Here is a 179,962-nt window from a genome sequence, read left to right on the forward strand (position 1 = left end):
GCGGTGTGATAGTGAGATCGGTCGGGGTCATGGGGATGCCTCCGGTTGTTACTTACATTGATGTAAATAAGAGTAACTGACACTCATGTCAATAAAACGCGCACGCCTCAGCCAGGATGAGAGCCGCCTCGTCGCCGTGGAGGCCGCGCGCGACCTGCTGATCGAGGCGGGACCGCAGGCCGTGACGCTCAAAGCCGTGGCCGGGCGCGTCGGGCGGACGCATGCCAATCTGCTGCATCATTTCGGGTCGGCGGCGGGATTGCAAAAGGCACTGGCCGCGCATCTGGGCGAGACGATCACGGCGAAAATCGGCGATGCGGTCAATGCGGCCCGGCGCGGCGAAGTCAGCCCCCGCATCATCGTGGACATGACGTTCGACGCTTTCGACCGGGAGGGTGCAGGCGCGCTGGCCAGTTGGATGCTGGCATCGGGCAATGAGGATGCGCTGGACCCGGTAGTGGAGGCGATCCACCGGCTGGTCGATAAGCTGGCGGCGAGTGCGCTTAGCCCCAACCTTGCCGAATTGATCCGGGAGAATACGCTGATGCTGGTTCTGCTGGCGCTGGGCGATTCGCAACTGGGCGGTGCTATGGCCGGGGCGCTGGCTTTGCCGCGTGAAAAAGCACGCGAAATCGCCACAAGGAGCCTCACTTTTGCGCTAATGCAGGAGGCGGCCGCCTTAGCTGCGAAGGCCAAGGTTTAACTTTTCACGATTAGGCGCTATGGGCGCGGGCAGGATGGACGATCGCTGTATCGTCCCATTGTTTCTTGTTTACCGCATTTCGCGAGCCGACGGCTGTTCCAGCCGCCTCCGGAATGCTATTTTTGATTTTACGCATTCTGCGAGCCGCCGACTGTTCCAGCCGGCTCCAGAATGCTCTATGGGCGCGCCATGCATTTTCTCGATCAAGCCAAAATCTACATCAAATCCGGCTGGGGTGGCCCCGGCGCTGTCAGTTTCCGCCGTGAGAAATACGAGGAATATGGCGGCCCCGATGGCGGCAATGGCGGCAAGGGCGGCGACATCATCTTCGAAGCGGTGCAGGGCCTCAATACCCTGATCGATTTCCGCTACACGCAGCATTTCAAGGCGCAGCGCGGCACGCCCGGCATGGGCAAGAACCGCTATGGCGCAGGTGGCAAGGATCTGATCATCAAGGTGCCGGTCGGCACCCAGATATTGTCCGACCCCAAGCCGATCGAAGGCAGCGAAGACGAGGACGGCTATCCCGAATATGAGGATCAGGACGTTCTGGCCGACTTCACCGAGGTCGGGCAGCGCGTCACCTTCCTGCGTGGCGGCGACGGCGGGCGCGGCAACATGTCGTACAAGACCAGCACCAACCGCGCGCCGCGTCAGCATGGCACGGGCTGGCCGGGCCAGGAATTGTGGGTGTGGCTGCGCCTCAAGCTGCTGGCCGATGTCGGGTTGGTGGGGATGCCCAATGCGGGCAAATCCACGCTGATCAATCAGGTGACCAATACCAAGGCGAAGGTCGGTGCCTATGCCTTTACCACCACCAAGCCGCAGCTGGGCGTGGTGCTGCATCGCGACCGCGAATTCGTGCTGGCGGATATTCCGGGCCTGATTGCGGGCGCGGCCGAGGGTGTGGGGATTGGCGACCGGTTCCTGGGGCATATCGAGCGGTGCCGCGTGCTGCTGCACATGATCGACGCGACGACCGACGATCCGGTCGAGGCCTTCCATATCGTGACCGACGAACTGGCCGCGTACGGGGAAGGTCTGGATGAAAAGCCGCAGCTGGTGGTGCTGAACAAGGGCGACCTGCTGGGGCAGGAACTGATGGAAGATATTGCCGACCAGCTGCGCGAGGAAGCGGGCGTGGAGGATGTCTTCATCATTTCCGGCGCGACCGGCGAAGGCGTGGGGCCTTTGCTGGACGCAGTGCTGCTGATGATGGATCAGGATAGCGAGGACCGTGAAGAAGACGGCGGCGCGGACAGCGAGGCCGGCTGGTCGCCGATCTAGAGCCAGATCATCAACCTCCGTTCGGTTCGAGCTTGTCGAGAACTTTGCGCGGGGGTTCTCGACAGGCTCGAACTGAACGGACCTTTTACTGTGACCTCTCCCCTCTCCGGTTTCCCCCCTGCCCTCGTCCGCCGACTGGTCATCAAGATCGGGTCGGCCCTGCTGGTCGATCCGGCGGGACAGGTGCGCGTCGATTGGCTGCGCACGCTGGTGGCCGATGTGGCGGAGCGCAAGGCGGCGGGGCAGCAGGTCATCATCGTGTCGTCGGGCGCGATCGCGCTGGGCGCGCGGCGGCTGAAATTGCCCAAGGGTGGACGCGGCAGTCTTGAGGATGCGCAGGCAGCGGCGGCGACCGGGCAGATCGCCTTGTCGCAATGCTGGGCCAGCCTGCTGGACGAAAAAGGCATTACCGCCGCGCAGATGCTGGTGACGCTGGACGATCTGGAAAACCGGCGGCGTTATCTGAACGCTTCGGCCACGCTGGAGCGGCTGATGGCGCTGGATGTGGTGCCGGTCATCAACGAGAATGACAGCGTGGCGACGAGCGAAATCCGCTTTGGCGACAATGATCGGCTGGCGGCGCGTATCGGACAGGCGGCACGGGCTGACGCGGTTGCGCTGCTTTCCGATGTAGACGGGCTTTACACCGCCAACCCGCACGTCGATGCCAGCGCCATGCTGATAGAGACGATAGAGACGATCGACGCCCGGATCGCGGCGATGGCGGATGACGGGTCCGCTTCGGGCATGGGGTCGGGCGGCATGGTGTCGAAGATTCAGGCGGCGCGGATCGCGACCGGCGCGAGCGCGCATCTGGCGATCATTTCGGGCAAGGTGGATTCGCCGCTGGCGCATTGGGCCAATGGTGGCAAGGGTTCGATCTTTCTCGCTGCGCAAGGTAAGGGCGCGCGCAAGGGCTGGCTGGCCGGGCGGTTGACGACGCGCGGGCGGATCATCGTGGACGCGGGCGCGGAAAAGGCGCTGGGCAAGGGCAACAGCCTGCTGCCCGCCGGGGTCGCGAGCGTCGAGGGTGTGTTCGATCGCGGCGACGTAGTCGATATCGTGGCGCAGGACGGGCGGGTCATCGCGCGGGGCCTGATCGAATATGATAGCGAAGCGGCGGTGAAGATCGCGGGTAAGCGTAGCGAGGATATCGCGGCGCTGCTGGGCGAAATGCCGCGATCCGTACTGGTCCATCGCGACCATATGGCGATGGTCTGAGGGTCATGCAGCAGATGCGGATTGCCATTACCGGCGCGACGGGCTTCGTCGGTGCCGAAGTGCTGGAACAGGCGCTGAGCGACGGGCTGCGCGTCAATGCGCTCACCCGCCGGGCGCAGCCGCCCCGCGCGAAGCTGAAATGGGTGCATGGGTCGCTGGAAGATGCGGCGGCGCTCGATACGCTGGTGCGCGATGCCGACGCGGTGATCCATATTGCGGGCGTGGTGAACGCGCCCGACCGCGACGGGTTCGAGGCCGGCAATGCGCGCGGCACCATGGCGGTGGTCGACGCGATGCGGAAGCGCGGGATCAAGCGGCTGGTGCATGTGTCGTCGCTGGCGGCACGGGAGCCGGGCCTGTCCGACTATGGATGGTCCAAGGAACTGGCCGAAAAGCATGTGAAGGCCAGCGGCCTGGACTGGACCATCGTTCGGCCGCCGGCGATTTACGGGCCGGGTGACAAGGAAATGCTGGAACTGTTCCGCATGGCCAAGCGCGGCATCATGATGCTGCCGCCGGGCGGCCGCTTGTCGGTGATCCATGTGGGCGATCTGGCCGCGCTGCTGCTGGCGTTGTCGGGCGAGCGCGAGAACAGCCTGACCCGCATTTATGAGGTCGATGACGGTACGCCGGGCGGATGGGATCACAAGGATTTCGGGCAGGCGATCGGCCGCGCGATCGGGCGGTCGGTGAAGACGCTGGCGACGCCGGAATGGCTGTTGACCATCGCTGCGCGGGCCGACCGGCTGGTGCGCGGGAAAAAGGCCAAGCTGACACCGGACCGGGTCGATTATTTCTGCCATCCCGACTGGGTGGTGGGCAAACGCCGGCAACCGCCCAAGCGGCTATGGTTGCCTCAGGTGAAGACCGAGGATGGGTTGAGCGCGACCGTGGCGGCCTATCGATTGAAGGGGTGGCTTTAACATCCCCTCTTCCGTTCGGTTCGAGCTTGTCGAGAACCCTGGCACAAGGGTTCTCGACAAGCTCGAACCGAACGGAATTTATTGGTTTTCCGCAGCCGGCTTTTTCGCGCGTTGTTCTGCCAGAAATTCGCTGATCGCCTGACCGCTGGCGTTGAGCAGCGGATAGGTGCGCGCGTCGCTGAGCCAGTCGGGGCGGCGGGCGCCGCTGCCGTAGAATGTGTCATAGACCAGGCTGAAGGCGAGGAAGAGGATCGTCGCGCCGATCAGGCCCTTTACCGCGCCGAAGCCCGCGCCCAGCACCCGGTCGACCGGACCCAGGATCGACTGGCGCGTGCGCCGGCCGATGGCGTGGGCGATCAGTTTCCCTACGCCGAAGGTCACGCCGAAGACGAGGACCAGCGCCAGCATCGCCGCGCCGCTGCTGTTGCCGACGAAAGCGCTGAGCAATTCGGCGGCCGGGGCATGGAACAGGCGGATGGCGAAGATCGCCAGCACCCAGGCGATGAGCGAGAGGGTTTCCAGCACGAAACCGCGCATGAGGCCCAGCACGGCGCAACCGCCGATGGCGAGCAGGACGAGAATGTCGATGGCGTTCATTGGCGAGCCTGTATTTCCTGACGCTGTTCCCCGGCGCAGGCCGGTGAACAAGCTGGAGATTTCCCGCCGTCGCTATCCGCGTCCCAGCATCTGGTCAACAAGCTGCGCGAGGGTGCGGAAACCGCTGACCGCGATTCCCTTGACCCCGTCCGCCGCCGACGCCGGGATATAGGCACGGGCGAAACCGAGTTTCGCCGCTTCGCGCAGGCGCAGGGGCGAATGGGATACGGGGCGGATTTCGCTCGACAGGGCGACTTCGCCGAACAGGACGATATCGACCGGCACCGGCCGTTCCGACATGGCGGAGATAAGCGCGGCGGCGACGGCGAGGTCGGCGGCCGGATCGGTCAGGCGATAGCCGCCCGCGACGTTGAGATAGACTTCGCAGGTCGAGAAGCTGAGGCCGCAGCGCGCCTCCAGCACGGCAAGGATCATCGCGAGCCGGCCGCTGTCCCAGCCGACCACGGCGCGGCGGGGGGTCGCGCCGCTGGAGAGGCGCACGACCAGCGCCTGAATTTCGACCAGTACCGGCCGCGTCCCTTCCAGCGCGGGGAAGACGGTCGCGCCCGTGACCGTCTCGTCGCGATTGGTGAGGAACAGGGCGGATGGGTTGGCGACTTCCTCCAGCCCTTCGGCGACCATGGCGAAGACGCCGATCTCATCCGTGCCGCCGAAGCGGTTCTTGACCGCGCGCAGGATGCGATATTGGTGGCTGCGTTCGCCTTCGAACGCCAGCACGGTGTCGACCATATGTTCCAGCACGCGCGGGCCGGCGATGCTGCCATCCTTGGTCACATGGCCGACCAGGATCAGCGCGGTGCCGCGCTGCTTGGCGAATTTAATGAGTTCCTGGGACGAGGCCCGAACCTGGCTGACGGTGCCGGGCGCGCCTTCGATCAGGTCGCTGTGCATCGTCTGGATGGAGTCGATGATGAGCAAGGCTGGCGGTGGCCCATCTCCCAAGGTCGTCAGGATATCGCGGACGGAGGTGGCGCTGGCCAATTGTACCGGCGCGTTGCCGAGGCCCAGGCGCTGGGCGCGCAGGCGGACCTGATCGGCGGCTTCCTCGCCACTGATATAGGCGACCGACAGCCCGCGCGCGGCGATGCGCGCGGCGGCTTGCAGCAGCAGCGTGGATTTGCCGATGCCCGGATCGCCACCGATCAGGGTCGCGGAGCCATGGACGATGCCGCCGCCCAGCGCCCGGTCGAATTCGGCGATGCCGGTGCTGGTGCGCGGAGGCAGTTCGACCGTGCTGTCGAGGCCGACCAGCGTAATGGCGCGTCCGCCATTTTGCAGGTCATGCCGGGACGAGAAGACCGTTTCCGCAGCTTCTTCGACGATGCTGTTCCATTCGCCGCAATCCTCGCACTGGCCCTGCCACCGGCTGGCGACGGTGCCGCATTGCTGACAGACGAATTTGCGTTTTGCCTTGGCCATGTCTTCTCATCTCCGTTTGGTTCGAGCCTGTCGAGAACCGATGCGCGCGGGTTCTCGACAAGCTCGAACCGAACGGGAGTTTGTATGGAAGGAATTTAGGAACAATTCAAGAACATCGCAACATGATCTGGAAACATCCGCCAAGCTGGCGCATTGAAACGGCATGAAAACAATCCGGGTTGCCAGCTATAATATCCGCAAGGCCATCGGCACCGATCGGCGGCGGGTGCCGGAACGGGTGCTGGAGGTGCTGGCGGAGGTGGATGCCGATATCGTCGCCTTGCAGGAGGCGGACCGGCGCTTTGGCGTGCGGTCAGCGGCGATCCCACCGCTGTTGATGGACAATCAGAGTGGATATCGGCCGGTGCCGCTCAACGTGCAGACCGATTCGATGGGCTGGCACGGCAATGCGATATTGGTGCGCAAGGAAGCGGAGGTCGGGAGCCACGACGTGCTGCACCTGCCCTATCTGGAGCCGCGTGGCGCGACCATGGCGGAGGTGACGCTGAACGGCGCGTCGGTGCGGGTGTTCGGCATGCATCTGGATCTGTCGGGGCTGTGGCGACGGCGGCAGGCGGCGGCGGTGATCCATGCGGCGGCGCAGGGCGAGGCGATGCCCACCGTGCTGATGGGCGACCTCAACGAATGGAGCGCCGGGCGGGGATGCCTGGCCGATTTTGCGCGGCATTACAGCTTTGCGCCTTGTGGGCGTAGTTTCCATGCGCGGCGGCCGGTGGCGCGGCTGGACAGGATCATGCACTGCGGGAAACTCAAGCTGACGAATTGCGGCGTGCATGAGAGCGCGGCGGCGCGGAAGGCTTCGGACCATCTGCCGATCTGGGCGGAGTTTGCGGTTGGGTGAACGAATGGGCTTTGGGTTGCCAATCCCACTTCCCTCTGCGACGTTCGCCCCATGAAGGAGCGGGAATTGCGGCTGGCGCTGGTCTGCTATGGCGGGATCAGCCTGGCGATCTACATGCACGGCATCACCAAGGAGGTGTGGCATCTGGCGCGCGCCAGCCGGGCCTTTCATGATGGCGTGCCGGCCAGCGGCGGCAGCGAGGCCGTCTATGCGCAGGTGCTCGCCGCGATGGAGGCGGCCAGCGGGGTGCGATTGCGCGTCATGCCCGACATTATCGCGGGCGCCAGCGCGGGCGGGATCAACGGCATTTTTCTGGCGCAGGCGATCGAGACGGGGCAGTCGCTGGAGCCGTTGACGACCATGTGGCTGGACAATGCCGATGTCGATCGGTTGCTGGACCCCGACGCCCGCCCTGCCCGCGCCATGACGAAATTCTGGGCCACGCCTTTGGTGTGGATGGCGGCGCGGCGGCCGGGCGACGCGGTGGAGCGGACCGTGGCACCGGACACGCGCGAAGAAGTGCGGATGAAACTTTCCCGCTTCATTCGGTCGCGCTGGTTCGAGCCGCCCTTTGGCGGGGAGATATTTTCGGCCATGCTGGTCGATGCGTTCGACGCGATGGCGGCGGCGGAAAAGGGGCAACCGCTGTTGCCGGAGGGGCATCCGCTCGACCTGTTCGTGACCGTCACCGATTTCGAGGGGCATCCCCAGAGCCTCAATCTCAACAGCCCGGCGCAGGTGATCGAAACCGAGCATCGGCTGTCGATCGGTTTCAAGGCGCGCGGGCGCAGCCAAGACGGGCGCGAACGGGGCTTTGCCGATGCGGCCGAACTGGTGTTCGCGGCGCGGGCGACGGCGAGTTTCCCCGGTGCCTTTCCGCCCTTCACCGTGCGGGAACTGGACCGGGTGTTGAAGCGCCGGCGCCGCGGATGGCCGACGCGCGACGCCTTTCTGGCGCGTGCCCTGCCCCGCCATGCGGCGCGCGGGACGGCGGAGGACGCGGTGCTGATCGACGGGTCGGTGCTGGCGAACGCGCCCTTCGCGCAGGCGATCGGCGCGCTGAAGAACCGGCCGTCGCGGCGGGAGGTGGATCGGCGCTTCGTCTATATCGATCCGAAGCCAGGGCACCGTTCCATCCGCCTGAACAAGGAGGGCGAGCAGCAGGACGCACCGACCGGCGAGGATGCGCCACTGCCCGGATTTTTCCGCACCATATTCGGCGCGCTGTCCGACATTCCGCGCGAGCAGCCGATCCGCGACAATCTGGAGGCGATCGACCGGCATAGTGCGGGCATCAGGCGGATGCGGCGGATATTGGATGCGCTGCGTCCCGGCATAGAAGCCGATGTGGAAAGCGCGATCGGGCGCATGCTGTTTCTGGACCGGCCGACGCCCGCGCGCCTTTCCGCATGGCGCGGCAAGGCGCAGCAGCGGGCGGCGAGCGCGGCGGACTTTGCCTATCCGGCCTATGGTCATCTTAAATTATCGGGGATCGTCGAGTCGCTTTGTTCGCTGCTGTTTCGCCTGAGCGGCGAGGAAAGCGCGATGATGCGGGAAAGCTATCGTCAGGCGATCTGGGCGGCGATCCGGGCCGAGGGGGCGGACCAGTTGAGCGACGATGGCGGATCGGCGTCGGCGCCGGTCGCTTTCTTTCGCGCGCATGACTTGGCCTTTCGCATCCGGCGGCTGCGCTATCTGGCGCGGCGGCTGGCCGATACGCTGGAACTGGAGGCGGAGGCGGACGATCCGGCGGTGCTGGCGATGCACGATGCCATCTACGGCGCGCTCAGCCTTTATGCAGAATGCGAGGATAGCGAGTTTCACGGAGCCGAGGTGATCGCCGCGGCCAAGTCCGTGCCGACCGATGCGGCCGCGGCGATGGAAGCGGTGGCGCAGGCGCGGGGATTGAAGGCGCGGGACGAGGCGGCCGACCTGATGCTGGCGGAGGCGTTCGCCGGCCTGCCCAAGGGCGGTCGTCGCACGATGCTGCTTGCCTATCTGGGCTTCCCCTTCACCGATATCGCCACATTACCGTTGCTCCAGGGTGACACTTTGGATGAATATGATCCGGTCAAGGTCGACCGGATTTCGCCGGAGGATTGTTCCGCGATCCGGGGCGGCGGCGCGAGCGCCACGCTCAAGGGCATTGAATTCAACAACTTCGGGGCTTTCTTTAGCAGGGTCTATCGGGAGAATGACTATCTGTGGGGCCGGCTGCACGGGGTGGAGCGGCTTCTGGACATCGTGATTTCGGCCATGCCCGCAGCAAGCCGTCTTTCGCCCGAAGCATTGGCCGACTATAGGCGGGCCGCGTTTCTGGCGATCCTCGATGAGGAAGAGTCGCGGCTGCCCCATGTAGCCGATCTTATCGCCAGCTTGCGGGAGGAGATCGGGTGAGCGGGCGTTTTGGTCTGGTTCCTGTGGTGCTGATGCTGGCGCTCGTCGCCGGCTGTCGCGACTCGTCCGATGACAGCGCGCAGGCCGATAACGGCATCGCGCCGCCGAACGTCGTCGCTACCCTTTTGCCGGATCAGGCCGCGCCCCTGCCGATCGACAATGCGAGCGTTCCGGCCAAGGCATCGCCGGTCGTCACCGTCCGCGCCCAGCCGGCGCCGCGCAATGTGATGGACCTGCCGCCGTCGGACGATGATGTGTCCGCCCTGCCCTTCCCGCAGGAAGTCACCGCCTTCATGGTCGATCGCGACGGATGCGACCATTTCCGGGGCGAGGACGCTTATGACGCGGAACGACGCGCCTATATTGCCGAGAATGTCGCGGAATTGTGCCAGGGAACCGACGCCCGGTTGGCCTTGTTGCGCCGTCGCTATGCCGGTGACAGGTCGGTGACCGCCGCGCTCAAGGGCTATGACGCGCATATCGAGGGCGTGACGAGTTATTGATGTTGCGGTGTGTGGTGGATTGGCGGACATGCCCCCGACATTCGTCGCCCCGGGCTTGACCCGGGGCCCCGCTGCCTACGTAAACCCAGGATCAAAGAAAGCGGGATCCCGGGTCAGGCCCGGGATGACGATATTGCTTTATTCGCTTGTTGCCTGATTACTCCGCCAACCCGTCGATCAATTTGGCCAGATCGATGTCCCGCTGCGACAATCCTCCGGCGTCGTGGGTGGTAAGAACGATGTCCACCCGGTTATAGACGTTCGACCATTCGGGATGATGGTCCGCCTTTTCGGACAGGATTGCGACGCGGGTCATGAAGCCGAAGGCGCCGACGAAATCGGTGAAGGTGAAGCGGCGGGAAATGCCGTCCGGGTCCGATACCGGCGTCCATTGCGGCAGGTCCGCCAGCGCAAGCGCCCGTTCCTCATCGGTCAGTTTACCAATCATGTCCCTATCCTCATGAAATGCCTTGGGGTATGTGGCAGGCATGTCGTCCAACGGTCAACCGCCCCGCTTCGCTCCCACCAGGGAAGAGATTGAGACGCTGGCGCTTGTTGCGCTGAGCCGACTGCCCTCCCCCTTTACCGAACATCTGTCCGATGTCGTGCTGTTCGTGGAGGATTTTGCGGACGCGGCGATCCTGAAAGAGATGGAGCTGAGCGATCCGTTCGAACTCACCGGCCTGTATAGCGGGCGGTCGATCGGGCAGGAGGCGCAGACCGGGGACGGGCCGCCGACCGTGCATCTGTTCCGCCGGCCGTTGCTGGACGAATGGGTGGAGACGGGCGTGCCGCTGGACGCGCTGATCACCCATGTGGTGGTGCATGAAATCGGCCATCATTTCGGCCTGTCGGATATCGACATGCATGTCCTGGAGGACATGGTCACCCTATGACCGGCGCGGCGTTGCGCCTGACCGATGTCGCCTGCCTGCGGGGCGGGCGGATGTTGTTTGCTGGCGTGAACCTGACTCTGGAGCCGGGCGGCGGGGCGTTGCTGACCGGGCCGAACGGGGTGGGCAAGTCCAGCCTGCTGCGGGTTTGCGCCGGGCTGCTGCCCGCCTTTGCCGGGACGGTGGCGTGCAGCGGCGGCGTGGCGATGACCGACGAGCGGCTGGCGCTGGATGGCGAGTTGCCGCTGCGCGATGCCCTGTCCTTCTGGGCGAAGCTGGACCGCGCCGGGCAGGAGGCGGTCGATGCCGCGCTGGCCGCGATGGCGCTGAAGGGGCTGGCGCAGGTGCCGGTGCGGATGTTGTCGACCGGGCAGCGCAAGCGGGCGATGCTGGCGCGGGTCATCGCAAGCGGGGCCGGCGTCTGGCTGCTGGACGAGCCGGGCAATGGGCTGGATATGGCATCGCTGGACCTGTTGGGCCGGGCCGTGGCCGGGCATCTGGCGGCGGGCGGGATCGTGGTCGCGGCGTCGCACCAGCCGCTGCCGATCGACGCGCCGGTGACGGTCGCGCTCTCCGATTATCAGGCCGAGGCGGCATGAGGGTCTTGTGGTTGCTGGCGGTGCGCGATTTGCGCCAGGCCTGGGCTTCGGCGGGCCTATGGCTGCCGATCGCCTTCCTGCTGCTGGTCGCCAGCCTCTATCCCTTCGCGGTCGGGCCGGATGCGGCGTTGCTGGGGCGGACCGGCGGGGGGATGCTGTGGATCGCGGCATTGCTGGCCAGCCTGCTGCCGGTCGATCGGCTGGTCGCGCCGGACATGCAGGCCGGCGTGCTGGACCAGATTGCGCTGCGTGGCGTGGGCGAGGAACTGGTGGTGACGGCGCGGCTGCTGGCGCACTGGCTGGGGTTCGGGCCGCCGTTGATGATCGCCACCCTGCCTGCGGCCGCGCTGCTGAAGCTGGATGGCGCGACGATCATGACGCTGGAACTGGGGCTGCTGATCGGGACGCCGGCGCTGGCGGCATTGGGGTTGCTGGTGGCGACGCTGACGGCGGGGCTGCGGTCGAGCGGGGCGCTGGCGGGGCTGTTGGCGCTGCCGCTGGCGGTGCCTTTGCTGATCTTCGGCGCAGGGACGCTGGGCGATGGGAGCGGCGCGGCGTTCAAATTTCTGGGCGCGGCGTCCTTGCTGCTGGTGGCGATCACGCCCTTTGCAGGCGGGGCGGCGATCCGGGCCGGGCGGGAATAGGATTTCGGGCGCAAGAGTCTTTTGTCACCGCATTTTGCGAGCCGTCATCTGTTCCAGATGACTTCAAAATGCTCTAACTTCGCACATTTCCCACATGTTTCGATATTTTGTTGCGCGCGCCTGATCCTATTGGAAACTGTTGCGGCAATCGACTGCACGGCGCGATCATGGCATTATTGCGTGCAATAGGACAGCTTTGCGCCCCTGCTTCATTGACGGGTGCCTGCGAATCAGGCAGCTTCCCTTACGGAAGTCGATAAAAATCGACGCCATCGAGAGGATGCCACCATGAACCGAATTCGCGCGAATTCCGGAAATGCCTTTCATCGGCTGCTCGTTCGATGCCTGGCGGAACAACATCAACCCACAGACGAGGAGATCGATCTGGTCGCGGGCAAGATCTGGCACGAAAGCTACGGATCGCAGACCGGCCAGCCATGGGTGGAGGTCGTGCCCGACAGCGTGACCCATCGGCAGATGATCGGCGCGGCGAAAATGGCGCTGCGGCCGCAGTTGCGGTGCGAGCTGGGGGCTGGATAAAGCCGTGCCGGATTGCGCCATGTCCGTTGGCAAGGTCGGACTATGGAGGCGCATCGCGGCATTACGGCAGAGCATCCGGAGATAAGCGCGAAGTCATGCCATGGTCCGTACAGGTCCACCTCATAGCGAAATGCGTCGGGGCCAAACCTTGGGACGTGTTCCCCGGCGCAGGCCGGGGTCCAGGTTCCACGCGCTGAACTGGACCCCGGCCTGCGCCGGGGAACGCACGGCGAAAGGCATTTGCCCATTGGTGCCGGCTCTAACGGGATGGGTTTTTACGGCAGGATGCGAGCCTCCGTGTCGGTTACGCCCTCTTACCGCGTGACGGGATCGACGAGGGCCACGCCTGACTGGCGCATCCCGCCTCCTCCCTTCCTCCAGCTCGACATCGCCCGGCCCTTGCGCCAAAGGCGGCGGCATGTTCGGTCTTGTCGCGCCCATCCTTTTCGTCCTCATCTGGTCCACCGGTTTCATCGTCGCGCGGGCGATGGTGCCACATGGCGCACCGGAGCTGATCCTGGCGCTGAGGCTGACGGCGACGGCGATCCTGCTGAGCGGCGCGGCGCTTTATGCGCGGCAGGCCTGGCCCAGGGGGCAGCGGCTGGGGCTGCATCTGGCGGCGGGCGCGATGCTGCATGGCTTCTATCTGACGCTCAGCTGGTGGGCGGTGAATAACGGCATGCCGGCCGGCGTCATGTCGCTGCTGGGGTCGCTGCAACCGCTGATGGTGGCGGTGGTGAGCGTAGCGCTGTTGGGCGAGCGGCTGCCGGGGCGTGCCTGGGGCGGGCTGGCCATCGCGATCATCGGCGTGGGCTGCGTCCTGACGCCCGCGATCGCGCGATCGGGCGCAGGTGCGATCAGCATCGTGCCGGCGGTCGTGGGGATGATCGCGGTGCTGGCGATGGCGGGCGGTACGCTGATCCAGCGCGGCGCGATCGCGGGCGACGGCATCGCTGTGTCGGGCGCGGTGCAGAATATGGGCGGCGCGCTGGTGGCGATCGCCGCGACCTTGCTGGTCGGCGAATATCGTTGGGACGGGGCGCCGATCCTGTGGATCGGCCTTGGCTGGTCGGTGCTGGGCCTGTCGGCCGGTGGCCTGTCGCTGCTGGTGTGGCTGGTGCGGCATCAGGGAGCGACGCGCATGTCGATGCTGTTGCTGCTGGTGCCGCCATTGGCCGCGATCGAGGCGTGGATTTTGTTCGGCGAGCGGCTGGGGCCGGTGCAACTGCTTGGCTTCGCACTGGCGCTGGGCGGGGTGCTGATCGGGCGGTCGCAGGGTAAGAAAGTGGGGGTCGTGGAGCCGGCCTGACCGGTCTGCGCGTCCTTCGACAGGGGCAGAACAGGCTTCGCTCGAAACGAACGGCCGGCGAAATTACCCCTCGCGCAGCTGCTCGTGGTGGCGGATGACTTCGTCGATGATGAAGCGCAGGAATTTTTCGGTGAAGTCGGGATCGAGCTTCGCGTCAAGCGCCAGCTGGCGCAGGCGGGTGATCTGGCGATCCTCCCGGCCGGGGTCGGCGGGGGGCAGATCGTGAGTCGCCTTATGTTCGCCGACGGCCTGGGTGATCTTGAAACGCTCGGCCAGCATGAACACCAGCGCCGCGTCGATATTGTCGATGCTTTCGCGATAGCGGTTCAAAGTCTCGTCCACTTGGGCCTCCGGTTCCAGATGGCGCGCTTTTTGCCGCATCCGGCGCCTTGTGCAAGCTATTCCCGCTTGCCTTTCACATTTTGCACCGCCACATGGGCGCGGTCATGACAGCACCCGCCCCCGGTAACGTCCACCCGATCGGCCGCGCGAACGCCGCGCCTTCGCTCGCCCCCATCATGTCGCTGGTTGCCGACGGCATGAACCAGGTCAATGCCGTGATTCTGGACCGGATGCAGTCGCGCATCCCCCTGATCCCGGAACTGGCCGGTCATCTGATTGCAGGTGGCGGCAAACGCTTGCGGCCGATGCTGACATTGGCCTGCGCCGACCTGGTCGGCTATGCCGGTGCGCGCCATTACAAGCTGGCCGCCGCCGTCGAGTTCATCCACACCGCCACGCTGCTGCACGACGATGTCGTCGACGGATCGGGGCTGCGTCGGGGTCGCAAGACCGCCAACATCATCTGGGGCAACAGCGCCAGCGTGCTGGTAGGCGATTTCCTCTTCTCCCGCTCGTTCGAACTGATGGTCGAGGCGGAGTCGCTGAAGGTTCTGAAAATCCTGGCGAACGCGTCGGCGGTGATCGCCGAGGGCGAGGTGAACCAGCTGACCGCCCAGCGCAAGATCGATACCAGCGAAGAACAATATCTGGACATTATCGGCGCCAAGACCGCCGCCCTGTTCGCCGCCGCCTGCCGCATTTCTGCCGTGGTCGCCGACCGCAGCGAGGCCGAGGAGCAGGCGCTGGACGTCTATGGCCGGAACCTTGGCATCGCATTCCAGCTGATCGACGACGCGATCGATTATGAATCGGACGGCGCGACCATGGGCAAGGATGCGGGCGACGATTTCCGCGACGGCAAGGTGACTTTGCCGGTGATCCTGGCTTATGCGCGTGGGTCGAGCGAAGACAAGGTCTTCTGGAAGGCGGCGATCGCCGGCCACAAGATCAGCGACGAAGATCTGGCCCATGCCACCGGCCTGCTGCGCCAGACCGGCGCGATCGCCGACACGATGGCGCGCGCGCGCCATTATGGCCAGCGCGCGATCGACGCCTTGGGGCGCTTCGATGCCGGTCAGGCCAAGGCGGCCCTTACCGAAGCGGTCGAATTCGCTATTGCGCGGGCCTATTGAGGTTTTCCGGCGTCTGATCGTTCGATCAAACGCCATCCCCTGACAAAGAAAGTGCAGGGCTTCGACAGGCTCAGCCCGAACGGGTCAGAGGGCGGAGCCGGATTCCGCCCATGATCCTTTCCCCCGAAACCATCGCTTTTCTGGTCGCCGCAGCGACAATGGCCGGGTGCGTCGATGCGATGGCGGGCGGCGGCGGGCTTATCACCCTGCCCGCTTTGATGGCGGTGGGCATTCCGCCGGTACAGGCGGTGGCCACCAACAAGCTGCAAAGCTGTTTCGGCACGTTCGGCGCCTGCGTTGCCTATGCCCGGCGCGGGCATATGGATTTGAAGACATATAAATGGCCGATCATCGCGGCCTTTGTGGGGTCCGTGGGCGGCGCATGGCTGCTCCAGCGGGTCGATCCGTCGATCCTGGCGGGGCTGATGCCCGCATTGCTGATCGCGATGGCGGCCTATTTCACTTTCTCCCCCAAGCTGGGCGATGCGGATCGCCATGCGCGGGTGGGCATAGCGGGGCTGACCGGGCTGGTCGGGGTCGTGGGTTTTTACGATGGCTTTTTCGGGCCGGGTGCGGGCGCATTCTATACCACGATCCTGCTGGCGCTGGGCGGACTGTCGATCCTGCGCGCCACAGCGCAGACGAAGGCGGCGAATTTCGCGAGCAATGTCGCCGGGCTGCTGACCATGTTGGCGGGCGGGCATGTGATCTGGATCGCGGGCCTGGCCATGGCCGTGGGCAGCATCACCGGCGGGCAGATCGGGTCGCATCTGGCGATGCGCTTCGGGTCGCGCCTGATCAAGCCGTTGTTGATCATCATGTCGCTGGCGCTGACCGCCAAGATGCTGCTGGACCCGAAAAACCCGATCCATATCTATCTGTTCGGGTAAAGACGGAACACAAGCAACGATCCGCCGGTAGTGGCAGGCCGCCTTGCGCTTCGCCCCGATTGGCGCGAGAGGAAGGGCAATGAGCGACCTGCCGATCCCCCTGCCCATTCATGCCGTGCTGCCCGACCTGCTTTCCGCGTTGCGGACGGGGAGCAATGCCGTGCTGGTGGCGCCGCCGGGCGCGGGCAAGACGACAGCGGTGGCCCCTGCCCTGCTGAACGAGCCATGGTGCGAGGGACAGGTGCTGCTGCTGTCGCCACGCAGGCTGGCGGCGCGGGCGGCGGCGGAGCGGATCGCCGAAATGATGGGCGAACAGCCGGGCGGCACGGTCGGCTATGCGACGCGGATGGACAGCAAGCTGTCGGCGCGCACGCGGCTGCTGGTGCTGACCGAGGGTATTTTCGTGCGGCGGATACAGGATGATCCGGAACTGACGGGCGTGTCCGCCGTGCTGTTCGACGAAGTGCATGAGCGCAGCCTGGACAGCGATTTCGGGCTGGCGCTGGCGCTGGATGCGCAGGAGGCGTTGCGGCCCGACCTGCGGATCGTGCCGATGTCGGCGACGTTGGATGGGGCGCGGTTCGCTTCTCTATTGAACGGCGCGCCGGTGATCGAGAGTGAGGGGCGCATCCAGCCTCTGGAGCTGCGCCATATCGGGCGCGCGGCGGAGAAGAAGATCGAGGATGAGATGGCGACGGCGATCCGCCGGGCGCTGAGCGAGGAAGCCGACGGCGACCTGCTCGCCTTCCTGCCGGGCGTGCGGGAGATCGAGCGGACGGCGGAGCGGATAGAGGGCGGCGCGATCGAGGTGCATATGCTGCACGGCTCGCTCGATCCGGGAGCGCAGCGGGCGGCGATCCGGCCGTTGCGGTCCGGCGCGCGCAAGGTGATATTGGCCACCTCCATCGCGGAAACCAGCCTGACCATCGATGGCGTGCGGATCGTGGTGGATAGCGGGCTGGCGCGGCGGCCGCGCTATGACCGGGCCGCCGGCGTGACGCGGCTGGTGACGGAGCGGGCCAGCCAGGCGTCGGCCACGCAGCGCGCCGGGCGAGCGGCGCGGCAGCGGCCGGGCGTCGCCTATCGGCTATGGGAAGCGGCGGCGAGCGCGGGGATGCCGCCGTTCGATCCGCCCGAGATATTGGAGAGCGACCTTTCGAACCTGCTGCTGGATTGCGCGCTGTGGGGGGTGAGCGATCCCGGCGCGCTGCGCTGGCTGGATGTGCCGCCGGCCGCTGCGGTCGAGGAGGCGCGCAAGAGGCTGACGGTGCTGGAGGCGCTGGACGGCGATGGGCGGATCACGGCGCATGGGAAGGCGCTGGCCAAGCTGCCTCTGTCACCCAGGATCGCGCATATGCTGGTGCGGGCGGGCGAGATGGGAATGGCCGAGGTTGCGGCGGATGTCGCGGTGCTGCTGGGCGAGCGGGGGATTGGCGGGCAGGATACCGACCTGACGCTGCGGCGGCAGCGCTGGCAGCGGGAAAGCGGCAAGCGGGCGGATGCGGCACGAGGGTTGGCGAAAAGATGGGCGAAACTCCTTTCCCCCCTCCCTATTAGGGAGGGGCTGGGGGTGGGTGGCTCCGCAGGAGGCTCGCTACGCTCGCCACCCACCCCAACCCCTCCCTTGAAAGGGAGGGGCTATTCTGATCATGCCGTCGGCATCGCGCTCGCCCTTGCCTTTCCGGATCGCATTGCGAAGCGGCGCTCTGCCGATGGTGCGGATTGGACGAGTGTGGGCGGGCGCGGTTTTCGGCTTGATCCGCTGTCGCCGCTGGCGCGGGAAGAGTGGCTTGCCGTGGGTGAGGTGCAGGGTAGCGCTGCGGGCGCGCGGATCTTGTCCGCCGCGCCGATCGATGAGGCGGATGTGATCGCCTTGTTCGGCGCGCGGATTGCGACCACACGCACGGTGAAATTCCGTCCCGCCAATGGCGGGATCGAGGCGCTGCGCGAACGGCGGCTGGGCGCGGTGCGGCTGTCGAGCGGGTCGGATGATCGGCCCGATCCCGATGCGGTGGTCGCGGCTTTGGTCGACGGCGTGCGGCAGGGCGGGCTGGACCTGCTGCCCTGGTCGGAGGCGGCGCAATCGCTGCGGATGCGGGGCGCATTTGCCGGGCTGGAGGCGCTGTCCGATGCAGCGCTGATCGAGACGCTGGACGAATGGCTGCCATCGCTGCTGACGGTCAAGCGGCGGCTGTCGGATATCGACCGGTCGCAGCTTTCGGGCATACTGGAGGGGCTGATCGGATGGGATGGGAAGAGCCAGCTGGATCGGCTGGCCCCGCCCGATTTCCGGTCGCCTGCGGGCAGCAACCATGCGATCGACTATGCGGCCGAGGGTGGACCGCGCGTGGAATTGCGGGTGCAGGCGCTGTTCGGACTGGCCACGCATCCGACGGTGGGAAGCGAGCGCATTCCACTGGTCCTGTCGCTGACGTCGCCGGCCGGGCGGCCGATCCAGACGACGCGCGATCTGCCCGGTTTCTGGGCGGGCAACTGGCGCGATGTGGCGAAGGAAATGCGGGGGCGCTATCCGCGCCATCCCTGGCCCGACGATCCGGCCGGCGCGAGCGCCACATTGCGGACCAAAAATGCCGATGCCAGAGGACATGGTGCCCGCAAGTCTTGACTTCGCGGCGGCCACTGGTGCAACGCACAATGACGAATTTACGGAGTCTTTCGCGATGAGCGCGCGCATTTACCAGATCCAGAAGAACGCCCTCCAGTCCGGCAAGGCGCTGACCCACAAATGGGTGCTGGAATATGCGCCGGCCGAAGCCAAGAAGGCCGATCCGCTGACCGGCTGGGCCGGGTCGGGCGACACGCAGCAGCAGTTGAAGCTGAGCTTCCCGTCGCAGGACGCGGCGGTCGCTTATGCGCAGAAGCAGGGCGTGGCCTACACCGTCATCGCGACCCCGCCCAAGACGCTGAAATTGCAGGCCTACGCCGACAATTTCCGGTAAGCGGACGCAAAAGCCATTTCATATTCGGGCGCGATGCTGCCCGATTGACGCCTTATTCGCTTGCCAAAGAGCGGGATGAGGCGGCAAATGCCGCGCTTTGACGGAAAGAATTTACCGATAATGACCGATCGCACCGCCATTTTCGACAGCGTCGCCACGCAGATCGAGCCTTTCAACAAGAAGGGCGTCGCACTGACCGAAGCCACCAGCTTCGCCGGCGACCTGGAGTGGGACAGCCTGACGGTGATGGATTTCGTCGCGGCCATCGAAGATGAGTTCGACATCATCATCACCATGAACATGCAGGCCGAAATCGAAACCGTCGGCCAGTTGGTGGACGCGGTCGCGAAGCTGAAGGGCTGATACGCCCTTCCTCCTTCCGTTCGGTTCGAGCTTGTCGAGAACCCAAGTGCTGATGGTTCTCGACAAGCTCGAACCGAACGGCGGTTTTGACTTGAACGGAATTTTTCTATGACCGACGCCACCGCGACCGAAACGCGCGACCTGTTTTCCAAATTCGATCCGCTGATCAACGAGCGCGAGGCGCTGCTCGCGACCGGCGTGCGCGATCCCTATGCGATCGTGATGGATCAGGTGCTCTCGCCCACCCGCGCGATCATCAAGGGCAAGGAAACGATCCTGCTCGGCACCTATAATTATATGGGCATGACCTTCGATCCCGACGTGGTCGAAGCGGGAAAGAAGGCGCTGGACGAGTTCGGCGCGGGCACGACCGGCAGCCGCGTCCTCAATGGCACCTATCAGGGCCACAAGGAAGTCGAGGACGCGCTCAAGGAATTTTACGGCACGTCGGGCGCCATGGTTTTTTCGACCGGTTATCAGGCGAATCTGGGCATCATCTCCACCCTGGCGGGCAAGGGCGACTATGTCGTGCTGGACGCCGACAGCCATGCGTCCATCTATGACGGCTGCGGCCTGGGCAATGCGGAGATCGTGCGGTTCCGCCACAACAGTGTCGAGGATCTGGACAAGCGCCTCGGCCGCCTGCCCGCCGACGCGTTGAAGCTGGTGGTGCTGGAAGGTGTCTATTCGATGCTGGGCGACGTCGCCCCGCTGCCCGAAATGGTCGCCGCGATCCGCAAGCATCCCAATTGCATGATCCTTTGCGACGAGGCCCATGGCATGGGCTTTTTCGGTCCCAACGGCCGTGGCGCCTATGAAGAACAGGGCGTGGAGGGCGAGATCGACTTCGTGGTCGGCACCTTCTCCAAGTCGGTCGGCACCGTCGGTGGCTTCTGCGTTTCGAACCATCCCAAGTTCGAAATTTTGCGCCTCGTCTGCCGTCCCTATGTCTTTACCGCGTCGCTGCCGCCCAGCGTCGTCGCCACCGCCGCGACCAGCATCCGCAAGCTGATGCATGCGGGCGAAAAGCGCGCGCATCTGTGGAAGAACAGCCAGCGGCTGCACAAGGGGCTGAGCGATCTGGGGTTCAAGCTGGGTAGCGAGACACCCCAGTCGGCGATCATCGCGGTGATCCTGAGCGACCAGATGCAAGCCGTCGCCATGTGGCAGACGCTGCTGGAGCTGGGCCTCTACGTCAACATGGCGCGCCCGCCGGCGACCCCGGCCGGCACCTTCCTGCTGCGCTGCTCGCTGTGCGCGGAGCATAGCGACGAGCAGGTGACGCAGATCATCGGCATGTTCGAGACAGCGGGCAAGGCGACCGGCGCGATCAGCTGACAAGATCCAGGCGCCATATAGCGACCGATGGAGCCATGGGTGCGACGGAATATCGCGCACCCATGGAACTTTTCATCGTCGATGTATCGCCTTGAGCCTTGTTCGGCTAGTGTAACGGTCCGATGGCCGATACCGACTTTCCTGGCGACCAATATGATTGGGGCCGCGCGCTTGTCCGGCGCGCGCTGCCGCTGTTGCTTGGCCTGTTGTTGGTCGGATCGCTGGGGGCGCTGATCTACAGCGCCAGCAATGCGTCGCGCGACCATGCCCAGGCACTGGCCGAACAGCAGAGCAGCTTCGAGGTGATCGCACTGGCGCGCGGGTTCGAAGCGCGGATGGCGCGCGCCGAAGTGACATTGGCCCGCTATGTGATCAGCCTGGACCCCGATACCGGACGCCTGTTCCAGGACCAGTGGCGCGGCGCCGCCAGCCAGTTGAAGACGCTGGGCTATGCGACGCGGGAGTCCGCCTGGCAAAGTGGCAATGTCGCGGCGCTGCGCTATGCCTTCATCGCGCGCGGCAAGACGCTGAACGAGATTGGTCTGCGCACCACCTACGATCAGAAGATGGGGGCGCTGGCGCGATTCCATCAGGCCGGCAAGAGCCAGGATCTGCGGCGCATCACCGCCCTGCTCGACCTAGTCATCAAGGCGGAGAATGACCGGCTGCGCGAACGCAGCCTGGCGGTGACGCTGGCGGGCGATCGCAACGAATGGGTGGGAAAGACGTCGCGGCTGGTCGGGCTGGCGATGCTGGTGTGCATATTGTTCGGCATCTGGTTCGCCAACACGGCCTTTCGCGAGCGACGCACGGCGCGGCGATTGGCGGAGGTGGAGAGCGAACGCGCCGATCGGCTGGAGGCCGCGGTTGCGGCGCGCACGGCCGAACTGTCGGACGCCTATGAGCAGTTGAAGCAGGAATCGGCGGAGCGCGCGGCGGCGCAGGATCATCTGCGCCAGATGCAGAAGATGGACGCGGTGGGCCAGCTGACCGGCGGTATCGCCCATGATTTCAACAATATGCTGGCGGTCGTCGTCGGCGGGCTGGAACTGGCAAAGCGCAAGATGGCGTTGAAGCCCGACGAAGCGGACCGGCATCTGGACAATGCGATGGAGGGCGCCAATCGCGCAGCGGCGCTGACCCGGCGGTTGCTGGCCTTTGCCCGGTCGGAGCCATTATTGCCCAGCGCCGTCGATCCCGATGCGTTGCTGAGCGGGATGGCAGACCTGATCGATCGGACGATCGGCGACCAGATCAGCGTGCAGTTCGCCGAGGGCGCGAGCGGATGGCGCATCTTCGTCGATCAGCATCAGATGGAAAATGCGATCCTGAACCTGTGCGTCAATGCGCGCGACGCGATGGAGGGGCGCGGGCGGCTGACGCTGGCGACGGGGCAGACATTGCTGTCCGACGGCGAAGTCGGGGAATGCATGGCGGGCGATTATGTGACCGTCAGCGTGACCGACGACGGGTGCGGCATGGCGCCGGACGTGCTGGCGCGCGTGTTCGAACCCTTCTTCACCACAAAGCCCGTGGGCAAGGGTACGGGCTTGGGCCTCAGCCAGATTTTCGGTTTCGTGCGCCAGTGCGGTGGTGAAATTCGCATCGAGTCGACGCCCGGCCATGGCACCGGCGTTCATCTCTATCTGCCGCGATCGACCGGGGTGCAGGTGGCGGTGGAAGCCGAGACCAGCTTCGCCCGCGCGCCGGTGGAACAGCCCCCCACGCGCATCCTGGTGGTGGAGGATGACGCGCGCGTGCTGAACCAGACGATGGCGGCGCTGAGCGAACTGGGCCATCTGCCGATCGCGTGCGACCATCCGGGCAAGGCGGCCAAGCTGCTGGCGAGCCATGGCGACATCGGCCTGATCATCAGCGACGTGTTGATGCCCGACATGACCGGGCCGGAAATGGTGAAGGCCCTGCCCGCGCGGTTCCAGCATCTGCCGGTGCTGTTCGTGACCGGGTATACCGGCGACGGCAATGACAGCGCCGATTTCGCAGGACATCAGGTGCTGCGCAAACCCTATACGCTGATGGCGCTGGGGCAGGCGCTGGGCCAGACGCTCAGCGACCAGAATCTTAACGGATTGCGCCGCCCCGGAACAGCCGCGGCAGCAGAGTGACCGCGCCCAGCAGCGGCCAGCGCCGCTGCCAGGGCTTGATCTCTATCTTCGTGCCGGCATGGCGATTGATCTTCCACGCCAGATAATCGATGCCGCCGGCATAGGTGAAGCTGGCCTTGGCCAGGCGCGTGACCGACAGCCGCTTGCCGCGCCGCTGAAGCTGGCGCCAAAGCGCGGGGGCATCGGCAGGCGACGGTGGCAGGCCATCGGCCAATGCGGCATCACCAAAGCGGCGATAACGGTCGGGATCGGCATCGACGATGGAGAGGGAGCGGCCCTTCTTCTCGGCGCGCAGTTCGGCATTATAGGTCAGGGTGAAGCCGGTCTTCCACAGATCGAGGGCATTCGCCGGCGTTGGCCCCTGCCCTTCGTGCATCGGCTTTGCCAGCGACAGGAGCGTCGGCGCGGCCTGCGCCACGGCGGCGATGGCGCGCTGGCGGGCAAGATCGTCCGAGGCCCAGAGCAGGCGCGAAGGTTGGGCGAAGCGCGCCCAGACCGAGACATTGTCCGCCGCCGGGCTGTTGAGGCGGGCGAAATCGGCTTCGGACAGGACCGCATATTTGGCGATCAGGCCATTATGTTCGAACGGGAAGACATTGGGCGGGATCAGCCGGTTGGCGGTCGCGAGCCAGCTTTTGCCGTAAGCGGTCGGATAGTCCGACACGATCAGGTAGAAATCGAGCATCAGCCCGTCGAGATTGGCCTCCCGCAGGCAGGAGCCGTAGAAGAGGACGGCGCGAGCGGCGGCGCAATATTGGGCGGCCAGCGCCCCGGCCATGGCGGCCGCGCGTGGATCGGCCGGGGACGAGAGTTCGGCGGTGACCAGGGAGAGGAGTTGGTTGGGCATTGTCTATATCATTCGTATCAAATCAATGCCGGCTTTCGCAGGCGCATGTCGTTCTTTCAATCCCGCCGTCGGAATAAGAGCGACAGATTGTTCGCGGGCATTTCGATCAGGCGGTCGAACCGCAGGCGCTGCATATCCGCTGCCGCGATCACATCCTCCACGCCGCGCAGGCCCCAGCGAGGATCGCGCGCCTTGAGCGAGGCGTCGAAGGCGAGGTTGCTGGGCGCGGTATCCACGCCTGCGCGGGTATAGGGGCCATAGAGATAGAGGAGGCCGCCCGGTGGCAGCGCCGCCCCTGCCCCGCGCAACAAGCCGAGTGTCGCGTCCCATGGCGAGATATGGATCATGTTGATGCAGAGAATGGCGTCGGCCTGAGCAAACGGCCAGTCGCCGGCGGCGTCCAATTGCATCGGCGCGCGGAGGTTCGAAAGGTTCGCGTCGGCGCGCCATGCGGCGATCGAGGCGAGCGCGGAGGGATCGGGGTCGGTGGGTTGCCAGTCCAGCGCCGGGAAAGCGGCGGCGAAGTGGACGGCATGTTCGCCGCTGCCGCTCGCGACTTCCAGCACAAGGCCGGAGGATGGGAGGGCGTCGCGCAGGATATCCGTGATGGCGTCACGGTTGCGCTGCGTCGCGAGGGCGTGGCGTTTTCCCGCGACGGCAGGGCCGGAACCCGGTTGCCAGGGTTCCGGCCTGTCGGTCATTCCGCGGCGATCGCCAGCGCGGAGTCGGTCCAGGTCAGGATCGGCTTGCGCGCGGCGAGCGTTTCATCGAGGCGTCGGCGCGGGGCGTGATAGGGTGCGCCCTTGAGCGCTTCGTCGCCCGCCTTGGCCCGCTCGGCCAGGCTGCGCAGGGCCATAATGAACTGGTCCAGTGCGGCCTTGCTTTCGGTTTCGGTCGGTTCGACCAGCATCGCGCCATGGACGACCAGCGGGAAATACATGGTCATCGGGTGGAAGCCTTCGTCGATCAGCCCCTTGGCGATGTCGAGCGTGGTGAAGCCTTCGGCCAGGCCCTTATCGCTGAACAGCGCTTCGTGCATGCACGGGCCGCTGCCGCCGAAGGGCGCGTCCAGCACATCGTCCAGGCTGCGCAGGATATAGTTGGCGTTCAGCACTGCGTCGTTCGCGACCTGGCGCAGGCCGTCCGCACCATGGCTGAGGATGTAGGTCAGCGCGCGGGTGAACATGCCCATCTGGCCATGGAAAGCGACCATGCGGCCGAAGGTATGGGCGTGGTGGTCCTCCGCCGTTTCCTCTTCGACCAGCGCAAAGCTGTCGCCCTGCTTTTCCACGAAGGGGAGCGGCGCGAAGGGCGTGAGCGCTTCCGAGAGCACGACCGGGCCGGAGCCGGGACCACCGCCGCCATGGGGGGTGGAAAAGGTCTTGTGCAGGTTGATGTGCATCGCGTCGACGCCCAGGTCGCCGGGGCGGACCCGGCCGACGATGGCGTTGAAGTTCGCGCCGTCGCAATAGACGAAGGCCCCGGCGGCATGGACCGCGTCGGAGATGGTCTTCATGTCGCGTTCGAATAGGCCGCAGGTGTTGGGGTTGGTGATCATCACCGCCGCAACATCGGGGCCAAGGCGGGCCTTCAAGGCTTCGAGGTCCACGCGGCCTTCGGCCGTCGCGGGAATATCCTCCACCTGATAGCCGCAGAAGGCAGCGGTGGCGGGGTTGGTGCCATGGGCGCTTTCGGGGACGAGGACGACGCTGCGTGCGTCGCCGCGGGCTTCCAGAGCGGCGCGGATGGCGAGCAGACCGCACAGTTCGCCATGAGCGCCGGCCTTGGGCGACATCGCGACCGAGTGCATGCCGGTCAGCGTCACCAGCCACGCGGCCAGCTCATGGATGACGGCCAGCGCGCCCTGCACGGTGGACTGCGGCTGCAACGGATGGATGTCGGCGAAACCGGGCATCCGCGCGACCTTTTCATTCAGGCGCGGGTTGTGCTTCATGGTGCAGGAGCCGAGCGGGAACAGGCCAAGGTCGATGGCGTAGTTCTGGCGCGACAGGCGGGTGTAATGGCGCACCGTTTCCTGTTCCGACAGGCCGGGCAGACCGATGCTGTCGGTGCGGGCGAGGCTGCCGAGGCGGCTGGCGACCTTCGGCGCGGCGGCGAAATCGACGCCGGTGGTGTCGGTCGAGCCGATCTCGAAGATCAGCGCTTCTTCCAGCATCAGCGCGCGATTACCGGTGGCGGTTTGCGGGGCCATATGGGCTTCCTTGACGGGAACGGGGGTGGTCGGGCGACCTTCCTTCAGCATGCTCATGCCAGTTCCTCCTCAAGCGCGGCGGCAAGACTTTCGATATCCTCCGCCGTGACGGTTTCGGTCACGGCGACGACCAGGCCGTTGCCGATCTGCGGTGCGTCGGGGAAGAGGCGGCCGAGCGAGACGCCAGCGAGAATGCCCTTGTCGGCCAGGGTGCGCACGACGTCGCGCGCATCCTTGGTCAGAACCAGCGTGAATTCGTTGAAGAAGCCGTCGTTGAGCAGCGTGACGCCCGGCACCTTGGCGAGGCGATAGGCCGCCTGCACGGCGAGGCCGTGGTTCAGCGTTGCGAGTTCGCGCAGGCCGCGTTCGCCCAGCAGGGTCATATGGATGCTGAAGGCCAGCGCGCACAGGCCCGAATTGGTGCAGATGTTCGACGTGGCCTTTTCACGACGGATATGCTGCTCACGGGTAGAAAGCGTCAGCACGAAACCGCGCTTGCCCGCCGCATCGACGGTTTCGCCGCAGAGGCGACCCGGCATCTGGCGCACATATTTCTGCTTGCAGCCGAACAGGCCGAGATAGGGGCCGCCAAACTGGAGGCCGACGCCGATCGACTGGCCTTCGCCCACGACGATGTCCGCGCCCATATGGCCCGGCGCCTTGATCGCCCCGAGGGCGACAGGCTCAGTGACGACCGCGACCAGCAGCGCGCCGGCCGCATGGGCGGCGTCGGCGAGCGGGGTCAAGTCGGCGATGCGGCCGAGAATGTCAGGATATTGGACGACGACGCAGCTGGTATCCTTGTCGATGCCGGCGATCAGCGCGTCGATGTCGGTCGCGGCGTCCAGGGTCGGCGCTCCATGCACCAGCGCGTCGCCGGTGAATTTCGCCATGGTGTTGGCGACCGAGACATAATGGGGATGCAGGCCGGACGAGAGCAAGGCCTTGCCGCGCTTGGTGATGCGGCGGGCCATGCCGATCGCTTCCCAGCAGGCGGTCGAGCCGTCATACATGGAGGCGTTGGCGACGTCGACGCCCAGCAGGCGTGCCACCTGCGTCTGGAATTCGAACAGCACCTGCAACGTGCCCTGCGCGATTTCCGGCTGATAGGGCGTGTAGGCGGTCAGAAATTCGCCGCGCTGGATCAGATGATCGACGCTGGCGGGCACATGATGCTTGTAGGCGCCGGCACCCAGGAAAAAGGGCGCCTCCCCTGCCGACAGATTTTTCCGCGCGAGCGCGCCCATGTGGCGCTCGACCGCCAGTTCGCTGGCATGATCGGGCAGGCCGGCGATGGTGCCGGTCAGGCGAGCCTCTGCGGGCACGTCCACGAACAGGTCGTCGATGGACGACGCGCCGATGACGGACAGCATATCCTGCCGGTCGGTGTCGGTAAGGGGTAGGTAGCGCATGTTCGAAAACTCCCCCCTCCCTACTTAGGGAGGGGCCGGGGGTGGGTCCGCCGCGCCAGCGGCGGCTCTTCGGGACAGGTTTCAGGCTCCCTGCGGTCGCCACCCACCCCAACCCCTCCCTTGAAAGGGAGGGGCTTTTCTTGTTGTTTAGAGGCTCGCCACGAACTTCTTGTAGGCGGCTTCGTTCATCAGGCCTTCCAGCTCGCTGGTGTCGGCGATGCGCAGTTTGAAGAACCAGCCATCTTCCTCGGCGTCGCTGTTGACCAGCGCGGGTTCGTCTTCCAGCGCGCCGTTGCTTTCGACGACTTCGCCCGAGATCGGGGCATAGACGTCGGACGCGGCCTTGACCGATTCCACGACGGCGGCGTCGTCGCCCTTGTCGAAGGTCGTGCCTTCGGCGGGCAGTTCGACGAACACGATGTCGCCCAGCTGTTCCTGTGCATAATCGGTGATGCCGACGGTGGCGATTTCGCCCTCTACGTCGATCCACTCATGTTCTTCGGTGAAATAACGGCTCATTCTACTACCCTCCGAAAATATGCAGACTCAGGCCTTGCGGCGATAACGATGCGGAACGAACGGCATCGGCGCAACCTCAGCGGCGATGCGCTTGCCGCGCACTTCTATTTCGAGCGCGGTCCCTTCCGCGCTGTGCGGCAGGCTGACCCAGCCCATCGCGATCGGTGCGCCCACGCTCGGCGCAAAGCCGCCGGACGTGACTTCGCCGACCTGGGTGGCGCCGATATGGATGGTCGCGCCTTCGCGGGCCGGCAGGCGACCTTCGATCTTGAGGCCGACACGCTTGGAACCCGGACCATCGGCCAGTTCCTTCATGACGCGGGCGTGACCGATGAAGCCGCCTTCCTCGCGGCGGCGCTTCTGGATCGCGAAGCCCAGGTCCGCACCGATGGTGCTGACGGCCGGCGACAGGTCATGGCCGTAGAGCGGCAGGCCGGCCTCCAGACGCAACGAATCGCGCGCGCCAAGCCCGATCGGCTTGACCTGCGGCAGTGCGCACAGCGCATCGGCGAGCAGGGTCGCGTCGTCGGCGGGAATGCTGATTTCGAAGCCATCTTCGCCGGTATAGCCCGAGCGGCTGATCCACAGCGGCACGCCGCGCCAGGTGAACAGGCCCGACTGCATGAAGAGGAGGTCGGCGGTTTGCGGGATGAGCGCAGCGAGCGCCTCGCCCGCTTGCGGCCCTTGCAGCGCCAGCAGCGCCTGATCGGCCATATGATTCATGACGACGGCGTCGGGCAGATGTTCGATGATCCAGCCGATATCGTCATATTTGGTCGCGCCGTTGACGACCATGTAGATGGCGGCGCCTTCGAACGCACCGTCGCCCGGCCGCGATACCATCAGGTCGTCGAGAATGCCGCCTTCATGGTCGAGCAGCATGGAATAGCGCTGGCGGAAGGGCTTCAGCCCCTTGATGTCGCTGGGCAGCAGGGTTTCGAGCGCCTCGTCCACGCCCTCCCCACTGAAGGTCAGCTGACCCATATGGCTGACATCGAACAGGCCGGCATGTTCGCGGGTCCAGCTATGTTCGGCCATGATGCCTTCATATTGGATAGGCATATGATAGCCGGCGAAGCCGACCATGCGCGCGCCACGGGCGCGGTGCCAGGCGTCGAGCGGGAGCGCTTCGAGCGGCAGGTCTTCGAAATGCGTGGCGTCTTGCGTGCCGGACATGAGCGGCCTTTCCGTGCAGGAGGTGGTAGCGACAGCATAGACAGGCCCGGAGTCGGACCTGTGACAACTGCCACCCCCTCTGTCACGGAACCTGAGAGCTTTGACCAGCGGCCTTGCGGCCACATGGCTTACCCCTTCGGTGGGACAGCATCAGCCGTCCGCTTTCCAGAGTGCCTTGCGCGCGATGCGGTCCTTTAACCTGAGAGATTCCGGGGCGGTTGCTCCTTCGGTGACGGGGTGGCCTCAAAGGCTTCCCATGCTCTCCCGCATCGTGCCCGGCGAACGAATCCGCCAGAGACGGATGTCGCATTGCGTCAAACGCACGGGCGCGTCAATCGGCTTGTTCTTCCTGCGCCAGACGCTGTGCCATGGCGCGGGCGGCGGTGCGGCAGCTGTTCAGTTCAGCCTGCGCGGCGGGATCGGCCAGGGTCAGGTCGACAAAGCCCCCCTCCCCTTCATACAGGGCCAGATACCGTTCGACTCCGTTGAAATTGGAGTCCGCGACCATGCGGTGGAGAAGGTCGACCTTGTCCGCCCAGACGCGCGCATCATGGCGACGCAGCAGGCGGGAAAGATCGTCGAGCTGGGCGGCTAAGGCCGCGACCTGGGGATGAAGTGCCATGGCGCATAGCTACAAGGATGCAGCAGCGGGCGGCAAGACGCGGGGTGGGAACGGATCGTTTCGGATGGCGGCCAACAGCCACAGCCGTTCGTTTCGAGCATGTCGAGAAACGCGAAAAACGCTCAGCCGTTTCTCGACTTCGCTCGAAACGAGCGGCGTTGTGCGACTATGCTTGGACGACCGCCTTCCCGAATATCTCCGCATGGCGCTTTTCGGCGTAGCGGTCGGTCATGCCGGCGATGAAATCGGCGATGTGGCGGCTGCGGCTGGGTTCTTCGAGCGTGCAATCGTCGCGCCATTCGGGCGGCATCAGCGCCGGATCGGCCTGATAGGCGGCGAACAGGTCGGTGACGATGACGCGCGCCCGGTCGGCCGCCGCCAATTGTTCGGGATGATGGTAGAGGGTCGCGTACATGAAGCGCTTGAGATCGCGCTCCTGCTCGGCAAGTTCGGGCGAGAAGGCGACCAAGGTGCGGCCCAGCGCGCGGACGTCCTCCACCGTTTCGACGCGCGATTGCGCGATATTGGCGCGCGTGGCGGCGAGCAGGTCGTTGGCCATGACGCCGATCTGTTCGCGCACCAGTTCCCGCAGCAGGCGATCGGGCGCGACATCGGGATAGCGGGTGCGCACCCGGTCCCAGCAATTGGCGACGAAGGGCACGGTGAGAAGCTGGTCGAGCGTCAGCAGGCCGGCGCGCAGGCCATCGTCGATGTCATGATTGTCATAGGCGATATCGTCGGAAATCGCCGCCAGCTGCGCCTCCAGCGAGGCGTGGCTGCTGAGGTTCAGTGGGAAAAGCGCGTCCAGTTCGCGCATCGCCCATCCGGGATGCGCGATCGGGCCATTATGTTTGGCCAGCCCCTCCAGCATTTCCCAGCTGAGATTGAGGCCCCGGAACCGCGGATAGGGGCTTTCCAGCAGCATCAACGTGCGCAGCGTATGGGCGTTATGATCGAAGCCGCCATGGTCTTCGAGCGCGGCTTCCAGCGCATCCTCGCCCGCATGGCCGAAGGGCGGATGGCCGATATCATGGGCGAGGCAGAGGGCTTCGGTCAGATCTTCGTTGAGGCCCAGCGTGCGCGCGGTGGTGCGGCCGATCTGCGCGACCTCCAGACTGTGGGTCAGGCGGACGCGGAAATGATCGCCATCGGGCGAGACGAACACCTGCGTCTTGTGGCGCAGGCGGCGGAAGGCGATGGAGTGGATGATCCGGTCGCGATCCCGCTGAAACACGTCGCGCGGCCCCCGCACCTCTCCGCCCGGTTCGGCATGAAGGCGGCCATGGCTGGCGTCGGGATGGCAGGCATAGGAAGCAAGCGTCGTCATGCCGTGCCTGTTAGCCCAAAGCGGCCCGGGTTTGAACGGCTAGTGAGAGGTGGTTGCATATTTGGTGATGCGGCGGCGGGTTTGGGTGGGTGCGGATAGTCACAATATTCGTCACCCCGGGCTAGCCCCGGGGTTCCACTGCCTTCTTCACGGCAGAAAAAGAAAAGCGGGATCCCGGGTCGAGCCCGGGATGACGATTTCATTTGAAGGCAGCGCAAGCCCGACGGCTACTTGCCAAAGCAACCTCACTCCCCGGCCAGCTTCTCCACCTCTTCGCCGGCTTCGCTGCGCCAGGCGAAGACGTCTGCGCCATCCTTCTTCAGGCTGGTTTCCAGTTCCTTGGCGCGGGTGAAGCTGGCGAAGGGACCGACCAGCAAGCGGTTGGTGCGGCCCCAGCTGGCGCTCCACGCGCCTTGCGGGGCCAGGATCGTGTATTTCTTGCGCAGGCCCTTCATAGTGAAGCCAAGCGCGCCCTTGCTCTGGCCGACGCCGACCTGAAGCCAGTTGCGCGAAGGATTGGCCGCGAGTCGCTTCTTTTCTTCCGCTGCGGCCTTGGCCTTCGCATCGGCTTCGGCCTTCACCTTGGCGGCGGCATCCTTCTTGGCCTTGTCGGCTGCCGCCTTGGCCGCAGCCTGCCGTTCGGCGCGGCGGGTGGCCTGGATCGTGGCGACCTCGTTCAGGTCGACGGCGGCGACGCTCGCCTGGCGCTCGGCCTCCGGCACGTCGATGGCGCGGATGATGTCGGCCAGCGTGCGGACCATTTCGGGGTCGGGCTGCTGCGCGGCGGCGGGCGACTGGGTAACGGGCGCCGGCGACGCCTCAGCGCTGGGCGTCGTTGCAGCCGGTGCCGGCTGAGGCGATGCCGTGGCGGGCGTTGGCGACGTGGGCGCCTGCGCGAGGGCAATCGCGTTCGGCTGCGATCCACTGCCGGCCGGCGGGTTTTGCGGCGGCGTGGCGCGCGGCGCGTTGTTCTGGATCGATTCAAAGCCCGGCGCAGGCGGTCCCTGCATGGCGGCGGACGGGAAGCTTTCGCCCGGCCGCAGCGGGACAGTTTCCGTGCGGGTCTGCGCGCCGTTTCCGCGTTCATCGGACGGAAGCGGTTGCACCTGCGGCGCTGGCGCCGAACGGCTGGGTTGCGGCGTGGGCTGTTGCAGGATCGGTTGGCGCGTGGGTTGCGGCACTGGCGGCCTGGTCGCGGCCTGCGCCACCTGCGTCTGAGCCGGGCGGGTTTGCGCCGGCGGTGTTTGTGCCGGACGGCGAGCAGCGGCCAGCCGTTCTTCGCGAGCCTTGCGGGTGGCCTCACGCTGCTGGCGGCGCTGTTCGCTGCGGCTGAGCGGTTTGGTCTTTTCCGGCGTGGCGGCTGCGACGGTGACCGGCTTGGCCACGGCGATGCCGGGCGCCGGCGGGGTCGGCGTGATTGCCGCGATGCTCGTGCCGATCTGCTGCGGGAAATGGCCGAAATGCACCGCTGCGGCCTTTTGCGCGGCGGTCAGATAGGGCATTTTCTGCATATAGGGGGTGATGGCGCCGGCCAGTTGCGCGGGCATGGTCTGCTCCGCCACCTTCTTCGCGTCGGCCTGCTTGTTATTCATTGCCAGGATAAAGGCCTTGTAGCGCCAGGCGGCCCGATCGCTCTTGTAGAGCAAGGGTTCGAGGATCTTGTCGGACGCAGCGACCTGACCGGAGATGCCGAGCGAAGCGGCATAGCGGCGCACCAGTTCGTCATCATTGGGCGTGCGTTGCAACGCCGCCTGATAATCGCGCTGTGCGCCGGCCTGATCGCCGGTCATGTCCTTTGCCAGACCGCGATCGGACAGGATGGTCGCGTCGGGATAGCCCAGCCGTTGCGCCTGATCGAACAGGCGCAGCGCCTCGACCGGGTTCTGCATCTTGAGCATCACCCGACCAAGCCCAGCCTTGATCCGGCCATTGCCGCTCTCGATCGCGTCGGCGCGCGCGTAAAAGCCGGCAGCCGCGCGCGGATCGTCCAGCGCCAGGGCGGCTTCACCCGCCCCGATCAGTGCCGCGACGTCGCGCGGATTGGCCGCGAGCCGCGCCAGATTGGCATTGAGATCGGCCGCACCGAGCGGGTGGACCAGTTGGGACTGGTCGAGTTGCGCCTGCGCCATGCCTGTCGGCAGCACGACCGCACCGGACAGGCAAAGTCCGAGAATCCAAGGAGAAGTCTGTTTCACATCCGGGCCTTAATCGATCGCATGCTGAATAGGAAATTGGCGCAACGAAAAAGCGCGCCGGGTTGCCCCAGGCAACCGACAGCGCGCTTCATCATGTCCTCACGGCCGGAGCCGGCCTGAAAATTACTGGTTGCTCTGACGATTCAGGAAGCGGGGGATGTCCACGCCCGGCGCAGCGTCGTCAGCGCCCGGCGCCTTGTCCGCACCGCGGGTCAGACCGGCCATGCGTTCGAACAAGGTGCCGCCGGTGGCGACACGCGGTGCCGGCGCGGCAGGGGCAGACTGTTCGGCCGCTTCGGCGCCAAGCACCAGTTCGTCCTGGTTGCTGTCCTCGTCATCGAACACCGCCGCAGGCTTGGGCTGCGAGAAGGAAGACGGGACCGGAGCCGGCGCAACGGGCGCAGGCGCGGCGGGCACGTCGAGTTCCAGCGTCTCGGGCTGCGGCGCGGGGGCCGGCGTCGGCGCAGGCGCGGCGACGGGGGCCGGCTGGGCCACGACCGGCGCAGGCTTGGGCGCGGCGGCATGAGGCTGCGACTGGGGCACCGAAACCGACGGACGGTTGGCGAAGCTGAACGGCTGGGTCAGCGGTGCGGCATTGCCGCCCGCTTCGGCTTCGATACCGGTGGCGACCACCGACACGCGGATCTTGCCGTTGAGGCCGTCGTTGAAGGCGCTGCCCCAGATGATGTTCGCGTCCGGATCGACCAGTTCGCGGATATGGTTGGCGGCTTCGTCCACTTCCATCAGGCGCATGTCGTCGCCACCGACGATGGACACGATCACGCCCTTCGCGCCACGCATCGACACGCCGTCGAGCAGCGGGTTGGCAATCGCCTTTTCGGCGGCCTGAAGCGCACGGCCGTCGCCTTCGGCTTCGCCGGTGCCCATCATCGCCTTGCCCATTTCGCCCATCACCGAACGCACGTCGGCAAAGTCGAGGTTGATGAGGCCAGGCATGATCATGAGGTCGGTGATGGAGCGAACGCCCTGTTGCAGCACTTCGTCCGCCATCTGGAACGCTTCCTTGAAGGTCGTGTTCGGATTGGCGATCAGGAAGAGATTCTGGTTCGGAATGACGATCAGCGTATCGACATGCTTCTGCAATTCTTCGATGCCGGCGTCGGCCGACTTCATGCGGCGATTGCCTTCGAAGGTGAAGGGCTTGGTCACGACGCCGACGGTCAGGATGCCGCGATCGCGCGCAGCCTTGGCAATGACGGGGGCCGCGCCGGTGCCGGTGCCGCCGCCCATGCCGGCGGTGATGAAGCACATATGGGCGCCGTTGAGCGCTTCTTCGACCGAGGCGATGGTTTCTTCAGCAGCCGCCTTGCCGATTTCGGGGCGCGAACCGGCGCCTAGACCTTCGGTGATTTGCGGGCCAAGCTGAATACGCCGTTCTGCCGGCGAGCTGTTCAGCGCCTGCGCGTCGGTATTCGCCACGATGAAGTCCACGCCTTCGACCGAAGCGGCAATCATGTTCGCGATGGCATTGCCGCCCGCGCCGCCGACGCCGATCACCGCGATGCGCGGCTTCAGTTCGTCCACATGCGGTGGGCTGATTTCAATGCTCATAAATTCTGCTCCCTCAGCTTCCTCGTCAGGAAGCAACGCCGTCATACAATGTTAACACCAGAAAATAGCGTATTTCACCAGCTATTTTCGTCTTTATAGCATTTCGTCTAATAGTTCGTCTTCATCGCGCGCATCATACGCTGCCACCAGAGCGGGGCCCCCAGACGATGCACCGTTTGCGGCGCGGGCGCCATCGTACGGAGATCAACCGGGTTGGAAGCGCCGTAAAGCGCGAGGCCCGCCAATGTCGCGAAGGCCGGCCCACTATGCGCTTCGGGCATGGCGGACAAGCCCCTTGGTCGCCCGACGCGCACAGCACGGCCAAGAGCGCCCTGCGCATAATCGGCAATGCCCTTCATTTCCGCGCCGCCGCCGGTCAGAACGACCTGGCGCCCGGTGGAGTTGAAGCCCATGCCGGCCAGTGCCGCATTGACCTCCGTCATGATCTGATTGAGCCGTTCGCAGATGACGCCGACCAGCGATGCGCGGGTGATCTTGCCCCCTTCCGCATTGGGACCGGCGGCCTGCCCCGGAATCGCAGCTTCGCCATGGGGCGGCGCAATCTCTATCATCTCACGGAAATCGCGCGGGTTCTGCATGGCCGAACCATAGAAGCATTTGATCCGCTCCGCCTGGCTGCGGCGGATGCCGAAGGAGGAGGCGATATCGTCGGTAATGTCGGCCGCCCCCATCGGGATGGAATGAAGGCCGACCAGCATGCCGCCGGCATAGAGCGACACGTTGGTAACGCCCGCGCCCATTTCCACCAGGGCGACGCCCAGATCGCGCTCTTCCTCCGACAGGCAGGCAAGGCCGGTCGCGATCGGCGCGGCGACGATCGAATTGACGTTCAGATAGGCGCCACGCACGCACAGGTCGAGATTGGCGAGCGGCGCGCCGTCCGCCAGCACGACATGGATGTCGACGCCCAGCAGGTCGGCGTGCATGCCGAGCGGCTTCTTCACCGGCACCTTTCCATTGATGGTGAAGCAAGTCGGCTGGGCATGGAGGACGATGCGACCATCCGGGTCGATGCCCTGCTGCCCGGTGGTCAACAGGTCGTCGATATCGGGCTGCTCGATGCGATAGCCGCCCATGTCGCGCTCGACCGTGACGACGTCGCTGACGAGGGAGCCGCCCGAAAAGCTGACCCACACATCCTCGATATTGGTGCCCGCGACACGTTCGGCCTGCTCCACGGTTTCGCGGACGGCCAGTTCTGTCCGCTCCATGTCCGCGATGAAACCCCGGCGCACGCCACGGCTTTCCCGCTGACCCGTGCCCAGGATCGCGAGTTCGCCGGTGTCGGTGCGACCTGCGATCAGCGCCGACACTTTCCAGGAGCCAATGTCGATCGCGGTAATGAGCTTTTCGACCTTGGGCTGCGCCATCTTGTCTTAGCCTTCCTCGCCTGCGTCCGGTGCCTTGGCGGTGGCCGCTGCGGCGTCGGTCGGCTTTTCCTCGACCTTGCCCTGCGGCAGGCGCAGGACGAAGCGGTCGGGATCGCGCATGTCGAATTTGACGATGCCCCGGCCGAGCAGCCGGTTGACGCCATCCATCCGCGCGAAATTCACCAGGGCACCGGCCGAATCCTTGTCACCTTCCGGCAGGGAGAGCGTCTCACCCGATTGAAAGCGCAGATCCCAGCGGCGGTTCCCGACCCAGGTGGCGCCGGCCAGCATGGGCTTCAAGGCCGGGGCATTTTCCATCAGCCGATTGAGGCCGGCGGTCTGGCGATTGGCATTGGGGCCGACGACCAGCGGGAGGTCCGGCATGGCGCTGGCGGAGACGGACTGGAGCACCACGCCCTGCACGTCGATCAGGTGCAATTGCCCCTCATGCTGCCACACGGCAACGGGGTCGCGCTCGACGATGTCGACCACAAGCGTATCGGGGAGGCGGCGGGAAATGCGCGCATCCTTTACCCAGCCGAGTTTGAGCATATCCGCCCGCACCTTGGGCAGGTCGAGCGAGAGCATGGAGCGATCCACCTGCCCCAGCGCGATATTATAGACGGCCAGTTCGTCCATCCGCTCGACGCCGCGCACCTCGACCTTGTCGACTTCGAAGCCGGCGCGGGCAGCGATGTCCGCCGCCTGCTGCCGGGCCATGCCGGGCAGGCCCGCGAAGATGGCGATGGAGACAAGGATCGCGCCGAAAATGCCGACGATCGCCCAGCTGGCCATGCGTTGCAGCGTGGCTTCGCTGACGGGTAGATATTCGATGAGCTGATCGACCCAGCTGCGGCGCTTGAGCGCACGGCCGCGACCGCCTTTCGTCGCCCTACCCTTCGCGCTGCTCAGCCGTGCGGTGCCGCCGCGCCGGATACGTGCCTCAGCCATCGCCATGTCCCCCGGCGCGGTCTAGCGCCTCTGCCACAATAGTCTCTACTAGCGTGGCATAGTCAATGCCCAGCTTCGCCGCCTGTTCGGGGACGAGGCTCAAGGGCGTCATGCCCGGCTGGGTATTGACCTCCAGCAGGAACAGCCCCTCGATCCCCTGCGTGTCGTCCCAGCGGAAATCGGCGCGCGAAGCGCCCTTGCAGCCCAAAAGCTGATGGGCGCGCAGGGCGATCGCCTTGCACGCTTCCGTAATTTCGGGCGGCAGGTCGGCGGGGCAGATATGGTCCGTCATCCCGTCGGTATATTTGGCGTCGAAATCGTAGAAGCCGCTCTTGGGGCGCAGTTCGGTGACGAGCAAGGCTTCGTCGCCCAGCACGGCGGTCGTCAGTTCGCGGCCGCGAATATAGGGTTCGGCCAGCAGTTCGGAGAAGTCCTGCCAGGGGCCGACACTGTCGCGGCCGATGGGATTGCCATAATTGCCCTCCGCCGTGACGATGGCGACGCCGACGGAGCTGCCTTCGTTGACGGGTTTCAGCACATAGGGGCGTGGCAGCGGATCGGCGGTGAAGAGGCTTTCGCTCTGCACGATATGCCCGCCGGGCATGGGGATGCCATGGGGCACCAGCGCCTGCTTGGTCAGCTGCTTGTCGATCGCGATGACCGATGTGGCCAGGCCGCTATGGGTGTAGGTGAGGCCCATCAGGTCCATCATGCCCTGCACGGTGCCGTCTTCACCGGGGACGCCGTGGAGCGCATTGAAGATCACGTCGGCCTTGGTTTCGGCAAGGCGCGCGGCGACGTTGCGGTCCATATCGATGCGCGTGACCTTATGGCCGCGCGATTCCAGCGCCTTGGCGACGCCCTCGCCCGACGACAGCGACACCGGCCGCTCCGCCGACCAGCCGCCCATGAGGACGGCGACATGCCAGGGACCACGGCTCATGAACTCAACCTCTCTTCATATAATGCGGGCTGCAAAGCGATCACGCCGACATCGCAACCGTCCTCCCAAGGAAACAGTCCATCGACAGCCCCTGGCCAAACAATCTGGACAACATCGGTCAGGCGCTCGCCAGTGCGCGCTTTGTGGTACCACAGCGCAGAATTTACATATTCTTCAGCAATCTGACTGGGATGAACAATCCGCGCAATGCACCTATGGCCTTCAAGAAGGCCTCCGATGACGGCACCATCGGTTAGGACAAGACCTTCCCTACATTCGCGAAGCGTCTGATTGATCATAAATTTCATCATTTCGTTGGATAAGCCAAAGGTAATCACCTCCGGTTGACCCACCGTCTCTTTGAAGCCGATCGAATAGGCGAAGTTCGGCTGTTCGCCGTCCGGATCGAACACCATGTTCACCTGACAGCCATGTTCGCGCACATTCACGATGATGCCGCGCTCAAAATCATCACGGGCGATGATCTCGGTCACTTCACCAACTCCACGGCTGCCTTGTTTGCGTCGTCGGCAGACAGGCCAACCCGCTGAATTTCCCATTCCAGCTCGACGCCGCTCTTGTCCTTCACGCGGCGGCGGACTTCTTCGCCCAGCGCTTCGATGTCGGCGCTGGTGGCGTCGCCGGTGTTGAGCAGGAAATTGGTGTGCTTTTCACTCACCTGCGCGCCGCCCAGTTGGAGGCCGCGACAGCCCGCTTCGTCCACCAGCGCCCAGGCCTTGTGGCCGTCCGGGTTCTTGAAGGTGGAGCCGCCGGTCTTGCTGCGCAGCGGCTGGCTTTCTTCGCGTGCGGTGGCGATGCGGTCCATTTCGGCCTGGATCGCGGCGGGTTCGCCCGGTTCGCCACGAAAAGTCGCGCTAACCACGACCGCGCCGTCGGTCAGGTTGGAATGGCGATAGGTATAATGGAGGTCGCGGGCCAGCAGCGTGATCTGTTCACCCGATCGCAGCACGACGTCGCACGACAGCAATATGTCCGCCGTCTCACGGCCATAGGCGCCGCCATTCATGCGTACGAAGCCACCGACCGTGCCGGGGATGGAGCGCAGGAACTCAAGGCCCGCTATCCCCACATCACGCGCGGTCGAGGAGACGAGGATACCCGACGCGCCCGCGCCGCAGCTCAGCGTGATTTCATCGAGCCGATCGACCTTGGCGAAGGGCTTGCCCAGACGCACGACCACGCCCGGCACGCCGCCATCGCGCACGATGAGGTTGGAGCCGAGCCCCAGCGCCATCACCGGCACGTCAGGGTCGAGCATGGCCAGGAAATCGGACAGGTCGTCCGCATCCTTGGGCTCGAACAGCCATTGCGCCACGCCGCCCGCCTTGAACCAGACGAGCGGCGCCAGCGGGGCGTCAGCCTTGAGCGTGCCGCGAACGGGCGGGAGGGCGGTCATGGTCGTCAACCGCGCATGCCCCACAGGTTCATCCAGCCCTTCATCGCCTTCATGCCCGCCTGCCCTGCGTCATGGGCGGCGAGGCTGGTCTGGACCTGCTTCTGCGCGGCCTCCACCATGTCGCGCGCGACCTCCACACCCTGCATCTGGGCATCAATCATGCGCTTCTGCATTTCCAGGCCTACGGCGAACAGCTCGAACATCAGACGGCTTCCTTCACGCTGTTCACGGCAGCGGCGAGGCCCGCCGCCCATTTGGTGATGTCGCCCGCGCCCAGGCAAATGACCATGTCATCGGGCTGGATATCGGCGGCGATGACGGCGGCCAGATCGGCGGCATCGGCCACGGTCCCGGCATGACGATGGCCGCGCCGTTTGAGGCCGGCGACCAGTGCGGCGCTGTCCACGCCTTCGATCGGCTGTTCGCCAGCGGTGTAGACCGGGGCGGCATAGACGATGTCGGCGTCGTTGAAGGCCTGCTGAAATTCATCCATCAGGTCGCGCAGGCGGGTGAAGCGGTGCGGTTGGACCACGGCGATGACGCGGCCTTTGGCGCCTTCGCGCGCGGCGGCAAGGACTGCCTTGATCTCGACCGGGTGGTGGCCATAATCGTCGATGACGGTGGCAGTGCCCCCCGCCACTTCGATCTCGCCGACCTTGGTGAAGCGGCGCTTCACGCCGCCGAATTTGGCGAAGCCGGTCTGGATGGTCGCATCGTCGATGCCCATTTGCAGCGCCACGCCGATCGCCGCCATGGCGTTCAGCACATTGTGGCGACCGGGCATCGGCATTTCGATCCCCTCGATCCGGCGGGTCGATCCGTCGCGCTCGCGGATCTGGATGTCGAAGCGGTTGCCGCCGGGGATCGGCTGAACATTGTCGCCGCGAATATCGGCCTGGGCCGAGAAGCCATAGGTGACGATCCGCCGGTCCTGTACGCGCGGCAGGATCGCCTGCACTTCGGGATGGTCGAGGCAGAGCATCGCCGCGCCATAGAAGGGCACGTTGCCGACGAATTCGACGAAGGCGTCCTTCACCCGGTCGAAGCTGCCATAATGGTCAAGATGTTCGGGATCGATATTGGTGACGACGGCGATCGTGCCGTCGAGGCGCAGGAAGCTGCCGTCGCTCTCGTCGGCTTCCACGACCATCCAGTCGCTGTTGCCGAGGCGCGCGTTGGAGCCATAGCTGTTGATGATGCCGCCGTTGATGACCGTGGGGTCGACACCGCCCGCGTCCAGCAGCGCGGCGACCATGGAGGTGGTCGTCGTCTTGCCATGCGTGCCGGCGATGGCCACGGTGGATTTCAGGCGCATCAGTTCGGCGAGCATTTCGGCGCGGCGGATGACCGGGATACGGGTTTCCAGCGCCAGTTCGACTTCGGGATTGCCGCGCTTGATTGCGGTGGAGGTGACGACCACGGCGGCGTCGCCCAGATTTTCGGCCTTGTGACCGATCATCACCTTGATGCCCTTGGCGCGCAGCCCTTCCACGACATAGCCTTCGGCCACGTCGCTACCCTGTACGCTGTAACCCAGATTGTGCATCACTTCGGCGATACCGGACATGCCGATGCCGCCGATGCCGATGAAATGGATCGTGCCGATGTCTGTGCCGACACCCTTCATGCGGGAACTCCCTGGAGATTAAGCGTGGTCGGGGTCGGGCCGACCGTGACCGGATCATTGACGATGGGGGCATGGCCGATGCTTTCCAGCAGGTCGGCCATGTCGCGCGCGGCGTTGGGGCGGCCGCAATTGCGGGCGCGCTTGGCGGCATTTTGCAGCGCGCCGGGTTCCAGCGCCATTTTCTGCATCTGCTTGGCCAGTTCGACGGCGGTGAAGCGCGCCTGGCTGATCGTGCGCGCGCCGCCGGCTTCGGTCATTTCCTTGGCATTGGCGGTCTGATGATCGTCCATCGCGCTGGGCAGCGGGATGAGGATCGCGGGGCGGCCGGCGCAGGTGAGTTCGGCCAGCGTCGAAGCGCCAGCGCGGGCGATCACCAGATGCGACCAGCCCAGCTTTTCGGGCACATCGTTGAAATAGGTGGCGAGGTCGGCGGGGATTTCCATCTCCGCATAGGTTTTGCGGACGCGCTCGATATCCTCGGCGCGGCATTGCTGCGTGACTTGGAGGCGGCGGCGCAGCGCGACCGGCAGCATCGACAGACCTTCAGGCACGACGCTGGACAGGATGGAGGCGCCCTGGCTGCCGCCGATCACCAGCACGCGGAAGACGCTTTCGTCGGTCAGCGCGGGAAACTCCTCCTCGCGCAGTTGCTTCACTTCTTCGCGGACCGGATTGCCGATCAGGTGGACCTTGGCCGCATAGGCGCTCTTGAGGCGCTGGACGTCGGGATAGGCGGTGGCAATCGCGTCCACCCGGCCAGACAGGATGCGGTTCACCCGGCCCAGCACGGCATTTTGTTCGTGGATCGCGGTCGGGATGCCGTCCGCCAGCGCGCCGAGCAGCGCGGGCATGGCGGGATAGCCGCCAAAGCCGACCACGGCGGTCGGGCGGAAGGTTTCGTTCAGGCGGCGGGACATGGCACGACCGGCCAGGATCGCCTTGAGCGCGCCGGGCCAGCTCAGTGGGTTCTTCGTCATGCGACCGGCGGGCATGATATGCACCTGCGCCTTGTCGAACAGGCCGGGGATCTTCGCGCCGCGCTCATCGGTGACGAGGGCGACATGATGGCCGCGCGCCATCAGTTCCTCCGCCACGGCGTGCGCTGGAATCATATGACCCCCCGTCCCGCCGGCGGCGAGGACGAAGTGACGGGAAATGCTCATCGACCACTCCATTTGACGACCGTGTGCCGACCCATGAAGGGGTTGCGCCGCGTGAATGCGAGCAGCAGGCCGACGCCGATACAAAGCGCCAGCATAGAGGAGCCACCGTAGCTGATAAAGGGCAGCGTCATGCCTTTTGACGGAAATATCTGCGCATTGACGCCCATGTTGATGATCGCCTGAAGCCCGAACTGGGTGGTGAGGCCGGCGGCGGCGAGGATGGTGAAAACATCTTCTTCATCCAACAGGCGCAGCAGCACGCGTACCACGATGGCGAGATAGACGCAGGCGATGGCGATACAGGCGAGCAGGCCGAACTCTTCGCCGATGACCGAGAAGATATAGTCGGTATGCGCTTCGGGCAGGCGGAACTTGTTCTGTCCCCCGCCCGGCCCGACGCCGGTAAAGCCGCCATGGGAAATGGTGCGGAAGGCAAGGTCGGTCTGGTCCGGGCCGGCATCCAGCTGGACACCGATGCCCAGAAAGTCGTTCACGCGCTGCCGGCCATTTTCATAGAACATATAGACGGCGACCAGCCCCGCCAGCGCCACCCCGCCCATCGCACCGATGAAGCGCATCGACACGCCCGACAGCAGCAGCAATACACCAAGGCAGGCGCAGAAAATCACGGTCTGGCCGAAGTCGGGCTGACGCATCAGGATGATGGCGATGAGGCCGGTGACGCAGAAGCTCAAGGGTACGACCGGCAGGCTCATATCCTTGGTCCGCAGCGACAGCAGCCAAGCGAGCGCCACGACGAAGACGGGCTTGAGGAACTCCGAAGGCTGAAAGCGGAAGCCCGGCAGGTCGATCCAGCGCTTCGCCCCGTTCACGGTGGACCCCAGTATCGGTACGCACAGCAGCATGACGAAGAAGAAGGCGCAGCCGAAGATGGCGAGCCGCCGCGCCTGCGGCCGGGGCAGCATGGAGATGATGAGCATGACCGGCAGGCCGATGAACACCCACATCAGCTGGCGATAGAAATAGATGAGCGGATTGACCGCGACAGAGGCGGTCGACCGGTCGATCGCGGCGACGGGGGATGCGGCGGCGACCGCCACAAGCCCGATCGCCATCAGCGTGACGATGAGCGACAGGAGGACACGGTCGATTTCCCAGAACCAGATGGCGAGCGCCGTCCGTTCGCGCGGCACGGTGCGGGTGCGGAAACCCTTCACCAGTTCGCCAGCCTTGAACATGCGCGTCGTCCCTTCCCTGCCCATCGTGTCGCCCCCGACTTGGTGGTTTATTCGCCAATAGAGTCCAGCGCCGCGACGGCGGCGGCGAAGGCATCGCCGCGCGCTTCGAAATCGCGAAACTGGTCGAAACTGGCGCAAGCGGGCGACAACAGCACCACATCCCCCGGCTGCGCGATGCGCGCGGCGCGGCGGACGGCGGCGCTTAGCATTTCACTGTCGTCCACCGCCATAGAGGCACGAAGCAGATCGGCGAACATATGCCCCGCTTCACCGATGGTATAGGCGTGGGCGATGTTGGCGAAATGCGGGACGCACTCGTCCAGATTGTCCGATTTGGCGACGCCGCCCAAAATCCAGTGGATGCGCGGTTTGCCGTCCTTCGCCGGCCATGCAGCGAGCGCGGGCGCGGTCGAAGCGGCGTTGGTCGCCTTGCTGTCATTGACGTAGAGGACGCCATTATGGGTGCCGACGGCCTGCATGCGGTGGGGGAGCGAAGCGTAGCTGGCGAGGGCCGCGGCTATGGTCGCTTCGTCGATCCCCAGCGCCTGTGCGACAGCGACAGAGACAGCGGCGTTCTGCGCATTGTGCGGACCTTGAAGGGCGGGCCAGGTGAGTTGAGCGACGGGATCGATATCCCCTGACCCAACCTCAACCACGTCATCCCCGCGAAGGCGGGCATCCATCTCCCCGGACTCGCGTACGGAGGCAAGGTCCGGAGATGGGTTCCCGCCTTCGCGGGAATGACGGAGTTGTGTGGCGATCCCTCGGCTCGGCTCATCCTCGGTCGCGATGACCGCCACATGCCCGGCCGACTGCATCGTGAACAGCCGCGCCTTGGACGCGACATAGCCCGCAAAGCCGTCATAGCGATCCAGATGATCGGGCGTGATGTTGAGCAGCACCGCGACGTCGCAGTCCAGGCTGTGGGTCAGGTCGATCTGATAGCTGGACAATTCCAGCACATAGACGCCCACGCCATGCAGGTTCGGCTCCAGCGGCGGCTGGCTCAGGATCGGCAGGCCGATATTGCCGCCCATCACCGTGGGGAAACCCGCCTGCTCGATGATGTGGTGGATCAGCGCCGTGGTGGTCGACTTGCCGTTGGTGCCGGTGATGCCGACGACCTTGTGCGGCGGCAACGTGCGCCGGGCGAGCGCGAACAGTTCGATGTCGCCGATGATCGGCACGCCCGCGATCTTCGCACGCATGGCGATGGGGTGGCGATTGAGCGGCACGCCCGGCGACACGACGATGCCGTCGAACCCGGCAAGGTCGATCTCCATCGGATCGCCAAGGTCCGCCTTGCCCGCGACCAGCGCGCGGGCTTCTTCCCGGCTGTCCCAGGCGACGACACGCGCGCCGCTGGCGACCAGCGTGTCGACCGTGGCAAGGCCCGAGCGGGCAAGGCCCAGCACGGCGTAGGTTTTCCCCTTGAAAGCCTCCGAAACGATCATCCGCTTACCTCAGCTTCAAGGTGGCGAGGCCGGCGAGCGCCAGGATGAAGGCGATGATCCAGAAACGGATCACGACGGTCGGCTCGGCCCAGCCCAATTGTTCGAAATGATGATGGATCGGCGCCATCTTGAACACGCGCTTGCCGGTGCGCTTGTAGAAGAAGACCTGGATGATGACGCTCAGCGCTTCCACCACGAACAGCCCGCCGATGATGCCCAGCACGATTTCATGATGGGCGGTGACGGCGATCACGCCGATCGTGCCGCCCAGCGCAAGGCTGCCGGTGTCGCCCATGAAGACGGCGGCCGGCGGCGCGTTGAACCAGAGGAAGGCCAGGCCCGCGCCGATGATCGCCCCGCACAATATGGTGAGGTTACCCGCGCCCGGCACATGGGGGATGCCCAGATAGGCGGCAAAATCCGCGCGGCCGACCAGATAGACGATCAGCATGAAGGCCAGGCTGGCGATGATGACCGGCATGGTGGCAAGGCCGTCGAGGCCGTCGGTCAGGTTCACCGCATTGCCGAACGCCACGATGACGAAGGCGGCAAAGCAGAAGTAAAATGGACCCAGTTCAATCGCCGGGCCATTGTAGAAGGGCACGTAGAGCGCGGTATTGCCATGCTGATGAACGATCATCCATGCCGCGACACCGGCGATGAGAAATTCGAAGATCAGGCGCATCCGCCCCGACAGCCCCTTATGACTGGCCTTCGTCACCTTGTCATAATCATCGAGGAAGCCGATCGCGCCGAAACCCAGGGTCACGAACAGGCAGGCCCAGACATAGGTGGATTGCAGGTCCATCCACAGCAGCACGGAAACGACCATGGAGGTCAGGATCATGAGGCCGCCCATGGTCGGCGTCCCGCGCTTGGCCAGATGGCTTTGCGGGCCGTCGTCGCGGATCGGCTGTCCCTTGCCCTGACGGACGCGCAGCCAGCCGATGAATTTCGGGCCGATGACCAGGCCGATGATGAGCGAAGTGAAGATCGCCGCGCCCGCCCGGAAGGACAGGTAACGGATCAGGTTGAAAATACCTGCGAAATCCAGGGTTTCGGCCAGCCAATAGAGCATTAGTTCATATCTCCGTCACGGGCGGCCTCGGCCAGAGCAGCGACCAGGCGGGACAGGCCCACGCCATTGGAGCCCTTGACCAGGATCGCGTCGCCCGCGCGCATTTCGGTTTGGATGAGGGGGATGGCCGCTGCCGTATCGGCGACATGCACATGAGGAATGGCGCTGCCCAGCGCATCGGCCAGCGGCGCCATTTCCGCGCCAACCAATATGGCATAATCGACCTGCCCCGCGCCCAGCGGTTCGGCAAGGCCGGCGTGGAGTTCGACGCTGCGGTCGCCCAGTTCGCGCATGCCGCCCAATATGGCGATGCGACGATCGGCTTTTTCCCGGCCAAGCTGGGTGAGCGTGGCCTTCATGGACAGCGGATTGGCGTTGTAGCTTTCGTCGATCAGCAGCGCTTCGCCACCCGCGACCGGCAGGATGCGCCGTTCGCCCCGGCCCGGCAGGCCCGGCATTTCGGCCAGCGCCAGGCCGGCCGCCGCCAGATCGCCGCCGACCGCCTCGACTGCAGCCAGCACGGCGAGCGCGTTGGACACCCAATGGTCGCCCGGGGCCGCGACGGTGAAGCAGAGTTCGGCGCCCGGCAAGGTCGCCGTGACCAGGGTGCCGCCGTTCGGCGCGGGTACGGCTTCGCGCGCGCAGATATCGGCCTGCGGGCTGGTGCCGAAGGTCAGGATATGGGCGGCGTGACGCTCCGCCTTGTTGTAGAGCAGCGCGACATGCGGGCTGTCATAGGGGATGATCGCGGTGCCGCCCGGTTGCAGCCCCTCGAAAATCTCCGCCTTGGCTTCGGCGATCTTCGCTTCGGTGCCGAAAAATTCGATATGGGCGGGCGCGATGGCGGTAACGATGGCGACATGGGGACGGACTTGTCGTGTCAGGGCAGACAATTCCCCGGCATGGTTCATGCCCATTTCGAACACGCCGAAGGCGGTGTCCCGCGCCATGCGCGACAGGCTCAAGGGCACGCCGACATGATTATTGTAGCTTTTGACCGAGCGATGCACCTCGCCCGGCGCGGCACGATCCAGCGCCTGGAACAGCGCTTCCTTCGTGCCGGTCTTGCCAACCGATCCGGTGACGCCGATCACCTTGCCAGTCATGCGCTTGCGCGATGCTTTTCCCAGCGCTTCGAGCGCAAGGGCGCTGTCGGGTACCAGGATATGGGGGTGATCGACCGGTTCGCTGACGATTGCGCCCGCCGCGCCTTGCCCGAACGCCTTGTCGACGAATTTATGGCCGTCGGTCGCTTCGCCCTTCATCGCGACGAACAGATCGCCCTGCCCCACTTCGCGGCTGTCGAAGGCGACGCCCGAAACGGCAAACGGCGCCGACGCGGCGCCGCCTGTGGCCTCGGCGATTTCGGCGGAGGTCCAGAGGTCGGTCATAGACACAGACCTCCGTTCGGTTCGAGCTTGTCGAGAACCATATGCGCCAAACGGTTCTCGACAAGCTCGAACCGAACGGAAAGGTGGGAACCCAGAATCAACCCGCGCACTCCCGTGCCACGGTGACGTCGTCGAAGGGCAGCACGCGGTCGCCGATGATCTGGCCCTGTTCATGGCCCTTGCCGGCCAGCAGGACGATATCGTCCGCGCCCGCCTGACCGATGGCGGCGGCGATGGCGGCGCGGCGACCGCCGATTTCCTCGGCCTGCGGCGCGCCCGCCAGCACGGCGGCGCGGATGGCGGAGGGTTCTTCCGAACGGGGATTGTCGTCGGTGACGATGACATGGTCGGACAGTTCGGCCGCGACCTTGCCCATCAGCGGGCGCTTGCCCGCATCGCGATCGCCGCCGGCGCCGAACAGGGTGATGAGCTTGCCGCGCGTATGCGGGCGCAGCGCCTCTATCGCGGCCTTCAGGCCGTCGGGCGTATGGGCATAATCGACATAGACGGGGGCGCCCGCCTTGCTGATGACCGCGCGTTCCAGCCGGCCGCGCACCGGCTGGACCCGGCCGAGCAGTTCCATCACCTTGGCCGTGTCACTGCCGGTCGCGATGACGAGGCCGGCGGCGGTCAGCGCATTGGCGGCCTGATAGGCGCCGATCAACGGCAGATTGACCTTGTAGATCTTGCCATCGGCTTCGACCTCCAGCGTCTGGCCCAACTGGGTCGGGGTGCGGTTGACGAGGCGCAATGCCTGCCCCTGCACCCCAACGCTCAGCACACGAAGCCCCCGCTTCGTAGCGCGCTGGATGACCTTGTCCGACCATTCATCGTCCGCCCAGACGACCGCCGTGCCGTCAGCCGACACGACTTCGTCGAACAAGCGCATCTTGGCGTCGAAATAGCTGTCCATGTCGCCATGATAATCGAGATGATCGCGCGACAGGTTGGTGAAGGCGCCGGCGACGACCGGCAGCCCTTCGGTACGATATTGGTCCAGGCCATGACTGGACGCCTCGAACGCGGCATGGGTGATGCCTTCGCGCTTCAGGCCCGACATATTGGCGAGGAAGGTGACGATGTCCGGCGTGGTGAGGCCGGTCGATACCTGATCGACCGCCGTGGTGACGCCCAGCGTGCCGATCGACGCGGACTTGTGGCCCAGCATCCGCCACAGCTGGCGCGCGAGTTCAACCGTGCTGGTCTTGCCATTGGTACCGGTGACGGCGACGGTCATGTCCGGGAAGGGCGCGAAATAGCGTGCGGCCATCAGCGCCAGCAGACGGCGGGGATTGGCGTGGGCGATATGGATCGCCCCTTCCACCTTCGCTTCGGGGCGGGCGACGATGGCGAACGCGCCGGCCTTCACCGCGTCGGGAATATAATCCTCACCATTGACGCGCAACCCCTGAAACGCGCCGAAGACGGTGCCGGGCGCGACCTTGCGATTGTCGATGGCGAAGCCGGTCACAGACGCGTCAAGGCCGGCGGTGCCGCCGACCTTGTCCGAACCATCCACATCCAGCCCCTCGATAAGCGACCCGAGGCGCATCATTCTTTCTCCTTGTCGCCGTGCAGCAGCGGCATCAGATCCGAGATATCCACGTCACGGCTTTCGTCCGGCATCACGCCCAGCATCGGGCCGGTGCGCTCCACCACCCGCTTCACCACCGGGGCGGCGGTCCAGGCAGCGGTGCGCAGGCCATATTGGCCGGTCGCCTCGTCCATGATCGCGACCACGACATAGCGGGGATTGTCCATCGGGAAGGCAGAAGCGAAAGTCGTCACGAGCGAAGTCTTGTTATAGCGCCCCTCCTGGGGCTTTTCGGCGGAACCCGTCTTGCCGCCCACCCGGAATCCCTTGGCGTCGGCGCTTCGTCCTGTACCCGCCGATACGATCATCCGCAACAGTTGGCGCATCCGCGCGCTGGTGGCGGCGGTGAAGACGCGGCGTCCTTCGGGCACTTCGTCCGGGCGCAGCTTGCGCATGGTGGCGGGGCGCCAGATGCCGCCATTGACCAGCGCCGCATAGGCCGCCGCCAGATGCAGCGGCGTGACCGCAATGCCATGGCCATAGGCCGTGGTCATGCTGGTGATGCGGCCCCAGCTGGACGGCCAGATGCCCTTGGCCCGCTCGTTGAACTCGATCGGCGCGCGCTGATCGAAATCCAGGCTGCGGAACATCTTTTGCAGCGGTTCCGCGCCCATTTCGTCGGCGATGCGCGCCGTGCCGATGTTCGAGCTGTGGACCAGAATTTCCGGTACGTTGATCCAGCGACCCATGGAATGATCGTCGCGAATGCGGAAGCCGGCGACGGCGAGCGGTGCGGTGGCGTCATAGCGCTTGCTCATCGACGTCACGACGCCGGCATCCATGGCCGCCGCGATCGACAGCGGCTTGAAGGACGAACCCAGCTCGTAGCGGGCCTGCACCATATGGTTGCAGAGCGGCGATTCGCTGCACGTCTTGCCCGCATAATTTTGCAGCTTGTTGGGATCGAAGACGGGGATGGAGGCCATGGCGATGATCTCGCCGGTATTGGCGTCCATGATGATGCCGCCCGCGCCCTTCGCCTTGGTCTGTACCAGCTGCGCGTAAAGTTCGCTTTCCAGCGCGCCCTGCACCCGGCTGTCGATCGAGATGGCGAATGGCTTGCCGCGTTGCGCCGCCTGCGTCAGCCGATCGTTGAAGGCCGCCTCCACGCCCATGCCGCCCTGCCCTTCGGCATTGGGCGCAAAGCCCAGCACATGGGCCCCCAGCGTGCGCTGCGGATAGAGGCGTTCCTTCTCACGCGGAAATTCGATGCCGATTTCGCCCAGCGCGTTCACCGCTGCCACTTCTTCGGGCAGGGCGCGGCGGCGCAGATAGGCCCAGCCACGGCCGGTCAGCTTCTTGTAGAAGGCCGCCTCGGGTTCGTCGGGGAAGATTTCGTGCAGCTTGCGGGCCAGTTCGCCCGGATCGCCGATCAGCTTGGACGGGCGCACCGCCACCGAATAGGCGTCCATGGTGCGCGCCAGCGGCACGCCGTTGCGATCGACGATATCCGCGCGCGCCGGCAGGAAGGGCGACAGGCTGCCGTCCCCCGCATTGCCATGCGCGAAAATGCCGACCCAGGCGAGTCGGCCGATCAATATGGCGGTGATGGCAAGGAACAGGATCAGCAGCAGCATCAGCCGGTTGTGGGCGATGGCGGTCAGGTTGACCCGCGCTCGCCCGGCCCGCTCGCCGCCCGGCTGGACAATGATCGTGGCCATCAGCGCGCCTCCTTGCGCTTCTCGCGCGCCGCCTTGGCGCTCAGGTCGCCCAGCGTGCTGTCATCCAGCAGCTTGGCATCGAGCATCGCCATCCGTTCCGCCTTGCGCGCAATCGGATTGGGCTTCGACACGTCGGCGTCGGCCTTCGCCTGCTGCGCGGGGGTACGCGGTGCGGACTTGGGCAGCTTGTCGACGGCGTCGGCAGCATGGGCTTCGCGGATCACCGCGATATCGCTGCGGATCTGGGTCGCCGCGGGGCTTTCGGGCGCCTTTTGCGGGGCGGAGGGCAGGTCGGCCGGGGTTTCGACCATCGCCACCATCACCGGCGGCGCGACATAATCGGGACCGTTGGGCTGGACCCCGTCCAGATGGGCCAGCGCCCGCTCACCACCCAGATATTGCTGGGCGCTGGGCGTCGAATACATGAAGTCGTCCTGATTCCAGCGTTCCAGCTGACGCATGGAGGCGCGTGCACTGAATTCCGTTTCCAGATAGCGGATGTCGGCCTTCGTCCGTGCGATCTGCGCCCGGACCTTCATCAGTTCGTTGCGTTCGGTCGCGACTTTAAGCGACACCATATAGGCGCCCAGCGCACCCAGTGCGACCAGGATCACCCAGATCAGGCTCTGCAACCTTTTGACGGCGATCATGAACGGGCACTCCGAAGAGACTGGTGAGCAGGGGCAGACGTACGGATGGCAGCGCGCAGGGTGGCGGATCGGGCGCGGGGGTTGCGCGCCAGTTCGGCCTCGCCCGCCTTCACCGCCTTGGCCGGTTTGGCGAAGGTGGGCTGCGGCCCGGCGGCGCGTTCGGGCATATGCCTGGACCCGCCGCTGTCGCCGCCGCTGCGGTTGCGCAGAAACTGTTTGACGATGCGGTCTTCCAGAGAGTGGAAGGTCACGATCGCGAGGCGACCGCCCTCTTCCAGCAGCGCTTCGGCCGCTTCGAGCGCCAGCTCCAGCTCCTCCAGTTCGCGGTTCACATGGATGCGGATCGCCTGGAAGGTGCGGGTCGCCGGGTCTTTCTTGTCATGCGGCTTGTGACCCAGCGCCTTGCGGACGACGGCGGCGAGTTGGCCGGTACGCTCCAGCGGGCGCGCCTCCACGATCGCGCGGGCGACACGTCGCGACTTGGGCTCGTCGCCATAGCGGTAAATGACGTTGGCGATCTCTTCCTCAGACGCCGTATTGAGGAAATCGGCGGCGCTCATGCCGTCCTGGCTCATCGTCATGGTGAGCGGACCGTCGGACTGGAAGGAGAAGCCGCGCTCCGCCCGATCCAGCTGCATCGAGGATACGCCGATATCGAGCGTGATGCCCGACAGCTTCTCGATGCCGCGCTCCGCCAGCAATTCCGCCATGCGCGAAAATTCGCCGGGGATCAGCGTGATCTGATGCGCGTCGGCCACCGCCTGCCCTTCCCGGATCGCATCGGGGTCGCGATCGAAGGCGAAGACGCGGGCGCCGGCACGGGCCATGGCGCTGCTATAGCCACCCGCACCGAAGGTACCGTCGACATGGATCTCGCCGGGGGTGATGGCGAGGGCGTCGAGGACTTCGTCGATCAGGACGGGGATGTGCGGGGCGGCGGAGTCGCTCACTTGGCAGCCCCTTCCGCGCGCGCATCGATCCAGCGGCGGACCTTGTTGAGGATCAGCGCCGGGCGATCCGGGCTTTCGACCAGGGCTTCGGGCTTCCAGATCTGGAAATAGCGGCCCACGCCATAGAAGAAGATCGCGTCCGTAATGCCGGCTTCTTCCTTGATATCGGGGTGGAGGAAGAAACGGCCGGCATCATCGAAATTCACGTCCTCGATCGTGCCGAGGCGGTTTTCGCGTTCCAGATCGGCGTTGAAATCGCGCCCGCCCTCATAGGCCTGGCGCTCCAGCTTCTCGACCTCTTCGAACAGGAACTGTTTGTGGGACAGGCCAAAGCCGGTGGCGCAGCCATTGTCGAAATGGACCGACAGGCACAGGCGATTCTCGCCGCCGCTGGCCTGTTTGACCAGCTTGCGCATCTCCAGGGGCAGCACGAAACGGCCTTTGCCGTCCGTGACGCTGAATGCGTTGCCCGAATAGAGAATGACGTCCGACACGATGGCGACCTGGCCCCTTGTTTTCGGGGCACAGGCCGTCCGTCGCCGGAATCATGAGAACACCATCCAGCGCACAGGACAACGCAAAGCCTGACGAACCCCAATGCCTGTTTTCCTACCAAGCATGGGGGTGGACTGCAATGGGAAAGCATGGGTGGCGATGGGAAAAGACGGTGAAATACGGGACTAACCGGATTTGTTATCTTTTACCCCGCCATGTTCTTTTTCTGTTCCGGGGATGAAACCCCGCCTTTCCCGACGAAAGGCCATCGCACCCATCATCGCCCATATCGTCCCAGCCAAAAGCGCCCAGCGAATGGCGCGGGTGACGTCCCGCGAGTCCCGCATCCAGCGCCGGTCGCCGGATATGGCGGCGCCGCCCAGCCAGTGGACGAGCAGTGCAGGCGTATCGGCCACCCAATAGCGGGGATCGAGCGGATGAGCGGGATTGGCGAGCCAGAGCCGGTCGTCGATCGGATCGGCGTCGCCCATCACCAGCGCCGCCCCCTGCCCCATCTGCTTGCGCTGGACGATCCCGTCTTGCTCTGCGGTGGGATAGGCGCGCATGCCCGACAGGGTGATGAGCATGCCATCGGGGGCGAAATGACGGATTTCCTCACTTTTGATGGCGGACGAGCGGAAACCCCAATGGCCGAGCAAGGGCTGCAACAGGCTCGCAGCGGGGGCACGGCGGCGATCCCCCAGCGGCAGGTCGGACGGCCAGCGCAGCAGCGGGTCGGCCAGCACCAGAGCCGTCCCGCCATCCCGCACCCATTGGTCGATCGCGACCAGTTGCGCCGGCGTCAGCGCGCGCGGCTGGGCCAATAGCAGGCGGCGGGCGCCGGAGGCCTTGAGTTGTAGCGGGTCGTCCAATGGCGTGACGGCGAAGCGGGTACGCAAGATCGTGACGATCGGCGCATCGCGCGGCCCACCCCTTCCCACTTCATCCCAGAAGAGCGGCAGGCCGGTGATGACGGCGAGGCTGGGACGATCCGGGACAGGCTGGACCGGCTGAGTTGGACCTCGCCAGAGGAGGAGCGCGGCGAGGGTGAGGAGGGCAATCCCGGCAGATATAGATACGAACCCACCCCTGCCCGTTCCCCGGCCTGCGCGAAGGAACGCTTCATATGCGCCATCCTCATGGCGCCCTGGCATGAGCAAAGCGCCGCCGAATATGGCGAGCAGCGCCACCGCCAATAGCCCCACTGCCGCCAACTGATCCGGCGCGCGCGCCGCCGCCAGCGTGCAGAAGATCAGCGCCATCCCGGTGGCACCCAGCGCCACCCAGGTCCGCATTGGCCAGCCACGCCGCGAGAGCAGCAGCCCCATCCCGGCGAGTAGCAAGGCGGCAGGCCATCCCCAATCCCATGGATCGGCCTGTCCGGTCAGGAAAACGCGCTTCAGGCCGGCAAGTAAAATCCCGAGCGGCGGGAGCCAAAGCCAGAGGAAACGCTTCAGGCCAGCGATCATTTGCGGAGACTTTTCATTCGCCATGGCGGGCGCAGCAAAGAAATCCACGGCGCGCCCTTGGATTGGTTGGGCCTTGCCCGCCTTTGGCCCGATACGCTCGCAATGACGATGAAAATGGAGGCCACGCCGCCCCTAGCGCTGTTGTTGCGCGGGATCGCGGTCCATGGGCTTGCGGATATTGGGATCGGGCTGGAGGTCGGGCACGATCGGCGCCTGCTCCGGCGCAGGTTGTACGCCCAGTTCCGCCAAAGGCTCCTTGGGCGAGACGGCATTTTGCGTTTGGCTGAGCGTCGGCACCACCGGCGGCGGCAGCGCCGCGTCGTCCATCCGCGCCTTTTCGATCACGATATTGGCAAGGCCCACGAGCAGCACGACGCCCGCCAGACCGGTGAGGCCGATCTGGACGCGCTGTAACCCTTCCTGACGGCGGGGTGCTTCAGCCATGCTTGCGCTCTTATTCTCTTCGCCGCGACCCGTGTCGACGATCATGCAGTGTGCGCGAGCCAGGGGAAGACCGTCAAGCCCTTAGATTCCAGCCATTGCCGGTTGTACAGGGTCGACAGGTACCGGAAGCCGGTGTCGCACAGGATCGTCGCGATCCGCTTGCCCGGCCCCAATTGCTTCGCCAGCGCCACCGCGCCCGCGACATTGATGCCCGACGACAGGCCAAGGCACAGCCCTTCTTCGGCCAGCAGGCGGCGCACCCAGAGCAGGCCGTCTTCGTCGGAGATGCGAAATTGCGTGTCGATCGGCGCACCGTCCAGATTGGCGGTGATGCGCCCCTGCCCGATGCCTTCGGCGACCGACGATCCTTCCGCCTTCAATTCGCCATGGGCATAATAGTTGAACAGCGCCGCGCCATGCGGGTCGCTTAAGGCAATGGTGATCGCCTCATCCTTGGCTTTCAGGCCCAGGCCCACGCCCGCGATCGTCCCGCCGGTGCCCGCCGCGCAGGTGAAACCATCGATACGGCCGTCCATCTGCGTCCAGATTTCCTCGGCCGTGCCCACGATATGCGCCTTGCGATTGGCGATATTGTCGAACTGGTTGGCCCAGATCGCCCCTTCCGTCTCCTCCGCCAATCGCCGCGAGGTGTGGACAAAATGGCCGGGGTTGGAATAGGGCGCCGCCGGCACGGTGACCAGCTCGGCGCCCAGAGCGCGCAGCGTGTCCATCTTTTCCCGGCTCTGCGTCTCGGGCATGACGATGATCGACTTATAACCCTTCGCATTGGCGACCAGCGCCAGGCCGATGCCGGTATTGCCGGCGGTCCCCTCCACGATCGTGCCGCCGGGCTTGAGCAGCCCCTTTTCCTCGGCATCGTTGACGATGAACAGGGCAGCGCGATCCTTCACGGAGGCGCCGGGATTGGCAAATTCGCATTTGGCGAAAATGTCGCAGCCCGTCTCCTGCGAGGGGCCGGCGAGGCGCACCATCGGCGTGTTGCCGATCAGCGCGAGACTATTGGGTTGAAGCAGCATGGCACCCGCATAGCGGAGCCGGCGCGGCTTTGCCAAGCAAGGGAATGATGATCGGGGCAAAGCGCGCATTTTAACCTTTGCGCCCATCACCGTCCCATCGCGGAACAAAAGGAAATGCGATGAGGAAAGAATAAGGAATTTCCGCTAAAGGCTCCGGCAGCAGGGCGACGGCGGGTCGCGGGGTTATGGAGTTTGCATGCGGTTTCTGGCGCAGATGCGGGGATGGAGGGGGCATGGGGCGATCCTGGCGATCGCGCTGCTGCTGCTCGTCGCGCCGCGCCTGATCACCGCCGCGCCGCTCGACATGCTGGGCGGCGATCAGGATATCGGCCATGCCGATCCGTCCGAGGAATCGGCGCAGAATTTCCCCGGCTCCGCCTTTTTCTATGCGCAGGGCGCGTTCGATCCGGTGCCGGGCGTCGCCACGGTGCAGAGCGAGCATGTGCTGGGACTGGATGAGGCGCAAGCGGCGCCGGCGATGGTGTTTCGCGGAATGACCGGCATCGACAGCTATCGCGCGCTCAATTGCCTGACATCGGCCATCTATTATGAAGCCGCCAATGAGCCGGACGATGGCCAGCGCGCGGTGGCGCAGGTGGTGCTGAACCGGGTGCGCAGCCCACTCTGGCCCAACACGGTGTGCGGCGTCGTCTATCAGGGGTCGGAACGCACCGATTTTCGGTGCCAGTTCACCTTCAGCTGCGACGGCGCCATGGCGCGGATGCCGGCCGCCGCCGCATGGGTCCGGGCGCGGCGCGTGGCGGAACAGGCGCTGGCCGGCCATGTCTACACCCCCGTGGGCCTCGCCACCCATTATCATACGCTGGCGGTCCGGCCGGAATGGTCGTCCAGCCTTCAGGCGGTGGCGGTAATCGGCGCGCATATCTTTTACCGCAATCCGGGGTTCAACGGTACGCCGGCCGCCTTCCGCATCCCCTATCTGGGGCGGGAGACGATTTCCGGCCCGGCCCGCACCAGCTGGCCCGCCAAGCCGGCGATGGCGGTGGATACGCTGGCGCCCGCTTATGTGCCGCTGCCCTCTGCGCCGTTGCCGGCCGGTCCGGCACAGGCTGCGCCGACCGTCGGATGGTCGCCCGTTCCCAAGCCGCAGCCGGCCGATGACGGCCTGCCGGAATCCACCATCCGGCCGGAATTTCGCAATACGGGTCGGCCGTTGATCTGATCTTTTTCCCTGACCGCCGCGATTTTCTTATGGTTAAAAATGCGGTCACCATCGAAGCAGCTGTAAAAAAGCATTTAAAAAAGTGCATTTTTTTGGCCTTCGCGGGAACCGATCCGGGTCGCAGAGGGTTTTATATTCCGGATAGCAAATCTTTTGCCCCCCGCTCTTGCTATCCACAAAATATGAGCCCGGAATGCATCCCCCCCCGACGCGTTCCGGGCTCAGAATTTTTCCGGGGCAGTTTTCTTCTTGAAATCATTATTCTTTCCGGCTGCGGAACGTATCTTCTCAGCGCGGGTTCTTCCCTTCGTCACCAGGACGGCGCCGCCGTCCGGTCACAGAATTTGACGAGGAGACTTTCGATGACGAAGAAGATCCTGGCTGCCGTGCTGCTCACGGGTTCGCTGATGGTCGCCGCGTGCAACACGGTCGAGGGCGCTGGCCGCGACGTGCAGAGCGCCGGCAAGGCCGTGGAAAAGAGCGCAAACTAAGCGCCGCGGATTTAGCGTTTCACTACCCCCTCCCTAGCATGGCCCGCCCGTCAAACGGCGGGCCTTTTTTTTTTGAAAATGATGTTGTGGCGGGCCGGTGGTTTCGCTCAGAGGCGCGTTTGAGCCATCCAGATGCCGTCACCCCAGCGAAGGCTGGGGCCTCAGGCGGCAGTAGAAGAAGGCTAGTCGTCTTGCGCTATCTGTTTACGCAGCGTTCGCGTCCCTGAGATCCCAGCCTTCGCTGGGATGACGGCATTTTGAGCGCTCAATCTGAACTCAATCCACCCATTCAGGCGCGCCATAGCCATAGCGCCCGTTAATCCGGAAGACTTAGACCGACGCCCCTTCCGCATCTTCGGCCGCTTCGATTTTCGCGGCCCTGCGGTCGGTGAACCAGATGGCGATGATGGTGATTTCATAGAGCAGCAGCAGCGGGATCGCGAGCATCAGCTGCGACACCACATCGGGCGGGGTCAGCACGGCGGCCAGAATGAAGGCGGCGACGATCATGTAGCGGCGCATGCCGATCAGCTGCGCGCGCGTGACGAAACCGGCGCGGTTGAGCAGCATCAGCAGCACCGGCATTAGGAAGCTGATGCCGAAAGCCAGGATGAACTGCATGACCAGGCCCAGATAGGCATCCGCGCTAGGCAGCGCCTCCACCGACAGGCCGCTGCTATTGCCCTGAAATTCGAGGAAGAAATGAAATGCCGTCGGCATGACCACGAAATAGGCCAGGCTGGCGCCCATGGCGAACAGGAAGGGCGTGGCGAGGATGAAGGGCAGCAGCGCCTTCTTTTCCTTGGCATAGAGGCCCGGCGCGACGAAGGCCCATAGCTGGTTGGCGATGATCGGGAAGGACAGGCAGAAGGCCCCGAAAAAGGCGATCTTCACCTGAACGAAAAAGGCTTCGTACAGCTTGGTATAGACCAGCTTGCCGCCGCCGTCGCCGAACGCTTCCTTGAGCGGATGGACCAGGATCGCGAACAGCTGTTCGGAAAAATAGAAGCAGATCGCACCGGTCAGGACCAGCGCGTACACGCATTTGAGCAAACGGCCACGCAACTCGATCAGATGGTCGAGCAGGGGCGCCTTGCTGTCATCGATATCGCCGATCATGCTGCCGCATCACCCTTGTGAGGCTGAACGGCGGGGGCTTCGGCCACATAAGGCGGCCCGTCGTTCGCCGAGGTCGGAGCGGGCGATGGCGGTACGATCGGCGCCGATTCGGCCACGAAGGGCGGATGTTCGACCGGGGCCGACTCCGCGACATAAGGCGGCGCATCCTGTGCCCCATCCTGCACGGACGATTCGACGGGAGCGGGCAGCGCATCGCCCGACACTTCGGGCGGATGCTCTTCCATGATCCGCTTGTTCTGCGCGGCCCATTTCTTTTCCAGCTCTTCCAGTTCCACTTCGCGCACCATGGCGTCGATGCCGGTGCGGAAATGACGGGCCATGCCCTGCGCCTTGCCCACGATCTGCCCCACCTTGTAGAGCGCGCGCGGCAAGTCCTTGGGCCCGATCACGATCACGGCAATGATCACGATCACCAGAAATTCAGACGAATCGATACCAAACATGCGGGACTATCGGCCTTGCTGGAGGATCAGGCCTTGGTCTTTTCTTCGGTCGCGCTCGGCGTCGGCGCGTCCTGTTCCGGCACGCGATGACCGTCGATGCGCACGGCGGGCTTTGCCGGCGTCACATCATCATCGCTATCGTCGGCCATGCCCTTCTTGAAGCTCTTGATGCCCTTGGCAACGTCGCCCATCAGGCCGGAAATGCGGCCGCCACCGAACAGCAGCATGACGACCAGGAGCACGATCACCCAGTGCATCAGCGAAAAGGAACCCATTTTTCAATACTCCTAGTAGAAGGCCTATCTAGGCCTCTTCCTCGTCATTTTCCAGAACGGATTGCCCGCCCATACCCTCCAGCGCCAAATCGACGGGGTCGAGCAGGCCAGCGGCGCGCAAATCGTCCATTCCGGGAAGGTCGCGACGGCTGCTAAGCCCGAAATGTGACAGAAAATCTACGCTGGTCGCATAGATGAGCGGACGGCCGGGCACTTCGCGGCGGCCGGCGGGGCGGACCCAGCCCGCTTCCATCAGCACGTCCAGTGTCCCCTTCGCCACCTGCACGCCCCGGATCGCTTCGATTTCCGCGCGGCTGACCGGCTCATGATAGGCGATGATGGCCAGCGTCTCCATGGCGGCACGCGACAATTTGCGCGGCTCGTCCTTCTCGCGCCGCAGAATATGGGCGAGATCGCTCGCGGTCTGGAAATGCCAGCGCCCGCCCCGCTCGACCAGATTGATGCCGCGCCCGGCATAATGGTCGGACAGGGCCTGCAACGTCGCGGCGAGATTACCGCCCTCCCCCACATGCAGCTTGAGTTCTGCGGGGGTCAACGGCGCTTCGGCCACGAACAGGGCCGCCTCCACCGCGCGGAGAAAATCGTCAGGCTCGCTGCTCATGCCGGGCTTTCCTGATTCGGCGCGGGCGCGCGGAGGTAGATGGGCGCGAAGATCCCGTCCTGCTGCATCTCCAGCCGCCCCTGCCGCGCCAGCTCCAGCGCAGCGACGAAGCTGCTGGCCAGCGCCGATTTCGCCTTTGGTGCGTCCAGGTCGGGCGGCAGGAAAGATTCGAGTCGGGTCCAATCGATCGCCGTGCCGACCAGCGATTCGACCCTCTGGATCGCCGCGTCCAGCGTCATCACTGGGCGCACAGCGATGGTATGGACCACAGGCTGGGTCCGGGCGCGAATCTGGCCATAGGCCTGAATCAGGTCATAGAGGCTGGCGCGCCATTGCGCCTTCTTGATCAGCCGCAGCCCTTCGGGCTTGCGTCGGGTGAAGACGTCGCGCCCCACCCGGTCGCGTGCCATAAGCCGGGCCGCGGCATCGCGCATCGCGTGGAGCCGCTGGAGCCGCAATTGCAGCCGCAACGCCATGTCTTCGGGGCTGGGATCGTCCTGCTCCTGCCGGGGCAGCAGCAACGCGGATTTGAGATAGGCGAGCCAGGCCGCCATCACCAGATAATCGGCCGCCAGTTCCAGCCGCAATTGCCGCGCGCCGTCGATAAAGCCCAGATATTGCTGCGTTAGCGCCAATATGGAGATTTCGCGCAGATCGACCTTCTGCGTGCGCGCTAGGCTGAGCAGCAGATCGAGCGGCCCCTCCCACGCATCGAAGCTGACGGTAAGCGTCTCGGGACTGGGAACAGCCGGCTGGCTGAACAGATCCTGCGTCAAGCGAGCGCCAGGTCCAGCAGCGAATCGCGGGTCGCCAGCAATTCTTCCAGTTCCGGCTGATCCGCGCCGCGCGTGACCGACGCCATCGCCCTGTCCAGCCGCGCGCGCGCCTGATCGGTGATATCGGGCAGAAGGCCGGCGATGCCGACCATATCGTCCATCCGCCCCCAGCAATTGAGCGCCAAGTCGCAACCCGCCGCGACCACGCCGGCCGCCAGTTCCGGGATGCTGCCCCGCAGCGCCTTCATATCGAGATCGTCGGACATCAGCAGCCCGTCGAAACCGATACGCTGGCGGATGATTTCGCCGATGATCTTGGGCGACAGGCTGGCCGGCTGCTCCGCATCCCATTCGGTGTAGACGACATGAGCGGTCATCCCCATCGGCGCGCGATTGAGCGTGCGGAACGGCGCCAGATCGGTTTCCAGCGCATTGAGGTTGGCATTGACGATCGGCAGCGCCAGATGGCTGTCCACCATCGCCCGGCCATGGCCCGGCATATGTTTGACGATGCCGACCACGCCGCCTTCCGCCAGTCCTTCCAGCGTGGCGCGCCCCAGCGCCGCGACGCGCATCGGGTCCGCGCCCAGGGTACGGTCGCCCATGATATCGCTCGCGCCATCCTGCCGCACGTCCAGCAGTGGCAGCGCATCGACGGTGATGCCGACCTCCGCCAGCGTGAGCGCTATGGCGCGGGCGTTGGCGCGCGCGGCGGCGATCGCACTGGATGGGGCGATGTCATAGAGCCGGTCGAACGCGGCACCGGGCGGGAAGCTGGGCCAGACCGGCGCCTGCATCCGCGCGACCCGGCCGCCCTCCTGATCAATCATGATCAGCAGATCGTCGCGGCCATGCAGTCTGCGCAAATCGTCGGTCAGCGCCCGCACCTGCGCCCGGTCGGCGATGTTACGCTTGAACAGGATATAGCCGGCCGGCTCGACCTCCGCAAAGAAGGCGCGCTCGTCGGCGGTCAGGGTTTCGCCGGAAAGACCGAAGATGACGGGTTTCATGGGGGCGATGGTAGCGGGTGAAACCGGGATTGTCGAAGGGGAAGAAGCCGATTTCTACTCCCTCTCCCCTTCAGGGGAGAGGGTTGGGGAGAGGGGCAAGAAACGCACTATTGCCGATAGGACGCCTTCAATATTAGAAATCACATCGTTGTTCGAAAATCGCAAAACACGCCATCCCTGCGCTTCTAAAAACGCCGTTCGAGCAGCATCCGCCTCGACAGTATTCCCATGCGCATCGCCATCCAACTCGATCACCAACATTGCTGCCCGACAAGTAAAGTCCGCGATGAACGGCCCAATCACTGTCTGGCGGCGAAACTTGGCTTCCGCAAAACGTTTGGCGCGCAGATGATACCAAAGGCGGCCTTCGGCTTCTGTGGGTTGAGAACGAAGCTTTTTCGCGAAAGATAGGGATTTTTGATTGCGCAGATGTCGCTCCCCTCTCCCTAGCCCTCTCCCCTCAAGGGGAGAGGGAATTATGTGTCGTTTTAATTCACGACCATGCAGCTTTCGCCAGCGACTTTCAGCTTGCCGCAGATGGTCCCCGCCTGCCCGCCGGCGCTGGCGCGCAGGCGGTAGACGGTGCCGCCGCCGACCTGGGCCGGTTCGACCGTCATGGCGAGCGGGGCGAGATAGGCGAAGCGTTTGGACAACTTGGTCCAAGCATCCTTGGCGCCCGACGCGCTGCCATAGGCGCCCAGCTGGATCATCGCGCCGCCGGCCGCCGGCTTGGCCGTTGCCGCCGGGCGTGCGCTCGTTTCGTCGGTGACGCGCGCGGTAACGCTGGCGGCGGGCTTGTTCGGCGCGACGGGTGCAGCGCCGGCCGGCGCGGGTGCGGTCTTGGCGATCGGCGCTTCGGGCACGCGGCTGGGGTCGATGCGACCGTCGCGCGCTACGCCTTCGCTGGCGGCGAAGCTGGCATCGCCCTCACCATCGAATTTCTTGGCGTCGGCCTCATTGGCGGCGATCTTGTAATCGTCGGTCGGCGCCGCGATCAGCTGCCCCTCGCCCGCACCGCCAGCGCCATTACGATTCTGCATCCACCAGACGCCAGCGACCACCGCACCGATCAGCGCGAGGCCGAGCAGGATCAGGCCGAGCAACCGCAAAGGCGATATGCGATCATCCGCCTCATCGTCGATGGCAGGCTCCAGCCAGGGCAGACGATCCTCATCGTCCAGATCCAGTCGTCCGCGCGCATAATCGCTCATGGTGTTCAGCGCCTCACTGCATTTCCGTCAGGGCCGCAACGCCCATCAGCGCCAGACCGTTGCGGATAATCTGCCCTATTCCTTGCGCGAGGAAAAGGCGCGTCGCAGTGAGCGCCGGATCGTCGGCCAGGATGACGCGCGCACGCGGATCGTCATTGCCCATATTCCACCAGCTATGGAAGGCGGAGGCCAAGTCGTTGAGATAGAAGGCAACACGGTGCGGTTCGCGGGCTTGTGCGGCCCCTTCCACGACACGCGGGAACTGCGCCGCAAGCTTGACCATCGCCAGCTCCGCCGTCCCAAGAAGGGACAGATCGGGCGCGGGCAGGGCAATGCCGGCCTCCTGCGCGCGGCGGCCGAGCGAGGAAATGCGCGCATGGGCATATTGGACGTAGAAGACCGGATTGTCCTTCGACGCCTCCACCACCTTGGCGAAATCGAAGTCCATCTGGGCGTCGGCCTTGCGCGTCAACATGGTGAAGCGGACGACATCCTTGCCCACTTCCTGCACCACATCGGCCAGCGTCACGAAATTGCCCGCACGCTTGGACATCTTCACCGGCTCGCCGTCGCGCAGCAGGCGGACCATCTGAATGAGCTTGACGTCGAACCGCGCCTTGCCTTCGGTCAGCGCGGCGACGGCGGCCTGAATCCGCTTCACGGTGCCGGCATGGTCGGCGCCCCAGATGTCGATCAACTGGTCGGCGCTCTGCGCCTTCTGGTAATGATAGGCCATGTCGGCGCCGAAATAGGTCCAGCTGCCGTTCGACTTCTTGATCGGACGATCCTGATCGTCGCCAAATTGGGTCGAGCGGAACAGCGGCAGCTCCACCGGCTCCCAATCGTCGGGCAGTTCGCCCTTGGGCGCTTCCAGCACGCCGTCATAGACCAGGTCGTGGGCGCGCAGCCAGGCTTCGGCCGCCTCGGGCTTGCCGGCCGCCTGCAATTCCGCTTCCGACGAGAAGAGATCGTGATGGATGCCGAGCAGGGCCAGATCGTCGCGGATCATGTCCATCATCTTTGCGACGGCAAAGGTGCGGAAGGTGACGAGCCAGTCGGCTTCGGGCGCACCGACGAAGCGGTCGCCATATTCGGCCGCCAGCGCCTGCCCCACCGGCACCAGATAGTCGCCGGGATAGAGGCCTTCGGGGATCGCGCCCACATCCTCGCCCAGCGCTTCGCGATAGCGGACATGCGCGGAGCGGGCGAGGACGTCGACCTGACCGCCCGCATCGTTGATATAATATTCGCGTATGACCTTATGTCCGGCATATTCCAGCAGCGTGGCGAGCGCATCGCCCACCACCGCGCCACGGCAATGGCCCATATGCATGGGGCCGGTCGGGTTGGCCGAGACATATTCGACATTGACGGTCACGCCCTGCACGAAATCGGACCGGCCATAATCATCGGCATCCGCATGGATCGCGGCCAGTTCCGCGCGCCAGGTCGGGTCGTTCAGGGTCAGGTTGATGAAGCCGGGACCGGCGATGGTCGCGCCGTCGACCTCATCCAGCGCCTGCAACTTGGCGACGATCGCATCGGCCAGCGCGCGCGGGTTCGTGCCGGCGGGCTTGGCCAGCACCATGGCGGCGTTGGTGGCAAGGTCGCCATGCGACGCATCGCGCGGCGGCTCGACCGTCACCGGCTTGCGGTTGAGGCCGGCAGGCAACGTGCCTTCGGCCTCCAGCGCGTCGAGCACGGTATCGAGATGGGCGGTGAAACGGGTGTAAAGGGACACGGGACAGTTCCTCGAAAAGCACGGGGTTCTGTTTGCCTACATGAACCCCTTGTTCCCCGGCGCAGGCCGGGGTCCAGTTCTACAGGGCGGGACTGGCCCCCGGCCTGCGCCGGGGAACAGTTTACGCCGTTCGACATCTGACATCAGCGCCGCCTTCCGGAATATTCCCGAAAGCGGACCGAAAGATCAGCTCTTATCGCGTAGCATTATATCGGAGCTGATCCTGGGTCAGGTTGAAACCCACGAGCAGCTCGAAGCTGGTTTTCTGGAGCGCCGCCTTGACGTCCGGCTGGGCGAAGGGGTCGATCGCCGCGTCAGCGTCGCCGGCCTTGCGCTTCGCCGTGATCTTCTGCTGGATCTCGGCGGGCAGCGTGGCGGCGGCCTTGTCGACATAGCTGCCGGCCTTCGCCTGCGCGCTGGCGCGATAGTCGCCGGCGGCGAAGTTCAGCGTCACCTGCCCCACGCGCTTGGCGATCACGGCATTACCGCCACGCACCACGGCCGAAAAATAGGGCAAGGTCACCTGCCGCGCGGCGCTGGCGTCGCTGCGCCGCGCGTTCACGGTGAAGGTCGCCTCGGTATAGAATTGCGCGCCGTCCGCGCAGGTGGAACGCAGGTTGGTGATGTCGGCCACCACGTCGATCGCCGCCGCATCGGTCCGGCCGGGCGCGGTGAAGAGCGTGATGTCGCCGGTCTGCGCGGGGATCGCCGCCGTCGGGCAGGCCGAACGTACCGCGACGATACCGCCGGTCGCATCAATCTCACCACGCCGCGAGCAGCCCGCCAGAGCCAGGGCCAACATTCCGGTCAGGGCGATATGAGACAATTTCACAGGCAGATATTCCTTCGATTGGCCCACAAGACCAGACGCTTTGCGCTTCCTTATCCATCCGCCGCCTGCCACGCAACTGCCCATCCCCTCCAACCAAAAGGAAGCGGCTTTCATCCGGCGCCACATTCGCCTAAGCGACAGGGCATGACGCACGCGCCCACTGCCCGCCCGCCGATGAAGCTCCTGATCGCCGCTCCGCGCGGCTTTTGCGCCGGAGTCGACCGCGCGATCATCATCGTGGAAAAGGCGATCGAGGCCTATGGCGCCCCGGTCTATGTCCGCCACGAAATCGTCCACAACAAATTCGTGGTGGATGGGTTGAAGGCCAAGGGCGCGATCTTCGTGGAAAGCCTGGATCAGGTGCCCGATGGCGTGCCGGTCGTCTTTTCCGCGCATGGCGTGCCCAAGGCGGTGCCGGCCAAGGCGGAACAGCGCGGCCTGTCCTATCTGGACGCCACCTGCCCGCTGGTCAGCAAGGTCCATCGCCAGGCCGAACGGCAGGTCGCGGTCGGCCGCCACATCCTGTTTATCGGGCATAAGGGCCATCCCGAAGTGATCGGCACCTTCGGCCAGGTGCCCGAAGGCACGATGACGCTGATCGAAACGGTCGAGGATGCCGAGGCTTTTGCGCCGGCCGATGCCGACAATCTCGCATTCCTGACACAGACCACTTTGTCGGTGGACGATACCGCCGCGATCGTAGCCACGCTGGAGCGTCGCTTCCCCACGATATCCGCGCCCAAGGGCGAGGATATCTGCTACGCGACGTCGAACCGCCAGACGGCGGTGAAGGCAATCGCGGCGAAGTGCGACGCCCTTTATGTGATCGGCGCGCCCAACAGCTCCAATTCGCTACGGCTGGTGGAAGTCGCCGAACGGGAGGGCACCCCTGCCCGCCTGATCCAGCGCGCGGCCGAAATCGACTTCGACTGGCTGGAGGGCGTCACGACGCTGGGCCTGACGGCCGGCGCCTCCGCCCCTGAAATATTGGTGCGCGAAGTGGTGGACCGGCTGGCCGAACGCTTTGCGGTCGAGGAGGAGCAGGTGGAAACCGCGCGCGAGACGATCGCCTTCAAGCTGCCGCGCGGCCTCGAAACGGCCTGACCCGATTTTCATCCGTCATTGCAAGCATAGCGAAGCAATCCAATGGCGCGACGATGGATTGCTTCGCTACGCTCGCAATAACGAGCTTCAGGATAAATAATGGCCGTCTATACCCACGTCCCTGCCGAAGAGATCGACGCCTTCCTCACCCGTTATGACGCCGGCCATCTGGTATCGGCCAAGGGCATTGCCGAAGGGGTGGAGAACAGCAATTATCTGCTGGAAACCACCGGCGCCGACGGGCGCGGCCATCGCTATATCCTGACGCTCTATGAAAAGCGGGTGGATGAGGCGGACCTGCCCTTCTTCATGGACCTGCTCGACCATCTGGGCGCGCGCGGATGCCTCGTCCCGCGCTTCATCGCCGATCGGGAGGGCAAGCGGCTCCAGCAATTGTCGGGTCGCCCCGCTTGCCTGATCGAGTTCCTGACCGGCATCAGCGTCACCGAGCCGACCGCCGGGCAGGCACGCGCGGCCGGCGTGGCGCTGGGGGAATTGCACAAGGCAGCGCAGGGCTTTGCCGGCGAACGGCGCAATGCGCTCGACAAGGCCGGCTGGCACGCGCTGGCGGCCAAATGCGGCGAGGATTTCGACCAGATCGAACCCGGCCTTGGCGCCCGTGTCGCGGCGGAACTGGCCTTTCTCGACGCCCATTGGCCGGCCGACCTGCCCCGCAGCGTCATCCACGCCGATCTTTTCCCCGACAATGTGCTGATGCTGGGCGACGAGGTGACGGGCCTCATCGACTTCTATTTCAGCTGCACCGACATTCGGGCCTATGATCTGGCCGTCACGCACAGCGCCTGGTGCTTCAGCAATGATGGCGCGATCTGGCATGGGGAACGGGCAGCGGCGATGGGCGAAGGCTATATGCAGGCCCATGGCCTGAGGGACGCCGAACGCGCCGCCTTCCCCATCCTGTGCCGGGGCGCGGCTTTGCGATTCCTTCTGACCCGCGCCTATGACTGGATCAATACGCCCGCCGACGCGCTGGTGACGCGGAAAGACCCGCTGGCCTATCTGCGCCGGCTGGATTTCTATGCCAAGGCCGACCCCGCGGAGTTGCTGGGCGCATGACCGACCTTCCCAAAGTGGAGATTTTCACCGACGGTGCGTGCAAGGGCAATCCCGGCCCCGGCGGCTGGGGCGCCGTGCTGCGCTTTGGCGACAAGGAGAAGGACATCTCCGGCGGCGAAGCGCAGACGACCAACAACCGCATGGAAATGATGGCGGCGGTCGAGGCGCTCAATATGCTGAAAAAACCGTGCCAGGTGACGCTTTACACCGACAGCAAATATGTGATGGACGGCATCACCAAATGGGTGTTCGGCTGGCAGAAGAAGGGCTGGCGGACCGCCGACAACAAGCCGGTCAAGAATGTCGAAATCTGGCAATTGCTGCTGAAGGCCGCCGCCCCGCACAAGGTGACGTGGCAATGGGTGAAGGGCCATGCCGGCCACCCGGAAAATGAACGCGCCGACGCGCTGGCCTGCGCGGCAGCGGAGAGTTTCCGGAAATAAGGCGACCGGTCAGCGCTGCAGGATCGCCTCGATCAGCATCACATCTTCGGGCTTGTCGGCGTCGATACAGGCTTCCGGGCTGTCCATCGCGACCAGCCGCGCGACAAGGCCGAACTTGCGGCCGATCCGCGCCATCCCGCTCCGCAGCGTCAGGATGCGTAGCAATGCGCCGAGCAGCGCAAACGGGCCGAAGGCGGCCAGGATTTTCCAGCCCTTCTTGCGGTCCTGCTCCACCTCCTGCCACAGGCTGACGATCGCGCCGGCCTTGTCGCTGCCGAACCAGAAGATGTTCGCGCCCGACCACCAGCCGTCACGGAATTTGAGCCAGGTGCGGCGCGACTGCGGATAGCGCGCCAGCAGAGTCGCCCGCTCCACCATGGCGACCGCGACGTCCGCGCCGCTCGCTTCCGCCACGAACTGGTCCAGCATGGCGCGATCGAGCAGCACATGGTCGGCCGTGGTCATCAAAATCGGGAACGGAACATCGCCCCCCTCCAGCAGCGCCAGCAGCGAAGAGGCGATGCCCTGCCCGCCCTTTTCGAAGCGCACGCGCGGATGGTCGGCCAGCCAGGCGGTGGCGGGATCGGCGGCGAACAGGTCGGCGCGCTGGGTCAGGATCACCACCTGCCCGATCGCGGGATGATCCAGCAGCGCGCGCGCCGGGCGATTGATCATCGGCTCGCCACCCACCGGGACGAGCGGCTTGACCGCCACGCCGGCGGCCTGCGCCAAAGGATCGGGAATGGGACGCGCGCCCGCGAGCAGGATGGCGGTGACTGCGGCGGGGAGAGGAGAGGTCATCGCCGCGCGTTAGCGGAGCCACCCCGTGGCGGAAAGGGACTTATTTGCCCGAAGCCACGGGAGCGGCCGGAGTCTTTTGTGCAAAACTGTCGTGCAGGCCGACACGCAGCCCCTGATATTGCGCCAGTCGCGCGCGGAAGGCGGACAGTTCCGCGCCGGCCAGCTGCGCCGTCGTGGTGAACTTCACCGACAGCGGATTGACCGTCGCGCCATTGCGATACAGCTCATAATGGAGATGCGGCCCGGTCGACAGGCCGGTCGATCCGACATAGCCGATCACCTGACCGCGCCGCACCCGCTGACCCGGTGCCGCTGCGATGCGGCTCATATGGGCATAGCCGGTGGCCAGGCCGCCGCCATGCTGGATGCGGACATAATTGCCATGGCCGCCATGCCGCCCGGCAAAGGCGACCACGCCGTCGGTCACGGCATAGATGGGGGAACCGTAGCGCGCCGCGAAATCGATGCCGGCGTGCATGCGGGTATAGCCCAATATCGGGTGACGCCGCTGGCCATAGCCCGACGACATGCGCCCGGCGACCGGGGCCGACAAGACGCCGCGCCGTTCGCCCACGCCCGACGCCTCGAACCATTCGGTGCGGCCTTCCTTCGTCCATTTCAGCATGTCGACGGACTTGCCGCGCGATCGCCGGAGGCCGGCATAGAGGAGGTCGCCCACCTCCACATCGCCGGTTTCGGCGCGGCGATATTCGGTGACGATGTCGTAGCGGTCGCCCGCGCCGATGCCGCCCAGATCGACCTGCCCCGCGATGACGCGCAGGAAGGCCTGGACCGCCTTGGGCGGCGCACCGGCCGCGCGGGCCGAGCGATAGATGCTGTCTCCGACCACGCCCTGAATGCGCAGCGGCGTATTGTCGACGCGGATGGGGATGCGCCTGACCGACAACACACCGCCTGCGCGCGTCAGTTCCAGATTGAGGTCGAGCCGGGCGCGGAAGGCCAGCTTGTCGAGCGGACGCGGCCGGTCGCGACTGGTGCGACGGCCCAATAGGATGTCGAGCCGCGTGCCGGGCTTCACGCCCTCGCTCATGTCGCCGCCGACCATCGCGGTCACGGTGGCGACGTCACCGCCGCTGACCCCGGCGCGCGACAAGGCGCGGGCCAGCGTATCGCTGCTGCCGATCTGGGCACTGAGTTCGATCTGCGGCCGCTCCGGCGTCTCGCGCAACGGCTGCACCGCGTCGGTCGCGCCCATGTGCCGCCCGCTGTCCGCGCCGAGCGCGAGCGGGGTCATCATCTGGCTGCGCACCTCGTCATAATGCGCGTCGCTCAGACGAGCGCCGGGCAGACCCGGAATCGGCTGAAAGGAAGGCGAGAGATAAAGCGCCGTGGCGCAGAGGCCGAAACAGGTGGCGAGGCCCCGGAACCAGGTGAGGCTGCCGACCCGTTCGGCAAGGTCGGGAACCAGATCGACCTCATCCGCCCAGTCGCGCAGGCGCGTGCGCCAGTCGCGGGATTGCGGCGCGACACCGGCGCGCGCGAGGGAATCGGCCATCCACAGCGACATCGACGCGCCGCCCTGTTGCGATCCCAACTGGCTTTCCTGAAACAAACCCGCGACCCCAAAGGCATTTTTATCATTGCTGCGCCGGCAACGTCCCCCGCGCCATGCGTGGGCGGGACTGTTGTGAACGCATAGGGTTAAAGTCAAATAAAGACGTTCGCATGACCGATGACGGTGCGACGAACCGTGCAGACGGCCGGACAGGATCGGCGATTGCGGATGGAACCGCAAAACCCCTTGCTACCCGCCCGGTCCTGCCCGACATAGCGATCATCATGGCCCAGTTCGCCCGTTCCCCCATCACCGCTGTCCTCGGTCCGACCAACACCGGCAAGACCCACCTCGCCGTGGAGCGCATGTGCGGCCATTCGAGCGGCATGATGGGCTTTCCGCTGCGCCTGCTGGCGCGCGAAGTCTATGACCGGGTGGTCGCGATCAAGGGGCCGCAATTGGTCGCTCTCATCACCGGCGAGGAAAAGATCGTGCCGCCGGCCGCGCGCTATTTCCTCTGCACCGCCGAATCCATGCCGCTCAGCGGTGGCAGGGAAACCGGGATCAAGGAGGATTTCGCCTTCGTCGCGCTGGACGAGGCGCAACTGGGGTCGGACCCGGAACGCGGCCATATCTTCACCGACCGGCTGCTGCGCGCGCGCGGCCGGGAAGAGACGATGATCCTGGGGTCCGCCAGCATCAGCCGGGTCGTGAAAGCCCTGGTGCCCGATATCGAAATCATCGGCCGGCCGCGCTTTTCCACTCTGTCCTATGCCGGCGCGAAGAAGCTGTCGCGCCTGCCCAAGCGATCCGCCATCGTCGCCTTCTCCGCCGAAGAGGTCTATGCCGTGGCCGAAATGCTGCGCCGTTTCCGGGGCGGCGCGGCGGTGGTGATGGGCGCGCTCAGCCCCCGCACCCGCAATTCGCAGGTGCAGATGTTTTTAAATGGGGAAGTCGACTATCTGGTCGCGACCGATGCGATCGGCATGGGGTTGAACCTGGACGTCGCCCATGTCGCCTTCGCCTCCCTGCGCAAATATGATGGCCGTCGCAGCCGCCGCCTGACCGTCAGCGAAATGGCGCAGATCGCCGGGCGCGCGGGCCGTCATCACAAGGACGGCACGTTCGGCAGTCTGGGCGGCGAGGATGGCGACGCCGCCTTCACGCCCGAAGAGATCGAAGCGATCGAAGCACATCGCTTCCCGCCGATCGAACAGCTTTTCTGGCGCAACGGCACGCCGAATACCGACCGGCTGGAGCATCTTCTGGCCGATCTGGAGCAGAAGCCGCAGCGCCCCGAACTGCGCGCCGCGCCCGAAGCCGTGGACCTCGCCGTGCTGCGCCGCATGGCCGACGATCCGCTCGTGATCGAGCGGGTCAAGGGCAAGCGGCAGGTCGAACGGCTGTGGAGTGCCTGCGGCCTGCCCGACTTCCAGAAGCTGGGCGCGGACCATCATGGCCGCACCGTCAGCCGCATCTGGCAGTTTCTGTCCGAAGGCATGGGCCACATTCCGCGCGACTGGTTCGCCCAGAATCTGGCCCGGCTCGATTCGGTGCAGGGCGATATCGACACGTTGTCGGGCCGAATCGCAGCCGCGCGCACCTGGTCCTATATCGCGCATCGCCCCGACTGGCTCGCCCATCCGGTCGAAATGGCGGAGCGCACCCGCGCGCTGGAGGAAAAGCTGTCCGATGCGCTCCACGCCGCGCTGACGCAGCGTTTCGTCGATCGGCGCACCTCCGTCCTGCTGCGCGATATCGGGCAGAATGCGAGCAACCTGCCGGTCACGGTGGAGCCGGATGGGAGCGTCTGTGTCGATGGCGAGACGATCGGAAAACTTGACGGCTTCCGATTCTCGGTCGATCCCGCTACGCGACATCAGGATCGAAAGATGTTGCTGGCGGCCGCGGAACGGCGCCTTGGAAAGGTATTACGAGTGAAGGCTGAAGAATTGGTGGGCGCAGCGGATACGGATTTCGCGCTCATGGACGAAGCAGGACAGGCACCGGGCATCGCCTGGGGCGAAACGCCGGTGGCGTCGCTGCTGGCGGGATCAAGCCTGCTGGCTCCGGAAATTCGGCTGGATCGCGCGCTACTTAGCCTGGGTCAGGATGTGCAGAAGCAGGTCGCGACCCGCCTCGCCGCCTGGGTCGAGGCGCAGAAGCAGAAGCATCTCCTCCCCCTCGTCAAGATGAGCGAGAGCGCATCCGATCCGGAAGTCCCGGCGGTCGTGCGCGCCGTCTTTGCGCAGCTTGGCGATGCCGGCGGCGTGATCGCGCGCACCGATCTCGATTCGGCGCTCGGCCATCTCGACAAGGATCAGCGCCATCTGCTGCGCAAGGCGGGCATCGATATCGGCGTGCTCGACATTTATCATCCCGGCCTGCTGAAGCCCGGCGCGGCGCGCTGGCGCTCGGCGCTGTTGGCGGCCCGCATCGCCAAGCCGTGCCTGCCGCTGCCCGGCCCCGGCCTGACGCTGATACCGGCGGGCGAGAAGTTCGAACAGATGGGTGCGCGCATCGCCGGCTTCCGTGGCTTCGGCGACCAGATGCTGCGCATCGACATGGCCGAACGCATGGCCCGCTCGGCGCATGAGGCTATCGCCAAGAACGAAGCCTTCACGCACACCAGCCCGCAGATCGTGTCGCTGGGCCTCTCCGAACCCTCCTTCCTGCAACTGATGCGCCTTGCCGGATTCCGTCCGGTCACGCCGCCGGCACCGGCAGCGGTCGAAGAGGCTCCGGCAGAGGCCGCCGAAGCGACGGCTGAGGGCGTGGACGCCGTGGAAGCGGTGGAAGGCGCATCCGAAGCGCAGCCGGCGCCCGCCGCTGGCGCCAACTGGGCGTTCAGGGGCCGGCAGAAGCCGCGTGGCGATCGTCCGCAAAATGGCCGCCCGCATCAGGGTCAACAGGCTCGCAACCAGCAGCCCCGAGACGGCAAGGACGGCGGCAAGGATGGTGGCAGGCCTGGCGGCGGCAATCGTCGTTCCGACAAGGATGGTCGCCCGCCCCGCGCCGGCTCGGCCCGCCCCGCCTCGCCCGGCAGCACGCCGGCGCCTGCCAATAACGCCTTTGCCGGTCTGGCGGACCTGCTCGGCCGCAATGGCTGACCCGGTGTCCGGCATCGGCCATGGGCCGACGCTGCGCATCGACAAATATCTGTGGTTCGTCCGGCTGTGCTCCAGCCGGTCGAACGCGCAGAAATTGGCGGAGGATGGCCATATCCGCCTGAACGGTCGCCGAATCGACCGTGCCCATTCGCCGGTGCGGACGGGCGACCTGATCACCTTCCCCCATTTCGACAAGGTGCGCGTCGTCCGCGTCGTCGCCCTGCCGTCACGGCGCGGCCCCGCGCCGGAAGCCCAGGCCTGCTACGAGGAACTGACGGTCGGCGGATGAACCGCCATAATGCCTGCTGCCCAAGCCTGAAATTTATGATAAGGCGCATTTCCGCAAGCGAGATACTGCTATGAGCCGCCTGACGATCGACATGACTGAACAGCAGCATGAAAGTCTCAAAGCGTCGGCCGCCTTGCACGGCAAGACGATGAAGGAATATGCGCTGGAAAAGCTTTTCTCCGATCAGGTTGATGGGGTTGACGCTTTGGATGAATTGAAGGCTCTGCTCGGCGCGCGGATAGCGGAGGGCTTGGACGGCCATATCGCGACGGTAAGCGCTGCAGACATTGTCGAGAATGCCTTACGCAGGGCACGCCACGCTTGATCCCTGCCTATGTCCTGACGGCAACGGCAGAGACAGAGCTACAGGACATTATCGCTTATACATATGATCGCTGGGGCGAGGATCAGGCACGCGCCTATGCTAACACGCTACTTGGTAGCATGACGGCATTGGCAGCCGGTCACGAGCGCTATCGGGATTTAGCGGACCTGCATCCCGGCTTACGCACGGCAAAGTCCGGTCGGCATCATATCTTCTGCCTTGTCCGGGTCGATGCCCCTGCTCTTGTCATCGCCATTTTGCATGAACGGATGGACCTGATGATGCGCCTTAACGAACGGCTGACATGATCGCCCGATTTACTTGGCGCAGTGCATCGCAAAATTGCGAGTCGTTCGCACGAAACCGTCCCTAAAGCCCTGACAACAATATCCTCATTGACCTTCGCGCGTGTGGGGCATAGCAGGGCCGCGCTTTTTCCAATCCTACGAGTGCCCAGACAATGACCTATGTCGTGACCGACAATTGCATCCGCTGCAAATATATGGATTGCGTCGAGGTCTGCCCCGTCGACTGTTTCTACGAGGGCGAGAATATGCTGGTCATCAACCCGAACGAGTGCATCGACTGCGGCGTGTGCGAACCGGAATGCCCGGCCGAAGCGATCCTGCCCGATACCGAGAACGGCCTTGAAAAATGGCTGGAGCTTAACACCAAATTTTCCGCCGAATGGCCGAACATCACGGTGAAGGGCGAAGCCCCCGCCGACGCCGACGAAATGAGCGGCGTGGAGAACAAGCTGGAGAAGTTCTTCTCCCCCGAACCGGGCGAAGGCAGCTAAGCCCGGCGCTCCAGCGTCCCATGTTGCGCCACAGGAACGGCACCACCCCCAGACATTGTGTCCGGGGGTGGTAATTTTGTTACGAATCTGCTAAATAGGTCCGCGACGGTCGGATGTTCCCTATCATCCGGCTCTGGAGAATACGCTTCATGTCTTGACGGTGGCGCCGTGGACCCCTCGGCATTTGTCTCGCGCATCTGCCCCGCGACGGCCCGTTCCCCGGTTGAATTGGAAAGGTATCAAATGGCTGCCAAGGCGCTGTCCTTTGACGTTGGTGATTATGTCGTTTATCCCAAGCATGGCGTGGGCCGTGTAATCGAGCTTCAGAAGGAGCAGATTGCGGGCATGGAACTGGAGCTGTACGTGCTCCGCTTCGAAAAGGAGCGCATGACGCTCCGCGTGCCGACCAACAAGGCCGAAGGCGTGGGCATGCGCAAGCTGTCCTCCAACAAGACCCTCGAAGAATCGATGGAAACGCTCAAGGGCAAGCCCAAGGTGAAGCGCACCATGTGGTCGCGCCGTGCCCAGGAATATGAAGCGAAGATCAATTCGGGCGACCTGGTGTCGATCGCCGAAGTGACGCGCGACCTGTTCCGTGCCGACGACCAGCCCGAGCAGAGCTATTCGGAACGCCAGATCTTCGAAGCGGCATCCAGCCGCCTCGCCCGCGAACTGGCGGCGATGGAAGAGACGGACGAGCCGACCGCGCTCAAGAAGATCCTGCGCATCCTCAATGAGGCTGCACCCAAGCATGTGAAGGTCGAAGGCTGATCCCCTTCCCCTCTTCCGAACGATGAAAAGGGCGTCCGGCAACGGGCGCCCTTTCTCTTTGGACGCTGCGGAAAAGCCATCCTCGTCCGTTTCCTCCCCTGTAGGTAATGACAGGGGAATGATATGATGCACGACCAGTCGGACGCACGGCAGGATCTTCTAGAACGTGGCTATTCCCGGCGACAGGCCGCCCGTATCATGGGCGTGCTGGGCGCGGGTGTTGCGGCGGCCAGCGCCGGCACGCCGCTCTGGGCGCAGCGCAACGATGGCCCGGACGAAGGCAATTTCCCCAAGGTTCGCATCGGCTCCAACGAATGCTGGACCGGCCCTTTCCCCGTCGCACAGGCCGAAGCGGCCAAGATCATCGGCCATGCCAATTTCTACCATCCCGGCACCGAAGTCACCGATTTCAAAAAGACGCTCGCCACGATCGAAGGCGTGCCCGCCGACCATATCCTGCCCTGGCCCGGCTCCAGCGATCCGCTCTCGCGCATCGTCGTGGCCTTCTGCTCGCCCAAGAAAGGTCTGGTGACGGCGGACGTCAGCTATGAACAGCCCTGGGGCACGGCCGAATGGGCCGGCGCGAAAGTGACCAAGGTGCCGCTGACCAGCGACTATCGCCATGACGTGAAGGCGATGCTGGCCGCCGATCCGCAGGCAGGCCTCTATTATGTCTGCTCGCCCAACAACCCGACCGGCACGATCACGCCGATCGCGGACATCGAATGGCTGGTCGCCAACAAGCCGGCCGGATCGGTCGTGCTGGTGGACGAGGCCTATCTCCACTTCTCCCATGCAAAGTCCGCCGCCTATCTGGCCGCCAAGCGCGACGATGTGGTCGTGCTGCGCACCTTCTCCAAGCTGTTCGGCATGGCGGGCATGCGGCTGGGCGCGACCATCGCGTCGCCGGCGTTGCATGAGCAGCTGATGCGTTATGACGGCAAGCGCATGTCGACCAATCTGCCGCTGCCCTCGGTCGTGTGCGGCACGGTAGCCCTGACGCAAAAGGCGCTTATCGAACAGCGTCGTGCCGAAATGATCGCTGCGCGCGACTATACGTTCGCGCATCTCAAGAAGCGCGGGATCAAGTTCATTCCGTCGGACGCCAACATGTTCATGGTCGATTGGGGCAAGCCGGCCAAGGGCGTGCAAGATCAGTTCATGGCGGCAGGTGTCGGCATCGGCCGCAACTGGGCACCCTGGCCCACTATGTCGCGCGTGACCGTCGGCTCCATGGCCGACATGCAGGCCTTCTGCGCCGCGCTCGACAAGATCATGGTCTGATATCGGCGAAGGGGCTGGTGAACAAACCAAAGGTTCGCCAGCCCCTTCTGCATTAACGCCTATTGCGTTCGGGCCGAGCCTGTCGAAGCCCTGCTTTTCTTTACTGACAGCCGACAAGCAGACTAGCCCTTCGACAAGCTCAGGCTGAACGGCTGTTGTGAAGGGCTTGGGAGGCTAGTCCTTCTTCACCGCGCCGGCGGCGTCCTTGGCCGCGTCACCGACATCGCTGGCGGCATCGCCCACCTGCTGCGCCGCGGTCGACACCGCATTATCCTTGCTCGTCTGGCTGCTGATCAGGAAGAAGGCGGCCACCGCCACCACGACCACCAGCAGCAGGATCGCGATGGTCGTGCCACTGCCACCGCTGCGCTTTTCGATGATGGTCGTGTGCGTCACAGGACGCTCCTGATAATCGGACCGATTATCGGTCATGTCTTGCTCCTCCTCGTCATGCCACCCGCCCGTTTCAATGCCGGGCGGGGGATGTTGTTCCGGGAACGAGACGGTCGCGATCAGTCCTGCGTCGGGACGAAGGCGCCCTTGGCGCGATCCTTCACCACCTTGTCCGCGCGAAATACGGACCCGCTCATGGTGATGTAGACGCCCGGCTGTGCCACCTGCGCCGTGGCGAAGGCCATGCCGAGGTTGAAGCTGGCGTCGCTCTCGCCGAAGCGCGCGGGGGCCAGCGCGCCGACCAGCACGATGGTCTTGCCCTCGATGCCAGCCAGTTCCTTGGCGGTGTCGGTCATCGTGTCGGTGCCATGGGTGATGACGATATGCTTTTCGCGCGCGGCGGCGACGCGCGCGACGATCAGCGCCCGGTCCGTCTCGTCCAGTTCCAGACTGTCCTTGCGCGTCACTTCCTCGATGCGGAAGGGGCGCTTGACCCGCGCGACCTCAAGCAGCTTGGCCATCACCGTTTCGCCAACCTGATAGTCCGACAGGGCATCGAAATAGACCTTGTCGATGGTCCCACCGGTGGTGAGCAGCAGGATCGGGGTTTCAGGCGACAACATGGGCGACTCCAAGGTAATTTGGGCGCGCCTTACCGTAAAAGCGGCTTGCCCGGAACCTTGCTTATTCCCCGCGCGCCATCGCTTCACCGCGATCGCGGGCGGCGGCCAGCGTATCGGTCAGCAGCGCCAGCAGCCGGTCGTCGGCGTCCAGCACATTGAGGCCCTGGCGCGTCATGCCGCCGGGGCTGGCGACCTGATCGGCGAGCGTGGAGGGGCTGACAGCGGCGCGGGCGGCCATGTTCGCCGATCCCTGCACAGTGGCCAGCGCCATGCGCGCGGCCTGATCGGCAGGGATGCCGATCGCTTCGCCCGCGCGGGCCAGCGTATCGACGAAGCGGAACAGGAAGGCCGGGCCGCAACCAGACAGCGCCGTCACCTGATTGAACAAAGCTTCATCGGCGATCCATTCGACCAGCCCCAAAGGCTGGATCAGCGCGCCGATGGCATCGCGGGCGGCGGAATCGGTGGCGTCGTCGCTGAACAGCGCCGTCACGCCCTCGCCCAGCCCCACCGGCAGGTTGGGCATGGCGCGCACGATATCACGGGCCGCGGGAAAGCGGCTGCGCAATTCGGCCAGCGTCGTGCCGGCCAGGATCGACACGATCCGCGTATCGGCCGCGCAAAGCGGCGCCAGCGCGTCGGCGACATCGGCAATCTGATAGGGTTTCATGCCCAGCAGCACGGTCGTGCCGGCGGGCAGTGCGGCCGGATAATCTGTCACCACCGCGACGCCATCGGCCACCGGCTTGCCGCTGGGACGCAGCACGGTGACGCGGGCAGGCTCTAGCCCTTCGCTCAGCCAGCGGGACAGCATCTGCCCCGCCATATTGCCGCAGCCGACAAGGAACAGGTGATTGGGGAACAGATGATCGGGCCAGATGGCAGTCATGCAGGTCAGGCCTCGCCGCGGGTTTCGATCAGGCTGGCGGAGATCGCCTCGGATGGCGACTTGCCGCCCCACAGGACGAACTGAAACACCGGATAGAAGCGCTCGCACTCGTCGATCGCGGTTTCGACCAGCAATTGCGCCTGATCCAGCGTCAGCGTGCCGCCGGCGCCGAGCAGCGCGCCGTGCCGGAAAAGGATGATGCCGCTGGACGACCACAGCTCGAAATGGCCGAGCCACAGCTGTTCGTTGATCAGGCCCAGCGTCTCATAGATGGTGCCGCGCTTCTCTTCGCTGACGCGAATGTCGGGCAGCGCCAGCAGTTGCAGCACCTGATCTTCGTCGCGCCAGATGCCGCGCAGCTCATATTGCGCCCACGACCCCTGAGTATTGGCGACGATCTCGTCCTCGCCGACCTGCTCGTAGCTCCAGCCGTGCGCCTCGAAATAGGCGGCCAGCATGTCGATCGGCGCGGCTTCCCCACCGCCATGTTCGAATTCGTCACTATCCATCATCGGCGCGCCTTATCACCGCATGCGGCGAAAGGACAGACGGGATCAATCTGCCTTGGGCTTGGCGGCCTTGACGCTCTTCGTCACCGGTTCGGTCGTCTTGCCTTCCAGCGCGTCGAGACGGGCCTTGAGCAGTTCGACCTCTTCGCGCGCAGCGGCGGCGACGGCCTTGACCGCGTCAAACTCCTCACGCGACACGAATTCCATGCCGCCGATCCATTCCTTCGCCCGCTCGCGCGCGTTGGATTCGAATTCGCGCGTCACGCCGGCCACGGTGCCGGCAGCGCCATTCACCAGCTTGGCCAGATCGTCGAAGAAGCGGTTTTCGCTCTGCATTGGTCAAATCCTCTGTGCGGCGCGCAAGGAAGCGCGCCTGTAAATCATATCTGGGTTCTGAGCGCCGGGGCCACAAGGGTCGCCGCGTCGGGGTTCAGGCGGCCGATCTCATAGTTGAGGAAGGAGGCGAAGGCCAGCCATGCCAGATAGGGCAGCAACAACACGCCGGCAAAGCGCCGAATCCGCCAGAAAAAGGCGGTCGTTACGGCCACAAATACGAACAGGATCAGGATCAGCGCCAGCGCGCTACCGACCTGATGCGCGCGAAAGAAAAGCGGCGACCAGCAGAGGTTGAGCAGCAATTGCACCAGGAACAGGGCGATCGCCCCGCCCCGCCCCTGCGCGCCCCGCGCATGCAGCACGATGGCAAAGGCCAGCGCCATGAAGACGTAGAGTATGGTCCAGGCGACGCCGAAGGCCCAGCCCGGCGGCATCAAGGCGGGCTTGTCCAGCGCGTCGAACCAGCGATTGCCATAGCCGCTATTGGCAAGACGCCCGGACATGAAGCCGAGGAAGACGATAGCGGGCACCGTAACCAGCGCCCAGCGCAGATAGGCAAGACGCAACTGACCGGGCGACGCAATCTCGTTCATCGGCAACGCAGCTCCAAAAAGCCATTATTCAGCGGGTTCCGGCGAATCCTTGAGCGCCGAATCCAGCTTTCGACTGACGGTTTGCGGAGAAACCGTCCGCTTGGCAACGCGGGAATAGAAGATCGGAATGAGGAAAAGCGTGATGAGCGTCGCCAGGCTGACGCCGAACACCACGACGGTGCCGATCGAGTGCCGCGCGGCCGCCCCTGCCCCGCCGCGAATGACCAGCGGCACCGCACCGATGACGGTCGCGATGGAGGTCATCAGGATCGGGCGCAGGCGGCGTTTGGCGGCTTCGCGAATGGCCTGCGCAACCTCCATCCCCTCGTCGCGCAGCTGGTTGGCGAACTCGACGATCAGGATGCCATTCTTGGCCGCCAGGCCCACCAGCATGACGATGCCGATCTGGCTGTAGAGGTTGATCGACCCGCCCATGATCGCCAGACCCAACGCACCGCCCGCCACGGCCAGCGGCACGGTGGCGATGATGACGCCGGGATGGATGAAGCTTTCGAACTGCGCGGCCAGCAGCAGATAGACGATCAGGATGGTGAGGCCGAAGACCAGCCAGATCGACCCGCCGGTTTCGCGCAGCGACTGGCTTTCGCCGCGATAGCCGATGGCCAGCACTTCGGGCGACTGACGCGCCTGATCCTCCAGGAAGGTCAGCGCCTGCCCCAGAGAGGTGCCGGGCGCCAGCGCGGCGGTCAGGGTGATGGCGCGCAGCTTGTTGTAGCGGTTGAGCTGACGCGGGCCAGCGACTTCGCGCACCGTGACCAGCGCGGACAGCGGCACCAGCGCGCCGGTCCGGGAGCGGACGTTGATCCGCTCCAGATCGGCCACGGTCCGGCGGCCGTCCTCCTCCGCCTGCACCAGCACGCGATATTCCTCGCCCCGGTCGACATAGGTGCCGACGCGGCGGGAACCGAGCAGGCTTTGCAGCGCCTGGCTGACATCATTCACCGATACGCCCAGATCGCCGGCACGGGCCAGATTGGCCTCGATCCGCATCTGCGGCTTGGTTTCCTTATAATCGCTGTCGACGTTGATGAGGCCCGGATAATCGGCCGCCGCCGCCATGATCCGGTCGCGCGCGGCGACCAGCCCTTCATAGGTGGAGCCAGCGAGCACGATATTGACCGGCAGGCCGCGCCCGCGCCCCAGCCCCGATCGCGGCGCCGCATTGCCGCGCACGCCCGCCTGATCGGCGATCACCTTGTTCACGATGGTCGCGACTTCCGACGTGGTGATGGTGCGGTCTTCCCATGGCCGCAGGAAGGCGATGACGTTACCGCCATTATAATCGTCGGTCGCGCCGAAGCCCGACGGGGTGCGGATGACCAGATTCTGGAGCGTGCCGTCCTTGCGCAGGAAGGCCAGATCATCTTCGATCTTCTTCATATAGGCCATCATGCGGGCAAAGCCGGTGCCTTCGGGCGCGCTGATCTGCGCTTCCACCACGCCGGTATCCTCGGCGGGGGCCAGTTCGCTCGGCAGACGGGTGAAGAAGAAGCCGGCCACGCCCAGGAAGAGGACAACGCCCAGCAGCGGCAGCAACGGCTTGCGCAAGGCGCCGTCCAGCCAGCGGGCATAGCCATGTTCCAGCCGCTGGAACCGATCGTCGATCCAGCGCGCAAACCGCCCGCGCTCGGCCGTCTTGAGCAGCTTGGAACACATCATCGGCGCCAAGCTCAAGGAGATGAAGCCGGAAAAGGCGATGGCCGCGATCATGGCGATGGCGAGTTCGCGGAACAGCAGGCCGGTCTGGCCAGCGAGGAACATCACCGGCACGAACACGGCGCAGACGACCAAGGTGGTCGAAATGATGGCGAAGCCCACCTGCCGGGTGCCCAGATAAGCGGCGACCAGCGGATCGTCGCCCTGCTCGATGCGATGATAGACATTTTCCAGCACGACGATGGCATCGTCCACCACCAGACCGATCGCCAGCACGAAGGCGAGCAGGGTCAGCAGGTTGATCGACAGGCCGAGCAGCCACATCACGGCGCAGGTTGCAAGCAGGCAGATCGGCACCGTCACGGCCGGGATGATCGTCGCGCGCACCGACCCCAGGAACAGGAAGATGACGAGGATGACGAGCAATGCCGCCTCGATCAGCGTGTCGTAGACATTGGCGATGGCGCGTTCGATGAACAGGGATTCGTCGGTGCCGATGGCGACGCGCATCCCCTGCGGCAGGGTCGGCTCCAGTTCCTTGATCAGCGCCTTCGCCTTTTGCGCGACGGCCAGCGTGTTGGCGCCCGACTGGCGGATGATGCCGATGCCGATCGCGGTGCCCTGGTTCGACCGGAAGCTGGTATAGGGGTTCTCCGCCCCTTCCTCGATCCGGGCGACATCGCCCAGACGCACCTGATAACCGTCGGTGCCGCGTCCCACGACCAGCCCGGAAAATTCCGCCGGCGTGGCGAAGGGCCGTTCGACGCGCAACGTCTGGTTCTGATCCTTCGATTCGAACCGGCCGGCGGGCAGTTCCACATTCTGGCTGCGCAGCGCCGCTTCCACATCGGCCGGGGTCAGGCCGAAAGCGGCCAGCTTTTCCGCGTTGAACCAGATGCGGGTCGAGGGCCGCGCTTCGCCGCTGATGTTGACGCGCGCGACGCCGTCGATGGCGGCGAAACGGTCGGCGACATTGCGGTCGAGATAGTCGCTGATCTGGATCGCGGTCCAGCCGGGACGGGAGAAAGCGAGAAAGAGGATGGCGCGCGCGTCGGAATCCACCTTGCGAATTTCGGGCGCCAGCGCGTCTTCGGGCAAATCCTCCACCACCGAACCGACACGATCGCGCACGTCATTGGCGGCGGTGTCGATGTCGCGGGATGGATCGAATTCGATATTGATGTTGGACGTGCCGTCCTGCGACGTGGAGGTGATGGTCTGGATGCCCTGCACCCCCGCGACCGCATCCTCGATCAGCTGGGTGATGCGGCTTTCCACCACGGAGGCTGCCGCGCCGGTATAGCTGGTTTCGACCGACACGATCGGCGGATCGGTATCGGGATATTCGCGGACCGACAGGCTCATCCAGCCGACGACGCCGACGATGCAGAGCAGCACCGCGACGACCGCGGCGAAGACCGGGCGACGGACGGAAAGATCGGACAGCTGCATCAGCGCGCGCCCTTGCCCGATCCGTCCTTGGGCTTTGCATCATTTTTGTCGCCGGCCAGCCGCACGGTGACGCCGTCGGTCAGTTTGACAACGCCTTCGGTCACGACCTTCTGACCCGGCTTCACCCCGCTTAATATTTCGACCCGGCCGTCCTGCCGGATGCCGGTGCCGACCTTGGTCCGCTTGGCCGTGCGATCTTCGACGATGAAGACGAAGCGTTCGTCGCCGTCACCCACGACCGACAGTTCGGGCACGGACAGCGACTGGCGCTGACGGGCCATCACGCTGACGGTCAGCAACATGCCGGGCTTCAACGCCTTGTCGGGGTTGGGCAGGATCGCGCGCACCTTCACCGCGCGGGTGGCGGGGTCGATGACCGGGTCGATCGTGGCAATGGTGCCGTTGAACGGCCGGTCGGGCCAGGCGGCGGACACGGCCTTGATCGGCATGCCGGTGCGGATCATCGCCAGCCGGGTTTCGGGGATGGTAAAATCCAGCTTGATCCGGCTGATGTCGCTGACCGTGGCGATCGCCGTGCCGGCCGTCACGATCGCGCCGGGCGATACGGTGCGCAGCGACACCCACCCGTCGAAGGGCGCACGGATCACCCGGTCGCCGATCGAGGCGCGCGCCAGTTGCGCATTGGCGCGGGCGGCATTGGAGAGCGCGACCTGCTGTTCCAGCGTGGCGCCGGTGGCAAAACCGCGATCCTTGAGCGACTGTATGCGCTGCAGTTGCTGGCCGGCCTGAAGCGCAGTTGCCTCTGCAGAGGCGAGTTCGGCCTGTTCCTGACCCACCGCGAGACGCGCGATCACCTGCCCCTTGGCGACGAAACCGCCATCGGCGAAGTTCAGCGCCTCGATCCGTTCCGTCACCGGCGCGGACAGCACGACCTGTTCATTGGCTAGTGCGGTACCGACCGCCTCCAGATCGTCGGTAAAGCTGGTGGCCGCGATTGGCTGGATTTCCACCAGCGGAACGGCGCGCGGCTTCTGCTGCTTCTCGCCGCTGCAACCGGCAAGACAAAGGGCGGTGAGAATGACAGGCAAATAAGGGCGCATGGCGGAGGGCTATCGGGCCTTTCGGGGCGACACAATGGGAAGCTTTGTCGCAATATGTATCAGTATATGTCGGGGCAGAGAACGAAGCTGAACCCGTTATCCACCAAGCCGGGCGTGGAGAAGAAATTCCACATTGCCCTGCGGTCCGGTAATCGGACTTTGCGTCAGTCCCGCGACGGTCCAGCCCTGCGCCACGACCCAGTCCTGCACCTCCGCGCAGACGCGCTCATGCACGGCGGGATCGCGGATCACGCCATTCTTGCCAACCTCTTCCCGCCGCGCCTCGAACTGCGGCTTGATCAGCGCGACCATCTGCGCGCCGGGCTTGGCGAAACCGATCGGTTTTTCCAGCACCTTGGCCAGGCTGATGAAGCTGGCGTCGCACACGATGATGTCCACCGGCTCGGGGATATGGGCGTCGGTCAGGATGCGGGCGCTGGTCTGTTCATGCACGATGACGCGATCGTCGGAGCGCAGCTTCCACGCCAGCTGGTTGGTGCCGCTGTCGACGGCATAGACTTTCGTCGCACCGCCCGTCAGCAGCACGTCGGTAAATCCGCCGGTCGAGGAACCGACGTCGATGGCGACGAAGCCGGTGACGTCGATCCCAAATTCCACGATCGCATGAGCCAGCTTGATGCCGCCGCGCGATACCCAGGGATGATCGCGGCCGCGCACGTCCAGCTCTGCATCGGCCGGGACCTGCTGCCCGGCCTTCTCCACCTTCTTGTCGCCCAGGAAGACGAGGCCGGCGAGGATGAGCGCCTGCGCACGGGCGCGGCTTTCAGCCAGGCCATTGTCGACGAGCAACTGGTCGGCGCGCACCTTCGCCATCAGCGCACCAGCGCAGTCAGAGTGGCGGGGGTCAGCAATTGCGGCAGGGTCTGCGCCTCCTTGCCCGGCGCATAATAGAGATAGAGCGGCACGCCCGAGCGCCCCTGGCTTTCCAGAAAGCGGGTGATGGCGGGATCGGCATTGGTCCAGTCACCGACCATGACGGTCACCCCGGCCTTGTCGAAGGCGGCGCGGGTTTCAGCCCGGTCGATGGCGGCGGCCTCGTTCGCCTTGCAGGTCAGGCACCAGTCGGCGGTGAAATAGAGGAAGACCGGTTTGTTGGCAGCGCGCAGTTCGGCGAGTTTCGAGACAGCGAAAGAGACAGTGGAATCGCCTGTTTTCGCGACGGCCGGCGCGCTGGTCGGCAGGGCGTAGGCGGCGCCCGCCAGGATCGCCAAACCGGCGATGGCGGCAATCAGGCCCCCGCCCTTGCCCTGCCGCTGGCGACTGCCCAGTCCCCAGAGCAGCAGCGCCAGCAGCAGCGCCGCCGACAAGCCGATGGTCATGCCCGGCACGCCGCGCTGCTGCCCGAGCAGCCAGGCGAGGCCCAGCGCGGTCAGGAACATGGGAATGGCCAGGCATTTCTGGAACATACCCATCCATCCGCCGGGCTTGGGCAATCGCTTGCGAAGTGCCGGCACATAAGCGAGCAGCAGAAATGGCAGCGCAAGGCCAAGGCCCAGCCCCGCGAACACCGCCAGCGCGGCGGGCAAGGGCAGCAGCAGCGCCGCGCCCATCGCCGCTGCCATGAACGGCCCGGTGCAGGGCGTCGCGACGAAGGCGACCAGCGCGCCGGTCCAGAAGGAACCGGCCACGCCGCCCTTCCCCACCAGGCCTTCGCCACCGCCATAAGCGCGCAACTCGAACAGGCCGGCAAGGTTGAAGGCGATCCCCGTCACCAGCAGCAGCAGCGCGAGGATGATGCGCGGATCCTGCAACTGGAACGCCCAGCCGACCGCCCCACCCGCCGCGCGCAACGCCAGCAACAGGCCGCCCAGCGCAAGGCAGGTTAAGATGATGCCGGCGGTGTAGGCCAGCGCCTCCCGCCGGACGGTGCGTTCGTCACCGCCGGCCTTGGCCAGCTTCATGGCTTTAAGGCCCAGGATCGGGAAGACGCAGGGCATGATGTTGAGCAGCAGCCCGCCCAGCAGTGCGCCGCCCAGCGCAGCGAAGATCGCGCCCCATTGGCCGCCGTCCGATGCGCCACCTGCAACATCGCCCGGCTTGGCCGTCAGCAAGAAGCCGACATGGTCGCCGGTCCGCAAGACCGCCTGAACGGTGTCGGCTTTGGCGCCATCGGCCGCGTCGGTTTCCAGCAGCAGTTGATCGCCCTGCCGCGTCACCGTCTGCGGGGCGGCGTTGCGGATCAATCCTTCGGCCAGCGCAAAAAGATGCACGTCGCGCGCCTGCGCACTCGCCGGGAAGGGGACGGACAGGCGCAGCTTGCCGTCCTTGATCGCAAAGGTGGCCTCCGACCCCAGCGGGCGCGGCAAATGGGTGCGCCAGCCATCGAAGCGCGCGCGCGTTGCCGTCACGACCTGACCGTCACCGACCGTCAGTTCCAGCGTCAGGTCGCCGCCTTCGGGCACGCACACCTTGTCGGTGCAGGCCAGCCATTGCGCCGACGCCTTCACCGGCAGGCGCGTGCCGGATGCCATGCCAGCCGCGACCTTCAGGTCCGCCAATATCGCATAGGGGCCTTCATAGACATGGTTCATCAGGCCCGAGATCAGCAAAGTTTCGGGCACCGGATAGCGCAAGGCGCCGACGGTCACGCCCTTGGGCAGAGTCCAGTCCACGGTCATGCCCAGGCCCGCGTCGCCGGGATTTTCCCAATAGCCGTGCCAGCCCCGTTCGGGCACCATCGCAAAGGCGATGGTCGTGCCCTCGCCCGCCTTTGGCACCGCGCTTTCCGCCACCAGCGTGGCGGCGATATGCGCCGCACCGCCGCCGAAGGCGCTTTGCGCCGTTGCAGTGGGAGCATGGGCGGTGGACAGGCCTGCCAACAGGGCAAGCGTCATGAATATGACTTGAAAAATCCGCATCGGGCCTCTGGTCGGTCAGGTGCAAGGGGGCTAGGTCGCTCCCCATCCGCCGTCAAGGCATGAGAAGGTCATAGAATATGTTGAAACGAGTCGCCGCCGCCCTGTTGCTTGCTACCGCCATGGCGCCCGTCACGCCCGTCGTGGCACAAAGCCCGGCGCCCGCGCCCACCGCAACCCCCGCGCCTGCGACTCCGCCCAAGCTGATCGTCGCGATCAGCGTCGACCAGTTTTCCGCCGATCTGTTCAGCGAATATCGCCAATATTATACGGGCGGCCTCAAGCGCCTGACCAGCGAAGGCGCCGTCTTCCCGCGCGGCTATCAAAGCCATGCCGCGACCGAAACCTGCCCCGGCCATTCCACCATCCTGACCGGCAGCCGCCCGTCGCGCACGGGCATCATCGCCAATAACTGGTTCGACCTTGGCACCAAACGCGAAGACAAGAACGTCTATTGCGCCGAGGATGAGAGCCAGCCGGGCACCGACAGCGACCATTATGAAGCATCGCCGCTGCATCTGAAGGTGCCGACTCTGGGCGGTCGCATGAAGATCGCCAATCCCGCCACGCGTGTCGTGTCAGTATCCGGCAAGGACCGCGCCGCCATCATGATGGGCGGGCCGACCGCCGACCAGGCCTGGTGGCTCAGCCCCAAGGGCTATGTCAGCTACAAGGGCGTGTCGGTTCCGCCGCTGGTGGCCAAGGTGAATGATGTTTTCGCCCAGCGGCTGGCGCAGCCCAATGCCGGGTTCGAACTGCCCGCCCAGTGCGTGTCGAAGGATTTCGCGGTGCAGGCGGGCAATCGCTCCGTCGGCACCGGCCGCTTCGCGCGGCAGGCGGGCGACTATAATGGTTTCCGTATCTCGCCGGAGCAGGATGCGCTGACGCTGGCCTTCGCCGCCGCCGCGATCGACAGCATGAGCCTGGGCAAGCAGGCGCAGACCGATATCATTTCGATCGGCCTGTCGGCGACCGACTATGTCGGCCACACCTACGGCACGGAAGGCACCGAAAGCTGCATTCAGGTCGACCGGCTGGACCGCGAACTGGGCGCCTTCTTCGACAAGCTGGACAAGGATGGCATCGACTATGTCGTCGTGCTGACCGCAGACCATGGCGGCCATGACCTGCCCGAACGGCACCAGCTGAACGCGATGCCGATGGAACAGCGCGTGGACAAGGCGCTGACGCCCAAGGCGCTGAACGCGACCATCGCCGACAAGGTCGGCATGACCGGCAAGAAGGTCATCTGGGGCGACGGGCCGGCCGGCGATCTCTATTTCGACAAAGGGCTGACCACCGCCCAGCGGGCCAAGGTGGAGGCTGCGACGCTGACCTATCTGCGCGCCCATCCGCAGGTGCAGACCGTCTTTACCAAGGCGGAAATCGCCGCCACCCCCTCCCCTTCCGGCCCGCCCGAAAGCTGGAGCCTGATCCAGGAAGCGCGCGCCAGCTTCTACCCCACGCGGTCAGGCGACCTGCTGCTGCTGCTCAAGCCGCGTGTCATGTCGATCCCGGAAAGCGCCGTGATGGGCGCGGTCGCCACCCATGGTTCGCCCTGGGACACGGATCGTCGCGTGCCGATCCTGTTCTGGCGCAAGGGGATGCAACATTTCGAACAGCCGCTGGGCGTCGAGACGGTCGATATCCTGCCGACGCTGGCCGCGCTCATCAAGCTGCCGGTGCCCAAGGATGAGATTGACGGCCGCTGTCTGGACCTGATCGCGGGCGATGGGGATAGCTGCGCGCAGTAAGGAGCGTTAACCGACAGCCATATTGTTCCCCCTCCCGTTTACGGGAGGGGGTTAGGGGGTGGGCAGGACGTCGCGATTGCCCACCCCGCTGCGACTAACGCGCTACGCGCGCAAGTCTCGCTACCCCTCCCGCGAGCGGGAGGGGAATAGCCTACCACCCACATCCGACCTTCAGATATTCTCCCCGAACCCGTCCGTCGCTTCCTCGACCAAAGCGTGTACGCGGTGGGGGGCGGATACCTGGACGCGGCTGGTCACTTCATACTGCGCCTTGGCCTGGCGGACGTTGGAGTCGGCGGGCACGCTGTCGGTCAGCCAGACATTGCCGCCGATGACCGATCGGCTGCCCACGATGATCCGCCCCAGCACCGTCGCGCCGGCGTAGATCACCACATCATCCTCGATGATCGGATGGCGCGGCAGGGCCTTTTCCAGATGGCCCTTCTCGTCCGCCGGAAAGCTGCGCGCGCCCAGCGTCACACCCTGATAGAGGCGCACCCGCGCGCCCACGATCGCCGTTTCGCCGATCACCACGCCGGTCCCATGGTCGATGAAGAAGGATGGGCCGATCTTGGCGCCGGGATGGATGTCGATCCCGGTCTTGCCATGGGCGATTTCCGACACGATCCGCGCCACCAACGGCGCGCCCAGTTCATAGAGGCGATGCGCCAGCCGGTGATGGATGATCGCCAGCATGGACGGGTAGCAGATCAGCACCTCGTCCACGCTGCGCGCAGCCGGATCGTCCAGAAAGGCCGCGTCGACATCGGTGTCGAGCAAGGTGCGCAGCGCCGGCAGGCCGTCGGCAAAGGCCGATATGATCCGCGCTGCTTCCTTGTCTACGGCCTCGACCGGCTGCCCCTTCAGCGCGTAAATCTGCTCCAGCCGGATCTGGCCATGGAGGCGGCTGAGGACGGTTTGCAGCGTTTCGGCGACATAGGCGTCCTCATTATGCAGGCGCACATAGCCGGGGCCGAGCCGCAGCGGGAAGAGTGCGCCGCAGAGCGACTGAGTGATCTTCGCCATATTGTCGCGCGAGGGGAAGCCTTCCGCGCCATATTCGGCATGATGCTGTTGCGATTGCCGCCAGCGGCTCCGCGCGTCGCTCAATTCGGCGACCAGCCTGTCCACGTCCCAATACCCCTCGACGATGCGATCGTCGTCCTGTCCGTCTGCCATTATATCCGCCTTCATGCGCTTATTGCCGGGGGCATAGCGTGGTGACGGGGACAGGGATAAACGAGTTTTGCTTGGGGCCGAACAGATTCTCTTTTGTCGGCGCGCGCCTAACGCGGCAGGTACAGGCAGATTTCGGCGCGCAAGCCGCCTTCGGGCCGGTTGGCGAGGATGAACTGGCCGCCCTCCGCCGTCACCGCCTTCTGCACGATGGCAAGGCCAAGGCCCAGCCCGCGCGTGTTGCGCTGGCGCGCATCGTCCAGGCGGGAAAAGGGCCGCAACACTTCCTCCAGCCGCTCGCGCGGGATGCCGGGGCCGTCATCATCGACACGAATCAGCACCTCATTGCCCTTGCGCTCCAGCGAGACGCGGGCGCGATCGCCATAATGGAGCGCATTCTCGATCAGGTTGCGTACGGCCCGGCGCAGCGACAGGCCGCGCACTTCCATTTCCAGATGGTCCGGACCATTATAGTCCACATCCTGATCATGATCCTGGAACGCATCGACGATGGTGGCGATGCTGACGGCGATGTCGGTGCGGACCGGCGGCTCGGGATCCTTCTCCCCGCCCAGGAAGGCAAGCAGCGATTCCAGCATCGCGCCCATTTCCTCCAGGTCGCCGCCCATGGCGTGCTGTACTTCGGGATCTTTCACCAGCTCCAGCCGCAATTGCAGCCGGGCGAGCGGCGTGCGCAAATCATGGCCGACTGCCGCCAGCGTTTCCGTCCGCTCGTCGATCAGGCGATGCATGCGCGCCTGCATGGCGTTGAAGGCGGTGATGAGGTTGCGCACATCGTTGGTGCCCGCTTCGGGCACGATCACTTCGGAACCACGACCGATCCGGTGCGTCGCATGGGTCAGGTCGCGCAACGGCGCCAGCGTCCGGCGGATCAGCAGCAGGCCCGCCAACAGCAACGCCAATACCGGGATCAGCGCCAACCCCAGCCGGCCGATGGTGAAGGCCCATTTGCCGCCGCTATGGTGCATGCCGAAATAGAGCCAGCTGCCATCATGCAATTGCAGCCCGCCATTGATTTCCGAATGACGCCCCGGCGTCAGGCGCAGCCACAGGCCGGATTTTTCCAGGCCGGGTTCCCAGTCGATGATCTGGCGTCGCATCCGCTCCAGTTCGGGCGACAGCGGCGGCGGCGGCGGCGCGGCCGGCGACCAGTGGATATCGTAGCGATCGGTGGTCAGTTGCAGGCCCAGCGCGGGCCGCTCGCCGCGTGGCTGTTCGACCAGCAGCTTGCGCGCGATGACCAGATGTTCGGCCAGACGTCGGGCCTCGTCATCCTGCAACGACAAATGGCTGGCCCGCTCATAGACGAGCGTGCCCACCGCAAATTCCAGCGTAACGGTCAGCAGCAGGATCGCGCAGAGCCGGCCGAGCAGGCCGAGCGATCCCCTGAACTGTAGTTTCAAGCGCGGCTTACCTCTGCATTGAACATATAGCCGACGCCGCGCACGGTGGTGATCGGCGCGCCCTTGTCCTGCGTGGACAATTTCCGGCGCAGGCGGCTGACCAGTACGTCGATGCTGCGGTCGGAGCTGTCGCCCATGCGGGTGCGGGACAGTTCGATCAGCCGCTCCCGCGCGATGACGCGCTGCGGATGGCTGAGGAAGGAACCGAGCAGGTCGAATTCCGCCCCGGTCAGTTCCACGATGGCGCCGGTGGGCGAGCGCAGTTCGCGGCGGGGAAAGTTGACGCTCCAGCCGTCGAAATGGGCTTCGCTCTCCCGATGCTCGTCCGGGCCGCGCTCCACGCCGACGCGGCGCAGGATGGCGCGGATGCGGGCGATCAGCTCACGCGTGCCGAAGGGCTTGGGGAGGTAATCGTCTGCGCCCAGTTCCAGGCCGACGATGCGATCCGTCTCGCTACCCTTGGCGCTGATGAAGATGATGGGGACGTCGCTCTTGCGACGGATCTGACGGCACAGGTCAATGCCGTTGGTGCCCGGCAGCATGACGTCCAGCACGACCAGATCCACCGGGCCGGCGTCGAAGGCCACCCACATTTCCGGACCGGACGATGCGGGGCGCACCTGATAGCCATGTTCCTGAAGCGCGCGAGCGGTCAGCGTGCGCAGCGGCGGATCGTCTTCGACGAGGATGATCGACGGGGCGGTCATGAAAGCGTCAGCGCACAAAATGTCATGATCTGGAGATAGGCCCGGCCGGATCGGGGGTCAACCGCGCGACCCCGGCCAATGGGTCAATCGCGACTGGAGCAACAATTTGTCACGACAGCGAAAAGGGCCGGCCCGACGGGGTGTCGGACCGGCCCTTTCGTTCGGCTCAAGGCCGCAGGATCAGAAGGCCGCGGTCAGCGACACGACGAAGCGGCTGCGCGCGATCGAGGAGCCATCGGCGTCCGAGAAGTTCGGGCGGATGTAATTTTCCTCGACGCGGGCGATGTCGGTGTCGACATAGGCGAGGCCTACGGTCAGCGGCGTGCCGGGGATGGCGACGTCCGCGCCGACCAGCCAGTCCATATATTTGCCGGTGGGCGCCAGCGAGGTGCCGTTGGGGCCAAGGCCGCTATTGCCGTTCGACCAGCCCAGATGCGCCTTTAACGTGACCGGCGTGTTCGGGATCGAACCGCTGACATCGCCCCAGACGTAGAAATTGTCTTCCTTGTCACCCGGATTGAAGATGGTGCAATCCGCGTCGCTGCACCACTTGCCCAGCGCCTGCTGCTTGGGCGCATAGGCGACGCCGACCAGACCCTTGACCGGGCCGACCTGGCTGGACAGCTTCACATAGGGTTCGGCGAAGTCGGTCTTGTTGGCACCCGACGGATACATGTACCAGGTCAGGCCGACATCCAGCGTGGTGGTTTCGGTCAGCGGAATAGCGTAGCCTGCGAACAGGTCCAGTTCCATGTTGGATCCGCCGAACGTGCCCCAGCCCGACAGGTTGGAGGCCCAGGTGCCGGCATAGGCGCCGCTTTCATGCGTCAGCGTGATGCCACCCTGAACGGCCATGCCCTTGTCGGTCTGCGACACGCCACGGAAACGATAGTCGGACACGAGGCCGACGCTGCCGGAAACGGTGACGGGGCTGGCGGGTTCTTCCTGTGCGAAAGCCGGGGCGCTGGAAAGGAGCGCGAGGGCGGCACAAGCGATTTGGTACTTCATGAACATTCCCCTTTTACGTTGGAATGTTCCGTCCTGCATCCGCCGCCCAGGGATCTGTTTTGATCGCCCCCGATGCCAGCGGATATCCATGGACTATGCCGTCCCGCCCTCCACGCAAACCGCTTTTGCCGCAGTTGCGAAAGGATCGGAGCCGCTGTTGTAAGCAAGGCACGGTTCTTTGCTGATGCGATAATATAATATTGCTATTATGTTTCCACGTACATTTGTGACAAAAAGAAACCGCCGCGCCTGAGGTCAGGCACGGCGGTTCGACAGGTCGCCCAAGTGGTTGAGGGGGGGGTCAGGCGACCAGCTGGCGCATCCGTCCGGTTGCGCCGAAATATTCCACCTGCGCGCCTGTGCCACGACGGCGATCGACCCATTCGCGCAGCATTTCCGCGCAGGTATGGTCGATATGGCCAAGCCGCTCGACATTCAGGATGACGAGGCCGGCGGTCGGCAGCGATTCCAGCTTGGCCGACAATTTTGGCAGGCTGAGAAAGGTCGCCGTGCCGCGCAGCGCCACTTCATGCGCTTCGCCACGGCTTGCATCCTCGACCTTCAGGCGCAGGCGGGTCGCATGCGGCAGCAGTTCCAGCATCGACAGGCCGATGCCCACCAGCACGCCGGTCAACAGGTCGGTCGTCACGACGCAGATCAACGTCGCGGCCCATACGATCGCGGGCAGCGGACCGTAGAGGTGGAAGAGATGCTTGACGTGGGCCACGCTGACCAGGCGAACGCCGGTGATGACGAGGATGCCGGCCAGCGCCGCCATCGGGATTTCACGGAGCAGCCAGGGCAGCAGCGCCACGAAGCCCAGGATCCAGACGCCATGCAGGATCGCCGACATACGGGTCTTGGCTCCGGCCTGCACGTTGGCGGACGAGCGAACGATGACGCCGGTCATCGGCAGCGCGCCGGCAAAGCCGCAGAGCAGGTTGCCCACGCCCTGCGCGCTCAATTCCTTGTTATAATTGGTACGTACGCCATCATGCATGCGATCGACAGCGGCGGCCGAGAGCAGGGTTTCGGCACTGGCGATGAAGGCGATGGCGATCGCGGTGGTGATGACGGTCGGGTTCAGCAGCTGCGCCAGCAGGCCTTGTTCGGGCAGGCTGACCGCCGCGACGATCGATTCGGGCACGACGACACGCGCGACGTCCAGGCCCAGCGCGAAGGCGACCAGCGTCGCGGCGACCACGCCGACCAGCGCGCCCGGCACCAGCTTCATCGATGCGGGGCGAAACTTCTCCCAGCCCAACATGCTGAAGATGGTGACGAGGCCGACGGCGAAGGCCGTGACGGTATCGCCGTTCGACAGGCCCAATATCTGGCCTGGCATGGCGATCAGATTGTGCAGGCCGCTCGACAGCGGCTTGTCGTCGAACAGCACATGGAACTGGCCGACCACGATCAGCACGCCGATGCCCGCCAGCATGCCGTGCACGACGGCGGGCGAAATGGCGCGGAACCAGCCGCCGACCCGCAACAGACCGGCGACGACCTGGATCGCGCCCGCCAGGATCAGGATCGGGCCAAGGGCCGAGAGGCCCTGTTCGCGCACGATTTCAAAGACGATGACGGCAAGGCCGGCGGCCGGGCCGCTGACCTGCAATGGCGAACCTGCCAGCAGGCCGACGACGATGCCGCCGATGATGCCGGTGATAAGACCCTTTTCCGGCGGCACGCCGGACGCGATGGCGATGCCCATACAGAGCGGCATCGCCACCAGGAAGACGACGATCGACGCCGTAAAATCGCGGCCGAAATTGCCGCCGGAAAGAGCCTTCAACATGATTTACTCCGCCGCTTGGGCATAAACCGATTCGCCGGCAAGGCGACGGCCGTGGGGAAGTGCGACCTGCATCGGCTGGCCTTCGCGCAGGGGCGAGAAGCGACCGGTTTCGCCGTCCAGGCCAAGCACCTGGCCGGCGTGAATATCGACATACCAGCCATGCAGCGCGATTTCGCCACGGGCGATGCCCGACGCGATCGACGGATGGGTGCGCAGATGCGCCAGCTGAACCACGACATTTTCCAGCGCCATGTTGCGCAGCTTTTCCGCGTCGCTCAGGTCCGTGGGATAATTTTCGCGGCACACCTTCTGCGCGGCATGGCTGTGACGCAGCCAGGCGGCGACGTTGGGCATGGACGTCAGGTCGGCGTCGGTGGCCAGCGCCTTCATCGCGCCGCAATCGCTATGGCCGCACACGATGATGTCGCGCACGCCCAGCACCATGACGGCATATTCGACCGTCGCGGTCACGCCGCCCAGCTGGCTGGCATGCGGCGGCACGATGTTGCCCGCGTTGCGGCACACGAACAGGTCGCCGGGCGCGGCCTGCATGATCTGTTCGGGGACGATGCGCGAATCCGCGCAGGAAATCATCAGCGCCTTGGGGCTTTGGCCATGGTTGGCCAGCTGGTTATACAGCGTGCTTTCGCTGGGGTAGACTTTGGTTTCAAAGTCAAAAACGCGACCGATAAGCTCGTTCATGGAGTCTATCCTCTTCTTTGAATGACTATTTCCGGCCAGGGGGCGGACCGGTATAGTGTGAAGAATAGACAAGCGGTTTTGCTGCGGCGCAGCGGGATTGTTAAAAACTATGTCTGGCCAATGAAACGGCGCGGATTGCGCAAAACCGCGAAAAATGGCGGTTTTGCGCAATCCTTTGCTGGTCAGCGACGATCGACCACCGCGCTGAACATGTATCCGACCCCCCGCACAGTAACAATCGGAGCAGGGCGACCACCCTCCCCCAGCTTGCGCCGGAGCCGGCTGACCAGCACGTCGATGCTGCGATCCGAAGAGGGCGTGTCGCGCACCCCCGCCAGCTCCATCAGGCGAGTGCGGGCGATCACCGTCTGGGCATGATCCAGGAACACCGACAACAGCGAAAATTCCGCCGCGGTCAGATCGATTTGCTTGCCCGTCGGGTCGGACACCTCGCGCCGGGCGAAGTCCACCACCCAGCCTTCGAAGATCGCCTCGGTCTGGCGACGCAGGCCCAGCGCGCGCTCGCCCCGGCCGCGCCGCAGCACGGCGCGCAGCCGCGCCGCCAGTTCGCGCGCCGAATAGGGCTTGGCCATATAATCGTCGGCGCCCAGTTCCAGCCCGACCACCCGGTCGACCTCCGAACTGTTCGCTGCGACCAGGATGATCGGCACGTCGCTGCGTTCGCGTACGTCGCGGCACAGATCCAGCCCGTCCGGCCCGCGCAGCGCCGCATCCAGTACGAGAGCGCCGACCGGGGTAGTGGTCAGCGCACTGTAAATATCATGAGCAGACGCCGCCGGCAGCGCGCGAAAGCCGCTCTGCTCGAGATATTCGCGTATTTTCTGCCGCAGATCCTGATGCGTCTCTGCGATCAATATCAGCGGTGGACTCATCCGCCGTTTACAGCGCCCTTGGTCAGCGCGCGCACGCCGTCCAGTTCGTTAACCAGCACGGCGCGATCCTGCTGCGCGACGGCGACCGCCTCGGCCGACCGGTCCGCCACATGGCGCGCGACCTGCGCGTCGATCTGATGGCGGGCGGCGGCACAGGTGCCGGCATAGCTGCCCGACATGGGCGCGAAGCGGTGGATCGCCTTGCCAAAGGCGGGGATCGCCTGACCCTGGGCCGCGACCGCGCGATTGACGGTGACGTCGGCCTGCCAGCGGCAGACTGGTATGGCGCCGCGATTGGCAAAACGCGGCTCGACTTCGCGCAGGCTGATCGCCGACTGGGCATGATAGCTGGCGGTATAGGCCTGCGCGCCATGGCTGATGGCGGCGCTGTGGATGGTGCTGGGGGCAGCGGCAAGGGCCGCTACGCTGGATAGCAGGATAAGGAACATGGATTTCTCCTCCGCAACATCTGCGCTCCGTTGGCCGGGCAGATGTGGATGCCAGAAGGATTAAGGCTGGCAAATGTCTCCGTAATTTGCCGGACGTAACAAATCATTGCTGAAGCCCGGTTTCAGGCAATGATTCATTGCGCCGCCAGCAATATCGGCTGTGGCGCCGGCAGCATGACGCCGCGAATATGGGCGATCAGCGCGGACAGCCACAACGCGTCGCCGGCCGCGCGGTGCCGGGTCGCCCCCTGCCCATCGGCAAAGGCGACGGCAGCGCCGACGCGCGCTTCGTCCGCGCGCTCTTCATCGAACAGGGTCGCGACATGCTGAATGGCAAAAGGCGACGGTGCCCCTGCGGCGGCGGCCAGCGTATCGAGCCAATATTGGTCGATCAGGCTATCGGCCAGGACGCGGCAGCCCTGAGCCGCGGCGACCAGTTCGGCCAGCACCACCGATGCGGGCAGCCCTTCCTGCGCGATTCGTTCACGGCTCAGGCCGTGCAACGCTTCGGCTTCGGGCGTCCAGTCCCATCCGGCCCAATCGTCATGCGGGCGAATCAACCAACTGCGCGACATGCCGCCATCCGCGATACCCACTTCGATCGGGTAGGACCGTCCATGGCGTGGCAGGCAGGACGCCTCGAAGTCGATAGTCATGATGTGCAAGGCACAGCTCCATATATTCTCGTGCGGCCTGCCCTCTCCAGCATGTGCCGCGCGTTTTTCTATGCGCCCCTTTCGCCCGCAACTATGTCATGGCGAAGTCAATCGCCAGCCCCTTCAGCAAAAATCATATGGGTTGAAGCAGGGGTGCGGCGAAAGGCGCGACGATGACGCCAATGTCTGCTAGTCGGCGGAAACCAAAGGGAAACACAGCGCCATGACCGTCATCGCCGCCTATCTCTATCGCAACGGCCAGCGGGTCCGCCCGGTGGCGATCGACGAACGGATCGACTGCGCGCCCGACAAGTCCGAATTCATCTGGATCGGGATCGCCGACCCGACCAAGGACGAAATGCAGATATTGGCGCGCACCTACGGCCTGCATCCGCTGGCGGTGGAGGATGCGATCAACGCCAACCAGTTGCCCAAGGTGGATATTTATGGCGACCAGCTGTTCGTGGTCGCGCGCACCGCCCATGTCGAGGGCGACGCCATCTGCTATGGCGAAACCGCCCTGTTCGTGGGTCACAGTCATATCATCAGCGTCCGCCATGGATCGGCCCGCGCCCATCTAGCGCTGCGCGAGGAGCTGGAGGCGGTGCCGTCCCGGCTCGCGCAGGGGGTGGATTATGTGCTGCACGCCATCCTCGACTTCATCGTCGACGGCTATCTGCCGATCATCGAAGGGATCGAGGAGGAAGTGCTGGAGATGGAGCAGCAGATGATCGACCATTTCCTGCGCCGGGAGGACATCACCCGTATCTTCAGCCTGCGCCGCCAGTTGATCCGGTTCCAGCGCATATTGTTGCCGATGCAGGAGGTGGCGACCAAATTCGTGAAGATGGACCTGCCCTGCATCGATCCGGAAGCCCGCCCCTATTTCAGCGACGTGCGCGACCATGTCCGCCGCGTCCAGACGATGGTCGATGATCTGCGCGAAATCCTGAACAGCGTGTTCGAATCCAGCAATCTGCTGGAGCAGCAGCGTACCGGCGACATCACCCGGCAACTGGCCGCCTGGGCCGCGATCCTGGCCGTGCCGACCGCGATCGCCGGCATTTACGGCATGAATTTCGAACATATGCCCGAACTCAAGAGTGTGTACGGCTATCCGGTGGTGCTGGGCGTGATCGGCGTGGTCTGCACCCTGCTCTATACCCGGTTCAAGAAGCTGAAGTGGCTGTAGCCAGCGGCGGCGCGACCTTTCCGCGGATCACCAGTTCGTGCGGCAGATAGTCGTTCACTCATTGCCTATCCCCTGCCAGATGCATCGCCAGCGCCGCCATTACTGGCCAGGATAGCGGTCGGCCGACCGGGCAGTCACACCCACTGGGTCACACCCATTGGGCAAGCCAGTCCGCCAGCGCCTGCGGCGTCATGTGGCGCGCATCGGCCAGCGCGAACAAATGGCCATCGTTCAGCAACCGGTCGGTCTTAGGATCGACCACCAGCAGCGCGGGAACCCCCTTCAGCTTGTCGATGCCATAATGGCCGGCAATCTGCTGATTCTTGTTCAGCCGGCCGATATCGACCGTCACCACCTCATAATGGCGCTGCAGGAACGCCTTGACCTCCGGCAGATCGAACACGCCGGCCAGCACGCGGCAATCCGGGCACCAATTGCCGCCCAGGTCGATCATCAGCCGCTTGCCCTTGGCCCGTGCGCGCGCCTTGGCGGCGGCGACATCCCGGTCGGCATCTGCCTTTTCGTCATAGGGCAAGGGTAGCGGCTGGCGCAGCGCCTCCAGGCTGGTGGCCGCCACCTTCGGCGCCCGTGCCGCCTGCAATGGCGCAACCGCGACAACGCCCAATGCCAAGATCGTCCCGAAACCGATAACCGCTTTCACATGTCACTCCCGATACAGTCGGGGCACAATGTCGCCGGCCCGGCCCGCGATATAATGAGAATCCCTCATAAGCCGGCCGGCCATGCTCAACCCAGGCATATGATCGCCGATGTGGCACGCACCATTGCCATCTGCGCCATCCGGAATATATGAAGCATATATGATTCATATATTCCGGATGATCTGATGGGCATCGTCAATATAGAAGATGAGCTGCACGAGCAGCTGCGCAAGGCCAGCAAGGCGTCCTACCGATCGATCAACGCGCAGGCCGCCTTCTGGATCAGGATCGGCATGCTGTGCGAAATGAACCCGCAGATGAGCTTTCAGCAGATCGTGTTGCGCGAATATAAGGAGGCGGGCGTCGATCCCGCCATCGTCGCGGTGCCGGCGGGATGATCAAGACCCCTGCCGAAATCGAGATCATGGCGGAGGCCGGCCGCCTGCTGGCGTCGGTCTTCACCTGGCTCGACGACCAGCCGCTTGCCGGTCGCACGACGATGGACGTGAACGATGCGGTCGAGCGCCTGATCGTCGACCAGTTGCAGGCGCGGCCCGCCAGCAAGGGCCAATATGGCTATGGCTTCGTCCTCAACTGCTCGATCAACCATGTCGTCTGCCACGGCGTACCCTCGACGCAGGAAGTGCTGCGCGAAGGCGACATCGCCAATTTCGACATCACGCTGGAAAAGGGCGGCTATATCGCCGATTCCAGCAAGACCTACATGATCGGCGACGTGACGCCCGCCGCTCGCCGGCTGGTGAAGACCACTTATGACGCGTTGTGGCAGGGCATCGGCGTGGTCCGACCCGGCGCACGCCTGGGCGATATCGGCCATGCGATCGAGCGTCACGCCAAACGCGCCGGCTATTCGATCGTGCGCGACTATTGTGGCCATGGCATCGGCACCGAAATGCACGAAGACCCGCAGATCCTGCATTTCGGCAAGCCCGGCAGCGGCATGATGTTGAAGGAAGGCATGGTCTTCACGATCGAGCCGATGCTGAACCAGGGTCGCCGCATGGTACGCACGGAGGATGACGGCTGGACCGTCGTCACCACCGACGGCAAGCTGTCCGCCCAGTTCGAACATACGGTGGCGGTCACGGCGACCGGCGTCCGCATCCTGACCCTGCGCCCGGACGAAAAACCGCCCGCACTTGCGCGAGGATAGCCAAGCGGGCGGATGCCCACGCCGGCGCCTGAGACTGTAAAAGATGGTGCACCCGACGGGATTCGAACCCATGGCCCTTAGATTAGGAATCTAATGCTCTATCCTGCTGAGCTACGGGTGCCCGGCGACGGCTCTATTGCGCGATGGCGCGCCGGTCAATTCTCGGCCGGTCAATTCTTCGCTTGCGGCGGGATGACCGGAAAGGGCAGCGGCGCGACCTCGACCCCTTCTGCGATCAGCGCCTTGGCCTCGGCCGGGGCGACCTCGCCATGGATGCTGCTGCGGTCCTGTTCGCCATAATGCATCGCGCGGGCCTGCTCGGCAAAGCCGCGCCCGACCCAGGTGGAGCCTTCCAGCGCCTTGGCCTGCGCCTGCCCCAACGCTTCGACCAGCGCCTGCATCTTCGCCTGATCCGCGACGTTCATGACCGGCGCCGTCGGCTCGGCTTGCGCAACGGGCGCGACTTCGGTCCGGCTATTGCCCTTCGCGCCGACCGCCGGCGCCATCACCGCCTTGGTCACATCCGCGTCGCCGCACAGGGGACAAGTCAGCAGCCCGCGCGCCTTCTGATCCTCATAATCGGTGCTCGACCCGAACCATGCTTCGAACACATGGCCCTGACCAGCGCATTTCAGGTCGAATACGATCACGAAACAGTCACGTCCCTGGGTATCACACGGCGGTTGGCGATGGCAGGCACGCGCCCACGCACATCCCCTATGCGCGACAGGTCGAGGTCCGCAAGCCCCAGCCCCGCCGTCTCGCCCATGTCGAGCAGTATCTCGCCCCAAGGGTCGATCACCACGCTATGGCCATAGGTGATGCGGCCATCTTCATGGCTCCCCACCTGCGCCGTCGCGATGACATAGCATCCCGCCTCGATCGCCCGCGCACGCAGCAGCACATGCCAATGCGCCTGCCCCGTCGGCACGGTGAAGGCGGCCGGCGCCAGCAAGATCGTCGCGCCCGCATTGGTCAGCGCCCGGTACAGATCGGGGAAGCGCATGTCGTAGCAGATGGAAAAGCCCATCCGCCCCCATGGCGTATCGGCCGCGACCACCTGCTCGCCCGGCCCATAGACCGAGGATTCGCGCCAGCTTTCCCCCGTCGCCAGATCGACGTCGAACAGATGGATCTTGTCGTAGCGCGCCCGGATGTCGCCCGTATCGTCGATCAGGAAGCTGCGATTGGCCCAGCGCCCGTCGGCCCGCTCGCCCTTCAGCGGCAGCGACCCGATATGCACCCACAGCCCTTCGCGCGCCGCTGCATCGCGCACGGCGGCCAGCACCACATCCTCCGCTTCGTTGCGCAGCGTGTTCGCCGCCCGCGCCCGATCGCGGTCCAGGCACCCAGCCATTTCGGGGGTGAACAGCATGTCCGCCCCCTCGCCCTTCGCCCGCTTCACCATCTCCACGATGGCGGCGGCGTTGGCGGCGGGATCGACCCCGCTGGTCATCTGGAACAGGGCGGCGCGCATCTTGCTCATAGGCCCAGCAACGCGTCCAGCTTGCCCGCCCGGTTCAGCGCGGACAGGTCGTCGCTGCCGCCGATATGGGCGCCGTCGATGAAGATTTGCGGCACGCTGGACCGGCCGGGCGCGCGCTCAAGCATTTCCTCGCGCTTGGGGCCGCCCAGCGTGATGTCATATTCCTCGAACGACACGCCCTTGTCGGTCAGCAGCGCCTTGGCCCGCGCGCAATAGCCGCACCAGTCCTTGGTATAGATTTCAACCTTCGCCATGATATCCGGAAACTCCTTATATATACGGCAAATTGGGTGATCGCACCGCTTTGTCAATCAAAGGCTGTCGGCGACAGCGTCGGGAAGCACCCGCGCCCAGCAGAGCAGCCGCACCTCCGTCGCCCCGCCACGCTTCAGCATCTTCGCGCAGGCGGCGGCCGTCGCGCCGCTGGTATGGACGTCGTCGATCAGCAATATGCGCCGGCCCTTCACCGTTTGCCCGGCCCCCAGCGCGAAGGCGCCCCGCACCATCTTCGCCCGCTGTTTCGGGTTCATGCCCCGCAGCGGCGCCGTGCGCTTCACGCGCCGCAACGCCTGTTTATCCACCGGCCAGCCGGTCAGCCGCCCCAGATGATCGGCAATCAGCGCCGACTGGTTGAAACCCCGGTTCCACAGCCGCCAGCGATGCAACGGCACCGGCACGATCAGAGCCTCCTCATCCCCCACATGCCGCAGCATCTGTCGCGCGATCAGCCGGGCAAGGCCGATGCGCCGCCCATATTTCAAACGCAGCGCCACCGTCCGCGCCACATCGCCATAGGCCAGCACCGCCCGCGCACTGTCCCATGGCGGCGGATCGGCCATGCAGCCGCCGCATTCCGCGCCCTCCCCCATCTCATGCGGGAAGGGCACGCCGCACCGCGCGCAACAGGGTTCGCCCAGAAATTCCATCCCGCCCCAGCAGGGGAGGCAGAAAGCGAAATCCTCCCCCACGATGGCGCCGCATCCGGGGCATCGCGGCGGCAGCGCATAATCGACCGCAGGCCACAAAAGCCCCTTGAGAAGCGGGAGGACAGGCATCATCTGCCTTGTCCGCACTTCGCGTCCGATGCACAAGGCCCGCCATGGACTCCCGCCCCGACATTTTCGACCGCGCCCGACGCGCGCGCCACCGCGACCGCATGTTGCCCGCCTTCGCCGACCATGACTTTCTCTACCGCGCGATGCTGGACGAGTTGCTCGACCGGCTGGAAGACGTCCAGCGCGACCTGCCCGAAGTCCTCCTGATCGGCTGTCCGGACGGCAGCGCCAAGGCGGCGCTGGAAGCCATGGGCAAGCGTGTCGCTTGCGCCGATCCCGGCTTTCTCGCGGCGAAAAGCCTCGGCGGCGTGCAGGCGGACGAAGACGCCCTGCCCTTTGCCGACGACAGTTTCGACTTGGTCATAGCCTGCGGCACGCTCGACAGCGTCAACGACCTGCCCGGCGCGCTGATCCTGATGCGGCGCGTGTTGCGCCCCGATGGGCTGATGCTGGCGGCCTTCGCCGGCGCCGGCAGCCTGTCCCGGCTCAAGGCGGCCCTGCTCGCCGCAGAAGGCGACCGCCCCGGCCAGCATGTCCATCCGCAGGTCGATGTGCGATCGGCGGGCGATCTATTGAGCCGCGCCGGCTTCGCCATGCCGGTCGCGGACGGCGACGTACTCAACATACGCTATGGCGATGTCGTCCGGCTGATGCATGATTTGCGCGGCATGGGTGCCGGCAATGCGCTGGAGACGCGCGCGCCTGCCCTGACTCGCGATGTGCTGATGCGCGCAGCCGGCCATTTCGCCGGCGCCGCCGACCCGGACGGCCGCACCGCCGAACAGATGGCGATCGTTTATCTCTCCGGCTGGAAACCCGACCCCAGCCAGGCCGCCCCCGCCAAACGCGGCAGCGCCACGGTATCGCTGGCGGCGGCGTTGAAGGGGAAGGGATAGCGGCTACTACGCCCACTTACCATAAAGCAACGCTTTTCGTCGTAATAATGACCTTGCCTCACGATCTATTTCTCGCCAATCTACCCAAGAAACGGGGAGTATGGCTACGATGGATTTTGCTACGCGCCTTTCTGAACTTCAGAAAAGAACGATCGAACATCGAGAAGTTTTGCTAACTGAAGAGGCGGCGAAGACAGCCTTGGTGATGCCATTCTTGCAATCTTTGGGGTATGACGTTTTCAATCCAAAAGAGGTTGTTCCGGAATTTACGGCTGACGTGGGTATCAAGAAAGGGGAGAAAGTTGACTATGCAATCTGCGCAGATGGCAAGGTTAACATTCTGATAGAATGCAAACCATCGACCTCAGAACTCAATGTCAATCACGCATCCCAACTGTTTCGCTATTTCAGCGTCACCGATGCCCGCCTCGCCATCCTCACCAACGGCGTCAATTATCAATTTTTCTCGGACGTCGAAAAACCCAATAAAATGGACGAGCGCCCTTTCTTCACGTTCAGCATGGAAGCGATCAAGCCGTCAGACATTCGTACACTTGAAAAGTTTGCTAAAGCTGATTTCGATATCGAAAAGATCATTCTGGAAGCTGGCAATCTCAAACTACAGTCTCTTCTTCGCAAGGCCATAGAACAGGAGTTTTCCGAACCATCCGATGATTTTGTGAGATTATTCGCAGCCAAAGTGGTCGAAGGCCGCCTGACACCAGCTGCCAAGGATAGCATCGCAAGAATAGTGCCCAACACGATTTCTGCAATTATTCGCGATCGTGTTAATGAGCGCCTGGCGTCAGCACTGAATGCGTCCACGCCAACGATGGCGGAGCCGGAAGAAGCAGATCCAGTCGCTCCGGAAGAAGCCATTATTACCACGCAAGAGGAATTGAGCGGATTTCACATTGTGCAAGCCATTGCGTCACGTTTGATTGATCCGAAGAGAGTAGTTATCAGGGACAGCAAATCCTATTGCGCAATTTTGCTTGACGATAACAATCGAAAGACAATTGCAAGAATGTGGTTCAATTCACCAACTACAAGGTATTTTGGCACGTTCGAAGGGAAGGATGAAACCCGTCATCTTATGCCTGAACTCACCGCAATATACCAACTATCATCGTATATTGAGGCGCGGCTTAGGGAGCTTGACGATAGCATTCCCGCTTGATGACATGATAATGGTGGCCGTTAGCTTGGTAGGCTGCCCTACCCAACGGCCCCATGTTATCTATATGGCCCTGTGCTCTTAGAAAGACAGAGGAAGAAATATAATGTCCTATCCCTGTATCAAAATATCGAAATCAGCGGGAAATGTGCGAAGTTAAGGGGCTGCTGCTGATCGCCGCCTCCCCCACTGTCGGTCCATCCTGCACCACCCGCGACGCCCATCCCTCGCCATCATGGGCATATTCGACATGGCTTGCGCGCCGGAACGCCGCGCCGTCCCACACGATCACCTGCAATTCCATCTCGTTGTTCCGTCGCACATGCAGCCAGTTGAAGCTTTGCGGTTCGGCATTGCGCAGCCGGGTGGAAGTCGCCGTCCCCGCCTGAATCACCAGCGCGCCGCCGCTATGCTCCACCATCTTCTGCGCCGCCTCCGCATAGGTGCGATGGAAATGCCCGGCCAGCGCCAGATGCACCCCGGCCTCGCAGGCGGCCTTGACCGCATCGTCATGCCGCCCGACAGCCTCGCTTAGCTCCCCGCCCTTCCCGATCGGCATGGAAAAAAGCGGATGATGGGTAACGAGGATACGAGTCTTGTCCGGCGCCACCCTGGCAAAGCGATCGCGCAGCAAGTCCATCTGGTCATGATTGATCCGCCCATCCTTGATCGTGAGCGACCGCGCGGTGTTGAGGCCCAGGATCGCGACCTCTCCATCTTCGTAAAAGGGGCAGAGATCGTTGCTGATATAGCGTTTGTAGCGCGCCAGCGGCCGGGCGAGGCGCCGCACCACGTCATAGAGCGGCACGTCATGATTGCCCGGCACTACCAGCGTCTTCAGCCCCGCGCCGTGCAGTCGATTGAGCCAGGCAGCGGCTTGCCGGAACTGTTCCACCCGCGCCCGCTGCGTGAAGTCGCCGCTGATGACGACCAGATCGGGCCGCCTCTCCTCCAGCCAAGCGGTGGCGGCGTCCACGATCTTGCGGTCATTGGCGCCAAAGTGGATGTCGGACAGATGAGCGATGCGAGCCATGGCACAGTAACGATTGCGCGCCACAGGGTTTCCAACGGACCCAAATCCCGTCTCGCGGAGTTATTGCGGCATGGAAACGAACCCCCTCCCCAAGGACGCCATATTGGTCGTCAACGCCCATAGCCGAAGCGGGCAGGATAGTTTCGCGCAGGCCAAGGACAAGCTGGAAGCCGCGGGCGTCCGCCTGATCGCCGCCCATGCAGTGGAAGACCCCGAACAGATGGCCGCGACCGTGCGCCAAGCCGTGGAAAGCGGCGCGCCGATGGTGATCGTGGGCGGCGGCGACGGGTCCATGTCGGGGACGGTGGACGAACTGGTCGGCAAGAATGTCGTGTTCGGCGTGCTGCCGCTCGGCACCGCGAACAGCTTCGCCCGCACGCTGGGACTGCCGCTCGATCTGGACGGCGCAGTGCAGGCGATCGCCAGCGGACAGCGCCGCCGCGTGGACCTGGGCATGATCGACCGCGACTATTTCGTGAATGCCGCCTCGCTCGGCCTTTCGCCGATGATCGGGCAGACCGTACCGCATAAGCTCAAACGCTATCTGGGGCGGATCGGCTATCTGATGTGGGCGGTCAAATGCTCGGTCGGCTTCCGCGCCTTCCGCCTGACCATCGACGATGGCGTTAAGGAACGGCGCATGTGGTCGACGGAAGTGCGCATCTTGAACGGCCCCTATCATGGCGGCGTCGAACTGTCCGACCATGCCGATGTCGATACCGGTGAGATCGTGGTGCAGGCCGTCGTGGGCCGCAGCAAGCCCCGCCTCGCCTGGGACTGGTACGCCAAATTCTTCAAACTGCGCGACCGCGACGCCCATACGCAGGAATTTCACGGCACCTGCTTCAAGATCGACACGAAACCGCGCCAGCGCATCTCGATCGATGGTGAAGTGCTGGCGAAAACACCGGTCACGGTGAAGATCGCGGCCGGCGCGGTCGAGGTGGCGGTGCCGCGCGACGGCTAATAATATCGCCGTTCGCTTCGAGCGGAAATCTGATGGAGAGAACAACAAAAAAGGGACCGGAAACCGGCCCCTTCTCTGTTTCGATGTTGTCGAAGAAACTTAGCGCTTCGAGAACTGGAAGCTACGACGGGCCTTCGCCTTACCGTACTTCTTACGCTCGACGACGCGGCTGTCGCGGGTCAGGAAGCCTTCGGCCTTGACCGCGCTGCGCAGCGCAGGTTCGTACTTGGAAAGTGCCTGGGCAATGCCGTGCTTCACGGCGCCGGCCTGACCCGACAGACCGCCGCCCTTGACGGTAGCGATCACGTCATACTGGCCTTCACGCTCGGTGACGCCGAACGGCTGGTTGATCACCAGGCGCAGGGTCGGACGAGCGAAATAGACTTCCTGGTCACGGCCGTTGACCGTGATCTTGCCGGTGCCGGGCTTGACCCAAACGCGGGCAACGGCGTCCTTACGACGGCCGGTGGCATAGGCGCGGCCGAGGCTGTCGATTTCCTGATCGCGCAGCGGAGCCGAAGGCTGAACCGGAGCGGAGACGACGGGTGCTTCACCTTCCACGGCGTCGGCGGCGACAGGCGCAGCAGCGACGGGGGCGTTCGCGGCGAGGGCCGCGAGGTCGGACAGGGACTGGCGGTTATCGGACATTATGCACCCACCTTGTTCTTGCGGTTGCGCGACACGAAATCGAGCACTTCGGGGTTCTGGGCTTCATGAGCATGCTCGGCACCGGCGAAGATGCGCAGGTTGCGCATCTGCTGACGACCCAGCGGACCACGGGGGATCATACGCTCGACGGCCTTTTCCAGGACGCGCTCGGGGAAACGACCTTCCAGAATCTTCTGGGGGGTGGTTTCCTTGATGCCGCCGGCATAACCGGTGTGCTTGTAGTAAACCTTGTCGGTCAGCTTGCGACCGGTGAACTTCACCTTGCCGGCGTTGATGATGATGACATTGTCACCGCAATCGACGTGGGGCGTGAAGCTGGTCTTGTGCTTGCCGCGCAGGATATTCGCGACGGTCGATGCGAGACGGCCCACAACGGCGCCTTCGGCGTCGATCAGGATCCACTTCTTTTCGACCGTTGCCGGGGTCGCCGGCTTGGTGGTCTTCATCAGCGCCTTCATGGTGCCAATACTCCAGATGAAAAATGAAACCGGGCGCCGTTGCCGACACCCGGAAGTGGGGCGCTAATGACGGGAGTGGCGCGGGAAGTCAAGAGATTCGGGGCGTTTCACGACGGGTAAAATAATACCACCGTCTATTCGGCCGGTGTCAGGGTGCGGCTTTCGACCAAAGGCTGCCCGCCAGCGATCAGGCTTCGCTCCTGGCTTTCGACCAGGCCCGTGACCCGCGACAGGCGATATTTGATCGAAACCTGCACGCCGTCCCCGGCCAGCTTTTCGTCCAGATCCAGCATGTCGCCATCTTGCCCGGCCAGCGTCAACGCGCCTTCCACCGGCACCGGACGGACGAGCGGCGACCCCGCCACGCTGCGCAATCCCCGCCCTGCGCCACCTGCGACATCGCTGCCGGCGAAGAGAAACAATGGTTGCAGTTCGCCCGCCAGCAGGGACATGCGCCCCTCGACCGAAAGGCTGTCGAACAGGGCAAGAATCTTCTGCGCCGCCCGCTGACGCTCGCCGTCCGATCCGGTCGCCAACGCATCGACACCGGCCCGCACCTTGGCCCAGATCGCCTCTTCATCGTCCAGCGCCACGACCTTGCCCCGCCCATCCAGCCGGAAGCGCATGGCGATCCCGACCAATGGCCCCAGCGCCGCGCGATAGGACACAGCGCCCGATGCCGGCGCATCCGTGTCGATCGCGCGCAGGGTGACGGTAAGGGCATAACCCTCCCCCGCCCGCTCGAATCGCAGATCGCGCGTGGCGGTAAAGGCACTGACCTTGCCCGCCAACGGACGATGCTGCTCGATGCGATAGGTCAATGCCCGGTCGGTCGGCGGCGCAAAGGGGATGGCGATGGCCTGTGCCGCGACCGGCTGCGCCAGCGCGATCGCCATCATGGCAAAGGGCGTCCTCAACGGCGCGCGCCCACGGCATGCGCGCCCCAGGCAGCGGCAGCCACGACCAGCGCACCGACGGCCTGGTGCAGCACCGCCAGCGGCAGGGCGATACCGCTGATGACGGTGGCGATGCCGAGCAATATCTGCGCCCCCAGCGCGGCGTTGATGGCGATCGACGCGCCGCGCTGTCCCGCCTTCTTCGCCCGCCGCGCCAGCAGGATCAGCATCACCGCCGCGACCCAGGCCCACCAGCGATGCAGGAAATGGACGAGATAGGGATCGCTCGACACGGTGGCCCAATATGACCCCATCCAGCTGATCCCCTCCGGCACCAGATGATCGTTCATCAGCGGCCAGGTGTTGGACACATAGCCGGCATCCAGCCCGGCGGTGAAGGCGCCCAGCATCAGCTGGACCAGAAGGACCAGCAGCACCGCCAGCGCGAAGGGCCGCAATACCGCCGGCCGCGCCGTGCCGGAACGCGCCAGCGCGCGCAGATCCAGCGCCGTCCAGATCAGGCCGCCGATGATGAACAACGCCGTCAACAGATGGACGGCCAGCCGATAATGGCTGACGTCCGTGCGCACCGACAGGCCCGACTTCACCATCCACCAGCCGATCGCGCCCTGCAATCCGCCGAGCGCCAGCAGCGCGATCAAGCGGGGACCATAGCCTGCCGGGATCGCGCGCCGCACCGCAAACCAGATGAGCGGCAACGCAAAGGCCACGCCGATCAATCGGCCGAGCAGGCGATGCAGCCATTCCCAGAAAAAGATGAACTGAAAATCGGACAGGGTCATGCCCTGACGCAATTGCTGATATTCGGGGATCTGCTGATAGAGACGGAATGCCTCCATCCACTGATCGTGGGTCAGCGGCGGAATGGCGCCGGTAATCGGTTTCCACTGGGTGATGGAAAGCCCGGATTCGGTGAGCCGCGTAATACCGCCCACCACCACCATGCAGAAGACCAGAAACGCCACGATCAACAACCAGCGGGCAATGGCGGCGGGGCGCGGAGCGCGGAACGAAGCGGACGCTGTCATGACCCGGTCCATGCGCCCATGCCGCCCCCTTTTCAAGCCGCGACGGCGCAGATGGGGCATGGACAAATTACCCCAGGGACTGGCAATTGGGGAAACAAATCGCGCCACGGGCGTATCAAAACAACTGGTTTCAATGCAGGGATTTTCCATGACCGCCGCACCGACCGGCATAGCCGCGATGATCGCTGCGCAGGGACCGGTCGGCGCTCTTACCGCCGCACTGGACGGCCGTTCGCCGCTTGGCCCGGTGGATGGCTGGTCCCCTGCCCTGGTATCGACGGTCCGCCTGATGCTGTCGTCCAAGGCGGAGATCGTTCTGTTCTGGGGGCCGCAATATTGCGCGCTCTACAACGAAACCTATGTCCCCACGATCGGTGACAAACACCCCCATGCACTGGGCCGTCCCGCCAGCGAAGGCTGGGCGGAATTGTGGGACGATCTCGGCCCGCTGCTGCGCACCGTCTATGAAGACGGCGAAACCGTCCATGCAAAGGACCGTCCCTTCTATATCGAACGCGATGGCGGCCGGGGCGAACATGTCTATTTCGACATCAGTTATTCCCCCGTGTTCGAAGGCGACGGATCGATCGGCGGCGCGCTGTGCATCGTCAGCGAAACCACCCAGCGGGTGCTGGCGGAGCGGGCGATGCTGGCCGACCGCAATCGTCTATGGGCATTGGCGCGGGACCCTTTCCTGATCGCCGACACTGCGGGCGTCTGGCTTGCCGCCAGCCCAAGCTGGACCGATATATTGGGCTGGACCGAAGAGGAACTGATCGGCCGCACATCCCAGTGGATGGAGCATCCCGACGATGTCGCCGCCACACGCGATCGCATCGACGATCTGGCCCATGGCGAAACGGTGATGCGCTTCGACAACCGTTTCCGGGCGAAAGACGGCCGCTATCGCACCTTCAGCTGGACCGCCGTGCCGGAGGGCGACATCATCTATTGCGTCGCCCGCGACGTCACGGAACAACGCGCCCATGCGCTCGCGCTGGCCGATACCGAAGCGGCGCTGCGGCAGGCGCAGAAGATGGAAACGCTGGGTCAGCTGACCGGCGGCGTGGCGCATGATTTCAACAACCTGCTCCAGATCGTGACCGGCAATCTGGAACTGCTGCAACGCGCCCTGCCCGCCGACGCCACGCGCCTGCGCAACATGACGATGCGCGCCGCCGCAGGCGCGGAACGGGCAACGATTTTGACGCAGAGGTTGCTGGCTTTCTCTCGCCGCCAGCCGCTCGACCCGCGCCCGGTCGATCCCAACCAGCTGGTTGCCGGCATGACCGACATGCTGCACCGGACGCTGGGCGAGACGATCCGTGTAGCGACGATCGAAACGCCGCAAAGCTGGCCGATCGAAGTCGATATCAACCAGATGGAAAATGCGCTGCTCAACCTGGCGGTCAATGCGCGCGATGCCATGCCTTCGGGCGGCCAGCTGACGATCGAGGTCGCCAATCGGGTCGTCGACGCCGATCAGGCCACGCAGGACGGCGACCTGACGCCGGGCGCCTATGTGTTGATCTGCGTGTCGGATACGGGCGAAGGCATGGATGCGGACACGCTGGCCCAGGCGATCGAACCCTTCTTCACCACCAAGGAGGTTGGGCGCGGCACCGGCCTTGGCCTGTCGATGGTCTATGGCTTCATCAAACAGTCGGGCGGCCATATGCGCGTCCAGTCACAGCCGGGTCAGGGCACCAGCGTACGCCTCTACCTCCCCCGCCATCATGGCAGCGTCGCGGCCAATGACGCGCAGGACGTGTCAGCAGCCAGGCCCATCGGCGGCGGCGAGACGATTTTGCTGTGCGAGGATGACGACAATGTCCGCGCCTATTCGCTCGAAGTGCTGCGCGACCTTGGCTATGACGTGATCACTGCCGGAGACGGCCCTGCCGCGCTGGAGGCGCTGGACATGGCGAACGGTCGGGCGGACCTGCTCTTCACCGACGTGGTGCTGCCCGGCGGGATGACCGGCGCGGATCTGGCGCGCGCAGCCCGGATCCGCTAGCCGGACCTCAAAATCCTGTTTACCACCGGCTATGCCCGCGATGCCATCGTCCATCATGGACGGCTGGACGCGGGCGTGGACCTGCTCACCAAACCCTTCGGCTATACCGATCTGGCCGCGAAGATCCGCGAAGTGCTGGACCGGACCGAGGAGCGGGCCGAAGGGGTCGCCTGAAAATTCAGGCGACCGCCGCTTTCCATGCCGCCACCAGGTCGCGCCCGCGCTGACCCACCGTCGCCGCGTCATCGCCCGGCTTGTAGAGCGCGCCGCCCACGCCGATGCCTTCGCATCCGCCCGCCAGCCACTGGCCGATCGTATCCGCGCCGGTGCCGCCCACGGCCCAGACGCCCACATGTTTGGGCAGCACGTCCTTCACCGCCTTCACATAGGCCGCGCCCAGCTGTGCGGCCGGGAACAGCTTGATCCGCTTCGCGCCCGCCGCGATCGCGGCGAAGGCTTCGCTCGGCGTCATGAAACCGGGCAGCAATTCCAGCCCCAGCTCGGCGCCGCGCGCGATGACGGCGGGATTGGTGTTGGGCGTCACCATGATGCGGCCGCCCGCGCCGTGCAGTTGCTCGACCGCCTCGACGCTCAGCACCGTGCCGCCGCCGATCAGCGCACGGTCGCCGAACGCATCCTGCATCGCCGCGATGCTCTTCAACGGTTCGGGCGAATTGAACGGCACTTCCAGGATGCGGATGCCCGCTTCGACCAGCGCGGCGCTGACGTCGATCGCCTCTTCCGGCTTGATGCCGCGCAGGATGGCGCAGACCGGCGGCGCGCCGTCGGCCAGCAATTCGTCCAGGGTCATGCCGTCAATTCTCCCGTAAAACCAAGGCCCGCAAGCGCGCAGCCGTCACCATCCAACGCACGGGACATGATCCCCCGTGCGTCGAGCGCCTGCGCATAGCGGGCCGAAAGGCGCTTGTCGCCGATCAGCACCACGCCGTCCGCGCCGCTCAGCGTCGTCATGATCTCTGCAATCTCGCAGCCGATCAGCAGGCCGGACAGATAGCCCAGCGCCCAGTCGCCCGACCGACCGCTGCGCAACCGCATCGCCCGCGCCGCGAACAACGACTGCAACAGCTTCGCGTCGCCCGCGCGCTCCAGCCCTTCGGCGAAACCGGCGGCTTCATCGGCCGGATCGGTCAGCTCGACTTTCGGTCCCAACGTCGATTGGTCGCGCAGCAGCGCGAACAGCTCGCCGGTCGGCATGGTGCGGAAAGAGATGATCCGGCCGTCCTCGACCAGCGACCATTTATTATGCGTGCCGGGCAGCACGATCAGGTGCCGCCCCGTGGCAAGCGCCGGATCGAGCGCCAGCGCGCCGAAAATCTGCGTTTCCTCGCCCCGCATCACGTCGGGGATACCGTCCTCACCTTCGCAGGCCAGACCGGCCATGATGGCAAGCTGCGCGCCGCGCCAATCGAACCGCACCGCCGTCTGCCGCCATGTCGCCGCGTCGGCCGGGCAGTCGGCATAGGGCGCCTCGACCCAGCCGTCGCGCGCGCCGACCATGCCGCAAAGCGTAATCGATTCCGGTGTACCATCGTCCAGCCAGGGCGCGATCGTGTCGGCAAAGGCGGCCTCTGCTGCCCGTCCCACCGCGCCGATACCCGGCCCGTCGCGACGGGCGACGATGGCCCCCTGCTCGATCCGGAACAGCCGCAGCCGGCTGGTTCCCCAATCGCCGATCACCGCAAAGCGGGTCATCGCGCCCCTCTGCCGACTTTATTTATGTTAGCGCTCACATTACCCCACTTCGGGTGCTTGAAATTCTATTTGTCTGAGTATATCAGGAGGGTGAGCGCGTCAACGCGCCATGCCCAATTTTTGCGTCAGGATGCCCCCGATGAGCGATTCGCCCAAGACTGCCCCGAAGCTGCGCAGCCGCGCCTGGTTCGACAACCCGGACAATATCGACATGACCTCGCTCTATCTGGAGCGGTACCTCAATTTCGGCCTGTCGCTGGACGAACTGCGCAGCGGCAAGCCCATCATCGGCATCGCCCAGACCGGCAGCGACCTGTCGCCCTGCAACCGCCACCATCTGGTGCTGGCCGAACGCATGCGCGAAGGCATTCGCGAAATGGGCGGCATCGCCCTGGAATTCCCGGTCCACCCGATTCAGGAAACCGGCAAGCGCCCGACCGCCGGCTTGGACCGCAACCTTGCCTATCTGGGTCTGGTCGAAGCCATGTATGGCTATCCGCTCGACGGCGTGATCCTGACCAGCGGCTGCGACAAGACCACCCCGGCTCTGCTGATGGCCGCCGCCACCGTCAACATCCCCGCCATCGCCCTGTCGGTCGGCCCGATGCTGAACGGCTGGCACAAGGGCGAGCGGACCGGTTCGGGCACGATCGTGTGGCATGGCCGCCAGCTGCTGGCCGCCGGCAAGATCGACGATGAAGGCTTCATCAAGCTGGTCGCCTCGTCCGCGCCATCCACCGGCTTCTGCAACACCATGGGTACCGCCAGCACCATGAATGCGCTGGCCGAAGCGCTGGGCATGATGCTGCCCGGCACCGCCGCGATTCCCGCGCCCTATCGCGACCGTCAGGAAGCCGCCTATCTGACCGGCAAGCGGATCGTGGAAATGGTGCATGAGGATCTGAAGCCCTCCGAGATCATGACGCTGGACGCCTTCCACAACGCCATCGTCGCCAACTCGGCGATCGGCGGATCGACCAACGCGCCGATCCATCTGGCCGCGATCGCCCGCCACATGGGCGTCGAATTGCCGCTGAAGGATTGGGAAACGGTCGGGCACAAGGTGCCGCTGCTGGTCAACATGCAGCCGGCCGGCGAATATCTGGGCGAGGATTATTATCGCGCCGGCGGCCTGCCCGCCGTCATCAGCCAGCTGATCGACCAGGGCCTGATCAAGGAAGGCGCGATGACCGTCAATGGCAAGACCATGGGCGAAAATTGCAAGGGCGTGGAGATCGAGGATGAAAAGGTCATCCGTCCGTTCAACCAACCGCTGAAGGACGAAGCGGGCTTCCTGGTCCTGACCGGCAATCTGTTCGACGAAGCGGTCATGAAGACCAGCGTCATCAGCGAAGAATTCCGCATGCGCTACCTGTCCAACCCCGACGATCCCGAAGCCTTCGAAGGCCCGGCCGTCGTGTTCGATGGCCCCGAAGATTATCACCACCGCATCGACGATCCGTCGGTCGGCATCACCGCCGACACGCTGATGTTCATGCGCGGCGCCGGCCCGATCGGCTATCCGGGTGCGGCCGAAGTCGTGAACATGCGTCCGCCAGCCTATCTGATCACCGAAGGCGTGTCCGCCCTCCCCTGCATTGGCGATGGCCGTCAGTCGGGGACATCGGGCAGCCCGTCGATCCTGAACGCCTCGCCAGAAGCGGCGGCCATGGGTGGCCTGGCGCTGCTGGAAACCGGCGACCGCGTCCGCATGGACCTGAAGGCCGGCGTGGTGAACGTGCTGATTTCCGACGAGGAACTGGAAGCACGTCGCGCCAAGCTGGTCGCCGAGGGCGGGTTCAAATATCCTGCCTCGCAGACCCCCTGGCAGGAAATCCAGCGCTCGGTCGTGGGCCAGATGAACACCGGTGCCATCCTGGAAGGCGCAGAGAAATATCAGCGCATCGCCCAGACCATGGGCCTGCCCCGCGACAATCATTAATTCTTGAAAGAAGTGGGGCGGCTCTCCATCTGAAGGCCGCCCCCTTCCCTGTCATTTCAGCATGATATGTGCCGCAAACGGGCCAGATCCCGGCTGCACGATCGACCAGCTATTCCATCCTTCATTCAGGAGAACATCATGTTCAACGGAGCCATCCTTATCGGCGCGAGCGAGCGCAACGGCGGCGAGCCTTTCTATGCCATCGACCCGTCGACCGGCGCGAAGGGCGACGTCGCCTTTTCCAACGCATCGACCGCCGACGTCGCTGACGCGACTGCGCTGGCCGACGCGGCATTCGAAACCTTCTCCACCCTGACGCCCGATGCGCGCGCGACCTTCCTGGAAAGCGTCGCCGACCAGATCGTCGCCATCGGCGACCTGCTCATCACCACCGCGATGAGCGAATCCGGCCTGCCTCGTGGCCGGCTTGAGGGCGAGCGTGGCCGTACCGTCGGCCAGTTGCGCCTGTTCGCCTCCTATGTCCGTCAGGGCGACTGGCTGGACGCCACGATCGACAAGGCGCTGCCGGAACGCGCGCCCCTGCCCCGCAGCGACCTGCGTCGCGTCAATCAGGCGCTCGGCCCGGTCGCCGTGTTCGGCGCATCCAACTTCCCGCTCGCCTTCTCCGTCGCAGGCGGCGACACGGCATCCGCCTTCGCCGCCGGTTGCCCGGTCGTGGTGAAGGGCCATCCCGCGCACCCCGGCACCGGCGAACTGGTCGCCCGCGCGATCATCGCGGCGGTCGCGGCCTGCGGCCTGCCCGAGGGTGTCTTCTCCTACCTGCCCGGCACCACCAATGAACTGGGCGGCGCGCTGGTCGCCGACGCCCGTATCAAGGCCGTGGGCTTCACCGGATCGCGCGGTGGCGGCATTGCGCTGATGCAGATCGCCGCCAAGCGCGCCGAGCCGATCCCGGTCTATTCGGAAATGTCGTCGATCAACCCGGTCGTCCTGCTGCCCGGCGCGCTCGCCGCACGCGCCGAAGCATTGGGCACTGCGTTCGTCGGCTCCATGTCGCTGTTCGCCGGCCAGTTCTGCACCAACCCCGGCATGGTGATCGCGCTCGACAGCCGGGATCTCGACACGTTCGTTGCTTCGGCCGCCAATGCCCTGTCGGCCAATGCGGCACAGGTCATGCTGACGCCGGGCATCCACGCCGCCTATGAAAAGGGCGTCGAGGCACTGGCAAGCGCAGATGGCGTCACCACCGTCGCGCGCGGCACGGAAGCGGAAGGCGCCAATCGCGGCCAGTCCGCCTTCTTCTCCACTGCGTCCGACCAGTTCCGCGCCAACCCGGCGCTGGCGCATGAAGTGTTCGGCGCATCCTCGATCCTGGTGAAGTGCGCCACGATCGAAGACGTGATCGCCACCATCGCAGATCTGGAAGGCCAGCTGACCGCAACGCTGCAGATGGAAGCCAGCGATGCGGACGACGCCGCCAAGCTGCTGCCCACCCTGTCGCGCAAAGTCGGCCGCGTCCTCGCCAATGGCTGGCCCACCGGCGTCGAAGTGACCCATGCCATGGTGCATGGCGGACCCTTCCCGTCGACGTCGGACGGCCGTTCGACCTCGGTCGGCACGCTGGCGATGATGCGCTTCCTGCGTCCCGTCTGCTATCAGGATCTGGCCGATGCGCTGTTGCCGCCCGCGTTGCAGGCCGCCAACCCCTGGGGTCTGACGCGCCGTAACGAAGGCAAGCTGGAAGTGGCCGCATGACCATCCGGGCAGGTCTGGTAGGGCTCGGCAAGATCGCGCGCGATCAGCACCTGCCCGCTATCGAAAAGATCGACGGCATCGAGCTGGTCGCCGTCGCCAGCCGCAACGCGCAGGGGGAAGGGGTGAATAATTACCCCGACCTCGGCGCGATGCTGGCGGGCGAACCCGACCTCGATGCCGTCATCCTGTGCCAGCCGCCGCAGGTCCGCTATCATGCGGCCCGGCAGGCGTTGCTGGCGGGCAAGCATGTGTTTCTGGAAAAGCCGCCGGGCGCGACCGTGTCCGAAGTGGAGGCATTGACGGCGCTGGCCAAGCGCCAAGGCGTCACGCTCTATGCCAGCTGGCACAGCCGCTATGCCGCCGCCGTGGCACAGGCCAAGGCGTGGATCGCGGAGCGCAAGGTCGAGCGGATCGACATCCAGTGGCGCGAGGATGTCCGTCACTGGCATCCGGGCCAGCCCTGGATCTGGGAAGCGGGCGGCTTTGGCGTGTTCGATCCGGGTATCAATGCCCTCTCGATCCTGACCGAAATCGTCGGTGAGCCGATCACCGTCCTGTCGGCTTCGCTCGAAGTCCCGTCGAACAAGCAGGCGCCGATCGGCGCGACGCTGGCCATGGCGACGGCGTCGGGCGCAGCGATCGACACCGTGTTCGACTGGCGCCAGACCGGCCCGCAGACATGGGATATCGCGGTCGACACCGACAAGGGCAGCCTGCTCCTGTCCGAAGGCGGCAACACCCTGCGTCTGGACGGCGAAGTGCAGATGAAGGCGCCGGACGAGGAATATCCGACCATGTACCGGCGTTTCGTCGGGCTGGTGGCGGACACGGCGATCGACGCCGATACCGCGCCGCTGCGACTGGTGGCGGATGCCTTCCTTTGCGGACGGCATTGCCCTACGGCAGCGTTCGAGGACTAAAGCATAGGAGCGGGCATTTGGGTAGCGGGCGCAAGATCGGATCGGAGGAAAGCGTGCTGCGCATTCATCAGACGATCGCCCGCGACCTGGGCACCGCCATCCTGACCGGCCGGCACCGCCCCGGCGAATTGTTCGAGGGCGAGATCGAAGCGTCGGAACGCCTGGGCGTGTCCCGCACCGCCTATCGCGAAGCGGTGCGCATCCTGATCGCCAAGGGGATGCTGGAAAGCCGCCCCAAGGCCGGTACCCGCGTCCTGCCGCGCAGCCGCTGGAATGTGCTGGACCCCGAAATGCTGGCATGGATGTTCGCAGGCGAGCCGGATGCCGGTTTCATCCGCGACCTGTTCGAACTGCGCGGCGTGATCGAGCCGGCGGCGGCCGAATTTGCCGCGCGCCGCCGCACCGACGAGCAACTGGCGACGATGGAAGCGGCGCTGGCGGAAATGGGGCGCTTTGGCCTGTCCACGCCCGACGGCCGCGCCGCCGACCAGCGCTTTCATCACGCGGTCCTGGCCGCCACCCATAATGATGCGCTGGAGGCGCTGGCCAGCTCGGTCGGGGCGGCGGTGAGCTGGACCACCACGTTCAAACATCGCAAGAAGCTGATGCCGCGCGACCCCCTGCCCGACCATCGCGCCGTGTTTCAGGCCATCGCCGCCCGCGACACCGCCGCCGCGCGCGCGACCATGGCCGAACTGCTACGCCTGGCGCTCGCCGACATGGATATCGCGATCAACGAACCGGGGGGGTGAAATACCAGAAACCGATTCCGTTCGTGCTGAGTAGGGGCTGAGCCTGTCGAAGCCCCGTATCGAAGCATTAATTGCCGCGCTGCATCCTTCGATACGCCATTTCGACAAGCTCAATGGCTACTCAGGACGAACGGATCTTTTTCGGCTGATTCAACCCAATATAAACTCCACCCCCGCCTTGGCGTGGATGCCGGTGCAGTCGTAGATCGGCAGGACATTCGCCTTCACGTCCACGATCAGCTCCAATTCGGTGCAGGCCAGCACCACCGCCTGCACATCTTCCTTCGCGATGTCGGTCAGTTCCGACTTCATATAGCGTTCGGATTCCTTGCTGACCTTGCCCACCGTCAGTTCGTCATAGACGATCTTGTCGATCCGTTCGGCCAGCTCCATGTCGGCCGGCAGCAGCGACACGCCATGCGCGACGAGCCGCTGGCGGTAGAATTTCTCGGTCATCACGTTGCGCGTGCCGATCAGCGCGGCCTTTTCCACGCCGTCGGCCTGCATCCGGTCCCCCACCACTTCGGCGATATGGATGATGGGAATGCCGACCTCCGCCTGCACCTTCTCATAGACGCGGTGCATGGAATTGGCGCAAATGAGCAGGCTTTCCGCGCCCGCTTGCTCCAGCCGGCGGGCCGACGCGATCAGCTTGGCGGCGGCGGCGTCCCAGTCCGCCTCGCTCTGGCATCCTGCGACGGACGCGAAGTCCAGGCTGTCGATCAGTAGCGGCGCGCTATGCTGGCCGCCCAGCGCACGGTGCACCGCCTGATTGATGATCGCATAATAGCGGGCGGTGGAGGTCCAGCTGAGGCCGCCGATCAGGCCGAGTGTGTGCAATGCGTGTCTCCGCTGCGCAGGAAAGGGATCAGAGAGCCAAGCGTTAGGGGAAGCACGCCCCGCTGGGCAAGGCTCTTTACGCAACCCGTCCCAAGGCCCGCGCGCGCCACCCCAGACGCAGCCCGGCCGCGCCCGCCATCCCGCCGACCAATAGCAGCGCGCTGTTACCCATCGCCAGCCCCAGCGCCGCCGCCGCCCAGCCCGCGCCGCTGCCGACCAGCGCCAGGCCAGACTGAGTCCGCCGGACCAGCATCAGCAGCGCGCCAAGCGCCACCAGCCCGCCGATCGCAACGCCAGCCAGCAACAGCGCGCCATGGGCGGGCGTGACATGGCCCTGCCCATCCACCAGCGCGAAGGCGAAGGGATTGAGGAACAGGGCCACACTAGTCGCCACCCCCGCCAACCCCAGCAGGCCATAGGCCACCACCACCAGCCAGGGCAGCCGATGCGCCGCGCACCGCCGTGCGAGCGTCAGGCCGATGCTCCCGCCGATCGCCAGAGCGCTGGCGATTTCGGGCAGGTTGACGACATCATGGCTATACAGCGCGGCGCCCACCGCCAGCATGCCGCCCGCCAGCGCAAGCCGGTTGCCGACGCGATGCGCCCGCAGCCACAATCCGCAAAGCAGCAGCGCGGCGGCGACGAGCCACATGCCCGCCACCAGCGGCGAAGGATCGACCCCGTCGATGCGCGCGCCCAGCCACGACGGGTCGAAGGCGGCGCTCATGCGTCATCCTCGCCAGCGTCATCCTCTGCAGGCGCGATTGGCGGCCAGCGCCGCTCAGGCACGCCGACCAGCAGCACGGCGGCCACGCTGGCGATGAGGACGGCGAACAGGGCAAGATAGCGGGCGCTCGCGCTGCCGGCTTCGGCCGCAGCGATCACGGCGCCGACCAGCATGATCGCCGGCAATGCGCCGATCCCGCCGCGCCAGAGCGGGCGATCCGGATCGGCATCCGGCCGGGCGGCGATGAAACCGCCCGCAACGGCCAACAGGAACAGGGGCAACAGGCTGGCGCCGTTCATGCCCCCTCCGTCCGGCCAGGAAATGCTATGGGGATCAGCTGGCGATCAGCAGGACGACCAGCGCAGCAAGAGCGACGGAGGCGATCGTGCCCCACTTCACGAAACCGATGAAGCTGCCATAAGTCTGGTTCGCGGCCTTCATATTGCCTTCCGACGCCATATCCTGTCCCCTTGTCGCGATGATTGTGCCCATCTCTTATCGTCTGGGGGCCATGGCCTCAACCCGGCAGCCCCAAGAAAATTCCACGCGGTTAAGTCCGCTTTTACTCCCTGTGCTTACCATCGTGCCCAGCTTTGCACATGAGGGGTTTGATGACGCGCGACGGCGTACCGATGCTGATGCTGATCGACGACGAACCGGCCCAACGGCGGCTGGTTTCGGCGCTGGGCGCGCGCGCAGGATGGCGCACCATCTTTGCCGCGGACGGCGAAACCGCCATCGCCACGCTGGGCACGCAGGACGGGATGCAGCTGGATGCGATCATCCTGGACCAGTGGAGCCCGGACTATGAACCGTCCGGCCTGATCCGCGAGATTCGCGCCCGCCGCCCGGCATTGCCCATCCTGATCCTGACCGCGCATAACAGCGTCGCCGTCGCCGTGGAGGCGATGCGCGCGGGCGCGACCGATTATCTGTCCAAGCCGATCGCGCCCGAACGGCTGCTCGCCGCCTTGAACGCGACGCTGGCCGAGGGTGCGGCGGCAGGCGAATTGCGGCCGCTGACCGAAAAGATCACCGCTCCCCTTTCCTTCGAGGATGTGGTCGGTTCTGCCCCGCAATTTCGCGCGGCGCTCGCCATCGCGGCCAAGGCGGCGCGCGCTCGCGTGCCCGTACTGATCGAGGGCGAAAGCGGCGTCGGCAAGGATGTGATCGCCCGCGCCATTCACGCCGCTTCGCCCCGCCACAAACAGGCGATGGTCACGGTCAATTGCGGCGCCATTCCCGCGAACCTGGTCGAATCGGAACTGTTCGGCCATGAGCGCGGCGCCTTTACCGGCGCGTTCGACCGCCATGTCGGCCGGTTCGCCAGCGCGGACATGGGCACCATCTTTCTGGACGAAGTCAGCGAAATGCCGCTGGACGCGCAGGTCAAGCTGCTGCGCGTGTTGCAGGATGGCGAAGTCCAGCCGATCGGCGCCCGCCGCCCGTCCCATGTCGACGTCCGCGTCATCGCCGCGACCAACAAGCGGCTGATCGAAGAGGTCGAGGCCGGCCGTTTCCGCGAAGATCTCTATTATCGCCTCAATGTCGTCCAGTTGACCGTCCCGCCCCTGCGCGAGCGGATGGGCGACATCCCGGCTCTCTCGCGCCATCTGCTCGCCCGCATCGCCACTCAGCCGGGGTTGCGCGGCCTGGGCGTCACTGACGATGCGCTGGCGCTGTTGATGCAGCATGGCTGGCCGGGCAATGTCCGCCAGTTGCAGAACGCCCTCTTCCGCGCCGCCGTATTGTGCGAGGGCGACGCGCTGACGCCGCAGGATTTCCCGCAGATCGCCGCCCATATCCAGGCCGGCAGCGCCAGCATAGTGCCGATGCGCCCGCGCGCCGCCGGTCAGCCGCATCGCGACGGCGCGGGCATCACCCTGTTCGAAGGGGACGGCCATGTCCGCCAGCTGGCGGAGATAGAGGCCGACGTCATTCGGCTGGCCATCGGCCATTATCGCGGCCGCATGACGGAGGTCGCCCGGCGGCTGGGCATCGGTCGCTCCACCCTCTATCGCAAGCTGGCGGAACTGGGCATCGATAGTGCAGCCTGAACGGGCAGCCTGAACGGATGGAGATAACGGATCGACGCCGCCGGCCTGCTTGCGGCGTTGAATTATCCGCGCGGCTATGCTTTGGATCGGCCCATGAAAAATCCAGCCCTCGCCGCCCTGATCCCCCTCGTGCTGCTCGCCGGTTGCGGCCGGACCGAAAAGGTCGCCGACATGCCGAGCCAGGAGGAACTGGCCAACGCCGCCAATGCCGCCGCTGCCAATGCGATCGCCAATGCGCAGGCGGACGAGGTCGAGAACCGCAATTATGTGAACCAGACGCGCGGCTTTTCGGTGACCTTCCCCGAAGGCTGGACCATCGACAAGGACGCCAGCAACGCGGACGGCGCTGTCTATCAGGATCCGGGTGCCGGCGCGGACGTTCGCGTCTTCTGGCAGAAGAATGACAATGACCAGACGCTCCAGCAGATCGTCGAAGCGGTCAGCAGCGGCGCCGAAGGGGTCGATGGCGATTTCATCGGCGAGAATGAATATCGCGGCACCGCCAATGATGGCGAAGGCAATAATGTGGCGCTGCGCCTGCTCAAGCAGGCCGACGGGTCGATCGTGACCGCCACTTTCGTCTATCCCGAAATGCTGAGCGAGCAATATCAGGGCATTGCCGAACAGGCGCTGGCCAGCCTGCGCGCCTTCGCGCCCAAGGCTGAAGCGGCGGCATCGGCGCCCGCCGCCAATGCCGCCGCACCGGCCGCGAAGAAGCCCGCCAACTGACCCTGACGATCCGCCGCTTCACCCCCGCCGACCAGCCGGGGGTGCTGGACCTGATCCTGACGATCCAGCGCGACGAATATGGCATCGCCATCACCGCGCAGGATCAGCCGGACCTGAGCAACATTCCGGCTTTCTATCAGAACGGCACCGGCGACTTCTGGGTCGCGCAGGACAATGGCGCGCTGGTCGGCACGATCGCGCTCAAGGATATCGGATCGGGTCAAGCGGCGCTGCGCAAGATGTTCGTCGCCGCCAGCCATCGCGGGCGGACCGTCGGGGTGGCACAGGCTTTGCTCGACCGGCTGAAGGCGGACGCGCGGGACCGGAGCGTCCGTCAGCTATGGCTGGGCACGACCGACCGCTTCCTGGCGGCGCACCGATTTTACGAGAAAAATGGTTTTGGCTTGGTGGCGGCGGAAAACCTGCCGGCTCAATTTCCCCGGATGGCGGTGGATAGCCGCTTCTATGGATTGTCGCTGGGCTGATCAGCGACGGCCGAAATAGGAAATGCGCCGCTTAACTTCCCACATTTCCCACTGATTTCGACATATCGTAACAAGAGTTGGACATTTTGTTACGTGGACGAGGTGCGGCGATAGAGCGAGACGGACTATAGCAGTCCGGGCCGGCGTAGGACAGCTTTGGGTGGAAATGAGACATAAGCCCCTCCCCTTCAGGGGAGGGGTTGGGGTGGGGAGCGTCGCTTTAGCGGCGCTTTACCTCGATAGATTGGAAGCTCGCTTCGCTCGCACCCACCCCAACCCCTCCCTTGAAAGGGAGGGGCTATTATGTCCGCTTCTGCTCGAAATCAGCCAATCCTCAAACCGCGCTCAGGCCCGCATCGGCTAGACCGCGCCACAGGTGCAGCGCCTGCACGCTTTCCTTCACGTCATGCACGCGCACCATCTGCGCCCCGAGCTGCGCCGCGCGGAAGGCGAGCGCGACCGATCCGCCCAGCCGATCCGCTGCGGGCGCCTCGTTCGACAGCGCGCCGATCAATCGCTTGCGGCTGCCCGCGAACAGCAACGGCACGCCCAACGCCTGAAAAGTCGCCAGCCCGTTCACCAGCGCCAGATTGTCCGCCAGGCTCTTGCCGAAACCCAGACCCGGATCGACCATGATGTTGGCCCGCGCGATACCGGCGGCCTCGCAAGCCGCGATCCGCGCCTCCAGATGGTCGAACACATCGGCGACCACATCGCCATAGCCCGCCCCATTCTCATGCGGATCGTCACCCGCGGACGGGGCGTGCATCAGGATGACCGGGCACCCAGCCTTCGCCACCACCTCCAGGCTGCGCGGGTCGTGCGCCAAAGCACTGACATCGTTGATGATCCTTGCGCCGGCGGCCAGTGCTGCCTCCATCACCGCGGCCTTGCGCGTGTCGACCGACACCGAGACGCCGGCCGCCGCCAGCCGCTCGATCACCGGGGCGATGCGGGCGATCTCGTCGCCTTCCCACACCTTCGCCGCCTTGGGCCGGGTCGATTCCCCGCCCACGTCGATCAGCGCCGCGCCGGCCGCCGCCATAGCAAAGCCGACATCGGCCGCCGCCTGCGGATCGCCCACATGCTTGCCGCCGTCGGAGAAGCTGTCGGGCGTGACGTTCAGGATCGCCATCACCTGCGGCGCGTCGAAGCGGATCGTGCGATCGCCCAGCACCAAGGGCGCGCGCTGCGCCGAGATATTCGTCGCCAGTTGCTGCGCCCGCTGCGCCAGCGGTTCGGGCAGCGTGGCGACGGTCGCCTCAAATTCCGCCACCGGCACCGTTGTCCGCGCGATCCGCCGCGCGCCATCGAAGGCGCTCAGTTCATAGCCCTGGAACCAGATCAGCCCATTGCCCATCCGCGCCGTGCTGCCATCGGGCTGGCCGATGGGGGTCGGCACGAACCATATGGGCTTGAGGTACAGGCGTGCGTCAGAGGGGATGATGGGCAACAAGGCGGACATGACAAGACCCCGTTCGTGCTGAGTAGGGGCTGAGCGACGTCGAAGCCCCATATCGAAGCATCGCCCTACCCTTCGATATGCCCCTTCGACAAGCTCAGGGACTACTCAGGGCGAACGGTGTTTAAGATCAAGGCTCGTTCGCCAGCAAATAGGTCTGGCGCAGCGTGTCGATCGCGGCCAGCTTGCCGTCCACCTCGACATGCCAGAAGGTCCAGCCGTTGCAACTGGGCGCGCCCTGCAACGTGGCGCCCATCTTGTGGATCGAGCCGCTGTCGGTACCGACGCTGAGCGATCCGTCCGCGCGAACCTCCGCCTGCCAGCGGCGCTTGGCGTCCATCAGGACCGTGCCGGGGTTCAGATAGCCCGTCTCGACCAGTGTGCCGAACGCGACCTTGGGCTGCTGGCGCGCGGTCTGCATGATGGTGAGCGCGCTTTCGTCCAGCGGCAGCGCGGCTTCAATGCGTTCCAGCGCGACTTCGATATAATCGGGTTCGCGTTCGATGCCGATCCATTTGCGGCCCAGACGCTTGGCGACCGCGCCGGTGGTGCCGGTGCCGAAGAAGGGATCGAGCACCACGTCGCCCGGCTTGGTGGTGGCCAGCATCACGCGATAGAGCAGCGCTTCGGGCTTTTGCGTCGGATGCGCCTTCGTCCCGTTGCGCTTCAAGCGCTCCTGCCCGCCGCAAATCGGCAATACCCAGTCGGAGCGCATCTGCAACTCGTCATTGAGTGTCTTCATCGCCTTGTAATTGAACGTATATTTGGCGTCTTCACCCTGGCTCGCCCAGATCAGCGTCTCATGCGCATTGGTGAAGCGCGTGCCCTTGAAATTGGGCATGGGGTTGGATTTGCGCCAGATGATGTCGTTCAGGATCCAGAAGCCTTCGTCCTGGAGCGCGGTGCCGACGCGGAAGATATTGTGATAGCTGCCGATCACCCACATGGAGCCATTGGGTTTCAGGATACGGCGCGCCTCGCGCAGCCAGGCCTTGGTGAAGCGGTCGTAGCTGCCCAGCGTGTCGAACTTGTCCCAGTCATTGTCGACTGCGTCGACCCGGCCGCCTTCGGGCCGGAACAGGTCGCCGCCCAGCTGGAGATTATAGGGCGGATCGGCAAAGATCATGTCGATGCAATTGTCGGGCAGCTTGGCCATTTCCGAGATGCAATCGCCACGCAGCAGGCGGTCGGCTTCGACCTCTACGGACGCAACCGCCTTCTTCCGCCGCGGCGCTGCGACGCGCTCCATTACACCCATAGTCTTGGCCCCCATATCGTCTTGAGGCCCAGCACTGAGTCCTCGGGAGTCCGCCGTCAAGATCAGCGGCTTAGGCGCCGGGCTTCAGAAAATAGTTAACAACCATGAGAACGAAGCAGGCACCCACAAGATATTGAGTCGTGCGACTCGACGCAGACTCTACATGAGGCGGTGTTGCGTAAAAGACTCTCCGCCGCCGCCCGCCTGACTTTTTTTGGTTAACGCCGAAAATAGGCGAGTCGTCGCGTAAAACTGGACATATTCATAACCATATGATTATGAATTAACGATGACATATGAATCACGAAACGCCGATCGCGACGCCGCCACCGATGCCCTGTTCAAGGCGCTGTCGGACGGCACCCGCCGTGCCCTGCTGGAGACGCTCGTGCGGGAGGGCGAGCAGAATGTTCAGGCGCTGACCCAGGTGTCGGGCGTATCGCAGCCGATGGTGTCCCGCCACCTTGCCAAGCTCAAACGTGCCGGCCTCGTGACCGCGCGCCGCGCCGGCCGCGAAACCTGGTATGCCGCGCGAGTGAAGGGACTTGGCCCCGTGATCCAGTGGATGGCCATCCACGGTGCACTCTGGTCGCAGCGCTTTTCGGCGCTTGAGGGGTTGGGCGGGTGATGGATGTACCTCCATCCGCTCCACGACGAATAGATATTCCGTTCGGGTTGAGGCTTGATTTTGAAGGTTGACAACAAGACGCAGGTTTAGTCCATTTTTCTGCATGTTGGGATTATGGCTGCTAATTCTGGGACAGGCCGCTACGCCTCATGGCAAAGCGCCAAACGATATCGTGGTTATCGGCCATCGCGCAGAGCAGGAATTGGCGGCGTGCCTTGCACGAAGCTGCCCGCCTGCTCAGGATGTCGAGGCTTCGCTTGATGCTTCGGTCGAGGCATTTGCCGATGGTCGCTACGGTGATGCCCAACGCACATTGCGTAATTCCATTCGACGCAATCGTAACCATGCAGCAGACATGCCCGGCCCGGTATCCAGCCTTTACGCCACGCTCGCTACGGTTGCCGAACATTTCGGCGACAATGAACTTTGGCTATCCTCATCGCGCAACAATGTGTCGGTGCTGCGAGAACATTTGGGCGAAACGCATGAGGCAACACTGGTACAGGAACTGACATTCGCCGACTCCATGGTGGGCCTGGGCATGACGGTGTCTGCCGCCGCCTTGTACCAGAAGGCCCAGCAGAAGGCGGCCCAAAGCGGCAATAGACGATTGGCAGCGGGTGCGGCGTTTCGGCGGGCATGGCTGGCTCAGCTTTCCAGACATGACCGCGAGGCGGCGCAGATGGCTGACGAAGCCGTCCGATTGGCCGGTGACGATAATAAAGCCATGTTGGATATGCGGGATATATTGCGTGCCCGCATTGCCATCCGCCACGGCGACGATGGCGCCGTGGATGCTCTGGCGGCACGATTGCAACGGTCCGCGACAGCTTCGCCCAAACTGCTCTTTGCCCCTCCGGTTGACGATATGAATATGGGCTTTCTGCGTATCGGGACCGGTTCATCACTCGACTACGGCATTCATTTTGCCGACGTCGGATATTGGATCCGACCCGATGGGCGGACCACAGGCGCGGAAGTGCTGCGTACATCCGGCTTGGGCCAATGGTCACGTAGCATACTCCGGCAAGTGGGTCAGCGGCGATATGTTCCTCTTGATCTCGGCTCCAACCATCCGGGCATTTACCGGATCGATCGTTTCACCATCCGGGGCAAATTGGGTTTCGCAGCCGGCTCACGCATTAGGCAGAGGATAGGCAACCTCACAGTCCATGTGATTGATCTGACGGAAACCGATGAAATGACGGCTGCCCATCACGCCTCGACACAAGAGACCATCGCGACATCTGCCAATTAAAAGCTTGCACTTTTTACCGACAATAGCCCTCCTGCCCTTTCACCACGATCAGGCAGTCATTCTTGCCGGCCAGATATTTGAATCCCGTCTCGTCGCCATTGCCCGGCCGGATCGCCAGATCCTTGCCATCGCGCACGAAGCGGATCGTCGTGCCTTCGGCGATGCCCGCATAATCGCCCTGCCGGTCCAGATTATCCTTGTTGGTCAGCGCATAATGGCCGGGCTTTCCGTCGGGCGACGGCTGGATGTCCAGGAACAATCCTTCTGGCCCGGTCCATTTGCCGACCCAGTCGTCGGTCGGCAGACGCGCGTCGGCGCTCTGGGCGTTGGTCTGATTATCGATCGGGGCCGCGTCGCTCTCGTCGAACGTCTCCACCGACGCGACATTGGCGGCGTTGTTGGCCACCGCTTCATTGTCGGCGCTCTTGGCGCAACCGGCCAGCAGCACGGGCAGCAGCAAAAGCGGGGAAAGGGCGCGCATCATCCGTCAGTCTCCTTCATCTTTCGATCACAACCACCAGACGTCCCGATATGATCCCCGGGACATAGGAGGATCTCTTGCCAGCCGCCGCGTCCGCGCGCAAAGACGCAAGTGGGGGAATGACAATGACCGACAGATTTGGAGAGCGCGCAGGCGGAGCCCGCGTCGAAGGGGCCAAGCCCAGAGCGCGTTTCGTGCGCGAAGCGGCCGACGTGCGGCGGCAGGCGCTGATCGAGGCGACGGCCCGCTGCCTTGCCGAAAAGGGCGTCGGCGGCACATCCGTGCGCGCCATCTGCGCGCGGGCAGGTGTGTCGTCAGGCCTGCTGACTCATTATTTCGAAGGCGTCGATGCGCTGATCCTGGCCACCTATGCCGATGTGGGAACCCGCGTGTCCGCCGCGCTGGACGCCGCGATCGAGGCAGCGGGTGACGATCCGCACGACCGGCTGCGCGCCTGCCTTCAGGCCAATTTCCGCGAACCGATCCTGGACCCGGACCTGCTCGCCACCTGGATCGCCTTCTGGAGCCTGGTGAAGTCCGACCCGGCGATCGCCGCCGTCCATGCCGACGTCTATGGCGGCACCCGCGCGCAGCTGGAAGCGCTGTTGCAGGCCGCCGCCCCTGCCCTGTCCGCGTCACAGACCCGGATCGCCGCAATCAGTCTGAGCGCGCTGGTGGACGGGCTGTGGCTGGAGCTTTGCCTCGATCGCTCCACCTTCTCCCCCGAAGAGGCGCAGGCCATGGTGGAAGATGCCATGGGCAAATTATTGCAGATTTAAGGCGAAACGGTCGATCAGTGAGGCCGGCTCTGATCGCTTTTCTCACTTAGCACATCCGAGAAAAGCAATTTCCCCCGAATCGCCTGCGTCCCTACATGGGTGTTCGCAAACGCAATATTCTTCATCAGGAAAAGGAAGCCCATGGCTCTCATCAACACCCCCCTGAAGCCCTTCTCGGCCACCGCCTATAAGGAAGGCAAGTTCGTCGACATCACCGACGCAGACGTGAAGGGCAAGTGGGCCGTCTTCTTCTTCTACCCGGCCGACTTCACCTTCGTGTGCCCGACCGAGCTGGAAGACCTGGCCGACATCTACCCCACCCTGCAGGGCCTGGGCGTGGAAGTCTATTCGGTGTCGACCGACACGCATTTCAGCCACAAGGCCTGGCACGACACGTCGCCGGCGATCGGCAAGATCAACTATTTCATGGTCGGTGACCAGAACCACGCACTGGCCAACCAGTTCGACGTTCTGCGCGAAGGCGTCGGCCTGGCCGACCGTGGCACCTTCGTGCTCGATCCCGAAGGCGTGATCCAGCTCGTTGAAATCACCCCCGAGGGCGTGGGTCGCAACGCGGCCGAACTGCTCCGCAAGGTGAAGGCGCTCCAGTATTGGACCAGCCATCCGGGCGAAGTCTGCCCTGCCAAGTGGGAAGAAGGCGAAGCCACCCTGGCCCCGTCGCTCGACCTGGTCGGCAAGATCTAAATAAAGACCTGTGAAGGCCCCTGCCGGACCGGGTTGAGAATACTCCCTGGCCCGGCAGGGTTTTTATATCGAAATTCCTCGCTATCTTCGAACGAAACGCCGGGCCTTCGGGTCGCACCGTCCGGCGAGCGGATCGTTGCGCGCACTGGAGCAGCCAAGCCGGTTGCATCGGCTCGGCTGCTCCAGGTTTATAGTTTGCCGCGTTTTCCAAGCCAGCAGGCGACTACGCCTGCCTTGAAAACGCTCTAATCCATGGAGACGCACAAGATGTTGGACGCAAATCTCAAGGGTCAATTGAAGGCCTATATGGCGAACATCACGCAGCCCATCGAGCTGGTGGCGTCGCTGGATGATGGCGCGAAGTCGCGCGAAATGGGCGAACTGCTGAACGAAATCGCCGAACTGTCGGACAAGGTGTCGGTCGTGACGGGCGCTGACAAGCGCAAGCCCAGCTTCATGATCCGCCGCGTGGGCACCGATATCGGCGTGACCTTCGCAGGCCTGCCGATGGGGCATGAATTCACCTCGCTGGTGCTGGCGCTCCTCCAGGTCGGCGGTCATCCGTCGAAGGCCGCGCAGGATCTGATCCAGCAGGTCAAGGATCTGGACGGCGACTTCGCATTCGAAACCTATTTCTCGCTATCGTGCCAGAACTGCCCGGACGTGGTGCAGGCGCTCAACCTGATGAGCGTCCTCAATCCCCGGATCAGCCATGTCGCCATCGACGGTGGGCTGTTCAAGGAGGAAGTCGACGCGCGCAAGGTGATGGCGGTACCGACCATCTTCCTGAACGGCGAACCCTTCGGGCAGGGCCGCATGGAGCTGGAGCAGATCGTCGCCAAGATCGACAGCGGCGCGGAAGCCAAGGCCGCCGAGAAGATCAGGACGCAGGATCCGTTCGAAGTGCTGGTGATCGGCGGCGGCCCTGCCGGCGCGGCATCGGCCATCTATGCGGCACGCAAGGGCATCCGCACCGGTGTCGCGGCCGAACGCTTCGGCGGTCAGGTGCTCGACACGATGGATATCGAGAATTTCATCTCGGTATCGCGCACCGAAGGGCCCAAGCTCGCGTCCGCGCTGGAAGCGCACGTCAAAGATTATGACGTCGAGATCATGAACCTGCAAAAGGCGGCGAAGCTGATCCCGAGCAAGATCGAGGGCGGCTATCATGAGGTCGTGCTGGAAAATGGCGCGTCGCTGAAAGGCCGTACCCTCATCCTGTCCACCGGCGCCCGCTGGCGGCAGATGGGCGTGCCGGGCGAAGAGGAGTATCGCAACAAGGGCGTCGCCTATTGCCCCCATTGCGACGGTCCGCTGTTCAAGGGCAAGCGCGTGGCGGTGATCGGCGGAGGCAATAGCGGCGTCGAGGCGGCCATCGATCTGGCCGGTATCGTCGCGCATGTGACGCTGGTCGAATATGACAGCCAGCTGCGCGCCGACGCGGTGTTGCAGCGGAAACTGGCCAGCCTGCCGAACGTGAAGATCATCACATCGGCGCTGACCACCAAGGTGGACGGCAATGGCGAACGGGTGACGGGCCTGTCCTACAAGGACCGCAACCATGGCACGGAACATGATGTCGAACTGGAAGGCATTTTCGTCCAGATCGGCCTGGTCCCCAACACCGAATGGCTGAAGGACGCGATCGCTTTGTCGCCGCGCGGCGAGATCGAGATCGACGCGCGTGGCGAAACCAGCCAGCCCGGCATCTTCGCCGCGGGCGACTGCACGACCGTGCCCTACAAGCAGATCGTGATCGCGATGGGCGCAGGATCGACGGCGGCCTTGTCGGCCTTCGATTACCTCATCCGCCTGCCGGCCAGCGAAGACGCGGCGCAGGCGGCGTAACCGGCACTATGGTCTGTTCCCCGGCGAAGGCCGGGGTCCAGTTCCACGCTTTGATCTGGACCCCGGCTTTCGCCGGATAACCGTTCTAAAAAGGCCGACCCGCCACCGGGTCGGCCTTTTTGCTTTTGCGCGGCGCGGTTTCGGGCAGCATCACCAGCACCGGCAGAACGCACAGCGCCACGATCGCGATCATGGCGCCCGGTGCGGGTGCCCAACCGCTCGCCTCCAACAGATGATGCGCCAGCCATGGCGTCAGTCCACCGAACAGCGCCGTCGCGCTGGTCGCGCCGAATGCCAGACCGCTGAGCCGCCCCTCCCCCGGAAATTGCTCGGCCGTGGCGACCGCACCCACAGCGCTGACCGCGCCGCCAAGGCAGGCCAGCACCACCGCCCCCGCCAGCGCCAGGCCAAAGCCCCCGCGCATCAGCAGGAAGAGCAGCATCGGCAGCACCACGCCCGCAATCGCCAACCCGACCAGCACCGGCCGGCGCCCGATCCGGTCGGTCAGCAGTCCCGTCAGCGGCGTCACCAGGATGACGGCCAGCGCCGCCAGCGTGGACAGCCACAGGGCATCGGCTTCCCCGGTCGTGCCCATGGCGGACAGGAAGCTGGGCACATAGGTGATGCCGACATAATAGCTGATCGACCCCAGCGCCGAAATGGCAAAACCCCGGCCGATGGCAGCGCGATGGTGGCGCAGGCTATGGCGAAGCGGCGATCGGGGCGTGGTCGCCTGCGCCTGTTGCCGCAGGAAATCGGGGGACTCCTCCATGGTCGATCGAGCCAGAAGGATGATCCCGGCCAGCGCCGCGCCGACCAGGAATGGAATGCGCCATCCCCATGCCGCCAGCGCGCCTTCGTCCAGCGACGCCACCGTGAGCGCCGACACGCCCGCCGCCAGCAGCGCGCCCACTTCGCTCGCCGCCGACGCCAGCGATGTGACCAGGCCGCGCCGCTCCGCCCGCGCGCCCTCCAGCAGATAAGCGACCACGCCGGTATATTCCCCGCCCACGGAGAAGGCCATCAGGCAGCGAAGCCCGATCATCATCCATCCCGCCGCCGGACCGACCTGCGCATGGGTCGGCAACATCGCCGTCGCCAGCATGGCCGCGGTCATCATCCCCATCGACAGGATCATGGTCGGCCGCCGTCCATAACGATCGCCGATATGGCCAAAGACGATCGCGCCGACCGGCCGCATCAGATAGGCGACGGCAAACCCCGCCAACGCATCCCCCAGCCCGACCGCACCGCCACCGAAAAACACCCGCGACAATACGGTCGCGAAATAGAGATAGAGGGTGAAATCATACCATTCCACGATGGTGAAAAGCGCAGCGACGGCCAGCGAGCGAGTGGGCAGCGGCTGGGTGGGCGTGGAATGGGCCTGCATCGATACTCCTTGGACGCCCCTTCCTGCGCCGATGTTGGTCGCGTTGAAAGGGGTGCTGCGACGAGCCGGGGAATTGGTATCGTGATATGAAGCAATGACGGAGATGGGTGGGGAGCGGACGTTTCTTACCCCTCTCCCTTGAGGGAGAGGGCTGCGCAGACTTGGCAGCTTGCTGCCTAGTCGTAGCTGGGTGAGGGGGAGCAACCTTACGGTAATATGCCAATGTTGCGCTAAGCCCCCTCATCCAACTTCGCCTAGGCTCCTTCGTCGCCAAGGCTTCATATCCTTCTCCCTCCAAGGGAGAAGGAACCTCCCAAATTGCCCGACTATCGCCGCATCATCCCGAAAATGCCGGGATCGATCTCCAGCATCGGCACCTCGCCCTGCCCCGCATCGACCGGCACTGGCAGCACAGCACCCCCACGCCCCCGCGCCTGCCCGAACGTCACCACCGTGCTGCCCGGATCGCTCAGCACCAGCGCGTCGAGTTTCAGCGCCGCGCTCAGCCGCGCCTGCGTCACCTCCACCAACGTCCCCATCTTCGTCAGCGCGAACAGGTCGCGCGCAAAGGCATAAGGCAGGCGGATACAACCATGGCTGGCGGGATATCCCGGATTATGGCCTGCATGCAGCGCAATCCCGTCCCAGGTCAGCCGCTGCATATAGGGCATGGGCGCATTGCTGTAGAGGTTGGAGCGGTGCCATTGCCGCTTTTGCAGGATCGGATAGTCGCCGGTCGGCGTCCGGTGCCCCTTCATGCCCGTGGACACGCTGGCCATGCCGATCAGCCGGTCGCCGCTATAGACATGGATCATCTGCTTTTCGATGCTGATGACCATATAGATCGGCCCGTCGCGCGATGCGTCCCACGGGCCAGTTTCCAGCCAGCGATAGCCGCCCGGCGCCATCACCGCTTCGCCCGCAGCCTGCACAGGATCGGCCGATCCGCCCGCCATCAGCGACAGGCCCAACACGGACGCAAAAGCAAAAGGGCGCAGGCGGGGCGACAAGAAACGCATAATGGTTTCTTAACCATGATCGCCGCCAGCGCCAGCCCGGCTTTGCCCGGCCGGTCGGGCGGTCCCATCGTGGGACAGGGTCAGCCACGGCGACGCCGCGAAGCGCTCGCAATAAAATGATAGAAAGGACGCGCAAAAGGAATAAAATGTTTCACAGCCGCGTCGCAGTCTGTAGAGGGGCGCGATCATAGTCTGAAGGATTCCGAGTCATGCCTGCCTATCGTTCCCGCACCACCACCCATGGCCGCAATATGGCGGGCGCCCGTGGTCTATGGCGCGCGACGGGCATGAAGGATGAGGATTTCGGCAAGCCCATCATCGCCATCGCCAATTCATTCACCCAATTCGTGCCGGGCCATGTGCATCTCAAGGATCTGGGCCAGCTGGTCGCGCGCGAGATCGAGGCGGCGGGCGGCGTCGCCAAGGAATTCAACACCATCGCGGTCGATGACGGCATCGCCATGGGCCATGGCGGCATGCTCTATTCGCTGCCCAGCCGCGATCTGATCGCCGACAGCGTCGAATATATGGTCAACGCCCATTGCGCCGACGCGATCGTGTGCATCTCCAACTGCGACAAGATCACGCCAGGCATGCTGATGGCCGCGATGCGCCTCAACATCCCCGTCGTCTTCGTGTCGGGCGGGCCGATGGAAGCGGGCAAGGCCACCGTGCGCGGCAAGAAGGTCGCGCTCGACCTGGTCGACGCCATGGTCGTCGCCGCCGACGAAAGCTATACCGACGAGGAAGTGAAGACCATCGAACGGTCGGCCTGCCCTACTTGCGGCAGCTGTTCGGGCATGTTCACCGCCAATTCGATGAACTGCCTGACCGAAGCGCTGGGCCTGTCCCTGCCGGGCAATGGTTCCACGCTGGCGACCCATTCGGATCGCGAGCGCCTGTTCCGTGAAGCCGGCCATGTCATCGTCGACATCACGAAGCGCTATTATGAGCAGGATGACGAGAGCGTCCTGCCGCGCAACATCGCCAATTTCGCCGCGTTCGAAAATGCGATGAGCCTGGATATCGCCATGGGCGGCTCGTCCAACACGGTGCTGCATCTGCTCGCCGCCGCTTATGAAGGCGGGATCGACTTCACCATGGCGGATATCGACCGGCTGTCGCGGCGCGTCCCATGCCTGTGTAAGGTCGCCCCGGCCAAGAACGACGTCCATATGGAGGATGTCCACCGCGCCGGCGGCATCATGGCGATCCTGGGCGAACTGGAACGTGCCGGTTTGATCGACGCGTCGCTGCCGACCGTCCATGCCCCCACCATGGCGGCCGCGCTCGCCCGCTGGGACATCGGTCGCACCAACAGCGAGGAAGTGCGCAACTTCTACCGAGCGGCACCGGGCGGCGTGCCGACCCAGACCGCGTTCAGCCAGTCGGAACGGTGGGAGGAACTGGATACCGACCGCGAAAAGGGCGTGATCCGATCGGCCGAACATGCCTTCTCCAAGGATGGCGGCCTGGCCGTGCTGTTCGGCAATCTGGCCCCGGAAGGCTGCATCGTGAAGACTGCCGGCGTGGACGAGAGCATCCTTGTCTTCCACGGCACCGCGCGTGTCTATGAAAGCCAGGACGCGGCGGTCGCGGGCATTTTGGGCAACGAAGTGAAGGCCAATGACGTCGTCGTCATCCGCTATGAAGGGCCAAAGGGTGGCCCGGGCATGCAGGAAATGCTGTATCCCACCAGCTATCTGAAGTCGAAGGGGCTGGGCAAGGCCTGCGCGCTCATCACCGACGGGCGGTTTTCGGGCGGCACGTCGGGCCTGTCGATCGGCCATGTCTCGCCCGAAGCGGCCGAAGGCGGCCTGATCGCGCTGGTCCAGACCGGCGACCCGATCGTCATCGACATCCCGGCCCGCGTCATCAAGGTCGACCTAGACGACGCGCTGCTGGCGGAACGCCGCGCCGAAATGGAAGCCCGCGGAGCCAAGGCGTGGAAGCCTTTCGGCCGCAAGCGCGAAGTGTCCCCTGCCCTGCGCGCCTATGCCGCGATGACCACCAACGCCGCCAAGGGCGCGGTGCGCGACGTCAGCCAGATCGAACGCTGAACAACATGCGTCCCGCCGGTGGTGCCACCGGCGGGACGGGATGCAAGAACGCTATCGGTCGGCGGCTTGGGTCCGTTTGCTTTCACCTGCCGGTCCGCCACCCTGCAAAGTTGACGGCCGGTGCGGTGAAATGCATATAAGCTTCGATAAAATGAAGCATGCATTAAGCATGATAGGGTGGATGTGGTTGAAATCGATCTGCTTTCCGATCCTGACGGGATCATGGCGATCTTTGCAAGCGGCCAATGGGAATTGGTCGATGTCGATTTGCTTTATCGAAATTTGAGGATCGAGCTGAGCAGGCGGCGCGCACATGGGCGGCCTATTCGTATTCTGTTCGATATTACAGAGGCGCTTCGCCCGAGCGAGGCTGTCGCAGCCCGGACCCTGTGGCAAATGCAGCGCACCTTCCAGCCGTCCGATCGCGTGGCCATATTGACCAACGATATCGATCAGAAGAAGCGCCTGCGGCTATTGCTCGAGAGCACGAACGTAGCGGTATTCAGCTCGAAACTGCCGTCGGAAATGTGGCTGACGAGCGATATCGATCGCCCTTATTAGGGATTGCAGACCGCCCCATCGCCAAGAGATCGGGCCACAGCCAAAGCTGGAGCAAATAGAGCCGGAGGTCCGTTGCCGCTTGCGGATCAGAACCCACGGCCCCCGACGCCCTGCCTAGCGCACCCTCTGCGCGAACCAGATATGGTGAAACTCGCGTTCGCTGCCGGTGAAGGCGGGCACGCGCACCTCCTCGACCTCGAACCCGACATCCTCCAGCTTCGGGCCGAACTCCTCCGCCGGATAGGCCGACCAGATTGCGAGCATCCCGCCGGGTTTGAGCGCGCCAAGGGCGGACCGCAGGCCCCAGTTGCAATAGATACGCTCATTTTCCGGCCGGATCATGCCGTCGGGACCATTGTCCACATCCAGCAGGATGGCGTCGAACCGGTCCTTCGATGCGCCAATCACATTATGGACGTCGCCAATCTCGATGGTCAGGCGCGGATCTGCCAGATGGTCACGGAAGATATGCGCCAGCGGGCCGCCGGCCCAGGTCACGACCTTGGGCACCAATTCGGCCACGATGATGGACGATCGTGCAGACCATGCCGCCAGCGCAGCCCCCAATGTGAAGCCCATGCCCAGCCCGCCGATCAGCACATTGCCATCGCGATGGCCCAGCCGCTGGCAGGTCAGCGTCGCCAACGCCTCTTCCGACACATGATCGCAGCTCCCCATCAGCTCTTCGGAACCGAACTGGATGGAATAATCGCCATCGGACCGGAGCAGCCGCAACTGCCCGCCGCCGGGTATCTCCGCTATATCGACAAGTTCTACAGGATCAGGTGAAGATCGGGTGAGGCTGCTTGCAATTTGGTCCAGAAAGGATCCTTCAATTTGGGTCGGAGAATGACCTATTTACGCGCCTTGCGCGCCGCATAGCGCGCATCGCGCGCAGCTTTGCGTTCCGCTTCGGTCAGGGCGACCGGCTTGTTTGCCGCCGCCTTTTCCGCCTGTTCGCGCCGGGCGATCTTGGCCGCTTCCCGCTCGCGCAATACCGCCTCGCGCTTTTCCCGCGCCGCCGCTTCCTTGGCGATGCTTTTCGCCAGCCGCTCCGCCTGTTCCGCCTCGCTCAGGGGCGCCTTGGTGCGCAACTGCTCCAATGCCTTCTTCCTCGCATCCTGCGCTGCCGCAGTCCGATCCTGGAAGCCGGGTTCCTTATATCCGCGCATATCGTCCTTCTATATTCATCGCCCCACACCCGCCCTCCGGACTACCACAAGGATCGATCCAAAGGCACATGAACCAGACAATCCCCCGGCCTTGGACCGAAAGAGAGTTGAGCCACGGATTTCGGGGATTGCCTATCACAAGGCTGGTGCGCTTACGTTACTCGAACACATGACCCCATCATTACGAAGGCGACTGACGGTTCGCGCAAGCGATCAGGCTTTCTAACGATTTTGAGACGGATTGAAAGGCCTTTTTGCCCCTTCCCTATATCAGACCCATTTGCGAGGCTGTTCCGGTTTGGGCAGTTTTCTACTGCACGCACTTGGTAAGTAAGCGGTGTGTGATTTCGACCTTCGCCAGGGAAATTTCTCGAATAAATATCAAAACATTATTTCGCTATTTCTGCAAAACATCGCGCCGCATTGGCGCCAGCTTGGAGAGAAATCGGTTTTGCTCTTGAAAACCGACACCCTCTGCCGCCATCGATCGTTGCAATATCTCGACCAATCGATTCATGTCGGCCTTCTGTACGCCCATATCCTTGTGGGCCGTCGCCATGTCGCGGCCCGTATAGGCACAACCGGCATTCAATATGTAACAGAATTGCTCGAATATCGTCCGCTTCAAGCGGACCTTGTCCTGATTGGCGAAGATTTCCCCGATCGCCGGATCGGCGAAATTGGTATCGACCATGCGATCCACGATGCGACGGATGCCGTCCTGACCGTGAAAGGCCTTTGCCATGCCGTCGCCGGTAAAGGGTGTCGCGCCAGCGTTACGATTATCGACCGTGTAGGGATCGACGACCTCCTCGCCCGGCATGGCATTGGCGGCGGCGGCCGGTGCGGCCTGAAGCAGCAGAAGAGATAGAAGCATGGTCATGAAGGCATATCCCGAAAAAGTCAGAAGGCGGCCTGCAATTGCAGGAAGACCCCGCGCTGGCTTTTGACCGTCGCGATGGAGCCGAGATCGACATAAGCGACCGACGCGGTCAGATGGCGATTGACGGCATAAGCCGCAAAGGCGTCGAACCAGTCATCTTCCCGCGCAATGCCCAGATTGTCCGGCTTGGAACGATATTCGCCGCCGATCGCCAACCGCCGCGACAATTGCCACGCGGCCGATCCTTCAAATTGCAGACTGTAATCGTCATGCTTATCCCCGCCGAACCCCAATATGCCAAGCTGGTTGGCCTTGGTCATCCGCGCCGTAGCTGACAGCAGGACCGAGTGGGCCAAAAAGAGCCGGCTGACAGAGGCATAATAATCGATGCCCTCATCATGTTGCGCACCGATGGCGCGAACGATGGTCGCATTGTTGTTCTTCTTATATTGTGCCCCGACGGCGATGGCGGGCAGCGTGTCGTAGACAAGATCGCCGGCCACCTTCAGCTTCGCGCCGATCACATCCTGGGAAAAGGCGTAATCCTTGCCCAGGCCGAGCGCGAGGCCGATCTCGTTGGTATTGAAATCCTGATGGGCATAGCTGATTTCCAGCCGGTCACGCCATCCGATCGCGGCACCTGCGCTCTGATAGTCATAGTCCTTGACCTCCACCAGCGTACCATGAGCCGAAAGGCCGATCCCATCGCTGGTTTCGCTACCTGCGATCACCGCCCATGGCGTCAGGCCACCGCCACTGGCCCCTTCCAGAGAGGATATGCCATTGGTGAGCAGCAGCTTGCCGCCGTTACGCATCGGCCGTGCTTGGGCGATCCCCGACGCGAAGCTGGCCAGGGTGAAGGTTGCGATCAGAGCAAATCGGGCAAGGTTCATGCCCGCCGCCCTAGCGCAACAAGGTTAATGCGAAGTTAGATCGGATCTTTTTCTGCCGCCCGACGGCAGAAACGGCACCGAACTGGACTAAGCATTTATTTATCCTTCTCCTTTACCGCCGTCCCTCATGCACACCCTCAATTCCCTGTTTCTCTTCGGCGTCACCATGCTGCTGGGCACATCCATCGCCCAGGCCGGCGATCTGGACCTCAAAATCGTGGATTCGTCGGGTCGCCCCGTGAGCGATGCGGTCGTCACTGTTCGGCCAGCCGGCGGTATTCCTGCCGGGCCGATCCGCTTTCCCTGGGGCACGACGATGGTGCAGGAAAATATCGCTTTTTCGCCCCATGTGCTGATCGTGCCGGTGGGCGCGACGGTGCGCTTCCCCAATCACGACAAGGTGCGGCATCACGTCTATTCCTTCTCCAAGCCGGCCAAGTTCGAGATCAAACTGTTCGGCAAGGACGAAACGCGCAGCTTCACGTTCAAGACGACGGGCGCCGTAGCCCTGGGCTGCAACATCCATGATCAGATGAACGGTTTCATCAAGGTGGTGGATACGCCCTTCGCCGCCAAGAGCGGCGCCAACGGGCAATTGCGCATCCCCGGCCTTGCCGCCGGCACGGCGCAAGTCACCATCTGGCACCCCCTGATGAAATCCAAGAATAACGAGCAACTGCTGCTGGTGCCGGTGCCCGGGAGCGGTTCGGTTGCTCGAAGCGCCACCGTGGCGCTGCGCGCGAGTCTCTGATGAAAATCGCCGTCACCAGGCGGCGATGGCGGCGCGGATTATTGCGCATGCAATCGGCCCTCACGGTCAAGATGACGTTGCTGTACGGCGCGTTGTTCGTCGCGGTGATGGGCGTGTCGCTCTACGCCACCCGCAATGCGATCGAAAGCTATGCGGACAGTGCCGTCCGGCAGGAAATGACGGCGGGCAGCGCCCTTTTCGCGCGCATGGCCAAATTGCAATTCCGCCAACTCGATCAGAGCGCCGCGGTGCTGGCCAGCGACTTTGGCTTTCGCACGGCGGTGGGTACTAACGACGCGCCGACCATCGCATCGGCATTGGACAGTCTCAAGCGGCGCTTCGGCATCGACCATGCCCTGTTCGTGTCGATCGACGGTTCGCTGGCGGGCGACACCGACGAACTGACCGGATCGGAATCCGATCAGCTTTACGATGCGCTGGACAGCGGGCGGTTACAGGGCATCGTCGGTTGGGGCACGCACAGCCACATGGTCGCGGCCTCTCCGGTGCGCGCGCCGATGTTGACTGGCTGGGTCGTCTTTTCCAAAAATATGGGAACGGCCGAACTACAGCAGCTGGCGCAGCTTTCCACGGTCGATCTGCATCCCAAACTCCTGCCTATCGCCGCCCTGCCCGCCAGCCTGCGTGCCGCAAAAAGCGGCGAGATCACGACACGCGAATGGAAGCGTGGGTCCGAAGATATGCTGGCCCAGGCCCGGCCGGTCGAAAATCTGGTGCCCTCCTCGCCGCAGATGCTGGTTCTGGAATATAGCCTGACCGACGCGATGGGGGCTTATTCGCCGATCCTGACCGCGCTGTTGGCGTTCGGACTGGTTGGCACGATATTGGCCCTCTGGGGCGCCTATGCCATGTCACGCAATGTCGCCCGACCGATCATCGCGTTGGAGATGGCCGCGCGCAAGGTCAGTTCGGGGGAACATGTCGAAGTAAAGATCGAAACGCGCGATGAAATCGGGCGACTGGCGCGCAGCTTCAACCGGATGGTCAATGCGGTCGAAACACGCGAGCGCCAGATTGCCCATATGGCTTTTCACGACGATCTGACTGGCTTGGCCAACCGTACGCTGCTCAGGGAGCAGATTGCGGTGTTCCTGCAACGCGCGGGCAAGGATGGATTTGCGCTTTTTTGCCTCGACCTCGACAATTTCAAGGCGGTGAACGACACGCTGGGCCATCCTATGGGTGATGCGCTGCTATGCGAAGTGGCGTCCCGGCTGGCGCAGGCTTGCCCCACCGGCTTCGTCGCTCGGCTGGGCGGCGACGAATTCGCCATCGTGGTTGAGGATGGTGCGGCGAGTGCGGACCAGATCGGCCGCGCCATCGTCAACGCCCTGACACAGCCCTTCCACGTCAATGGTCACCGCATCGTATCGGGAACTAGTGTCGGCATCGCCCTGGCGCCACAGGATGGGGCCGACGCGACCACGCTGCTGAAAAATGCAGATCTCGCTTTGTATCGCGCCAAGCAGGACGGCAAGGGCAGTCATCGCTTCTTCGAGGCCGCGATGGATGCCGAAGCGCAGGCGCGCCGGGCGATGGAAACCGATCTGCACGATGCGCTGCGCAACGGTGAACTGGAATTGCATTTTCAGCCCCTGTTCGGCCTGTCCCAAAATCGCGTGACCGCTTTCGAAGCCCTGCTACGTTGGAACCATCCCGTGCGCGGTACGGTGTCCCCGTTGCAGTTCATCCCGTTGGCGGAGGAAACCGGACTGATCATCCCGATCGGCGAATGGGTGATCCACGAAGCCTGCCGGGTCGCGTCCAGCTGGCCCGAACATATCCGCGTCGCGGTGAATGTGTCGCCAGTGCAGTTTCGCAGTTCCACCCTCAACGCGATCGTCCTTCAGGGGCTGGCGCGATCGGGGCTTGAGCCGCAGCGACTGGAACTGGAAATCACCGAAAGCCTTTTCATCGACAATGTCGAAGCGACGCTGGCTTCGCTTCACTCGCTCCGCTCTCTAGGCGTGCGCGTGGCTTTGGACGATTTCGGCACCGGCTATTCGTCGCTCAGCTATCTGCGCAGCTTCCCCTTCGACAAGCTCAAGATCGACCGCAGCTTCATCGTCGACCTGCTTGCCCATGAAGGCGCCACCGCCATCATCCGCGCCATCACCACGCTGGCGGACGCACTGGGCATGGAAACCACGGCCGAAGGCGTCGAGAATAGCGACCAGCTGGACATATTGCGGGCGGAAGGTTGCGGACAGATACAGGGCTATCTCTTCAGCAGACCTATCCCGGCAAAGGATGTCGATGCCTTGCTCCAAAAACTCGATCGCGACAGGTTAGCGGCATAGGTTTCGTGCGCGCGACGGCCTGACTTCACCAAGCGATCGCCTCGCGAGGCTGATGGATTTTCCGAAAAAAAGGATAAACTTCGCCGCCGCACCTGACCCACCGGATACCCACGGCGATCGACCAAAGGCCCATAAACTGGGCAACCTGTCGGCCATAAGCCGAAAGGGACTTTCGCCAGGGATTTCAGGAAGTTCCTACTGAAGGACTGGTGCCCCACAGAGGACAGAAATGGGCACTCAAATCATTGGATAATTTCGCTGCCGCGATCATAGTGGTGCTCGCCCGGCAATTCGTCGAAGCAGCGGGCTCTCATGATTGACCGCCAACGCCGCATCTGATCGCCTTCGCGTTTCGAAATGTGAGGCAAGCTGATCGACCGGAAGAAGCGTCCCAAGGTAAAGTGTGGCCTCTTGGAACTGGACTGGGAGCACCAAGAAGCTGTTACGCGCTTATGGTGACAGCCGATGACGATCGCGCGGCTGACCGGCTTTGGCTTTCAAGCGAGCGGGCCGTAACGCTCTTCCAGACATCAGTCGCGACAATTGCCTCCAGCGCCGCCAGCGCGGCGGCACGGCGCTCATCGCTTGGTTCGCTAATCTTGAAGGTTTTCGCGACGATGGCGACAGCAGGATCCGATGTACCGAACCCAAAGCGCCAGCGCCAATTATTGTCGGCAACTATGTCGGGGAAGTCCGCGAGGAAGGACTGAAGCATGTCGCGCAAACGCTGCTGATCGGGCGCGAGAAGCAACCCGTCCACGAATGTGTTAGTTCTCGCCCAAAGGCGGGTGCCATTCGCATCGGCGTAAAAATCGTGAGCCTGACGGGTCTGTTGCGCCGGCCAGCCCCAATCGACAACCGTTGGACCGGCAGGTGGCAGGCCGTCCAGCTTTTCGAGACTGCCGAAAAGAAGACCGTTCGCGAAGGGCGTAATCACCTCGGTGATGGGAAGGCCACGGCCCTCGCGCCTTTGCTTCATCCGCATCCAGAGAAGGGTCGGCCAAATGGCCGAAAGCTGCAGAAGCACCGCCGACATTGAGAGGCGCCCGGGATCCCGTTCGACGACACGCTCGAAAAGATGAGGGCGGGTCCCCCCCGGAAGCAGGCCTGAGATGAAGATCACGCGAGCTTCCGCCAGAACGACGCTGTGGTTCTCAGCGGTGACGATACGATCCGTATTCTCCGTCACCGCGCGGGTCTCATAGACCATCACGCCGACATGCTCGGGTTGCGACGATGCGGAACGTGGCGCCCGAATTACGGTCAGATCGGGCAAGCCTCGGCGAATATTTGATTCCAGCTTCGCGATCACGGATTTGAGATCACGTCGCTTGATCGGTCCATCGTCGTAGAGCGCGACCGCTGCTGCAAGGATCTGGTCGCCCGGACGCGAACCGGGAGGTCTTGCGCCAATCACATCGTCATAGCGCTTGCCAACGATACGCTTGGCTCTTTTTGCAGCAGCCTTGCGGCCCTTTCGGATCGCGTTGCGATCGAGGTCGTCTATCGACGAGACTTCAACCGAGGATTCAATCATGCCTTGGCCGCCGCGATCATCGCTGTCATTCGTCATGCGATGGGTGTGCTGGAGCCGTCGCGAGACGTCAAGGGCGTTGGCTTGCACTAACTTCATCCGCCTGCCAACCAGAGCGACCCGTTTGATGCGAGATGACTGTGTCGACTGCCAACACTTCAATCATGCCCACCCCGATCACGCCTGCGGAGGTGCGATATATCAAGCTCGGCGATGGTGGACGTTGGGCGAAGTCTTCACTGGAAGAGGGTAAGGTCGCATTCGGCTATCACTCGATCCCGCATGATGCCTGTCAGACCGAGGACTGGTCCAAGGTTCGCCGGCTTCTTGCGGATCGTAAATCGGAAGGCGCGAAGACCGCCGGCGTAAACGAGGTGGCCGCCTTTTACGAAATGGGTGAGGATTGCCTATGGGTCACTTTCGGCTACGGTCATCTGTGGTGGTGCTTCGCAAAAGAGGAAGTCGTTTGGCTGGGCGAGTGGGATGACGGCGGTCCATCGCGATACCGACCGACAGTCGATGGCTGGAGGAATACCGATATCCACGGCAAGCCGCTCAAAATCGCAAACCTCAGTTCGAACCTTACCCAGACCGCGAACTTTCGCGCGACGATCTGCACGGTCGGGGCGCAGGATTACCTCCTGCGCAAGATCAACGGCGTCACTGAACCGGTCGTGATCCGCGCCGCCGAGACACGCGCCGAGATGATCAAGGTGGCGACTGACATGATTCGCGACCTTCACTGGAAGGATTTTGAGACGCTCGCCGATCTGATCTTCGCGCGCTCAGGCTGGCAGCGATCGACTCCGGTCGGGGAGACGCTGCCCGACGTGGATTTGCTTATGGAGCAACCCACGACCAGCGAGACGGCCTTTGTGCAAGTGAAGTCACGAGCAAACCAGGCGGTCCTCGACGACTATCTCGATCGCTTTCGTCGCAGCGGCTATGATCGTTTCTTCTTCGTCTGCCACACGAAGGCTCGCTCCTTGTCGATGCCTGACGAGCCACGCCTTCACCTCTTCGAGGGTGAGCGCTTGGCGGATGCCGCCGTGAAGAACGGTCTCTTCGACTGGCTCGTCGAGCGCTCCGGTTAGTCTAGAACCATAATGAACTTGAATTTCCGGAGGGCGGAAAGGTCGGAATTCCTTAATATGTCAAGGATAACGATTTTTTCTGGCAGGCAGCAGAGTTCAAGGGCATGCTTCAAGGGGCTGGGTTTGGGGAGCGAAATCGCATCATATGAGGAGTCGGCGTTGCATTCGCGAAATTGTGCCTGAAATCCCGACGGTACGATCTTCGTGACGTCATCCGCGCCGCTCAACTCTGTGTCGATGACCGAAGAGGAACGGGCTTATCGTGCGTCGCGCGATCCCGCTCATCTTGTTGAAGTGGATGCAGCCGGACGATCGCATCTCCACCTCGCTGCGATGTCCGGCAAGGCAGCCGTCTGCCGCATCTACATCGCTGCCGGGTGCGACCCGTCGACGCATGACAATTCAGGGCGAACAGCAGCGGAGCTTGCAAAGGCTGCTGGCTATGCTGCGCTCGCGCGTTCGCTCGAGGCGCTGCCCGCCCGCTCTGAAGCTACCGGCATCCCCAAACAGGCCGCCATCCGGCCCGAACTGCTGGATGCAGCCGAGCAGCGCGGACTCGTATCAGGTAACCAGCAGGTCATTGCCGCGATCATATCGAATGGCCGGCTCGGTTGCCGCAATCCGAAGGGAGACACCCCGCTTCATCTGGCAGCTGCGGGCGGCCACCTGACCGCGTGCAACGCGCTCTTCGAAGCGGGTGCCGATCTCGAATCGCGGAACGACGCCAAGCAGAATCCGGCGGAGATGGCAGCAGAATCCGGTCATCAGGAGCTCGCCCGCCTGCTTGGCGGCCCGGAACCGGAGACAACCGCTCCCAGTGGCTCCTCCCCACCCCCCGCCGAGCTGCAACCCGAGGTGAAAGATCAGCAGCCGTTTGCAGACGCTGGTGTCGATTTGATCGATTTCGACGCGCTCGAAGAGCCCGCAGCATATCACGCACGGCAGCAGATCGGCACAGTTTCGGCGATTTTTACCGCCATATCCCCGCGTTCTGGCATGCGGAGTGGCGGAGCGGAGGAGAATGACGACTGGGAACTGCCGGCGAGTCTCGCAAAGGCGGGCGCAGCGGGTTCCTCGCAATTCCAGGCCGGACGCCCCCCGGACCTCGATGACGCAGCGGATTTTTCGCATTCCTCCGCCAGCCGTCGATCCCGCCGGCCTCGGAAGCTCAGGGATACAACGTTCGCGCTTTCCGCGGATTTGGCGGAAACTTGGGCGGCTGAGGCGCTTGCCAGCGGCACGGTGGATGAGCAGGAGATCCGGGATTTAGTGAGCGCGTGCCGGGGAAACCCGAGCTGGACGGATCTCGAGACCAATGTCGGCAAGGTGCTCGCAGCCGCCGGAATACGCGTCATTCGCGAGGCTGGAGACTTCCGGCCCTTTCCCGATGCATCCCTCGACTTGGTCGATGTGGCCGTGCTGAGCGAGGCAATTCTTGCCGCCTGCACCCGCGATGCCGTCGTTCCCGGCAGCGGCCCTTTCATTCTTGACCGGACTACCGAGGAGAGGATTCTCCGCGAGATAGCGAATGCCCGTCGAGACCTGCTTGACGGAATTCTGGACACCCCCGGCGTCCTGGCCGAGGTCGTCCGGCACGGCGAGCTTGTCTTGGCAGGCGAGCTCGCACCGGACGAGTTCACCGAATTGGATATCGATCCCGATGCTGACGATGGGGATGATGACGACTTCCCGGGCAATATCGAGATTCTGCGCAATGCCGTCGAAGAGGGTGTCAAAAGCGGAGGCCGGGCACGACGTGTTGCGATCCAAGCGCTCGATGAGCTGGAAATCCGTCAGGACTGCTTGGTCGGCCTCGCTGCCAGCCAAGGCGAGATGGCAGAAGGAACAATCCGCAGGCTGATGAGCATATGCGACCGAGCGACCGAAGAGCTCGTCCTTACGCACCTTTCGTTTATGCGGCGAGAAACCGCGAAGATGGCGAAAGCTGACGAGGATGCGGAGGAACTTTTCCAAGAAGCATATTTCGGTCTTCGCCGGGCGTCGGAACGCTTCGACCCTGAACGCGGGGTGCGCTTTTATCTGTACGCCTTGCTCTGGATCAGACAGCGGATAAGCCGCTGGAGGGCCGACCAAGGATCGTTGATCCGCGTGCCGGTGCATCGCGTCCAGCTGAACGCGAAGATCACGACACACGCGGAGGAGTTCGAACGCTCACATTTACGCTCAGCAACGGATTTAGAGCTGGCGGCAGCTACGGGCTTCGAGGCTGCAACGATCAGGTCGCTTCAATTCGCGCTATCGGAGCCTGTTCCGTTTCATCAGGTGGAAGGGGCGATTGCATCGCGTGCGGAAGGGCAGGACGAGATCATTTCAAGAGCGCAACTTACCAGCGTCATCAGTCGCGAGCTCAACGACTTGCCGGCGCGCGCGGAGGCCGTGATCCGCATGCGGTTCGGTATCGGCCTTACGAGCGATATGACCTTGGAGGAGGTCGGCAAGATCTACGGCGTCACCCGCGAAAGAATCAGACAGATCGAGGCCAAAAGCCTTCAGACATTGGCTCACCCGAGCCGGCGCCGCGTTTGGAGGGGCCTTCTCTGAATGGGCGCTACAAGAAATGTGCCGCCGGCTGCAGGTGCCATGCTCGAGTCGCTGCGCGGCCTAGGTTACACGACTGCTACCGCGATTGCCGATCTGATCGACAACTCCGTCAGTGCGGAGGCCGATCATGTCGACGTGGTATTCGAATGGAACGGTCCAGACAGCTGGGTCAGGGTCGCCGACAACGGCCGGGGAATGAGCGACGCGGAACTTGAAGCCGCAATGCGCCTAGGCGCGCGTGATCCGCGAACACAACGACGCCCCGGCGATCTCGGCAGGTTCGGCATGGGATTGAAGACGGCAAGTTTCTCGCAGGCGCGGATATTGACCGTTGCGAGCAGCAAGGCCGGCCATGAACGGTGTTGCCTTCGGTGGGATCTCGACCTGCTCGGCGGAGCGGAGGGAAGTTGGCTGCTTCATGAGGGTGCGCGGACTGGTTCGAAGGACCGCGTCGAAGCCGGGCTGACCGAAGACACAGGTACGGTCGTCCTTTGGGAAAACCTCGACCGCGTCGTAACGGATGGCTTCACCGCGCAGGACTTGATCGAACTGATTGAACAAGTCGACGGTCATCTGGCGATGACGTTCCATCGCCTGATCGACGACGGGCTGGAGATACGTATCAATGGTCGGCGCGTGCGGAGCTGGGACCCGTTCCTTACGGGTCATCCGGGCAAAGCAATGGAAAGTGTTGAATACCGGCTGCAGAACGCAGCAGGCGTTGTCGCGCAATGCCACGTGCTTCCGCACAAGGATCTGCTGAAGCCTGCGGAATACGAATCGGCGGCTGGCCCTGTCGGCTGGCCGGCCCAAGAAGGATTCTACATCTACAGAAACCGTCGCCTGCTTCTTGCAGGCGGGTGGCTAGGGCTGGGTGAACGCGGACGGCGCTGGACACGCGACGAGGCGCACCGCCTCGCAAGGATACGTCTGGACATCCCGAATTCGGTCGACGCCGAATGGAAGATCAATATCCTGAAGTCGACGGCCAGCGTGCCGGTCCGCCTGCGGAGCCAGCTGACGCGCCTTGCTTCGGAAACCCGAGACGTCGCCAAAAAGGTCTTTGCGCATCGTGGCAGGCTGGTCACTGGACGGGGGGAAGCCGGTGGCGGCATCCCGGACATGTGGGCCGTGCATCACGCTGCGAGCGGAAACTCCTATCGGATCTCCAAGCAGCATGATCTCGTCGCCTCGATCTTGGACCGGGCGGGACCGCTCAGGTCCGACATACTTTCCCTGCTCAGCCTGATTGCCGAAACGGTGCCGGTGCAGAAAATTTGGCTTGATACCGCCGAGCAGACGAACGTGTCCCGCGGTAACTTTGCAGCGGCACCCGACGAGATCGAAACGACACTGACCAGCCTCTTCGAGGCACTGGTCGAGTTTAGAGGACTCAGTCCAGATGAAGCGCGGCTGCGACTGTCTCGGACACCCCCGTTCGATCAGCACCCCGATATTGTACAAAGAATTGGCGGACACGAAGAATGACGACAACGGACCAGCGCGCCTTCGACTCGATCCTGAGCATGGCGCAGAACCTCCTTCGGCGGACAGTGGCCAAAACGGGCGAGATGGTTACGCCGGAGATGATCGATTCCGAACTGAACAAGCTAGAAGCGATCATGGAAGGCGATTTCGAGCTAGTGGAGCGCGATCGGCTCGTTGACGAACTGATCCGCCGCTACAGCCACACAATCGGCCGTAACGCGACGCTCTCGGACGACACCGACCACGTTCCTTGGCTCACCGCCGAACGAAAGAGGGACTGGCTCTACTGGCGTCGCTATTCGGAATACATGGAAGCGAAGCTTCCGCTTGTCGCGCTGGATGCGCTGGACGAGGCTACCGACGAGGTTCTGGGGCACCTCGAGGATCCGCAACGCACCGGCACATGGGACAGGCGCGGGCTCGTCGTGGGTCACGTCCAGTCCGGCAAGACCGGAAACTATACGGGCCTCATCTGCAAGGCGGCAGACGCGGGATACAAGATCGTCATCGTCCTTGCCGGGCTCCACAACAACCTGCGGGCGCAAACGCAAATCCGCCTCGACGAGGGCTTTCTCGGCTTCGCCACTCTGGCGAACATCGATGACCTTCCGGCTGTCGGAGTCGGCCTGATCGATGCGGACCACTCGATAAGGCCCAACTATGCGACCAACCGCACGGAGAACGGCGACTTCACGAAGCAGGCCGCCGCCAAGCTTGGCGTCACTCCCGAACAGCGGCCGTGGCTGTTCGTCATCAAGAAGAACAAGACGGTGCTCGAACGGCTGCTCGGCTGGATCCGGAACCGGGTGGCAGACCATACCGATCCGGTTACAGGCCGGAAGCTGGTGACCAACCTGCCGATACTGGTGATCGACGACGAGTCGGATCACGGATCGGTCGATACCGGCGAGGACGTTGTCGACGAGTTCGGCAAGCCCGATCTGGAGCACCAGCCTACTACCATCAACCGCCTGATCAGGTCGGTCCTCAATCACTTCGCCAGATCGGCATATGTCGGCTACACCGCCACGCCGTTCGCTAACATCTTCATCCACGACAAGGGCGCCACGGAGGAGCATGGCCCTGATCTCTTCCCGTCGGCGTTCATCACGAACCTTGCCGCCCCGTCCAACTACATCGGTCCGGGGAGAGTCTTCGGCTCGGCGTCATCAACTGCGGCAGACCTGCCGCTGACGAGGCCGCTCGCGGAGGACGAATACGTCGCTTGGATGCCCCAAAGGCACAAGAACGGTCACCGGCCACGATGGGACGGAGAGGCCAAGTTACCGGACTCGCTCGAGGAGGCGGTACGCTCCTTTATGTATGCGTGTGCCGTCAGGAAGCTGAGGGGACAGGGAAACCGCCATGCCTCCATGCTGGTCCACGTCACGCGGTTCACGTCGGTGCAGGCCGAAGTGGTGTCACAGGTCGCCGAGTATGTCCGGCGGCTGAAGGGGCGCTACCAGCGCGGCATCGACCTGGCCGATACCGAGGCCCTGATGCGGGACGAGTACGAGAGCAGCTTCAGGCCGGGCATGGCCCGCATCCGCGCGGACCTTGTCGAGGACGAAAAGCTCGAGGATTTCGACTGGGCGCAGGTCCGGGACGTGCTTCCCGACGTCATCGCCGACATCAGGGTCAGGGAGATAAACGGCACAGCCAAGGATGCTCTCGACTATGCCGAGAATGAACAGACCGGCCTCAAGGTCATCGCGATAGGCGGCGACAAGCTTGCACGCGGCCTGACTCTGGAAGGATTATGCACGAGCTACTTCCTGCGCAGTGCGCGGATGTACGATACGCTGATGCAGATGGGCCGCTGGTTCGGCTACCGGGATGGCTATCTCGACGTGTGCCGGCTCTACACGACGACCGAACTTGTCGAATGGTTCGGCCACATCGCGGATGCGGCCGAAGAACTGCGGCAGGAGTTCGACAACATGGTTGCCGCCGGCGGCACGCCCAAGGACTTCGGATTGCGCGTAAGATCGCATTCGGTCCTGACGATAACGTCCCGGGCAAAAATGCGAAATGCACGACCCGTCTCGTTCACCTACTCCGGCGATCTGCTCCAGACGATCGTGTTTCCCAACAGGCCTGACGAGATCGCGGCCAATTTCGCCACAACAGAGCGTTTCGTCTCGAGTCTCGGGCCCGCCCTTGATCTAGGCAACCAGCATTATGTGCCGGAGGGCCAGAAATGGGCGGGGCACCTGTGGCGGGAGGTGCCTTCGCAGCAAGTTACTGCGTTTCTTCGGGAATACCGGACACATCCCGCAAGTTTCCGGATCATGAGCCCGCTGATTGCCGATTTCATCGACGAGATGAACAAGGACAGCGAACTTGTGAAATGGACCGTGGCGCTGGTTTCAAAGGACAATCCCGGTCCGGAGGACAAGCACCTCATCGCCGGCCTCGATATGGCGATGCTCACGCGCAAGAAAACCGTGGATCATGAAGATCGGTATTCCATCAAGACGCTGATCTCGCCACGCGACCAAGCGATCGACCTGACGAAGGCACAATGGCAGGCCGCGCTCGAACTTAGTCGCGAGACCTGGCGCCGGGATGCGGAACGGAATGACGGGCGGGAACCGCCGGCCGAACCGAGAGGCCCCGCAATCCGGAAAACGCTCGGCGAGGGCAATCCTGCGAAGGGTGTGTCCGCACAGCCTGAACGTGGGCTGCTTCTCCTGTACCTGCTGAACCCGGCCGAGAGCGACGTTCACGCGATCAAGGGTGCCGATCCGGTGGTCGCTTTTGCGGTCAGCTTCCCTGGCAGCAGTTCGACAAGAAGGGTGAGCAATGCCGCCTACATGGGCAATAGCGTGATGTGGGAGGCTCTTAATGTCTGGGTGGACTGAGGACGGGTTGATCCGCTCTTGGCGAGCCCTTGCCGAGCCGCAAGGTGACGAGGAATGGCGTCTGGTCAGCCTCACCAATATCGGCCTGGTCACGGTTCAGGCGGGTCGCCACTTTCCCGACAGCAGGGAGGCGCTGGTCGTTGCCTTTCCGTCAGGCTGGCTTGGAAAATCGACCGGCCTGCCGGATGGCCGGGGCTTCGAGGCGGCAATGATCGGAGGTCATGCCGCGTTCATGGGCAACGATGTGGTCGCGCTCATCCGGCGCGTGGAAGGCGCGTTCGACCTATTCGCCATCATGGCGGTCGACCTGCTGCGCTTTTTGGACGACCGGAAGGCGCAAGACGGCCGAGCGCTCGTTGCGGCGTTCCTGCAGCGCGTGCGGGAGTGGCAGGCATTCATGTCCCGCGGCTCCAGACCGCTTTCACAGGAAGCGCAGGCCGGACTTTACGGCGAACTTGCCACATTGCGCCTTCTTGCCGACGTCATGCCCGGCAGCCTTCCTTTCGATTCGTGGAAGGGGCCGATGCACTCGGCGCAGGATTTCCATCTCGGATCGGGCGCCCTCGAGGTGAAGACCACTTCGACGAGTGACGCATTCAAGGCGCGCATCAACAGCATCGAACAGCTCGATTCCGAAAGACAGCCTATGTTCGTGGGCGCGGTCCGCCTGGCGGATGACCCGGCTGGCATCAGCCTGTCTTCGCTGGTCGCGCTCATGCGGGACCTTGCCGATGGTCGGGGCATGCGGAGGGCGTTCGACGCAATGCTAGTCCTCGGCGGATACTACGATGAACACGCTTCGCTGTACGAACGCCCTTTCATCGTCAGTGAATTCAGATGTTTCGCAGTTGAGGAGGAATTCCCTGCGCTTCGACGTGCGGCCTTGCCAGCTCAGATTACGGCTGCAACATACACCCTCGACCTTAGCTCCGTTCCGCAGCCCGACGTGGGACTTTCGGGAGCCCTCTCCGCGCTGGGAATCATTGAATGAGCATTGAGGAATTTCACCGTAGTCTGCGCGCCGAGTTGCAGGCTGTTGTCGCCGAAAGGCTCAGCAGCGATGAAGGCAGCTTTCCATCCGAGGAACTGATCTACGCCGAGCTCGCGATGGATCAGATCGCAAACGCCAACATCTGCGAGTCACCAACTGTCTGCCATTGGACCGGCACGATCGGGAACGCACGGCTGCGCATTACGGGATACGCACAGTCGGCAGACGAAACCTGCCTCGACCTTTTCGTGACCCGCTATTTCGGAACCGAGGAAATCGAGGCGCTCCGTGACTCGGAAGCGGCGTCCACTGCCAAGGAGGGAATCAAATTCCTGTTCGAAGCGGCCAGCGGCCGGCTCGGCGCCAAGATCGAGAAAAGTGGCGAGATCTACGAGCTTGTCCTGTTCATTAGGGAGCAGTGGGCGAGCCTCCAGCAGCTGCGCGTCTTCGTGGTGACGGATGGTCTGACGAAATCGAAGCGGTTCGCCCCCAAGGAAGTTCAAGGAAAGATTGTCGCGATCGAGGCAATGGATATCGAGCGGTTGTACCGGCACACATCCGGCAAGCCGCGTGAGGAGGTGTCGATAAGCTTCGAGCAGACGCTTGGGCGGCCCTTACCCTGCATCCACGTGCCCGACCCCGACGCCGATTACGAGTATGCGCTAACGGCAATTCCTGGCGAGATCATCCGCGAGCTGTACCTTCGCTACGGCCCGCGACTGCTGGAGGCTAATGTCCGCACGTTCCTTGGATACCGGAGCAAGGTCAACCAAGGGATTGCGGACACCCTTCTAAGGGAACCCGAGCATTTCATGGCGTTCAACAACGGTCTAGTCATGGTCTGCGATAGCGCGCAGCTGAGCAGGTGCGAGGATGGTGGTCTCGGCTTCTCGCTGATGAGTGGGCTCCAGATAGTGAACGGCGGACAGACCACCTCCTCGATTTTCTTCGCCTCCCGCGACCGCAAGGACATCGACCTCAGCCACGTGATGGTCCCAGCCAAGATCATCATTCTCAAGGGCGACGACGACGATGCACGGGAGCGCCTGATCGCCAACATTTCGCGTTTCGCTAACAGTCAGAACGCCGTGAAGACGTCCGATCTCTCTGCCAACCGCCCATTCCACGTGCAGCTGGAGAAGCTGTCGGAGGAGGTCTGGTGCGCCGATGGTGCGAGCCGCTGGTTCTACGAGCGGGCAGCAGGTGCCTATCAGGTACGGCTGCTGCGCGAACGTACTGACGCCAAGCGACGGGAATTCCAGCGCATGGTGCCGACGCGGCACAAGCTGTCCAAGAACGACATCGCGAAGTTCCACGAGGCGTGGAGAGCAAAACCGGCGCAGGTTGCCCTCGCAGGAGAGAAGAACTTCGCGGCGTTCATGTCGGCGCTCGACGACAATCCCGAGCTCGTACCCACCCCTCTCACACCAGAGTGGTATCGTGCCATGATCGCGAAGGTCATCATCTTCAGGGCAATCGAAGGCGCGATCAAGAAAAAGGAGGCTAAGGAAGTCTTCCGCCAAGGCTGGGTGAACATCGCCACCTACACGGTTGCCGCTTTGTCAGAAAAGCTGCCCGGCCGGATCCACTTCGAGATGGTTTGGCAGCAGCAGGGCATATCCGACCGATTCGCGCACCTCCTTTGGGAATGGGCAAAAATCGTGAATGCGACCTTCGAGAGGATCGCGCCAGGCCGGCAATTCTCGGAAGTGGCCAAACGGGCTGACACATGGAAGGCGATTAGGACCGCCACCTTCCCCGAACTGCCAGAAGGGATTCCGGAGATCGAGGAGAGTTGACCTGTCAGATGCTGCCGTCGATCAGATCGTGCACAACTTGCGCGATCTGGCGCGCGAGCAACGCCGGAACGGCGTTGCCGACCTGCTTGTACTGTTCCGTCCTCGGTCCGCAGAAAAAATAGTTGTCGGGAAACGTCTGGAGGCGCGCGGCCTCCCTCACGGTCAATGATCTGCACTGCGCCGGATCAGGGTGGATGAAATAGTGCCCGTCCTTCGCGATATGGCTCGTAACGGTGGTCGATGGTGCAGCAGCCAACTGGACACGGAACCTGTCGGCAAACGCGCCGGTCTGCCGGTTCGCATGATGCGGCTGGAGGTAGTCCGGAAATTCGACGAGGCTTGGAGACCGATCATTGATCCGGCCGAACCCAGCCGCAAAAAGATACCGTCCCAAATCGGCGGGAATATGTCCGCGGGTCTCATGGTCGAGAAGCACTTCTAGTTTCGGGTCTTCCAGCCAGAACGCAAGGGGCCCGGGACGGATGGCAGAAGCCCTCATGCTATTCATGCGTGTTAAAAGCTGTGCCGGACCAGAAGCTGTCAAGTCTCGGAATTCTGCCCGGAGATCAGGCGAAAGAGCCGCATCCCCAGCTAGGCGCTCCGCCCATTCGCTCACGGTCCGTACCCATGCCGCACTGGAATCCTCACGGCTGAGACCGCTTCGAAGTTTCGGCATAGCACCGATTACCGAGACCACGGAGTTGTCTGCGGAAGGTCGCGATCTGACCAGCAAGGGGCCCTCGAAGCGGCGGCCGCGGGCAAGATCGGAGCGCAGGCCGACAATGATCACCCTGTGCCTTGCTTGGGGGATTCCATGCTCCTCGGCTCTCACGACAAACTCGCGCGGATTACGGTCATCGAGAAGGTTTCCTTCCGCAGTTAGGGGCAGCAGCACGTAGCCGTCACCCGCGCTGCGCAGATCGTCGAAGACCCTATCGGCTATCGCCGCGCCCGACACCCGGCTCGACAGCATCCCCTTGACGTTCTCCATAACGAAGACCGCTGGCCTAAGGCGGTCGAGTATCGATACATATTCACGGTAGAGAAAATGACGGTTGTCGCTTTCCGCGACATAGTCCTTGTTTCCGGCGTTGCGGGATCTGCCCGCAAGGGAATATGCCTGACAGGGTGGCCCGCCGATGAGAACCGTGCATCCGGAGGAAGCTTCCCGGACACTGTCCAATTCAACTGAAATATGCTCGAATACGCCGGGCTGGCCAAGCTCCAGTTGCCGGGCCTCTTCTAGTGCGTGTTTCCAGTTGGCTGGATGAAGACTGCTCAAGTCCGGCAACGGAAGTGAGCGATTAAGCGCATCATAATAGGATGCCGGGAAACCGCCCTCGAAGCTGCGCAGGAAGGCTCGCAGTCGGAGCGTGCGGATGGCGTACGGATCCTTCTCGATCGACAGCCTTATATCCATCGGGTTGACCGTCTCTCGCCCAGCGGCAGCGAACCCCTCGCCGAGCCCGCCAGGGCCGGCGAACAGGTCAACAATCTTAATCGCACTGCCCATGTGGCCTCCCTTCGAACGTTTCCTATATATTCTCCGGCGGGCATGACCAGGCCGAAACCGCAGGAGCATGCTGCTTGACCGACATTGTTTCGACGGAGACCCGGTCGCGTATGATGTCCGGTATCCGTAGCCGGAACACCCGGCCCGAACTCGTCCTGAGATCCGCGCTTCATGCGCGGGGGTTTAGGTTCCGCGTGGACGTCGGCGACCTTCCCGGCAAACCCGATCTGGTGTTTCGGAAGCACCGCGCTGTTATTCAGGTCCACGGGTGCTTCTGGCATCGTCACGGCTGCGCAAAGACATCCACTCCGTCGACCAATGTCGCGTTCTGGGAAGAGAAGTTCCGCCGAAACGTCGAGCGCGATGCAGAGGTCGAGACCAGCCTAGAAAAGCTGGGCTGGCGCTTTGGGCTGATTTGGGAATGCGCCTTGAGCCGACAGGCAGATATCATCCTGTTGCAACGGGTCGAAGAATTCCTGCTTGATCCGTCAATCCAACGCTTAGAATTGCCGGTGCCTTAAGCAGAGTGAATGCGCAGCAGCACATACTTACGCCACCATCGGTCGCCCTTTAAGCGCCCGTCTGCAAGGCGTTCCGGAATTGGATCACGTCCTTACCCTGACTTAAATCATCAAGATGGCAGGGCCACCACTAGACCATGTTCACGTGCTCAGCCCAATGATACCAAGTCATTAAGCATCACGGATCGACATAGGGATTTTATACAACCTCACCATCCACCAACATCTGTTTAACGTCAGGCCACAGCTTCTGGATCTTGCGCTTGAGGGCGCGTCGCAGCGAGGCAAGCTCCCGCCGGGACAGACCAAGGTGATCGGCGAGCTTCTGGCCACGCAGGTCAGCATCAATGGCATCGATCAATGCCTCGAAACCGGGTTCGAGGGACAAGCGTTCCAGCACATCTGCACATAGCATCCGTACCCGCTCGATTTCCTGGATTTCATCGGTCGATGCGACAGTATAGCGATTGCCGGCCAGCGCGATCTCCTCCAGCGGCATATAGTCGACCTGTACCTTCCGCCGGGCTCGCCCGCGCGCCGCCGTCGACCATTTGCTGCGCATGATCTCGATCAGCGCTTTTTCGATCGTAACACCCGATGGGCATGCGCGTGTCCCGAGCGCGGCGCCCAGCGCATCGTGCAGCAGGTCGTTGGCCTCGCCATGCACATAGCCAGGAAAACTACGGGCCACACGGATCAGGTCGACATAGGAAAATTTGGCTGATGCCAGAAGCTGGCGTATTTCCTGCCGGGTAAGCGGCTGGCTGGACTGAACCGATGGAGGCGTGCTGCTGACCGACATTCCGGGTCCTACCTGCTCATGCGCCGAAAGGAATTTTTGCAGACAGCTGTCCGCGTTTTTTCGTATCGGCGCATGACCATGTAAGACCCCCTGCATCTATCTGCACCGAGAGCCACCAGCATCCGTCCAGATGGCAGCCCCCCGGCACGACCGCCATGCTATGCCGAGGGGACTTTAAGGTCCGGTTACTGCATAAGCGAGGGTCAGCACCCGTTTACAAAGAATCCCGCACGCGTGAGATCGCGCAGGCCCGCACAGCGGCGACGCCAGGCAAATTCTATGCGCTTCTGCTGCGCCCAGCTGCCGATCCAGTTTGGATGCCGGCGACCATGGCGCTTGTCATGGCGCCAGTAGCGGGCGGTCACGATGGCGTGCATATGGGGCTTGATGATCCACTCGCCATCGTCGCCCTGGACAGAGTGAATCGCCCAAGCGACCGCCGCGCCTTGCTGCACCAACTGGCTGTGCAGAAAGCCTTCAGCAAGCCAGCGCCAGTTCTCCGGTCGCACGTCGAGCGGGATTTCCATCATGACATGCCACGCCGCGACGGCGGTGGGATCGCCCGTCGCGACAGCAACGGCATCCGCCTCGGCCCAGACCCTGTACGGGTCATTTGCCGCCCAGAGTGGCGCGCTGTTCGGCAGCAACAGAGCTGACGCCTTGAGTTCGAACCGCCGCCCGGAAAAACGGGCAGGCATGGGACCGAACCGGTCGACAGGATCGCTATGGCGCCAGATGTAAGCGACATTGGCGACAGCCGTCTTATAGGCGGGGACACGCCCGCAATATTGCCATTCCTCGCTGATCGGCCTGACCTTGAAATCCGGCCACTCGATCCGGGATATGCTCCGGGGACGGGTTACCAGCTCGTGGCGGGCGTGACGAAGTTGATCTTGGGTGATGAACATATTGGTCTCCTGAAACGCCAACGCCGCCCACAGGGGGCGGCGCTGGCGGGCGTCCTGACGACGCGGAAGGGATTGAGATGATGACTCAGCTGGCGACCCTGATCCTCTCGACCGGGATGGCCTCGGCAAGGGGCTGCCCCGCCGGCACGAAGCTGTTGCCCGTCAGGTCGAGCCCATCCATGTCTGCCGCCGTCTTGCGCCAGCGTGCCCATGCGATCTGCTCGCCCCGGGCCAGCAAGTGACGCGGCGGCAGCTTGTCGCTCACCAGTTGGTTACGCTCGTCGATGCGCCAGCGCCGGCCACCCTGCAGCAACTCGACCGGCGCCCGATCGCTCGCCGCATAGAGCTGACAGCCCGGCATCCATTCAATGGAGAGCGGCTGGTGCAGGACCAGCGACACCAGGCAGGGCTCCGGGGATTCCAGCTCATCAAAGGTCAGATGTAGCATGTCCTTTTGCATCTCGCCCGCGAGCTCTGTCAGATGGACGACATCGTCAAATTCGCGCGGACCGCTGGTGCAAAAGGACATGGTGTGGCGTGCCGGCTCATAGGGTGGATAGCCCATGAGCGTGCGCAGCGCGAACACCCAGGCCTGACCGCGCGCGAGATAGGGATGTGTCATTCAGATACTCCAATGCTATGTTGTGCTGACGGCCTGCTGGCCGGGGATTTCCATTTTTTCCGCTCTTTCACGGATCCCGATTTCTTCTGACTTCGCTCAGGCGGCGCCCGGCGCCTTTTCAACCAGATGGATGCTGCTGCGGCGATGCATCCAGGCGCGTGTGGCCTGTTCCGCGTCGGCGCCGACATGCTGCGCCTGCTGCAGAAAATGCAGCCAGGTGCCGATCGCCTCGGTCGCTAGGTCCGCTCGCACGGCATCGAGGCGACCCGTTCCCCAGTTGCCCAGCAGCGTATCCGGCATCATGCTGGGCGCCGTGGCGAGGTTCTCCGGTGCAGCGCTGCGGTTGATCGACAGGTCCACGACATTGTTGCGGAGCACCCGCGCAAGCCGGACCATGAAGTGATGGGCGATCGTCGGCTCCGCATGGGCGGCTGCATCGATCAGGGGTGGAACGATATGCTGATCGATCTGCCAGCCAATCAGCGTGTCGGCCATGGGCAAGCGATTAGAGAGCCAGAGGAGAAGGTTTTGCTCCTTCTCGCCGGCCGCGATAGTGCCCGCTTCGCAGCTGAAGCGCCAGCGGTCGGCGCAGCGTGTGGCGATCAGCAGCCCGGCGCCGACCAGATGCGTGCCGGGCGGGGTATCGCAAGTGGCTGGTGGTATCGTGACGGTAGCGACAGCAAGGGCAACGAAGGTAACGGGTTCTTCGGTCATGGACATGTCCTGATATGCAGGCGCGCGCCATCACTTCCGGAAGCAGCCGGAGTGATAAGCGCGCGCCAATGGGTCGGATGGAGGGGAAGTTTGGCTGGCCTACCGCGCGGCGAACGCGGCCTCGTCCTGCTCTTTGCGCAAGCGCAGTTCCGCGCCGGCACGAGCGGCTACGGCCCGCAAATATGGCGCACGGGATCGCGCCCACAGCGCCGGTCGGCAGGTCGCAAATGGCAGCAGGTGCTGCAACCCGGGCTCGCTTTCCAGCCAGGTGGCCAGATCGGCCAGCGGCAGCGCGATAAGCCGCTCGTCTCCCTGCCGCCAGGCAATGGTATGCAGATAGACGAGGTAGCTGGCCAGCACATCCTCCTGCACATATTCGGCGATGGCTTTCACATCGCCGCGCCGCCAGAGGTCGCCGACGTCGCCACCCGATGTGCTGGTTTTAACCGGAATGGACAGAGCACCGCACAGCTCGGCAAGCGATGATCCCCGCCCGCCATAGGCGTCGAGAAGGTCGAGATGCGTCACATCATAGCGGCCTGCATCGGCGATGCGGGCGATGTTGCGCAGATCGTAAAGCCCCTGTCGCTGGGCTTGCAGCCTCAAGACCTGCGCGTCGAATCCGCGACCGTTCAGCGTCACCGCCATTGAACCGGGCGGAAATAGCGCGTCAGTGCTGCGCAGGAACTGCGCCTCCTGCCCGTCATGGCAGATGAAGGTATCGAGCGAGAAAGCATAGCGCCCGTCGGACCGGGAGGCGGTGAGGAAGGCGCCGGCGACCGGCTTGTGCCGGGGCCAAGGCGGGAAGCTGCCGTCCGGCATCTCCTCATCGACGACCGTTTCCAGGTCAAAGGTCACAACATATTCATGCGGATATTGAAGCGGTGGACGCTGCCATTGGCGCATAGCGTTTCTCCGTAGCATTGCGCGCCGCCGGACGGCGGTCGCGAACCGGAGCCGCAGGGGCGGCGTCATGCCATTTTTCCCCAAAGATCTCCGATCACGGAAATCTGTCATGGACGGGTCTCGACGGCCGGCCCGGAGGCGGTGCCTTTTCCACAGCGGGTGCATGCCAAGCCCATCACCGGGAGGGCGCCCCATCCCGATCCAGCACATTCAGCGACGACGCTGTTTCGCCGCGTGCCGATGCACGCTTTTTCAAAAAGGAGAATATCGTGACTTTCGACCCCAACGACCTCACCACCGCCGATATCGACGCGCTATGGGCGCGCGATCCTGATCGCAGGGGACCGGTCCTCATAACGCTCGGTCTCGATATCGAAGAACTGCCGCTCTGCGCCTTTTGCCCGATGGCCCGCTGGTACGTTCAGGACGATGCGGTCTACGCCTTCTGCAAGGAGTATCGCGACATCAAATATACGGGCACCGGCAAGGGCGTGTCCTATTGCGACGCCTATGTGATCGCGATCAACGATCCAGCTCGCGAGGCATGATGCGCGGGCGTATCGATGGCGCTGCCTCGACCTTCCGGTCAGCAGGCCGCACCTCAGTCTGCCCGCGTCGTGGCCAGTGGTCGTCATCGTCCCGCGCCGCGATCCTGTCCGCACGCCGAGCCTCGTGCAGCCACGCGGCAAGGGGATGGCGGCGAGACGGTGCAGGCTTGGCGCTGACCTTCGGCCGGTCCTCCGGCTGCGGCGTCGAAGCCGAGGCAGCCAGCGCGGCGGCAGCCTCCCGCCCGATCCTGGCGATCTGCGCCACCTCGCGAACCCGGTCTTCGGCAATCCTCTCCAGCGCTGCCTGAGCCTCGGCCGTGGCGATATCGGCCTGTTCAAGGCCGTGGCGCGTCAGCAGCTCGGCCTCCACCCGGCGCTTGCCGTCCCGCTTCTCGATAGCGCGCCGTTCCGCAATAATCTGCGCCATCAGGCGTGCAAGCGCCAGCCGTCGACGATCCTCCTCTGCTGTGTTGGCGACTGCCAGCTGCCGTGCCTTCTCGGTCTCGGTCCTTTCTATCTCCCGCTTTGCCTGGGCTTCCAGCGCGCCATCGACACATTCGATTGCGAGCCCAAGCGGCCCTGCGTCGAACAGGCGCGCCACCGGATGGATGACGGGGATCGATGGCGTCTGCGTAACAGGAAGTGAGGGACGTAGCGGCAAGGCCGATGGCAGTGTAGGCCGCTTGCGCGCTATGCCCGCAGGCGTCATCACAACACCGAGCGTCCCGGGCATGCGCACAGGCGGTGCAACGACGGGCATCGACATATTCGGTAGCGGGACCACGGCCGGCGCTTGCCGCAATGGCAATCGCAAATTTGCGATTTTGAACGACGGGGCCGCGCAAGGCGTGACCGTGCTAGCCGGAACAGAAGGGAGAGGGGCCGCGATGGTTCCCAGTGACGCCGGCTTCGCGGGCTTGTCCACGGATGCGATCGCCAGCGGCAAGGCCATCTCCTCTGCCCGCATCGGCAACTCGATCGTCGGCATGACGATCGGTTCCGGCAAAGGCCGGGCAGGCATGGCGATCATCGATGTCTCGACGTTCAGGATCGTCGCCATGATCCGCTGCGGGATCTGGCGTGGGAGAACCGGCATACCGGCCCAGCGACGCGCGACGGCGCGCGCCCGTTCCTGTTCCCGCGCCAGCGCTTCGTCCACATGACGCAATTCCTCGTCGAGCTGCGCCGTTTCCGAGCGGATCACCCGTTCGAAATTTTCCTCGTTCTTCGCAATGTGATGGCCGTTGCGGGCCATGCTGGTCAGCATGCCGTCCAGATGCACTTGCGGTTCATGGACGAGACCGCGGGCAGCATTGCTCTTCGCCGTATAGGGCTGGTTGATCCCGCTCTCATACGAGCTGATCGTCATCGCCGACGCATATATCTCGCGCATCAGCCGCATGGCCTGCGGATTATCCAGATCGGTGCGCAGCATCTCCCCCACCTGCCACTCATGGTCGCCGGTGCGAGCCATCGGACGGAAGCTGAACAGGATGTGGAGGTGCCAGTTGCGTTCGTCGCCCTCTTCCGGCGGCGCATGCAGGGTGACGACATAGGGCAGGTTGAAGCGGCCCAGCGCCTCCTCTGCCCAGACCAGGCCCGTGCGCATCATCTCATCCGGCGTCTGGCGATAATCGGCCGCCATGATGGCGTGCATCATCAGCTTGGCATTTTTCTGCGCGCCCCAGTTGACCTGCTCCAGATGATCGAAGGCGCACAGCGCCTCGTCGATATCCTTGCCGACATTGGAGACGAAATAGGGTCGGCCCGCCGCATCCACGTCCGCGCCGTTGAAGACATATTTGACGACGCGCAACGACACGCCCGCCTCTGCGGTCTTGCGCGAATAATAGCGGATGCGCACGAACACGCCGCGTTCACCCCTCCGGTCCAGCACGATGCCGCTATATTTGGGCAGGGCGCGGCTGGCATAGGGCCAGTCTCGCTTGCGCTCTTTGGGCGGTTGACGCCGGACCTTCTCCGGTCGGACCTTGGTCCTGATCAGCCGGCCCCATTTGCGGCGTTGCTGCTCGGCCTCCTGAAATTCGATCCTGAGATTATTCTCCGCCAGCAGATAGTCGCGGCGCTGGTCGCGCCGCAGCTTTTCCTCCGCCCGCATCTGCAGGCGCTGGGACGCGGCATCCAGTTTCTTGGCGACGAACGGGTTGGCGGTGTCCGCCGTCAGCACGGACAGGCGGCCGAAATTGTCGGCGATCAGCGCCGGCACATAGACGTGCGACTTCCTTGAAGTGGATTGGGGGGCAGCCTGAACCGCTATGCGGGAGGGAGACGTCTTCGCCATCGGTGAAACATTTCTTGCGCCAATCTTCAGCCCCCCAATCCTACCCTCTCCCTTCGACCGAACATTCCCTGAGTCAGGGAATGTTTCGATGCCCGAATCTCCGATCCTGCCGCCTGTCAGCCAGACAGGAGCATGAGACATGACATCGCAAATTTACGATAAGGCCGGTGGCCAGCCGGACATCGACCGCATTCTGGGCGATGCGGACGCCCGCATCGCCGAATTGGGTGAACAGCGCGCCGCCCTCGCAGAGCGCAGGCGGCGCCTCATCGAGCCCGCCTACAAGACCGTGGCCGCCAATCCGACCGACATGCACCACAAGATCACCCTCGGCGCCGTGATGGTGAACGCGGGCATGCGCGCTTATGACGCCGATGCGCTCGCCGGCCTGCTGGCCGGCACTGGGCATCATATGCTCGCCCTTGCCGACGAGCTGGTCGATACGGATCCGGCCGCATCCCTGGGCACGATCCTGATCCGCCTGCTCGATGGGCAGGAGCGCGAACTCGCCGCACGCGGTCTGTACCTGACTTGGCAGCGGCGGCTTGTCACCTATGCCGAGGATCGCGCGGAATGGCTGGCGCGGGACGAGGATTATCGTCTTGAAGGGGCTTGGCGCCAAGAACCGATGACGGCGGACCAGCGCTGGCTGGTCCGCGTCACCTGCCGCGTCCGTCATCTCGACCTGCCCGGCGACCTGCGCCGGGGAGAAGCGGCCGACTGGCTGGAACTGCACGGCGCCAACCTCAGCTACAAGGCGTTCATGGCATGAGCGCGTTCAGGTGGAGCGATCGCCACGGCGTCGATCACGATCTGGCGCACTACCAGCCCATCATCGACGAAGTAAGTGCGATCGAGGCGGAGGTGGATGCCCAATTGACCGGCCTGGAGAGCGCGGATCGCGCAGTGCGGGATCAAGCCCGCGCCGCCATCGACAAACGTCGGCACCGGCTCGTTCAGCTCCATGCGGACATCCTGCGCTGGAACAATCATGCCGAAGCCGAGATGCGTAGCGCCGCAACCGCACTGGCCGGCCAGATCGATACACTGAGCGCCGCGCTCAAGGATATGCGTCTGCTTGTGGGCCTGCATGACGAGCATGCCCGTCTTCTGCATGACAGCCGCGATGCGCCTGACCAGCGGCAGGCCACCCTGGCCGGCCCGGCCACGCCGCGCCAGATGCTGGCGCTTGCCCTGACGCATGGCACGATGAAACCGCAGACGCCGACCCGCGCCGAGGCCTGGGCCTGGCTGATCAGCCAGCCGCGCTTTCATCGCAGCCCGGTCAGTGACGGCGGATGGTTCGCCTGGGTCGATCCCGCCGGCCATAGCCATCGCCTGCATGATCCGCTGCCCATCGAACGCATGGGCATCACCCTTCTTGTACAACTGGAGACACTGCGAGACGAGTTGCGAGCGGAACAACCACTCGACACGCTGTTCCTCCAAGTCGAGCGCGGGCTCGCTTTGTTCGACATGGTTAACGTCCTAAAAGCAGATCTGGAACGGTTCGATCGTGAGGCTGAGGCCCGCGATCTGGCCGCGTGCAAGGCCTATGCCGCTGACTGGCGGTCACGGAGGACGATGTCATGACCGCCCATTACAGCCCGCATTATGGCGAGCGGCTGTCGCAGGCGCAGGAAGCAGCCCTGCACAATGCCTTTGCCGGCGTCCTGATCACGGGCGACAAGGTGGTCGACAGGATCGAAGCCATGGGCCGCCTCGACATTCTTGAAGCGCTTGGCCTGCATTCGGCGGCGACGCCGCAGGAGCGGGCCCGGCGGCTGCAAGCTCGTGCAGTCGGCACGAACCGCATGAATTGGCCGGGTCTGCGGGACGAGCTGCATAGCCAGCACAAGGTGGTGACGGATCTGCTCGACGCCCTGCGCGCCGCTCCCGGTGCGGTGCCCGTCCCCGATCCGGCGATCGTGGCGAAGCTCTGGCTGATGAAGGGCTTTGCGAGGGACGGCGACATCATCACCGTCAACGGCGTGCCCGTGCCCGCCAGTGAGGAGCAACTGCGCTGTTTCGTCGTGCTGCGATACAGGCCTCTGTTCAGCCCGCTCGCCGATCCGGCTCGCATCTATCGCGGCGATACGGACTATGATCGTACCCACACCACCGATGCGTTGCAGGCGCGTATCATCTTGGTCAGCACGCGCAGCTATCTCGACAGCCTGATTGCGCTTCAGACCGGAGGGTTCGAGCTCTTCGTCGCCATCTGGCTTCGCCAGATGGACAGGGCGGACATGCTCATCCGGCAGATGGAGCAGCAGGATCTGCCGCCCTGCTATGCGCGCAGCCGCATCAGGAACAGGGCGATCTGCCTGCGTCTCTCCTGCGCTGTCATGAACGAGTATGAGCGCGGGTTCGATCTGCTCTTCGCCTTGCGCGCAGAGTTGGGCGTCACGCACAAGTCCGTCCGGCAGGCCCTGCGATCCTCTTCATCAATGACCAGACTCCAGACCGCGCCGAACGCTACCGGTCGATATGCTGCCAGCGCCGCGGGGCATATCCGGGTTATTCACCCGACCATGAACGAGGCGCCACCTAAAGCTGCGCCCGACCTCATCCATGCGCAGGTGGACAGTGCCTTTACGCATGCTGCGCTCTTCACCGGACGGAACCCGCGCGTACGGCATGACAATGGCCGCAATGGCCGGCCTATTCGTTTCTACCGCGGTGTGGAGCCGGCGATGATCCTGCCCGTGATGCTGATTCAGATGGTGGAGAGCATGGTCGCCTATGAAGGGCCGTTCTGGATGCGGGGCGTGCCCAAAAATGCCGGTAATGGCTATCGCCTTCCAGACCGGCGGTCGTTCGACGTGATGAGCCTCGCCACGATCATAGCGATCCCGATCTGCCTTTCGAGCGCTCGCGCCATAGCTGGAGGCACTGGAGCGCAGGACGACGATCAGTGGACGAGAGATACTGTCCGCACTCTCCTCACTCCCTCGTCCAGGCAATTGGATGCCGAAGTAGAAGACGACCAGGACTACATGGACCGGCGGATGGCGACAGGCGAGAAAGCCCAGAAGACTATCGATCCGACTGAGGGACAATTTGCGGAGCGTTTCAAGAACGCCTATGGCGATGCGCGCAAGCGCGCGCGGTCCTGCGCACCGGCGACAGGAGAGCCCGGCTGGACGCAGGGCTTCCGGTTCGATGCCTGGTGGAAGCCGGATGCCGAGCTGCATTTCCTGCGACGGTGCAGCCGGTTCCTGCAATATGATCCGGAGCAGGCGCTGAAGGCGCGGGCCTGGAGCGTCCCGATGAGCCGTGTGCCGCATCCCTCCGGCCGCCCCATGACAGCGGCCGACTGCTACACCGGCCTGCCATCCCAGCATCCCCTCGAGCGCGCACAGGATCTCTTCCGGCCTTATTTCACGATGGTGCAGGCGCCAGACCGCATGGCGTCCCGTCATGGCGGGACAGTCTATCGCGAATATCTGATCCGGGAGATCGCCGCGCTGCTCCCGACCCTCAACCCCACGACAGATGACCCCTTCCTCTATGAGATGGTGTGGCGCGAAGAGATGATGGGGCCGAAGGGGAGTGAGCAGCGGCGCAAGGCTGAATATCGACAGGCAATCGCCGTGGAAGCGGCGTGGAATTGCTAGCCGGCACCCTGCCGCGTTCCTCAGTCAGGGAGTCTTTCGATCCGAATCGGTGACAATTGGATGCCCACGACCTGATCGCGCTCATGCGGTCGGCTCGCGGGAACCAGCCAATGACTTCCAAGGGTGACAAGCAAACGTCCTTTCTCGACGAGAGCAATGAAACCGACACCGGACAGAATGGGGATATGGCGCCCGTGCCTTCCCCGGATGAGGGCGCAGCACTTTCCGATCAGGAAACCTTCGCCATCGAAATCGCCGAGCAGGCAGCCGCTCTGGCCGAGGATGCCGAGGATGCCGAGGATGCCGAGGATGATAATTACACGGCGGAGTTCAAGCCCGCCCCTGAAGCGCCGGGAGAAATTCTCGTCGCCATCGGCGAGATCTTCGACTGGGAATTTCATCTGCGCGCCTATTCCCCCAGGCAGGCGGAGCATGCTTCCGCGCTGGCGCTGACGGCTGCCGATCCTCTCGCCTTCCGTCCGGTAGAACTAGTGGAGAAGGACGACCGCTACCACCTCAAGAACGGACGCTATATCCTGGAGGCCATCAAGGCCGCCCACCCTGATGACGACACCATCCTGATCCGGGCGGTCCTGTTCCCCGGCACAGAGGAGGAAGCCGTCGTCGCCATGTGCGACGATGTGCTGGGCTCCGCTGTCGCCACAAAGATGGAGATGGCCCACGGCCTGCTCAGTCTCCAGCGTGCATGCGGCATCAGCCAGATCGCGCTGGCCGAACGCTATCCCGGCCTCAACGAGGACAAGGTCAGCCGCATGCTCATCGCGGCGCGGCTCCAGCAGGACTTCCCGATCCTCTTCGACATCCTCGAAGTCCCGCACAAGGCTCCGATCTCCTACGGCGTGACGGTGAAGAGCGCGCTCAAGGCTCTGGATGAAGCAGACGTTCAGCAGACCCTCGACATTGCCGAGCGCGCCGTCGCCGACGGCATTCGCTTCAAGCCGGCGGACGCCCTCGAACTGCTCGGTATCGTACCGATGGCCAGTGCGCCCACCGCGCAGCCCAAGCCGATCACGCCGGTCGATAGCGATGACATACTCGGCCATGACGAGCAGCCGGTTGGCGCTCGTGAGCGCCATGCCGACAATATCGAGCGTCTGCGCCTGCCGGATGTGACGGCCATGAGCCTGATGGAGCGCGAGGCCGCGGCCGAAGCCTTCATTGCCGAGATCCGCCGTCACTTCGGCCTGGTCTGAGAGAGCGAGCAGGCCGGCCCAGAGACATAGCCGTGGGAAAGCGTCCTCAGGACAATGGCTCGAAAGCCAGCCGCAAGGCTGCCGCGCGTGGAAAATCCGCGCCCGGCAGCACGCGTCCCGTTCCGGTCTACAGCCAGTTCCCTTCGGACTTGCCTATTTCCCGCAATGAGATTCAAATCGTTCTGGCGGCGCTTGGCCCTGACCTTGCCGCCCTGTTTTCGGAGGATGGATAATGAAACACGGCCGTGGATCAAAAGGTGGCGCCAGAATGCGGGCCTATATCTATCTGCGGCTGAGCGTCGATAAAGAGGATGGCAAGGCGCAGAGCATCGACGCCCAGCGCACCGCCATCCATGACTATGCCCGGCGCAACAATATCGAGATCGTCGAGGAGTTTGCCGACACCGGCCTTAGTGGCCAGTCCTCGAAGAGACCCGCCTTCAACCGGATGATCGAGCAGGCGACGGATGGCACGAATCCCGTCGATATCGTCCTGATCTATCGGATCGCCCGTCTGGCCCGCAATATGCGGGTATTCTTCAATTCGCTCGATGGGCTTGCGGATGCAGGCGTCGAGGTGATTTCCATCACCGAGAATTTCGGCGAAAGTCGCCGCACCAAGCGCATGGGCCAGACCATCTCGGCCATGGTTGCTGAACAGCAGGCCATTGACGCCTCGATCTACACATCCAAGAGCCGTCGCGAGAACGCCCGGCAGGGCTTTTATAATGGCGGTCCGGTGGCCTTCGGCTACGAAACCTATGTCGCCAGGAAAGATGGCGACAAGGAACGGATGAAGCTGCGCATCGTCCCGGCCGAAGCAGCGGTGGTCGATCAGATATTTAATTGGGCCGATATGGGCCGCGGCGGACGCTGGATCGTAAGTGAGCTCAACCGGCGCGGCACGACGCTGCGCGGCGCAAAGTTCTCCAACGGCAATCTTTCAGGCATACTGCGCCGTGTCACCTACACCGGTATCTATTACGACAAGACCGTCGACGACGACGGCAACGTCCCCGATCCAGAGGACTGGATCGCCGTCGTCTGCCCGGCTATTATCGATCAGCCGCGGTTCGACCGTGTCAACGCGCTGCGGGCTTCTCGCAATCCGCGCCGCACCGCTCCCCATATTGTCGCTGGCACCACGATGCTGACCGGGATCGCGAAGTGCGGTACGGCAGGTTGCGCCTGCGCCATGACGATCCGCACCGGAAAGGGTGGGCGATACAGCTACTATGTCTGCGCCAACCGCGTAAACAAGGGGCAGTCTTGCCCAACTCCGAGCATGCGGCGAGAGGTGCTGGACGATCTCGTTCTGGATACCGTTGAGAAGCAGTTGCTCGCACCTGAGCGGCTACAATCGCTTCTTGCCGACGTGCTGGACCTTTCAGACCAGAAGCGCGTCCAGCGCGAGCAGGAGCTTTCTCATGCCAAGGCCGAGCAGACCCGACTGAGAACAGGTATCGAGCGCCTGCTCATTCTGGTCGAAACGGGACAGATGGGTCCGCGCGATCCCATTTTCGCCAAGCGTATGGAAGAGAATCGGTCAGCGCTCGCTGCGGCGACGACGCGTATAGATGCCCTTGAAACGCAACTCGCGCAGGGATCGCGCAAGATTACCCCGGCGACGATCAGCCGCTTTGGAGACCTGCTCTCCGCGAGACTACGCGACGAAGACCCAACGCTGCGTAAGGATTATCTGCGGATGCTCGTCTCTGATGTCACCGTTTCCAATTCGCAGATCACCATATCTGGCCCGAAGGCCGTTCTGGAGAATGGTGTCTGCAACGGTGCCCCGCGTCTGATGGGCACGGTGCCCATCTTTGACCGGGAATGGTGCCCCAAGGCGGACGAAAGCGATGAATATGAATCGCCGCTTCTACTACCCTAGAGCCGCCATTTAACGCAAATGATCGCCTTCCTTCGTCCCCGGATTGCCCCCAGCGCTATGACCTAAAGGAACCGTTTTACTCATCCGTCGAGGAACGATCACCCTGCGGCAAACCATCACATCGAAAGGATTGACCGTCCATGCGGCATTTGCCATGATTTGAATATGGGGATCGCGGTCTCCCCACGAGGCGACAGGCTCAAGAATCGCGTCCTACTTTCAACAAGGACGCATCATGTCTGTTCTCAACACGATCTCACCGGATAAACTCGTTCGCTTGGTCGGTATTCCGACCGGGCCTGTTTTGATCGACGTTCGACCCGAGGAGGAATTCTCGGCCGAACCGCTGCTGATCCCTGGATCGTTGCGAAGGTCCGCCAGCGATGTCAGCGCCTGGGCACGAGCATTCCACGGCCAGTCGGTCGTTGTTGCTTGTCGGGACGGTGGATCGCTGAGCCAAGGCGTCGCCGCCCGGCTGCGCCACGACGGCGTGTCAGCGGAGGCGCTGGAGGGCGGTGTGGCCGGATGGGCGAACTCTGGTCTTCCAATGGTGCCGAACACCGTGCTGCCGCCCCGCGATGCCGAGGGACGGACCGTCTGGGTGACGCGCGGTCGCCCCAAGGTGGACCGGATCGCCTGCCCGTGGCTGATCCGCCGCTTCATCGATCCGAGCGCGATCTTCCTGTTCGTGGCGCCCTCCGAGGTTCAGGGCGTCGCCGAGCGCTTTGGCGCCGCTCCCTTCGACATCGAAGGCGAAGGCGTCACTTGGAGCCATCGGGGTGAGCTATGCACCTTCGACGTCATGGTCGAGGCATTCGGCCTCAGCGGTCATGAGTCACTCAAACGCCTCGCGCCGATCGTGCGCGGTGCCGATACCGGCCGCCCCGACCTCGTGCCCGAAGCGGACGGGTTGCTTGCCGCCTCGCTCGGCCTGTCGCGCATGTATGCCGACGATCAGGAACAGCTCGAGGCCGGGATGCTCCTCTACGACGCCTTCTATCGCTGGTGCCGCGACGCGACCGACGAAACCCATAATTGGGTCTCGCACCAGCCCGCGAAAGCCCGCGCCAAAGCGCAGGTGCGGCCATGAGCGGCGCGGTGACGGAACTGCCCGTAGGCAGCGAAGCAGGCACGCCGGATCACGGCATCACATTTGGTGAAGCCGTGCGCGTCTGGGCGCGGATCGCATCGCTGAGCTTCGGCGGCCCCGCTGGCCAGATCGCGGTAATGCACCGCATCCTCGTCGAGGAGAAGCACTGGATCGGTGAGGAGCGCTTTCTGCACGCGCTCAACTATTGCATGTTGCTGCCCGGCCCCGAAGCGCAGCAGCTTGCCGCCTATATCGGCTGGCTGCTTCACAAGACCAAGGGCGGTCTGGTCGCAGGCGGACTGTTCGTGCTGCCCGGCTTCCTCGCAATCCTGGGCCTCAGTTATCTCTATGTGCTGCTCGGCCATGTGCCGCTGATCACCGGGTTGTTCTTCGGCTTGAAGGCGGCGGTCCTCGCGGTGGTGATCCAGGCGGTGGTGCGGGTCGGATCGCGTGCTCTCAAGAACAACGTCATGCGCGGGATCGCGGCGGCCGCCTTTGTCGCGATCTTTTTCCTCAATGCGCCTTTTCCGCTGATCGTCCTAGCGGCGGGCATCGGCGGCTATGTCGGCGGACGGCTGGGCTTGTCGGCCTTCAAGGGCGGCGGCGGACATGGGAGCGCGGGCGGGAATGTCGTCCATGACCGCGATACCGCGCTCGGCGAAAGCCTGCCGGATCATGCCAAGCCCAACCTTGGCTGGTCGCTCAAGATTTCCGGGACATTCCTGTTCCTTTGGCTCGCGCCGGTCATCGCGCTGCTGGTGCTTCTCGGCCCCGATGACGTGTTCACGCGCATCGCAACCTTCTTCAGCCAGATGGCGATGGTTACATTCGGCGGCGCTTATGCCGTGCTGGCTTATGTCGCGCAGGAAGCGGTAGGCACCTATCATTGGCTCAGGCCCGGCGAGATGCTCGACGGCCTTGGCCTGGCCGAGACGACGCCGGGGCCGCTGATCATGGTCACGCAGTTCGTCGGCTTCCTCGCGGCGTTTCGCGATGCGGGCGCATTGCCGCAATTGGTCGCGGCCACGCTGGGCGCGATCCTGACGACATGGGTGACGTTCATGCCCTGCTTCCTGTGGATCTTCGCGGGTGCGCCGTTCGTCGAGCAGTTGCGCGGCAACCGGACGCTCTCGGCCGCACTCAGCGCGATCACGGCGGCCGTCGTGGGCGTGATCCTCAACCTTGCCGTCTGGTTTGCGATCCACACCTTGTTCCAGGACGTGCGGGTGGTCCGGGTCGCGCGGTTCGCCTTCGACTTCCCGGTTCTGACCTCGCTTTACCTCCCGGCGGCGCTGCTGGCCGCCGGCGCCGCGATAGCCGTGTTCCGGTTCAAGGTCGGGATGATCCCGGTCCTCGCGGCAAGTTCCGCGATCGGTGCGGCCCTCTATCTGTCAGGCGTGGTCCAATGATCCCGCTGCTGCTCAAGGAGATCATGATGAAGCGTATCACCACGTTCGGCCTGTTGGGGCTTCTCGCTCTGAGTTCGCCCGCATTGGCGGCTGAACCCTGGGAACAGGCGGTCGCCACCGCCATCGGCAAACCGGGCGCCGAGATGCCGGGCGGTGTCTATCGCATCGGCCTGCCGCGCAGCGACCTGCATGTGGTGCTCGACGGCGTGACCTTGAAACCGGCGCTGGCGCTCGGCTCCTGGCTGGCGTTCGTACCGCATGGCGGGGGTCAGGCGATGGTCATGGGCGATCTGGTGCTCACCGATACCGAAGTGAATCCGGTGATGGCCAAGCTTGTCGCCGGCGGAATCGAGATCACCGCGCTCCACAACCATCTGCTGCGGAACACACCCCACACCATGTATATGCACATCGCCGGGCATGGCGATCCGGCGCAACTCGCCAAGGTGCTGCACGATGCGCTGGCGCTGAGCGGCACGCCCTTGTCCGCGCCTCCGGCGGCAAGCCCCGCCGCGCCGGAGACGATCGACCTCGACACCGCCGCGCTCGACCGCATCATGGGCCACAAGGGCAAGATCGGCGGCGGCGTCTATGCATTCGGCATTCCCCGTGCCGAGGCACCGCGCGATGGTGGGATGGCGTTACCGCCCGCGATGGGCGCGGCCATCGCCATCAACTTCCAGCCAACCGGCGGCGGCAAGGCGGCGATCACCGGCGACTTCGTGCTGACAGCGTCGGAGGTCAATCCGGTGCTGCGCGAGTTGCGGCAGAACGGGATCGAGGTGACGGCGCTCCACAACCACATGCTCGACGACGAGCCGCGCCTGTTCTTCATGCACTTCTGGGCCAATGACGACGCGCAGAAGCTCGCGCGCGGGTTGACCGCCGCGCTCAGCCATGTCGCGGTCGCGGCGAACTAGGGCGCAGCGATGAAACCCTGGAGGGGATGTGCAGCGGCACTGCTGCTGGCGCTGCCGGGGTGCAGCCAGGCACAACCGACCGATCCGCACTCCCCTCTCGTGCTGGAGCGAACGATCTCGCTCCCCGACACCAGGGGGCGCATCGACCATCTGGCGGTCGATCTGGCGGACCATCGGCTGTTCGTTGCCGAGATCGCCAACGGCACGGTCGATGAGGTCGATCTTGAGGCCGGCAAGGTCATCGGCCGCATCGCCGGCCTTGGCGAACCGCAGGGCGTCGCCTGGCTTCCGGCGACCCACGAATTGGTGGTCGCCTGCGGTGACGGCTCGGTCCGCTTCTATGACACAGAGCTTCACGAGCGGGCGCGGATCGCGCTTGAGGACGATGCCGACAATGTGCGGGTCGATCCGCGCAACGGCCATGTCATCGTCGGCTATGGCAAGGGCGGCCTCGCCACGATCGATCCCGTCCGTCACACGGTTCTCGCCCGATTGGCGCTGCCCGGCCATCCGGAGGGGTTTCGGCTGTCCGGATCGCGCGCCTATATCAATATCCCCGATGACGGCTCGGTGATCGCGGCCGACATCGACCAGGGAAAACAACTGGCACGCTGGCCGACCGGACTGCACCGGCTTAACTTCCCGATGGCGGTCGAGCCGTCAGGCAACCGGATCGTGATCGCCTATCGGCTCCCGGCGGCGCTGGCGACGATCGATACAGCGAGCGGCCAAACGCTCTCCCTCGGATCAGCTTGCGGTGATGCCGACGATCTATTCCTGGTGCGCGATCATATCCTGCTGGTCTGCGGCGCCGGCCATGTCGATGTGATCGGCGCCGATGGACAGAGCGCGTGGGCGCAAACTGCTGGCGGCGCACGCACCGGGCTCTATGTGCCGGAGCTGGACCGATTGTTCGTGGCGGTTCCGGCCCATGGTCATCCCGCCGCGATCTGGGCGCTCAAACTGAATCTCGCGCAGCCCCAGCGCTGAAGCACGGCGGCGTCAGAGATATTTGGCCAGTTCACCCAGCTTAGCCAGTTCGTCGCGCGTCGCCTTGGGCAACGGCCCGACCAGTTCCTCCAGATGATGTTCGATATGATCGCTGACCAGCAGTGTCTTGGTCTTGTCGAGCGCAGCGACCACCGCCTGCATCTGCTGCGCGATCTGGAGGCCGTCCCGGCCTTCGGCAACCATTTCGACGATCTTGGCGAGATGGCCCTGCGCGCGCTTCAGGCGGTTGAGAAGATCGGGATTGGCGGCATGGCTCATGCAAATGTCCTGCTCAATGCGGTAGCGCGATCCATCCGTGAACGGCGACATAGAGGCCGACGATCAGGATGACCCCACCCGAAACATAGGGCGCCTTGCGGACGATCTCGCCAAAACCGCTCCAGCGCTTCGTCACCTGCTTGACGCTGATCGCGGCGATGACGCCCGACGCGACCATGGTGATGGCAAGCCCGATGCTAAAGCACAACACCAGCACGGCGCCCAGCGCGAGCCGCTGGAGCTGGAGGCAGAGCAGCAGCACGGTGATCGCGCCCGGGCATGGGATCAGACCGCCGGTCAGGCCGAACAGGATGATCTGGCCGGTGGTGACATTGCTGTTCGCGAAGCGGCGCCGGATGTCCTCTGCATGGGCCATTTCGTGCGCATCGACAAAGCCGCCGGTCGCAACCTCCAGGCCGCGTTCCTCGGCTTCCTCGAATTCTTCATGTTCATGGTGGTCGTGATCGCCGTGATGATTATGCCCGTGGCCGTGGGAGTGGCCGTGATGGTGCCCATGATCGTGGTGATAGTGTTCGGCTGCAATCTGCTCGCGGCGGGTGCGCCATAGCATCCAGGCGGCGATCACGACGATCAGCACGCCGGATGCGAGCTGGAAATAGGGTTCGGTCGCTTCCGCGTTGAGGCCGCCGAACAGCCACATGCCGCCGAGCGCCACGACCCAGACCACGACCGTATGGGAGAGCGTCGCCGCCAAACCCAGCAGCACGGCCTGGCGCACTGTTCCCCTGACCGCGATGATGAAGGCCGCCATCATCGTCTTCGAATGGCCCGGTTCGAGCCCGTGCAGCGCGCCGAGCAAGATGGCGGTAGGCACAAACAGCCACGCATGGGCGGCGCTTTGTTGAAGCAGGTCTGCAAGAGAGGTCATGGCGTGGCGTTTAGCATGAGCTTTCGCATCATCCCATCCCCCTGGATAGGATATTTATCGATAAACGAACCTTATTGTGTTCTGGAGATTACTCCTCATCGCCTGATGAGCATCGGCGCCCGCTGGCTCAATCTACAAGTAGCGCGAGATTGCCTTGAAACCCTCGATCGCCCTGTTCGAGGGCGATCGGCGGTTCGCGGTGGTGGTCCGCTTGCCGGATGCCCAGCGCGACGATCTTGAAACGCTTGGCGTCATCCCGGTCATGCTGCCGGCGGCCGAAGGCCAGGCTGGTGCTGCCGGCGATTACGGCTTGGACAGCCCGCCTGAAGATCGGTCCCATGCCAAAGGCCAAGTTGGCGACCTCGTAGGCAAACGCAATGCCGGCGCCCGGATGGGCATCGGCATTGTGATCCAGCAAATATCAAGCCGGTCAGACTGCACCGTCCCTTCGGAATGCTGGTCGCGGATACGTAGCCAGAATCTCCGCAATCGATTTGAACTCCATGACCGTCATCGATCGCCGTTGTCACTACGCTGGCGTAGCAAAGGCGGTTTATAGGTCATTTTCGGCGGAAACCAACGGTATGTGGTGACCCGCGATGATGAACACTACATTTACGCTGTAACACCGCCCTAATGCTTGCACATTCGAATCAATTCGGATGGGCCGCCGCCGCAGTCGAGTCTATGACGGAAGAACTTCGACAGTCATGGAATAAGACGATCGTGGCCGCGGTGGCGCAATCGGGCGCGGTGCTCCTTCGCCTCCGGGCAGATTACCAGCAGCCAGTGGCTGTTCAGCCTTGGCACTGGCTTGGGGCGCAGAACCACCGGGGCCGGCCGCGCTCCGTCCACCGCCGCTGGCGACGTTTACCCACCACATACCGGCGTCCGGCCAAGTGATCGTGACCTTGCCCTCGGCATCGGTCGTGAGATCAAGCTGCTGAATGCCATCGCGATAGCGAACGCCACCGTTTACCGCGCTCACGGAAAGGTCGGCCGCCGGCTTGCCATCAAGCAGGAACTGGAAAGTGGCAGCCTCGCCGCTCGCCAGTTCGGTAGGGTGCGTAACCGGAACCATCTCAAGTCCCTTGCCGGTCGGCTTGAAAACCGCGGTGGTCGGCTCTCCAGCGGTCGCAAAGGTCTCGATGCGGCTCGTATTGACCGCGCTCCATACATCGGTCGCCCCGGCGGGCACAGCTTGAGCGAGCGTTGCAGGCGTGGTCCCGCGCGGAAGCATCTTCCGTTCTCCGTTCAGCAGGTAGCTGCCGCTCACCGATTCAGAAACGATTGCGATCTTGTAGGTGCCGGGCTGCACGACATGGACATCGAAAGTCTGACGCAGGCGGCCCTTCGCGCTGTTCTCGACCGCTACCTTGCTGCCATCCGGCGCGAGCGCGAACGGTTCCCAATTCTGCACGGCGTGATCGAAATAATAGAGGTCCGTCGATAGGGCCGCATCGACCGTCAGCCATTCGTCGCCGCTACCGACGAACATGGTCTCGGAAGGAAGCATCCACGACCGGGGCGCTGCCTCGACAGCGATCGGCGCAAGCGCGGCTCCCATGGCGAGGGCCGACAGGATCGACGTGCGGATCATCTTCACAGGCATAGCTCCCCCTTAACGCCGGGCGTTCAGTGAGACGCGGCCAAGCTCGAACTTGCCGCTCGTCGATGCAGTTGCCTGGGTTCCCGACCAGGTGAAGGGCAGACGCACCGCTTCGCGTCCACCGGCCTCGCGTGCTGCTTCGACGACGAGGACATAGTTCCCCGGTGTCAGCGCGGGCATACCTCCCCGACCGGCGGTGAAGCTGAGCGTATGCGATCCGGCCGGACGGGTTGCGCCGCTCACGCCGTCGGCAGGAACACTGAGCATTCGTCCGGCAGCACGCCACCAAAGACGCACGTCGCGCAGCCATTTGGCGCCCGCATTGTTGCGCTTGTCGACATCATAGAGAATGCTGAGGGTCCGGGGAGCGCTGCCCGCCTTCTCCAGCCAGACCGCCACATAGGGGCGATGATATTCGGCAACCGACAATCGCGGCAGCGTGAACGAAAGGTCAATCGTCTGCGCGCCAGCTGGCGTTACCCCAAAGCCGCTTGAGCCGAGAGCCGCCGCAGTCAATCCCGTCAAGCGAAAACGCATGCATATATCCCTGATTTCGATTGCTTCTAAGAGGCCGTTTCGAAAGGGGTTGAGCGGCTGAGGTTCGTGTGATTCCGGGGGTTTTGCAGACAACCCGGAGATCTTGATGTGGACCCCAGCCACCCGCGTGCAGCATACGCGTGTTTCGAAGCGTTACCAGACGGATTTGAGCGATGC

176 protein-coding genes, 1 tRNA gene and 1 riboswitch (1 of these 178 cut by a window edge) are annotated in these 179,962 nt (G+C 64.2%); of the genes, 71 read left to right on the forward strand and 106 right to left on the reverse strand.

What is annotated here, in order from left to right; genetic code table 11:
* On the reverse strand, positions 1 to 31 hold the start of the coding sequence (locus tag F4U95_RS10880) for a metal-dependent hydrolase (RefSeq protein ID WP_150425691.1). 821 nt of this gene lie to the left of the window's left edge; only the first 31 of its 852 coding nucleotides appear in the window; the start codon lies at positions 29 to 31; the stop codon falls past the left edge of the window.
* A 54-nt stretch (positions 32 to 85) separates the two neighbouring features.
* Here F4U95_RS10880 and F4U95_RS10885 point away from each other — a divergent pair, with 54 nt between their 5' ends.
* From F4U95_RS10885 to F4U95_RS10900, 4 genes are all read left to right on the forward strand, one after another.
* Entirely contained in the window at positions 86 to 703 is a 618-nt protein-coding gene (locus F4U95_RS10885) for a TetR/AcrR family transcriptional regulator (RefSeq protein WP_150425692.1), read from the forward strand.
* Between the two features lie 189 nt (positions 704 to 892).
* The gene (gene obgE / locus F4U95_RS10890) at positions 893 to 1,990 is read left to right on the forward strand and encodes a GTPase ObgE (RefSeq protein ID WP_150425693.1); all 1,098 of its coding nucleotides are present in this window, start codon (positions 893 to 895) and stop codon (positions 1,988 to 1,990) included.
* Between the two features lie 90 nt (positions 1,991 to 2,080).
* Positions 2,081 to 3,211, forward strand: a complete 1,131-nt coding sequence (proB, locus tag F4U95_RS10895) for a glutamate 5-kinase (protein ID WP_150425694.1) — start codon at positions 2,081 to 2,083, stop codon at positions 3,209 to 3,211.
* A 5-nt stretch (positions 3,212 to 3,216) separates the two neighbouring features.
* Positions 3,217 to 4,134 (forward strand): NAD-dependent epimerase/dehydratase family protein, encoded by a 918-nt coding sequence (locus tag F4U95_RS10900; RefSeq protein ID WP_172598772.1) that lies wholly within the window; start codon positions 3,217 to 3,219, stop codon positions 4,132 to 4,134.
* Positions 4,135 to 4,212: 78 nt separating this feature from the next.
* Here F4U95_RS10900 and F4U95_RS10905 read toward each other — a convergent pair whose 3' ends face one another.
* A complete protein-coding gene (locus tag F4U95_RS10905) occupies positions 4,213 to 4,731 on the reverse strand; it encodes a CvpA family protein (RefSeq protein WP_150425695.1) in 519 nt (172 codons plus the stop codon).
* Positions 4,732 to 4,803: 72 nt separating this feature from the next.
* Entirely contained in the window at positions 4,804 to 6,171 is a 1,368-nt protein-coding gene (gene radA / locus F4U95_RS10910; RefSeq protein ID WP_150425696.1) for a DNA repair protein RadA, read from the reverse strand.
* A gap of 163 nt (positions 6,172 to 6,334) precedes the next feature.
* On the opposite strand from radA, the gene F4U95_RS10915 reads away from it, so the two are divergent.
* Genes F4U95_RS10915 through F4U95_RS10925 form a run of 3 tightly spaced genes read left to right on the forward strand, consistent with a single transcriptional unit; the run spans position 6,335 to position 9,933 of the window.
* The gene (locus tag F4U95_RS10915; RefSeq protein ID WP_120250608.1) at positions 6,335 to 7,033 is read left to right on the forward strand and encodes an endonuclease/exonuclease/phosphatase family protein; all 699 of its coding nucleotides are present in this window, start codon (positions 6,335 to 6,337) and stop codon (positions 7,031 to 7,033) included.
* Positions 7,034 to 7,084: 51 nt separating this feature from the next.
* Complete coding sequence (locus F4U95_RS10920; RefSeq protein WP_150425697.1) at positions 7,085 to 9,430, forward strand: patatin-like protein; 2,346 nt, start codon at positions 7,085 to 7,087, stop codon at positions 9,428 to 9,430.
* Positions 9,427 to 9,933 carry a hypothetical protein gene (locus F4U95_RS10925; RefSeq protein WP_343032331.1) on the forward strand — a complete coding sequence of 169 codons (507 nt, stop codon included), beginning with the start codon at positions 9,427 to 9,429 and terminating at the stop codon, positions 9,931 to 9,933. The genes F4U95_RS10920 and F4U95_RS10925 overlap by 4 nt, the downstream gene beginning before the upstream one ends.
* A 157-nt stretch (positions 9,934 to 10,090) precedes the next feature.
* Here the strand turns inward: F4U95_RS10925 and F4U95_RS10930 are convergent, their stop codons facing one another.
* Positions 10,091 to 10,381, reverse strand: a complete 291-nt coding sequence (locus F4U95_RS10930) for a 4a-hydroxytetrahydrobiopterin dehydratase (RefSeq protein WP_150425698.1) — start codon at positions 10,379 to 10,381, stop codon at positions 10,091 to 10,093.
* A gap of 40 nt (positions 10,382 to 10,421) precedes the next feature.
* Here F4U95_RS10930 and F4U95_RS10935 point away from each other — a divergent pair, with 40 nt between their 5' ends.
* From F4U95_RS10935 to F4U95_RS10945, 3 genes are read left to right on the forward strand one after another with little or no spacing between them, the layout of a single operon-like run.
* Positions 10,422 to 10,829: a metallopeptidase family protein gene (locus tag F4U95_RS10935; RefSeq protein WP_150425810.1), complete on the forward strand. Its 408-nt coding sequence runs from the start codon at positions 10,422 to 10,424 to the stop codon at positions 10,827 to 10,829.
* Positions 10,826 to 11,425: a heme ABC exporter ATP-binding protein CcmA gene (gene ccmA / locus F4U95_RS10940; protein WP_150425699.1), complete on the forward strand. Its 600-nt coding sequence runs from the start codon at positions 10,826 to 10,828 to the stop codon at positions 11,423 to 11,425. Before F4U95_RS10935 ends, ccmA begins: the two co-directional genes overlap by 4 nt.
* Positions 11,422 to 12,069, forward strand: a complete 648-nt coding sequence (locus tag F4U95_RS10945) for a heme exporter protein CcmB (RefSeq protein WP_150425700.1) — start codon at positions 11,422 to 11,424, stop codon at positions 12,067 to 12,069. Before ccmA ends, F4U95_RS10945 begins: the two co-directional genes overlap by 4 nt.
* 165 nt (positions 12,070 to 12,234) lie before the next feature.
* Here F4U95_RS10945 and F4U95_RS24915 read toward each other — a convergent pair whose 3' ends face one another.
* Positions 12,235 to 12,630: a hypothetical protein gene (locus F4U95_RS24915; protein ID WP_211363976.1), complete on the reverse strand. Its 396-nt coding sequence runs from the start codon at positions 12,628 to 12,630 to the stop codon at positions 12,235 to 12,237.
* 397 nt (positions 12,631 to 13,027) lie between these two features.
* Here F4U95_RS24915 and F4U95_RS10955 point away from each other — a divergent pair, with 397 nt between their 5' ends.
* A complete protein-coding gene (locus F4U95_RS10955) occupies positions 13,028 to 13,918 on the forward strand; it encodes a DMT family transporter (protein WP_150425702.1) in 891 nt (296 codons plus the stop codon).
* 63 nt (positions 13,919 to 13,981) lie between these two features.
* On the opposite strand, the gene F4U95_RS10960 is transcribed toward F4U95_RS10955, so the two are convergent.
* Positions 13,982 to 14,260 (reverse strand): chorismate mutase, encoded by a 279-nt coding sequence (locus tag F4U95_RS10960; protein WP_120252126.1) that lies wholly within the window; start codon positions 14,258 to 14,260, stop codon positions 13,982 to 13,984.
* Positions 14,261 to 14,364: 104 nt separating this feature from the next.
* Between F4U95_RS10960 and F4U95_RS10965 the strand changes: the two genes are divergently transcribed.
* From F4U95_RS10965 to F4U95_RS10995, 7 genes are all read left to right on the forward strand, one after another.
* A complete protein-coding gene (locus F4U95_RS10965) occupies positions 14,365 to 15,393 on the forward strand; it encodes a polyprenyl synthetase family protein (protein ID WP_150425703.1) in 1,029 nt (342 codons plus the stop codon).
* Positions 15,394 to 15,503: 110 nt separating this feature from the next.
* Positions 15,504 to 16,283, forward strand: a complete 780-nt coding sequence (locus F4U95_RS10970) for a TSUP family transporter (protein ID WP_150411926.1) — start codon at positions 15,504 to 15,506, stop codon at positions 16,281 to 16,283.
* A gap of 79 nt (positions 16,284 to 16,362) precedes the next feature.
* The gene (gene hrpB, locus F4U95_RS10975; protein ID WP_150425704.1) at positions 16,363 to 18,909 is read left to right on the forward strand and encodes an ATP-dependent helicase HrpB; all 2,547 of its coding nucleotides are present in this window, start codon (positions 16,363 to 16,365) and stop codon (positions 18,907 to 18,909) included.
* A 55-nt stretch (positions 18,910 to 18,964) separates the two neighbouring features.
* The gene (locus F4U95_RS10980) at positions 18,965 to 19,243 is read left to right on the forward strand and encodes an ETC complex I subunit (RefSeq protein WP_120252128.1); all 279 of its coding nucleotides are present in this window, start codon (positions 18,965 to 18,967) and stop codon (positions 19,241 to 19,243) included.
* 120 nt (positions 19,244 to 19,363) lie between these two features.
* A complete protein-coding gene (locus F4U95_RS10985) occupies positions 19,364 to 19,606 on the forward strand; it encodes an acyl carrier protein (RefSeq protein ID WP_150425705.1) in 243 nt (80 codons plus the stop codon).
* Between the two features lie 108 nt (positions 19,607 to 19,714).
* Positions 19,715 to 20,944 carry a serine palmitoyltransferase gene (gene spt / locus F4U95_RS10990; RefSeq protein ID WP_150425706.1) on the forward strand — a complete coding sequence of 410 codons (1,230 nt, stop codon included), beginning with the start codon at positions 19,715 to 19,717 and terminating at the stop codon, positions 20,942 to 20,944.
* A 122-nt stretch (positions 20,945 to 21,066) separates the two neighbouring features.
* Positions 21,067 to 23,070, forward strand: coding sequence for an ATP-binding protein (locus F4U95_RS10995; RefSeq protein ID WP_150425707.1), 2,004 nt, complete (start codon positions 21,067 to 21,069; stop codon positions 23,068 to 23,070).
* Here F4U95_RS10995 and F4U95_RS11000 read toward each other — a convergent pair.
* The 30 genes from F4U95_RS11000 to F4U95_RS11145 all read right to left on the reverse strand — a co-directional run bounded on the left by F4U95_RS11000 (position 23,027) and on the right by F4U95_RS11145 (position 55,866).
* Positions 23,027 to 23,917: a hypothetical protein gene (locus F4U95_RS11000; RefSeq protein WP_150425708.1), complete on the reverse strand. Its 891-nt coding sequence runs from the start codon at positions 23,915 to 23,917 to the stop codon at positions 23,027 to 23,029. The two genes, F4U95_RS10995 and F4U95_RS11000, sit on opposite strands and share 44 nt — an antisense overlap.
* A 56-nt stretch (positions 23,918 to 23,973) precedes the next feature.
* The gene (locus F4U95_RS11005) at positions 23,974 to 24,618 is read right to left on the reverse strand and encodes a DUF938 domain-containing protein (protein ID WP_150425709.1); all 645 of its coding nucleotides are present in this window, start codon (positions 24,616 to 24,618) and stop codon (positions 23,974 to 23,976) included.
* Positions 24,615 to 26,186, reverse strand: a complete 1,572-nt coding sequence (gcvPB, locus tag F4U95_RS11010; protein ID WP_150425710.1) for an aminomethyl-transferring glycine dehydrogenase subunit GcvPB — start codon at positions 26,184 to 26,186, stop codon at positions 24,615 to 24,617. Before gcvPB ends, F4U95_RS11005 begins: the two co-directional genes overlap by 4 nt.
* Positions 26,183 to 27,541, reverse strand: coding sequence for an aminomethyl-transferring glycine dehydrogenase subunit GcvPA (gene gcvPA / locus F4U95_RS11015; protein ID WP_150425711.1), 1,359 nt, complete (start codon positions 27,539 to 27,541; stop codon positions 26,183 to 26,185). Before gcvPA ends, gcvPB begins: the two co-directional genes overlap by 4 nt.
* A gap of 147 nt (positions 27,542 to 27,688) precedes the next feature.
* Positions 27,689 to 28,060 carry a glycine cleavage system protein GcvH gene (gene gcvH, locus F4U95_RS11020; protein ID WP_150425712.1) on the reverse strand — a complete coding sequence of 124 codons (372 nt, stop codon included), beginning with the start codon at positions 28,058 to 28,060 and terminating at the stop codon, positions 27,689 to 27,691.
* Positions 28,061 to 28,087: 27 nt separating this feature from the next.
* Complete coding sequence (gene gcvT, locus F4U95_RS11025; RefSeq protein WP_150425713.1) at positions 28,088 to 29,236, reverse strand: glycine cleavage system aminomethyltransferase GcvT; 1,149 nt, start codon at positions 29,234 to 29,236, stop codon at positions 28,088 to 28,090.
* A 177-nt stretch (positions 29,237 to 29,413) separates the two neighbouring features.
* Positions 29,414 to 29,513, reverse strand: a riboswitch (glycine riboswitch).
* 54 nt (positions 29,514 to 29,567) lie between these two features.
* A complete protein-coding gene (locus tag F4U95_RS11030; protein ID WP_150425714.1) occupies positions 29,568 to 29,858 on the reverse strand; it encodes a hypothetical protein in 291 nt (96 codons plus the stop codon).
* 166 nt (positions 29,859 to 30,024) lie between these two features.
* Positions 30,025 to 31,185 carry a deoxyguanosinetriphosphate triphosphohydrolase gene (locus F4U95_RS11035; RefSeq protein WP_150425715.1) on the reverse strand — a complete coding sequence of 387 codons (1,161 nt, stop codon included), beginning with the start codon at positions 31,183 to 31,185 and terminating at the stop codon, positions 30,025 to 30,027.
* A gap of 245 nt (positions 31,186 to 31,430) precedes the next feature.
* Entirely contained in the window at positions 31,431 to 33,380 is a 1,950-nt protein-coding gene (locus F4U95_RS11040; RefSeq protein ID WP_425505055.1) for an SPOR domain-containing protein, read from the reverse strand.
* A gap of 123 nt (positions 33,381 to 33,503) precedes the next feature.
* Entirely contained in the window at positions 33,504 to 34,952 is a 1,449-nt protein-coding gene (ftsZ, locus tag F4U95_RS11045; RefSeq protein WP_150425716.1) for a cell division protein FtsZ, read from the reverse strand.
* Positions 34,953 to 35,059: 107 nt separating this feature from the next.
* Entirely contained in the window at positions 35,060 to 36,343 is a 1,284-nt protein-coding gene (gene ftsA, locus F4U95_RS11050) for a cell division protein FtsA (RefSeq protein WP_120250630.1), read from the reverse strand.
* 6 nt (positions 36,344 to 36,349) lie between these two features.
* Positions 36,350 to 37,294, reverse strand: a complete 945-nt coding sequence (locus F4U95_RS11055) for a cell division protein FtsQ/DivIB (protein WP_150425717.1) — start codon at positions 37,292 to 37,294, stop codon at positions 36,350 to 36,352.
* Positions 37,287 to 38,237: a D-alanine--D-alanine ligase gene (locus F4U95_RS11060; protein WP_150425718.1), complete on the reverse strand. Its 951-nt coding sequence runs from the start codon at positions 38,235 to 38,237 to the stop codon at positions 37,287 to 37,289. The genes F4U95_RS11055 and F4U95_RS11060 overlap by 8 nt, the downstream gene beginning before the upstream one ends.
* Positions 38,234 to 38,731, reverse strand: a complete 498-nt coding sequence (locus tag F4U95_RS11065; protein ID WP_246171566.1) for a DUF4262 domain-containing protein — start codon at positions 38,729 to 38,731, stop codon at positions 38,234 to 38,236. Before F4U95_RS11065 ends, F4U95_RS11060 begins: the two co-directional genes overlap by 4 nt.
* A complete protein-coding gene (gene murB / locus F4U95_RS11070; protein WP_211363977.1) occupies positions 38,728 to 39,654 on the reverse strand; it encodes a UDP-N-acetylmuramate dehydrogenase in 927 nt (308 codons plus the stop codon). The genes F4U95_RS11065 and murB overlap by 4 nt, the downstream gene beginning before the upstream one ends.
* A 5-nt stretch (positions 39,655 to 39,659) precedes the next feature.
* Positions 39,660 to 39,857 (reverse strand): hypothetical protein, encoded by a 198-nt coding sequence (locus F4U95_RS11075; protein WP_120250633.1) that lies wholly within the window; start codon positions 39,855 to 39,857, stop codon positions 39,660 to 39,662.
* Positions 39,857 to 41,281: a UDP-N-acetylmuramate--L-alanine ligase gene (gene murC / locus F4U95_RS11080; protein WP_150425721.1), complete on the reverse strand. Its 1,425-nt coding sequence runs from the start codon at positions 41,279 to 41,281 to the stop codon at positions 39,857 to 39,859. Before murC ends, F4U95_RS11075 begins: the two co-directional genes overlap by 1 nt.
* Complete coding sequence (gene murG, locus F4U95_RS11085; RefSeq protein WP_120250635.1) at positions 41,278 to 42,444, reverse strand: undecaprenyldiphospho-muramoylpentapeptide beta-N-acetylglucosaminyltransferase; 1,167 nt, start codon at positions 42,442 to 42,444, stop codon at positions 41,278 to 41,280. Before murG ends, murC begins: the two co-directional genes overlap by 4 nt.
* A complete protein-coding gene (locus tag F4U95_RS11090) occupies positions 42,441 to 43,643 on the reverse strand; it encodes an FtsW/RodA/SpoVE family cell cycle protein (protein WP_120252131.1) in 1,203 nt (400 codons plus the stop codon). The genes murG and F4U95_RS11090 overlap by 4 nt, the downstream gene beginning before the upstream one ends.
* A gap of 47 nt (positions 43,644 to 43,690) precedes the next feature.
* Positions 43,691 to 45,097 (reverse strand): UDP-N-acetylmuramoyl-L-alanine--D-glutamate ligase, encoded by a 1,407-nt coding sequence (gene murD / locus F4U95_RS11095; RefSeq protein ID WP_150425722.1) that lies wholly within the window; start codon positions 45,095 to 45,097, stop codon positions 43,691 to 43,693.
* Between the two features lie 4 nt (positions 45,098 to 45,101).
* On the reverse strand, positions 45,102 to 46,175 hold the full coding sequence (gene mraY, locus F4U95_RS11100; RefSeq protein ID WP_120250637.1) for a phospho-N-acetylmuramoyl-pentapeptide-transferase: 1,074 nt from the start codon (positions 46,173 to 46,175) through the stop codon (positions 45,102 to 45,104).
* Complete coding sequence (locus F4U95_RS11105) at positions 46,175 to 47,566, reverse strand: UDP-N-acetylmuramoyl-tripeptide--D-alanyl-D-alanine ligase (RefSeq protein WP_150425723.1); 1,392 nt, start codon at positions 47,564 to 47,566, stop codon at positions 46,175 to 46,177. The genes mraY and F4U95_RS11105 overlap by 1 nt, the downstream gene beginning before the upstream one ends.
* Positions 47,567 to 47,663: 97 nt before the next feature.
* Positions 47,664 to 49,118: a UDP-N-acetylmuramoyl-L-alanyl-D-glutamate--2,6-diaminopimelate ligase gene (locus F4U95_RS11110; protein WP_150425812.1), complete on the reverse strand. Its 1,455-nt coding sequence runs from the start codon at positions 49,116 to 49,118 to the stop codon at positions 47,664 to 47,666.
* Positions 49,118 to 50,821, reverse strand: a complete 1,704-nt coding sequence (locus F4U95_RS11115; RefSeq protein ID WP_150425724.1) for a peptidoglycan D,D-transpeptidase FtsI family protein — start codon at positions 50,819 to 50,821, stop codon at positions 49,118 to 49,120. The genes F4U95_RS11110 and F4U95_RS11115 overlap by 1 nt, the downstream gene beginning before the upstream one ends.
* Positions 50,821 to 51,471, reverse strand: a complete 651-nt coding sequence (locus F4U95_RS11120) for a colicin transporter (RefSeq protein ID WP_150425725.1) — start codon at positions 51,469 to 51,471, stop codon at positions 50,821 to 50,823. Before F4U95_RS11120 ends, F4U95_RS11115 begins: the two co-directional genes overlap by 1 nt.
* Positions 51,468 to 52,421: a 16S rRNA (cytosine(1402)-N(4))-methyltransferase RsmH gene (gene rsmH / locus F4U95_RS11125; protein ID WP_150425726.1), complete on the reverse strand. Its 954-nt coding sequence runs from the start codon at positions 52,419 to 52,421 to the stop codon at positions 51,468 to 51,470. The genes F4U95_RS11120 and rsmH overlap by 4 nt, the downstream gene beginning before the upstream one ends.
* A complete protein-coding gene (locus F4U95_RS11130; protein ID WP_150425727.1) occupies positions 52,418 to 52,915 on the reverse strand; it encodes a division/cell wall cluster transcriptional repressor MraZ in 498 nt (165 codons plus the stop codon). Before F4U95_RS11130 ends, rsmH begins: the two co-directional genes overlap by 4 nt.
* Positions 52,916 to 53,101: 186 nt before the next feature.
* On the reverse strand, positions 53,102 to 54,385 hold the full coding sequence (locus F4U95_RS11135) for a Gldg family protein (RefSeq protein WP_150425728.1): 1,284 nt from the start codon (positions 54,383 to 54,385) through the stop codon (positions 53,102 to 53,104).
* A 132-nt stretch (positions 54,386 to 54,517) separates the two neighbouring features.
* Complete coding sequence (locus F4U95_RS11140; RefSeq protein WP_120252135.1) at positions 54,518 to 54,829, reverse strand: hypothetical protein; 312 nt, start codon at positions 54,827 to 54,829, stop codon at positions 54,518 to 54,520.
* A gap of 41 nt (positions 54,830 to 54,870) precedes the next feature.
* A complete protein-coding gene (locus tag F4U95_RS11145) occupies positions 54,871 to 55,866 on the reverse strand; it encodes a cysteine synthase A (protein ID WP_120252136.1) in 996 nt (331 codons plus the stop codon).
* Positions 55,867 to 56,062: 196 nt separating this feature from the next.
* Between F4U95_RS11145 and F4U95_RS11150 the strand changes: the two genes are divergently transcribed.
* Both F4U95_RS11150 and F4U95_RS11155 read left to right on the forward strand, forming a co-directional pair.
* Complete coding sequence (locus tag F4U95_RS11150; protein WP_150425729.1) at positions 56,063 to 57,049, forward strand: cell wall hydrolase; 987 nt, start codon at positions 56,063 to 56,065, stop codon at positions 57,047 to 57,049.
* A gap of 362 nt (positions 57,050 to 57,411) precedes the next feature.
* Entirely contained in the window at positions 57,412 to 57,540 is a 129-nt protein-coding gene (locus F4U95_RS11155) for an entericidin A/B family lipoprotein (protein ID WP_056683165.1), read from the forward strand.
* Between the two features lie 330 nt (positions 57,541 to 57,870).
* Here F4U95_RS11155 and tatC read toward each other — a convergent pair whose 3' ends face one another.
* The 10 genes from tatC to F4U95_RS11205 all read right to left on the reverse strand — a co-directional run bounded on the left by tatC (position 57,871) and on the right by F4U95_RS11205 (position 65,560).
* Positions 57,871 to 58,659, reverse strand: a complete 789-nt coding sequence (gene tatC / locus F4U95_RS11160; protein ID WP_150425730.1) for a twin-arginine translocase subunit TatC — start codon at positions 58,657 to 58,659, stop codon at positions 57,871 to 57,873.
* On the reverse strand, positions 58,656 to 59,123 hold the full coding sequence (gene tatB, locus F4U95_RS11165) for a Sec-independent protein translocase protein TatB (protein ID WP_150425731.1): 468 nt from the start codon (positions 59,121 to 59,123) through the stop codon (positions 58,656 to 58,658). The genes tatC and tatB overlap by 4 nt, the downstream gene beginning before the upstream one ends.
* Before the next feature lie 26 nt (positions 59,124 to 59,149).
* On the reverse strand, positions 59,150 to 59,398 hold the full coding sequence (locus tag F4U95_RS11170; protein WP_120250645.1) for a twin-arginine translocase TatA/TatE family subunit: 249 nt from the start codon (positions 59,396 to 59,398) through the stop codon (positions 59,150 to 59,152).
* Between the two features lie 28 nt (positions 59,399 to 59,426).
* A complete protein-coding gene (gene scpB, locus F4U95_RS11175; RefSeq protein ID WP_120250646.1) occupies positions 59,427 to 60,020 on the reverse strand; it encodes an SMC-Scp complex subunit ScpB in 594 nt (197 codons plus the stop codon).
* Positions 60,017 to 60,796: a segregation and condensation protein A gene (locus tag F4U95_RS11180; RefSeq protein ID WP_150425732.1), complete on the reverse strand. Its 780-nt coding sequence runs from the start codon at positions 60,794 to 60,796 to the stop codon at positions 60,017 to 60,019. Before F4U95_RS11180 ends, scpB begins: the two co-directional genes overlap by 4 nt.
* The gene (nagZ, locus tag F4U95_RS11185) at positions 60,793 to 61,806 is read right to left on the reverse strand and encodes a beta-N-acetylhexosaminidase (RefSeq protein ID WP_150425733.1); all 1,014 of its coding nucleotides are present in this window, start codon (positions 61,804 to 61,806) and stop codon (positions 60,793 to 60,795) included. Before nagZ ends, F4U95_RS11180 begins: the two co-directional genes overlap by 4 nt.
* 54 nt (positions 61,807 to 61,860) lie before the next feature.
* Complete coding sequence (locus F4U95_RS11190) at positions 61,861 to 62,343, reverse strand: endonuclease domain-containing protein (RefSeq protein ID WP_246171574.1); 483 nt, start codon at positions 62,341 to 62,343, stop codon at positions 61,861 to 61,863.
* On the reverse strand, positions 62,295 to 63,017 hold the full coding sequence (locus F4U95_RS11195) for an SPOR domain-containing protein (protein WP_150425734.1): 723 nt from the start codon (positions 63,015 to 63,017) through the stop codon (positions 62,295 to 62,297). Before F4U95_RS11195 ends, F4U95_RS11190 begins: the two co-directional genes overlap by 49 nt.
* Before the next feature lie 13 nt (positions 63,018 to 63,030).
* Positions 63,031 to 64,758: an arginine--tRNA ligase gene (argS, locus tag F4U95_RS11200; protein WP_150425735.1), complete on the reverse strand. Its 1,728-nt coding sequence runs from the start codon at positions 64,756 to 64,758 to the stop codon at positions 63,031 to 63,033.
* A 193-nt stretch (positions 64,759 to 64,951) separates the two neighbouring features.
* On the reverse strand, positions 64,952 to 65,560 hold the full coding sequence (locus F4U95_RS11205; RefSeq protein WP_120252137.1) for a hypothetical protein: 609 nt from the start codon (positions 65,558 to 65,560) through the stop codon (positions 64,952 to 64,954).
* Positions 65,561 to 65,734: 174 nt separating this feature from the next.
* Between F4U95_RS11205 and ispH the strand changes: the two genes are divergently transcribed.
* From ispH to rnhA, 3 genes are all read left to right on the forward strand, one after another.
* Entirely contained in the window at positions 65,735 to 66,694 is a 960-nt protein-coding gene (gene ispH, locus F4U95_RS11210) for a 4-hydroxy-3-methylbut-2-enyl diphosphate reductase (RefSeq protein WP_150425736.1), read from the forward strand.
* Between the two features lie 99 nt (positions 66,695 to 66,793).
* Entirely contained in the window at positions 66,794 to 67,771 is a 978-nt protein-coding gene (gene thrB / locus F4U95_RS11215) for a homoserine kinase (protein WP_150425737.1), read from the forward strand.
* The gene (gene rnhA / locus F4U95_RS11220) at positions 67,768 to 68,214 is read left to right on the forward strand and encodes a ribonuclease HI (RefSeq protein WP_120250653.1); all 447 of its coding nucleotides are present in this window, start codon (positions 67,768 to 67,770) and stop codon (positions 68,212 to 68,214) included. Before thrB ends, rnhA begins: the two co-directional genes overlap by 4 nt.
* A gap of 9 nt (positions 68,215 to 68,223) precedes the next feature.
* On the opposite strand, the gene F4U95_RS11225 is transcribed toward rnhA, so the two are convergent.
* Together F4U95_RS11225 and F4U95_RS11230 are read right to left on the reverse strand one after the other, a co-directional pair.
* Positions 68,224 to 69,015, reverse strand: a complete 792-nt coding sequence (locus F4U95_RS11225) for a nucleotidyltransferase family protein (RefSeq protein WP_150425738.1) — start codon at positions 69,013 to 69,015, stop codon at positions 68,224 to 68,226.
* Positions 69,016 to 69,055: 40 nt separating this feature from the next.
* Positions 69,056 to 70,588: a peptidoglycan DD-metalloendopeptidase family protein gene (locus tag F4U95_RS11230; protein ID WP_484588291.1), complete on the reverse strand. Its 1,533-nt coding sequence runs from the start codon at positions 70,586 to 70,588 to the stop codon at positions 69,056 to 69,058.
* Between the two features lie 227 nt (positions 70,589 to 70,815).
* Here F4U95_RS11230 and F4U95_RS11235 point away from each other — a divergent pair, with 227 nt between their 5' ends.
* From F4U95_RS11235 to F4U95_RS11265, 7 genes are all read left to right on the forward strand, one after another.
* Positions 70,816 to 73,641, forward strand: a complete 2,826-nt coding sequence (locus tag F4U95_RS11235) for a helicase-related protein (protein ID WP_211363980.1) — start codon at positions 70,816 to 70,818, stop codon at positions 73,639 to 73,641.
* A complete protein-coding gene (locus tag F4U95_RS11240) occupies positions 73,634 to 73,930 on the forward strand; it encodes an RNA-binding S4 domain-containing protein (RefSeq protein WP_150425739.1) in 297 nt (98 codons plus the stop codon). The genes F4U95_RS11235 and F4U95_RS11240 overlap by 8 nt, the downstream gene beginning before the upstream one ends.
* A 70-nt stretch (positions 73,931 to 74,000) precedes the next feature.
* Positions 74,001 to 74,255, forward strand: coding sequence for an antitoxin (locus F4U95_RS11245; RefSeq protein WP_120250656.1), 255 nt, complete (start codon positions 74,001 to 74,003; stop codon positions 74,253 to 74,255).
* Positions 74,252 to 74,563, forward strand: a complete 312-nt coding sequence (locus tag F4U95_RS11250; RefSeq protein ID WP_197716403.1) for a type II toxin-antitoxin system RelE/ParE family toxin — start codon at positions 74,252 to 74,254, stop codon at positions 74,561 to 74,563. Before F4U95_RS11245 ends, F4U95_RS11250 begins: the two co-directional genes overlap by 4 nt.
* 152 nt (positions 74,564 to 74,715) lie before the next feature.
* Positions 74,716 to 75,054: a ferredoxin FdxA gene (fdxA, locus tag F4U95_RS11255; protein WP_120250657.1), complete on the forward strand. Its 339-nt coding sequence runs from the start codon at positions 74,716 to 74,718 to the stop codon at positions 75,052 to 75,054.
* Positions 75,055 to 75,297: 243 nt separating this feature from the next.
* Positions 75,298 to 75,825: a CarD family transcriptional regulator gene (locus F4U95_RS11260; RefSeq protein WP_120250658.1), complete on the forward strand. Its 528-nt coding sequence runs from the start codon at positions 75,298 to 75,300 to the stop codon at positions 75,823 to 75,825.
* A 126-nt stretch (positions 75,826 to 75,951) separates the two neighbouring features.
* Positions 75,952 to 77,109, forward strand: a complete 1,158-nt coding sequence (locus F4U95_RS11265; protein ID WP_150425816.1) for a pyridoxal phosphate-dependent aminotransferase — start codon at positions 75,952 to 75,954, stop codon at positions 77,107 to 77,109.
* 174 nt (positions 77,110 to 77,283) lie between these two features.
* Here the strand turns inward: F4U95_RS11265 and F4U95_RS11270 are convergent, their stop codons facing one another.
* The 10 genes from F4U95_RS11270 to F4U95_RS11315 all read right to left on the reverse strand — a co-directional run bounded on the left by F4U95_RS11270 (position 77,284) and on the right by F4U95_RS11315 (position 87,521).
* Positions 77,284 to 77,541, reverse strand: coding sequence for a hypothetical protein (locus tag F4U95_RS11270; RefSeq protein ID WP_150425740.1), 258 nt, complete (start codon positions 77,539 to 77,541; stop codon positions 77,284 to 77,286).
* A gap of 80 nt (positions 77,542 to 77,621) precedes the next feature.
* Positions 77,622 to 78,125: an asparaginase domain-containing protein gene (locus tag F4U95_RS11275; RefSeq protein WP_150425741.1), complete on the reverse strand. Its 504-nt coding sequence runs from the start codon at positions 78,123 to 78,125 to the stop codon at positions 77,622 to 77,624.
* A 61-nt stretch (positions 78,126 to 78,186) separates the two neighbouring features.
* A complete protein-coding gene (gene proC, locus F4U95_RS11280; RefSeq protein WP_150425742.1) occupies positions 78,187 to 79,014 on the reverse strand; it encodes a pyrroline-5-carboxylate reductase in 828 nt (275 codons plus the stop codon).
* Positions 79,015 to 79,019: 5 nt separating this feature from the next.
* Positions 79,020 to 79,526, reverse strand: a complete 507-nt coding sequence (locus tag F4U95_RS11285; protein WP_120250662.1) for a type III secretion system chaperone family protein — start codon at positions 79,524 to 79,526, stop codon at positions 79,020 to 79,022.
* 42 nt (positions 79,527 to 79,568) lie between these two features.
* Positions 79,569 to 79,859, reverse strand: a complete 291-nt coding sequence (locus F4U95_RS11290) for an accessory factor UbiK family protein (protein WP_120250663.1) — start codon at positions 79,857 to 79,859, stop codon at positions 79,569 to 79,571.
* A 44-nt stretch (positions 79,860 to 79,903) separates the two neighbouring features.
* Entirely contained in the window at positions 79,904 to 80,452 is a 549-nt protein-coding gene (locus F4U95_RS11295) for a TspO/MBR family protein (RefSeq protein WP_120250664.1), read from the reverse strand.
* Between the two features lie 24 nt (positions 80,453 to 80,476).
* Positions 80,477 to 83,581, reverse strand: coding sequence for an efflux RND transporter permease subunit (locus tag F4U95_RS11300; RefSeq protein ID WP_150425743.1), 3,105 nt, complete (start codon positions 83,579 to 83,581; stop codon positions 80,477 to 80,479).
* Complete coding sequence (locus F4U95_RS11305; protein WP_150425744.1) at positions 83,581 to 84,642, reverse strand: efflux RND transporter periplasmic adaptor subunit; 1,062 nt, start codon at positions 84,640 to 84,642, stop codon at positions 83,581 to 83,583. Before F4U95_RS11305 ends, F4U95_RS11300 begins: the two co-directional genes overlap by 1 nt.
* Before the next feature lie 96 nt (positions 84,643 to 84,738).
* Positions 84,739 to 85,476: a TlyA family RNA methyltransferase gene (locus F4U95_RS11310; RefSeq protein ID WP_150425745.1), complete on the reverse strand. Its 738-nt coding sequence runs from the start codon at positions 85,474 to 85,476 to the stop codon at positions 84,739 to 84,741.
* Entirely contained in the window at positions 85,476 to 87,521 is a 2,046-nt protein-coding gene (locus F4U95_RS11315; RefSeq protein ID WP_150425746.1) for a protein-disulfide reductase DsbD family protein, read from the reverse strand. The genes F4U95_RS11310 and F4U95_RS11315 overlap by 1 nt, the downstream gene beginning before the upstream one ends.
* 77 nt (positions 87,522 to 87,598) lie before the next feature.
* Here F4U95_RS11315 and F4U95_RS11320 point away from each other — a divergent pair, with 77 nt between their 5' ends.
* Positions 87,599 to 89,272 carry an alkaline phosphatase family protein gene (locus tag F4U95_RS11320; RefSeq protein ID WP_150425747.1) on the forward strand — a complete coding sequence of 558 codons (1,674 nt, stop codon included), beginning with the start codon at positions 87,599 to 87,601 and terminating at the stop codon, positions 89,270 to 89,272.
* Between the two features lie 171 nt (positions 89,273 to 89,443).
* Here F4U95_RS11320 and epsC read toward each other — a convergent pair whose 3' ends face one another.
* The 9 genes from epsC to F4U95_RS11365 form a co-directional block, all read right to left on the reverse strand.
* On the reverse strand, positions 89,444 to 90,451 hold the full coding sequence (gene epsC, locus F4U95_RS11325) for a serine O-acetyltransferase EpsC (RefSeq protein ID WP_246171567.1): 1,008 nt from the start codon (positions 90,449 to 90,451) through the stop codon (positions 89,444 to 89,446).
* Between the two features lie 107 nt (positions 90,452 to 90,558).
* Positions 90,559 to 91,872 (reverse strand): ATP-binding protein, encoded by a 1,314-nt coding sequence (locus tag F4U95_RS11330; protein WP_120250671.1) that lies wholly within the window; start codon positions 91,870 to 91,872, stop codon positions 90,559 to 90,561.
* On the reverse strand, positions 91,869 to 92,579 hold the full coding sequence (locus F4U95_RS11335) for a response regulator (RefSeq protein WP_056683259.1): 711 nt from the start codon (positions 92,577 to 92,579) through the stop codon (positions 91,869 to 91,871). Before F4U95_RS11335 ends, F4U95_RS11330 begins: the two co-directional genes overlap by 4 nt.
* A gap of 180 nt (positions 92,580 to 92,759) precedes the next feature.
* Positions 92,760 to 93,593: a TorF family putative porin gene (locus tag F4U95_RS11340; protein WP_120250672.1), complete on the reverse strand. Its 834-nt coding sequence runs from the start codon at positions 93,591 to 93,593 to the stop codon at positions 92,760 to 92,762.
* 295 nt (positions 93,594 to 93,888) lie between these two features.
* Complete coding sequence (locus F4U95_RS11345) at positions 93,889 to 95,385, reverse strand: SulP family inorganic anion transporter (RefSeq protein ID WP_150425749.1); 1,497 nt, start codon at positions 95,383 to 95,385, stop codon at positions 93,889 to 93,891.
* Between the two features lie 3 nt (positions 95,386 to 95,388).
* Positions 95,389 to 96,087 (reverse strand): carbonic anhydrase, encoded by a 699-nt coding sequence (locus F4U95_RS11350; RefSeq protein ID WP_120250674.1) that lies wholly within the window; start codon positions 96,085 to 96,087, stop codon positions 95,389 to 95,391.
* 182 nt (positions 96,088 to 96,269) lie between these two features.
* Positions 96,270 to 96,980, reverse strand: coding sequence for a response regulator (locus F4U95_RS11355; protein WP_150425750.1), 711 nt, complete (start codon positions 96,978 to 96,980; stop codon positions 96,270 to 96,272).
* The gene (locus F4U95_RS11360; protein ID WP_150425751.1) at positions 96,977 to 97,429 is read right to left on the reverse strand and encodes a hypothetical protein; all 453 of its coding nucleotides are present in this window, start codon (positions 97,427 to 97,429) and stop codon (positions 96,977 to 96,979) included. The genes F4U95_RS11355 and F4U95_RS11360 overlap by 4 nt, the downstream gene beginning before the upstream one ends.
* A 134-nt stretch (positions 97,430 to 97,563) precedes the next feature.
* Positions 97,564 to 98,085 carry a 3'-5' exonuclease family protein gene (locus F4U95_RS11365; protein ID WP_246171575.1) on the reverse strand — a complete coding sequence of 174 codons (522 nt, stop codon included), beginning with the start codon at positions 98,083 to 98,085 and terminating at the stop codon, positions 97,564 to 97,566.
* Between the two features lie 223 nt (positions 98,086 to 98,308).
* Here F4U95_RS11365 and F4U95_RS11370 point away from each other — a divergent pair, with 223 nt between their 5' ends.
* Positions 98,309 to 99,277, forward strand: a complete 969-nt coding sequence (locus tag F4U95_RS11370; protein WP_150425753.1) for a magnesium and cobalt transport protein CorA — start codon at positions 98,309 to 98,311, stop codon at positions 99,275 to 99,277.
* 148 nt (positions 99,278 to 99,425) lie between these two features.
* On the opposite strand, the gene F4U95_RS11375 is transcribed toward F4U95_RS11370, so the two are convergent.
* Positions 99,426 to 99,938 (reverse strand): thioredoxin family protein, encoded by a 513-nt coding sequence (locus F4U95_RS11375; RefSeq protein WP_246171568.1) that lies wholly within the window; start codon positions 99,936 to 99,938, stop codon positions 99,426 to 99,428.
* Positions 99,939 to 100,124: 186 nt separating this feature from the next.
* Here F4U95_RS11375 and F4U95_RS11380 point away from each other — a divergent pair, with 186 nt between their 5' ends.
* Together F4U95_RS11380 and map are read left to right on the forward strand one after the other, a co-directional pair.
* Positions 100,125 to 100,337, forward strand: coding sequence for a ParD-like family protein (locus F4U95_RS11380; RefSeq protein WP_150425754.1), 213 nt, complete (start codon positions 100,125 to 100,127; stop codon positions 100,335 to 100,337).
* Complete coding sequence (gene map, locus F4U95_RS11385) at positions 100,334 to 101,113, forward strand: type I methionyl aminopeptidase (RefSeq protein ID WP_150425755.1); 780 nt, start codon at positions 100,334 to 100,336, stop codon at positions 101,111 to 101,113. The genes F4U95_RS11380 and map overlap by 4 nt, the downstream gene beginning before the upstream one ends.
* Positions 101,114 to 101,157: 44 nt before the next feature.
* Here map and F4U95_RS11390 read toward each other — a convergent pair.
* From F4U95_RS11390 to F4U95_RS11410, 5 genes are all read right to left on the reverse strand, one after another.
* Positions 101,158 to 101,234, reverse strand: a tRNA-Arg gene (locus tag F4U95_RS11390).
* A 49-nt stretch (positions 101,235 to 101,283) separates the two neighbouring features.
* A complete protein-coding gene (locus tag F4U95_RS11395; RefSeq protein ID WP_150425756.1) occupies positions 101,284 to 101,763 on the reverse strand; it encodes a DUF1178 family protein in 480 nt (159 codons plus the stop codon).
* Positions 101,760 to 102,590, reverse strand: coding sequence for a carbon-nitrogen hydrolase family protein (locus tag F4U95_RS11400; RefSeq protein WP_150425818.1), 831 nt, complete (start codon positions 102,588 to 102,590; stop codon positions 101,760 to 101,762). Before F4U95_RS11400 ends, F4U95_RS11395 begins: the two co-directional genes overlap by 4 nt.
* A 5-nt stretch (positions 102,591 to 102,595) precedes the next feature.
* Complete coding sequence (gene grxC / locus F4U95_RS11405; RefSeq protein ID WP_120250682.1) at positions 102,596 to 102,853, reverse strand: glutaredoxin 3; 258 nt, start codon at positions 102,851 to 102,853, stop codon at positions 102,596 to 102,598.
* A gap of 57 nt (positions 102,854 to 102,910) precedes the next feature.
* Positions 102,911 to 103,657 (reverse strand): ComF family protein, encoded by a 747-nt coding sequence (locus tag F4U95_RS11410; protein ID WP_150425757.1) that lies wholly within the window; start codon positions 103,655 to 103,657, stop codon positions 102,911 to 102,913.
* A gap of 41 nt (positions 103,658 to 103,698) precedes the next feature.
* On the opposite strand from F4U95_RS11410, the gene F4U95_RS11415 reads away from it, so the two are divergent.
* Complete coding sequence (locus F4U95_RS11415) at positions 103,699 to 104,550, forward strand: class I SAM-dependent methyltransferase (RefSeq protein WP_150425758.1); 852 nt, start codon at positions 103,699 to 103,701, stop codon at positions 104,548 to 104,550.
* Positions 104,551 to 104,659: 109 nt separating this feature from the next.
* Positions 104,660 to 105,730 (forward strand): type I restriction endonuclease, encoded by a 1,071-nt coding sequence (locus F4U95_RS11420; protein ID WP_150425819.1) that lies wholly within the window; start codon positions 104,660 to 104,662, stop codon positions 105,728 to 105,730.
* Positions 105,731 to 105,863: 133 nt separating this feature from the next.
* Here the strand turns inward: F4U95_RS11420 and F4U95_RS11425 are convergent, their stop codons facing one another.
* Entirely contained in the window at positions 105,864 to 106,760 is an 897-nt protein-coding gene (locus F4U95_RS11425; RefSeq protein ID WP_120250688.1) for a metallophosphoesterase family protein, read from the reverse strand.
* 70 nt (positions 106,761 to 106,830) lie between these two features.
* Between F4U95_RS11425 and F4U95_RS11430 the strand changes: the two genes are divergently transcribed.
* Positions 106,831 to 107,727, forward strand: a complete 897-nt coding sequence (locus F4U95_RS11430; RefSeq protein ID WP_150425759.1) for a diacylglycerol/lipid kinase family protein — start codon at positions 106,831 to 106,833, stop codon at positions 107,725 to 107,727.
* Between the two features lie 99 nt (positions 107,728 to 107,826).
* Here the strand turns inward: F4U95_RS11430 and rpsI are convergent, their stop codons facing one another.
* The 4 genes from rpsI to F4U95_RS11450 form a co-directional block, all read right to left on the reverse strand.
* The gene (gene rpsI, locus F4U95_RS11435; protein WP_120250690.1) at positions 107,827 to 108,375 is read right to left on the reverse strand and encodes a 30S ribosomal protein S9; all 549 of its coding nucleotides are present in this window, start codon (positions 108,373 to 108,375) and stop codon (positions 107,827 to 107,829) included.
* Entirely contained in the window at positions 108,375 to 108,854 is a 480-nt protein-coding gene (rplM, locus tag F4U95_RS11440; RefSeq protein WP_082462630.1) for a 50S ribosomal protein L13, read from the reverse strand. The genes rpsI and rplM overlap by 1 nt, the downstream gene beginning before the upstream one ends.
* A 134-nt stretch (positions 108,855 to 108,988) precedes the next feature.
* On the reverse strand, positions 108,989 to 109,753 hold the full coding sequence (locus F4U95_RS11445; RefSeq protein ID WP_246171569.1) for a hypothetical protein: 765 nt from the start codon (positions 109,751 to 109,753) through the stop codon (positions 108,989 to 108,991).
* 14 nt (positions 109,754 to 109,767) lie between these two features.
* On the reverse strand, positions 109,768 to 110,799 hold the full coding sequence (locus F4U95_RS11450; protein WP_150425761.1) for a COX15/CtaA family protein: 1,032 nt from the start codon (positions 110,797 to 110,799) through the stop codon (positions 109,768 to 109,770).
* A gap of 148 nt (positions 110,800 to 110,947) precedes the next feature.
* Here F4U95_RS11450 and F4U95_RS11455 point away from each other — a divergent pair, with 148 nt between their 5' ends.
* Entirely contained in the window at positions 110,948 to 112,816 is a 1,869-nt protein-coding gene (locus F4U95_RS11455) for a PAS domain-containing sensor histidine kinase (RefSeq protein WP_246171570.1), read from the forward strand.
* Positions 112,817 to 112,994: 178 nt separating this feature from the next.
* Here F4U95_RS11455 and F4U95_RS11460 read toward each other — a convergent pair whose 3' ends face one another.
* The gene (locus F4U95_RS11460) at positions 112,995 to 113,627 is read right to left on the reverse strand and encodes a 2-dehydro-3-deoxy-6-phosphogalactonate aldolase (RefSeq protein ID WP_120250692.1); all 633 of its coding nucleotides are present in this window, start codon (positions 113,625 to 113,627) and stop codon (positions 112,995 to 112,997) included.
* On the reverse strand, positions 113,624 to 114,529 hold the full coding sequence (locus F4U95_RS11465) for a 2-dehydro-3-deoxygalactonokinase (RefSeq protein ID WP_150425762.1): 906 nt from the start codon (positions 114,527 to 114,529) through the stop codon (positions 113,624 to 113,626). Before F4U95_RS11465 ends, F4U95_RS11460 begins: the two co-directional genes overlap by 4 nt.
* 139 nt (positions 114,530 to 114,668) lie before the next feature.
* On the opposite strand from F4U95_RS11465, the gene F4U95_RS11470 reads away from it, so the two are divergent.
* The 4 genes from F4U95_RS11470 to F4U95_RS11485 all read left to right on the forward strand — a co-directional run bounded on the left by F4U95_RS11470 (position 114,669) and on the right by F4U95_RS11485 (position 119,859).
* On the forward strand, positions 114,669 to 116,471 hold the full coding sequence (locus F4U95_RS11470) for an IlvD/Edd family dehydratase (protein ID WP_150425763.1): 1,803 nt from the start codon (positions 114,669 to 114,671) through the stop codon (positions 116,469 to 116,471).
* A 138-nt stretch (positions 116,472 to 116,609) separates the two neighbouring features.
* Positions 116,610 to 118,187 carry an aldehyde dehydrogenase (NADP(+)) gene (locus tag F4U95_RS11475; protein ID WP_150425764.1) on the forward strand — a complete coding sequence of 526 codons (1,578 nt, stop codon included), beginning with the start codon at positions 116,610 to 116,612 and terminating at the stop codon, positions 118,185 to 118,187.
* Positions 118,184 to 119,107: a Gfo/Idh/MocA family protein gene (locus F4U95_RS11480; protein ID WP_150425765.1), complete on the forward strand. Its 924-nt coding sequence runs from the start codon at positions 118,184 to 118,186 to the stop codon at positions 119,105 to 119,107. Before F4U95_RS11475 ends, F4U95_RS11480 begins: the two co-directional genes overlap by 4 nt.
* A 17-nt stretch (positions 119,108 to 119,124) precedes the next feature.
* Complete coding sequence (locus F4U95_RS11485; protein ID WP_120250697.1) at positions 119,125 to 119,859, forward strand: FadR/GntR family transcriptional regulator; 735 nt, start codon at positions 119,125 to 119,127, stop codon at positions 119,857 to 119,859.
* A 150-nt stretch (positions 119,860 to 120,009) separates the two neighbouring features.
* Here the strand turns inward: F4U95_RS11485 and F4U95_RS11490 are convergent, their stop codons facing one another.
* The 4 genes from F4U95_RS11490 to F4U95_RS11505 form a co-directional block, all read right to left on the reverse strand.
* The gene (locus F4U95_RS11490; RefSeq protein ID WP_150425766.1) at positions 120,010 to 120,699 is read right to left on the reverse strand and encodes an aspartate/glutamate racemase family protein; all 690 of its coding nucleotides are present in this window, start codon (positions 120,697 to 120,699) and stop codon (positions 120,010 to 120,012) included.
* A gap of 76 nt (positions 120,700 to 120,775) precedes the next feature.
* On the reverse strand, positions 120,776 to 121,426 hold the full coding sequence (locus F4U95_RS11495; protein ID WP_150425767.1) for an NAD(P)(+) transhydrogenase (Re/Si-specific) subunit beta: 651 nt from the start codon (positions 121,424 to 121,426) through the stop codon (positions 120,776 to 120,778).
* Entirely contained in the window at positions 121,423 to 121,725 is a 303-nt protein-coding gene (locus F4U95_RS11500) for a hypothetical protein (protein WP_150425768.1), read from the reverse strand. Before F4U95_RS11500 ends, F4U95_RS11495 begins: the two co-directional genes overlap by 4 nt.
* 34 nt (positions 121,726 to 121,759) lie before the next feature.
* A complete protein-coding gene (locus tag F4U95_RS11505; RefSeq protein WP_120250701.1) occupies positions 121,760 to 121,918 on the reverse strand; it encodes an aa3-type cytochrome c oxidase subunit IV in 159 nt (52 codons plus the stop codon).
* A gap of 119 nt (positions 121,919 to 122,037) precedes the next feature.
* Here F4U95_RS11505 and F4U95_RS11510 point away from each other — a divergent pair, with 119 nt between their 5' ends.
* From F4U95_RS11510 to F4U95_RS11520, 3 genes are all read left to right on the forward strand, one after another.
* The gene (locus tag F4U95_RS11510) at positions 122,038 to 123,483 is read left to right on the forward strand and encodes a sigma-54-dependent transcriptional regulator (RefSeq protein ID WP_120250702.1); all 1,446 of its coding nucleotides are present in this window, start codon (positions 122,038 to 122,040) and stop codon (positions 123,481 to 123,483) included.
* A 93-nt stretch (positions 123,484 to 123,576) separates the two neighbouring features.
* A complete protein-coding gene (locus F4U95_RS11515) occupies positions 123,577 to 124,212 on the forward strand; it encodes a hypothetical protein (protein WP_150425769.1) in 636 nt (211 codons plus the stop codon).
* Between the two features lie 41 nt (positions 124,213 to 124,253).
* Entirely contained in the window at positions 124,254 to 124,697 is a 444-nt protein-coding gene (locus F4U95_RS11520) for a GNAT family N-acetyltransferase (protein ID WP_246171571.1), read from the forward strand.
* A 334-nt stretch (positions 124,698 to 125,031) separates the two neighbouring features.
* On the opposite strand, the gene folP is transcribed toward F4U95_RS11520, so the two are convergent.
* Together folP and F4U95_RS11530 are read right to left on the reverse strand one after the other, a co-directional pair.
* Positions 125,032 to 126,162 (reverse strand): dihydropteroate synthase, encoded by a 1,131-nt coding sequence (folP, locus tag F4U95_RS11525; RefSeq protein WP_150425771.1) that lies wholly within the window; start codon positions 126,160 to 126,162, stop codon positions 125,032 to 125,034.
* A 127-nt stretch (positions 126,163 to 126,289) separates the two neighbouring features.
* On the reverse strand, positions 126,290 to 127,417 hold the full coding sequence (locus F4U95_RS11530) for a site-specific DNA-methyltransferase (RefSeq protein WP_150425772.1): 1,128 nt from the start codon (positions 127,415 to 127,417) through the stop codon (positions 126,290 to 126,292).
* Positions 127,418 to 127,706: 289 nt separating this feature from the next.
* Between F4U95_RS11530 and F4U95_RS11535 the strand changes: the two genes are divergently transcribed.
* Complete coding sequence (locus tag F4U95_RS11535; RefSeq protein WP_150425773.1) at positions 127,707 to 128,045, forward strand: ArsR/SmtB family transcription factor; 339 nt, start codon at positions 127,707 to 127,709, stop codon at positions 128,043 to 128,045.
* 103 nt (positions 128,046 to 128,148) lie between these two features.
* Positions 128,149 to 129,303 carry a hypothetical protein gene (locus tag F4U95_RS11540; protein WP_150443125.1) on the forward strand — a complete coding sequence of 385 codons (1,155 nt, stop codon included), beginning with the start codon at positions 128,149 to 128,151 and terminating at the stop codon, positions 129,301 to 129,303.
* Between the two features lie 13 nt (positions 129,304 to 129,316).
* Here the strand turns inward: F4U95_RS11540 and F4U95_RS11545 are convergent, their stop codons facing one another.
* Entirely contained in the window at positions 129,317 to 129,787 is a 471-nt protein-coding gene (locus F4U95_RS11545) for a hypothetical protein (RefSeq protein ID WP_150425775.1), read from the reverse strand.
* A gap of 122 nt (positions 129,788 to 129,909) precedes the next feature.
* Here F4U95_RS11545 and betI point away from each other — a divergent pair, with 122 nt between their 5' ends.
* The 3 genes from betI (at position 129,910) to ahpF (ending at position 133,116) form a co-directional block, all read left to right on the forward strand.
* On the forward strand, positions 129,910 to 130,563 hold the full coding sequence (betI, locus tag F4U95_RS11550; protein ID WP_120250707.1) for a transcriptional regulator BetI: 654 nt from the start codon (positions 129,910 to 129,912) through the stop codon (positions 130,561 to 130,563).
* A 141-nt stretch (positions 130,564 to 130,704) separates the two neighbouring features.
* Positions 130,705 to 131,268 (forward strand): alkyl hydroperoxide reductase subunit C, encoded by a 564-nt coding sequence (ahpC, locus tag F4U95_RS11555; protein ID WP_150425776.1) that lies wholly within the window; start codon positions 130,705 to 130,707, stop codon positions 131,266 to 131,268.
* 267 nt (positions 131,269 to 131,535) lie between these two features.
* Entirely contained in the window at positions 131,536 to 133,116 is a 1,581-nt protein-coding gene (gene ahpF, locus F4U95_RS11560) for an alkyl hydroperoxide reductase subunit F (RefSeq protein WP_150425777.1), read from the forward strand.
* Between the two features lie 85 nt (positions 133,117 to 133,201).
* Here ahpF and F4U95_RS11565 read toward each other — a convergent pair whose 3' ends face one another.
* Both F4U95_RS11565 and F4U95_RS11570 read right to left on the reverse strand, forming a co-directional pair.
* Positions 133,202 to 134,509 (reverse strand): MFS transporter, encoded by a 1,308-nt coding sequence (locus F4U95_RS11565; protein ID WP_150425778.1) that lies wholly within the window; start codon positions 134,507 to 134,509, stop codon positions 133,202 to 133,204.
* 326 nt (positions 134,510 to 134,835) lie between these two features.
* Entirely contained in the window at positions 134,836 to 135,465 is a 630-nt protein-coding gene (locus F4U95_RS11570; protein WP_150425820.1) for a L,D-transpeptidase family protein, read from the reverse strand.
* 272 nt (positions 135,466 to 135,737) lie between these two features.
* Between F4U95_RS11570 and ilvD the strand changes: the two genes are divergently transcribed.
* Together ilvD and F4U95_RS11580 are read left to right on the forward strand one after the other, a co-directional pair.
* The gene (ilvD, locus tag F4U95_RS11575) at positions 135,738 to 137,588 is read left to right on the forward strand and encodes a dihydroxy-acid dehydratase (protein WP_150425779.1); all 1,851 of its coding nucleotides are present in this window, start codon (positions 135,738 to 135,740) and stop codon (positions 137,586 to 137,588) included.
* A gap of 183 nt (positions 137,589 to 137,771) precedes the next feature.
* A complete protein-coding gene (locus tag F4U95_RS11580) occupies positions 137,772 to 138,149 on the forward strand; it encodes a hypothetical protein (protein WP_145986224.1) in 378 nt (125 codons plus the stop codon).
* A 114-nt stretch (positions 138,150 to 138,263) separates the two neighbouring features.
* On the opposite strand, the gene F4U95_RS11585 is transcribed toward F4U95_RS11580, so the two are convergent.
* From F4U95_RS11585 to F4U95_RS11600, 4 genes are all read right to left on the reverse strand, one after another.
* Positions 138,264 to 138,884, reverse strand: coding sequence for a spermidine synthase family protein (locus F4U95_RS11585; protein ID WP_343032332.1), 621 nt, complete (start codon positions 138,882 to 138,884; stop codon positions 138,264 to 138,266).
* Positions 138,885 to 139,003: 119 nt separating this feature from the next.
* Positions 139,004 to 139,321: a DUF6481 family protein gene (locus F4U95_RS11590; RefSeq protein WP_150425781.1), complete on the reverse strand. Its 318-nt coding sequence runs from the start codon at positions 139,319 to 139,321 to the stop codon at positions 139,004 to 139,006.
* Positions 139,322 to 139,718: 397 nt separating this feature from the next.
* Entirely contained in the window at positions 139,719 to 140,204 is a 486-nt protein-coding gene (locus F4U95_RS11595; RefSeq protein ID WP_150425782.1) for a group I truncated hemoglobin, read from the reverse strand.
* A 20-nt stretch (positions 140,205 to 140,224) separates the two neighbouring features.
* On the reverse strand, positions 140,225 to 141,097 hold the full coding sequence (locus tag F4U95_RS11600) for a DUF3034 family protein (RefSeq protein ID WP_150425783.1): 873 nt from the start codon (positions 141,095 to 141,097) through the stop codon (positions 140,225 to 140,227).
* A gap of 127 nt (positions 141,098 to 141,224) precedes the next feature.
* Between F4U95_RS11600 and F4U95_RS11605 the strand changes: the two genes are divergently transcribed.
* Both F4U95_RS11605 and F4U95_RS11610 read left to right on the forward strand, forming a co-directional pair.
* Entirely contained in the window at positions 141,225 to 141,848 is a 624-nt protein-coding gene (locus F4U95_RS11605; RefSeq protein ID WP_246171572.1) for a cupredoxin domain-containing protein, read from the forward strand.
* A 47-nt stretch (positions 141,849 to 141,895) separates the two neighbouring features.
* On the forward strand, positions 141,896 to 144,169 hold the full coding sequence (locus tag F4U95_RS11610) for a putative bifunctional diguanylate cyclase/phosphodiesterase (protein WP_246171573.1): 2,274 nt from the start codon (positions 141,896 to 141,898) through the stop codon (positions 144,167 to 144,169).
* A 442-nt stretch (positions 144,170 to 144,611) separates the two neighbouring features.
* Here F4U95_RS11610 and F4U95_RS11615 read toward each other — a convergent pair whose 3' ends face one another.
* Complete coding sequence (locus F4U95_RS11615) at positions 144,612 to 145,742, reverse strand: hypothetical protein (protein ID WP_150425784.1); 1,131 nt, start codon at positions 145,740 to 145,742, stop codon at positions 144,612 to 144,614.
* 125 nt (positions 145,743 to 145,867) lie between these two features.
* Here F4U95_RS11615 and F4U95_RS11620 point away from each other — a divergent pair, with 125 nt between their 5' ends.
* The 6 genes from F4U95_RS11620 to F4U95_RS11645 all read left to right on the forward strand — a co-directional run bounded on the left by F4U95_RS11620 (position 145,868) and on the right by F4U95_RS11645 (position 156,501).
* Entirely contained in the window at positions 145,868 to 146,797 is a 930-nt protein-coding gene (locus tag F4U95_RS11620; RefSeq protein ID WP_150443126.1) for a hypothetical protein, read from the forward strand.
* A gap of 237 nt (positions 146,798 to 147,034) precedes the next feature.
* Positions 147,035 to 149,359 (forward strand): sigma-70 family RNA polymerase sigma factor, encoded by a 2,325-nt coding sequence (locus F4U95_RS11625; RefSeq protein WP_150443127.1) that lies wholly within the window; start codon positions 147,035 to 147,037, stop codon positions 149,357 to 149,359.
* Positions 149,360 to 149,398: 39 nt separating this feature from the next.
* Positions 149,399 to 150,847 (forward strand): ATP-binding protein, encoded by a 1,449-nt coding sequence (locus F4U95_RS11630; RefSeq protein WP_211363978.1) that lies wholly within the window; start codon positions 149,399 to 149,401, stop codon positions 150,845 to 150,847.
* Positions 150,844 to 153,711, forward strand: coding sequence for a Z1 domain-containing protein (locus F4U95_RS11635; protein ID WP_150425788.1), 2,868 nt, complete (start codon positions 150,844 to 150,846; stop codon positions 153,709 to 153,711). Before F4U95_RS11630 ends, F4U95_RS11635 begins: the two co-directional genes overlap by 4 nt.
* A 7-nt stretch (positions 153,712 to 153,718) precedes the next feature.
* Complete coding sequence (locus F4U95_RS11640) at positions 153,719 to 154,702, forward strand: PD-(D/E)XK motif protein (protein ID WP_161600388.1); 984 nt, start codon at positions 153,719 to 153,721, stop codon at positions 154,700 to 154,702.
* On the forward strand, positions 154,699 to 156,501 hold the full coding sequence (locus tag F4U95_RS11645; RefSeq protein ID WP_150425790.1) for an AIPR family protein: 1,803 nt from the start codon (positions 154,699 to 154,701) through the stop codon (positions 156,499 to 156,501). The genes F4U95_RS11640 and F4U95_RS11645 overlap by 4 nt, the downstream gene beginning before the upstream one ends.
* A gap of 4 nt (positions 156,502 to 156,505) precedes the next feature.
* Here F4U95_RS11645 and F4U95_RS11650 read toward each other — a convergent pair whose 3' ends face one another.
* Complete coding sequence (locus F4U95_RS11650) at positions 156,506 to 158,014, reverse strand: DNA cytosine methyltransferase (protein WP_150425791.1); 1,509 nt, start codon at positions 158,012 to 158,014, stop codon at positions 156,506 to 156,508.
* A 74-nt stretch (positions 158,015 to 158,088) separates the two neighbouring features.
* Here F4U95_RS11650 and F4U95_RS11655 point away from each other — a divergent pair, with 74 nt between their 5' ends.
* Complete coding sequence (locus F4U95_RS11655; RefSeq protein WP_150425792.1) at positions 158,089 to 158,535, forward strand: very short patch repair endonuclease; 447 nt, start codon at positions 158,089 to 158,091, stop codon at positions 158,533 to 158,535.
* Between the two features lie 199 nt (positions 158,536 to 158,734).
* Here F4U95_RS11655 and F4U95_RS11660 read toward each other — a convergent pair whose 3' ends face one another.
* The 5 genes from F4U95_RS11660 to F4U95_RS11680 form a co-directional block, all read right to left on the reverse strand.
* On the reverse strand, positions 158,735 to 159,433 hold the full coding sequence (locus F4U95_RS11660) for a hypothetical protein (RefSeq protein ID WP_150425793.1): 699 nt from the start codon (positions 159,431 to 159,433) through the stop codon (positions 158,735 to 158,737).
* A 107-nt stretch (positions 159,434 to 159,540) separates the two neighbouring features.
* On the reverse strand, positions 159,541 to 160,245 hold the full coding sequence (locus F4U95_RS11665) for a MobA/MobL family protein (RefSeq protein WP_150425794.1): 705 nt from the start codon (positions 160,243 to 160,245) through the stop codon (positions 159,541 to 159,543).
* Positions 160,246 to 160,330: 85 nt separating this feature from the next.
* Positions 160,331 to 160,867: a hypothetical protein gene (locus F4U95_RS11670; RefSeq protein WP_150425795.1), complete on the reverse strand. Its 537-nt coding sequence runs from the start codon at positions 160,865 to 160,867 to the stop codon at positions 160,331 to 160,333.
* Between the two features lie 96 nt (positions 160,868 to 160,963).
* The gene (locus tag F4U95_RS11675; RefSeq protein WP_150425796.1) at positions 160,964 to 161,581 is read right to left on the reverse strand and encodes a hypothetical protein; all 618 of its coding nucleotides are present in this window, start codon (positions 161,579 to 161,581) and stop codon (positions 160,964 to 160,966) included.
* 99 nt (positions 161,582 to 161,680) lie between these two features.
* Positions 161,681 to 162,439 carry a hypothetical protein gene (locus tag F4U95_RS11680; RefSeq protein WP_161600389.1) on the reverse strand — a complete coding sequence of 253 codons (759 nt, stop codon included), beginning with the start codon at positions 162,437 to 162,439 and terminating at the stop codon, positions 161,681 to 161,683.
* A gap of 317 nt (positions 162,440 to 162,756) precedes the next feature.
* Here F4U95_RS11680 and F4U95_RS11685 point away from each other — a divergent pair, with 317 nt between their 5' ends.
* A complete protein-coding gene (locus tag F4U95_RS11685; protein WP_150425798.1) occupies positions 162,757 to 163,035 on the forward strand; it encodes a hypothetical protein in 279 nt (92 codons plus the stop codon).
* Here F4U95_RS11685 and F4U95_RS11690 read toward each other — a convergent pair.
* On the reverse strand, positions 163,010 to 165,262 hold the full coding sequence (locus F4U95_RS11690) for a hypothetical protein (protein ID WP_161600390.1): 2,253 nt from the start codon (positions 165,260 to 165,262) through the stop codon (positions 163,010 to 163,012). The genes F4U95_RS11685 and F4U95_RS11690 overlap by 26 nt on opposite strands.
* A gap of 214 nt (positions 165,263 to 165,476) precedes the next feature.
* Between F4U95_RS11690 and traD the strand changes: the two genes are divergently transcribed.
* The 9 genes from traD to F4U95_RS11735 all read left to right on the forward strand — a co-directional run bounded on the left by traD (position 165,477) and on the right by F4U95_RS11735 (position 176,471).
* Positions 165,477 to 166,109: a conjugal transfer protein TraD gene (gene traD, locus F4U95_RS11695; RefSeq protein WP_150425800.1), complete on the forward strand. Its 633-nt coding sequence runs from the start codon at positions 165,477 to 165,479 to the stop codon at positions 166,107 to 166,109.
* Positions 166,106 to 166,930 carry a hypothetical protein gene (locus F4U95_RS11700; RefSeq protein WP_150425801.1) on the forward strand — a complete coding sequence of 275 codons (825 nt, stop codon included), beginning with the start codon at positions 166,106 to 166,108 and terminating at the stop codon, positions 166,928 to 166,930. The genes traD and F4U95_RS11700 overlap by 4 nt, the downstream gene beginning before the upstream one ends.
* Entirely contained in the window at positions 166,927 to 168,957 is a 2,031-nt protein-coding gene (locus tag F4U95_RS11705) for a hypothetical protein (RefSeq protein ID WP_150425802.1), read from the forward strand. The genes F4U95_RS11700 and F4U95_RS11705 overlap by 4 nt, the downstream gene beginning before the upstream one ends.
* Before the next feature lie 110 nt (positions 168,958 to 169,067).
* Positions 169,068 to 170,171: a hypothetical protein gene (locus tag F4U95_RS11710; protein ID WP_150425803.1), complete on the forward strand. Its 1,104-nt coding sequence runs from the start codon at positions 169,068 to 169,070 to the stop codon at positions 170,169 to 170,171.
* A 268-nt stretch (positions 170,172 to 170,439) separates the two neighbouring features.
* Entirely contained in the window at positions 170,440 to 172,062 is a 1,623-nt protein-coding gene (locus F4U95_RS11715) for a recombinase family protein (RefSeq protein ID WP_211363979.1), read from the forward strand.
* Positions 172,063 to 172,297: 235 nt separating this feature from the next.
* Entirely contained in the window at positions 172,298 to 173,152 is an 855-nt protein-coding gene (locus F4U95_RS11720; protein ID WP_060978302.1) for a chromate resistance protein ChrB domain-containing protein, read from the forward strand.
* On the forward strand, positions 173,149 to 174,561 hold the full coding sequence (chrA, locus tag F4U95_RS11725) for a chromate efflux transporter (protein WP_060978301.1): 1,413 nt from the start codon (positions 173,149 to 173,151) through the stop codon (positions 174,559 to 174,561). The genes F4U95_RS11720 and chrA overlap by 4 nt, the downstream gene beginning before the upstream one ends.
* Positions 174,558 to 175,481: a DUF1259 domain-containing protein gene (locus tag F4U95_RS11730; RefSeq protein WP_208597921.1), complete on the forward strand. Its 924-nt coding sequence runs from the start codon at positions 174,558 to 174,560 to the stop codon at positions 175,479 to 175,481. Before chrA ends, F4U95_RS11730 begins: the two co-directional genes overlap by 4 nt.
* A gap of 9 nt (positions 175,482 to 175,490) precedes the next feature.
* On the forward strand, positions 175,491 to 176,471 hold the full coding sequence (locus tag F4U95_RS11735) for a YncE family protein (protein ID WP_060978300.1): 981 nt from the start codon (positions 175,491 to 175,493) through the stop codon (positions 176,469 to 176,471).
* Positions 176,472 to 176,483: 12 nt separating this feature from the next.
* Here F4U95_RS11735 and F4U95_RS11740 read toward each other — a convergent pair whose 3' ends face one another.
* From F4U95_RS11740 to F4U95_RS11760, 5 genes are all read right to left on the reverse strand, one after another.
* Positions 176,484 to 176,750, reverse strand: a complete 267-nt coding sequence (locus F4U95_RS11740) for a metal-sensing transcriptional repressor (RefSeq protein ID WP_060978299.1) — start codon at positions 176,748 to 176,750, stop codon at positions 176,484 to 176,486.
* Between the two features lie 13 nt (positions 176,751 to 176,763).
* Positions 176,764 to 177,639, reverse strand: coding sequence for a nickel/cobalt efflux transporter (locus F4U95_RS11745; protein ID WP_060978298.1), 876 nt, complete (start codon positions 177,637 to 177,639; stop codon positions 176,764 to 176,766).
* 127 nt (positions 177,640 to 177,766) lie between these two features.
* A complete protein-coding gene (locus F4U95_RS24590; protein ID WP_066213736.1) occupies positions 177,767 to 178,057 on the reverse strand; it encodes a hypothetical protein in 291 nt (96 codons plus the stop codon).
* 267 nt (positions 178,058 to 178,324) lie between these two features.
* Positions 178,325 to 179,251 (reverse strand): DUF4198 domain-containing protein, encoded by a 927-nt coding sequence (locus F4U95_RS11755; protein WP_223811304.1) that lies wholly within the window; start codon positions 179,249 to 179,251, stop codon positions 178,325 to 178,327.
* 9 nt (positions 179,252 to 179,260) lie between these two features.
* Positions 179,261 to 179,785: a DUF2271 domain-containing protein gene (locus F4U95_RS11760; protein WP_060978296.1), complete on the reverse strand. Its 525-nt coding sequence runs from the start codon at positions 179,783 to 179,785 to the stop codon at positions 179,261 to 179,263.
* Positions 179,786 to 179,962 lie beyond the last annotated feature (177 nt).

It is taken from the genome of Sphingobium limneticum (assembly GCF_008710165.1).
Taxonomy (GTDB): Bacteria; Pseudomonadota; Alphaproteobacteria; order Sphingomonadales; family Sphingomonadaceae; genus Sphingobium; species Sphingobium limneticum.

Coding starts and splice junctions, on each gene's coding strand:
- F4U95_RS11365 (WP_246171575.1), bottom strand. CDS start 98,085: ATGACTATCGACTTCGAGGCGTCCTGCCTGCCACGCCATGGACGGTCC.
- F4U95_RS11565 (WP_150425778.1), bottom strand. CDS start 134,509: ATGCAGGCCCATTCCACGCCCACCCAGCCGCTGCCCACTCGCTCGCTG.
- ilvD (WP_150425779.1), top strand. CDS start 135,738: ATGCCTGCCTATCGTTCCCGCACCACCACCCATGGCCGCAATATGGCG.
- ahpF (WP_150425777.1), top strand. CDS start 131,536: ATGTTGGACGCAAATCTCAAGGGTCAATTGAAGGCCTATATGGCGAAC.
- scpB (WP_120250646.1), bottom strand. CDS start 60,020: ATGAGCAGCGAGCCTGACGATTTTCTCCGCGCGGTGGAGGCGGCCCTG.
- F4U95_RS11260 (WP_120250658.1), top strand. CDS start 75,298: ATGGCTGCCAAGGCGCTGTCCTTTGACGTTGGTGATTATGTCGTTTAT.
- F4U95_RS11430 (WP_150425759.1), top strand. CDS start 106,831: ATGGAAACGAACCCCCTCCCCAAGGACGCCATATTGGTCGTCAACGCC.
- ftsA (WP_120250630.1), bottom strand. CDS start 36,343: ATGGCGCAGCCCAAGGTCGAAAAGCTCATTACCGCGATCGACATTGGC.
- F4U95_RS11115 (WP_150425724.1), bottom strand. CDS start 50,821: ATGGCCACGATCATTGTCCAGCCGGGCGGCGAGCGGGCCGGGCGAGCG.
- murC (WP_150425721.1), bottom strand. CDS start 41,281: ATGAAGGGTGTCGGCACAGACATCGGCACGATCCATTTCATCGGCATC.
- F4U95_RS10955 (WP_150425702.1), top strand. CDS start 13,028: ATGTTCGGTCTTGTCGCGCCCATCCTTTTCGTCCTCATCTGGTCCACC.
- F4U95_RS11605 (WP_246171572.1), top strand. CDS start 141,225: ATGCACACCCTCAATTCCCTGTTTCTCTTCGGCGTCACCATGCTGCTG.
- F4U95_RS11195 (WP_150425734.1), bottom strand. CDS start 63,017: ATGAGCGATTATGCGCGCGGACGACTGGATCTGGACGATGAGGATCGT.
- F4U95_RS11225 (WP_150425738.1), bottom strand. CDS start 69,015: ATGACCTCTCCTCTCCCCGCCGCAGTCACCGCCATCCTGCTCGCGGGC.
- F4U95_RS11545 (WP_150425775.1), bottom strand. CDS start 129,787: ATGATGCGCGCCCTTTCCCCGCTTTTGCTGCTGCCCGTGCTGCTGGCC.
- F4U95_RS11155 (WP_056683165.1), top strand. CDS start 57,412: ATGACGAAGAAGATCCTGGCTGCCGTGCTGCTCACGGGTTCGCTGATG.
- F4U95_RS11205 (WP_120252137.1), bottom strand. CDS start 65,560: ATGTTGGCCCTGGCTCTGGCGGGCTGCTCGCGGCGTGGTGAGATTGAT.
- F4U95_RS11510 (WP_120250702.1), top strand. CDS start 122,038: ATGACGCGCGACGGCGTACCGATGCTGATGCTGATCGACGACGAACCG.
- murD (WP_150425722.1), bottom strand. CDS start 45,097: ATGATCGTTTCGGAGGCTTTCAAGGGGAAAACCTACGCCGTGCTGGGC.
- F4U95_RS11335 (WP_056683259.1), bottom strand. CDS start 92,579: ATGACCGCCCCGTCGATCATCCTCGTCGAAGACGATCCGCCGCTGCGC.
- F4U95_RS11455 (WP_246171570.1), top strand. CDS start 110,948: ATGACCGCCGCACCGACCGGCATAGCCGCGATGATCGCTGCGCAGGGA.
- F4U95_RS11630 (WP_211363978.1), top strand. CDS start 149,399: ATGCTCGAGTCGCTGCGCGGCCTAGGTTACACGACTGCTACCGCGATT.
- F4U95_RS11730 (WP_208597921.1), top strand. CDS start 174,558: ATGATCCCGCTGCTGCTCAAGGAGATCATGATGAAGCGTATCACCACG.
- nagZ (WP_150425733.1), bottom strand. CDS start 61,806: ATGAAACCCGTCATCTTCGGTCTTTCCGGCGAAACCCTGACCGCCGAC.
- gcvT (WP_150425713.1), bottom strand. CDS start 29,236: ATGTCCGGCACGCAAGACGCCACGCATTTCGAAGACCTGCCGCTCGAA.
- F4U95_RS11355 (WP_150425750.1), bottom strand. CDS start 96,980: ATGAGTCCACCGCTGATATTGATCGCAGAGACGCATCAGGATCTGCGG.
- F4U95_RS10995 (WP_150425707.1), top strand. CDS start 21,067: ATGGCCGATACCGACTTTCCTGGCGACCAATATGATTGGGGCCGCGCG.
- F4U95_RS11675 (WP_150425796.1), bottom strand. CDS start 161,581: ATGACCGAAGAACCCGTTACCTTCGTTGCCCTTGCTGTCGCTACCGTC.
- F4U95_RS11300 (WP_150425743.1), bottom strand. CDS start 83,581: ATGCAGCTGTCCGATCTTTCCGTCCGTCGCCCGGTCTTCGCCGCGGTC.
- F4U95_RS11000 (WP_150425708.1), bottom strand. CDS start 23,917: ATGCCCAACCAACTCCTCTCCCTGGTCACCGCCGAACTCTCGTCCCCG.
- F4U95_RS11315 (WP_150425746.1), bottom strand. CDS start 87,521: ATGCGGATTTTTCAAGTCATATTCATGACGCTTGCCCTGTTGGCAGGC.
- F4U95_RS11720 (WP_060978302.1), top strand. CDS start 172,298: ATGTCTGTTCTCAACACGATCTCACCGGATAAACTCGTTCGCTTGGTC.
- F4U95_RS11610 (WP_246171573.1), top strand. CDS start 141,896: ATGCAATCGGCCCTCACGGTCAAGATGACGTTGCTGTACGGCGCGTTG.
- F4U95_RS11620 (WP_150443126.1), top strand. CDS start 145,868: ATGCCCACCCCGATCACGCCTGCGGAGGTGCGATATATCAAGCTCGGC.
- gcvPA (WP_150425711.1), bottom strand. CDS start 27,541: ATGCGCTACCTACCCCTTACCGACACCGACCGGCAGGATATGCTGTCC.
- spt (WP_150425706.1), top strand. CDS start 19,715: ATGACCGACGCCACCGCGACCGAAACGCGCGACCTGTTTTCCAAATTC.
- F4U95_RS10885 (WP_150425692.1), top strand. CDS start 86: ATGTCAATAAAACGCGCACGCCTCAGCCAGGATGAGAGCCGCCTCGTC.
- F4U95_RS11265 (WP_150425816.1), top strand. CDS start 75,952: ATGCACGACCAGTCGGACGCACGGCAGGATCTTCTAGAACGTGGCTAT.
- F4U95_RS11415 (WP_150425758.1), top strand. CDS start 103,699: ATGGACTCCCGCCCCGACATTTTCGACCGCGCCCGACGCGCGCGCCAC.
- F4U95_RS11370 (WP_150425753.1), top strand. CDS start 98,309: ATGACCGTCATCGCCGCCTATCTCTATCGCAACGGCCAGCGGGTCCGC.
- F4U95_RS11090 (WP_120252131.1), bottom strand. CDS start 43,643: ATGTTCAAGGCTGGCGAACTGGTGAAGGGTTTCCGCACCCGCACCGTG.
- F4U95_RS11360 (WP_150425751.1), bottom strand. CDS start 97,429: ATGTTCCTTATCCTGCTATCCAGCGTAGCGGCCCTTGCCGCTGCCCCC.
- F4U95_RS11270 (WP_150425740.1), bottom strand. CDS start 77,541: ATGACCGATAATCGGTCCGATTATCAGGAGCGTCCTGTGACGCACACG.
- F4U95_RS10945 (WP_150425700.1), top strand. CDS start 11,422: ATGAGGGTCTTGTGGTTGCTGGCGGTGCGCGATTTGCGCCAGGCCTGG.
- F4U95_RS11590 (WP_150425781.1), bottom strand. CDS start 139,321: ATGCGCGGATATAAGGAACCCGGCTTCCAGGATCGGACTGCGGCAGCG.
- obgE (WP_150425693.1), top strand. CDS start 893: ATGCATTTTCTCGATCAAGCCAAAATCTACATCAAATCCGGCTGGGGT.
- F4U95_RS11240 (WP_150425739.1), top strand. CDS start 73,634: ATGGCTGACCCGGTGTCCGGCATCGGCCATGGGCCGACGCTGCGCATC.
- F4U95_RS11735 (WP_060978300.1), top strand. CDS start 175,491: ATGAAACCCTGGAGGGGATGTGCAGCGGCACTGCTGCTGGCGCTGCCG.
- F4U95_RS11570 (WP_150425820.1), bottom strand. CDS start 135,465: ATGGCGGGCGGATCGGCCGATCCTGTGCAGGCTGCGGGCGAAGCGGTG.
- F4U95_RS11445 (WP_246171569.1), bottom strand. CDS start 109,753: ATGATGGCGATCGCGCTGGCGCAGCCGGTCGCGGCACAGGCCATCGCC.
- rnhA (WP_120250653.1), top strand. CDS start 67,768: ATGACCGACCTTCCCAAAGTGGAGATTTTCACCGACGGTGCGTGCAAG.
- F4U95_RS11755 (WP_223811304.1), bottom strand. CDS start 179,251: ATGCCTGTGAAGATGATCCGCACGTCGATCCTGTCGGCCCTCGCCATG.
- F4U95_RS11505 (WP_120250701.1), bottom strand. CDS start 121,918: ATGGGCACAATCATCGCGACAAGGGGACAGGATATGGCGTCGGAAGGC.
- F4U95_RS11540 (WP_150443125.1), top strand. CDS start 128,149: ATGTTGGGATTATGGCTGCTAATTCTGGGACAGGCCGCTACGCCTCAT.
- ahpC (WP_150425776.1), top strand. CDS start 130,705: ATGGCTCTCATCAACACCCCCCTGAAGCCCTTCTCGGCCACCGCCTAT.
- F4U95_RS10980 (WP_120252128.1), top strand. CDS start 18,965: ATGAGCGCGCGCATTTACCAGATCCAGAAGAACGCCCTCCAGTCCGGC.
- F4U95_RS24915 (WP_211363976.1), bottom strand. CDS start 12,630: ATGGCGCAATCCGGCACGGCTTTATCCAGCCCCCAGCTCGCACCGCAA.
- F4U95_RS11745 (WP_060978298.1), bottom strand. CDS start 177,639: ATGACCTCTCTTGCAGACCTGCTTCAACAAAGCGCCGCCCATGCGTGG.
- traD (WP_150425800.1), top strand. CDS start 165,477: ATGACATCGCAAATTTACGATAAGGCCGGTGGCCAGCCGGACATCGAC.
- mraY (WP_120250637.1), bottom strand. CDS start 46,175: ATGCTCTATTGGCTGGCCGAAACCCTGGATTTCGCAGGTATTTTCAAC.
- F4U95_RS11105 (WP_150425723.1), bottom strand. CDS start 47,566: ATGACCGACCTCTGGACCTCCGCCGAAATCGCCGAGGCCACAGGCGGC.
- radA (WP_150425696.1), bottom strand. CDS start 6,171: ATGGCCAAGGCAAAACGCAAATTCGTCTGTCAGCAATGCGGCACCGTC.
- F4U95_RS11345 (WP_150425749.1), bottom strand. CDS start 95,385: ATGTTGAAGGCTCTTTCCGGCGGCAATTTCGGCCGCGATTTTACGGCG.
- gcvPB (WP_150425710.1), bottom strand. CDS start 26,186: ATGAGCATGCTGAAGGAAGGTCGCCCGACCACCCCCGTTCCCGTCAAG.
- F4U95_RS11140 (WP_120252135.1), bottom strand. CDS start 54,829: ATGGCTGAAGCACCCCGCCGTCAGGAAGGGTTACAGCGCGTCCAGATC.
- F4U95_RS11740 (WP_060978299.1), bottom strand. CDS start 176,750: ATGAGCCATGCCGCCAATCCCGATCTTCTCAACCGCCTGAAGCGCGCG.
- murB (WP_211363977.1), bottom strand. CDS start 39,654: ATGACCGCCCTCCCGCCCGTTCGCGGCACGCTCAAGGCTGACGCCCCG.
- chrA (WP_060978301.1), top strand. CDS start 173,149: ATGAGCGGCGCGGTGACGGAACTGCCCGTAGGCAGCGAAGCAGGCACG.
- F4U95_RS11235 (WP_211363980.1), top strand. CDS start 70,816: ATGGCCCAGTTCGCCCGTTCCCCCATCACCGCTGTCCTCGGTCCGACC.
- F4U95_RS11420 (WP_150425819.1), top strand. CDS start 104,660: ATGGATTTTGCTACGCGCCTTTCTGAACTTCAGAAAAGAACGATCGAA.
- grxC (WP_120250682.1), bottom strand. CDS start 102,853: ATGGCGAAGGTTGAAATCTATACCAAGGACTGGTGCGGCTATTGCGCG.
- folP (WP_150425771.1), bottom strand. CDS start 126,162: ATGTCCGCCTTGTTGCCCATCATCCCCTCTGACGCACGCCTGTACCTC.
- F4U95_RS11475 (WP_150425764.1), top strand. CDS start 116,610: ATGTTCAACGGAGCCATCCTTATCGGCGCGAGCGAGCGCAACGGCGGC.
- tatC (WP_150425730.1), bottom strand. CDS start 58,659: ATGATCGGCGATATCGATGACAGCAAGGCGCCCCTGCTCGACCATCTG.
- F4U95_RS11030 (WP_150425714.1), bottom strand. CDS start 29,858: ATGGCACTTCATCCCCAGGTCGCGGCCTTAGCCGCCCAGCTCGACGAT.
- F4U95_RS11340 (WP_120250672.1), bottom strand. CDS start 93,593: ATGTTCATGAAGTACCAAATCGCTTGTGCCGCCCTCGCGCTCCTTTCC.
- F4U95_RS11645 (WP_150425790.1), top strand. CDS start 154,699: ATGAGCATTGAGGAATTTCACCGTAGTCTGCGCGCCGAGTTGCAGGCT.
- F4U95_RS11500 (WP_150425768.1), bottom strand. CDS start 121,725: ATGAACGGCGCCAGCCTGTTGCCCCTGTTCCTGTTGGCCGTTGCGGGC.
- F4U95_RS11295 (WP_120250664.1), bottom strand. CDS start 80,452: ATGAACGAGATTGCGTCGCCCGGTCAGTTGCGTCTTGCCTATCTGCGC.
- F4U95_RS11075 (WP_120250633.1), bottom strand. CDS start 39,857: ATGTTCGAGCTGTTCGCCGTAGGCCTGGAAATGCAGAAGCGCATGATT.
- map (WP_150425755.1), top strand. CDS start 100,334: ATGATCAAGACCCCTGCCGAAATCGAGATCATGGCGGAGGCCGGCCGC.
- F4U95_RS11635 (WP_150425788.1), top strand. CDS start 150,844: ATGACGACAACGGACCAGCGCGCCTTCGACTCGATCCTGAGCATGGCG.
- F4U95_RS11450 (WP_150425761.1), bottom strand. CDS start 110,799: ATGACAGCGTCCGCTTCGTTCCGCGCTCCGCGCCCCGCCGCCATTGCC.
- F4U95_RS11305 (WP_150425744.1), bottom strand. CDS start 84,642: ATGCGCCCTTATTTGCCTGTCATTCTCACCGCCCTTTGTCTTGCCGGT.
- rpsI (WP_120250690.1), bottom strand. CDS start 108,375: ATGTCCGATAACCGCCAGTCCCTGTCCGACCTCGCGGCCCTCGCCGCG.
- F4U95_RS11310 (WP_150425745.1), bottom strand. CDS start 85,476: ATGGCGAAGGTGCGCGCCGACCAGTTGCTCGTCGACAATGGCCTGGCT.
- F4U95_RS11710 (WP_150425803.1), top strand. CDS start 169,068: ATGACTTCCAAGGGTGACAAGCAAACGTCCTTTCTCGACGAGAGCAAT.
- hrpB (WP_150425704.1), top strand. CDS start 16,363: ATGAGCGACCTGCCGATCCCCCTGCCCATTCATGCCGTGCTGCCCGAC.
- F4U95_RS11145 (WP_120252136.1), bottom strand. CDS start 55,866: ATGCTGCTTCAACCCAATAGTCTCGCGCTGATCGGCAACACGCCGATG.
- F4U95_RS11460 (WP_120250692.1), bottom strand. CDS start 113,627: ATGACCCTGGACGAATTGCTGGCCGACGGCGCGCCGCCGGTCTGCGCC.
- F4U95_RS10905 (WP_150425695.1), bottom strand. CDS start 4,731: ATGAACGCCATCGACATTCTCGTCCTGCTCGCCATCGGCGGTTGCGCC.
- F4U95_RS11350 (WP_120250674.1), bottom strand. CDS start 96,087: ATGAACGAGCTTATCGGTCGCGTTTTTGACTTTGAAACCAAAGTCTAC.
- tatB (WP_150425731.1), bottom strand. CDS start 59,123: ATGTTTGGTATCGATTCGTCTGAATTTCTGGTGATCGTGATCATTGCC.
- F4U95_RS10970 (WP_150411926.1), top strand. CDS start 15,504: ATGATCCTTTCCCCCGAAACCATCGCTTTTCTGGTCGCCGCAGCGACA.
- F4U95_RS11410 (WP_150425757.1), bottom strand. CDS start 103,657: ATGATGCCTGTCCTCCCGCTTCTCAAGGGGCTTTTGTGGCCTGCGGTC.
- F4U95_RS11135 (WP_150425728.1), bottom strand. CDS start 54,385: ATGATCGCTGGCCTGAAGCGTTTCCTCTGGCTTTGGCTCCCGCCGCTC.
- F4U95_RS11760 (WP_060978296.1), bottom strand. CDS start 179,785: ATGCGTTTTCGCTTGACGGGATTGACTGCGGCGGCTCTCGGCTCAAGC.
- F4U95_RS11055 (WP_150425717.1), bottom strand. CDS start 37,294: ATGGCTGAGGCACGTATCCGGCGCGGCGGCACCGCACGGCTGAGCAGC.
- F4U95_RS11670 (WP_150425795.1), bottom strand. CDS start 160,867: ATGACACATCCCTATCTCGCGCGCGGTCAGGCCTGGGTGTTCGCGCTG.
- F4U95_RS11480 (WP_150425765.1), top strand. CDS start 118,184: ATGACCATCCGGGCAGGTCTGGTAGGGCTCGGCAAGATCGCGCGCGAT.
- F4U95_RS11285 (WP_120250662.1), bottom strand. CDS start 79,526: ATGATGGATAGTGACGAATTCGAACATGGCGGTGGGGAAGCCGCGCCG.
- F4U95_RS11600 (WP_150425783.1), bottom strand. CDS start 141,097: ATGAACCTTGCCCGATTTGCTCTGATCGCAACCTTCACCCTGGCCAGC.
- F4U95_RS11425 (WP_120250688.1), bottom strand. CDS start 106,760: ATGGCTCGCATCGCTCATCTGTCCGACATCCACTTTGGCGCCAATGAC.
- ftsZ (WP_150425716.1), bottom strand. CDS start 34,952: ATGAGCATTGAAATCAGCCCACCGCATGTGGACGAACTGAAGCCGCGC.
- F4U95_RS11615 (WP_150425784.1), bottom strand. CDS start 145,742: ATGACGAATGACAGCGATGATCGCGGCGGCCAAGGCATGATTGAATCC.
- F4U95_RS11470 (WP_150425763.1), top strand. CDS start 114,669: ATGAGCGATTCGCCCAAGACTGCCCCGAAGCTGCGCAGCCGCGCCTGG.
- F4U95_RS11380 (WP_150425754.1), top strand. CDS start 100,125: ATGGGCATCGTCAATATAGAAGATGAGCTGCACGAGCAGCTGCGCAAG.
- F4U95_RS11465 (WP_150425762.1), bottom strand. CDS start 114,529: ATGACCCGCTTTGCGGTGATCGGCGATTGGGGAACCAGCCGGCTGCGG.
- F4U95_RS11150 (WP_150425729.1), top strand. CDS start 56,063: ATGCGGTTTCTGGCGCAGATGCGGGGATGGAGGGGGCATGGGGCGATC.
- F4U95_RS10930 (WP_150425698.1), bottom strand. CDS start 10,381: ATGATTGGTAAACTGACCGATGAGGAACGGGCGCTTGCGCTGGCGGAC.
- F4U95_RS11060 (WP_150425718.1), bottom strand. CDS start 38,237: ATGAGCCGTGGTCCCTGGCATGTCGCCGTCCTCATGGGCGGCTGGTCG.
- proC (WP_150425742.1), bottom strand. CDS start 79,014: ATGACTGCCATCTGGCCCGATCATCTGTTCCCCAATCACCTGTTCCTT.
- thrB (WP_150425737.1), top strand. CDS start 66,794: ATGGCCGTCTATACCCACGTCCCTGCCGAAGAGATCGACGCCTTCCTC.
- F4U95_RS11005 (WP_150425709.1), bottom strand. CDS start 24,618: ATGACCGACAGGCCGGAACCCTGGCAACCGGGTTCCGGCCCTGCCGTC.
- F4U95_RS10900 (WP_172598772.1), top strand. CDS start 3,217: ATGCAGCAGATGCGGATTGCCATTACCGGCGCGACGGGCTTCGTCGGT.
- rplM (WP_082462630.1), bottom strand. CDS start 108,854: ATGAAGGCGCTGATGAAGACCACCAAGCCGGCGACCCCGGCAACGGTC.
- F4U95_RS11320 (WP_150425747.1), top strand. CDS start 87,599: ATGTTGAAACGAGTCGCCGCCGCCCTGTTGCTTGCTACCGCCATGGCG.
- F4U95_RS11535 (WP_150425773.1), top strand. CDS start 127,707: ATGACATATGAATCACGAAACGCCGATCGCGACGCCGCCACCGATGCC.
- fdxA (WP_120250657.1), top strand. CDS start 74,716: ATGACCTATGTCGTGACCGACAATTGCATCCGCTGCAAATATATGGAT.
- F4U95_RS10965 (WP_150425703.1), top strand. CDS start 14,365: ATGACAGCACCCGCCCCCGGTAACGTCCACCCGATCGGCCGCGCGAAC.
- murG (WP_120250635.1), bottom strand. CDS start 42,444: ATGAGCATTTCCCGTCACTTCGTCCTCGCCGCCGGCGGGACGGGGGGT.
- F4U95_RS11595 (WP_150425782.1), bottom strand. CDS start 140,204: ATGACCATGCTTCTATCTCTTCTGCTGCTTCAGGCCGCACCGGCCGCC.
- F4U95_RS10915 (WP_120250608.1), top strand. CDS start 6,335: ATGAAAACAATCCGGGTTGCCAGCTATAATATCCGCAAGGCCATCGGC.
- epsC (WP_246171567.1), bottom strand. CDS start 90,451: ATGGCAGACGGACAGGACGACGATCGCATCGTCGAGGGGTATTGGGAC.
- F4U95_RS11665 (WP_150425794.1), bottom strand. CDS start 160,245: ATGTTCATCACCCAAGATCAACTTCGTCACGCCCGCCACGAGCTGGTA.
- betI (WP_120250707.1), top strand. CDS start 129,910: ATGACCGACAGATTTGGAGAGCGCGCAGGCGGAGCCCGCGTCGAAGGG.
- F4U95_RS11705 (WP_150425802.1), top strand. CDS start 166,927: ATGACCGCCCATTACAGCCCGCATTATGGCGAGCGGCTGTCGCAGGCG.
- F4U95_RS11625 (WP_150443127.1), top strand. CDS start 147,035: ATGACCGAAGAGGAACGGGCTTATCGTGCGTCGCGCGATCCCGCTCAT.
- F4U95_RS11170 (WP_120250645.1), bottom strand. CDS start 59,398: ATGGGTTCCTTTTCGCTGATGCACTGGGTGATCGTGCTCCTGGTCGTC.
- F4U95_RS10935 (WP_150425810.1), top strand. CDS start 10,422: ATGTCGTCCAACGGTCAACCGCCCCGCTTCGCTCCCACCAGGGAAGAG.
- F4U95_RS11245 (WP_120250656.1), top strand. CDS start 74,001: ATGAGCCGCCTGACGATCGACATGACTGAACAGCAGCATGAAAGTCTC.
- F4U95_RS11035 (WP_150425715.1), bottom strand. CDS start 31,185: ATGACGACGCTTGCTTCCTATGCCTGCCATCCCGACGCCAGCCATGGC.
- F4U95_RS11495 (WP_150425767.1), bottom strand. CDS start 121,426: ATGAGCGCCGCCTTCGACCCGTCGTGGCTGGGCGCGCGCATCGACGGG.
- F4U95_RS11515 (WP_150425769.1), top strand. CDS start 123,577: ATGAAAAATCCAGCCCTCGCCGCCCTGATCCCCCTCGTGCTGCTCGCC.
- gcvH (WP_150425712.1), bottom strand. CDS start 28,060: ATGAGCCGTTATTTCACCGAAGAACATGAGTGGATCGACGTAGAGGGC.
- F4U95_RS11650 (WP_150425791.1), bottom strand. CDS start 158,014: ATGGGCAGTGCGATTAAGATTGTTGACCTGTTCGCCGGCCCTGGCGGG.
- F4U95_RS11275 (WP_150425741.1), bottom strand. CDS start 78,125: ATGTTGTCGCCTGAAACCCCGATCCTGCTGCTCACCACCGGTGGGACC.
- F4U95_RS11400 (WP_150425818.1), bottom strand. CDS start 102,590: ATGCGCGCCGCCCTGTTCCAGATGACCAGCGGGGTCGATCCCGCCGCC.
- F4U95_RS11715 (WP_211363979.1), top strand. CDS start 170,440: ATGCGGGCCTATATCTATCTGCGGCTGAGCGTCGATAAAGAGGATGGC.
- F4U95_RS10985 (WP_150425705.1), top strand. CDS start 19,364: ATGACCGATCGCACCGCCATTTTCGACAGCGTCGCCACGCAGATCGAG.
- F4U95_RS10920 (WP_150425697.1), top strand. CDS start 7,085: ATGAAGGAGCGGGAATTGCGGCTGGCGCTGGTCTGCTATGGCGGGATC.
- F4U95_RS11700 (WP_150425801.1), top strand. CDS start 166,106: ATGAGCGCGTTCAGGTGGAGCGATCGCCACGGCGTCGATCACGATCTG.
- F4U95_RS11660 (WP_150425793.1), bottom strand. CDS start 159,433: ATGCAGGGGGTCTTACATGGTCATGCGCCGATACGAAAAAACGCGGAC.
- F4U95_RS11110 (WP_150425812.1), bottom strand. CDS start 49,118: ATGCGCCTCGGGTCGCTTATCGAGGGGCTGGATGTGGATGGTTCGGAC.
- ccmA (WP_150425699.1), top strand. CDS start 10,826: ATGACCGGCGCGGCGTTGCGCCTGACCGATGTCGCCTGCCTGCGGGGC.
- F4U95_RS11530 (WP_150425772.1), bottom strand. CDS start 127,417: ATGGGTGTAATGGAGCGCGTCGCAGCGCCGCGGCGGAAGAAGGCGGTT.
- F4U95_RS11120 (WP_150425725.1), bottom strand. CDS start 51,471: ATGATCGCCGTCAAAAGGTTGCAGAGCCTGATCTGGGTGATCCTGGTC.
- ispH (WP_150425736.1), top strand. CDS start 65,735: ATGACGCACGCGCCCACTGCCCGCCCGCCGATGAAGCTCCTGATCGCC.
- F4U95_RS11290 (WP_120250663.1), bottom strand. CDS start 79,859: ATGCAGAGCGAAAACCGCTTCTTCGACGATCTGGCCAAGCTGGTGAAT.